Origin of the sequence: Paenibacillus glycinis, assembly GCF_009909185.1 — a bacterium.
GTDB classification, from domain to species: Bacteria; Bacillota; Bacilli; order Paenibacillales; family Paenibacillaceae; genus Paenibacillus_Z; species Paenibacillus_Z glycinis.
Window position 1 is genome coordinate 1 of the sequence record NZ_JAAAMV010000013.1, and the last position, 176,949, is coordinate 176,949.

The window sequence follows — 176,949 nt, forward strand, 5'->3', positions numbered from 1 at the left end:
AGGCCCTCGCGGACGCGGGCCGCGGCGCCATGGCTGCGCCGCCCTGGGCCATGGCGGCGTGCGCCGCAGCGGTCACCGGCGCGGCCGGGCTCGCCCTGGCGCTGCGCCGCAGGCGCGAACGCTTCGCGTTCGGCTCGGCGCTGCGCCGGTACGGCAGCGCCCTACAGGCGGGCCGGCACACCGCGGCCCGCAGCCAGTTCCTCCGGCTCGCGGACGCCTTGTGGCGCGAGCTGTACAAGCAGTGCGGCGCGAAGCCCGTGCACCGCACGCTGCGGGAATACGCGGCGGCGCTCGACCTGCCGCCGCAGACCGTGCCGCTGGTCGCGGATTTCGTGCGGTGGGACGAGGAGGCGCGCTTCGACGCCTACGCGCACCGCCTCCCGACGCAGCAGCAGATGGCCGAGCTGATCACGGGCTTGTCCGCTTCGAGATGAAAAACGCCGCAAGCCGGGAAGATAACGGCTTGCGGCGTTTTGTTGCCCGCGAAGAGCATTTCGGATTGGACGTGTCGCGAAGGCTTCTAGTCCGTGAAAGATGGCAGCTTCGCATGTCCTCGGCATGGAAGGGGAATCGCCTGGACGGGGAAGACGGCTGGACCGACTATGCCGTGCTGGCGGACGGTGGCCAGGCGACGATTCGGTTCGGGTCGCAGATCGGCTAATGGACTGGAGCGGCATTCTGCGGAATGATAAAATGCAAAGCCTTGGCAGATGGCTGCCAAGGCTGATTCGCGTTTGCATTCTATTGGGTGCGCGACGCAGGAATGGCAAAGGCATTCCGCTCCGTGGGAAACGGGCTGCTCGCTACCAGTTGCGCAATAACGCCGCGGCTTCCTCGTCTCTGCGGCTGGCGGCGTCTCGGGCGGCCGCTTCGGGTGACGCGTCCTCGCGATTGCGCTTCATTGGGCCGGCCGAGACAGGCTCGAAGACGGTCCAGCCCGCAGCGGGGGCGTTCTCGCTCGGCCGTGCGTCTTCGATGGCAGAACGGTATGAACCTTCGTCGGCTTCGCCATCGAGGCGCTCGGCCGCGGCGTCATCCTGCGGCGGGATTGTCGTTGACATTGGCGTGGAGTCCGCATCGGTCCGGAGCACGTCGTCTGCGATGGCTGCCGTTCGATCGTGCGCGGGTGCGATCGTGATCGATTCGGCCGCGCCGGTCGCGGCAATCGCGGCGACAACTTCACTCTCGCCGTCCTCGCGCGCGGTTGCGCCAGCGGGTGCAAGCTTTGCGATATCGTCGACGACTGCCGATTGACCGGCGGATTCTTCGCGTGCGCTTATGCTTGCTTCATCGAACGAAGCTTCCGCATGGATGAGGACGGACCCGGCTTCAATTGCGCTCGCTTCGATCGGATCCGCATTTTCGGATGGGGCTTCGGTTTCCGCCTCGGCCGCTGACGTTGCCGCGGCGATTTCTGCTGCTGCGTTCACTTCAGCCCGAGCGGTAGATAAGTCCGGAGAGCCGGTCGCATCCACAGCCGCGGATCGTGGCTTGTCGATCGAATGATCGGCGCTGCTATCGTCGATCGTCGATTCTTCCGCGGCCCGTTCGCCGAACGCCGTCTGGTTCGCCGGTTGCGCCGCCTCAGCGCCGGCCGCAGGCCGCTGCGCCGCTAAGCCCGGCGCGCCCGGCATGCCCAGCGCCGCGCGTTCATTCTCGCTAATGCCGTCGCCGCGCGCCGCGCCCGGCTTGCCGCCGCCGTGCATGCTCTGCATGAACGCCCGTCCGCTCTCGCGGAGCGGGTCGGCGGAGACGGCGGGCGAGGCATCCGCCTCGTGCGGTCCGGTCGCTGCTTCATCCGCGGCGACATCGGGCTGGCCGTGCTTCTCCATCGCGCGGTAGCTGAGTTTTTTCAACATGCCAGCGCGGTCTTCCCGGTCCCGCCGGTCGTAGCCGCTGCGGCGCTCCTCGCCGTTCCAGTCGGGCGCGACGGCCACGCGTCTGTCGCGTCCGGTCCTGCGTTCGACCGGGCTGACGACGGGCTCGCCCATATCCATGGCGCTGTTGCCCTGGAAGACGCCGCCTTCTTCGATTTCGAGCGTGACGGCGTCCATGTCGCCGTAAAATTTGCCGGTCGCCGTGATCGTCAGCTTGCCGCCGATCCGTACATTGCCCGTTACCTGTCCGGCGAGGAACAGGTTGCGGGCCGTGATGTTGCCGATCGCGAAGGCGGTCTCGCCCAGCACGGCATCCCCCTCGCAAAATAAATCGCCGCGCAGCTGCCCTTCCAAGCGAACGTTTCCGGCCGATCGGATCGGACCTTCGACAATGGTTCCTTCGCCGATGAACGTATCGGACAGCGAGGTGCTGATCTTGTCTCTTTTCCAAAACTTGAACATCTGTCGGCATCTCCTTCGTTGCGCCAGGTATTGAATCGGTTTCGGAAAACGGTACCGGTGTCTCCTTCACATTGCGGAGCGTTTAACCGAATAAACACATATACCGATTATTTTCGGCAGGAGATCGATAAAATCTTAGCGTTAGGCAGGAGGAAATTGAAGTGATCAAGCTCGCAGGCATTGACGTAGGAAACGACAGCGTAAAATTGATCGTCGACGGCTCGGCGGAGCCCGTCGTGATCCCGAGCATTCTCGCGCCCGGCTACGAACGGCATATTTTCCAGGAGGAGGATTCGCCGCTGAAGGCGTTGGACGTGCGCGTCTACAGCCCGAAGCTGAAGAAGAACAACCAGCGGTATTTCGTGGGCCTGCTTGCCATGGAGGATCAGGACAACTCCGAGCTGGAGGAAACCGACAACAAGGCGACCAGCGACCAGGCGCTGATCGTGGCGCTCACCGCGCTGGCGTACGCGGGACTGACCGGAGGGGCTTATCCGCCGTCCGAGGGCCAGACGAGCCAAGTCGTCGAATATATCGTGGGCACGGGGCTGCCGGTCCGCACGTACGCAGGCTTCCACAAGCAATTCGAGGAGCGTCTCGTCGGCGAGCATGAAGTGACCTTCCTCTCCACGCCGAAGCTTCGCGGACGCGCCGTGAAGGTCGTCGTCAAGCGGGCGGTCATCTCCATCGAAGGCGCCGCCGCGCTGTTCCACATGGCGACCCACGACAACCTCTCCGTGCGCAACGAAGAGCTGTATTACGGCTGCATCGGCATTTGCGAGATGGGGGCGCTGACGACGGATTTCCCGGTCATCAAGCGGATGAGCATCGACAATCAGTTCAGCACGGGCGAGCAGTTCGGGCTGGCCGGCTACCTGGATCAGATCATCCGGGACGTCGAGGACCAGTTCGGCCACCGGTTCCCCAGCCGGACGAAGCTGATTCAGCGCGTCAAGAGCGGCGATTACGTCATTCACCGCATCGGCGAGGGTCAAGCGGACATTCGCCCGATCGTCGACAACTATTTCGGCCGCGCGGCGAACAAGGTGCTGGATCTTATCGTGAAGCGGTGGAAGAAGAACCCGGATATCCAGTGCTTCTACATGCTCGGCGGCGGCGCCGTCGCGCTTCGCGGTTATTTGACCGAAGCGGCGGGTTCCGTTCGCCTGCGTTTCGTGGAGGACAGCGAATTCCAGAACGTGCACGGCTATCTGAAATTGGCCAAAAACAAGCAGCAGCAGGCGTTGGCCGCAGCTGCGGCCGAGCAAGTCTAACGCAGCGAGCGACCGTCGGAGAGCCGAACGGGCCTAGTGCAGGCCGGTCCGGCTCTTTTCGGCATGCGCGTTTTCGCCTTGTCGCGGCAGCGCGACGACGGCAGCGTTTTCTTATGATGGCTTCGAAAAACCGCGCCTTTCGTTTCCTTGACTGTCCCATAGCGCCTATATATAATTGACACAATGATTTGAGGGAGGCTTTGACAAAAAGTGAACAAGCCAAGTGAAATGATCGTCGTCCTCGATTTCGGCGGACAATACAACCAGTTAATCGCAAGACGAATCCGGGATTTGGGCGTATACAGCGAATTGCTGCCTTACAATACCTCGGTGGAACGGATCCGGGAGCTGCAGCCGAAAGGCATCGTGTTCTCGGGCGGACCGGCAAGCGTATACGAGGAGAAGTCGCCGCTCGTGGATCCCGCGATTTACGAACTGGGTCTGCCGATCTTCGGCATTTGCTACGGGATGCAGCTGATCGCGCATCAATTGGAAGGCAAGGTCGAACGCGCCGGCAAGCGCGAATACGGCAAAGCGGAGGTAGACTTCATCGCGGGCAGCGAGCTCGTGAAGGGGCTGGAGAACCGCCAAACCGTATGGATGAGCCACGGCGACCACGTCGTGGAGCTGCCTAGCGGCTTCCGCGTCGACGCGAGCACGGACCATGCGCCGATCGCGGCGATGAGCCATCCGGAGCGCAAGCTGTTCGCGGTGCAATTCCACCCGGAAGTGCGCCACTCCGTGCAGGGCAACGAGATGATTCACAACTTCCTCTATAATGTGTGCGGCTGCGAGGGCAATTGGAGCATGAGCACGTTCATCGACGATACGATCCGCGACATTCGCGAGCAGGTCGGCACGGGCAAGGTGCTGTGCGCCCTGTCCGGCGGCGTGGATTCTTCGGTAGTGGCCATTCTTCTTCATAAAGCGATCGGCGATCAATTGACCTGCATGTTCATCGACCACGGCCTGCTCCGCAAAGACGAAGCCGAAGGCGTCATGGAGACGTTCGTCGGCAAGTTCGACATGAAAGTGGTCAAGATCGATGCCAAAGACCGCTTCCTGGGCAAGCTGAAGGGCGTCGACGATCCCGAACAGAAGCGCAAGATCATCGGCAACGAGTTCATCTACGTGTTCCAGGAGGAATCCGCGAAATTCGACGATTTCGAATTCCTCGCGCAGGGCACGCTGTACACGGATATCGTGGAAAGCGGCACGGCGACGGCGCAGACGATCAAGTCGCATCATAACGTCGGCGGCCTGCCGGAAGACATCAAGTTCAAGCTCGTCGAGCCGTTGAAGGCGCTGTTCAAGGACGAAGTCCGCAAAGTCGGCGAAGAGTGCGGCCTGCCGGAGGCGATCGTCTGGCGCCAGCCGTTCCCGGGCCCGGGTCTCGCGATCCGCGTGCTGGGCGAAGTGACGGACGAGAAGCTCAAGATCGTGCGCGATTCCGACGCGATCCTGCGCGACGAGATCGCCAAAGCCGGTCTCGACCGCGAGATCTGGCAATACTTCACGGCGCTGCCGAACATGAAGAGCGTCGGCGTCATGGGCGACGCCCGCACGTACTCGTACACCGTCGGCATCCGCGCGGTGACGTCGATCGACGGCATGACGGCCGACTGGGCGCGCATTCCGTGGGACGTGCTGGAGAAGATCTCCGTGCGCATCGTCAACGAAGTCGAGAACGTCAACCGGATCGTTTACGACGTCACGTCGAAGCCGCCGGCCACCATCGAATGGGAATAGGCTCGTATATCAGCGGCAAACTCTCTTCGTTCTGCGTTGTTCAGCAGATCGAAGGGAGTTTTTTTTATGCCCTTTAAAGCCTGTCGGCTTCCAATAAAAATGGTTTATATCTCCGGCGCGATCATATAGAATCCTATTATGAACGTGATGAAAGAACCAATGGGAAGTTATATTGTCGGGAGGGTTTTGTCGTGAAAGAAAGCAAGAGAAGCAAGCTCTATCGCAGAGCGGGAATAACCGCGCTGGTCGTGGCGGGCATGACGCTCGCTGCAGGCGCAGGCGCGTACGCGGCGACGAAAATGACGTTGATCGTCAATGGCAAGCCGTCATCCGCGGTACCGGTATCGATCAAGAACGTGACCTACGTTCCTCTGCGCGCGGCCGCCGAGATGCTCGGGGCAAACGTCAATTACGATGCCGCTTCGAATTCGGTCACGATTGCCGGCAAGCCGCAGCAGTCTCCGTTAGGGGACGGCGGCAAGGAAGCGGTCGCTTCCGTCAACGGCGTCGCCATCACGAAGAACCAGTTGTACGACGCGATGCTTGACCTTGGCGGCGTGCAGACGCTGGATAATTTGATTCAAGACGAGCTCGTCAGCCAAGAAGCCAAGAAGCTGGGGATCGTCGTCACCGACCAAGACGTGGAAGCGGAAATTGCGGCAATCAAGAAGCGATTCCCGTCGGAAGCGGACTTTCAAGCCGCGCTGCAGCAATCCGGCATGACTCTCGATGACCTGAAGAAGCAGACCCCGACGCAGCTTCGCATTCGCAGGATAATCGAGCCGCGCGCGAAAGTGACGGACGAAGAGGTAAAACAATATTTCGAGGCCAATCACGAGGAGTTCGATCAGCCGGAACAGGTGAGGGCATCGCATATTTTGGTCTCGACGAAAGCGGAAGCCGACGACGTCATGAAGCAGCTGAAAGCAGGCGCGGATTTCGGGAAGCTGGCGAAGGAACGGTCGGAGGATACGGGCAGCAAGGCCGCCGGCGGCGATCTTGGTTACTTCGGCAAAGGAGAGATGGTTCCCGAGTTCGAGAACGCCGCGTTCTCGCTAAAGGTCGGGGAGCTGGGCGGTCCGATCAAATCGGAATACGGTTATCATATCATCAAAGTGATCGACCATAAGGCGGCGGAGAAAGCGACGTTAGAAGAGAAAAAAGCCGAAATCCGGGAGCGGCTCATTCAAAATAAGGTTTCCGCGCTTTCCGGTTCGTGGCTGGCCGAACTAAAGGCCAAGGCGAAGATCGCCAATACGCTCCAAGGCAAGTAGGCTGAATCGTCCTGCGGCGATCGGCCTGCGGAAATCTCATGGCGCTTCAATCGTTTTCCATTGACAGGCCGTGAATAATGTCGCTAAAATGTTCACAGAATCAATACAAACAAGCATGTCTTTTCGTATAATCTCAAGAATCGGCTTGAGAGTCTCTACGAGGTCACCGTAAATGGCCTGTCTACGAAGAGCAAGGCGCCTGCTGCGCGAACGGTCCATTCGCGCCGGCGATTCTTGTCTTTGCGTAGAACCTAGGGAATAATGCCGAGCTTCGCGGCGTTTTTTCCTAGGTTCTTTGTTTGTTCTGAACAATCATTTTCGGGAGGGTTTTAGAAAAATGGGCGGTTTCTTTCGTTTGAAGGAACACGGAACAAATGTAAGAACGGAAATTATGGCGGGCCTCACGACTTTCATGACGATGGCATACATCCTGGCCGTCAATCCGAGCGTGCTGGGCGGCGCGGGACTGAACGTCTACTCGGTCTTCCTCGCCACGGCGCTCGCGGGCGGCATTTTCACGATCGCCATGGGCTTGTTCGTGAATTTTCCGGCAGCGCTTGCGCCCGGCATGGGCTTGAACGCGTACTTCGCCTCGACGGTATTGGCCTCGAAAGCGACGAATTCGCCGATATCGCCGGAAATGGCGCTGACCGCCGTATTTATCTCCGGTATCATCTTCATGATCCTGACGGTCACGCAAATCCGCCAAATGCTGCTCGTGGCGGTCCCGGACAGCTTGAAGCACGCGATCACGGTCGGCATCGGCTTGTTCATCACGATCATCGGCTTGAAAAACAGCGGCATCCTGACGGTCGGCGTGGAAAACACGGTAACGGACATCCCGAAAGGCCAATTCACGGACATACTCGGCTTCGAATCCGTCTTCCATATGGGAAGCCTGGAGAACTCCAGCGTATACCTGACGCTGATCGGCGTGCTGCTGATCGCGGTGCTGATGGTGCTGCGCGTTCCCGGCGCGATCCTGTGGGGCATCGTCGGCGTGACGATCATCGCGATCATCACCGGCGACGTGAACGTGAGCGCTACGCTCAAAGGCCAAAGCTGGTCCCCGGATTTCAGCCAGATGAGCTGGTGGGACTTCGACTTCAAAGGCGTGTGGCACACCGGCTTGATCTCGATCATCGCGACGTTTACGTTCGTTGAGTTGTTCGACACGTTCGGCACGCTGGTCGGCACCGCCAACCGCGCGGGCGTCATGAAAGATCCGGCGAAAGGCCGGAAGATCGTCGGCAAGGCGATGTTCGTCGACGCGGTCGGCGTCAGCGGCGGGGCAATGCTCGGCACGAGCACGGTCACGACGTTCGTGGAGAGCTCCGCGGGCATCGCGCAGGGCGGCCGCACCGGCCTGACCGCGGTTACGACCGGCGTCGCGTTCCTGGCCGCCTTGTTCCTGTGGCCGCTCATCTCGCTCATCCCGGGGTCCGCGACGGCCGCGGCGCTCATTATCGTCGGCGTTCTGATGGTGCAATCCATCAAGGAAATCGACTTCCAAGACATGGTGTACGCGATCCCGTCGTTCCTGACGATCGCCATGATGCCGTTCACGTACAACATCGCGAACGGCGTATCCGCCGGGATCGTGTCGTACGTGGTGCTGGCAACGGTCGGCAACCTGTCCGGCAAAAGCAAATACAAAGTCCACTGGCTCATGTGGGTGCTCGCGATCCTGATCGTCGCGCGCTACGCCTGGATCGGCAGCCAAGGGTAAACAGAGACATGACAAAGCACAGCGCGGACCGGCGCTGTGCTTTTTTTGATGTTGTTTGATCGGCGTGCGACGGATCCGGCGCGAAGACGCGGCCGGACTACCGGGACTACCGCCGATAAACCCCGTACTTCACCATATCGATGAACGCGTCGCTTTCCGCGATCAGCATCGCTTGCAGGGCTTCGTTCGTATAGTCCCCGCTGCGCGACAGCTGCAGGTACTTCGCGGAATATTGGTTCAGCACCATCATGACCATGTTGAATACCTTCTCCGGCGTGACGCCTTCGCGGAGCGGGCCGGACGCGAGCAGATCGGTCTTGAAAATGCCGTTCAGCATGCTCGGCTCGGTGTATGCCGAGCGATAATCTGCGAAATGCGCGTCCAGCTCCGCCTTCAGCGCTTTGGGCGGATGGACGATGGCCCGCTGCACCATCTCCGACTCCGGCAGGAACCGCAAGTTCACCCGCTGCTTGGCGAGCATGATCGCTTTGAGCCGGTCGAAGAACTCCGTTTCCGAGATGGCGTTCACTTCCTCCATCGTCCGCTCGACCAACAGCTGCGTGGCATGCTTGACCGAAGCCAGAAATAAATTCTTTTTGCTTTTGAAATAATGAAACAGAATCCCTTTGGAGATGCCCGCGCGGGCGGTCATGATATCCGTCGAAGCATTGTCGTAGCCATGCTTGGCGAATTCTTCGATGCAGACGGTCAGGATGAGCGCCTGCTTCTCTTCAGGCAGCTTCGCGAAAGCGGGATACAAGCCCTTCACCTCGGTTCCATGCGTTAGACGGCGATGTCTTTTTTATTATAATACCAGTACGAGGCCAGGAAGCAACCGGCGATCGCGATCGCCATGATGCCGGCGTAGAGCGGATGAAAGCTGCGCTCCGTGATGATCTGAGCGGAGTCGGCGTATTTGAACGGAGTGACGTACTTCAGCCAGGACAGCCGGTCGGATAGGCCCGCCGCTACGCTGAGGAAATACATGATGAACACCGTGCCGAGCGACATGGACACGATCGAACGCGTCCGGCGCGCGACCGCCGAGAACAGGAACGCGATGCCGGCGAACGTCAGGTGCATCATCAGCACGGCGAGCTCCAGCAGGAAGAACGCCTTGTACGACAGATCCTCGCCATGCGCCAGCTGAAATCCGGCAAAGCTTGCCGCGACGATGACCGCGTTGAACAGGAGCACGTTCGCCATGGCGGCAAGCCATTTGTGCACGATGATCGTCGGCCGCGAGACCGGTAGCGCCAGCAGAAATTCGGCCGTCTTCTCGTTCTGCTCCTTGGCCACGATGCCGGAGGCCAGCAAGGCCGCGTAAATGCTGCCGAGCAGCGTCGTCATGAGGTGAATCTCGATGCCGTAGAAGCCGAGCAGCGTGCCGAGGCTGAGCCGATCCATGCCGAACGCCTTTTGCATGCCCTCGGGCACGGCGTTCATAAGGTTATCCATGTCCTGCTGCTGCTTCGCCATCGAAGGGAAGATGCCGAGATACAGGAAGATGATGCCCGCGATGATAATGCTCCAGATAATCAAGCCCCGCAAATTCCGTTTGAACTCTCTTCTGAACAGCATGCGCTCACGCTCCGTTAGTTCGTGTAATAATGCAGGAATATCTCGTCAAGCGAAGGCTCTTCGATCAAGATATCGGTGAACGGACAGCCGGCGATGCCCTGCACGAAGGCTTTCATATCCCCGTCGTAGAGCAGTTTCAGGTGCGTGGTGCCGATCCTCTCCCGTCTGACGATGCCGGCGATGGCGGACAGATCGATCTCGTCCGGCTGCCGCGCCGTGAGCGTGATATGCCGGAGATTGTTGCGCATCAGGTTCTCGACCGATTCGACTTTGATCAGCGACCCGTCCTTGATGATCGCGACGCGGTCGCACATCCGCTGGACCTCGCTCAGGATATGCGAGGAGAAGAATATCGTCGTCCCTTTGGCGCGTTCCTCCTTCAACAGCTCGAAGAACGTATTCTGCATCAAGGGATCGAGCCCGCCGGTCGGTTCGTCCAGGATCAGCAGCTTGGGCTCGTGAAGCAGCGCTTGCGCGATGCCGACCTTCTTCCGGTTGCCGAAGGAGAGGTCTTCGATCTTGCGGTTCAGGTCGAGATCGAGACGTCCCGCGAGGTCCGCGATCCGCTTCTCGTTGCGGCAGCGATGGAAGGCCGCTGCGAAGCGGAGCAAGTCGACGACTTTCATGTCGTCGTAGTAGAACACCTCCGAGGGCAGGTAGCCGATCTGCCGCCGGATGTCGAGCGACTGCGTCACGACGTCCTTGCCGAAAATGCTGGCGCTGCCGGAGGTCGGGAAAATGATGTTCAGCAGCGTGCGGATCGTCGTGCTCTTGCCGGCGCCGTTCGGCCCGATGAAGCCGAACACCTCGCCCTCTTCGATGGCGAAGGTGATGCCGGAGATACCGCGGCGTTTGCCGTAGGTCTTGGTCAGCCCTTCGATGTTCACGATCGGTTTCATGAGAATGCCTCCTTCCAAGCTCAAGGGAAGACAAGTTAATTGACTCGCTGGTCAATTCATTTATATGCCAAATTGACTCGCTAGTCAATAGGGAGTTGGTTGAGTTTTCTGACAAAACAAACAACTAACGGGTGGCAAAGAAAAACATTTGGATCGAAAACGAACCGAAACACGAACTATAACTTATAATTAGTATTTAATGTTCGTGTTTTCGCGTTGACATTCCACGTTAGGATTGATAAACTAGACGTAGCTAATAACAAAAATTTTGTCGATGAAGCTCGTATATCCTTGGGAATCAGGCCCGAGAGTATCTACCCGAGAACCTCAATTTTCGGACTACGAGACCATGCAATGAAGAGCCAGGTTGCCGCCAAGACGGGGCAGCCTGATGTTGTCTTTACCGTTCTTGCATACCATCCTGTTCGCATGGGATGGAACGGGCGGAAAGAACTTCGCCGCAGGTCTTGTCAGATCCCGAAGCATTCCAGGTTTGGAACGGTGCTGAGGGATTTTTTTTCGGGTTTCTTCTATATAACGCAAAGGTGGTCATCAGCGAATGTCGGTACAAGTGGGCGTCATCATGGGCAGCAAGTCGGATTGGGACACGATGAAACTAGCCTGTGACGTGCTGGACGAGTTGCAAATTCCGTACGAGAAGAAGGTCGTTTCGGCTCACCGGACGCCGGATCTGATGTTCGAATACGCGGAAACCGCCGCGGAGCGCGGTTTGAAAGTCATCATAGCGGGTGCAGGCGGCGCTGCACATTTGCCCGGCATGGTCGCAGCCAAAACGATCCTGCCGGTTATTGGCGTTCCCGTCAAATCGTCGAATTTGAACGGGCTCGATTCGCTGCTGTCCATCGTTCAGATGCCGGGCGGCATTCCGGTGGCGACGGTCGCGATCGGCAACGCCGGCGGCACCAACGCCGGATTGCTGGCCGGCCAGATCATCGGCGCGTTCGACGCCGGCGTGCAGGCGCGCGTGCAGGCGCGGCGCGACCGGATTCAGCGCGAAGTGCTGGAAAGCAGTGAGACGCTATGAGTAGAGCTGCGAACGGCGCGAAGATCGTTTTGCCGGGATCGACGATCGGCATTCTGGGCGGCGGGCAGCTGGGACGGATGATGGCGAATGCGGGCAGCGCGATGGGGTACCGGTTCGTGGCGCTGGATCCGACGCCGGATGCGCCGTGCGGGCAGGTCGCGCAGCAGATCGTCGCGGCCTACGACGATCGCGATGCCGCATCGGAGCTGGCGAAGCGCGCGGATGTCATCACCTACGAATTCGAGAACGTCGACGCCGGCGTGGCCGCCATGCTGATGGAGCAGTCGTACGTGCCGCAAGGCAGCGAGCTGCTGTACACGACGCAGCATCGCCTGCGCGAGAAGCGCGCGATCGAAGCGGCTGGCGCGAAGGTGGCGCCTTATGCGGAGGTTCGCAGCGCGGACGAACTGCGCGAGGCGGCGGGACGGTTCGGACTCCCTTGCGTGCTCAAAACCGCGATGGGCGGTTACGACGGCAAAGGGCAGTGGGTCATTCGCAGCGAAGCCGAGATCGACGAGGCGTTCGAGACGTTGAACCGCGCGGGCACGGAGCTTGTCGTGGAACAGTTCATCCGGTTTCGGAAAGAGCTGTCCGTCATTGCGGCGCGCAGCACCCAGGGCGAGATTCGCACGTTTCCGGCGGCGGAGAATATCCACGTCGACAACATTTTGCATCTGTCCATCGTGCCTGCCCGCATCGACGAAGCGCTGCAGCGGGAAGCGGAGCGACTGGCGGCGCGGATCGCGGAAGGACTCGGCGCCGTCGGCTTGATCGCGGTGGAGCTGTTCCTGACGGAAGACGGCGAGCTGTTCGTGAACGAGCTGGCCCCGCGTCCGCATAACAGCGGCCACTATACGATGGAGGCATGCAGGACATCGCAGTTCGAGCAGCATGTGCGCGCGGTATGCGGGCTGCCGCTCGGCGACACGTCGCTGCTGACGCCGGTGGTCATGGTGAACGTGCTCGGCGAGCACGTGGAGCCGCTGCTGGAGCTGGTCGCGAAGCAGGATGCTTCGGCCGCCCGATTGGGCGTCGCGCCTAAAATTCATCTATATGGGAAACATGAAGCCAAAACGAAACGCAAAATGGGACATGTCAACGTGCTCGCGGAGAATGCGGAGCAAGCGCTGGCATGGATTTCCGAAACGAATATTTGGAGGGTTTAATCGATGCTACAGCGTTACAGCAGACCGGAAATGAGAGCGATCTGGACCGAAGAGAACAAATTCAAAGCATGGCTCGAAGTGGAGCTTTGCGCGTGCGAGGCTTGGGTGGAGCTTGGCGTGATCCCGCGCGAGGACGTCGCGGCGCTGCGCGAGAAAGCGACGTTCGACATCGACCGCATCAACGAGATCGAGCTGGAAACGCGCCATGACGTGATCGCCTTCACGCGCGCGGTATCCGAGACGGTCGGCCCCGAGCGCAAATGGGTGCACTACGGCCTGACGTCGACGGACGTCGTCGATACGGCGACGGGCTATCTGCTGCTGCAAGCGAACGAGATCCTCGAGAAAGACATCGAGAACTTCATCGACATCCTCCGCGGCCAAGCGGTTACGTATAAAGACACGGCCATGATGGGCCGTACGCACGGCGTGCATGCCGAGCCGACGACCTTCGGCCTCAAGCTCGCCCTGTGGTACGAAGAAATGAAACGGAACCTGGAGCGCTTCCGCCATGCGGCGAACGGCGTGCAGTTCGGCAAAATCTCCGGCGCGGTCGGCACGTACGCCAACATCGACCCGTTCGTCGAAGAATTCACCTGCCGCAAGCTCGGCATCACGCCGGCGCCGATCTCGACGCAGACGCTGCAGCGCGACCGCCACGCGGAATACATGGCGACGCTGGCGCTGATCGCCACGTCGCTCGACAAGTTCGCGACCGAGATCCGCGCCCTGCAGAAGAGCGAATTCCGCGAGGTGGAAGAGCCGTTCGCGAAGGGACAGAAAGGCTCGTCCGCGATGCCGCACAAACGCAACCCGATCGGCTGCGAGAACATTTCCGGCCTGTCCCGCGTCATCCGCGGCCACATGCTGACGGCGTACGAGAACGTCACGCTGTGGCATGAGCGCGACATCAGCCACTCCTCGGCGGAGCGCGTCATCCTGCCGGACGCGACGATGCTGCTAAACTACATGCTGAACCGTCTGGGCAACATCCTGAAGAACCTCCAGGTGTTCCCGGAAAACATGAAACGCAACATGCAGCGCACGTTCGGCGTGCCGTTCTCCGGCCGCGTCATGACGAAGCTGATCGACAAGGGCCTCAGCCGCGAGCAGGCTTACGATACCGTGCAGCCGCGCGCGATGCAGGCGTGGGAAGAGCAGCGCCAATTCCGCGACATCATCGAGTCGACGCCGGAGATCACGAGCAAGCTGTCCGCCGAAGAGATCGCCGACTGCTTCAACCCGGCGTGGCATTTGAAACACGTGGATACGATTTTCAAGCGGCTTGAATTGATTTAAAGGACAGACTCCGTATGCGAAAACATCTTCCGATCGCTGGTGTACCCGGAATTTTTTTTGAATTTATCCTATGCGGGAGAATTCCGGGTACAAAGGCGATCGCTAGCGCTTGTCCAGATCGTTTTCGCCTATTCCGTCTAACGTCGTTATAAATAAACTAAGCCTAAGGCGCAGGGGGAGAAGAATAATGACGCAAGCATTGTCCACGGCCGCGGAATACATTAAGGCGCCGCTGCTTTATAAAGGCAAGGTCCGGGAGTTGTATGATTTGGGCGAGCATTTCCTGATCGTCGTGACGGACCGCATCAGCGCGTTCGACTACGTGCTGGACCCGGCCGTGCCCGAGAAGGGGAACGTGCTGAACCGGCTGTCGGCTTTCTGGTTCGAGCAAACGGCGGACATGATGGCCAATCACGTCGTGCATACGGACGTGTACAAGCTGGGGGATCTCGTGACGGAGCCGGAATTGCTCAAGAACCGCATCATGGTGTCGAAGAAAGCGGAACGGATCGACATCGAATGCGTCGTGCGCGGCTATATCACGGGCGGCGGTTGGAGACAATATGTGAAAACATCGGCAATTAACGGCATCGAGCTGCCGGCCGGCATGCGGAAGAACGAGCGTTTCGCGGAACCGCTGTTCACGCCCGCGGCGAAGAACGACGTCGGCCACGACGAGGACATTCCGTTCGCGCGCATGCAGGAGCTGGTCGGCGCCGAGCTTGCCACGGAACTTCGCGACAAGAGCATCCGCCTGTACGAATACGCACGCGCCTTCTGCGAAGAACGCGGCATCATCCTGGCGGACTGCAAATTCGAATTCGGACTCATCGACGGCAAAGTCATCCTGATCGACGAAATCTTCACCCCGGACTCCTCCCGTTTCTGGGCCAAGGGAAATTACGGCTACGACATCGAAATCGACAGCATGGACAAAGAACCGGTCCGCACGTACCTGCTCGGCTCCGATTGGGACCAGAACGGCAAGCCGGACCCGCTGCCGCCATCGGTCGTCCAAGAAACGACGAACCGCTATCTCGCGATCTACGAAGCGCTGACCGGTAAGTCGCTGTAAGCGGCTGGGTCCGAGGCTAGAAAATCGTTAGAGGACGCGGCCAAGCATCCTGCATGATGAACATGGGCTCGATTGTTGCGAAACACCGTGCCGAACACGGTGCACTCGGAGATTCAGCCCGAATTTCGGTAACGATCAGTACCTGCTGAGGTGCCTGGCAAAGGTGGTTTATCCTCAGCGAAGATCGCACAGTACAGGCTTGCCATAGCGACTCCAGCGCCGTCCATAACCAACTACACGCGGGACAAGCAAAGATGTTCCGCATCACATAAATCGCCAGCGGCGAAAGCCAGCTGACGGCCGGCTCGAAGCAATACCGCAAGTGAGGCGAAGGCCCACGCAGCGCGCATGCCGCTCCCAGAGCATCATGCAAAATGTTTCCCGGATGGGTGGAGCAAAAAAGTGGTTTGTCGAGTCGGAGAGCGACAGCGGTCGCCTTTGAACGCCGGAAACAACCGAAGGTTCATTGTTCAAGTTTCCGGCAGTTCAACAGCTGAAAGTTTTCGTCAGAAAACTCTCTTCGGAAGCATAAGCTTGAGACCGACAAATCCACGTTTTGCGGAACACTCCCATCCAACCAACAACCATTTTCCAGGAGGCGACCCCCCTAATGAAGGCTAAAGTCTACGTAACGATCAAAGAAAACGTGCTCGACCCGCAAGGCAGCGCCGTGCAAGGCGCGCTGCACACGATGGGCTTCGAGGAAGTCGGCAAAGTCCGCATCGGCAAGTATTTGGAGCTGAACCTGAATACGTCCGATCGCGCGGAAGCGGAAGCACGTTTGACGGCGATGTGCGAGAAATTGCTCGCGAACACGGTCGTTGAAGATTTCCGCTTTGAATTGGAGGGGTAACACGATGAAGTTCGCGGTACTCGTATTTCCAGGCTCCAACTGCGACATCGACTGCTACAAGGCGGTCGAGGACACGATCGGCCAAGAGGTCGACTACGTCTGGCACACGGCGACGGACCTATCCGGCTATGACGCGATTCTCGTGCCCGGCGGCTTCTCGTACGGCGATTACCTGCGCTGCGGCGCAATCGCGCAATTCGCCCCGGTCATGAACGAAGTGGTGAAAGCGGCCGAAGCCGGCAAGTTCATCCTCGGCATCTGCAACGGGTTCCAGATCCTGACGGAAGCGGGCCTTCTCCCGGGCGCGCTGCTGCGCAACAGCGGCATGAAGTTCATCTGCCGCCAAACGCCGCTCGAGGTCGTGAACAACAAAACGGCCTTCACGAGCCAATACGGCCAAGGCGAGATCATCAACATCCCGATCGCGCACGGCGAAGGCAACTACTACTGCGACGACGCGACGCTCGCGCAGCTGGAAGCGAACAACCAAATCGTGTTCCGTTATGCGGGCGACGACCATAACCCGAACGGATCGCTTAAAAATATCGCCGGCATCAGCAACGCGCGCGGCAACGTGGTCGGCATGATGCCGCATCCGGAGCGCGCGGTGGATCAGCTGCTCGGCTCGGAAGACGGCAAACGGATGTTCACATCGATTTTGAACGCATGGAGGGAACAACATGGCGCAGCAGTTAACGGCTAAGGAGCCGACGGCGGAACAAATCGCGGATCAGCGCATTTACACGCAGTTCGGCGTAACGGATCACGAATACGAGCTCATCTGCGGGTTCCTCGGGCGCAAACCGAACTATACCGAGATCGGCGTGTTCAGCGTAATGTGGTCGGAGCACTGCTCCTACAAGAATTCCAAGAAAATTCTTAAAAAGTTCCCGATCACCGGCCCGAAGGTTCTTATGGGACCCGGCGAAGGCGCCGGCATCGTGGATATCGGGGACAACCAGGCGGTCGTGTTCAAAATCGAATCGCATAACCATCCGTCCGCGGTCGAGCCTTACCAAGGCGCGGCAACGGGCGTGGGCGGCATCATCCGCGACATTTTCTCCATGGGCGCGCGTCCGGTGGCGCTGCTCAACAGCCTGCGTTTCGGCAACTTGGAGAACGCCCGCGTGAAATATCTGTTCGAGCACGTCGTCGGCGGCATCGCCGGTTACGGCAACTGCATCGGCATCCCGACCGTGGCGGGCGAAGTCATGTTCGACGAGAGCTACGAGGGCAATCCGCTCGTCAACGCCATGTGCGTCGGCCTCATCGATCATGACAAAATTCAGCGCGGCGTCGCCAAAGGCGTAGGCAACCCGGTCTTCTACGTGGGTCCGGCAACCGGACGCGACGGCATCCACGGCGCGACGTTCGCGTCCGTCGAGCTCTCCGAGGAATCCGAAGAGAAGCGCACGGCGGTGCAAGTCGGCGATCCGTTCATGGAGAAGCTGGTCATGGAAGCGACGCTCGAGCTGATCAATGCCGGCATCGTCGTCGGGATTCAAGACATGGGCGCGGCGGGCCTCACCTGCTCCAGCGCGGAGATGGCGTCCAAAGCCGGCAACGGCCTGGAGCTGTACCTCGACGAGGTGCCGCAGCGCGAAGAAGGCATGACGCCGTACGAAATGATGCTGTCGGAGTCGCAGGAGCGCATGCTCTTCGTCGTCGAGCCGCAGCATGAAGCGCAGGCGCAGGAGATTTTCGACCGTTGGGGCATCATCTGCGTGAAGGTCGGCAAAGTAACGGACGACGGCCGTCTCCGCCTGTTCCACCAAGGCGAGGAAGTGGCTGACATGCCGGTGACGGCGCTGGTCGACGAGTGCCCGATGTACGACAAACCGTCCAAAGAGCCCGCTTACTACGCGGCTAATGCTGCAATTGATACGGCGGCGTATCCGGAAGTGACGGATCTGACGGACGCGCTGAAGAAAGTGCTCGCTTCGCCGACCGTGGCAAGCAAAGAATGGGTATATAATCAATACGACTATATGGTTCGCACCAGCACGGCCGTTCAGCCGGGCTCCGACGCGGCGGTCGTGACGATCCGCGGCACGCGCAAGGCTTTGGCGATGACGACGGACTGCAACGGACGCTACGTGTACCTCGATCCGGAAGTCGGCGGCCAAATCGCGGTCGCGGAAGCGGCGCGCAACATCGTCTGCTCCGGCGCCGAGCCCCTGGCCATCACGGATAACCTGAACTTCGGCAATCCGGAGAAGCCGGAAGTGTTCTGGCAGCTCGAGAAAGCGGCGGACGGCATCTCGGAAGCCTGCCGCGTGCTGGACACGCCGGTTATCGGCGGCAACGTCAGCCTGTACAACGAGAACGCCAAAGGCGCGATCTACCCGACGCCGGTCATCGGCATGGTCGGACTCGTGCAGGACGTCGATCACATCACGACCCAAGGCTTCAAAGCCGAAGGCGACGTCATCATTCTCGCCGGCGAAACGAAGCACGAGCTTGGCGGCAGCGAGCTGCAATACGTCCTCCAAGGCAAGAGCGAAGGCCGCCCGCCGCAGATCGACCTCGCGGTCGAGAAGAAGCTGCAGCAAGGCGTGCTCGGCGCGATCAAGCAAGGCCTCGTCGCCTCGGCGCATGACTTGTCCGAAGGCGGCTTGGCCGTCGCAGTCGCGGAATCCGCGATCAGCGGCAAGCTCGGCGCGGAAGTGAATATCGTGACTGACCTGCGCGCGGACGCCGCGCTGTTCAGCGAGACCCAATCCCGCATCCTGCTTTCGGCGAAAGCGGACCAAGCGGACAAGCTTACCCAATACCTGACGGAACAAGGCGTTCCGAACGCAACCATCGGCGTCGTGCGCAGCAGCGGACTGATCATGAACATCAACGGCAAACCGGGCGTTAACGCGCCGGTCGAACAACTGGAGAAGGTCTGGAAGGATGCGATTCCATGTCTGATGAAATAAGACAGCTGCCGAAGCTGTGGACGGGCGATCATTATAACGAAGGCATCGGCCGCGATGATATTTTCGATAAATTGCGCGAGGAGTGCGGGGTGTTCGGCGTGTTCAACGTGCCGAACGCCTGCTCGCTCGGTTACTACGGGCTCCATGCCCTGCAGCATCGGGGCGAGGAAAGCGCGGGCATGGCCGCGGTCGAATCCGCGAGCGGTCATTTCACGTACCACCGCGGCATGGGACTGGTCAAGGAAGTATTCGATCAGTCGAAGCTGGAAGGCTTGCCGGGCGACCGCGTCATCGGCCACGTGCGGTATTCGACGGCGGGCGAGAGCAAGCTGGGCAACGCGCAGCCGCTCATCTTCAAGTACCGCGACGGCGACCTCGGCGTCGCGACGAACGGCAACATCGTGAACGCGCCGTCCATCCGCAAGGAATTGGAGAGCCAGGGCTCGATCTTCCAAACGACGAGCGATACGGAAGTCATCGCGCATCTGATCGCGCGTTCCAATAAGGATTTCGTCAGCGCGGCCAAGGACGCCCTGCAGCGCATCATCGGCGGCTTCGCGTTTCTCATCATGACGAATGACAAGCTGCTCGTGGCGTCCGATCCCCACGGCCTGCGCCCGCTGGTCATGGGCCGCATGAACGACGGCTACGTCTTCGCGTCGGAGACCTGCGCGCTGGAAACCGTCGGCGCCGAGTACGAGCGCGACGTGCAGCCGGGCGAGCTGCTCATCCTCGACAGCGGCGGCCTTCGGGTCGACCGTTTCGAGAAGCTGGAGCGCCGCGCCACCTGCGCGATGGAGTATATCTATTTTGCTCGACCAGATAGCGACATCAACGGCATCAACCTCCACTCCGCGCGCAAACGGATGGGGCGGCAGCTGGCGCTGGAATCGTTCATCGACGCGGACATCGTGACCGGCGTGCCGGATTCCAGCATCTCCGCGGCGATCGGCTATGCCGAGCAGACCGGCATTCCGTACGAGCTCGGGCTGATCAAAAACAAGTACACGGGCCGGACGTTCATCCAACCGTCGCAGGAGCTCCGCGAGAAAGGCGTCAAGATGAAGCTGTCCGCCGTGCGCAAGGTCGTCGCAGGCAAGCGCGTCGTCATGATCGACGATTCCATCGTCCGCGGCACGACGAGCCTGCGGATCGTCAACATGCTGCGCGAAGCGGGCGCGACGGAAGTGCATGTGTGCATCACTTCGCCGCCGTTCAAGAATCCGTGCTACTACGGCATCGATACGCCGGACCGCAAGGAACTGATCGCGTCGCAGAAGACGGTGGAAGAGATCCGTCAGGCGATCAATGCGGATTCGCTGTATTTCCTGAGCAACGATGGTTTCGTTGAAGCGGTGGGCGGCAACGACGGCGAATACAACCGGGGCATGTGCCTCGCCTGCTTCGACAACGATTATCCGACGCCGGTCGATCCGACTTCGGAGAAAAGCTGCAGCTGCTGAAGTTATAAGGTGAGGTAAGCGGCCTGCGGTCGATGTGGTCTCCAATCGCTGTTGTAGATGGATTTCTTGATTATCAACCTTGGCGGTTGAAATCCATCTACAAAGGCGAACGCTGAAGGTGATTGGTTTGCGTTCACTGTCGGAGGACAGGGAATGCAGCATTCACCTATCGCTTTTCCGACTCACGTCGGCCTCCGGCCGCAGCTTCACCTTTTCATATTTTATAAGCAATGGAAGCTGGTGCCTTTACAACTCGCTTTCGCATTAGGAATCAAGAATAAAAAGCAATCGCGGTGCAGGTATTACCCGACTGCCGGATAACCGGACGCGGGACCGGGACCGCAATAATTACTTAAGGAGCTGACCCAAGCGTGGCAGAAGCGTATAAACAAGCCGGCGTCGACATCGCGGCGGGCAACGAAGCGGTCGAACGGATGAAGAAGCACGTGAAAAAAACGTTCCGTCCCGAAGTGCTGACGGACCTTGGCGGTTTCGGCGGCTTGTTCGGCCTGAACAAGGACAAGTACGAGGAGCCGGTGCTCGTATCGGGTACCGACGGCGTGGGCACGAAGCTGAAGGTCGCGTTCGCGATGGACAAGCATGACACGATCGGCATCGACGCGGTCGCCATGTGCGTCAACGATATTATCGTGCAAGGCGCGGAACCGCTGTTCTTCCTGGACTATCTGGCTTGCGGCAAAGTCGAGCCGGCCAAGATCGAAGCGATCGTCAAAGGCATCGCGGACGGCTGCGTGCAGTCGGGCTGCGCCCTCATCGGCGGCGAGACGGCCGAAATGCCGGGGATGTACCAAGGCGACGAGTACGATATCGCGGGCTTCACGGTCGGCATCGTCGACAAGAAGAAGATCATCGACGGCAAGACGATCAAACCGGGCGACGTCGTGCTCGGTCTCGCGTCGAGCGGCATTCACAGCAACGGCTACTCCCTCGTGCGCCGGCTGCTGGTCGACAACTCCGGCTACGCGTTGGACGACAAGCTGCCCGAGCTGGAAGGCAAAACGCTCGGCGAGGTCATCATCGAGCCGACCCGCATCTACGTGAAATCCGTGCTGGAGCTGATAAACCGCGTGACGGTCAAAGGCATGGCGCACATTACGGGCGGCGGCTTCATCGAAAATATCCCGCGCGTCCTGCCGGAAGGCGTGAACGTGGACATCGCTTACGGCTCGTGGCCGATCCAACCGGTCTTCAAGCTGATGCAAGACAAGGGCGGCATCACGAACCGCGACATGTTCACGACGTTCAATATGGGCGTGGGCATGGTCGTCGTCGTCGGCGAAGAGCAAGCCGAGGAAGCGCTGCGCGCCGCGAAAGAACTTGGCGAAGAGGCGTACATCATTGGCAAGGTCACGGAAGGCAGCCGCGTGGTCACGTTCACGGGAGCGGACGTGTAATGGCGAGATTGCGCGTTGCCGTCTTCGCATCGGGGCAAGGCACCAATTTCCGCGCCCTGGCGGAAGCGGCAAACCAACAAAGGCTCGAGGGCGCAAGCCTCGAGCTTCTTGTTTGTGATCGGCCCGCGGCGCCCGTGATCGAGCGCGCGCGGAAGGCCGGCGTGGATGCGTTCGTGTTCAAGCCGAAGGATTATCCGTCGCGCGAAGCGCATGATGCGGACATTCTCGCGGAGCTTCGGCGCCGCGGCATCGAGCTGATCGTGCTCGCCGGCTATATGCGGATCATTACCCCCGTGTTGGTGGAACCGTTTTACGGGCGGATGATCAACGTGCATCCGTCGCTGCTGCCGGCTTTTCCGGGCGTGAACGGGATGCGGCAGGCGCTCGATTACGGGGTCAAGCTCACGGGCGTCACCGTCCATTACGTGGACGGCGGGCTCGACAGCGGGCCGATCATCGCGCAGCGCGCCGTCGAGATCGCGGACGGCGAGACGCTGGAGACGCTCGCCCCGCGCATGCACGCGACCGAGCAGCAACTGCTCCCATGGGTCGTCGGGCGAATCGCGGCCGGGGCGGTCGAATTGAACGGGCGGAACGTGGTCGTACGTTAATTCGTTTCAAAGCAGCGTTGGGTAGAAAGCTGACCGGGCCGTTGCCGTAATAGGCTCAAGAGCGGCATGAGATGCCGTATATTCGAGGGAGCAGGCGGATTTGAGAACAGGAACGGCACCGGATGCAGCACATTTGGGGCAAACGGCGGTTTTAGGTACAGGAACGGCATCGGATGCCGTACATTTGCGGTCATTTGCGATTTCAGGTAAAGGAACGGCACTAGATGCCGTACATGCCGGCAATAGCGGTTTGCGCAGAAGAACGCTGCCGGACGGGCTGTACGTCTCTAGCTGTTCGCATCCGCATACGAAGCAACGACAGCGCGCTCGAAGGAGCCGCGCAATAACGTTTAGGAGGACTAATCATGACCATTCGCAGAGCACTGATCAGCGTGTCGGACAAGACGGGGATCGTGGAATTTTCGCGGGCGCTTGCCGGACTCGGCGTGCAAATCATTTCGACGGGCGGGACGGCGAGCTTGCTGGAGAAGGAAGGCGTTCCGGTCGTCGGCATTTCCGACGTGACGGGCTTCCCGGAGATACTCGACGGCCGCGTGAAGACGCTGCATCCTGCGGTACATAGCGGCCTGCTGGCCGTGCGCGACGACGAAGAGCATCAGAAAGCGATGCAGGAGCTCGGCCTCGATTACATCGACCTCGTGGTCGTGAACCTGTACCCGTTCGCCGCGACGATCGCGAAGCCGGACGTGTCGTACGAGGACGCCATCGAGAACATCGATATCGGCGGCCCGACGATGCTTCGTTCCGCGGCCAAGAACCATGCGTTCGTGACGGTCGTCGTGGACGCGGCGGACTATCAGACGGTCCTGGACGAAGTCAAAGCCGGCGGCGACACGACGCTCGACACGCGCAAAGCCCTGGCGGCAAAGGTATTCCGCCACACCGGCGCGTACGACGCGCTCATCTCGGATTACCTCTCCAAGCTGCAGGGCAACCCGCTGCCGGAGAGCCTGACGGTCACGTACGAGAAGGTGCAGGATCTGCGCTACGGCGAGAATCCGCATCAGAAGGCGGCGTTTTACCGCAAGCCGCTTGCCGCGCAGGGCAACATCACGACGGCGGAGCAGCTGCACGGCAAAGAGCTGTCCTACAACAACATCAACGACGCCAATGCGGCGCTGGCCATCGTGAAGGAATTCAATGAGCCGGCCGTCGTGGCGGTCAAGCATATGAACCCGTGCGGCGTGGGCATCGGCCATGACATCCATGAAGCGTATCAGAAAGCCTACTCCGCCGATCCGACGTCGATCTTCGGCGGCATCGTGGCGGCGAACCGCGAGATCGGCGCGGCCACGGCGCAGCTGCTGAGCGAGATCTTCCTCGAAATCGTCATTGCGCCGAGCTTTACGCAAGAGGCGCTGGACATCCTGACGAAGAAGAAAAACATTCGTCTCCTGAAGCTCGGCGAGCTGCAGGCGGCCGGCGAGCGCAAGCCGGAATGGCTCGTGACGAGCGTGGACGGCGGCATGCTGGTGCAGGAGAGCGACGTGCACAGCTTGACGGAAGCCGACATCAAGGTCGTCACGAACCGCCAGCCGACCGAGGAAGAGCTGAAACAGCTGCTGTTCGGCTGGAAAGTCGTGAAGCATGTGAAGTCGAACGCGATCCTGCTCGCGGCGGACGACATGACGGTCGGCGTCGGCGCCGGCCAGATGAACCGCGTCGGCGCGGCGCGCATCGCGATCGAGCAAGCGGGCGACAAAGCCAAAGGCGCCGTGCTTGCCTCCGACGCGTTCTTCCCGATGGGCGACACGCTGGAGCTCGCGGCGAAGGCCGGCATCACGGCGGTTATCCAGCCGGGCGGCTCGATCAAGGACGAAGAGTCGATCGCCGTGGCGAATGCGCACAACATCGCGATGGTCCTGACCGGCGTGCGTCATTTCAAACACTAGCCCGATGCAGGCGGAGCATGCGAGTACAGCGTACTTACGCAGCGTCGTTACGCTTACGACGGGCTCGCCTATCGAGCATGAAGCAATAAACCGCGGCATGAACATGCGGTAATTGTGATTCGAGCCTGCGCAAAGCGTTCGCTGCGCATATCTCGGCCCCTGCCGCGCGAAAGCAAATTGTTCGATCGCGGCAGCGGCCCAACGGAATAGAAGGAGGGCTTCCTTGTGCGTATTATGGTCATCGGCGGCGGCGGGCGCGAGCACGCCATCGTCTGGGCGCTCGGCAAGAGCGAGAAGGTCAGCAAACTATTTTGCGCGCCGGGCAACGCGGGCATCGCGGAGCTGGCGGAATGCGTGCCGATCCCGGTCAACCGGTTCGACGATCTGATTCAGTTCGCCTGCGACAACGAGGTGGATCTCGTCGTCGTCGGTCCGGACGATCCGCTTGCGGACGGCATCGTGGATGCGTTCGAGGAACGCAACATTTCGGTCTACGGCCCGCGCAAGAACGCGGCGGAGATCGAAGGCAGCAAGATTTTCATGAAAAACCTGCTGAAGAAATACGACATTCCGACGGCGAAGTACGAAACGTTCACCGATTACGAGTCCGCGATGGCCTACTTGCAGCAGCAGGAGGCGCCGATCGTCGTGAAGGCGGACGGGCTCGCGGCCGGCAAAGGCGTTACGGTCGCTTACTCGATCCAAGAAGCGGAAGAAGCGCTGCACGGCATGATGGTCGGCAAGGTGTTCGGCGAATCCGGCGGCCGCGTCGTCATCGAGGAATTCCTCGAAGGCCAGGAGATGTCCATCTTGGCATTCGTGGACGGCGCGACGGTGCGCGCGATGGTGCCGGCGCAGGATCATAAGCCGGTGTACGACAACGACAAAGGACCGAACACCGGCGGCATGGGCACGTACTCTCCGCTGCCGCACATCGATCCCGCGCTCGTCGCGGACGCGATCGAGCACATCATCAAGCCGACGGCCAAAGCGATGGTCAGCGAAGGCCGCCCGTTCCGCGGCGTGCTGTTCGCGGGCCTCATGATCACCAAGCAGGGCGTAAAGACGATCGAGTTCAACGCGCGCATGGGCGATCCGGAGACGCAGGTCGTGCTGCCGCGTCTGAAGACCGACCTGCTCGACATTATCCTGGCCTCCTTGAACGGCCGCTTGGATCAACTCGAGATCGAATGGAGCGACGAGGCCGCGGTGTGCGTCATCGCCGCGTCGGAAGGCTACCCCGGCCCGTATCCGAAAGGGCTGCCGATCGCGGGACTTGAAGCCGCCAAAGCGCAAGGCGCGCTGATCTTCCATGCCGGCACGTCGCTGAAGGACGGCCGGATCGTCACGAACGGCGGCCGCGTGCTCGGCATCGTCGGCCGCGGCCGCGATATCGCGGAGGCGCGCGCCCGCGCGTACGAAGCGGTATCGGTCATTCAGTTCGACGGCATGCACAGCCGTACCGACATCGCGGCGAAGGCCTTGCGCGGCTAGGACGCGCACCCGCGGCCGGCCGCTAACGCCGATAATAACACTATAAAGCCTGTCGGGAATTTTCCCGGCAGGCTTTTTTGATCGGCACGAACGACCAAAGGCATTACGTTTCTCGCGCGAACATGCGCCGCATGAGAAAACAGGGCGGAGCCGGTCGCCCGGCAGGAGTTTCGAGGCGCGCAGCGAATTTGATCTAGGTGAAAGTATGCGCTTTCATTGGGTGACAAGAAGAAACGCTCGCTGAAGCAAGCGGAATGGATGAGCGCGGGAAAAGATTGCGCGGCTCCAAGCTTGCGACGCGAGCAGCGGATGCACACGACCAGATTCGATGGATAGGAGATGACGTTAGACTATGCAAATGCCTGTTCTTCATTTATGCGGCGACTTCGTCGTCAGACGGAATTGGAAGCTGGACATGCGAGTATTGGAAGAGCACGAGCTGGTCTATTTCCCGATTGGAACCGGTACCATATATGACACCGGCGAGCGGTCGTATCCGATCGACCGGCCCGGGTGGGTCATCACGCGCGCGGGCGTGCCGCATCGCTGGCAGTTCAGCGAATCGTCCGCCACGCGGCATCTGTTTCTTCATTTCAGCGCCGATGTAAGCTTGTTTCCGCATCTGCTGCGGGAGAACGGCCCGGATCTGATTCCCGCCGGGGAGGGCAATTTTCATGCGTCGCTGATCAGTTATTTGCTCGAAGTCACCTATATGGAGAAGAACGGCCGGCGCAGCAACATGCTGCTGGCTTCGTTGTTGAACGAGCTCGACCATCTGGCCTCCCGGGCCAAGGAAATCAGCCGCTTCGACGATCCCCGAACGGAGAGCGACTCCCGCTCCCCGTATTCCCTCGTGGTCAGCAAGGCGATCCAGTACATCCGGCGCCATCTGGCCGATCCGATCACCGCGCAGGAGATCGCGGCGCACTGCCAAATTTCCGGCGAGCATCTGTCCCGCCTGTTCGTGCGCGAAGTCGGCATTCCCCCGCGCCAAATGATCATCCAGCTGAGGCTGGAGCGGGCCGCGCACACGCTGCGCCACAGCACGCTCAGCATCAACGAGATCGCGGCCCAATGCGGATTTTCCGAAAACCATTATTTCTCCAGAACGTTCGCGGCCAATTTCGGCATGTCCGCTTCCGCCTACAGAGGCAAATACGCGGTGCCGGACGCGCAGCACTTCGCTTACGACGAGACGATCGAGGAGAAATACCCGATCAACGCGTACATCCGCCTCAACCCTTTATCCCCGTCATCGTAATGCCCTCGATAATATAACGCTGCAGCAGCAGATAGACCAGCAGCACGGGGATGACCGCGATCGCGGACCCGGACATCATGAGCGTCCAGTCGGTTACATAGAGGCCTTTGAACGTGCTGAGCATGAGCGGCACGGTGAAGTTGTCGGTCGTGCTCAGGAAGATGACCGGCCGGAAGAAATTGTTCCACGTGCCCAGAAAGGCGATGATGGCGAGCGCCGCGAGCGCCGGCTTCACGAGCGGGATCATGATCCGCCAGTAGATGGTCCACATGTTCGCGCCGTCCACGTAGGCCGACTCGGACAGGTCGCGCGGAATGCCCAGGAAGAACTGCCGCAGCAGGAAGACGCCGAACGCGCTGAACAGCGAATCCGGGATGATCAGCGACAGATGCGTGTCGAGCCAGCCGAAGTTCTTCAGAATGACGTACAGCGGCACGATGGTCACCTGCTCGGGCACCATCAGCATCGACAAGAACAGGATGAAGAAGGTATTCCGGAACGGGAAATTGATCTTCGCGAAGGCGTAAGCGGCCATGGAACAGGTCAGCAGCTGCCCGAGGACGATGCAGATCGAGATGTACGCGCTGTTGAAATACGCTTTGTCGAAGGGCATCGCCGTCAAGGAGCGGTGGATGTTCGACCAGACCCACGGGTCGGGGAACATCTTCGGCGGGATGATGAAGATTTGCGACAAATCCTTCAATCCGCTCGAGATCATCCACCAGAACGGCGCGATCATGAGGATCGACGCCGCGATCAGCAGCAGATGAAGCAGGATGGCGGGATAGTTGATTTTGCGGTGCGAGACGCGGTGTTTGACTGTATGCAGCGGTTGGCGCGATTCCGGTTTCACCGTATTCATGGCGATGCCCTCCTATTCGGCGTAGTGGACCCACTTGCGGGACAAGCGCGTCTGCAGCGTGGTAAGGACGAGAATGATGACGAACAGCACGACGGCGGCGGCGGAGCTTTTGCCGAATTGGAAGTTCTTGAAGGCGAGCTCGTACAGATGGTAGACCATCGTATAGCTGGCTTTCGCGGGTCCGCCGCTCGTCATGACGAAGGCGGTATCGAACACCTTGAACGAATCGATGACGGCGATGATCGTGACGAACAGCGTGGTCGGCGAGAGCAGCGGCAGCGTAATGCGCCAGAACTGCTGGCTCTTCGTCGCGCCGTCGATCATGGACGCCTCGTAGTAGTCCTTCGAGATGCCCTGCAGGCCGGCCAGGAACAGCACCATGTTGAAGCCGAGCCCTTTCCAGATGCTCACGATCGCGAGGGAAGGCAGCACCAGGTGCAGATCCGTCAGCCACTGCGGGCCCTTGACGCCGAAGAGCTGCTTCAGCATGACGTTGACCAAGCCGAAATCGCCGTTTAAGAGCCACATCCACACGATGGCGACGGCGACGGAGCTCGTGACGACGGGCATGAAGAAGAACAGCCGGTACATGACGCGGAGGCGGACGTTATTCAGGGCGACGGCGGTCAACAGCGCGAGGAAGATGCCCGCGGGCACCGTGAGCACCGAGTAATAGAGCGTGTTCGTCATCGCTTTCTGGAAATCCGGGTTCTGGAACGCATACGTGAAATTCTCGAGGCCGAGGAATTTCGGCGTGCTGAAGCCGTCCCAGTCCAAGCCGCTGATGACGAAGGTGCTGATGAGCGGAATCAGCGAGAACGTAAGCAGTCCGATAAGCTGCGGGGCGATGAAGAAAAATCCCCATATCGCGTTCGATCGTTTAGGATTCATGATGGGCCTCCCGTATAGGTATGGTGGAATAGGCGAGAAGGGGCGGAACGAAGTCCTCCCCTTCTCGCCCTGCCTATGTCACCCGGCGTTTAATTGGCGCTCGCTTCGGCGATCTTCTTGTTCACGCCCTCCGCCATCTTCTTCAGCGTCGTCGCGGCGTCCTGTTTGCCCAGCAGCAGCAGGTCGTAGTTGTCCTTGACGACGTCCGAAGCGCCCGGAACGGCAGACTCCGAAGGCCACAGCGCATAGCCGATCTCGCGGGCGTCGAGGAAGTACTGCGCGTGGGCCGGCTGCGCGTTCTTGTCGAGCACCAGATCGTCTACGCCGGATACGGAAGGAACGGCGTTGCCGCCTTTAAGACGGAATTGCTGTCCTTCTTTGGATACGAAGTAGGAGAGGAAATCATACGTTTCCGTGGGGTGCGCCGTTTTCTTGTTCATGACCATGTAAGCGGTCGGGATGCCGGCGGACTCCATTTTGTTGCCCGTGTTGGTCGGCAGCGGCACGATGTCGTACTGCAGCGCGGTGTTGGCGTTGAACTGCGGAACCCACCAGCGGCCGGCGATGCCGAAGCCGACTTGGTTGGACATGAACATCGCGTCCGGGCCTTGGCCCTTCGGCAGCGAGCCGGAGAAGACGAAGTTCTTGTTCTTCACGTTGTCGGCCAGGAATTGGAAAGCCTCCACCGTCTTCGGATCGGTGTCGCCGATGAATTTGCCGCCTTGATCCTTGTCGTAGATTTTCCCGCCGTTCGTCGTGACCCACGAGTAGACCGGCGCGGACCAGTCCTCGAGCACGAGGCCGTATTTGCCCGCGGCCTGCAGCTTGGACGTCAGCTCGGTGAGCTTCTGCCAGTTCCACTGCCCCGATTCGAACAATTGCTGCGGATCGTCGGTAATGCCGGCATCGCTCAGCACCTTCTTGTTGTAGTACATGACGAGCGGATTGCAGTCGACGGTGACGCCGTATATTTTATCGTCGCGCTTCGAGCCGCCCCACAAGCCGTCGGCGAAATCGCTGGCTTTGATGGGGCTGCTCGGGCTGTCGATGAGGGATGTCAATTCCGAGATGGAGCCGTTCGCGATCAGCTTGACGACGGTGGCGTCGCCGGCGTAGAACGCGTCGGGGGCCGTGCCGCCCTGCAGCTGCGTGATGATTTTTTCCTCGTATCCGTCGTTCGGCACGGCGACGAGCTCCCATTTCACGTTCGGATGGTCCTTGTTGTACTGGTCGGTCAATTCATAGAACCGTTTCAATTCGCCCGGATTGCCCCAGGTGCTCCATTTCAAATGCAGGACCTCTCCATTGGATCCGCCCGACGATCCGGAGCTGCACCCGGTCGCGATCATCGAAACGAGAACCACCGAACTTGCGGTAAGCTGCCACGTTTTTTTCATTGTTTTTCTACCCCTTTCAGAATGATCAATATTCCAATAGTGGTGAAATCTAGTGGATTATCCGATTCGTAAGCAGATTATAAGATGGAATGACAGCGTTTACAATGTGCGTAATTCGAACAAGAAATGGACTTTTTTGATCTGATTCCATCCCATGCGGGTCCGCGGCAGGAGGGTTTTGTCGCTTCGCCTCGTACTGGGTCGAATCCTTGAATGCCATGAATTACATGCGCGGATGTTACCTCTTTGTAACTACATGCCGGCCCGATTCCTTTACCATGGGGAGAGGATAGGAAAATCGTGCACCGCCTAGGGGAGAGCAGGATGCGTTTCAGGAGAAAATGGCGCTTCAAGCGGCGTTTAGCCGCTATGATATTGGCAACGCTTATGGTAGGCCTTATGGCCGGATGCGGCAATTATTCCGGCGGCGATTCGGCCGGCCGGACCGATGCGGAAGGCATGCCGTGTCCGCCGTCCGGCCATGGGCAGGCTGCCGTTCAGGTAGGCGTGAAGGATCCGAACGGAGCCCGGGCATGCAGGGAACTGCTCGGTCCCCCATTCGCGTCGAACCCAGGACCGGCTTCCGGCACGGGGCAGGACGGAGGACATACGGCGTCAGGAACGCCGTCGCGTCCTGTCGACGCGAAGCCGGACTCGCCATCGGGCGCGCAGACGGGCTCGAATTCAACTTCCAAGCCGGGGTCGGCTACAAGCTCCAGGCCGGGCACGAACGCAAGTTCCGAGCCGGGCTCGAACGCAAGCTCCAAGCCGGGCTCGAATTCAAGCTCCAAGCCGGACTCGAAGCCTCAATCGCAGGCGGGTTCCAACCCGGATCCGAAGCCCGGTTCCGGAACGGATTCCAAGCCGCAGGACCAGGCTCCGCCCGCGCCGCCGGTGAAGCTGGATAAGCCGACGGAGCCCGCTGTCGCGTACACGGGCAAGAACGGCGCCAAGCTCGTCGCGCTGACGTTCGACGACGGTCCGGACAATCGGTATACGCCGGCGATCCTGGACATTTTGAAAGCCAAGCACATTCATGCCACCTTCTTCACGGTCGGGCTTCAAGTGAAACGCTACGGCGCCGTCATGAAGCGAATCGTGGACGAAGGCAGCGAGATCGGCAATCATACGTACGCGCATAAGGACCTGTCGAAGCTTGACAGCAATCCTATAATGAATCAAATTAAATGGACGGATACCTTGATCCAAAAGCAGGCCGGCTACGTGCCGCGGCTCGTGCGCGCGCCATACGGGGCGTCGTCCCCGCTGCTGAAGCGGATCGTGGCGGACAACAAGCGCGAATTGGTGTTTTGGACGGTGGATACGAAGGATTGGGAAGGCAGCACGGTGACGGCCATGCGGGCCAACGTGAACAAGAACACGCATCCCGGCGGCATCATTCTCATGCATTCGTTCGGCAGCAAGCATATCGCCAATACGGTTCAGCTGCTTCCGCTGATCATCAAGGATTTGGAGGCCAAGGGCTACAGCTTCGTCACGGTCGGCGAGCTGCTTGACGCGAAGGCGCAGCACCGGGCCGCCGCCGCGAAATAACCCGGGAGGAGCGCGATCATGAATTTTCTTCGAACAGCCACTCAGACCGTGCTCGCGCTCGGAGCGCTGGCCGGCCTGCTCGCGACCGCCGGCTGCCAATACACGACGACGCCGGCCGACCTGCTGCTGCCGCCCAAGCCGATGCCGGGCAACGCGGCGCTGGCCGCGGCGCTGCAGACGATTTTGCCGATTCAGGCGAAGCTGTCGGTCGTCGCGCAGGAGAGCACGGATTCATCGATCTTGGAATTCGACGGCGACGGGGACGGGGCGAAGGAAGCGTTCGTCGTCTTCGCCGACGAGAGCGGCACGCAGCGCGTCATGATGCTGGAGCAGACGGCCGGCGGCTGGCGGCAGCGGTTCACGTTCGCGGAAACGTCCGCCTACGGCGTGGACGTGCTGCGAGCCGCCGACCTCGACCGCGACGGCCGGCCGGAGCTGATGATCGGCTGGGATCAGTTCGGCGAGCCGCAGCATATCTTGACCCTCTATCATATCAGCGGGGATTCCGCGGACACGAAGCCGCCGAAGCCGCTGGCGGAGCTGCCCTACGATACGATGGGGATCGGCGACGGCAACGGGGACGGCAATCCCGAGATCGGACTGATCAATCTGCAAGGCGCCAAGCTGACGGCTTCGATCGGCATGTACCGCTTCCGGGACGACGCCGTCGCCAAGCTGACGTCCGCCGCACTGGACGGATCGGTCAACGGCTACATACAGGCGAAGCTGGGCAAAATCGCGCCGGACCGGTTCGGAGTCGTGGCGGATGCGGCGATCGGCTCGAATTCCTCGACCTCGACGATGTTGGCCTGGACCGAAGGAAAGCTCATCCAAGTCTATCCGCCGCAATCATCCGGCGATGAGAACGTGCAGACGAACGCGAACGCGGTGCTGAGCGGCGACGGCAACGGGGACGGCATCCTGGACATCCACGCGCTGACGGAAGCGCCGGGCCAGTCGGACGGCGTCGCTTACAGCGATTTGCTGTGGATCGAGGATTACAAGCAGTGGAACGGCATCGACCAATTTGACCTCGTCGGCAGGCGGTATACCGATACGGACGGCACCTATGCGATCGACCTCCCGCTCTCGTGGACCGGCTTCACGTTCCGGCATCCCGCGGACGGCAGCGGCAGCGATATCGCGCTGGACGCCTACAACGAGGAGACGGGCAGCCGGGAGGAGGAGCTGACGGTGCGGGTCGTACCGCTCGGCAGCTGGGGCGGCGAGGAGGGCAAGCTCCAAGAGGCGGACAGCCGGTATTTGGAGCTGGGCAGGGCCGACGGGCTCGTCTATTATGCCGTATGGAAGAATAAACTTCCGGCTGGCGAAGCGAACAGAAGCATCATAGGTATCTTTCCGCCGAACGAAGCGGAAATGAAGAAACTGTTCAAGCTGCTGTCATAGAGAGACAACGAGGATCGAAAGGGGGACAGCCGCATGCGGATATTATTTCTGGAGGACGAAGAGGCGATTCGCGGCTTTGTCCGCATTAATCTCAAACGCAACGGCATGGAGGTTACGGAGGCCGAGGACGGGGAGACCGCGCTGGAACTCGCGAAGTCGGCCGTTCCTCCTTTTGATATCGCGCTGCTCGACGTGATGCTGCCCACGATCAGCGGCTTCGAGGTCTGCGAGCAGCTGCGGCAGCTTTTTCCGCGCATGGGCATCATCATGCTGACGGCGAAGTCCCAGGAGGAGGACAAAATCCGGGGACTGGAGCTTGGCGCGGACGATTACGTGCAGAAGCCGTTCAGTCCGGGCGAGCTGATCGCGCGGCTGAATTCGCTGAAGCGGCGCATGATGCCGTCCGCCGACGAGCCGGCTGGAGGCGCTCCGGCAGAGGCGGGGAGCGCTTCGCCGAATGGCGGCGGCGCGGCCGGCAGCGGTGCGGCCGCCGGACCGCTCGCCGCGGGCAGCGGCCGCGATGCCGGGCAAAGCGCCTCGGCGTCGGGCGGCACCGGCGGCGCTGCGCCTGATGGAGCCGCGGCCGCGGGCGGAACGGCAAGCGGCGTTAACGGTGCCGCGGCAAATGCAGCCGGCGGCGCCCCCGGCAGCTATGCGGGCGACGCAGCGGCCAGCGGCGACGTCAATGGCGGCGCGGCGGAAACCGCCGGCATGCCGGGCGCCGCAGCGGCGAATGGCGCCGGTGCCGCGGGCAGCGGCAGCGAGAGCGGCGGCGATGCCGCCGCCGATACAGGCGCGGCCGCGTCATTCGCGTCCGGCCAGCCTGCCGGCGAAGCCGCCAGCGGCGGCCACCGGCGCGCGCCGCGGGCCGGCGACATCGCCTCCGGCCCGTTCCTGCTGTCCGCGACGGAGCGGCGGCTTTGGAAGGACAACGTCGAGATCGTGCTGACGCCGACGGAATGGACGCTCGTGAAGCTCCTGATGGAGCGGGAGGGCGAGGGACTGAGCCGCGACGATATTTTGAACGGGGTATGGGGCCGCCATTACGTCGGCGATCTGAAGATCGTCGACGTGAACATCCGGCGCATCCGGCAGAAGATCGAGATCAAGCCGTCCGATCCCAAGCATATCGAGACGCTCTGGGGCTACGGCTACCGCTGGAACCGGGGCGACGGGCAATGAGCACCAGCCTCCGCACCCGGATCGTCTGGAGCTACGGCGTGCTGATCGTGCTCGTCGTCGTGCTGCTCGGTTCCTTGTTCGGCACGCTCGTCTGGAACTACTATTACTCCAGCGCGGTCAGCTCCGTGCTGCAGCGCGCGCAGACGGAGGCAGCGCTGCACAACCGGATGATCGCCGACGAGCCGATGAAGGAGAAGGCGCGCTACATGCTGCAGAACATGGCGGTCGGCACGGCGCATCTCCAATTGCTGACCGGCTCCGGCGCGCTCGTCGTCGACAGCGACGGCTTCGCGGGCGACGGCGATATCGTGGATACGCCCGACGTTCGGTTGGCCATGACGCACGATCGCGGCATTTGGCGCGGCCGGGATCCCGTCACCAACGAGCGGATCATCGCGGTCACGCTGCCCGTCAAGGAAGGCGCCCGCATCGTGTCGATGTTCCGGTATACGGCATCGCTCGGCACGCTGGACCGGATCATCCGGAATATTTTATGGCTGACGCTGGCGGTGGGCTCGTTCGTCGTGCTGCTCTTCTTCACGATGAGCGTGTTCATCGCGAACCGGATCGCCCGGCCGATCCGCAACCTGACCAAGGTCGCGGAGAAGATGGCCGAGGGCGACTGGAGTCGTCGGGCCGCGCTGCATGACCGGGACGAGATCGGGCGGCTCGCGGACACGCTGAACACGATGGCCTCCGAGCTGACGCGAAGAGAAAAGCTGAAGGAGGACTTCATCTCCTCCGTCTCCCACGAGCTGCGCACGCCGCTCACGTCGATCAAGGGCTGGAGCGAGACGCTCGCCTCCGGCGACCTGAACGACGTGGAAGAGCTCAATCTGGGCCTCTCGATCATCGACCGCGAGACGGTCCGGCTGTCGGGGCTCGTCGAGGATCTGCTCGATTTCTCCAAGCTGTACGCGAAGAGCATCGTGCTGCATCCCGAGATGCTGGATATCCGCAAGACGCTCGTCGAGACGCTCCGGCAGTTCGAGGCCCGCGGCCAGCGGGAATCCGTCGCGATCCGCGGGGATACGGGAGGCATGCCGCTGATGGCGAAGGTGGACGCGGACCGGATGAAGCAGGTGTTCATCAATGTCTTCGACAACGCGCTCAAGTTCACGCCGAAGGGCGGGACGATCCTGGTGGAAGCGGGGCAGGAGGACGGCTTCGCCCGCATGACGATCCGGGACACCGGCTGCGGCATTCCGCCCGAGGATCTGCCGCATGTGACGGAGAAGTTCTACAAGGGCACGAGCCAGCGCTCCGGAAGCGGCCTGGGCCTCGCGATCTGCAAGGAAATCGTCGAGCTGCACGGCGGCATCTTCCGGATCGAGAGCGCCGTCGACGTGGGCACGGCCGTGACGATCCTGCTTCCGTTGCTGACGGAAGCGCAGCAGCAGCAACAGCAGCTGGAACCATGACGGGCAGCCCGATGACGGCGGCCGCACGGCACGAATAACCCGATCGCAAGCACAGGGATAACCGGCGCGCGGCGATCGGGTTTTTGTTTTGATCCGCGGAAGGCGCGGCTATTCTTTATAAAATAACGACTTGCGCTTCTTCGTGACGAAGGCGACGGCGATCAAGGCCAGACACGCGACGCTGACGGACATCCAATGCTGGCTGGCCCAGTGGAGAAAGGCGTGCATACGAGAGCCTCCCTTGGCAGGTTTTAGGCGTAGTATGCGTTGAATCGGCGGCGGGCTATGCGCGGAGCGGCGACGGATGCCGATGCGTCATCATTTTCCAAAATTCCCAATAGCGTGCATAGAGGACAAGGCAGGTGAGAACGCTAGGAAACGGCGGATGGAGCGGCATAACCCGAGCGACCATCCGAACATGAACAGCGACAGCGATGGAGGAGACGCACAATGCAGAATTTATATACCGCTACCGTTACGGTGAACGGCGGCCGCGAAGGCAAGCTGGCTTCAAGCGACGGCCTGCTGAACCTGGACCTGCGGATGCCCAAGGAATTGGGCGGCGCGGGCGGGGCGGGGACGAATCCCGAGCAATTGTTCGCGGCCGGCTACGCGGCTTGCTTCGAAAGCGCGTTGAATCTGGTGTGCCGGACCAAGAAAGTAAAGGTCGACGGCACGCAGGTGACGGGCCATGTCACGATCGGCAAGGACGATGAGGGCGGGTTCGCGCTGGAGGTCCAGCTCGATGTCTCGCTGACGGGCGTCGATGCCGCGCTCGCCAACGAGCTTGCCGAAGCCGCGCATCAGGTGTGCCCGTATTCCAAGGCGACGCGAGGCAACATCCCGGTCATTATCCGCGTCGTCTGACGCTGCGACGCCACGCGCACCTTCCGAGGCAATAAAGCGGGAGTCAAGCGGAAGGCAACGCAAGCGAAATAGCCGCACAAGGAAGAGCTGCCATCATCGCGGATGATCGATGGACGGCTCTTTGCTGCGGTTTTTTGCCGGAACGAGCATTCGAGGGATTGACGCGAGGAGATCCAATCTGAGCCCCGCATCCGCGCAATTCCATCCAGCAGCGGAAGACAATCCCATCCGTCTTATGGTTTAATTGAAGCAGAGTCATATTTCTTTCCAATTCGACACGAGGTGGGCTGACCGATGGCGCGTGAGCGCGAACAACGATACTACACGCGGCGGCTTGCGCTTCGCTTCGGCATGTCGCTGACGCTGGCTGCCGCGATGCTGCTGACCGGCTGCAGCGGCGACGACAAGCCGGAGGCGAACGACGCGAAGCCGCCCGCCGGGGATACGACGCCGGCGCCGACCGATACGGAGCCGGCTCCCGATCAGACGCAGGCCGTCGATCCGCCCCGATTCATCGCCCCGTTGACGGGCCTTCCGCAGGACCATGAAGCCAAGCTCCGCCCGATCGCCGTCATGGTGAACAATTTCAGCGCGGCGCGTCCGCAGTCGGGGCTGCCGAACGCCGACGTCGTCTGGGAGGTGCTCGCCGAGGGCGGCATCACGCGGCTCGTCGCCGTGTTCCAGAGCACGGAGTCCACGGCGCCCGTCGGTCCGATACGCAGCAACCGGCCGTACTTGATCCGCATCGGCGAAGCCTACCATGCCGTGCTCGCGCATGCCGGAGCCAGCACGGACGCCTACGATCTGCTGCAGCATCACGGCAAGGCTTATCTCGACGAGATCTCGAACGCGGGCGCGTACTTCTACCGCGAGTCGTTCCGCAAGCCGCCGCATAACCTCTACTCCAATCTCGAGAAGCTGCGCGCGGGCGCCGCGAAGAAGCACTACGACGAGACGGTGGAGATTCCGGCATACAGCTGGTCCGAAGCGGGCGCGACAGCCGACGGCACGGGCGCGGCCCAGGTGGACATCCAGTTCCTGCTGAAGGACTATCATGTATCTTACGCCTATGACCCGACGGCAAAGCTGTACAACCGCTCGATCAACGGCGAGCCGCACACGGACCTCGAGACGAAAGCGCAGATGGCCGCGACGAATCTCGTCGTGCTGGGCGCGAAGCATAAGACGTACGACGATTACGGCCGGCTGGACATCGACCTGGAATTCGGCGGACCGGCCATCCTGATCGAGCTGGGCCGGGCCGTGCAGTGCGAGTGGGTCCGGAGCGACGACGGCATGATCCGTCTCATGAAGGACGGGCGGGAGCTGCCGTTCGTGCCGGGGCATACGTTCTTCCATATCGTGCCGATGACCCCGACGTTCGAGGGGCATGTGAAGCTCGGCGGCGGGACCGAATCGGGCACGGACGGAACGACGCCTTAAGATTAAACTTGCAGAGGAACCGGGAGCGGGATGCTCCCGGTTTTTTAATTTTGTCCCGAGGTTCGGTTAATAACGGCTCTGCCGGAAAAGACTAGGAGAATGCGGCCGCCGCCGGGCGCCATTTCCGAAAGTTGTCCCGCGAAAGTCATAAAAGCTTTACAATAGCTTAACAAAATCGTCTTCATTTATGATAAGATATTGTCGGTTTCATATGTAATTTGGCGGAATCGGCCGACAAGCAATCGAGGAAGATGGCGAAGGGGATAATTATGTTCAAGAAGAAGAACGACGTGTTTTTTACGACGCTGGAAGCAATGGCGGACACGATTTTGGAAGGCGTGCTTTATTTTCAGCAGAACGTCTCCAAGATCGCGGATGTCGCGATATTCGCGAGGGACATGAAAGAATTCGAAAGCAAATGCGACCGTCATGTCCATACGATCTTGACGGAGCTGAATAAAACCTTCATCACGCCGATCGAGCGCGACGATATCATGAAGCTGACGACCTCGCTGGACGACGTCCTCGACGGCATCGAAGCCTGCGCCTCGCGGTTCGAGATGTACGCGATCACGGAACCGGACGAGTTCGTCACGCTGTTCGCCGACATCATCCTTCGTTCCGCGCAGCAGATCAAGCGGGCGATCTACCTGCTGTCGGAGAAGAAGCTGCTGGCGATGCGCGAGCCTTCGATCCAGATCAACGAGTTGGAGAACCAAGCCGACGATCTGCTTCGCGTCAGCGTGAAGAGCCTGTTCGCGAACGTGAAGGATCCGATCGAGCTGATCAAGCGCAAAGAGATCTACGAACGCCTGGAGCAGACGACCGACTACTGCGAAGACGTCGCCAACACACTCGAAACCATCATCATGCGCAACAGCTAAGGGGACGGGTCAGTCATGGGCATGGACATTTACATTTGGGTCGGCGTCGTCATCTTTCTCGCATTGGCTTTCGATTTCATAAACGGCTTCCACGATACGGCAAACGCCATCGCGACGACGGTGTCCACCCGGGCGTTGTCGCCGAGGATGGCGATTATCCTGGCTTCGATGATGAACTTCCTCGGGGCGGTCATGTTTACCGGGGTGGCGAAGACGATCGGCGGCAAGATCGCGGATCCGCGCATCCTCGAGCACGGGGTGCAGGTCGTCGTCGCGACGCTGATCGGCGCGATCGCGTGGAACCTCCTTACCTGGTGGTTCGGCATTCCGTCTTCCTCGTCGCACGCCTTGATCGGCTCGCTGACCGGGGCGGTCGTCAGCTCGGCCGGCTTCGGCGCCATCAACGGCGATGGCTTCGTCGACATTATCAAAGCACTCATCCTATCCCCCCTGATCGCCTTCGCCGGGGGCTTCGTCGTCATGTGGATTTTGAAGCGGATCTTCGCGAGGTCAAGCCCGCATCAGGTCAATAAAGCGTTCCGCTCCGGCCAGATCCTTACCGCGGCGTTCCAATCGTTCACGCACGGCACGAACGACGCGCAGAAAGCGATGGGCATTATCACGTTCGCGCTCGTCACCGCGGGGGTGCAGGACAACACGGACGTGATCCCGCTGTGGGTCAAGATCTCCGCGGCCACGGCCATGGCGCTCGGCACGTCCATCGGCGGCTGGAAGATCATCAAGACGATGGGCACGAAGATTTTCAAAATCGAGCCGATCAACGGCTTCGCGGCGGACATCACGTCCGCGACGGTCATCTTCACCGCCACGCTGACGCATCTGCCGGTCAGCACGACGCATGTCATTACCTCGTCGATACTCGGCGTCGGCAGCGCGAAGCGGTTCGCCGCGGTCAAGTGGGATCTCGCGGGCCGGATCGTCATCTCGTGGATCATCACGATTCCGATCACGATGGTGCTGGCGGCGTTGATTTATCAGATTATCGCCTTGTTCATCTGATGGCGGTCACGGGACGGGCATATATTCTAAAGCAAAGAGCATCAAGCCGGCGCGGGCTTGATGCTCTTTTTGTTGCAACCGGCCTACGATCGGCGACACCCGACGGACGCTGACAGGCAGACACCTGTGGCCGATTCTTCGCTCCTTGCACCGACTAGCCTATAATGCAAAAGCCCCTTGCCGGGGCAAGGGGCTCGAGCAGTCGATTTTAGAAGGAATGCGGCGGTGGCGGCGGAACTTGGGCGTACGCGCCGTAGAACGACTCCCCGCGTTGGCGAAGGTCTTCGTAGAAATGCGCCATTGTCGTGTAGATATAAGGGTTGAGCCAGAGAATGCCGATACCGAAAGTCACGAAGCAGAGCAGCATCCAGCCGATGAAGGAAAGGAAGAGCACGAATAAGCGTCCTTTATGGCCCTTCATCATCTCTTTGCTGCGGCGGATCGCTTCCAGCGCGCTGATCTCCGGATTATCCTTCAGGATGAAATAAGCCATCGAGTAACGAAGCGCCGCAATGAAGCCGGGGACGATAAACAGCAGCATCCAAAGCAAAGTGAATACCAGCATGAGCAGATAGAGCAGAAATGTGCGAATGAAGTCCGGAAATCCGCTGAGCAATTCGACGAAAGGCGGACGCTCGCCGCGCGAGATGCGCAGGAAGAAGCTGTACGAGCCGAAGGCGAGCGCGCCGGCACAAATTTCGATGGCGATCTGCCCGATGGCGGGGATGACGTTCGTAATCGCTCCGATCAGCAGAAATACGAGCATGAATAGCGCCGATCTTCCCCATTGTCCCGATAAGCTTTGCCTTGCTCTAGCCCGTAGCTCCGATCTTGATACCATGATTGTGCAGAACCCACCTTTAATGTTTTTGTTTCTCCTGGAAGGCAACCAGCCGTTGGCCGGGGAGATGTGAATAAAATATGAACAAAGAACAGAATACATGATAGCCTAATTCCCTGAAAAAATCATCACATTTTGGAAATTAACAATAAGTAAATGTCGACACGCTCCGCATATAGTTCCTTAGTCCCTATCAATCTGGTATAATCATCCTATTATTCGACAAGACCGGGATAGAATGAGGGACATCACGTGTTGGAGCACAAGCAAATGAAACGGTTTCCGCTTTGGATATCGGCCGGAATCGGGCTGTTGGCCGCCGCTTATCTGATATTCGCGAATGGGAACGGCATCGGGACAGGCGCCGACATGCGGTGGAAGACGAAGCTCGCCGGAGAGAACGAGACCGCGGTGAGGCTGATGAACGAGAACAAGTACGAAGAGGCGCTGACGGCGCTTCAGATAGCGGTACAGGACGTTTATGATCATGATCCGAGCTTGGAAGAGGCGAAAGAAGAGCGCACGCTGTCCGATCCCGTGCTGGACGTCCCGTTATCCAATATGAGCTGGGCGTATAACGAGATGGGGGATTATCGGAACGGCTTGGCGGCGATCCGCAAAGCGCTTCTGCTGCTGCCGAACACGGCCGAAGAGTACGTCAACGAAGGCAACGCGCTCTATGGCCTGAACCGCGGCGAGGAGGCGCTCGCGAGCTTCGACCGGGCGCTCGCGCTGGATCCGGACGCGCGGTATGCCTTTTACGGCAAAGGCGTCATCCATTACGAAGCCGGCGAGTATGCCGAGGCGCTGAAGGACCTTGACCGTTATCTGGCGTACGAGCCGGACGACATGGAGGCGGCGGAGAAGAAAATGTTCGCGCTGCTGAACGCGGGCGGGAACGACGAGGCCGCGGCGTACGGCGACGCGCTCGTGAAGGACTATCCGGACGAGTACGAGGCTTATCGGCTGAAGAACGAAGCGATGAGAGCATCGGCCGATTACGAGGCGATCCAAGCATTCGACCGGATGGTCGCCGCAAAGTTCCCCGGCAATCCGCGGGCGCAGGAGCTGCTCGGCGGATTGTACGGCGATTATGGCCAATACGACGATGCGCGGGATTATTACTTGCAGCTGTTGAATGACAATCCGGCCGAGAGCTCGATCTATCTCGCGCTGATGAACAACGAGAGCGATCGGGACGACGTCGATGCGGCGCTCGGGTTCTATCGGGATGCCGCGAGGGCGGATGCGGCCGATCCCGAGCTGCACCGCACGATGGGCCGAATCTACGAGGAAGCTACGGATTATATGGCCGCCGTGCCGTATTATGAGCAAGCGATCAAGCTGGATCCGCAGGACGAAGAAGCGGTAATCGGCAAAATCCGATCGTTATACCGGGCGAAGCGCAACATCCGGTGCGCCGATTACGTCAGGGATGCGGAAGCGGTCCGTGCTTCGAAGTCGGACATCGCCTTCTACGGCGGCAAATGCAATGAAGAGCTGGGCCGGAACGCGGAGGCCGAAGCTTATTTCGAACAAGCGGTCGAGGCGGATCCCGGCGATGCGGAGGCGTTGGCCGAGCTGGCTGCCTTGAATCTGACCCTGCGCAGGGACGATTCGGCCTTGGACTTCAGCGAGAAGACGCTGCGGCTGGATACAGACAATGCCGACGCGCTCTACGTGCAGCGCGAGCTGCAAGAGCGGAAGAAGCCGCTCGGGGAGCGGGTGAAGGCGTTCTTCGCGGCGAGTTATATGTACGGCGCGCAGGTGAACGACGAGGACGTCTGGCTCGCGAAGCTGGACGAGCCGTCGATCACGCCGGCCGAGATCGGAGCCGTCATCGATCGCGCGCGGCTGCCGGACGATCCGTTCACGTTCGCGGTGTGGGGCGAGGACTACGACGCCGCGACGTCGGAGGACGAACGGGACGTGGACGTCCGGAACGAAGGCAGCGTCGTGTATATGCGGATCGCGGAGTTCGGCGAGCATACCGACGATCGTTTCCTCGCGGCGCTCGACGCGGTCGAGCAGCCGGCCGGCAAAACGCTCGTCATCGACCTCCGCGGCAACGCCGGCGGTCTCGCGGTCAGCGCCAACAACATGCTCGACGGGCTGCTCCCGGACGTCGTCATGAGCACGGTCCTGTACAAGGACGGGCAGGCCGAGCCGTACGAATCCGATGCGTCGCACGTCGATTTCAAGCATGTCTACGTGCTGGTCGACGAGCGCACGGCGAGCGCCTCCGAGCTGCTCGCGCTCGGTCTTCGCACCTATCTGCCGAACGCGACCATCGTCGGCCGCACGACCTTGGGCAAGGGCGTCGGGCAGCAGGCGTTCATGGACGACGAGCAAGGGATCGCCGTGTTCGCGGTGAATTTCTACTGGAACGTGCGGGAGCGGAACATCATGGGCACGGGCATAACGCCGGATATCGCCGTTCGGGGCGATGCGCTGGCGGACTTCATGAAGCCGGTGCTGGGGGGACGAACGTAGTCCGCTTGCGCGGCGGATGAAGTCGAGGCATGGCGGAACTGGCACGGTCATGCGAGGCCGAGGTGGTTGCAAGGCAGTACGGGAGCGGTTGTTCGAAGGGCAGGCATAGCCGCGGCGGAACGAGAGTCGTCATGCGGAGGGAACTGCGGGCCGCGAAATTGCCCAGTTCGCTTCACGGCTTCCGGCGAGCTCCCCATGTAGCCGGGGCCGCTTGAATACGTTCGAAAGCTCGTTCGATGCCGCACGGAGCGAAATGAATACATACCAAAGAGCAGTCCCGATCAGCGATAGCTGGCGCCCGGACTGCTCGATTTGCGGATTTGAACGGCCGGGGCGGGCGGCCCCGGCGGCTGCCGGCCTCTCGATCGCTTAGCCGCCTGCCGAATGCCGCGCCGGTTATTTGCGCGGCCGGGGCCGGCGGTTCTTCGGGCCGAGCGGCGTCGGGCCTTTGCCGCCGCCGCCCTTGCTGCCGCCCTTGGCGCTCTTGCCGGTCGCGCGGCGGCGTTTCTTCTTGCGCGCCTTCGGCCGGTATTCGTCGATGTCGCCGTCGTCCGCGATCGTCGCGGAAGCGCCCTTCTTCCCGAAGGAGCCGGCGAGCACCTTGATGAGCGGCGCCATCTGGGTAATGCTGCCGACGACCTTCTGGACTTTGGTCATCGTCGTGACGATGCCGTCGAGGCCGCCCATGCGGTCGACGACGCCCTTGAGATCGTTCAGGCTGTTCCCGAGATTGAAGCCGCCCTTCGTCTCTTTCCCGTCGGCCGCAGCGGGCGCGGCGTCCGTCTTCGACACGGGCGCTTCCGGGAGCGGGATGATTTGCTGATTGGAGGCCGGCATGATGTTGATGGACGGCACGCCGTTCGAGAATTCGTCCGTATCGAAGGGAACGGGCGTCTTCAAGCCGACGCTTTTATTCAAGCCCGGGAACGGGTCGGAAATGCCCGGAAAAGGGCTGCTTCCCGGAGTTTGCGGGCCTTGACCTTGGCCGCCGAGGGGCTGCTGGAAGCTTCTGACGGACGGATCGTAGCGATATTTCACGCAGATCACAACCTTTTTCAACGTTTTGATAGCAGTCTATGGGATAATTGACTATACGGATTGGACGCCTGCCCGCTTTGGGCAAATTTTTTGGGTGAATAGAAGGGGTCATATGGCCCGCGCGGCGCCTTCCGCGGCTCTGCGAGTCTGTACAGCACCGCAACGGTGACGCTTGAATATTACTGACAAAAGCATTACACTGAGCATATTAGTCAGGGTAGGAGTGAACGGACGAATGCAACTCAAGAAGCTGAACGATAAAACGGTCGACCAACTATTCGAGGCGGTACTCACGCTCAAGACGGTCGAAGAATGCTATATTTTCTTTGATGATCTCTGCACGGTAAACGAAATCCAATCGCTCTCGCAGCGGCTTGAAGTCGCGCGCATGCTGGGCAAGGGCGCGACGTATAATCAGATCGAGGCGGAGACCGGCGCCAGCACGGCGACGATCTCCCGCGTGAAGCGGTGCCTGAACTACGGCAACGACGGGTACAAAATGGCGCTGGAGCGCGCGGGACGCTAGGCATGAAGCCGGGCGTGCTGGTGATCAGCCATGGCTCGCGCGAAGCGGGCTGGATCAAGCTTGTCGACGATGCCGTGGCGGCCGTCGCCGCATCCGGGATATTCCGGGGCGAGGACGGGGGCGCCGGGATTCCGGTCGTCTCGTCGTTTCTTGAGATCGTGGAGGGCCGTCTGATCCAGGACGGCCTCGATAGGTTAGCAGCGGAAGGCGTAGGCGAGTTATACGTCCTTCCGCTTTTTGTGTCGTCCGGAAGCACGCATGCGGACGACATCGCGCAGGCGTTCGGCGCGCCGCCCGTCTCGGCAGCGCGAGCGGGCGAGCTTGCGCTTTTCCGCGTCCCCGCAGGCGTGCGCGTGCATATCGGGCAGCCGATCGACGACGACGGCGACATCGCCGAGCTGCTGCTGGGCAATATCGCGCCGCTGACGGCGGATCCCGCCCGCGAGCGGCTGCTGCTCGTCGCGCACGGCTCGCGCGAAGCGGCGTTCCACGGCCGCTGGCGCGACGGCATGACGCGGCTGGCCGGGCGGCTCCGCGCGATGGGCGGCTTCGCCGGCGCGGACATCGCGATGCTGCTGCCGGATCAGGCGTCATGCAAGCTGCGGGCGCTGCAGCGGCGTCATCCGGGCGAGGCGTTCATCGTCGTGCCGCTGTTCCTGAGCGATGGCTACTTTACCCGCACGGTCATTCCGAAGCGGCTGGAGGGCCTGGATTACCGGTACAACGGCAGCGCCCTGCTCCCGAATCCGCGCATCGCGGGCTGGATGGAACGGCAAATCAGGAAGTGGCTGTCAGCGCTGGATGCGGATGGCGGCGGGCGTTTGGGAAGTTAGCCGCATTGGTGTATAGTAAGAACTAGTGCAAGAGATAGATTCATCGGGCAGCAAGAGCAAGGCAGATGGGCGGATGAGGGCGGCGGACTTCGGGAACGAGCGGCCGTTCGAGCGCGCATACAGGGAACGCATACGGTGACCGAACCAAGGCGAGGATCGGCGGCTTAGCCGGCTTTCGTCCATCCCTTGGAGGCAAGCCTGCACCGGTTCCCGCAGCGCGGGCCGGTCTTTTCTGCCGCCTGGATGTTCGGATGTTCGGAGGTAGTCTTAGTGACGATTAAGCGGGCAAGGCTCATTTATAACCCGACGTCGGGTCGGGAGGAAATCAAGAAACGGTTGCCGGATATCTTGCAGCGGCTGGAGCGCGGCGGCATCGAGACGAGCTGTCACGCGACGGTCAGCGAAGGGGATGCGACGGTAGCGGCGGCGGAAGCGGCGGACCGCGGCTTCGACATGATCATCGCGGCGGGCGGCGACGGCACGCTCTACGAGGTCATCAACGGGCTGGCCGAGAAGGACGTTCGTCCGCCCCTCGGGATCCTGCCCTTGGGCACGACGAACGATTTTGCCCGGGCGCTCGGCATTCCGAAGCATTGGGAGTACGCGTGCGACCTCATCATCCAGCAGTACGCGAAGCCGATCGACCTGGGGCGCGCGAACAATCGGTACTTCATTAACATCGCCGGCGGCGGCTCCCTGACGGAGCTGACGTACGAGGTGCCGAGCAAGCTCAAGACGATGATCGGGCAGTTGGCCTATTATATGAAGGGGCTCGAGAAAATGACCCGCCTGCGGCCGACTGAGCTGCGCATCCAGGCTGAAGAGATCGGCGAGATCCACGAGGAGATCATGATGTTCCTCATCTGCAACAGCAACTCCGTCGGCGGCTTCGAGAAGCTCGCGCCGGACGCGAGCCTGAACGACGGCATGTTCGACGTCGTCGTGCTGAAGAAGTGCAACCTCGGCGAATTCATTCGCCTGGCCAGCCTGGCGCTGCGCGGCGAGCATCTCAACGATCCGCATGTGGTCAGCTTCCAGACGAAGCAGCTCACCGTCACGACGCCGGATTACGTGCAGCTCAACCTCGACGGCGAGTACGGCGGCACGCTGCCGTGCACCTTCACGGTCCTACCGTCGCATCTGCACATTATCGTCGACGAATCGGGCATTTCGACTTATAAATAAAATCCGGGTGCCGAGGCATGCGGGTGATGGAGCGGGTATAGAATTATGAGCAACAAGTTTAGGGGCAAGGCCAAGAGCAATGCCGGGGGCAAAAGCAATCCCGCGAAGCATAGCGGTGCCGTCAGCGGCGGTCGCAGCGGCGGCGCCGCTGCCGGCCGTGGCGGGGGTGCGGGGCAAGCCGGCGGCGGCAACAGCCAAGCGCCGGTGGGCAAAAACGACGACGTCACCGTCGAGATCATCGGCTTGACGCATGAAGGCGAAGGGGTAGGCCGCGCGGACGGCTTTACCCTTTTTGTTCAAGGCGCGCTTCCCGGCGAGACCGTGCGCGCGCGCGTCATGAAGGTGAAGAAGACCTACGGCTACGCCAAGCTAGAGGCGATCGTCGCGCCAAGCGCGGACCGCGTCGAAGCGCCGTGCCCGATCTACAAGCAGTGCGGCGGCTGCCAGCTGCAGCATATGGACTATGCGGCGCAGCTGAAGTGGAAGCGGCAGCATGTGGTGGACAGCTTGGAGCGGATCGGCAAGCTGCGCGTGGCTGTAACGGCGGCCGGCAGCGGCTCCCCCGAGGATGCGGCTGCCGCATTCACGGGCGACCGTGGTGAGCGCGGCGACGGTCACGAACGGCCGACTGCGCAGCAGACGGTCATCGTGCATCCGACGATGGGCATGGACGATCCGTGGCATTACCGGAACAAGGCTTCCGTGCCGATGGGCATGGCAGTCAGCGGCGCGATCCATGGCAAGGAAGGCCTGCCCGCGCCGGATCTGAACGGCGAGCATTTGATCGGCGGCTTCTACGCCCGCGGCAGCCACCGGATTATCGACATGGACGAATGTCTGATCCAGCACAACAGCAACGACGAGATCGTCGCGCGGGTCAAGCGGATCGGCCGCGAGCTCGGCATCACGGCTTATAACGAAGAGACCGGGCAAGGCTTGCTGCGCCACGTCATGGCGCGCGTAGGCTTCGTGACCGGCGAAGCGATGATCGTGCTGATCACGAACGGCTCGCGGATTCCGAACGCGGATCAATGGATCGCACGTATCCGCGAGACGATCCCGGGCGTGACGAGCATCGTGCAGAACGTCAACAAACGCGACACGAACGTGATCTTCGGCGACGAGACCCGCGTCCTCTGGGGCAGCGAGGTGATCTACGACGAGCTGGACGGGATTCGCTTCGCGATCTCGGCGCGTTCGTTCTATCAGGTGAACCCGGTACAGACGGTGGCATTGTATCGCAAGGCGGTGGAATATGCGGCGCTGACCGGCCGCGAGCAGGTTATCGATGCTTATTGCGGTATTGGGACGATCTCGCTGTTCCTGGCGCGCCAAGCGGGGCATGTTCACGGCGTGGAGATCGTGCCGGAGGCGATCGAGGATGCGAAGCGCAATGCCGCGCTTAACGGCATCGAGAATGCTTCGTTCGAAGCCGGAGCGGCTGAAGTGGTGATTCCGCGGTGGCGGCAGGAAGGCATCGTGCCGGACGTAATCGTGGTGGATCCGCCGCGTAAGGGCTGCGATGAAGCGCTGTTGGAGACGATTCTGGCTATGCGGCCGGAACGGGTAGTGTACGTGTCTTGCAATCCGTCCACGCTGGCTCGGGACCTGCGGGTGTTGGAGGATGGCGGGTATCGGACGGCGGAGGTGCAGCCGGTGGATATGTTTCCCCATACGGTGCATGTGGAATGCGTGGTGTGGTTGTATCGAATTTACAAATAACGGGATGCCTAAAGCCTTTTTTCAAAATAATATTTAACGAACAAGAAAAAGCTCACGGTAAGATAACGTGAGTTTATTCTTGTTCGTGGTAATGTTCAGTCAGTTGTAATTGTCTCCTTGAGCTAACGAAAAAATGTTTAAGATAAAGGTGATGAACCTCATCATGGGAAAGAAAAAAATCGAATTAAATGAGGAAGTAGCGGTGATAAAGCTGCAACTGGGAGTAGTGTCACTACACATATGAAAGCGATCATTTTGATGGCTCGTAAACAGGAATGGCAATTCGCGATCGTTTTCGTATCAAAAGCAGGAGAAATGGCGTTTTCAGACGAAAAAAGATGTTAATTATTGGAGGTGTTCCTCTTGAACGATAAGACTTTTTCCTGGAGAAGATTCTGGTGTCCACGAACAGGTACAATCAATTTATCTGATGGCGGTTATCTATATAACCCTGATTCTGAATATGGGCATATTTATAATGAAGGTGTTGTTCCTTTTGAAAAAATATCGGAGGTTCCATGCTTAATTTTGTTAGGAGAGCCGGGTATAGGTAAAACAGAAGCTTTAAAAAGTATTGAGAGATCGGAAAAAAATCTTACTCTAAAGATTGATCTTCGTTCGTATGGAACAGAAGACCGCTTAGTTCGAAATATATTTGAAAATCCTTTGTTTAAGGCTTGCCTAAGAGGGGAGCATAATCTACATCTTTTTTTAGACAGTTTGGATGAATGTTTACTGCGGATAGACTATGTAGCGGTTTTGTTGGCAGAAGAATTTATGAAGTATAAGAATAACCAGTACCTAAAGAATATTTTTCTAAGAATCGCCTGTAGAACAGCTGACTGGCCGAGTTTACTTGAGCGAGAGTTAGCGGAATTATGGGGAAAAGATAACATCCAGATCATGGAGCTGGCACCATTGCGAAGAGTTGATGTTCATAATGCGGCATTTGAACTGGGTATAGATGCTGATAGGTTCATGAATGAAATACGAGAGAAAGAAGTAATTCCTCTTGCAATTAAACCGATTACGTTAAAGTTTCTTTTTAATCTTTACATACGACATGGTAACTTTCCATCTTCACAAAAAGAGTTATATCTGCAAGGCTGTGAACTTCTCTGTGAAGAAACGAATGAAAGCAGAGTCGCATCTAAGAATACAGGAAGTATGAGAGCCAAGGAACGTCTAAAAGTAGCTTCGCGAATTGCAGCCATGATGGTGTTCTCTAATAAATATGCTGTATGGCGTGATATTAATTATGGTGATGTTTCTGAGGAAGATATAACCATTAGTGATATTTCAGGTGAGCATCAAAAAGATGATTCGTTAATAATTCCTGAATCAGAAATTGAGGAGACTCTTTCTACCGGATTATTTTCTTCAAGAGGGTTGAATCGCTTTGGGTGGGCTCATCAAACATATGCTGAGTTTTTGGCGGCGTTATACGTAACTCAAAATGAACTGTCTCTTGTTCAAGTTATGAGTTTAATTGAACATCCGCTTGATTCAGAACAAATGCTTATACCGCAACTACACGAGGTTTCAGCCTGGATAGCAACTATGAATGTAGAAGTGTTTCGCCAAATCATAATCCGAGATCCACAGGTACTGCTTCGAAGTGATGTTACAAGTGTAGATCCTGAAGATAAAAAATCTTTGGTAGATGGTCTTTTAGAACTGTATAATGCAAACAAAATTAGAGACTGGAATTTTAATGAATACTATTATAAATTGAATCACCCAATTCTTGAAAAGCAGATTAAACCATATATAGTTGATCAACAGCGAAGTACTGTGGCACGGCGTGCTGCTATTCGAATTGCAAGAGCATGTAAACTTAGTGTATTACAAGACGATTTACTTATAATTGCACTAAATCCTGATGAGGAGTATCACATTCGAATCCAGGCAAGTTACACGTTATGTGAGTTAGCAAATGAAGCGAATAGAAGGAAGCTCCTTCCATTGGCTAAATCTGAGGCAGGAAAGGATGCTGACGATGAGTTGAAGGGTGCAGCACTCCAAGCGCTGTGGCCTCAGTATATGTCAGGTGAAGAAATATTTTCTCTACTCACTGTTCCTAAACGTAGAAACTTTACTGGGCAATACAGAATGTTTTTGAACTATGAAATTCTTGATAAGCTTCAAGTTTCGGATCTATCCTCTGCATTAATATGGGTTCTAAAGCATGCTGTTAATGAGCAATTTGATTCTCAAATTGAAGATTTAGTGCAGGGGATCTTAAACAAAGCGGGTCAGTATTTGGAAGTACATGAAGTTCTAATAGCTTTTACTAATGTTATACATGCAAGATTATTGCATTTCGATAATTTAAATTATATTAAAGACTTATTACAAAATCAGGTTATTCGTAGAAAAATCTTATTTTCATTGTTGAACACAGAATCTGATCAGGAAGTCATTCTTTCTTCAGCCTTTTCTTGGCTCATATTGTCAGAAGATTTCCCATGGATGGTTGAACAATTGTATGAAAATAGCTCCCCTGAACTTCAAAAAAAATGGATTATTCTGATAGAAAGATCGTTTAACCCGTCTAATTCCGAGCAAGTAGAGTTACTTTATAATGCTATTCAGAATAATAAAATGTTAGCTGAGAAATGCCAAGTTTTTTTTCAGAGTATTCCATTAGATTCTGAACAAGCCACTGAGTTAAAAGAAAGTCATATACGGAGAACAAAATGGCGGGAGATGAAGGAAGAACGTGTACGTATTTATCCATCTATAGATGAAAGAATAGGTTTGAGATTAGATGAATTCGAAGCCGGTGATCTAGATGCTTGGTGGAGATTGAATTGGGACTTGGGAATTGAAGAAGAAAATGGACAGGTAGAAGAGTATGAGTCAGATATAACAGCATTACCTGGTTGGAGAAAAGTTGATATACGAGCTGAAGGACGAATTTTATCCGCTGCGAAGAAATATGTACTTGAGAAGATCACAGCAGCTTCTAGTTGGTTTGGAACAAATACTTGGCATAAATCAGCTATGTCAGGATATAGGGCTCTAAGATTGGTGTACGAGCGAGATTATGAATTTTTACTTTCTTTATCGCCATTCCATTGGGAAAACTGGTCTCCAGTTATCTTAACGCAGTGGGTAACGTCAGAACATGACGAAAGAGAAATACATGATCACTTAGTTAAGTTAGCATATTTGAATGCTCCTGATAGGGTGATTTCAGATGTGATGCAACTTATAGATAAAGAGAATCAACAACATTCTAATGTGTTTATTATTAGATCAGTGAAAGAATGTTGGGATGCTCGATTAGGCGAAGCAGTATTAAATAAATTAAAGACTAAGAGTTTAATGCCTGAGTCTATAAAGTGCTTACTTAATGATTTGCTACGATATCAGATAGATGGAGCAGAGGAGTTTGCTTTGTCTTTAATTATTCCCGAATTATTAGTTGCTGAAGAATCTCGTAAGTTAGCTACTATTGCCGCTGCTGTGTTATTGAACAACTCTCGGCACGTCGGTTGGGATATTGTATGGTCTCTTAAAGAGTCTTACCCTGATTTTATTCAAGACACTTTTCTTTCTTTTACAAGTAGATTTGAAGGAAACAAATTACTTCAAGCTTTATCAGAGACGGCGCTTGCTGATTTTTATATCTGGTTGGTAAAAAGATTTCCGCATAAAGAAGATCCGAATCATGATAATGACGAAATGGCACATTTGGTAGAGCCTCGTGAAGAGATAGCTGATTTCAGAGACGGTATTTTACGCTACTTGTCAAATAAAGGGACATTAGAATCTTGCAATGAGATTGCAAGGATTGTCACTGAACTGCCTGAACTTTCGTGGTTAAAGTGGACACTAATTGAAGCACAAGATGTCACACGCCGTAATACTTGGTCTCCTTCAAGCCCTGTTGAAATCATTCAGTTAGTGGGAAGTAGGCAACGAAGACTAGTGCAAAGCGAAAATCAGTTACTGGAAGTGTTAATTGAATCACTTAACAGACTGGAGCAGAAACTACATGGAATTACACCGGCAGTAGTATGGCTCTGGAATGAAGTCGGTCAGAGGGAATATCGACCAAGATCCGAAAACGAATTTTCCGATTATGTAAAGCAACATTTGGAAGAGGATTTACTAGGGAGGGGAATCGTAGTTAACCGAGAGGTGGAAATACGGAGAAGTGTTGGATCCTTACCTGGGGAACGTACAGATATTCATGTGAATGCATTGTTACCAGGGATATCAAAGGAAGCTTTTGAAGTCATTACGGTTATTATCGAAGTTAAAGGAAATTGGCATCGGGAGCTATTTCAAGCGATGGAAACTCAATTAGTCAACAGATACTTAAAGGAGGGCAAATGTAAGTATGGTCTATATTTAATTGGTTGGTTTGAGAGCTCTAAATGGAATGCAACTGATAATCGTAAATCTTCAATTCCATCATGTGGTCTAAACGCTACCAAGGATACATTAAAAGATCAGGCTAAAAGTTTATCAAAGAGAGGGGTGAATGTTGAATCATTTGTTATGAATCTAATTTTTTAAGATTTTGTGGCGGCTGATGTGTAGAACCTGCTTACCTAACACATGTGGAATGCGCAGTAAGCGATATATCGAGAGAAACATCCTAAATTACGCCACACAGTCAGGGTAAGGTGTTGAATGGTTAATCACGCTCAGCAAGCATTATGTTTAACTCTCCCCTCAGCGATGGAAGTTCGAACATCGATGAGTTGCAATCGATATGTAGTTATTTATACTGAACAAGGAGAATTATATGGCCTGGAGTAAATTGAAACAAAGCCTGGAAAGTTTTCTTAGCCCTGGGCTAAACGGAAGGGTCGAGTACCGTGCGACCAGCTACCGGTATGTACTCGATAAAGCAGGGATTTGCTACATCGCGGTCGGTAAGAAGAACGTGCTCAATATGAGCGATACGACGAGCGGAATCCGCTGGTATCAGACGGAGCTGGAGGTTAAGAACGATCCCGACATCCGAGTTCCGGTCAGCGAGGAAGAGATCGAAGCCGTCCGGCAAGAGACCAAGGGGAACGCCCCGGAAGATCGACTGCAAGCGATGGCCGGCAGCAGAAAAAAATCAGTCCTTGCAAAGGAGATTTTCTCGGCACAGTCATCCTTAAGCAAATCGAATTTTATCGTTGTGGCTACGAAATTCTTGTCCACTTCTATCGAAGAGAGCTTAGAGAGCCAGGATATCGTGTTGAATATTCTAGCTTTGGTCGACAGACGGGTCGGGAAAAAGCGCCTGTTAAACATGGCCGAGAAGATGAAGGCAAAGCATCCGGCGGTGCGGTACTTTTATGAAATGCGACTGAGAACGATCTGAGCATGCATCGACGCTGCTTAGCTGGACGAGAAGCCGGTCCACTTGATACCGCTCCGGGGTTTACCCGCTGGCATTTGAGGCTATTGAATATAAAAGACCTATAGCCTATACTCTCTCTATATCCAATTGTTCGCCTTTCTGGAGCTACTCGTCAGGCTGGGAGAGAGATGTCCACATGAACCCGAAGGTCCCCTTATACAACCAAATTCAGCGCTATATCCGCAATCAGATCCAGACGGGGGTTTGGAAGCCCCATGATCGACTGCCGGCCGAAAGAATACTGGCGGAGCAATTCAACGTAAGCCGAATCACGGCCAAGAATGCCGTTGTCGGCTTGGTCGCGGAAGGCTACCTGTACCGGCATCGCGGCAAAGGAACGTTCGTGACGGACAAGCAGATCTCGTGGTCGCCCCCGGCCGCGGAGGAGAACGCGATGCTGCCCCGATCGGCCAAACAGATCGGCTTGATCATGCCTTGGATGGAGTTTAAGTACCAATTCGCCTTAATATCCGGCATCGAATTTGAACTCAGCCGACACGGCTATCACCTGGTCTTCCGACGAATCGCCGGCGCCGATGAAGCGGAGACCGCAGCCATCAAACACTTGCTGGCTATCCCGGTCGAGGGCTTGATGGTCGTCGCGAGCCGCGGCGAGTATTTTCAAGACGACATGTTAAGGCTCGTATTGGAGAAATTCCCGCTCGTATTCGTCGAGAAATATTTTCGGGATTTCAAAGTAAACGGCGTGCATTGCGATACGGAAAAAGCCGGCTATCTGATGGGGCAATTCCTGGTCGGCCGCAACAAGCGGCGAATCGGCTATATGAGTTATCCATCGCAGTATACCGCCGGCGTGCGGGAAAGGCTGTTCGGCTTCCAATCGGCGCTGCTGGAGCACGGAGTTCCTCCGATGCCCGCTCATCTGAATATGACCATCTCGCCGGAGGTCGTTCAGGGCTCGAACCAGATCGGCCCGCACGACGTGCCGGAGGAAATCTTGGATTTCATTCGCGAACATGCGGAATTGGAAGCGATCGCGGCCGCGGATGCCCATATTGCCCAATTCATCGGGCGGGCCTGCTGGCAGCTCGGACGGCGAGATCTCATGATCGTCAGCTGCGACGAACCGAGCTACGTACCGGCGTGCGTCATGCCTGCCGCCTACGTGGATCAGTCGCCGGCCGAGATCGGCATGATTGCCGCACAGCTTATGATGAACGCGATCGAGAACAACGCCGACACGCAGCTGAGACGCGTAGAGCCTCGGCTGATTGCATTTACTTGATGTCAACCGGATCACCGAGCGCGGATGCCTACTCAGGCGTCCGCGTTTTTGTTGTTAATTGGATATATAATTTCATAATTGGACTTATTGACCTATCCAATGCTTGCATCTATACTCGAACTATAAATGCTTAGGAAAGGAGATCGACACTGTGCGAGGACTAACGGGAAAAGTAGCTGTCGTTACGGGCGGGGCACGGGGGCTGGGAGAAGCGATTGCCCGGCGCTTAAGCGAGGAAGGCTGCGCGGTATGGATTTTCGATCTTAATCCGGATGGCGCCGAGACGGCAGCACACATCCATCGGGCGACCGGTCATCCCGTGTACTATGAGAACGTGGATATCAGCCAGGAAACGAACATCGAAGAAGCCTTCCTCCGCGTAGCCGAATCGTCCAGCATCGTGGATATTCTCGTCAATAACGCCGCGCGATTCATCTTCAAGGGCGTGGAGGCGACGTCGCAGGAATGGAAGTCCATCCTGGACGTGAATATTATCGGCACCTCGCTCGTTACCCGTAACTGCGTGCCGCTGATGAAGAAAGCCGGCAAAGGCGCCATTGTTAATCTGTCTTCTGTAAGCGGTTTCATTGGACAGCCGAGCTTTGCGACGTATAATGCGACCAAGTTCGCGATTCGCGGTCTAACGAAATGCTGGGCGATCGATCTCGGCGCATTCCGGATTCGCGTCAATAGCGTCTGTCCCGGCTATATCCGGACGCAGGCGTTCGACGACAGCTGCATCCAGCTGGGCATCGATCCGGAAGCAGAGAACGCGCGAATCTCGCTGCAGCATATTCTGGGGCGGCAGGGAACGGCGGAGGAAGTATCCGGCGTCGTGGCGTTCATGGTATCGGAAGACGCTTCGTTCATGACCGGCGAAGATGTCATGGTTGACGGCGGTTATCTTGCGAAATAGGAGCTGATGAGACATGCAGGCATTGGTCTACTGGGGTCCCGGGAAGTTGGCCCTCGAAGAAGCAGACGTTCCGAGCCTGAAGCCGGACGAGGTGCTCGTTCAAGTCGAGCGCGTGGGGATTTGCGGCAGCGAATTGGAGGGTTACTTGGGCCATAGCAGCATACGCGTACCGCCGCTCGTCATGGGGCATGAATTTTGCGGCACGATCGCTGCCATGGGAGACGAGGTTCGCGGGCTGTCGCTAGGCGACAAAGTCGTCGTGAATCCGCTGATTGCTTGCCGAACCTGCCCGAGCTGCCTGGCGGGGAAAATCAACATTTGCCGCAATCGCCAGCTCATCGGGATTCACCGGCCCGGCGCATTCGCGGAATTCGTGGCCGTCCCTTACGAGAATGCGATCTCCGTCCCGAAGGAGATGGACGCGTCATTGGCCTCGCTCGCCGAGCCATTGGCCGTGGCGATCCATGCGGTCAAGCTCGGACTTCGGCCGCTGGACGATCTGCTCATCCTCGGAGCGGGACCGATCGGGCTGTTATGTCTGCTGGCCGCGAAGGAGATGGGAGCGGGCTCGATCGTCGTGCTGGATCTCCAGCCGGACCGGCTCGCGCACGCGGAGCGATTAGGGGCCGTGGGCCTCTCGCCGAGAGACCTCGATGCGCGACGGGAGGAGATCTTCCCGCTAGGCATCCCCTCGGTCATCGATTGCGTCGGCGTACAGGCCGCGAGAGAGCAAGCGATGCATGCGGTCGATGCGGGCGGCAAGGTCATCCTGGTGGGATTAGGCCATGGCCGATCGGACCTGCCGGTCAATCATGTGGTACGACAAGAGATTTCGCTGATCGGCTCATACACGTATTCCCACGAGGACTTCCAGCAGGCGGTCGCGCTGTTGCGGCAGGGGAAGATCGATATCCGGCATTGGACGCAGACACGCGATTTGGCGGAGGGGCCGGCAGCCTTTCAAGAGCTAGTCGAGGGGAAGGGAAGCTTCAGCAAGATCTTTTTGAAGCCGTGAATGGCGAGCGGCTATAACGGAGGGAGAGACGGGGATGACGTTCAGAATCGTCGATTTGTCGCTGGAGATCTACCATGGGGCGCCTAACTTCGCGTGGGATCCCAAATGCGCCGTGATCGTGCATAATACGACCGAGAGCATCGGCTATAACATGACGCAGCTTTCCATGAGCACCCATCAAGGCACGCATCTCGATGCGCCGTATCATTTCCTGGACGATGGCAAGACGGTGGATCAATTGGATCTGCACCAATGCATCGGCCCGGCGATCCTGGTCGATCTGACTTACAAGCAGCCGAAGGAGCCGATCGGGATCCGGGATTTTGAGCCGTACGCCGATCGAATCATGGCAGGCGCGAAGGTGATCTATCGCACGGATTGGTTCAAGCAGCTTCCGGATCGGCGCTACTTCTCGGATTTCCCCTATATGACGATCGAGCTGGCGGAGTGGCTCGCCGAGCGGCGGATCGGATTGATCGGCATGGACGTCCCCACGCCGAATCCGACGGATTACGACCCCGTGCACAAGATTCTGCTCGGCGCCGAGATCGTCGTCGTCGAAGGCTTGGCCAATCTGGGCGACATCGGGGAGAGCGAATTTTATTTCTCCGCCGCCCCGTTGAAGATCAGAGGGAGAGACGGGGCACCAATCCGAGCCTATGCGATGCTGGGGCTGTAAGGCGTATGCATACATGAGCGGAACGCGACGTCAGGATCATAAATGGCCGGAAAGCGAGAGGATGACGAAGATGAAGCGAATAGCCTTGGTTAATTTCACGACGCTGGATTATACGATTGAAGAAACGATATTGCGCAACGCCGGTTGTCAGGTGGAGGTCTACGACGGTGTCGCAACCGAGGACTTGCCGGGCACCGTACGCGATGCGGAGGTGCTGGTCGTGCAGCTCCAGCAGGTGCCGGAGGCGTTGTTGGATGCAATGCCGAGCCTGAAGCTGATTGCCCGAGAGGGCATCGGCTTGGACAGCATTCCGCTGCAAGCCGCGACGGCGCGCTGGATCACGGTCATGAACGTACCGGATTATTGCCTGGAGGAAGTGGCCGTGCATGCCGTCAGTCTTATGCTGGCGGCGCATCGCAAGCTGTTCGCGGCCTCCAGCCTTGCCCGCGAGGGGCAATGGACGCGCATGCCCGAGCTCAAGCCGATCTATGCCTTGTCGGCATTGACCGTGGGCTTGATCGGCATGGGCCGCATCGGGGCTCAGGTGATCGCCCGCCTGAAGGGCTTCGGCTGCCGGATGATCGTGAGCGATCCTTACTTGCGTCCAGACGGCGTACCGGAGGGGGTGGAGCTGGTGAGCTTGGATGACTTGCTGGCGCAATCCGATCTGATCTCGCTGCACTGTCCGTATACGGAAGAAACGAAGCACCTGATCAATAAAGCGCGGATCGCGCAGATGAAGAAGCAGCCGGTGCTGATCAACGTCTCGCGCGGACCGCTCGTTCATGAAGGCGATCTGGTGGACGCGTTGAACGCGGGGGCGATTTCCTTCGCCGGCTTGGACGTACTGACGGTCGAGCCGCCGGCGTACGACCATCCGCTGCTGCACCATCCCCAAGCCATCGTGACCAACCATATCGCCTGGTATTCCGAGCAATCCGAGGCGCGACTGCGGAATTTGACTTCGGAGCGGATTGTTGCGTTTCTGGAGGGGCGGGAGATTCCGAATGTTGTGAATGGTGGGTAGGGATGTTTGGAGGAGGGGGATAACGGTCGACGGTGCGGGAACGGCTTTTTGCTATAGAAAGTAAGAACGGTACTTTGGATGTTCAGGATGTGGAAATCGGACAGTCTTAATTGATAGGCGGAATAGAATTGAAGTTGCTGCGATCTTGTTCTAAGCGGCTTTTATTTTGTCCAAAACCAGTATTGAAGCAGGCGGATAATCAGCTGAGCTTGTAGACCACAGGGGATTTAACCGAGGTGAATTTAATATGTTTCCGCATACGGTGCATGTAGAGAGCGTTTGTTCCTTGATTTATAAGGGTGTAAACAATAAATAAAGTCTTGCCATATTGAATAAAGTCCTGACAGGAATTAAATAAACTCGTGATAAACATGGGGGAAGTCTAAGAGGAGAAAGGGGAAAACCCTTATCCCATAAGCCATTCCCCAATTTTTTTATCAAGACATTATTCAAACGCAAATAAAGTTGTGACAAAAAGAGGTGAGGGGAGAGACGGGAAATCACGGATTTTTAGCAGGACTTTATTTAATCAGGTGACGGTGGAATGCGGGTTTAAGGGGGATAAAATAGCAGAACTTTATTTAATATGGACATAGTAGGAACGAAAAATGATTTTTCGTTTCGAAGTATTTAGGGAAATTGGGGACAACAAAGCTATTATATAGTTCAGACACAAAATAAAGTTCGTCGTTGCTTACCATTTTCTTTAACGAAGTGTATGATAGATTATGAAGTTGATTTGTTTAAGAAGTTACTATACAATTCAGATACAAGATTACGTTTGTCGCTTACCAGTATGCGACTCATAAATGCCTGGAACGTTTGGTTCTGTCACTAACCAGTATGTGACTAATAAATAACTGGTTTGATAATCTTGTAAAGAAAACTCAACTGAAGTTCAGGAAGCACCTGAAAGTAAACGGCAATGGCCGTTTCTTTTAGGTGTTTTTTTATTTCCAAAAAGAAAAGGAGTAGATGCACGTGAAGATCCCAAAGGATTTGCAAGTTGGTCAAAAAATCGAAGTTGTTTACATCACTGGGGAGTTTGAGACCGTCGTATTTGGAGGATGGGATTGGACATACGGACTATTTCCCGTTCTCCGTTTCGAAGATGAATATTGGGAAGAGGAGAAACTCGTGAAAATAAGTGGTTGGATTCGACGTTCATTAATTGCTCGATTGAAACTGATCAAAACTGATCAACGAAGTCAAAAAATAAAGGTGTAAGAAATGATTTTGAAACGCTTCAATCAGAAGGAATAGGAAATAGGTAAGTCATTGAGATTTTCATACTAAGCTTAAATTATTGCAGAATGAAGATCGTTCGTATAAAATTAAAGCAATAAGCACTTATTCGGGTTACTTCGATTTGAAAATAACTCTAAAGTTTGTGGAAGATTTAAAGGGGATTTCATAATGACTTTAATAAAGAATTCATATCGGATACTTATTCAACCTGTAGCCATAAGGCATAACAGGTTTTTCTTTTTTTATGTAAATTATTTTTTGCAATATTCACTGAAGAGAATACATTGCACGAAGTCTTGTCATAATTTTTCACCATGTAGCAATCTTGGCTAAGGGCGTTGATCTGATCTGGCCAGCCCCTTATGTGAAAGCTTTGTTCGTCAATATATAAAATAAAGGAGTATGTCTAATGATACATCCAAACCTTCTTGATGCGCGGTCCCTATATAGTAATACGCGACTATATATTAAATTTAAGTTGCTTTTAGCAACTGTAAGCGCCTTTGGAGGTGAGGTACCACTCACTGAAAAGGAACTGTCTGTTCGCCTCGGTACTTCTTTGAGTCGTATTCGTTCATTGATTACACGATTAATCGAGGACAAGCTGGCTTCACGTCTAAACGGCGTATTATTCTTCCATAAATATGTCGATGAGAATAGAGACAATCATTTGTATGCTAAACACTATGCTTTTTTCACTTGTAATGAGTTTTTAAATGAAAAACCGAATGTACGCAATTATGTTTTGCATATCGTTGGAAGTGTGTTGATAAATACTTGCAAAGCTGAATGTCATATGCATCTAAATGAATTATATGATGAATCGGGATTATTTTTGGTACGTAATCAGAAAGAAGCTATTGTGGTTATTGAGAAGGCTAAAAAGTATCTGGATATAGACTTCAGCGGCAACAGCGTGCGTATAAATAACGTTCATAAACATTGGACGGGTATGGGGGAAATTCATTCTGAAGGTGCGATCTTATGGGTACGTAAGCAACTGGAAAGACATAAATTTTTCATGGGCTTCATTTCTAAAGATGCAGTTCAGCAATTTAGAATCGTAATGGATTCTTATTATAGTGATTTTGGTTACGCCTTTGCAACCAGAGTATTTGATGCCACACTTGCCATTTTGCAACAAAAGTTACGCGAGCGATCTGAGGAATATTATTACGGACTCATTTATCGGGATCATGGCGACTACACTCAAGAAGAGTGTGATGAAATCCGAGGCTATTTTCGAATTGTTATGCAAAATGCGGAATCTCTATTTACGACCCATCGTGGACTTGAAAATGAATTACTATTGTTGCGGTAAGAGAGAGCACTAAAGTGTTCAAATTAATATAATTTAGTTTGAGGTGAGGAAGATATCAAATAATATTATTTTTGTAATTGCTGCGGCTAACTTCAAGCTACTTCTAAAGTTTGATAACGGAGTCTACAAGATTTTTGATTATTATGTATTTGCAAAAGGCAAACAAGGATTGGTTAATGATATTTTGAATAATTTAAAACTTTTTGAATCAGTTAAGATTGACGGCACAGGTACGATCTGTTGGCCCAATGGATATGATATTGCAGTTGAATTTTTGTTTGACAACAGCGAATCAGTTGACGATGATATTTTTGATGGGATTTATGCAGTTCCACCTCCAGATGGAAAAAGGTTAATGATTCGCAAGTTGCTTAACTATTGTGACGAAAAGGGGGTTGACCCTTTAAACTTAACAGAAGAAGAAATGAAGAAATTTAAAAAATGACTAAAATAGGCTTACCAAAGCAAAGGTAATGCAAAGTATGTCGCTGATTAGTTACAGGGCAGTTCGTATTGCGCGTAACATAGATTTTGATCCTAAGATACTATGTAGCAAAACCACTTGCATTTTAATCTTGACTTCAATTTCGGGCAAGTATGATGTAGAGCTTTAATCATAAAGTATATTGATAATATCCATATGATGTCTATATTTTGTCGATATAAGAGCATTTCTACTGTCATGGAGAATCAATTGGATTTAATGGGGTGCCCTTCAATGTATAGATGTTCTATTGATACTTTACGGTTGTTCTCAGTATAGAGGGAGGTCAGTAATTGAGGGTTAATGACTGTTTACTAATGGATATCCAGGACTTTTAATGTCGCTTCGCTTGAAGAGCTCTACTTGGAATTAACGGCTTTTAGCTTTTTTGAACAGTGAATGCATATTAAAGCAGATAAGGAGTGTAAGCTTATGAATACATATAAAATCGAACAAGTAGCGCGATTCTTCGGAGTAAACGATGCAACGATCATCACATGGCTGAAAGTCGGTAGGATTATTGATGCATATCTTCCAAGTGATAATATGCAGTGTCAAATTCAAGAAACGGCTATGTATAAATCAATTAGTAAAGACATACCAATTAATGAAATCGTGGAACTTTATGAAATAGAACAAAAACGAACAAGTTTACGTCCGATGACACTTGCACAAGAACAACAGGAGATTTTGGATGTTATCTCATTCTTTGAAACTAAGTATGGCGGCACATATGAAGAAACACTCTTTAACAGAGAAAGTGAGTTAACGCTTTTAGAGAAGCGAGATATGGAAGAATGGGCTTATTTGCTATCAATAAATAAACTCAATTAGAACTAAATGAGCACATTGGGGCGATAATCTATGTTTAGAGTAAATCGATATAACAATTCAAAACGAAAGCAAAGAGCACACATCTCAAACAGAGATCGAGTGCTTTTTTAGTGCTCGTTACCTTCCTAACGGACCGTTCTAAGACGGAATTGTTCCAGAAGGCTACTACTTCGGCTAAGGAGAAGAGTTAATGTGAAAATACAACCCCGCAATCGTAACAGGGTAATTCGTATAACAAAAAATGATGTTTCGTCTGGATTTGAACGAGTGTTAAGGAATATAGAGATCAGCAAGGAAATTCTGGACAAAGGTTTAATTGATTCACGAAATCTAAAAAATATAGTTAGAGAGCTGAAAAAAAGAAGAGGATATTAAGAAGATTACGCACAGAATCCCGAATCTCAAAAGCAAGTACGGACTTATTGTAACTCATTTATTATGGTATTTATTAATGGGTGAAAATCAAACCGATAGAAGAGTATAACTTTAATTACGCAGAAGCCAAATAATTACGTAGATAATGGAAGTAGTCTATAATAGATTAATAGGGAAAAACTGGCGAAAATGAGGGGCGAGTCATGAATTTGAAGGATAAGATCACTAACTATCTGAAAGATAGAGATGGTTCAACTGATCGAGAAATTACAAACTCAATTTTAGGTAAAAATGAGCCACAACAGGTGGTTAACCAGACATGTAGGGCATTGGTAAGCAAAGGTGTTTTAAAAAGAGCTAATCGAAAAGATGGATTAATTGGCAACTATTTAGTCACTGAAATAAATGCTAAAGAAGCATCTCCAGTCGATCTGGCAGAGAGTTCGAAGATATTTAGTGAAGATAGTTTAAAGGAGATTCTGAAAAATCATTTGCATCTGAATGGATGGGTTACGCAAATTGCATGGGGGAAAACACCTGGTATTGATATCAATGCAATAAGAGGAACTGAGCGATGGATCATTGAAGTCAAAGGATTAGGGTCTTTAAGTGCAATGAATGTGAATTATTTTTTAGGTGTCCTTGCTGAAACGCTTCAAAGAATGGATGATCCTAATGCGAAGTATACGATTGCATTGCCAGATGTAAAGCAGTTTCGTAATCTTTGGAACAAGCTTCCTTTGTTAGCGAAGCGAAGAACTGGTATTACAGCAATCTTTATCGATACTGTAGGAACTATAAACGAGTGTGAAATCTAAAGAGAAGAGATTCTAAAAAAATTTTTATGGGCTACTTTATTGCTTTGATAGAACACTGTCTGTGTATGAGTTTGCTGAATCATTAGGGTAATATTACGATTTTGATCGATCGGATTCGGATTCGGATATGGATATGGAAGGAATACACATAATGAAGTTTAGAGAGGACTTCTTTGTTCGCAAGAAAAATGAAATTGGCGTTTCTTTAAATGAGGTGCAGAAGAAGGCCGTTCTCCAGACAGACGGTCCGCTGCTTCTGCTTGCATCCCCTGGTTCTGGTAAGACGACGACTATCATTATGCGCATCGGCTATCTAATTGAGGAACTGGGAGTGCATCCATCAAGAATAAAAGCTGTAACGTTTAGCCGCGCAGCAGCGGGTGACATGGAGGAGAGATTTAAACGGTTTTTTCCTGATCTTACGCCCGTAAATTTTTCGACCATACATAGCTTTGCTTTTGAAGTGGTGCGCGAATTCTTTCGGAGAACAAGAACGGCTTTTCAGATTATTGAAGGCGATGTGGATTTAGCTTCGGAGCAGGAGGAAGTCGATTCTGAAAGTCCCCCGTTACATAAGAAAATAATCTTGCGCAAGCTCTTCAAGACGATTGTAGGAGAGAACATTACTGAAGATCAGTTGGAAGAGCTAACAACTTATATAAGCTACATTAAAAACAAGATGATTCTACCAGAGGACTGGTCTAAGGTTCATGTTGATGTTCCTAAAGCAGAGTCGATCTTTCATGCATATGAGGCGTACAAGAAGACGGGGCATAACAAGTTGTTAGTTGATTTTGACGACATGCTTGTTATCGGGGAACAAGTATTAGAGAAGGATGGAGAACTACTTCGACAATACCAACAGAAGTTTGACTATCTTCTGACAGATGAAAGTCAGGATACATCGTTGGTTCAACATGCGATTATTGAGAAACTCACTCGATTACATCGGAACCTTTGTGTAGTTGCCGACGATGATCAGAGCATTTATAGCTGGCGGGGGGCGGAGCCTTCCTATCTTTTGAACTTTAAGGAGTTATATCCTAATGCCGTAACGTTATTTATGGAACAGAATTATCGGTCATCAAAGGATATCGTGGGAATTGCAAATGAATTCATCAAGCGAAATAAGAATCGGTACGCCAAGAATATGTTCACCAAGAATCCATCAAATAAGCCGATTAAGATCAGAAGTTTCGCTGATCACATCTATCAAGCAAAATATTTGGTGCAGGAAATTCAGCAAATTGAGAATCTGGCTGAAGTGGCAGTGTTATATCGTAATAACTCTTCATCCATTACTTTAATGAATGAGTTTGATCGGGCGGGCATTCCGTTCTACATGAAGGATGCCGATAATCGGTTTTTCTCACATTGGGTAGTTAATGATATTTTGAATTTCATGAGAATGACATTTACTCACAAGCGAGCTGATATTCTGGAGAAAATTTATTTGAAGTTTAACTGCTATATTACTAAGCAGCAAATGGCAGCTTTAAAAAAGATCGACAATAACGAATCAGTGTTTGACAACTTACTGAACTACGTTCAATTGCAGGATTTCCAGCATAAGCAATTGGTTGAGCGTAAAGAGACATTTACACAAATGAAAGGAATGCCGCCGCGACATGCTATCCGTGTAATTAGAGAAAGATTGGGCTATGAAAAGGTTATTGAGAAGATGTGTGAGCGTCTTGGCTTCCGAAAAGAATACTTGATTGGCATCTTGAACACATTGGAAGAGATTGCAGGTTCTCTGGCGACAATGGGGGAGTTTGCAGATCGGTTAAAGTACCTGGAGTCGGTATTAAAGAATGCCAAATTAAGAAGAGGGCAGAATGTTGTCACTCTGTCGACTTTCCATAGTTCGAAAGGCCTTGAGTTTCAAACGGTATACATGATCGATTTAATAGAGGGAATTATTCCATCGGTAAGTGAAGTCATGAATGAACCACACATGGAAGAAGCGACCCGCTTGTTCTACGTGGGCATGACAAGGGCAAAGAAAAATTTAGAATTAATCGTGTACAGAAAACGAGATGGTGAAAATGCAACAGAGTCGCAATACGTAACAGCGGTTAGGAACAGCTTGAAACCATCAAAGGTGAACCAGAAGAAGGAGGAGTCAAGAAAAAGAGGAAGTAAAATTGTTCCAAACGCACATAACACCAATGCTATAAAAAGTTCGGAAAAATTAAGCAAGATCCTACATCATCTCAGATTAGATAAGAAAGAGGATATCTTCAAGAATTATAGCCCAACTCAAGAAACACCATCTAAAGATGATCCTAAATACGGAATAGAGTATTATCGCGGAGTCGTTGAAAAGATGAAATCTTCTTCTACTATCTTGGATTCCAATCCCTCATTTAAGGAACGAATCAAAGAATGTGAACAAGAATTTGAGCGTTTCAAAGAGACAGGAATCATCTCTTATCAATTAAAGACTAAAACAGAACATATGGAACGTGCACTGGCATCTAAAAAATACTTGCAGGAATTTCAAACCTAACAATTTCTTCGTACGATTAAAAACAGTGGTGGGAGGTTCAATCCATGATTGCTCAAGGAATAATTGTTCAAAGTAATTCTGTGTTGATGGTTAGAGAAATTGTAGACCGTGGGGATATCGTTTGGAACTTTCCAGGTGGTGGTATCGATCAAAATGAAACCCCTGAGCACGCTTGTATCAGAGAAATCAAAGAAGAAACTGGATATGATGTAAGGATCAGAACACTGCTTCATGAAAAAAATGAAAAATACACTTATATAGCAGAAATCAATGGCGGAGAACTCTTTCTTGATACTGAGAACGAACAAGACATCGTTGAAATTGCTTGGATAAACTTAAACGACAATGATAAGTTTGATTCTATTACTTCTCCTATGTTAAATCTATATTTGGAGACAGTAGGTTAATTTCCACAAGGCTACGCATAAGCCGTGTCACCCTACATTTGAATCGCTTATTTGATGAAACTTCTGCAAGCTTGATCGTTTATTTGACTGGTAAGTAGCAAACACAGGGGCACAGAGTAATGAGGGCAGTAAAGGAACTGAAATCGAAGGTTAACGGTTTGGAGGTAATTGCTTTGGTAAATCAGACAGGAAACATAATTTATCTTGTGGAAGATTTAGTTGAAGAAAAGCTACTTGCAAATTTAAATCCAGTGAATAATCCTAATTCAAAATATTTAAAGGCAGAATTTAACCCTAATGAAGAATCTTTTGTTGATTTTATAGTGAAGAATTTCAATAATACTATTGGCAAAAATTCAAAAAACAAACTATTAGCTCGTTGGTTAAAAAAATACTATGATTGGCGTACTCAAGATCATGAGACAGATGAATATAATTTTTTAGATGAACATACCAGTGTATTGAATAAAATTTCGACAGGTAATATTAGAGCATTATTGCAATTAGCATTTGATGTTTACTGTCTTCAGATAGAGAATAGTTTTCCAAAACGTTTGCGAAAGAGATTGCAAAATATTGATCACTTCCAAGGGGTAAAGTATGAGATTTCTGTAGCATCATTAATGCTTAGAGCAGGTTTCGACATAGATTATGACGTTGTTGAAACTAATAATTACGGAAAATCTTGTGAGTTTATTGCGACTCATAGAGAAACGAAGGATAGAATTGGTATTGAGGCTAAAAGTAAAAAATTTAAAGGTGTATTAGATTCATCATCTGGTGAAATGAAGGATCATTTTTTAAGTAGATTGCTTAGTGATGCAAAAAAACAAGCTCCAAATCATCTTCCTTTTATTATTTTTCTTGATTCGAATCTCAAACCAGGTAAGAATCTTCATTTAGGAGAGATACCCTACTTTAATGACTTATCCTCTTTAATTGAGGGGGATCATAATAGGTACATAAATGATTATAAAAAAACCCCATATAATTATATTATTGTTACAAATTATTCAGATCATTATCTTGGAAATGAATTAGCACCAGATAAAACTTCATTTTGTGTTTTGGGATCTACCAACCCAAATTACTATTTTAACGATGATCAAAGAATAAAATCAGATTTGATATGTAGTTTACAAAATTATACTAAAGGGATTAACTTGGTAACAAGAAAGGTCTTAAGGTATTGATAGATGTAAATAGGAGTGAACTTATTTGGAAATAAGCTTAGGCGAAAACATTAGAGTGCAACGTGAGGCTTGGCACTGCGTGGTATCTTGATGAATTAATAAATCTGAACTATGGTGAAAACGACGCTTTTCGGAAATAATCAGAGCGTACTAAAACATAGACAAGCACCGTATTCATCGTCAACATCATTCAACGAAGTTCTTGAGCTTATATGATTATGAATCCACAGGTTAGAATAAATTGAACTTGACGACTGAAGCGGAGTATGCACCATCTTACCATTAGTGAATTTCTCAGATTGTTATCGTACAGGCACGAAGTGCTTATAATACATGGCTCAAGACATGGCTCAAGTTTTGAAGGATCTCATTAGAGAAAATTTGGAGGTGCTATTTGCATGAACGATAACAGAATGAAAGACCAAGAATTTGAGGCTTTTGGTGGAGAAGAGAAGGAAGAGGGAAACTCAATTAATCCAAATTTCGGACTCCTACTTAAACATTTAAGAGTGCGAGTAAAAGGAATGAGTATACGGGAATTGGCTGAAGGTGCACGGATATCTCCTGCATATTTGAATCGTTTAGAGCGAGGCAAGCGTAATCCAACTATTCTAACAGTATACAGACTTGCAAAAGCTCTCGAAATTCCGTATTCAAATTTAATGGAACCTGCATTTCAACAAATGGAACCACAGGAAGTGCCTACTTTAGTTGACGTAATAATTAGAAACACCTTTACAATTAAGAGTCACGTATCAAATAAGGAATCCAAAATATTGGTGGTGAAAATTATTGAGTATATTATTGACTGCGAATGGAGTTCCAAAAGCAAATGCAAAGATCTGTATCTGTTATCGGAGATGATGGAGGAGCTTAAGGGGGCAATATGAAATTAAGGATCATGGGGTATTAAATTCGATGTTATGGTGTGAACCGCTATTTTTAGCGGTTTTTTCTTTTGCCCTGCATATTGCATGTCCAAAAAAGTAAGAATAAAATAAGAATAAAGTGAAATTGAAGTGTGCTGAGGTGACCGATGTTGGAGGTTAAGCTCTTTTATAAGACGCAAAGGGATCTTGCGAATTCAGTGAATCAAATCGTCGACGCATATTGGTGTAGTGATATAAGTGAGGATGATTTCATAAGACATGTTTCGGCGATATACTTAAATAATTCGAACAAGATTATAAAACAGAATGGTTTTACTACGATCCTAAAGCAACAATGCGGGAAAAGAAGGCTTGATGTTATTGAACGGATATTAAAGTTAAACGGATTTATTCACGATACACAATCTACAGGTTGAAAGAAGGTGATTGCGATATGTCTCAAGAATTAGAATATAGTGCCACTCTAACTGGTGCTTCGTTCATGTTTTATGAGTTCAAGCAGGTCGTAAGTCTTAGATTACAGGGATTCGACGAACAAGAAATAAGGGAGAAGGTTCTTTCTGAAAACCTGTTTCAGTATCAGGTTAATGCAAGTTTAAAACGAAGCTTGCCATCAGTATTGCGCAGAGTAAGTGTTCTGGATGATACGTTGTCTCAATTGATGTTGGAACGGTCTTTGGAGACAGGGAAAACCGTTAACCTATACGCTATCATGAAGACGGACAGGCTGTTTTTCGAATTCATGAACGAGGTTATTCGTGAAAAGCTTGAATCGAGCAACTATCTTTTAGAGAAGAAAGACATCAATCTCTATTTCACCTCTAAGGCAGAACAAGATGTAGGGGTAGCAAGTTGGACGGAGCAAACGATTAAGAAATTGAAGAACGTCATACAGCGGATCTTACTTGAGTCAGGCATCTTGAAGGATAAGAAGTCGGGTCAACTAAGTAGGCTTCTGATGGATGATCAGTTAAAAAAACATTTGATACATATTGGAGACATTGCTTATATTCGAGCAATGGGCGAGGTATAAAGCATGGCGAACATTAAAGGCAGACTCGACAAGATCATGCCGAAGATCAAGGAAGATAAGTTCATTGAGGGTAGAGGATTGGGGAACGAGATCAGCTTCTATGTGTTCGATTATGAGCCTGAGCATGAACTACTCATTCGAGATTATATCTCGTTTATATTGAAGGAGTTCAGTCATGAAGGATCTGGCCGCCGAATCATTGAGTTCGATCTGTACAAGTTGCTTATTGAGATTGCGAAAGAAAAGCGAGTTTATGATCGGATTCCTCAAATGGAAGAGAAGCAGGGGAAGGAAGCCTTGTTTAAGGCAATGGCTAATTTTGCGAAACCTGATATCTTTCTGCAGAAGATTAAGGAGAAACAGGGCGATCATAATGTCGTATTTATTACTGGCGTAGGAAAAGTTTATCCATTTGTACGATCGCATAACATCTTGAACAATCTTCAAGAGGTGCTGGATAAAGTACCTGTTATCATGTTCTTCCCAGGTAAGTACGATGGTCTATCGCTACGATTGTTTGACCGCTTCAAAGATGACAATTATTATAGAGCATTCCGTTTAGTGGATTAAGCAGAGGGGGAAGGTTTGTGTTGATTAAGGACATGTTCGTAAAGGACATTGAACGTAACATTAAAGGGGTTATAAAAGTTGCTCAGACCGATGAAAATAACATTTATCAAGAACTTGATGAGTATGTCGTAACACGGGAACTTAACAAGCACTTATCAAAGTTTTATGAGAATTATCAGCAAGGGATAGATGGAACGACTGATAAGATGGGTGTTTGGATTTCGGGCTTCTTTGGTTCGGGTAAATCGCATTTTTTGAAAATCCTTGCTTACTTGTTGGAAAATAAGAAAGCAATGGACAAACGGGCCGTTGATTTCTTTGCTAATAAAATTCAAGACGAACTTGTTTACGCAAATATGAAACGAACGGTAAACGTCGAAACAGAAGTAATTCTCTTTAATATTGACTCGAAAAGCTCCTTGGATAACAAATCAAAGGAGGATGCTATTCTTCGTGTGTTCACGAAAGTCTTTTACGAGCATCAAGGCTTCTATGGAGATATTCCTGGCGTTGCCGAAATGGAAAAGTATCTGTCCAAAGAAGGCGTATATGAGGACTTTAAGCGGGAATTTAAAACTGTGGCGGGTGAAGAGTGGGTAGACCGCAGGAACACCTTCTATTTTGATGCCGACTACGTTATCGGTTCATTAACCAAGGTTACTTCGATGTCTGAAGAAACAGCAAGAAACTGGTTTGAGAATGGCGTTAATAACTTTGAAATCAGCATCGAAAAGTTTTCCAAAGACGTTAAGGAGTATATAGCTCAGAAAGGAAACAACTTTCACCTGATCTTCTTGGTAGATGAGATTGGACAATATATCGGTGATAGCCGCCAATTAATGCTAAACCTTCAAACGCTGGCTGAAGACCTTGGAACACATTGTCAGGGTAAAGTGTGGATAGTGGTTACTTCGCAGGAAAGTATCGACAGCATTGTGAAAGTAAAAGGTGATGACTTCTCTCGTATTCAAGGACGTTTCGATACGAGACTATCATTATCTTCTATATCGGTTGATGAGGTTATTAAAAAGCGGATTCTTGAAAAGAAGGAGCACGTTTCTGACAAGCTGAAGCTTCTTCACCATGAGAAGAGTGCAACGCTTAAAAACCTCATTAGTTTTAAGGATAGCACAGCCGATTTGCGTGGATATGAGAATGATTTGGAATTTTCGGATGTTTATCCATTCCTTCCATATCAGTTTAAACTTCTTCAAAACGTTTTCGAACAGGTACGTAAACATGGTAGTTCGGGTAAGCATTTGTCGGAAGGAGAGCGCTCCATGCTCTCGGCATTCAAAGAAGCTGGCTTACGATTTAAAGCTGCTGAAGAAGGAACACTTATTCCTTTTTATGCGTTTTATGACACAATTAAAGAGTTTTTAACCCCTTCCGTTGCGAGGGTTATTGATGGTGCGTATCAGAATCATGCGTTACGTGACGATGAGTTTAACATGGATTTGCTGAAAGTGTTGTTTATGATCAAATACGTGAAAGAGGTTCCTGCGAATCTGGACAACATTGCTACGCTCATGGTAACGAAAATTGATGAAGATAAGCTTGCACTAAAGGAGAAAATAAAGATTTCCCTTCGAAAACTGATTTCAGAAACACTTATTCAAAAGAATGGTGATTTCTACTTATTCTTAACAGACGATGAACAGGATATTAACCGTGAGATCAAAGCGATGAAAATTGAAGAGGATATACTCAAGCGTGAGCTTGCGAATTATATCTATCAAGATCTGTATGATGATAAAAAATACCGTTACTCGGCGCAATACCAGTTTTCTTACAATCAAAAAATGGATGAGAAGAACATTGGCAATCAAACGTCGAGCATAGGAATTAATATACTCTCACCATTATCTGATCACTATGTCAAATCAGAACAAGAGCTGATGCTTATGTCATCAGGCACAGGAGAGATGATTCTGAAGCTCGGCGGCAGTGAAGCATACGTCGAGGAGATGGAAGAAGTCCTCAAGATTGAGGAATATCGAAAAAAGAAAGTTCCGACTCAGCTTCCAGAGAGCATACAGAATATTTTAAACAATAAACAAGCAGAGGCAAGGGATCGTAAGCGCCGAGTAAAAGATATGCTGGAAGAGGCTATAAAAGGTGGTACATTCTATATCAATGGAAATAAAGCCGAGGTTAAAGGCTCGACGGTTAAAGAGCGCTTAAATGCTGGATTTCTTACCTTGGTAGAAAACGTGTATACGAAGCTGAATTATGTTAAGACCTTCCTGGATTCAGAAAAAGACTTGAGTTTAATTCTTAGAAAGAATTATGAGCAACTGACCATTGATGGCGCATCGTCTAATACAAATGAGCTTGCAATTAAGGAAGTTATGGACTTTATTTCTTTACAGGATAACATCCAAAAGCAAGTGCGGGTAAAAACAATTTTGGATCGCTACAAGGATAAGCCGTATGGCTGGAAGGAACTTGACATTTCGGGTTTGATAGCAGAACTGATGAAAGAACAGCGGATTCGACTGCGACTAAACTCGGAATATCTGGAGTCAGAAGATGGAAATACCGTAAATGCACTAACCAAATCGAGTGACATTGATCGAGTAATCATTGTAAGACGTGTGATTGTGGACGAAGCATTACTGAAGGTTGCAAAGAACGTATGTAAGCAAGTATTTAATAAATCAGATGTCGCTGATGATGAGGATGGGCTGATAAAGGACATTCGAGGACTAATAGACGATCAGATTAAAGAAATCAATGCCCTCAAAAACCGCTATGAAGGGAGAAAGTATCCTGGCGGAAGTCTCTTGAATAAAGGACTTGAGTATTTTGGTGAGTTTACAAAAGGTCTGGACAATGTATCCTTCTTCACAAAGTTGCGTGAGCTGGAAGATAACCTCTTAGAATGGGAAGAAGATGTTACATATGTGAAGAGCTTCTTTACATCACAAAAAGACATTTTTGACAAAGGACTTCGAGCAATCGATAAGTATAAAGAGAACGATGTCTACTTATCGAGTAACGAGATCAAAAGTTATGCTGATAAGTTGCAAGAGATCTTAATTAATCCACAGCCATATCGGGAAATTAAAGATATCCCTGAACTGGTGAATAAAATTGATGAGCACAGCAGGATCATACTTGAAGAGAAAAAGGGTGTGGCGAAAAACGTCATTAATTTGGATCTTCATTATCTTACTTTACGTGCAAATGAAGACGGTGTGTCTGAAGCTACGAAAAAACGGATTCTGGATTATTATGAAGACTTGATTAGTGTAATGAATAATCTTGACAATATCTTTAAGGTGGATGCATCAATAACACAAAGTTCTAATTTTAAAGAGAAACAGAGTGTTATTATAAATCATGAAATTAGTGATTTTGAAAGGGAACAACAAGGGGAACCGCCAGTTTCATGGGATGGTGGGGGAGATAAAACACCAGTTATAGTAAAAGCTGTTTCTCAAAAAGAACGAGTGAAAGTGAACGATCTACTTGCTACTAAGACATTAAGAACGGAAGCTGAAGTAGATATGTTACTAAACACATTGTCTGCAAAGTTGAAGCAGATATTAAAGAATAACAAACAAATCGAGTTTATTGATTAATCAAGAGCGTGGTCTATGGCCACGGCTCTTGATTACTTAAAACACATTCCATCATGGGTTGGTGAAAAGCAAGAATGAATAAAGCAACATTGAAAAGTTTTGCTACTAACGCTCATAAAGAACTGATTGAGAAAGTCAAAGCAAGGGCTTATAAATTAGGAATTACTGAAGATAACATCAAGAATACTCAATTCGAAAGTTCAGATGCAATTTATATCAACGGTAAGCAACTCACCGCAACGGAAAAGAGACAAAGGGAGAAACTAATATCTCGAATTAAAGAAATCGGGTATACGCAGGTTGTTGAGGAAGTCGCATATACCTGGTTTAACCGATTCACTGCGTTGAGGTTCATGGAGATAAATAATTATCTCCCTACTAAGGTAAGAGTACTGTCATCCAGTAATATCGACAGCAATGAACCCGATATTATTAAAGAGGCATTGATCATTGAATTAGATATTGATAAGGAGCTGGTATACGAGTTAAAGCTCAATAACAAAACAGAAGACCTGTTCAAATATTTAATTATTAAGCAATGTAACAGTTTGAATAAAGTCCTACCGTTCATGTTTGAAACGATTGATGATTATAAAGAGATCCTTTTTCCTGAAGGATTGTTGACAAAAGATTCGTTCCTAAGAAAAATGACTTATACGGATGCAATTTCTGAAACAGATTGGGAACAAGTTGAGATTATTGGCTGGTTATATCAATTTTATATTTCTGATGAAAAAGACAGGGTTTTTAAAGATAAAGCTAAGTTCAATGCTGAAGAAATCCCCTATGCGACACAACTCTTTACACCAGATTGGATTGTCCGATACATGGTACAGAACTCTCTCGGACGTTATTGGATTGAGGGACATTCTGAACACAGGAGTTTATCAAAGACTTGGGAATTTTATCTTCAAGATCAGAATCGGGAATCAGAGATAGAAGAGAAGCTTGCTCCATACGTAAACAAAGAATTGAATGTTGAGAGTATTAAGTGTTTCGATCCTGCGATGGGAAGCGGTCACATACTCGTTTACATGTTTGAGGTGTTATACGAAATATATATTAGATGTGGTTATATGGAACGTGAAATACCAAGGCTTATTATTGAAAATAATTTGTTTGGACTGGATATAGATGATCGAGCATATCAACTGGCTTGTTTTTCGGTCGTTATGAAGGCAATGGAGTATAACAAACGTTTCTTTAGAAGTATTGAAAAAGATGGATTGACACTAAATCTGGCTTCGATACAAGAGTCAAACAGTCTTACTAATGAAGAAGTTGCATTTATTGCAGGAGTAGAAATAGGGGATAAATATAATATTACAAAGATTTTTATTGAACAATTTAAAGAAGCAAAGACATTGGGTTCTCTCATTAAAGTTAGTGTGTACCCTCATGAATTTTTAGAGCAAAGATTAAAGATTATCAAGGAACAATCTATCGATGATTTGTTTATGATTGAAAAAAGGGAAAAGGCTTTAGCGATCCTATCACATTTAATTAAACAAGCAAGTATTATGTACAACTTTTATGATGTTGTTGTTACAAACCCACCGTACATGGGTTCAAAAAATATGAATGCAGTTTTATCAAATTTTTTAAGTAAACATTACCCTGATTCAAAGGCAGATCTATTTGCAGCCTTTATGGAAGTGGATCACTATTTAAAAGAATACAGTTTTTATGCGAGTATTAATCAGCATTCATGGATGTTTTTATCAAGCTTTGTAAAATTAAGAGAAAAGGTAGTTCGTAACAAATTTATAGATTCAATGTTGCATTTAGGGCCAAGAGCATTTGAGGAGATAGGCGGTGAAGTGGTTCAATCTACAGCCTTTGTACTAAGAAATATTGCAATAAAAAATACTAAAGGTATTTATTTACGATTAGTTGATGAAAAAAATGCCAAAGATAAAAGAGACAAAGCATTAGATATGATCCAAAACTCTGAAGTTTCTTATCGTTTTTTATTCAATCAAGAAAATTTTAAATCCATTCCAGGTAGTCTTTTGGCATATTGGGTAAGTGAAAACATTACTAAAAACTTTCTCGAACCTTCTGTAGGAACAAAAATGGTAACAAGAGAAGGTATGGCAACAGCTGATAATGACAAATTCTTGAAAAACTGGTATGAAGTAAAGTTAACAAAAATAGTCTTCGGATGTAAAAGTAATGAAAGTGCTTTGGAGGTTAAAGGAAAGTGGTTCCCTTATAACAAAGGCGGGAGCTACAGAAAGTGGTACGGGAACAATGATTATATTGTAAATTGGGAGAATGACGGCTTTGAGATTAGGAATAATATTGATGTGAAAACAGGCAGAATAAGGTCACATAATTATAATGGAGATTTTGGATTTAAAAAAGGTATTACTTGGTCTGCATTGAGTACGGGCAGTATCTCTGTAAGATACTCTGATTATGGTTTCCTTTTTGATTCTAAAGGAGCTAAGGGATTTTGTGATGATGACTCAGAGCTATACTATATATTTGGGTTGTTAAATAGCAAGATTGGTATGGCTTATCTTGAATTTCTTTCCCCGACAATGGACTTTAAAGTTGGGGATGTAATTCAGATTCCTCTTCTTACATCGAATATAAAAAGTCACATTGTTAATAAAGTGAATGAAAATGTATTAATTTCTAAACAAGATTGGGATTCCTATGAAACATCATGGGATTTTATTAAGCATCCACTGATTAAGTATCCAACATCAAGCCTTTCTTCAGCCTTCGAGAGTTGGAAGGAATCCACCAAGAATTTATTTAATCAGCTCAAGTCAAATGAGGAAGAGATAAACAGATTATTCATCGAAATGTATGGCATGTATGAAGAGTTAATTCCAGATGTTGAGGATAAAGATATTACTATTCAAAAAGCAGAACTTGAAGGTGATATTAAGAGTTTTATATCTTATGCAATCGGATGTTCGTTTGGTCGTTATTCGTTAGATGAAGAGGGACTTGTTTGTGCTGGAGGAGTTTTTGATCCCTCTCGTTATAGAGCATTCCCTGCGGATAAAGATAACATCATTCCAGTTTTGTCTGAAGCGTATTTCAGTGATGATATTTCAACTCAATTTGTGAAATTTATTGCTGTTACGTTTGGAGAGGAGAAACTATATGAGAACCTTGATTTTATAGCCGATGCGATCGGAAGGAAAAACTCCGAAACCTCAAAGGAGACAATAAATCGATATTTGTTAAATGATTATTTCAAAGACCATGTTCAAACATATAAGAAAAAACCGATCTATTGGATGTTTACTTCTGGAAAACAAAGAGCTTTCAATTGCTTAATTTATATGCACCGATACGATAAATCAACATTGTCGAGAATCAGAACTGATTATTTACATGAACTTCAGATTCGGATGGAGGCTGAGAAGAAAACGCTGCTTGATATCATCAATGGAGATGGAACTACAAAGGAAATTACAAATGCGAAGAAAGTACTGAAGTCACTTGATCTAAAGATTGAAGAACTACGGGTTTACGACGAAAAGCTTCACCATATGGCTGATATGCAAATTGAGATCGATTTTGATGAAGGTGTTGCTTTAAATTATGCGAAGTTTGAAGGCTTGCTCGCTCCAATCAGATAATTTGGTTACAATGGGGATATACCAGTTTTGGTGTATCCCCGTTTTTAAGCTTGGGTAGGAAGGTGTTGATGAATCAATGAATATGGACGAAGTCATAAAGGCACTCCAGGAAGCCTTTCTTCAGCCACATGCTGAAGGTGAGCACCGTAAGATTATTTTCTGGTTTGATAAAGACCAGGAATTTGCTGAATACATACAAGAAATTTTTATCGAGAACGTCAATGTACATATATTGTCGGAAGGAAATCAATTCTACACTAAGGTCTTGCTCGAAGAAGAGGACCCTAAATCGAACTATTTGATATATTCCAACCTCGACATGAGTGTGGAGGACAACTGGTTGTTGGATACAGTTCTGTATTCAAAGACCTTCTATGCAGATAAGTTATCTCTCATTATGAACGAGCTGAAAATAGATCCATCACTCCGTAGTACGGTGAAGAATTACGAGAAATTCTTCGGAAGTAAGGACAGGGTTCGAAAGTTCAAAAGTTTTGAAGTGTCAACTTTTACTGAAAGCACGATTGAATTGACCATGATGAGTGCATTGTGTAACCTCAAAACTCCTGATTTTGAAGATGTCCTGAAGATTGTTCTTATGGACTCACTTGATGACAGTGAGAACAAACATTTAGATTCAATTGCGAAATATGTCGGCTTAGAGGTGTTTTGGAATGCAGTAGCCGAGAGATATGGCTATGAGCAACTTCAGAAATCACTTAAGACATTGTTCATCCATTTGACAGTTACAGCGCTAAGTCATGCGATTGATGAAGTAAGACTTTCGCAGTTCAAGAATTATATTGCTAATCGTAATAAGTCCAGTGCACTGGTGTTCATCGATCACTGGATGCATCATAAGTCAGATTATCACCTATATGACCAGTATGCTGAAATTACTGAGAAAGAAATTAAACTGTCGGATGTTGTGAATCAGCTTGCTGTTGAAGAATTCAAGGCGGCGGATACTTTTCCGTATTTTGATCGAGCCATCATCATCTATATCGCTAACAGTTTAGAAGATCGGCTGGAGGATTATGATTTATATACGAAGTTAATTAACTTGCGGAGAGTAAAGCATTACTACGAGCGATATCAGTCTATTTATGAAGCTCTTTACAACACGGTTAAGATGTTCGAATTCCACAAGAAGTACAGCATGGGCATTCCTAAAACACAAGCAGTGGACATGTATAAAGCATATGTAAATGACTATCATCAAATGGATATGTACTATCGGAAGTTCTACGTTGCGTACGACAATGAAGCCAATAGTGAAATCCTAAAAAAGCTCAAAGCGATGGTCGAGAACTTATACACCAACTGGTTTATGAGTGAGTTAAGTTCACATTGGTCTGCTATGGTGCATGACGAAATGAAATTCAACTGGGTCCTACCAGGTATCCAAAGCCAGAAAAACTTTTATCGCAGCTTTATTGCCCCGAAGATCTCTAATGGTGATAGGGTATTTGTGATTATTTCGGACGCCTTGAGGTATGAGGTTGCAGTGGAATTGACGGAAAAGTTGAACTCGGAGACAAAAGGAGCTTGTGACATTCAGCCATTGTTAGGCGTACTTCCTTCCGTAACGAAAATGGGAATGGCAGCGCTTCTGCCGCATAAGAACTTGGAGATTGATCTAAGTGGTAAAGTGTTGGTCAATGGAAAATCCTCCAGTGGCTTAGATAAAAGAATCGAAATCTTGCAAGGAGCCGTAGCTGATAGTACAGCTACTCACTATCAAGAGTTAAAGAACATGAATAAAGCTGGACGCAGGGAAACGTTCAAGGGCAAGAAGCTGGTGTATATTTATCACGATAGCATCGATGCAACAGGCGATAAGGCGTCCACTGAGGTTTATACGTTTACAGCTGTAGAACGTGCGATCGATGAGTTATACGAAATCGTTAAGATTATTCGTGACGACTTGAGCGGTACGAATATTTTTATTACGGCTGACCATGGTTTTTTATACCAGCGTCAAGCATTAGAAGAAAGTGACAAGATTGAGAAGGAAGGCATTCAAGCATTCGAAGTGAAACGCAGACATCTCTTTACACAAGAACAGGGAGAACGAAGCGGTCTTCTTGATATCAATATGAATAGTTTGATTCTTAATGAACATAAAATTACGACATACGTTCCAAAAGCGACGATTCGCTTCAAGATCCAAGGTAGTGGAGCTAACTTCGTACATGGCGGAGCCAGCCTGCAAGAGATAGTTGTGCCGCTAATACAATTTAAAAATATCCGTAGCGGTCAGAAAAACAGTCGTGAAATTGAAAAGGTTGATCTAAAGCTAACTAATACCACCAGAAAGATCACGAATAGCCTGTTCAACTTAACCTTCTTCCAGACTGAAAAGGTGGAGGACAAACGTGTTCCTCGTACTGTGAAGATTTTCATGACGGATGAGACGGATACAGTGATTAGTAACGAAGAGATGTTGATTTGTGACCGAACTTCGGACAAGCCTGATGAACGTACATTTAAGATCCGCTTTGCACTGAAGTCGATTCAATACGATAAAAATGCTAACTACTATCTCATTACAAAGGATGCCGAAACAAATATTGTTATCGAGAAAACAATGTTCAATATTAATCTGGGTATCGTGAGTGAATTCGATTTTTAATCGAGGGGAGGAAACTGAATGGAAGCTAACAATGAAGAACAATCATTTGACTTAGATCGCAAACTCAACCAGTTTTTTTCAGGAAGAGTCGTTCGAAAAGATCTAACGAAGTTAATGAAAGAAGGAGCTAACGTCCCCGTTTATGTTCTTGAGTATTTGCTCGGTATGTATGCGGCGACAGATGATGAGGATAACATTAGGGAGGGAGTTGGAAGGGTCAAGAAGATTCTCGCTGAGAATTTCGTAAGACCAGATGAAGCGGAGAAGGTTAAGTCAAGAATTCGGGAATTGGGACAGTATTCTGTTATTGATAAGATTACAGTTACGCTCAATGAGAAGATTGACTCCTATGTGGCGGAATTTTCGAATCTTGGACTTAAAGGAGTACCCATTTCGCCGAATTATGTTAAGGAGTACGATAAGCTCCTGGCTGGTGGAATCTGGTGCATGTTAAAGATGGACTATTTCTTCGACGAAGAAGTTCGAAACATGAACCCTTTTAGTATCAGTAGCCTCAAGCCTATTCAAATGCCAAATATGGATTTGAATGAGGTGTTTGAAGGTAGGAAGAGCTTCACGAAAGAAGAATGGATCGATGTTCTCATACGCTCGACAGGTATGGAGCCGACACAACTTGAGAGCAGAGTAAAATGGCATCTTTTACTTCGACTCGTACCACTCGTTGAGAATAACTATAACATGTGCGAATTGGGACCAAGAGGTACGGGGAAATCGCACGTTTATAAGGAAATATCGCCAAACTCGATTCTCGTCTCTGGTGGTCAATCGACAGTAGCCAATCTATTCTACAATATGTCTTCAAAGAAAGTTGGTCTTGTTGGACTTTGGGACACGGTAGCGTTCGACGAAGTAGCTGGGATAACCTTCAAAGATAGAGATGGCGTGCAAATAATGAAGGATTATATGGCATCAGGGTCATTTGCGCGCGGCAGGGAGGAGAAAGCGGCATCTGCTTCCATGGTATTTGTAGGGAACATTAATCAAAGCCTTGATTCATTAATTAAAACTTCTCATCTGTTTGCACCGTTTCCTGAAGCAATGGCAAATGACTCAGCCTTCTTTGATCGGATGCACTACTACTTGCCAGGCTGGGAAGTTCCGAAGATGCGGCCTGAATTCTTCACAGATAAATATGGATTCATTGTCGATTACTTGGCTGAGTATTTCAGAGAGATGCGGAAACGATCGTTCGCAGATACCGTGGATCGCTACTTTAAGCTCGGAAATAACTTGAATCAGAGAGATGTCATAGCGGTGCGTAAAACCGTTTCAGGGATGGTAAAGCTCCTGTATCCAAACGGTGAGTATACGAGGGATGACATTGAGGAGATCTTGAAATACGCACTTGAAGGAAGAAGAAGGGTCAAGGAGCAACTTAAAAAAATTGGTGGCATGGAATTTTACGATGTCCATTTCTCTTACATAGATAAGGAATCACTCAGTGAGGATTATGTTTCTGTTCCAGAACAAGGCGGAGGCAAGTTAATCCCTGAAGGGCTTGGCAAACCAGGGCACGTCTATACGGTAGGCCATGGCGATTCGGGCATGATTGGCGTGTACAAGCTGGAAAACCAGGTCGTCTCAGGTACAGGTAAGTTTGAAAAGTCGGGTGTTGGATCTCAACGTGAGGCAAAGGAGAGTTTGGATACGGCCTTCCGTTATTTCACGGCTAACTGCAAAAGCATCAGTGGTTCGATCAGTACCAAGACCAAAGATTATCTAATGCACATAAGTGATTTGCAAGGAATTGGTTTGACACGTGAATTGGCTATAGCCGAACTAATCGGTTTATGTTCTGGGGCATTAGAAAGACCTGTACAAGAGAGTATGGTTGTACTTGGAAACATGACCGTTGGGGGGACAATTTCAAAAGTGGATGAGTTTGCCAATACACTTCAGATTGCTGTGGACGCAGGGGCTAAGAAGGTTCTTATTCCAGCATCTTCTGTAGTGGATTTTCAAACAGTTCCGCCTGATTTACTTATTAAGGTTCAACCTGTATTTTACTCTGATCCAACAGATGCGGTATTTAAAGCATTGGGGGTTGGTTAAGCAATGGAATGGGACGAACAACGATTAACCAAGCTTATTGCTAATCTTGAATACGGATCAGCATATACCGTTCGGTATAAAGATACAGATAATGAAGATTGGTGTTATGATGTTTGGTATGAAAAAGAGAACACATTCTACTGTCTTCAGCAGATTTACATGTCGAATGGTGAGCCTGAAGAAGTTGGTGAAATTACGAGACATAATAGTTCTGAGATTTTAGTAAAACTCGTAGAAATGTCTTGTTTGATTGATTTTCAAATAAAAGAATGGTAGAAATTGTGTAGTCAATAGCTATGTAAGCAGCCGCGAATTAGCGGCTGCTTTTAGTATTAGAATAGTTGATCGATTAGTTCGATATCTTCATTGGAGAGCTGATCATGAAGGACGGATGGTTTGAAACTTATTCCTGAAATTTCTTGTGCGCTCAAAATATCCATAACTATTCTTCTAATTTCCTCATCCCGTGAACCTTTCACTTTCCTAATGTCATCTTCTATGACTCGACAAATATAATCACTTATATTCGGTTTCTGAACTAAGAATTTATAGACATGACGATAATCTTGCTTGAATGATATCGAGAGTCTATGCCGTTTTTCCACGTTGCTTTGCCTCCAGGATGACCAAAAAGCTGAGAGCGTTAGCCCACTGTGGATCTGAAGGTATGAAAGCCGCGGGATATTCAGTCAAAATATAATCTTTAAGTAGTAAAGATCCTCCTCCTACGCAGACCAGCTCGGTATTTGCGAAACTCAATTTACGACTCCGTGCAAAATTCAAAATTTCCTTTACATGGTTCAAAGTCAGTTTTTCGACGATCTCTTTGCTTTCGGATTGCTTTTCCCCATTCAGATACAGGTACTTGTCACGATAGACGGCTTCAACATCTGAGTCAGAAATCGATACACCATATCGTGTGGTCAATTGATCAGCGATTTTGCCGCGGAGTGTGGCAACACCATGGTCAGATGTGATCATTTTTTCGTATACGGGTATTAGGTTATTGAATTCCTGGAAGTTTACATTGAGTGAGCCGATATCTACGATTAGTAAGCGTTTATCACGATACTGATGGATTTCACTGTAAATGGGCCCCAGTCCTTCGGGCAAGAGTAAAAGTGTACTGATTCGAAAAGCAAAGGGTTTATTATTGTACGAGATGGCAATTATATCACCATTTCTCATTATGAAATCACTGAAGGCTGTTTTTTGCAATTCATTTTTATAAATGCTGAGTGGAATGTTCACTGCTAATGCAATATTAGCTAAGGCAATGCTTTGTTTTGATTTGCTGAGGAGTTGGGCTATTGCCAAGTAGATGCAAATTCTGTGTGTCTCTGATGCTTTGGTCAGGCGAAAATCCAATTTACTTTCATCTAACATGTCTCCGACTAAAAAATTCTTCCCTTCATACTCAATTATGAATGAATTAGGGGTGACCTCTATTCCTATATCTTGTACCTCCTCCATTTTGGTTTGGAACTTTACCTTCACATATTCACCGTCCTCAGTCATACATGCTTTGGTATGGCTTTTTCCGCTGTCTACCGCTATTAAAAATTGGTTGTGCATATAATTTCCCTCCTCATTTAGATTTATAGAATGATATGCAATTTTTGTCCGATGTAGTCGGACGTGTCGCATAATTTCGGTTGAATCATGTCTGACGTAGACGTATTTGTCGCATATAGAGCAAGGGACGGGGGGATAGTGAGGTATTAACGGCGCATTATGTTGCCTTGATATTTGGGATCAAACTGATTATAGATTTTACAAGACAGTATGTTGTCGAACAGCATAGAACCGAAAAGCTATTCCATAGACAATAATTTGTGAGTATCCTCTTCGTAGGCAAAAACATCTACAAGGGAGGATTATTGATGACAATCGCAAGCAATCAATTTGAAGATTTGAAAGAACAAATTTGTAACAAACAGATGTGGGATAAGGAGCGATTTGTAATATTCGACTATGAAGCTGGGACAGGCAAAAGCCTTAATGCTCAACGCTTTATAGGTGAATTGACAAAAGAACAGCCGCACAAGGTCCTGTACGTGCAACGCTTCGCGCGAGACGAGGAGCTTTCCCAAACCGCAGACACCATTAATAAACATGCTGATGCCTCAGTTGCAGTAGCGTACACGAGCCAAGATTATAAAGGTAAGCAAGCTATAACAAAGAAACTACAAGCGATAAACTCGCAAGTTCTGTGCATCACTCATAAAATGTACAGCCAAATTTGTAAAGGGGAACATAAGGAACTTATCGAGAAAAGAGATATATTGATCATTGATGAGTATCCCGACCTATTGGAAAAAGTAACGGTATCCCTGTACGATCTTAGCATCCTTTGGGCTGAGTGTTTTATTTATGACTGTCCTGAAATCGTTGAAATGGCGACTCGGTTTAGAGATAAAATCGGGAGAAAGGATGCGATGGTGCAATCAGGAGAAATGGTTTTCCATTCGTTCCAATCGGTTGATTACGACGATATTAGAAGAAATGTTTCAAGCACTGTAAAGTTAATTGACAACACGAATCATCGATTGATTCTGAACAAGTGTCTCCAATTGCTGGAGACTGGGGGATATGTCTATGAGGGGGAGTTACACACATTTCAAAATAATATCAATTTCACTTTACTTAAGAATAATATTATTCTTGATGCAAATGCGGGGTTTGATTATCGATATGAACTGAGCAATAAGTTTGTTGTACGTAAGCAAGTAAAAACGTTCGAGTATGCGAGAAGTACGTTCCACCATATTGATGTAAGTACGACAAAGAAATCGCTTAACACTTATGTCGATTTTGATTTTAACGTGATTAAAAGCATTGAATTTGAAAAACGAAAAGGAGTTCTCTTCATCACTGATAAAGCCAAGAAGGAAGATCTGGAGAATTGCTTTTTGAACGTCTTTGGAAATTATGGTAATACGATTGAAGAAATTGCAGAAGGGCTGAACTTTAGTGTTGACTACTTCGGCAACATAATTGGTACGAATATTTACCGAGATTTTGATACTGTCATCGTTATGAAGACTCCGAACTTCGAATACTTGACTTATGTTTTAACGAATATGTTCTATAAAATAAAAGAAGGACAACCCGTCGAGAGTATTACAGTGTTTCAACATGATGATATCGAGCAATTAAGGAAAACCACAGTTGCAGGGGAGATATATCAGGCTATTAAGCGAATCAACCGAGATAATAGCCAATCAGCTGAAATTTTTGTTTATTCCGATTTCCAAGGGGCAGTAGAAGTTATTGTAAAGCAACTGCCGCAAGTTAACTTCATGAAGGGTACGATGGAGGTTAGCAAAAAGCGAAAGGATTACGATTCTTCAAATAGGCTTCAAGAGTCTGCTGTGTACGAGGTTCAAAGGGTAATACTTGAAGCAATGAATGAAGGATTGAAATCGGTTAAGAAAAAGAACATTAGGAAGCAAGCGGGTATAAAAGATGCAGGCAACTTCTCCAAAATCCTAAGAGAGTTGGAACGATTTTTTGCAGAACACGGTATCCGAAATGCGGGACAAGAACTAATCTTTAATTCAAGTTTAACGAATAATGGCGTACAGGATGAGAGGCTAAACTCAGCATGAGGAAGTATGAAGAGATGTTGAAACAAACAGCAATTCTTCTTGTGTTCGTTACTTGAATCGTACGTTCGATGTATCGTGTAAGGATGAATGCATCCAGAAGAAGCAGGTTGTTCGCATTCCAAATTGGTGAGCAGAATGCGCCGTGTTGACGACATGAAAGCTAACTAAACTTCGTCAGACGCAAAGTGTTATAAGAAAGCTGGCTTCACTGCATTATAAGCAGGTTGAAAGAAGATTTTAATGTAAAAGCTTCTACTCATAGAACTTTATTCTGTAGAGTTGCCCATTCAAGTGTTCCGCAATGATGTATCGTGTGCAGTGTTTGTCTTGAATTCACTGCGGCGTAGCAACCAAAATTTATTTAGATGTGATTTGCTTACTTAAACGACGATTTTATGTAAAAGTCCTCCTTGCTCCTTGTTTTGCTTATTCTTTGAAGATGTCAATTTCGAATACAATGTGACTTAGAAATAAAAGATTTTGCGTAAAAGCTCTTTATTGGATCTGCGTTTTGCAGTAATAGCTGACAGGGTATGTCATACTCGAAATAACCAAAAAAGTTGTACTGAATTCCTCGTTGTTTACTATATAATGAAGATATAATACAACTTTTGATGCATAAGAGGGACATCGATATATCCATTCTTTACTTCAAACGAACATACGGAACAATTTTTATTATCATTGAAACAGTGCGAAAACAGGCGTAGAATGTGGCAAAGTGAGAGGATGAAAAATAAAACAACAACCAGAGGACGTATGGTAGAAAGCATATCAAAGAGGTACGACGGGGGTTCGACACAAACTCGATTGACGCTCTTCGCGACGAAATGATACGATAAATGTAGCCAAATAGCAAGCCCTGAAGTCCCCCCCCCCAAGCTTCACCACTCTCGAATTAACTCCTGATTTGCTCCCATCTCAACCCTTCATTTCTGCAGTAACCTCTTTTCAATGTATCATCAACGAAAACAACCCTTCGAAAAGTCCTTTCTTTCACGCCCACGCTTCATCGCAATGCAAGCACTCTTCCCAACCACCATCACTTCTTTTTCGTTATCTCGTGTTCGTTTAAGTGCAGGTATTCTGTATGTGTATGATGGAGTCAACTTGTAAAGTAGCTGGGGGAGACGGGATTAGCTTTATACAGCGAAGTGAGATTCTTCAACTTGCTATTGGATAAAATCAAAAACACCAAAAGGACATGATCAATCTATGCAAAACCAATTGGATATTACAACTCAAGAGGCTGGGGAAGTCGCAATTTTTTTGGAAGAGATGAAGAAAATGGATATTCTAAATTATCTGTTATCCGACATGGAGTCCATCAATGGATACTTTAAGAAAATCAAAAATTACGATTTGTTTACTGCTGAAGAATTACAAACGTACCAGTTTTCTCAAGGAGGTTAGGAGAAAAAATGGAACTCATTCGTGAACTGCAAATTCGTGACTTCAGAAGACTGTTGGTATATCAATCTTATCATCTGCATAAATAGGTTCAAGCGTAAAAGATGTCCAACCTCCCCACTGGTTCTGCTGAAATGCTTCCAGTAACGTAATAATCGTTTGAATTTTATATCCTCGTTGACTGTGAATACCTGCATCACTCATAAAACTTTTTCTCCTTATAGCAACCTGATATTATCCATTAAAAGATACGAACATGGAATATTTTATCATAGCGGCTATGAGCTTTGAATAAAATTTATTTTTAGGAATGTTACATACTCTCGATTAAGTAACATCTAAAATCGCATAACAAAAGGAATGTGTGTGTGGACTGAAATGTGGAGTACTTGAGTTTTACATATAGATCCTGTTATGATGGATATGTCACATTGATAGATTTTGTTTAAGAGGCAGTTATTTGGATGGACGATCAAGAAAAAGAAAAGTCGGAGCATGAAAAATTGTTGGAGAAAGTTTATCAAATGGACTCACTGATTGCTAAAGCCGCTCAAAAGTTGAGGCGTCTCTCCGAAGATCCCGACATCGTTCGGCAATACAATGAACGAGAAGCATATCTGGCGCAGAGACGGTTGGAACTCGAAAAGGATAATGAAGAATGAAGATGGTCTATCCACTTCGGGAAAAGAAACAAATTGAGCTTGTGAGGAGCTATTTAAAATCAAAGAGTATCATAAATTATTTGATGTTTCAAATCGGTATTTTATCCGTACTACGAATTTCGGATATATTAGCACTTAAGGTAAAACATATTTGGAATCGTAAGAAGCCAGCCGAGTATATTGAAATCAATGAGCAAAAGACAGGAAAATATAAACGATTTCCGATTACCCCCAACCTTTCTAAAGCGATAAAAGAATATGCAAGTGAAAACGACATGAGTGACCCTGAAGCTTTTCTATTTCGAAGTCGCGAAGGGGAAAATAAGCCTATAACCAGGCAACAGGCTCATCGTATATTAGATCGAGCATGTGATATGTGTGTTATTCAGGATAGATTTGGAAGCCATGGGCTTCGAAAAACTTGGGCTTATTTTGCTTTCAAATCAGGAATATCATTAGATCTCGTGCCCCTGCATTAAATCATCGTCGTGCAGCAGAGACCAAGCGTTACTTGGGTTTGCTTCAGGAAGACTTAGATGATACATATATTCAGGTTAATTTATGATGAATAGTGAGTAATGCCCCTGAATAACAAATTAAAGTGCATTGAACATTGGCTATACCCTTTTAAAAAAAATGGGTAAATTGCCTATGGTATCAATGCACTTTTTTTGTATTTTCTTAGGCAATAATTAATTACTTGGAGGCTATTATGAGCACTTGGACAAAAGAAAAACTTAATCGATTCATAAAGGAAGGCAGAGGACAAGGCATAGGAAGCAAGTATGTTCCTTGGACCAAGACGCATGAGTTTGCGTCAAAAGGGAGAGCGACCAGGATTCATGGAATCAAAACCAATCGTATACATCATCTTCATTCGGATAATCAGTTGAGAGCTTTTTTTCTGTTTGAGTGGAGTGAAAAGGTTTTGGATATTCGAGAGTGCTTTCCATTGCTTGATGTCATGGAGTGCATAGACAACAAGGATGACTTGTTGTTTGATAAATTTCGGGATAAAGAATCAGGAGAGCCGTTAGTTTTGACAACAAATTTTGTGCTTACAATTAGAAATGCTGAGAGCAAGGAGGTACAAATTACACGAACGATAAAGGACTCTTCTGAGTTTTCAAGGCAACTAACGTTTGAAAAGCTGGAAATCGAGCGTCGATATTGGAATTCGAAAGGGATTGAATGGAAAGTGATTACTGAGAAGCAGTTGCCGCGGCAAGTTCATAAGAACATTGAATGGGTCAGGACAACTTTGTTAGATGAGAATATCAATATTAACAAAAATGAATATTCGGATCTCTTATTACAATTATTAATAGCCAATTACGAATGTAAATTAGCAGATGTTTTACGGAAGTTTGATTTAATGGAGGGGTGCTCAAAAGGATTAGGCTTATATTTATTTCGATATTTGATTGCGAAGAAAAAAATCAAAGTCGATCTGAAGAATAAAATAGACATTTCTTCATCCATTCGCGAATTACTTTTATAAAATGGTGATGCTGAAAATGAAAATAGTAGAGAATATGTTACTGAAACACGCGGATGGCAAAGTAATCAGAGTTGTGTTTGTAAATCGAACCGCGGAAATCGTTTATGTGATCGATATGGAAGGGCAACAATGGGCATATCCCATTTTTATAAAAGAGCTTTTTCTTCTTGAGGAACGGCAAGAAATCATACAGGTGCACGAAGACACTTACGTTAGAGTTGTTTTTGAGGATGAACTGAGTCAATCAGAAAAGGTTAAACGGGAGCAATCTTGGGCGGTTATCCGATTTGTTTTGGATAATATGGAACACAAGGAGCATATATTTGTAAATAAATATAGAGAAGCTCAAATAAAAGAAGCGATGAACAGATTTAATAGAAGTTACAATGGCATAAAAAATTTGATTATTCGATACTGGAAGGGTGGAAAAACAATGAACTGTTTACTACCCGACTACTATCGGTGCGGTTCAAAAAATAAAGAAAGAAAAAGCAGTGAGAAGAAACGCGGAAGACCCCGCAAGTCTGAAGATGAAGGTGTAAATGTAGATGACAACATGAAGAAGGTCTTTAAAGTAGCGCTCAATCGCTACTATTATAATGAACGAAAAAATTCATTGCGTATAACCTATGAATTAATGTTAAAAGATTTCTTCGTTTCTCAACATGATAATCAAAATGAACAGAAGATTGCTTTACGACTTGATCATTCTCGATTGCCCTCGTATCAACAGTTTCTTTATTGGTTTAGAAAAATGAATAGTGAAAAAGTAGAGGTGACCAAACGAAGAGGTTCCAGGGTTTATCAGCAAAATTTCAGAACAATTATTGGCGATGCTACACAAGACGCTGGAAATGCATGTGGATCACTATGGCAAATTGACAGTACCTTGTTCGATATCTATCTTGTATCATCTTTCAATAGAGATTTGATTGTTGGTCGACCTATACTATTTTTAGTCATTGATGTGTTTTCACGTATGATTATGGGTATTAATGTAAGTTTTGAATCATTAAATTCGTATAGCGGTGCAATGGTTGCCTTAGCTAATAGTATGAGCTCAAAAAAACAGTATACGTCAAATTATGGCATTGAAATTGAAGATGAAGAGTGGCCTTGGTGTGTTCCAGTTCGTATTCTTGCAGATCGCGGAGAGTTGGTAGGTAAGCAAATTGAGAATGCAATTCAAAACTTAGGTATCATGATACAAAATAGTCCGCCTTACCACGCGGATTATAAAGGAATCATTGAATCTGCCTTTCATCAAATGAACATGAAGATCAAGCCATTTGCCGATGGAGTCGTAATAAATGGAAAGGGGAACAAAGAACGCGGAGAATCGGACTACCGTCTTAAGGCATCACTAACCATCGAAGAGTTTACAAAAATTATTTTGAAGTGTGTATTATTCCATAACAAGCACCATGTCATTAACGATTATATTTTGGATGAGGCGATGATACAGGAAAATGTTGAAAAGATACCCCTGGAATTATGGAAGTGTGGAATAAAACATAGAAATGGACAATTAAGAATTCTATCTGACGAGGTGATTAGGGCACAGTTGTACCCGTCAGATACTGCTTCGGTAACTTCAAAAGGTGTAGCTTTCAAAAAGATGTTATATGCATCAGAACTTACATTAAAGAATGAGTGGTATCAACGAGCACGTAATAATGGTAGATGGCGGGTAAAGATTTGTTATGATCCAAGAGACTTAACGAACATTTATATCATTGATAATGAAGAAAAAGGGCTTCATAAATTAACGCTTTTAGATCATTTATTAAAATTCTCCTACAAAAGCATTGAAGAGATAGAACAAATAATTGAGCATGAACAAAATACCATTGCCAAGGGCAAAGAATTAGAGTTGAGCAAAAAGTTGCAATTGTTTGAGGATATCAAGGGGATTGTGGAAGAGGCGAAAGTCAAGACAGAAGCTCTGAAGGATCAGAGTAAGAGTGTATCAAGAAAGCTTAGAGGGATAAAAGAAAATCAACGTAAAGAGCGTTTATTACATCGTGCAAATAGCTCCTTGGATACCATGGAGAAGAATCAGAGGAGCGCCGTAGATGACGTAGAGCTTGAAGAACTACACTTATTTCGTCAAATTAGAACGGAAGAAGATGAGAGTCATGAATAAGAAAATAGACCTTTCAAATGGAATGGAAGCTTACGAAGCGCATTATTCTGACTTTCCGATGAGGAATATTGTAATAATCCATTTATTCAGGCTCTGCCAGCGTTGCTTGATAAAAAGGAAATAATAAAAAATTTAACCATCTTGCCTTCGTTTGATGAAGCAGAGCGGGATTTGGAGGGTGGTATTCGGCTTCACATCATTCAGCGCCTATATAAGCTATTTCAACCATTGCCCATCCATATTGATATATGGAATATGGTCATTTCGCTCATGTACCAGGGTTACATTGCAAGAAACCCGCTGGATAAAAATTATAAAAGATTTATTCATGATACGGGTAAGCAAATTATTAATAGGACGTATGATCTTAACAACAGAACTGATTTTAGGACAACGGCAAGCAGTGGGGTTATTATTGGATTTTCGGGTATGGGAAAAACAACAACGATTAATCGAATTCTCGGATGCATCCCTCAAGTTATTGCACATAATTCATATCAGAATCATCATTTTAATCATATCCAACTGACACATTTAACTCTTCAGACACCTCATAACTCCAGTCTTAAAGCTTTATCATTGCAATTTTTCATGAAGGTCGATGAAATACTCGGTACAAATAACTATAAAAAGTATGTATCCAGAAATTTGTCTGTGGATGCCATGCTACCCCTTATGGGGATGGTGGCACATAACATAGGTTTAGGTCTCTTAGTCATCGATGAGATTCAGCATTTGCAAAACCGCGGCGTTAATCAGATGATGAACTATTTTGTTACTTTAATGAACTCATTTGGGGTTCCTGTTGTATTTATTGGTACGCCCGCATCATATAGCCTCTTTCAAAATGAATTTAGGATTGCAAGACGTGTTACTGGAAATGGAGAAATTCTGTGGAATAATATGGACAATAGAGACACTTTTCGTTTTTTTATTCAGTCCATTTGGAAGTATCAGTGGAATCGTAACTTCACCTCATTAAACGAAGAAATAATTCAGTTGTTTTATGAAGAAACCCAGGGCATTTCAGACTTAGTGATTAAGCTTTTTGTGAATGCCCAGCGGCTATCGATTTCCAGCGAAAGAGAAGAACTTACTTTAGATGTTATAAAGAAAACAGTCAAAGAAAACTTTAAACTTATGAAGCCTATGCTCGATGCTCTTCGTTCAGGTAACCCTTATAGAATCAACCAATATGAAGATTTAAGGAAAAACGAAGTATTCAAGGTAAAAGAGCAGAGTGGTCTTGATATCGAAAGCAAATTAATAAGGAAAGGCGAAGAAAGCAAAGTATCGCCTCAAGATGCACTTGAAGTCCAAAGGTTCCAAAGAGCTGTAAACAAGAAAAAATTTAATCTTGCAGTGGATGATATTAGACGCTCTTTCTTCGAAGGGAAAAGTAAAGGTGTTCCAATCTATCAGATTCTCAAAGATGAAGGGTTTATCGATGATATGAATATGTGGGAAGGAACAGGAATCTAATGATGAATTTCCTTCCTACGCTTTATGAAGATGAGTTACTATACAGTGTCATTTCCAGATATAAGCAGATGTGTGGGATTGTAAGTAAAATAGCATTGGCAAAAGATTTATTCAGTGAAAAAACCTTCTTTACATCAATTCTATTCCCTCAACATTTAAATAAACTCATTAAGAACTTTCCGCCCAATGCTGATATTGGATTGGAGGAGTTAATTCAAAAGCATACGATGTTCAATTTTTATACAGCTTATTTGTCAAAAGAACTTACCCGCAAGATATTTGATGGGATGGCAAACGGGCGCGGGAGCGGAATTGAGAATTTGGCTGGGCTTGCAGGGAGTAGGGTTAAGTTAAATGAATATCTTAAATACTGTCCAGAATGCGTGAAAGAGCAATTGGAAACATTCGGGCAACCTTATTGGAAAAGATCCCATCAAATTGTGGGGGCGTTGTATTGTCTGAAGCATGAGATTCCTCTTCAAGATACAATCGTCCTCAGTTCGGACCACTCACTGGGATACTTTTGTTTAGATGAGGATGTTTTATCACCTGTTGCACCAGAAATAAAGTTTTCAGACGAAATTAAGAAATTTAATTTGCAGTATATTCGTGAGTCAAGTTATTTATTAGAAACAAGGGTTTCGAGAAAAGATCAATCATTTATTATGGATTTTTATATTGATAGATTAAGAGAAAAAGGATTTGCATCTAAAAGTGGTAGTATCTACAGGGTCGAATTACTAAAAGAGTTTATCGGTTTTTTCCCAAAGCATTACTTGGAGCAAATGCAAAGTTCAATTGATTTAAGCAATGAAACGAATTGGTTGTATCATTTTGTTAGGAAAAATTCCAAAAACAAAAGCCCGTTACGTCATCTATTGCTAATGCAGTTCCTGGGTATTAAAGCTGGGGATGTATTTAAAAGAAGAAAGGCTAAAGGCAAGCTAATTAATCAAAATAGTTGCACTCGAATGGAGGATCTACGAAACAGCCAACCTGATGATCGGGGAGGAGAATCAAAAAAAACTAATTCAAGGAGAGCAAGGAATGACTTTATTGATTGGAGTCAAAGAGATGAAGATTGTTTACAGCTTGCCAGACAGGCAGTTGTCATTTTATTAAGTGCTGAAGATAAACCCAAAAGAATTACCCCTTCAAGTATAAGAAGAGCTGTTGGAGTAAGACGATGGTTTTCACATAAGAATCTGATTAAAACATGTAGATTTATAGAAGAAAACACTGAGGATATCTATAGTTTTCGAATTCGAAAAATAAAGTGGGCAGTAAAGGAATTGCTTAATAAGCAATGTGGAGCAACAATATATCAGGTCCAATTGTATGCAGGCTTTGGGGGAAGTAATAAAGAAATTAAGTCATTAATTGAAAAGGTCATGCAAAGGGATTAAGTCAATGTGAGTACCATTTCACTTATGCAGTATGCCTAATCCCACATAAAAGTCTTTACTTTGTATTTGCGCTATTTATTATATTCATTGAGAGCCTTTTCGAACTGATCAAAGTTGTCAAGTTGCTGGGCGACAAGCCATAACAGATCGAAATCCTTGATACCCCGTTTTAAAACATAGATGTTCCACAAACGCAACTGCTCTTTCTGAGTCATTCCGAATTTTTCTCTGAGGTTATTTTTTAAATCTGTGTAGTTCATTTTTTTACTTGTTTGGGCGGGATAAGGAGAATTGAGGGATGAAGCCACCTCAGATTTTGAGATTGAAATGGTTGATTTATCGCCAGTATGATGATTATCAGTAGATCTTGAAGTGAAAATAGATGAAGTATATTCAAGTTGGCTTTTGGCTAATTGTGTCTTCTTAGATGCTTCTTCTTCTTTTCTTTTGATGTACTTATTATAGAATTGATCCATTTCATTGGTTTCTTGTCCTGGATCACTTAATGCGAGCTTTTCATTAAATGCTAATGCTGTAGAGATATTCATCCTATAGCCTCTTGTCAATGCGAATGCTCGATGTGGGAATTGAATTTCATCAATGATAAAACGATGGACAGAAAAATCAATACCTTCGTTTGTAGAGTAGATGTAGTATAGACTACGGGTATCTAAGGTTATCTCTTTATTTTTTCTCCAATATCCTAAGGTGTCAAGAATAGTAGGAAGATCTTCATTAAGCCCTTGAATTAGTTTGTCCCAGTTTGAATCCTCTTTTGTCTTTACTGAAAGATCTATCTCAGATTCCCATAAGTGTATAACATGGTTATCCCAATCCAGCGATAACTCCTGATCTTCAATAAACCAGAGGGTCTGTAATCCTTTTTCCTTAAAGTATGTATTTCTCTTCTTGATTTGTTTAGTTAATTTGCTGTCTTTAGTTCGATCTACATTTGTAAGAATAGATATTGCCAGTTCCTGTTCCTGATTTTTTAAAACAATATCAGGAAAATAACTCCATCTCTCTTTAGCTTTAGCGATATACCCAAAGTCTACTTGAAGGTCATTTCTGATTTTTTCTTGGTTTTTAAGGACTTCGTGTACGATTTCACGCATAACAGAATGTTGTTTGGATTCTCTTGCAGTTTGTTTTTTATATGTGTCATAGCTTTCTTTTAGAGCGCATGCATCTCCTGAGCTGTGCGCAAAGAATACGCCGCGAACATCCCCTGCTTTCACAATTAGAGAAGCTCCACAGTGAGGGCAAACATATGCTCCTTTGTCTGCTCTCTTCTTTAGGTTAGCAACTTCTTGTTTCCGATCCGAGCAATTCAATATTTGTTCTTCAATATTAAAGAGCTTACCTTCATAAATGGCATGGAACATACAGGGACCTCCTCTATGGGGCAAACGATAATAAATAAGAAATAACGATGTATAATAACCTCGTTATTTCTTATTTTCAGTTGTTAGAACAATTTATTTATTTCTAAAAACATTTTCTCGAAATTGCTTAATGTTTTTTCGCAGAAAAAGCTCTTATCTACGCCCATCTGATTAAGTTTGTTGGCAGGGCGATAGTGATTAAATCTGTTCTTGGAAATTACTTTATTTATTTGCTTTAATATAGTATCTAAGGATTGATCCAATTGAGATAATTCGATGCAGTCATATTCGTCTTTGAATGCAGAATTGAATAATGTAAGGTATTCATTCTTCTCGAACAGATCTTCGATATCAGCGGTCTTCTTCCCGTTATTGGTAAATTCATCGAAGAAGCGTATGTTTTTTTGTTTAATAATTTTATGATGTATAAGATCCTCTACTCTTTGTTTACCTGACTGATCAGTAAATGTATCAAGTAAACAAACAACATTGAGTTTTGAACCGCGAAGTAAAGAAATAAAGGTAGAGACTTTATCTAATCCACCAACAGGTACAATGGTGATATTGTCGTTTAGTGATGGCCTATGTTCAATTTCAAGGATGTTAGAAAGAATGGTTAAATAAATGAGATCTGCTGGCCCTTCAACAAGTAAATTGTTTTTTGATACAAATAGATTTTGAGCAATGTCATATCCTAAAGCCGCTTGTAACGGAAATAAGGTGTTTGTATCCTTCTCTTGGATTGAATCTGAAATGATTGTCCCTTCAACTGTTTCTAAACAAGTTCGAACTCTATCCAATTTATCAGACTCAACCATAAAAGGAGAATGGGTAGTATAGATGATTTGATATTTATCAGATAGGTCCTCAATAAATCTGAGTAAATCTGCTTGGGCTGAGGCATGAAGATTCAATCCAGGTTCATCAAGTAATAGGACATAATTTGAATCTTTATCTGCTTGGATTTTGCTGAACCAAATTATGAATGAAAAGAACCAATTGAAGCCTCTGCTCCGTCTGTCTAAAGGAAGAGAAATTTTATGTCTTTGACTTTTTACTCTAATATCAAGAATTTTTTCACGATGTCCTTGTGGATTTGTGAATTCCTGAATTTTGAAATCAATATCAAGGTTTGTATTTGTTGACCAATATTTAAAAATCTCATTTGTAATTTTATTTGAAGATGCTTCCAAGCGTGCAACATATTTTTCATATTGTTGTTCATTTGAGTTTATAATATCTTCGGGTGATATACGTGCAAGTTCAAATAAGGCCTTGGAAGTCTTTTCTTGTTCGGTTCCCGACGTTTCGCTATGTAGTTTGTTGATGTTTATTTTTCCTGGGAGTGGATAGTAGTCATCAAAATACCAAAATTTTGGCATCTGTGGTTTAATCCATGTCTTGGCAATGTATCCTTCGAGAGGGTTAGCCCAAGGATATCCCCTCTTTATTATTTTTTGCATATCTGCTTTGAATACTTCCAGGTCCTCATCCTCATCAGAAGCTTCAATAGTAGAAATGTCTTTAAGGGAGCTCTGTTTAATAATTATTTCAATAGTTGATGCGGACAAAGAATATTCTTGAACCTTTAATTTCAAAAATTCTTTTTGGCTGGCTGTAATACCAGAGATTGTATTATCGTCAGCTTTATAATGACAGGTATAAGAAAATTCTTTGGTTAAAAATATCCCCTTACCGATATCATCTTCTATCTTTCTTGTTAATTCTGAAGATATTTCGTAATCACATTTGATGATATCAGTATCCTCACCGCTCAGTTCAAAATCAATAAGCTCATTACGTGGATAATCATCAGTAATGTCGAATTTAAAATCATTATCTGAGGTGAAATAGTTTGTTTTTGCGATCGCAGAAAGAAATGATGTCTTTCCTGACTCATTCATCCCAACTATTGTAGTTATAGCTGGATCAATTTCAATAGTTTGAGGTGTTTGAATACTCTTGTACTTGTAAATGGTTACTTTCTTAAGCTTGATCATAAATACTCCTCTCAAAGAAAGACGTTCCATAATATGTAACTTATTTTTATGATATCACAACAGTCAAACAGGTGATAGGTTCCATACAATTTATGGATAGGTTATTATGAGAACAAGTTGTCGTTGAAAGGTGGTATAGCAGTGAAGGCATCAGAAACAAATTTCCTTAAATTCATGCAAGGTAATAAACAATTTGTAATACCTATTTATCAAAGGAAATATAGTTGGACCATTCAGCAATGCCGCCAAATATGGAATGATATCTTACGAGTGGCAGAAGATGATCAGTTAAAAGGTCACTTTGTGGGATCGATTGTCTATATTGAAAAGGGACTTTATCAAATATCATCTGTTCCCCAATTGCTTGTTATCGATGGTCAACAGCGTATGACTACACTGACTTTATTTTTGTTAGCCTTAGGGAAAGCAATCGACGACAGTGGTCAGACCTTTGAAATCACCAAAAAGAAGATTATGAATTATTATTTGACGAATAGTGAAGAGGAGGATGATTTGTTCTATAAACTTGTACTCACTCAAAGCGACAAGAACACGTTAACTCATCTTTTATCAGATAAAAATCTGCCCCATGAACATTCTCGAAGAGTCAATGAGAACTATTGTTTCTTTTTAGACGTAATTAATAAAAGTGAAGTTGATCTTAATAAGCTTTACCGAGGTATTTCAAAATTGATTGTTGTGGATATTGCTTTAGATCGTGATCATGATAATCCACAACTGATTTTTGAGAGCTTAAACTCAACGGGTTTGGACCTTACACAAGCGGATTTAATTCGAAATTATGTTTTAATGAAATTGGAACCAAAAGAGCAAAATGAAATCTACATGGATTATTGGTATCCGATGGAGAAAAACTTTGGAAATCTAAATGACTCGACTTTATTTGATAGATTCATGAGAGATTATCTTACTGTAAAGACGGGACGCATTCCTAATATTAGTGATGTTTATTCGAGCTTTAAAGAATACGTGTACAACTTAAAAGGAAATACAATTGAACAGATTGTTAGTGACATCTATAGATACTCTAAGTACTTTGTGAAATTATCGTTCCAAACTGAGCCAGATAAAGAGATTAATCAAGTACTTACAGATATTAATACATTAAAAGTAGATGTTGCTTATCCACTACTTTTAGAGCTTTATGTTGATTATGAGGAGCAAAGTCTGCAGAAGAAAGAATTTATATCCATATTAAGAATGGTTGAGTCATATGTATTTCGAAGAGCAATTTGCGGGGTACCAACAAATTCACTGAATAAGACCTTCGCTACATTCAGCAAAGAAATTGATAAATCAAACTATTTGGAGAGTGTTTGTGGTGCATTTATTTTAAAGGATGCCTATAAGCGATTTCCGAACAATGAGGAATTTGCCAGGGAACTAACAATAAAAGATGTGTACAACTTTAGAAACCGTAATTACTTGCTTAGAAAGCTTGAAAACCATAATCGAAAAGAAATCATAGATATTGAAGCATACACCATTGAGCACATTATGCCGCAGAACAATAACCTCTCGAAACAGTGGAGACAAGACCTTGGATCAGATTGGGAAGAAGTTCAGAGTTCGTACTTACATACACTCGGAAATGTAACCTTAACTCGGTATAACTCGGCATTGAGTGATAAACCATTTAAGGAAAAGAGAGACATGGATGGAGGATTTGCTGACAGTCCCCTTCGATTGAATAAAGGACTTGGAAAGATTGATACATGGAATGCAGATACAATCAATAAGCGTGCTAAATTACTTGTTGATCAATCACTCTTAGTTTGGGATTACCCACAGTTACCTCCAGGCATTTTGTTGAAATATAAAGATCAAAAACCAGACTCCCATGCAATAACGTATACGATTTCAGACCATCCTGAATTACAAGGCGACAATTTGATTTTATTCGAAGAGTTACGGAAGCGAATTTGTAACTTAGACAGTTCTGTTCGAGAGGAGTTCAAAAAGTTATACGTTGCATACAAAACGACAACGAACTTCGTTGATATTGTACCGCAAAAAAGCAGGCTTAGGCTTAGTCTAAACATGGCATTTAGCGAGATCCATGATCCTAAAGGAATTTGTAAAGATGTAACCAACTTAGGAAGATGGGGGAATGGGGATGTTGAAGTTGGATTAGATTCTGTTGCTCAAATCGAAGATATCATGTTTTTGGTAAAACAAGCTTTCGAAAAACACCGTGATGAAGAATAATAGTTAAAAAAGGTCAGGGGGGAACCCCTGACCTTTACCTTATCGGGTTTTAATCCAACGGATGGCCAAGTTTCTCGAAAGGATCTAATTATTGAATTGCTTCTACCTTACTATTTGTCGCAAGCATCGCTATAGCTGTTTCCCAGCGTTTTATAGTTATTCAGGAAATGCAGGTTCATATCAAAGGCAATCATACTGTCCCGTTGATTTGATGTCGCAATCCTCTCAAATTGACTCCAGTCGCTCAGTTTCGATGTACTAATGGCATTGTGAAAGTTGTTAGTTCTGATATGAAACAAATATAAACAAGAGAGAACGGAAAATATGATATATTGAAATAGGAAGATATTACTATGTAGAAAAGGTGGGGGAAGTGTCATAAGTTTAAAGACTAACTTTCTATGGTAAGAGAATTTGTGCATAAGTATTTACAATCTTGTGTTAAATCAGATTAATTGGAGGATATTATATTGATTTTCACAAATTATACTTCTAAAAGATTAATGAATAAAACTTGTTACTTCTCTGGAGCCACATTGAAGGACTATATCGAAAATCTACCAATTGATTTTAAAGATTATAATATTCAAAGAGGAATTGTTAGTAATGTATATCTCGATAAAATAGTAGAGACAATTTTAAACAAGGGCCATATTCCTGCAATTACATTAGTAGCGTATACAATAGGAACTGCTCATAATGATTCAACTATAACTATAAATGAATTCAAGATATTAGATGGATTACAAAGAACCTATAGACTTAAAATTGTATGGGATACGATTTTGTTTTATGAATCGATTTTTAAGCATCACGGTGAAGATTTAAAGACTTATTCTAAATTTCAACTGACAAGAAATTTCAGTAAACAATTAAGGGAAATATCTTCTTCGACACTTGTATTGGAAAGGTTAATACAAAGTGAAATGTCAATTAATCAAATTATTAATTGTTTTGATGAGATACAATGGTTTGAAATTTGGGAAGGCCTTTCACCCGAAGAGGAAGTAGATAAGATGTTACTTCTAAATGCAGGTCATAAGCAAGTTTCTCTAAGACATCAATTAGAATTACTTTATTTAAACTTGGTACCATATTTAGATCAAATTAAGGGAACACATAATGATCTTGTGCTCTTAAGAGAGAAAGATGTTTCTGCTTCTTCATATAGTAAAGCAAGGAAACAAGGACAATTTCACTTTTCTCATATCATAACTTCTGCATTAGCATTTTTGGTCAAAGATACCATTACTACTAATGCGAACTTAATCAGCAAGATTCAAGATCATTCCACAAATGAAGAGCAAGGAAACTATTCAATCTCATATTCATTTCTTAACGGTCTTGTCGAATTTTTGTTGAAGTTTGATGATTACTTAGTCCAATTTTATAATAATGATATAGGTATTCAATGGATATCAAGAGATACAGTTACAATTGGGCTCTTTGGAGCACTCGGAAAGTACGCAGATAATAAATACTCATTAAGTCATTCGGAAGTGTTTGAAAGATTTTTGGGTATATTAACTTCCACCCAAACTGATCTACTTAGAATTAATGAATACAACAATCTCAGATCGAATTTGGATTTAAGTAGGGTTAATATTGGAGATGTCACAAAAAAGGCGGTCTATTGGGGAATATTGAAATTGCTTGAAAATGGAGATCCAATCGACTGGAAAGAGTGCTTTAGAGGTGCTGATCTATGACAACTAATTCAACTAATAATGCAACAAAAACAGTCTATGATTTTCTATACGAAAAATTGCTCTCTTTCTTGGAGTATCTTACAGAGGGAAGATATGAACAATACCTAAGGGTCTATGAACCTGAAAAAAAAGAAGATTTAGAACAGATAATAGTAGTTCTATTTGAGAGGAAACAGGATGTACAAGATTTTTACGAAAGAAACGAGTTGTACAATAATTTTTTTGAAATACAAAGGTTAGTAGAACAATTAGATAATGAGTTTCCCGAATACTTAGAAAATATAAAATATTACTACAAAGTTTTCTTGAAGGTATGTCAAAAAATATGTGAGATAGACCCAGTAGATTTTTCAAACATCTCTCTGCAACATGATGCTTTTAAAATTGTTTTAGTTGATGTCAATCTTAAGAAGTTTTCTTATATAGATCAAAGAATTGAAAAATCTATATTATTAATTTCAACCACAGATATAGCTGATCTTGAGGCATCATTTTTAGGAGTGAAGGTAGAGCTTCTGTTTTATTTAATATTAAAGATGGATATGACTGTGGCGCTTACTGGAAATAAGAAACTGTGTTTGGTAGGGAGTTCAGTTCCAAATGATACTCTTCATTTGAAATCATTTATCGAATTATTTGAGGTTTCAAGTGGGGGGAAAATTCATACGTCTTATAACTATAATGCGAAACCTTCAATTACTTCTGATGTAAATTGGAATTTAAGTGACGGATATTACCAGTTGAATGATTCTATTTATATATTAAGTGAGTATAATTCACAGGATAATATATTAGATAAGTATTTGAAGTTGTATCAAGTTATTGAAAATTTTATGTATAGGCAACCGATCTGTCAGCTTGTTAATGGAACGGGTTCTGATATGTTTACAATCAGACAGTTCAAGTCATTGTACAAAAAAGTTGCTGAAAAGGAACAAGATGTTTTGGAAACATTATTAAAGAATGTTTTTGAGATGATGTATCAGAATGCCCTTAGCTTAAAGTTTAAAGATTTCATTCATGTTATCTGGAATAATTGCAAGACAGCATCAAGAATACCCGAAATTGATGAAGTCTTGAGTAAATTAGGCTGTTCTTATAGATGTAATAGTACGGAGTCAACTAATAGGAATCGTTTTTATGTTTTCTATTCCGATTTAATATATAAAATGAGAAATTCTATAGTACATAATAAAGAGACCGAATACCATGTAACCTATGGGAATTTCAATAATTACCCTGCTAACCAGTACATACTTGAAGAGTTTCTTTTAAAGACAATGGAGGAAGTTGTGTTTAACCTGATGATTAATAAAAATAATTATGTTTGGTACAATAGTCCTAATCTCAAGTTGTATTCTGAGGTACAGATGTAAAATTATCGCCAAAATGTTAGGGCGAGTCCAATAGGCATTTATGCTACTATGTAAACAATAAATAAAGTCTTGCCATATTGAATAAAGTCCTGACAGGAATTAAATAAACTCGTGATAAACATGGGGGAAGTCTAAGAGGAGAAAGGGGAAAACCCTTATCCCATAAGCCATTCCCCAATTTTTTTATCAAGACATTATTCAAACGCAAATAAAGTTGTGACAAAAAGAGGTGAGGGGAGAGACGGGAAATCACGGATTTTTAGCAGGACTTTATTTAATCAGGTGACGGTGGAATGCGGGTTTAAGGGGGATAAAATAGCAGAACTTTATTTAATATGGACACAAACTCCATATTTCTAAATAAACAAAAGAGCGAGACACAGGCTACGTAGCCGTCTGTCTCGCTCTTATTTGCGTTCTCAGTTCTGTCCACACATCTTCTCGTATTCACCCTCTACTAGCTTGAAAAAGTCGGATGGCCAAATTCTAAGCCCTTTGCAGAGGTCAAATATTTTCGTCACGGAAGGCTCGTTCCTGCCGACTTCAATCATGGAAATATAAGAGCGATCCACGTCACATTCATGCGCCAAGTCCTCTTGACTCAACCCTTGCTTGATACGTATGGCTTTCACGGTTTTTCCGATAATTTGTTTGAGGATAACGGGCTGCTCGCGCAAGGATATTTTCTCCTTTTAAGTCCATTATCAGTCTGGTATACTAACCAAAACAGATAAAGTATTCAACAAATAGTAAAAAATATACATTTAAAGAAACTGGAGTAGAGTTACATGCCATGATCTCAAGCTGCTTATTCGTTACGGGATTAAAGTGAATATTTTATTAACTAACTACAGCAATAGATTAAGATTCGCACGATCCACGTTACCAAAGGAGGACAATGCATGCAGGATAGTTCTACTGAGGGATCTTTCTTCACCTTATGGAGTTCGAACTACTGGCACGAAACCTCCCGGGCTTACATGAATTCGGCGGTCATCTTCTATCGGCACGACATGTATACGGACTGTCAGTTGGTTGCGGACATGGCTCTGGATCGATGCTTAAGGCAATCTATCTCCACAATCAATGCGTCCGCAGCGTTCCGGCGCTCGACACCGAGAGTTGGCTCAGTTATGCCCAATTGGTCACGGAACTAAACGCTGGTATTGAACAGCTCCGGACACGATATGACGTTGCTCCACGACGCTTCTCATCGCCGATCACGGAAGCGGAGATAAGGGGCTACCTGGAGCGGATAGACCGTTTGCTGGTAGAACTATCGCCTTGCATTGTTGAAAAAGATTCCAGTGCTGCATACCGCTCGGTTGCATTAACGCTCAATGAAGCAAAGGAGCAAATCTGATATTTCGGCTTAGATCACACGGGTCTTCACCACTACCAACCCGCCATGCTGAAAATTTGGGTAAACCTTACAAATTAAGCAGGAACTATGCGGCGCATGCCGAACATATATTCGGAGTGCAGGCTCTCCATCCGGCGATCGCGTCCGATGAGGAGCCCGCCGAATACGTGCATTGGCGCATAGGGGGAAACCATGTCTACCCAAGATCAGCTTCCGGATGTACTGAAGAATCAACTGACGGCTGAGCTTCTGTTCAGCGCCAAGACCGATCTGCTGCAGGATGGTCGTTTCGGAGAGCAATGGCTTGCTGTCACGGAGCAGGAGATCGTGGTATGGAAGCAGGACCGGACGCAGCTGCTCCGGCAGCCGATCGCGAATCTGAAGGATGCGCGGGCCGTCAGCGGCATCGGCGGCGGTACGCTGCTGGCCGACACGGGCAGCGGACCGGTCGTTCTCGCGCGCTATACGGCGGCGCAATCGCCGGTGTTCGGATTTGCCGCCAAGCTGCTCGGCGCGATCGCCAAGGACGAAGAGCGTCCGGTCTTCTCGGAGCGCGAGATGCCCCGCAGCTGTCCGAGCTGCGGCAATCCGCTGGCGGAAGGCACGCAGATCTGCCAGGTGTGCACGCACAACGGCAAGGTCGCCGCCCGCATGCTGCGTTACACCAAGCCATACAAGCTGCAAATGGTCGTGGCCGCTTGCCTGCTGATCACGACGACGCTGGTCGAATTGGTGCCGCCCTACCTGACGAAGGTCATCATTGACGACGTGCTGGGTCCGAAGGATATCGGCTCGACGCTGCTGTATGTCGTGCTGGGACTGGGCGCCACGATGCTGCTCATGTCGGTCATGCAGACGATTCGCGGCTTGATCGGCGTATGGGTCGGCTCCAAGCTGATGGGCGATTTGCGCAAGGACGTCTACAGCTCGCTCATGCGGCTCTCGCTCGCCTTCTTCGACCGCCGGCAAACGTCGCAGTTCATCGGCAGGGTGAACAGCGATTCGGAGGCAATGCGCCAGTTCATGACGGACGGCGTCGTATTCATGTCCGCGGAGGGGCTGCGGATCATCGCGATCTTCATCATTATGTTCGGCCTCGATTGGCAGCTGACGCTGTACGCGATTCTGCCGGTACCGGTCATGGTCGCGGTGTCGATGACGATCTGGCCGAAGATCGGCCGACGCTGGTACCAGCAGTGGCGGTCGATCTTTCGGCTCAATACGCTGGTCGGCGATTCGCTGCAGGGGATCCGGGTGGTCAAGGCGTTCGGCAGGGAAGGGGATGAATTGTCCCGTTACGGCGAAGCCAACGTGGACGTGGTGCGGCGCAATATTCGCATGGAAGGGCTCTGGTCCTTCATGTTCCCGGCGTTCGCCTTCATTGCCGGGCTCGGCACGCTCCTGATCTGGTATAACGGCGGCAGCAAGGTGCTGCAGGACAATATGCAGCTCGGCGTGCTGATGGCGCTTATTGCTTACCTCGGCATGCTCTTCGGCCCGCTGCAATGGATCAGCCAGATGATCAGCTGGGCGAGCAATGCCATGGCGGCCGCGCACCGCGTCTTCGAGATCATGGATACGCCGTCCGACGTGCCCGACGTGTGGAATCCTGCCGCGATCGGCGTCATCCGCGGCGATGTCGTATTCGAGCGCGTCACGTACGGCTACGAGAAGCATCATCCGGTGCTGAAGGACGTGAATTTGAAAGTGCAGGCCGGCGAGATGATCGGCTTGGTCGGCCATTCCGGAGCGGGCAAATCGACGTTCATCAACCTGATCTGCCGGTTCTACGACACGGATGAAGGCGCCATCCGCATCGACGGCACCGATCTCCGCGATATTAGCCAGATCGACCTGCGCAAGCAGATCGGGGTCGTGCTGCAGGAGACGTTTCTGTTCGACGGCACGATCGCCGAGAACATCGCGTATTCCAAGCCGGATGCCACGCCGCTCGACATCATGCGCGCGGCGAAGATCGCCAACGCGCACGACTTCATCGTGCGGCTGCCGGACGGCTACGATACGCGCGTGGGGGAGCGGGGTCATAAGCTCTCCGGAGGCGAGAAGCAGCGGGTGGCGATCGCCCGCGCCATCATCCACGACCCGCGCATTCTCATCCTGGACGAGGCGACCGCTTCGGTAGACACCGAGACGGAACGCCAGATCCAAGAGGCGATCTCGCGGCTGGTCAAGGGCCGTACGACCTTCGCGATCGCGCACCGGCTCTCGACGCTCCGCAACGCCGACCGGCTCGTCGTGCTGGATCGCGGCAAGATCGTCGAGGTCGGCACGCATGAGCAATTGCTCGAGAGAGAGGACGGCGCCTACCGCAAGCTCGTCGATGCGCAGAAGGAGCTGTCCAAGATCAAGGGGGTGGAAGGCTGATGACTGAGGGCGACAAGTACGATATTCGGCTATTCTCGCCGGACGACGTGTATTTTAGCCGCGGCCAAGGCGGCGTATTCCAAGGCATCGTGGAAGGCAAGCCGTACGAGGAGCTTGAAGTATACCGCGCGTTTCCGTTTCTCTATACCACGCAGTACATCTCGATTCGCAACGTGAAAGGCGAAGAGCTCGGCATCGTGCCCGACCTGAAGGACCTCTACGAAGAGAGCGCGACCGAGCTGGAACGGGAGCTTCAGCTGCGTTACTTCATGCCGCGCGTGACCCGCGTCGAGAGCGTGAAGCAGAAGTCGGATCTCTGGATGTGGGAGCTGCAGACCCATCTCGGCGCGACCCGGATGGTGATGCGCAACCTGCACGAATACATGCAATACCCCGGCGGCGGACGCGTCATCCTGACGGACATCAGCGGCAAGCGATGCGAGATCGTCGATTGGCGGGAGCTGGACGCGCACAGCCGCAAACAGTTGGAGGAAGTGCTGTAACTGTCCCATGGAAATGAAGTCTTGGACTACGCTTCGCAATAACGAAAGGCAGTCTGGCGACTTGGAAAATAAAGTCGTTCAGACTGCCTCTTGTTATGAGCTATCGTACCCGTCCCTCGGAGTGAGGCCGCCGTTGGATCCTGCGGTTGCCTATACGCTGATGGGGTTTGAATTTATCGTGGAAACAATGAATCGATCTTATCTTCAACTTCCTTCAGCAGCCCTTTGTAATACGATTCGTCACCGAAGGACCCGATACTGCCGAATAATAAATGGCCTACGGGCTCAATACCGACGAAGTCGAAGATACCGATATCGGACGTGATCTTTAGTCCATCGGTCATGCCCATCTGATCGTAAATTTCTTTCGGCGTACCGTGCGTATTGATAATGAAACCTTGCTTTCCTGTCAGCATCTTAACGATGCCTTCTTCGCCGACGCTATAGGCAAAGCCGTAAGCGTACACACGGTCCACGTAACCTTTAAGGATAGCGGGAAGCCCCGTCCACCAAATGGGATAAATAAACGTAATCGCGTCCGCTTGGGCGATAAATTCCTGTTCCGTTATAATATCCTGCGGCGTGCGTCCAGCTCTCATAGCGGCCGTATCTTCCGGTTTGAGCACAGGTTGGAAATTCAGCGAGTACAAATCGCGCACAATAACCTCATGACCGTTTTGTTGCAATGTGGCGATCGTAGTTTCCAATATAGCGCGATTGAAACTTTCAGGTTCTGGATGGGCATAGACGATAAGATGCTTCATTTCATATGGCCTCCAATGCAGGATTTTTCAACATTTTCTAAATCATGTTCAAACGACGTGAGCGATAACCTCTGAATCATCTAAACAATCTTCACTATATATTCGACAGAACCGAAAATACTCCTTCCATTTTGTTCCACATAATTGACCGTGAGTTGAGCCAACGGCAGCCATACGCTGGCTGCCGTTTTTTGTGGTGACCACAATAATTAGCGATTAGCCGCGACTACCTAATCGATAGACGTTTCCGCGATATGATGCAGATGCTGGCTCAACGCTTCCGGCTGCGAGAAGAACGGCGAGTGGGCCGTGTCCATGGTGATGACTTCCCTGCACGGGGACTGGCCGTACATTTGCCGCTGCAAGCCGATCGAGATCGCGATATCTTGGAGGGTCTCGATATAGACCCGAGGGACCGATCCGAAGTTCTGCGGCGTGAGTTGGACGGGCGCGAGGAAAGTCGCCATCGGATCCAGGCAAAGCCGATCTTTGGCGAATTCCACGTCTTCGTCCGAGCAATCGCCGTACAGGTTCGCCTTGACGCGATCTCCGTCGAGCGACATGTAGGTCTGGTCGTCGCTGATCACGACGGCCGATGGCGGCGCCGCAACAGCGGGGACCATTAGCTCGCTTTGGATGACTTGCAAGAGGGACTGCCCGTCTTGCGGAAGATACGCGCAGAGATACACGAGCGTCCGAATCTTGTCCGGCCGGTACTCGGCCGTCTGAGTGATGGCGAGCCCGCCGGAGCTGTGCCCGACTAGAATCACCTGCTCGGTCTCGTTATCCAATACGCTGCACAACCGGTCCGTGTAGTCCTGCAGCGTAATTTCTTGTACGGGCATTGTATCTAAGCCATGTCCGGGCAAGTCGATCGCGACGACGCGATGTCCGGCGTTTTGCAGCAGGGGGACGACCTTATCCCAGCACCAGGCTCCGTGCCACGATCCATGGACCAATACGAACGTACTCATCGAACAGAAATCTCCTTTCAAATTAAACTTAATAAATAGTTAAATAGTTAAATACGTATTAAACCTTATGAGAATGCATAGTCAAGCTCGCTCCTTCATCCGGATAGAGGATGCGGCAGTTTCAGGTCTACCCCCGTCAGCTCTCAAATATGTATCTAGAGTGCATGACTTTAGGCGAAGGGGGATAACCTTGGAATCTTTCGTAACGGTAGAACCGGGCGTTCGGGTATTCGTGCAGGATTTGCTTCCGACGGGGAACAAGACAATCTTGTTCATTCACGGCTGGCCGTTAAGCCATAAACAGTTCGAGTATCAATACGACGTGCTGCCGTCGATGGGCGTGCGGTGCATCGGCATGGACTGGCGGGGGTTCGGCAATTCGGATAAGCCCTACACCGGCTATAGCCTCGATCGATTGGCCGACGATATTCGAGCGGTCATCGATGCGAAGCAATTGCAAAACATCACGCTCGCGGGGCATTCGGCAGGCGGGGCGTTAGCGGTCCGCTACATGACTAGGCATCAAGGCCACGGCGTAACCAAGCTCGTGCTGATCGATGCGCAGGGGCCGGGCTCGGTACCGCAGCAGGCGGCCAATAGTTTCATTGCGCAGACGCTGTCCGATCGGCCGGCGTTGCTTGTCGGGCTAACGAATCAGTTTTTCTTCAAGTACATTACGGCCCCGTTCTCGGATTGGTTCTTTCAAGTCGGCTTGCAGGGAGCGGGCTGGGCGACGGCGGCCGTGATGGCGACGCTAAGGGATCAGAACGTGCGGAACGATCTGCCGCAAATAAACGTGCCGACCCTGATCATTCACGGCATCCATGACCAGGTCGTGCCGTTCGCCAATGCCCAAGAGATGCACCGGCTCATCCGAGGCTCGATCCTCGTGCCGTTCCAGTACAGCGGCCATGCCTCGTTCTTGGACGAACGCGAACGGTTCAATCAGGTCGTGATGCAGTTTATCAGCTGACGGAGCGGTTGATGCCGCAGGATGCTCAGCCGGCTCCGCTCTTGCCCAAACCGAAGGTTCTGGAATGCGTAACGATCGGCCGGCGCGCGTTACGATGGCGCAAGACGACGATGAACCGCATCTGACTCCGAGTATCGCCCGTGACCCTCTGTCGCGGGCTTATTGTATTCCGGCCATCCGGTGCGGGAGGGTTGGACAAGCCTGCCGCAGGCAATTTCCCGGGAACGCAAGCCGGCAAACTCGCGTAGTAACGAATGAGGCGGAGGTGCGCGCCCGAGCCGGAAAACGAGCGAATTTCGCACAGCCATGCGCTATAATAAAGGTACCAACAACAGCAGCTGCCGGCAGCGTGGATCATGAACCCATGTCGGTTAATTTCCCCTCGAGGGGCATCATCCCAAATAGAAGGAAGTGTCCATCCATGAATGCAGAACTCGTATTGCAGGAGCTCGAAGCGCTCGGCAAGGAGCGCCTGAAGAAAATGTACGGCACCAACGGCGCGCAGGAGCCGTTCTACGGCGTGGCTACGGGCGAGATGAAGCCTATCGCCAAGAAGATCAAGCTCAACCAACCGCTCGCGGAGGAGCTGTACGCCACGGGGAATTACGACGCGATGTACTTTGCAGGGATCATCGCCGACCCGAAAGCGATGACGGCAGCGGACTTCGAACGTTGGATCGATGCGGCGTATTTCTATATGATTTCCGATTACGTGGTTGCGGTCACCTTGGCGGAGACCGACATCGCGCAAGAAGTGGCCGATCGATGGATCGTGAGCGGCGAGGAGCTGCGCATGTCGGCGGGGTGGAGCTGCTACTGCTGGCTGCTCGGGAGCCGGCCGGACGGCGAATTCGCCGCGGACAAGCTGGCCGCGATGCTGGAGCAGGTACAGCGCACGATTCACGACGTCCCCGAGCGAACGAAGTTCGCGATGAGTAATTTTATCTACACCGTGGCCGTATCGTACGTGCCGCTCCATGAGCAAGCGGTCGAGACCGCCAAGGCGATCGGCCAGGTCGAAGTCAACCGGGACAAGCCCAAGAGCAACTTCCTGAACGCCGCTAGCAACATTCAGAAGGCTATCGACAAAGGGCGGATCGGGTTCAAACGCAAATACGTCCGATGTTAATCGGCGTCGATCGGTATGAACGAGCACGAACGAATTTCAAATCAGGCGGTCCTTTACGAAGGACTGCCTTTTTGGAGCAATAAGCAGAATTGCGCCGGGAGATACCCAGTGATGCCCTGGTGACCCGATAGTCAGGGAGAGGCACTCAGCGGATAACGGGTCGGAACACGGAGCCGTTACGGGGGACAACGGGATGCTATGACGCGATGAGGACAACGTCATGGCAGGCGTGACGGGCCGACGAAACTGCCGTCGCTGCGCGCTCGCCGGCCGCAAGCCGCTCGATTGACGTCAAAATCGTTGGATGCTATGCTCTCTATGAATCGGATCGGGCTGCTTGGTAGACATTGCGTCCTGAAGGAGAGAAAGCATGGAGGGCAAGAAGGTAACGCTCAGGGATTTGGCGGTAAAGGCCGGGCTGTCGGTCAACACGGTGTCGCGGGCGCTCAAGGATAAAGAGGACATCGCGGAGTCCACGCGGAAGTTGATCAAAGACCTGGCGAAGGAAATGGGTTACGTCGGGAACGCGCTTGCCGGCTCTCTCCGGTCGGGACTGACGAAGACGATCGCGGTCATCGTCAGCGACGTGGCGAACCCGCATTTCGGCATCATGGTCAAGGATATCGAGAAATCGGCGCGAAAGCACAACTACACCATCTTCGTGATCGGCACCGAGGACGACCACGAGATGGAGGAGCGCGCGATCTACACCGCCATCGGCAAGAACGTGGACGGCATCATCATCTGCCCTTCCCAGCGCAGCGCGGACACGATTCGCCTCTTGAAGAAGAACGGCGTCCCGTTCGTGCTGATCGGCCGCAGGTTCGAGGAGGAGCCGGAATTCGACTACGTGATCTGCGACGACGAGAAGGGCGGGTATCTGGCGACCAAGCATCTGCTCGATAGCGGTCACGAGCGCGTGCTGTACCTGAACGGGCCGAGCCGCATCTCGAGCGCCCGGGAACGGTTGGACGGGTATAAGCGGGCGTACCGGGAAGCGGGACTGCCGATACGCGAGGACCTGATCATCGATGTGGAGCCCGCGGCGGGGGATGCGCGGCGGATCGTCAAGCAGCTGCTCGAGCGGAAGGCCGATTTCACGGGGATCTTCGCGTTCAACGACGTGATCGCTTGGGAAGCGGCGTACGTGCTGCAGAAATACGGCCATCGCGTGCCCGAGGACTATGCCATCATCGGGTTCGATAACATCCAGTCGCGGTTGTTCCTGCCGTTCCAATTGTCGTCCATCAGCAATTCCAAAGGCAAAATGTCCAAAAGAGCGGTGGACATCCTGCTCTACAAAATCAACCATCCGGATTCCACGGAAACCTATCGCGACGTGATCGATACGGCACTGATATTGAGAGACAGCACGGGGCGATCGGCGAGCGAGCAGGGTTAGGAGAAAGCGTTCGCCTAACTCGTCCGTTTTGCAAACGCATACAACCCGCCGGAAAAATCCCCCAAACGTATTGACAGGAAAATGATGGAGTGTTAATTTAACATTATCGTTAATGTTAACGTTATCTATACCTGCATCCGCATCATTTTGGTGTCGCCGCACTTATCTTATCGCAATCGGAGGGTGAAGAAGATGAGCCAAGTTCTAAATACGCCGCAAACGATGACGATCCCGCTGTTCGTGGGACAGGGCAAGATCGCGTACGGGGAGAAGCCGGTCCCGGCTCCGGGCCCGGGGCAGCTGCTGATCGAAGTGAAGGCCAACGCGCTGTGCGGCTCCGACCGAGGCCAGTTCTATGACGGGAGCGCGACGACGCCGGGCCATGAGGCGGCGGGCGTCGTCGTCGGGACCGGCGAAGGGACCGTTACGGCGGTCGGCATGCCGGGCGTCGTGTTCCTGATGGATTTCTGCGGGGAGTGCCGCAGCTGCAAGCTTGGCTTTACCAATCAATGCCTGGGCAAACGGGCGGACTACGGCTTCTCGCATGACGGGGGATACGGTCCTTACATGGTCGTGAACGAGAACGTGTTCTTCCCGATGGACCCGTCGATCCCGTTCGGCGAAGCGACGATGCTGCTCGATATTATGGGCACGGGCGGCCATGCGATCAAGCGCGCCCTGCAGGTGCATCAGGATATCGAAGCCATCCTCATCGGAGGAGCGGGACCGATCGGTCTCGGCGTGCTGGCGATGGCGAAGCTGCTGCTCGGCTCCGGGATGCCGGTCTTCGTCATGGATTTCGTGCCGTACCGCCTCGAGCTGGCGAAGCAGATGGGGGCTATCCCGATTAATCTCGCCGAGCAGCAGGCCAACGACGTCATTCGGGCAGCGGGCTTCGGCGGCGTCGACGCGGCGATCGACACGAGCGGCAAGACGGCGGGACGCCATACGGCGCTTCAGGCGCTGAATCAGCGCGGCGTGCTCGTGTGCGTCGGTCACGGCCAAGAGCTGAACCTGGACGTGTCGAGCGATCTGATCGCCGCGGAACGGACCGTCCTCGGCAGCGAATACTTCCGGTACCAAGAGCTGGCCGAGAATCACGCGCTCATCCTCGAACATCTGCCTTATCTCCGTCAGATCATCACGCACCGGTTCGGCATCGACCGGATTCAAGAAGCGTACGAACTGTTCTTCCAAGGCGACACCGGAAAGGTGCTGATCGAGCAATGAGCGCGGGGGATAAGCTGAAGGTCGCCCTGATCGGAGCCGGCGGCGCCGCGGGCAGTCTAGGACTGCCGGACGGCTTCCGGTCGGCGGGCAGCTGGGGAATGCAGCACGCGCGGATCTGGTCGTCCCGGCCGGACGTGGATTTCTGCGCGATCGTCGGCAGGGACGAGGCGCGGACGCGGGCGAAAGCGGAATCGTTCGGCACTCGGGCGTATACGCGGATCGCGGATATGCTCGCGCAAGAAACGCCGGACCTGGTCAGCATGTGCCTGCCGAATCAGGGGCATTTCGACGCGACGCTCGAGGTGATCCGGGCGGGGGTTCCTTTGCTCGTGGAGAAGCCGCTGGTGTTCGACCTTCGGGAGGCCGACATTCTGATGAACGAGGCCGCCAAGAATAATGTCTTCTTCGCGATCAACTTCAACCATCGTTTCGCCAAGCCGGTGGAGCTGGCCTATGCGGCGATCGCGGAAGGCCGCCTGGGCGAGATTACCTTCGCCTCCTGGCGGTTCGGCGGCGATGGCGGCGGCGCGCATCCGCATGCCAATCTGATCGAGACGCAGTGCCATGGCATCGACATGCTCGAGCATCTGTGCGGACAGATCGAATCGGTCATGGCGGAGATGACGGACAAGACGGGCGGCGGCTACCGCACGATGTCGCTCGCGCTTCGTTTCCGCGGCGGCGCGGTCGGCAGTCTGATCGGCACGTACGATTCGTCGTATGCCTATCCCGACACGCACCGCGTCGAGATCGACGGCACGCGCGGGCGCTCCGTCATTCACGATACGGTGAAGCGCTACACGTTCCACGCGTCGGGCAGCGAGATCGGAGAGAGCTGGGAGGCCGGCTACTTCAACGATGCGGACCGCGAGTTCCACCGGACGTTCGACAAGCACGCGGACGCGCTGCTCCAAGCGCTTCGCGCCGGGCGGCGTCCGCCCGTCGAAGCCGCGGCAGGGTATCGCGCGCTGCTCGTCGCCGAGGCGGCGATCCGTTCGTTCGAGAGCGGTCGAAGGGTAACCGTCGGAGAGTTGTAGTCTGGTGCCGGCCCGAGCCTTGAAGGCAGGGCCGGCCTGCAGACGGACGCGGACGCGCTCGTCACGAGCGCAGCTATGTACGCGCGGACGCGCGCGAGCCTGGCGATGCTGGCGGCGAGGAATGGAGCAGGGAACGAACGGAGAGGAGCACGACCCGCATGACGGTTCATGAATCAACTCGGAGGAAGCTGTTTCTATCCGATATCGACGGCACCTTGATGAACAGCCGGAAGCAAGTCCGAGCCGAAGATATCGAAGCGGTCCGGGAGGCGCACCGGCAGGGCGTCGTCATCGCGCTCGCATCCGGGCGCATGCACGCGGAGATCGTGCAGGTCATCGAGCTGCTGGGCGTGCCGTGCTACGCGATCTGCCAGAACGGCGCCGATCTCGTCGGCTTGGACGGCAATGTCCTTCGGTCGTTTCGCTACGAGGCGGACCTGGCGTTGTCCGTTCAAGCGTTCACGGACGAGGAAGGCCTCGTCCCCGTGATCTGCAGCGCCGAGGGCAATTTCGTCGCGGACTTGAATCCGCGTGCCGTGCAGGTGGGCAAGCGATTCTTGACGCCGCTGCGCGAGCGCAGGCAGCTCGCGGCGGACATCGCGGACGGGATGCCGGTCACGAAGTTCTCCGTATACGGCGAGGTTCCGGCGCTGCAAGCGATGCTGGAGCGGCTGCGGGAGCGGTTCGGCGGCCGGATCACGGCTTCGTTCTCCGATCCGGACGGCGTCGACGTCATGCCCGGGCGCGTCGATAAAGGCGCGGCCGCGGAAGCGCTGATGGCGCTGCTCGGGATCGGCCCGGCGGATACGGCGTGCATCGGCGATTCCTTCAACGATCTGGCGATGTTCCGGGCGTGCGCGCACAGCGTCGCGATGTCCCATTCGCCGCAGGAAGTACGCCGCGCCGCGGCGCATGCGGCCGATACGGTTGCCTTGGCGCTGCGCGAATGGCTGGCCGAAGAATAACGTGGCCCTCAGTCTATCCTCTATTATCTATCATTTATCATCCCGGAAGAGGTGTACCCCTTGTCCAGTCAAACAACGCACGCGCACATGCGGCCGACAACCTATAAGCATCAGACCGTGACCAACCTGCCGGTCCGCTCGGTAAGCATCGACGATGCCTTCTGGGCGCCGAAGCTGAAGGTGCTGCGCGACACGACCGTGCATGACGTGCTGAACAAATTCGAGCAGGACGGCGCCCTGCGCAACTTCGACTTCGTGGCTGCCGGCGCCGAGGGCTATCACAGCGGGGAGCCGTGGTTCGACGGGCTGCTCTACGAAACGCTTCGCGGGATATCGGATATCCTGGCGGTTCATGACGACGAAGCGTTGGACCGCAGAGTCGACGAGATCGCGGCGAAGATCGCCGCGGCGCAGGATGCCGTCGGCGACGGCTATATCAACACGTATACGCTGCTTGACCGGCCGACCCAGCGCTGGGGCGAGAACGGCGGCAATCTGCGCTGGCAGCACGACGTGTACAACGCGGGCTGTCTCATCGAAGCGGGCGTGCACCATTACCGGGCCACGGGCAAGACGTCGCTGCTCGCGGTCGCGGTCAAGTTCGCCAATCATATGAGCGGCTTGATGGGGCCGCCGCCCAAGCGCAATATCGTCCCGGCGCACTCGCTGCCGGAGGAAGCGGTGCTTAAGCTGCACCAGCTGGCCGTCGACGAGCCCGGGCTGGCGGATACGCTGAACCTGCCGTTCGCGGCATCCGATTACTTGGCGCTCGCCGCGTTCTGGATCCACAACCGGGGCAACCACGAAGGCCGAGCGTCCCATGACGGCGAATACGCCCAAGACCATAAGCCGGTGCTGGAGCAGGACGAAGCCGTCGGGCACGCGGTGCGCGCGACGCTGCTCTATGCGGGCTTGACGTCGCTGCATCTGGCGACCGGCGAAGCCGCGTACCTGGAGACGGCCAAGAAGCTGTGGGACAATATCGCCTACCGCAAATCGCATATTACCGGCGGGGTCGGCGCCATACATCACGACGAGAAGTTCGGAGGCGAGTACGAGCTGCCCGACAACGGGTATTTGGAAACCTGCGCGGGCGTAGGCGTGGGCTTTTTCAGCTGGAATCTGTTTCTCGCGACCGGGGAGAGCCGATACATCGATAAGCTGGAGACGATCCTGTACAATATCGTGCTGGCGGGAAGGTCCATGAACGGCCATAAATATTTCTACGAGAACCCGCTCGTCAGCGACGGCGGCCACAACCGGTGGGAATGGCATGCCTGTCCGTGCTGCCCGCCGATGATCGTCAAGCTGCTGCCGGAGCTGGCTTCCTACGTTTATGCGCAGGACGGGAACGGCGTTTATGTCAATTTATTCATCGCAAGCGAGGGCGCGCTGCGGGTCGGGGACGTGCCGGTGCGGCTGAAGCAGCAAACCTTGTATCCGTGGGACGGGGCGGTCGCGATCGCGGTTACGCCGGAACGCGAGGCGCGGTTCGACGTTCGCGTGCGGATTCCGGAGTGGTGCGCGCGGTACGCGATCGCCGTCAACGGCCAAGAGGCGGCATACGACGCGATCAACGGGTACGCGGTTCTAACCCGCACATGGGCAAAGGGCGATGTCATCCGGCTGGACTTGGAGCTGTCGGTCGATCTGATCGGCGCCCATCCCAAGGTGACGACCCATGCGAACCGGGCCGCAATCAGACGGGGGCCGGTGCTGTACTGCCTCGAGTCCATGGATAACGAGCGTTACGCCGGGGGCGTCGCGAACTACGCGCGCGAGGCGTTGGACAAGCAAGTGCGCCTGAACCGCAGGCTGCCGCCCACGCCCGTATTCGAGACGCGGTACGACCCTGATTTCTTCGACGGCGCCGTGATCATCCGAACGGAGGACGCCGACGGCCATCCGTTGACGGCCATCCCGTATCCGTATTGGAACAATCGGTCGCGCGGCACGATGGACATCTGGCTCGCGTACGACCATGCGGCGGGCACGGAAGGCTGGGACGACCGCCTATATCGTACTATCACGCGCGCGTGAATCGGAATCAAGCCATACGAAGGAAGCAGTAAAGGCGGCAGTCCGAGGACTGCCGCCTTTGTTCGGGTTCGCGGGCCGGCAAGCGATCAACGAGGCAGTCGGGCTGCAAGCGCAACGATGTCAGGTGCCGGTCGGCGGTGAGCCGAACGGCGAACCGATACGGCATGGGGTTAGAACATCCGAGTCGAATCCGGGCGGTTTGGCGGAGCGCTAGGCCGAAGGACCCGATTCGCCGCGGAATGGCGCCGTTTCGTCTGGTTCTTCTTCCGATTTTCATAAACCTTTACAAAAATACCATATCAGCTTAATGGACAAGCAATACTCGCTCGCTAGCATGAGGATGGCACTTGAAAAATTGGGGATTTCCAGGAGGAGAGAAGCAATGAGATTGGTTCTGATGGGCGACTTGCATTATCACGAGATCGATGCGACGATACCGGGGTTGCCGGAGGCTAGAACTGCTTTCTACCACACCTTGCTGGAACGATTTCTGAACACGGACGCCGATTTGCATATATCGCTTGGAGACCTGACGAATTTCGGCTCGCCCTCGGAGCTGCAGGAAGTGTACGCGCTGCTGCGGCGCGAGGAACGGACGTTCGTTCACGTGCTGGGCAACCATGACGTCTACTCGCAGACGCGCCGGCAGGTGCTGGCGATCACGGGACAGGAGCGCTACCGGGCGATCGACACGGACGAGGCGATGCTGGTCTTTCTGGATACGGCCAGAGAGATGGACACCGCCGACTGGAGCGGGTGGATCGACGAGGAGCAGCTGCAGTGGCTGGAAGCCATGGTGGAGCAATCCGGCACGAAGCCGCTGCTCGTCTTCGGCCATCATCCCGTCTATCAGACCACGACCCGATCCGAGATGGACAAGGGCTCGATTCATCCGAGCATCGACATGTGGCGCATTCTGGACCGCAAACAAGGGACGGGCGTGTATTTCAACGGCCATACGCACGTGAACTCGATCGTCGCGCGGAAGAACTGGACCTTCGTGCAGCTCGCCGCCTGCCTGGACGAGCCCGGCTTTCGCATCGTGGAGCTGGAGGGCGGGCGGATCCGGATCGCGCCGGTGGATCTGACGGATAAAGCCATGCTGGCGCATGCGGCCACGATGCACTTGCATATGTCGCATTTCCGCCATAATCCGAACGCCCGCGGATTGGACGCGGACCGTCAATCCGAGATTCGCTTGACGACTGCGGCACAGCCTTGATGACGGAGGGAAAAGGAATGAAGCACGCCGCGAGCCATGCCGCTTTCCTGGAAGGCCTCGTCGCGCACCGAATGATCGCTTCGATCAAGGACCCTCGGCATATCGAGACCGCCTTGTCGCTGCGCGGCCAATTAAGCGGGGTCTTCCTGTTGACCGGGCACATCGGCGTCCTGAAGGGGTACGTGGACGTGTTCAAGGAGCATCAGCTGCCGGTCTTCCTGCATCTGGAGAAGATCGGGGGCCTCAGCACGGACAATTACGGCCTGGATTATCTCGCGAAGGTCATCAAGCCGACCGGCATCATCTCGACGAAAACCAACGTGGTGAAAACCGCGAAGAAGCTGGGCCTGATCACCGTCCAGCGCTTCTTCCTCGTCGACAGCGAAGGCTTGGACAATATCGCGAAGAGCATCTGCCAGAGCGAGCCGGACATCATCGAAGTCATGCCCGCGCGCATCCCCGACATGATCGACAAGGTGAAGGCGTTCGCCTCGGTGCCGATCATTACCGGCGGCCTGCTCTACGAGCAGAGTCAGGCGGAGGAGTGTCTGAGGCACGGCGCGGCCGCGATCTCGACGTCGAAGCCCGAGCTGTGGCGATGCGCTGGACCCGCGCCGGTCAAGGCCGAAGGCCGGAAGGCGGACGCGGCTACTCCCGTCGCGCGCCATCGGAAGACGCTTCCGCTCGCGCAGATCGGCTGCGGGCTGGCCGCGCTCTTCGAATATTCATACAATCTTTGCAACCAGATAACATAGATTTAACGAACGCCGGTTATGATTCATTATGAAAAGTAAATAGCGAACGGTTGGAGTATTGGAGAAACCTTATCCGCTCGAGGACATGCCTTGTCCTCGGCAGGATTAAGGTTTCTTTTTTTGCGCCTCCGGTCGTATCCCAGGATAAGAAAAGGTGGAGGATTAGGGAATGGTTAAGAAGCTTACTGCAGTGACGGCGGTTGCAATGCTGATGACGGGGGTGCTTTCGGCTTGCGGAGCGAGCGGCACGAACACGAACGACGCGGCGGACGCGAATGCCAATGCCGGCACGAACGCTGGCGCCAATACGGACAACACCACGGCCGGAGCGGACGCGAAGCCCGCGGATGCCGATGCCTCCAAGAAGATCGTCATCAAATACTGGTACGCGTTCGGGGACAAAATCGAAGAAGCGAAGCTCCACATGGTCGATACCTTCAATAAATCGCAGGACAAAATCGAAGTGGTCGCCGAGCACCAGGGCAACTACGACGACCTTCACGCCAAAGTGCAAGCGGCCTTCGCGGCCGGAGACGCGCCCGCGGTAACCGATCTCGAGATCTCGTCCACCGGCGTATTCGCCCACTCGGGCATGCTGGAAGAGCTGACGACGTACGCGGAGCGGGACAAGGAGCAGCTGAAGCTGGATGATTTCAATCCGGGCCTGATGGGCAATGCCTACGTGGACGGCAAGCTGTACGGCCTGCCGTTCATGCGCAGCACCCCGATCCTGTACAAGAACGTCACGATGCTCAAGGATGCCGGACTCGACCCGGCCGGGCCGAAGACATGGGACGAGCTGGAGGAATATTCCCGCGTCCTGAAGGGGAAGGGCAAAGTCGGCATGACCGTGCCGGCCGATATCTGGTACTACGAAGGCCTCGTCGCCCAAAGCGGCGGCCACATGCTGAGCGAAGACGGCAAATCGGCGGCGTTCAACTCGCCTGAAGGCGTGGCGCCGGTCGAGTTCTGGAAGAAGCTGTCCAGCGAAGGGTTGATCAAGATCCCGATGGGCGACGAAGCGGGACCGACCGCGGACAAGGACTGGGCCAACCAATTGTCGGCGTTCAAATTCGGCTCGACGGCCGGCGTAACCGGAAGCCTGGAGATCGCCAAGGGCAACGGCTTCGAGATGGATACGGCGTTCATGCCGTCGAACGTCAGCTACGGCGTGCCGACCGGCGGCTGCCAATTGGTCATCACGTCGAAGAGCAGCGACGAAGAGAAGGAAGCGGCGTGGGAATTCCTCAAATGGATGACGTCGAAGGAAAACACCATTTACCAGCATAAGCATGTCGGTTACCTGCCGACCCGGATCTCCGCCGTGGAGAGCGACGAGCTGAAGGCGCATTTTGCCGAGTTCCCGCAGTTCAAAGTCGCCGTGGACCAGCTGGAGTTCGCCAGACCGCGCCCGATGGAGAACGCGTATCCGGAAGTGGCGAAGATCATCAAGGAAGCCATCGAGAAGGCGATTCTCGATCCGAAGGTGTCGCCGCAGGATTCGCTCAACGAAGCCGCGGAGAAGGCCAACAAGCTGCTGAGCAAATAAACGCGGCACGCGCGTCCGAGGACCCGGCGCCATCGCGCGGCCGGGCTTGTCCCTCCCTGTTTACTGTATTTACTGCGGCAATTGCCGAAGCTGCGGAGGAGCCTTTCGCTTGGGCGGAAGTCTTCTCCTTCTTATCCTACGAGCGGAGAGGTACCACCTTATGTACAACGAGAATTGGCTGTCTGCGATCAAAGTCGTGATATTCGATATGGACGGAACGCTTTATCAGGAAGATACGTTCCTGGAGCGGTACATCCGGTATTTGCTGGAAGGAACGGAGCACGAGGAGGCGACCGACGAGGCCATGCGCCTCGGACGGGCGATTATCGCGGGTGAGCATGCGATCGGGTTCGGCCATTTCTACCATATGCGGGATGACGTGGGGCTGGTGCTGGAAGGCGAGCGTTTCGTCCGGGGCTTTACTTGGGAAGGGGCCGCGATCGAGGAGGGGACTATCCGCGAATACGGGGCATTCTCCGAGCAGGCGGTTCATCTGATTCCGATCGGCGACCCTTGGGGAGTCGTGACGGCGCTCGGCCGCAAATACCGGCTGCCCGAGTCCAAATTAAGATCGGCCTTCGACCGGGTCCGCCAGGAGATGCTCCTTCCCCCGCATCGATTCGAGCGCCATGACAAGCTGTTCGAGGCCTTGGAAGCCCTCGGCGCCGTCGACAAGAAGATCCTCTTGACCAACACCCATTTCGAGTCGGGCATCGCGTTCATGGGCTATATGGGCATCCGCCATTTGTTCGACGACGTGGTCTGCGGCGCGAATAAACCTGCCGGGCTTCACGCGTATTTCAACGCGCTGCTTGCGCAAGGCTACCAAGCGCACGAGATATTGTCGATCGGGGATAACCCGTGGAACGACCTGCATCCGGCCAAGAAGCTGGGAGGCAGAACGTGCATGATCTCCCCTTACCCGAGCGGCGATCCGGAGATCTGGGATCTGAGGCTGCGCCGTCTGGACGAGTTGGAGCAGCTCATGCGCGCGATTCAAGAATCCATCACAAGGAGGAACAGAGCGGATGGCCAAGATCGAGCTGAAGCATATCAGCAAGAAGTTCAAGGATGAGACCGTCATCGAGGATCTTAACCTGACCATCAAGGACGGGTCGTTCACCGTGCTCGTCGGGCCGTCGGGCTGCGGCAAATCCACGACGCTGCGCATGGTGGCGGGGCTGGAGAAGCAGACGGGCGGCGAGATCTGGATCGACGACGAATGCGTGAACGATACGCCGCCGGGGCTGCGGGACGTCGCCATGGTGTTTCAGAATTACGCCCTGTACCCGACCATGAGCGTGCGCGGCAATATCGAATTCGGGCTCAAGAACAGAGGCATCGCGAAGCGCGAGCGCGAGAAGCTGATCGCGGATATCTCCGAGATCGTCGGCTTGACGCCGCATCTGAACAAGAAGCCGCAGAACCTCTCCGGCGGACAGCGCCAGCGGGTAGCGCTTGCCCGGGCGATGGTGAAGCAGCCGAAGGTATTCATTCTCGACGAGCCCCTGTCCAACCTGGACGCCAAGCTGCGCAACCAGATGCGGACCGAGCTCATCCAGCTGCACAAGCGTCTTGGCACCACCTTCGTCTACGTGACGCATGATCAGGTCGAAGCGATGTCGATGGGCGACGAGATCGTCGTCATGAACAAGGGCGTCATCCAGCAGGCGGACACGCCGATGAAGCTCTATCACGATCCGGCCAACCGGTTCACCGCGGAGTTCATCGGGACGCCGGCGATGAACATGATGAATGGGCAGGATCTGCAAGGGATCGAGATTCGTTCGGCCGCCGCCGTCGGCCATGTCGGATTCCGTCCGGAGCAGGCGCTGATCGGCGCCGGCGCGGAGATCGAAGGGTACGAGATCGAGGGCGAGATTCTGACCCGGGAGAGCCTCGGGGCGGAGAATATCTATCAGATCCAGTCCCGGACCGGCGTCTTCTTCGTCAAAACCTTCCTCGCGCCGCTCGAGACGGCCGCCCGCGTGAAGGTGACGATTCCGTACGGCCAGCTCTATTATTTCGGGCTGAACGGCGAACGGCTGCGCGGCGTCGAGGCGAGCTCGAAGCGCCTGGCCGCGGCTGGGGGCAGATAAGATGCGCACCTGGGAAAAGCTGCGTCCGTACAGCATGGTCGCGCCGGCGATTATCGTGTTCTCGCTGTTCTTCATCTATCCGATCTTCTACATGATCTACCTGAGCTTGTTCGACTGGAATTTCGTCAGCCCGACCAAGACCTTCGTGGGCATCCAGAACTTCAAGGACCTGCTGACGGACCCGGATTTCCGGCAGGTCCTCACCAATACCTCGATCTATACGCTGCTCACGGTGACGCTCACGACCGGACTCGCGCTGCTCCTCGCGCTGTGGCTGAATCGCAAAAGCTTCTTCCACGGGTTCGTGCAGGGCGCGATCTTCAGTCCGCATATCATCTCGCTCGTGTCCATCTCGCTGCTGTGGAGCTGGCTGATGGATCCCGAATACGGGCTGCTGAACTGGGTGATCGGACTCGCGGGCTTCGGCAAGCTGGATTGGCTGTCCCATCCGAGCACGTCGCTCGTCTCGCTCGTGATCGTGGCCGTCTGGAAGGGGCTCGGCTACAATACGCTGGTGTTCATCGCGGGGCTGCAGAGCATCCCGCCGGATATCTACGAAGCGGCTTCCCTGGACCGTTCCAAGCCATGGACGACCTTCTCGAAGCTGATCCTGCCCATGCTGTCGCCGTCGATCTTCTTCCTGGTGATCATCAACATGATCGGATCGTTCCAGGTGTTCGAGACGATCGCGATCATGACGCAGGGCGGACCGGTCAATTCCACCAATACGCTGGTCTATTACATCTATGAGTACGGATTCCGGTTCTTCAAGATCGGCTATGCCTCCGCGGCCGGCGTCATCCTGCTGGTCATCGTCGGAATCCTCACGATCATCTACTTCAAGCTGTTGTCGAATCGCGTTCATTACCGTTAGGAAGAGGTGAAGCTCTTGGAAAGCGTAGACAATACGATCGGCAATATCGGAACCGCCGCCGCAGGCAGCCAGCGGAGCTACGTGCGTACCCGCAAAGCGATGATCCGGCAAACGATGACCGCCATTCTGCGCGTCATCAACACGGTCTGCCTGCTGGCGCTGGTGCTGGTCTTCGCGCTGCCGTTCATCTGGATGGTCTCCACTTCGCTCAAGACGCTGCCGGAGACGATGATTTTCCCGCCGCGGTGGATTCCGACCGATCCCGTCTGGCAAAATTACGCGGACGCCTGGAACACGGGACCGTTCCTGCGGTATTTCACGAACAGCATCATCATCGCGGGGGGCATCCTGATCCTGCAGATGCTGACGATCATTCCGGCCTCGTACGCGTTCGCCCGGTACCGGTTCGCGGGCTCGAGCTTCCTGTTCGGGATCGTCATGGTCACGCTCATGATTCCGGCCCAGCTGATCTTCCTGCCCGTGTACCTGGAGCTGAGCGCCTTCAAGCTGCTGAATACGCATCTTGGCCTGATCCTGCCCTTCGCGTCCAGCGCCTTCGGCATCTTCATGCTGCGGCAGGCGTTCATGCAAATCTCGGACGAGCTGATCGAAGCGGCGCGGCTGGATCAGGCGGCCGAATGGAAGATCATCCTGCGGATCATGGTGCCGCTGGTGAAGCCGGTGCTCGTCACCTTCGCGTTGTTCAGCTTCATCGCCCATTGGAACGATTACTTCTGGCCGCTCGTCATGACCACCAACGAGACGGCAAGGACGCTGCCGCTCGGCATCGCCAAGATCCGGGAAGTCGAAGGCGTCGCGACCTGGAATGTCCTGATGGCCGGCAACCTGATTCTGGTCACGCCGATCCTGATCGTCTTCTTCTTGTCGCAGCGGCAGATCATCAAGGCGTTCGTGTATAACGGCGTAAAATAAGAGCATGAGAAGGGATGAATGAAATCATGGTAACGATCGTAGCACACCGCGGATGTTCGGGCGTCGCGCCCGAGAATACGATGGCGGCGTTCAAGCTGGCGCTCGGCGAGCCGGATATCGCGATCATCGAGCTGGACGTGCACCTGTCCAAGGACGGCGTGCCCGTCGTCATTCACGATCATACGCTGGACCGGACGACGAACGGTTCGGGCCTGGTCCAGGCGTATACGCTGGAAGAGCTGCGCCAACTGGATGCGGGCGGCAAGTTCGCGCCCGAATTCGCGGCAGAGCGGATTCCGACGCTCGAAGACGTGCTGGAGCTCGCGAAGGGACGCTGCAAGCTGCATGTGGAGCTGAAGATGCTGGCCAATGAATACGCGGGGATCGAGGAGAAGGTCGTCTCGCTGATTCAGCGGCATGGCATGCAGGACGAGGTCGTGCTCTCGTCCTTCAATCACGACTCCATGAAGCGGGCGTACGGGCTGGACCCTTCGATCGCGACGGGCCTGATCTTCCTCGGCAAGCCGACGCTGCTCGCGGAGCAGCTTCGTTATACGGGGGCAACGAGCGTGTCGATGCATTATGCGTTCATGACGCCCGAGCTGGCAGAAGAGATGGCAGTTCTCGGGATCGACCTAGGCGTCTGGACGGTAGACGAGCCGGAGGTGCTGGCGCGGATCATCAAGGCGTATCCGGGGATGCGGATTACGACGAATTACCCGGACCGGGTGCTGCGGATCGTGTGGGGCGATGGGGTACGGGCTTAGGCGAATCGCTTGGAATACGATGTAAGAATAAGGAATTGCTGTTCGGCAAGCCGGCCCTATTAGGGTCGGTTTTTTCGATTCCAGTATGTGGTACGATTGCGGTATATGGATTCGGAGTATGAGGTTGAATATCGCAAGGCGATAGAACTGGAGGCGTGTCATGGGACAAAGGGCGAATCTGCTTATTGCCAACCATCATTCGTATGAATTGTACTACAGCCATTGGTGCGCGAACACGCTGCCGACCGATTTGTTTTGGGGAGCGGAGCATGCCCTCCGATTTATCCGCATGCAGACCAAGGTCGACGAGTCGGGCTGGTTGAACGAGATATGGGCGGAAGGCGGAGCCGTTCTGGATATAGACCGGAAGAAGCTTCTGTTCTACGGAGGCGAGGATATCCGTTACGACGTTCCGCTGCGTGATCTTCATCTGGCTTGCATGAGAAGCGTCTGGCAAGGATGGGAAATCGATTGGGCACATGAAGGGATCGCGGACTTAGCGTCTTATGTAGGGGTTGCCAAAGAAACGGTCTTAAAGGAGAAGAAAGCCGGCGCGCCGGATACAAGCCTGGCGCCGCCCGAAGAGAGAACCTGGGTTGACACCGCGGCCAGCGTGAAGTTCCCGGATGACGAGCTTCTCGTCTTTCCCTTGAGCGATGGGATCAAGCCGTATTTATTCGCGGGCCCCGCGATGGTCGACAAGATTGATCGGGCTCATGGTTACCGTGCGCTTGCGCTGCGTGAATGGACTGAGAATTTTCCGACCGGCGGCTTCCATTTGGATATCGGAGCGAAGAGCTTGGCGTTCTGGCATGCGGATGATCTTCCGAATATTGCCGAGCAGATTAGGCGAGCATGGCCGTCCTGGACAATCGTGAATCATTTTGATCGCTATGCGGCCCACGCCGCGCTTACGAACGGCAAGTTGCAATTCCAAGCCATCGAGCCGAGCAGGCTGGCGGGGAACGTAAGATCATTGCTGCTGGGGGACGCCTCCAATCCGGTGGATGCGTTAGCGGAATTTATCAAGACCAAGGCAGACGAAGGGAGCACGATCGCGATAAACCCGAATGCTTTGAAACATGATCGTCATGAACTGCCGAGATATGTGAAGGAATCGATCGTGAATGCGGCATTGGCGTCGTTATAAGACCATGTGCTCGCTATTTTTGCGGATGTGGAGGAAATCGGGATATCGAACGCCTAAGCGCTGCGAACAGGAGGACAAAGCGCCGAAAATATACTACTTTAGGATAATAATAGAACAATCAATCGCATGATGCATAATACCCGATAGTGGTATTAATAGAGGTTCCAAAGCACCTGATAAAGGCGCGTGCTCGCCGTGCGTTCCTACTACCGGCTCAATTCTCCGCCGCGTCTGCCGAATAAAAAGGATTTCTGCCGAAGGATGACGAATGCTTGCAGCCGCAATTTATTCCGGCAGAAGGTGTGATCGACGGTGGGCAGGCAGACGAAGTGGGTCTTTTGTATGGTGATGGCATTATTCGTATTGGCGAGTTATCCGAGCATTTCGCACGCGGGGGAAAGCAAAGAAAGCTTCATCAGCATTTCGTACGACATCAAGCCGGGGGAGACGCTGTACGCCATCTCTAAAAAGTTTTATTTGACCGGCGATTACGAGCAGGTCGCGCGGTTGAACGGATTGAATCCGAAGGCGAGCCTGAAGGCGGGCACGACGCTCAAGCTGTCGAATCCGCTGGTGATGGACCAATATACGGTCAAATCCGGCGATACGTTGTTCGCGATCACCAATCGCTATTTCAGCCGCGACCATTATCTGAGCGCGCTGATGGCTTATAATCGGATATCGGATCCGAACACGGGCTTGAAGCTGGGCATGGCGCTGCGCGTGCCGCTTCCTTCGGGGGAAGGCAGGCATACCGTGCTCAAGGGCGACACCTTGTACAGCCTGTCCGCGCGGTACTTCAAGGCGCAGGATTACCGGGAGGCGATCGCCCAGTCCAACGGCATTCCGCCCGCGGGCTCGATTAAAGCGGGACAAGTCTTGGAAATTCCGAACCCGTATTATTACGCGACCGGCGCCGGCGCGGCAGCTCCAGCGGCGCCGGTCACGATCGCGGCGCCAACCAAGGCATATGCCATCGAGATCGACATCAAGCAAAACAAGCTGTACGTGTCTGCCGGCGGGAAAGTCGAGAAAAGCTTCGCGATCGCGAGCGGCAGGCAGGGGCTGACGCCGATCGGCAGCTTCGAGATCGTCACGAAGATCAAGAATCCGTGGTATTCGGCCAAGGGCATTCCCGGCGGAGACCCGGCCAATCCGCTGGGCAGCCGGTGGCTGGGGCTTAGCGTCCCGAATACCGAGGGCACGACTTACGGCATTCATGGCACGAATGCGCCGACGTCGATTGGTAAGAGCGTCAGCGCCGGCTGCATCCGGATGAACAACGCGGACGTCGAGTGGTTGTTCGACATGATCCCGACGGGGACGAAGGTCAAGATTCATGCCTGAGGAGGCTGACGGGTCAGGTTAGGAACCTTGCCGACAAGCCGGCGTGGCTTACGTGAAGCAAGCGGGCATCGTGCAAGGGAAGCAACAGGGCATAAAGGGGGACGCGAAAGATTCGCGCCTCCCTTTTATGTTGTCATATCGTTCAAGGCGCCCATAACGGGCGAATGAAACCGCGAAAGCAGGATGCTTCGCGGTTTTTGCTGTTTCCCGGCGGGCTTTCATTATTCTTTTATTCGGCTTCGATAGACTTGGCTAAGGAAGGCTGCCTTTTTGCCCATAAGTCCACGGCGCTTGAGCGAATAGCGCCGCGTTAGATTCAGAGGAGGAAGAAACATGCGCAAAACGAACCATAAAATCTTGCTGCTGCTGCTGGCGGTGACGGTCGCCTTCGGCACGCTGACCGGAGGGCTGGCGGGCGGCGGGCGCGCTTATGCGGCATCGCCCGATTTTCCGGGCTCCGGCACGTCCGCGGATCCCTACCTGATCGCCACCGCGAATCAGCTGAATAAGGTTCGGGACGATTATTTAGCCGCGGGACTTCACTATAGGCTGATCGCCGATATCGATTTGAGCGGGTATGCGGCAGGAACGGGCTGGACGCCCATCGGGAATCAAGACGAGGCTTTCTATGGTCAGATGGACGGCAACGGCTTTACGATCAACGGTCTGACGATCGATGCGAACGAAGGCGAGTATGTCGGCTTATTCGGTTACCTGGAGGCAGGCAGCGCGCTCACGCGTATGAAGCTCGCCAACGTCTCGTTGTCCGGCAGCCAATTCGTCGGCGGCTTGGCCGGTTATAACAACGGCGGGCAGATCAGCGGCAGCGCCGTTTCGGGTACCGTCGTCGGCACCTACAACGCGGGCGGCCTGATCGGATACAACGCCGACGGCGCGATCAGCGACAGCCGCGCTGCGGCGAGCGTTACCGGCAATTCCGCCATCGGCGGGCTGATCGGACATTCAAGCGGAGCGGACGGCGCGATCAGCGGCAGCTATGCGACGGGGAACGTAACCGGCACAAGCGGCGGCGACAGCGTCGGCGGGCTTGTCGGATACAAAGGCGGCGGCTCGATCTACAACAGCCATGCTTCGGGGAAGGTGAACGGGAAGAAAAAAGCAGGCGGACTGATCGGCGACGAGGATGCGGTACTTATTCATGATAGCTATGCTACGGGCGACGTGAACGGCAATACCGATATCGGCGGACTGGTCGGAAGCGGTTCCGGCGGCGGGGAGATCGTCGGCAGCCGCGCGTCCGGCAAGGTCAGCGGCAGGCAGACCGTCGGCGGCCTTATCGGACGGAACTACGGCGTCGCGATCGGCACGAGCCATGCTTCCGGCGACGTGACCGGAGGGAACGACGGCGCTAGCATCGGCGGTTTAGTCGGCGATCTGCTAGCGGGAACGGTCACGGACAGCTACGCATCCGGGACCGTAAGCGGAGCCAGTGCCGTCGCCGGCTTGATCGCGTACAACGAGTCGTCCGACATCATTCGCAGCTACGCCCTGGGGAACGTGAACGGGAGCGACGACGGCATGGATATCGGCGGCTTGGTCGGCATCAACAAGGGGCTGATCGCCGGCAGCTTCGCGGTCGGGGCGGTAACCGGCGGGCAGAACGCTTTGCATCTCGGCGGCTTGATCGGCGATAATTTCGGCCCGATCCGCGAGAGCTTCGCAACCGGGGCGGTGACCGGAGGCGACGAAAGCTTCGATGTCGGCGGCTTGGCCGGCAATAGCAACGGCGCGATCAGCGCGAGCTACGCCGCGGGCGACGTCGCCGGCAGCTATTACATCGGCGGCCTGGCCGGGTATCATGGCAGCGAGCCCGTCAGCGACAGTTATGCGTCGGGCAGCGTAAACGGCATCCAATACGCCGGCGGCCTGCTCGGCTATAACTTCGATCAGACGATCGGCAATAGTTATGCATCGGGCGCGGTAAGCGCGGCGGAAAGCGATAAGTCGGGCGGCTTGATCGCGTATTCTTCGGGCACGACGGTCAACAGCTTCTACGACGCGAATACGACCGGACAGCCGGCATCGTCAGGAGGCGACGGCAAAACGACCGCCGAGCTGCGGACGCAAAGCACTTATGAAACGGATGTGTCGCATGCGTGGGATTTTGCCGCGATCTGGGCGATGGATGGCGTGCATAGCGGCGGGTACCCTTATCTGCGGCAAACCCAGGCGTACGCGGATTACGACGCAAACGGCAGCGACGGCGGGCTGGCTCCGGTGAGCCGGTCGTTCGTCCCGGGGGGAGCGGCGATCGTCGCGCCGGGTCCCGGAGACATGGTCAAAGCGGGTTATGCGTTCGGCGGCTGGAATACGCAAGCGGATGGCGGCGGGACGACTTATAAGCCCGGTGAGACGTTCGTCATTTCCGGCAATACCGTCCTGTACGCGAATTGGATCCATCCGAGCACGGACGCGACGCTGACCTCCGCAGTCGGTACCGTCAGCGTCGGCGGCACCCCGGACGAGCGCATCGCGGACGTTCCTTACGGGACGGCGTTGGCCGCGTTCGCGGCGGGGATCACGCCGGCGGCCGGCGCGGAGTTCGCGATTTGCGAGGCGGACGGCACGACCCCGGCAACGGAACTGGCGACCGGGGTGAAGGTGATCGTTACCGCGCAGGACGGCACGACGCGGGTTACCTATACCGTGCAGGTTGCAGGGAACAGCGCCAAGGCGATCACGGGATTCAGTTTGGCGGCGCAAACGGGCTGGGCAGCCATTGACGCGGCCGCCCATACGGTCGCGATCGAAGTCGGCTACGGCACGGACGTTAGCAGCTTGACCGCCGCGTTCGCGCTATCCGCCGGCGCTTCGGCGAAGGTCGGCACGGCGACGCAGGCGAGCGGCGTGACCGCGAACGATTTTGCGAGTCCGGTCCTATACGAGGTGACGGCGGAGGACGGCAGCACGCAGAACTGGACCGTCACCGTCACCGTCGCGGCGAGCGGCGAGAAAGACATCACGGCATTCGGCTTCGCGGCGCAAACCGGTCCTGCCGCGATCGATGCGGCCGCGCGCACGGTGGCGATCGAAGTAGCGGCGGGAACGTCCCGAAACGGCTTGGTGGCGACGTTCGCGTTGTCCCCGGGCGCTTCGGCGAAGGTCGGCGCCGTGACGCAAGTGAGCGGCACGACCGCCAACAACTTCGGGAGTCCGGTTACGTATGCCGTGAAGGCCGCGGACGGCAGCACGCAGAATTGGAGAGTGACCGTGACGGTTGCCTTGAGCAGCGCGAAGGCGATCACGGCGTTCAGTCTGGCGGCGCAAACCGGTCCTGCGACGATCGATGCGGCTGCGCATGCGGTGACGATCGAGGTCGCGAACGGTACTTCGCTCGTTAGTTTGAGGGCATCGTTCACGCTATCCACGGGAGCGTCTGCGAAGGTCGGGGCAGCGAATCAGACGAGCGGCGTAACGGTAAATAATTTTACGAATCCGGTCACCTATACGGTGAGGGCGGCGGACGGGAGCACGCAGAGCTGGGTCGTTACGGTGACGGTCGCGGCGAGCAGCGCGAAGGCGATCACGGCATTCAGCTTGGCGGCGCAAACCGGTCCTGCGACGATCGATGCGGCTGCGCATACGGTTGGGATTGAAGTGGAGAATGGAACGGACGTCAGTAGCTTGCCGGCGACGTTCACGCTATCCGTCGGCGCTACGGCGAAGGTGGGCACGGTGGATCAGGTGAGCGGCGTGACCGTGAATAATTACACGAATCCGCTTACCTATATTGTGAGGGCGGCGGACGGGAGTATGCAGAGCTGGATCGTCACGGTGACGGTTGCGGCGAGCAGCGCGAAAGCGATCACGGCATTCAGCATGGCGGCGCAAATCGGTCCTGCGACGATCGATGCGGCTGCGCATACGGTTGGGATTGAAGTGGAGAATGGAACGGATGTCGGCAGCTTGGCGGCGACGTTCACGCTGTCCGTCGACGCTACGGCGAAGGTGGGCACGGTGGATCAAGTGAGCGGCGTGACCGCGAATAATTTCACGAATCCGGTCACCTATACGGTGAAGGCGGCCGACGGGAGTATGCAGAGCTGGATCGTCACGGTGACGGTTGCGGCGAGCAGCGCGAAAGCGATCACGGCATTCAGCTTGGCGGCGCAAACCGGTCCTGCGACGATCGATGGGGCTGCGCATACAGTTAGAGTTGAAGTGGAGAATGGAACGGACGTCGGCAGCTTGCCTGCGACGTTCACGTTATCCGTCGGCGCCACGACGAAGGTGGGCACGGTGGATCAGGTGAGCGGCGTGACCGCGAATGATTTTACGAATCCGGTCAGCTATATAGTAACGGCGGCGGATGGCAGCACGCAGAGTTGGACGGTGACCGTGACGATCGCGCCGAGCAGCGTGGCCACGCTGACCTCGACGATCGGAACCGTAAGCGCGGGCGGGACGGCCAACGAGACGATCACGAACATTCCGCACGACACGACGTTAACGGCACTGAAGGCTGCGATTACGCCGGCGGCTGGCGCGACGTTCGACGTCTATGACGCGGACGGCGTAACCGCGGCGACCGTGCTGATGACCGGCAAGCAGGTTATCGTCACCGCGCAGGACGGCATGACGAAAACAACGTACGCCGTCACGGTGAACGCGGCACCGGTCAGCGGCGGCGGCGGCGGCGGCGGCTCGGCAGCGCCGGTCGAGACGCATTACGAATCGACGAATGGCAAGCTTGCCATTCCGGTCGGGCACGCAGGCACGGTCAGCTTGGACGACGAAGTCATCGTCACGATCCCGGCGAATGCGGCGGAGCGGGATCTCGTCGTCACGATCGACAAGCTGACGAATCCGCAATCGCTGCTTTCGGGCGTCGATGCGCCAGTCAGCGGAATATTCGAGATTACGAAGAACTTCACGGGGAATTTCGCGCAGCCCGTCACGATATCCATCTTGTTCGAACCCGCGAAGCTCAAGCCAGGCCAGACGCCCGCCGTATTCTACTACGACGAAGCCAATGCGGGCTGGATCGAAATTGCCGGCGGCATCGTCAGCGGCCGTCGTATTGCCGTGACGGCGGATCATTTTGCAACCTTCGCCGTATTCGCCGCCGGTCAGCCGACTGACGCGCCTGCGGACGAACCCGCGATCGAGCTGAGCGACATCGCCGGACATTGGGCCGAGGCCGCGATCAAGCAGGCCGACGCCGGCGGCATCGTCTCGGGGTATCCGGACGGCAGCTTCCGCCCGAACCATCCCGTGACGCGCGCGGAATTCGCGGTCATGCTGATGCATGCGCTCAAGCCTGAGTACGCTGCTGCGGGACCTGCACGGGCTTTCGTCGACGACGACCAGATTGGAGCTTGGGCGAAGGAAGCCGTCGCGCAAGCGGCGCAGGCCGGGATCATTAGCGGCTATGCAGACGGCAGTTTCCGCGCCAACGCCGCGATCACCCGCGCCGAGATGGCGGTCATGCTGGCGAGAGCGCCGGGCTTGGCGCCGGGTGCAGAGGAAGAGATCGGCTTCTCGGATGACGGCGACATCCCGGCATGGGCGCGAGCCGCGATCGCGGAGACGCGCAAGCTCGGCTTGATCGAGGGCACGGAGACGAACGCATTCCGGCCTCATGCCTTGGCAACGCGAGCGGAGGCGGCCGTGGTGCTGCTGCGCCTGATGGCGCTGAGAAGCGAGTGATTCACAGCCGTTCGGCGAGCTGCCATGAAGCTAGACGAACGAGCTGACCATTTGCCGGACGCGGTCCTGCTGCGGGGAACCGGGTAAACTGCGCCTCGGCTCCAGCACTCGTACTGCCATTACGGCAGGAGCGAGTCGAATATGACGAAGAAGCGATGGAGGCGACGGCGGCATGAACGTGATTCTGGTGGACGACGAGCCGGCCATGCATCTGATCTTGACTAAAATGCTGGGCAAGCTGCCCGGCATTCGCGTGCGGGGCGCTTTTGCGGACACGGCGTCGGCGACCGCTTTCCTAAGCGAGAACGCCGACATCGGCCTCGCGTTCGTGGACATCTCGATGAAGGGCGAGAACGGCTTGGCATTCGCCGCCCGGATGGAGCGCGCCGGTTATCCGCTGCATATCGTCTTCGTCACGTCCCATAAGGATTACGCCCTGGATGCATTCGAATTGTCGGCCCTGGATTATCTGGTCAAGCCGGTCTCCCAAGAGCGGCTGCAGCGGACGGTGAATCGCGTGCTGACGGTCCCGGGGGATCCGCGGCTGCAACCGACGGAGGCTGCGGACACCGCGGCGAATCGCTTCGAGATTCTGGCGCTGGGGGACGTCGCGGCGAGCAACGGGCCGGTCCGCGTCAAGTGGATCTCGCGCAAATGCACGGAGTTGTTCGCCTATCTGCTGCTTCATCACGGACGGCGCATCCCGCGCTCGCGGCTGATCGCGGATATTTTCGGCGGCATGGATCAGGCCAACGCGGAGAGCTATCTGAATACGACCGCGTACCAGCTGCGCAAATCGCTGGAGCCGCTCGGCATGCGCGACGCGGTGCGTTCGGAGAACGACGGCTACGCGCTGGAGCTGAAGCATGCCGCGATCGACTACGTGGATTTCGCGCGGCAGGCGGAGCAGCTGCAGGTTATCGATGCCGGCAATGTCGACGCCGCGCTGCGGATCGAACGCCTGTATGCGGGCGACCTGTTTGGCGACAAGGCGTATGTCTGGGCCGCGAGCTCCACGGAGCGGTACGCGAGGATCTACGAGTCCTTCTCGCTCAAGCTGGCCGCCGCGCTGATGGCCATGCGGGATTCGTCCGCGGCATCCAAACTGCTGCATAAGCTGAACGAGCGCAATCCGCTCGAGGAATCCGTCGTACTCCTGCTCATGAAGCTGCGCGCGCAGGCGCGGGACAAGAAAGGCTTGGCCGTGCTTTACGCCGATTACGTCCGGCTGCTCGGACGCGAGCTCGGCATTCGGCCATCGGAAGAATTGAAGCGACTATACGACGAGTTGGCAAGCGGCATGATGCGGGAAAGCTAGCGCGCAACGCGAATTGCGCACACGCTCGAGCGCTTGTCCCGATCTATCGCGTGCGTTTTGCGCGATGGAAGGGCACCGGCGACGGCGGCGGAAATGCGACTTCGGACGCATGAGGAGCGCTCGCGCCGACTCATCGGGGCTTCGCCCCCGATAAATGTGCATTGCCAAATCCATGTCAATCGTGGTAGTGTGGGGGTTGGGCTGCGGAACTTTGCGACGCGCAGGCATTAAGGCGGAACCTATTTATGTATGCGGTGTATACAATACAAAGAATAGCATTACAATAATCCTATATGATATTGTAAAAAGGTTCCTTTTAATCGGTTTAATGGATTGCAAGCTTAATCGTGACTATAACATGAAACCTAGGGGTGATTCTCTGAGAAAGCATAAGCCAATGCCATTCGACGAGCTGCTGAAGGAATTGCAAGGACAGAAGACGGCGCAGGAAGATCCGAATCACGTTCCGCTCGGCCAGTTGTTCAACGACGCGTTCATGGGGAAGTATTCCAACATGAACAGCTTCGCGGAGTTCGTGGAGAAGGGCAACTTCAAGATCGAGACGCGCGAGGACATCGGAAATATCCCCGACGAGCTGTTCGACCGGCACGTTGCCCGGGAGACGAAATTCGCGGATTGGAAAGCGATGCTGGAAACGGCGACTAAGGAATTAAGCAAGTAAAGGAAGTCGCGCTGCGGGTAGCCGGGCGGGATTCAGGAATTTTCCTGAATCCCGCCCGGCTATTTTTGTGCGATCGCTTTCCATGCCGGCCGCCGATTCTCGATGCGCGGCACGGAGCGGACTGGCAACCTCCGGCGCTTTGCGATTTGTATGTCAGCATTTTGCGTTCTGGAATTATTTACGATTCTTTAATGAAAAAGGCCTCCTAAAGTCTTCCACGGCTTGAGTAGGCCTTTTCGATTAGGCCGTTCGCCGTCGGTTGCGAATGAACCGCTTCCAAGCGATAGAGATAGGACGTTCGGGGCTTTCGCGCGACACGGGCCGATCGACCCATGGGAAACCGCATATTTACAGATATATGCATAGCCTCCAATTTACGATGGCTGGTCCGGGAAAGTCCTTAAAATCGCTAACGAACATTCGTCATATTGTTTACAAAGTCTTTAACTCTCGTTGACACTCCATGAATTGAACCCCCCATTGTACAGGCTTATATTAGGTCAGTGAAATTAGTATTAGTAGGAGGGAATGCAAGAGTGAAAAGGAGTGTCAAGCTGACAAGCCGCATGCTCGTAGTGGTGATGCTTTGGACGTCGGTGTTTGCCGCCGCAGGTTATTTCGTGGTGCAGCATGCCAATGCCCGAACGGCCGCTACGAACGTGTTTGCGGCAGCCGGCGTAACCGCGACCGCGAATGGGTACGTGTCGGACGAGTTTACGCCGTCCAAAGCGATCGACGGGAATTTGAACAGCGGCAAGTGGGTCACCGAGGGAGACGATAGTCTGCCGACGGCGGAACGTCCGTACTGGCTCGAGGTCGATGCCGGCGCGGAGGTAACCGTGCAGCAATTCGTGCTTGCGCATGCCGGTGCCGGCGGCGAACAAGCGGAGTACAACACGAAGGATTTCACGATCGAGACCAGCAGCGACGACGTGAATTGGACGCCGGCCGTTACCGTGACCGGCAATACGGAAGGCACGACGACGCATGATCTGGAAACGCCGGTGAAGGCGCGATATTTCAAGCTTGCAATCACGAATCCGGGCATCGCGGATCCCGCGACGGGCAACTATGCGGCGCATATCTACGAGTTCGAGGCCATGGGCTTCCGCGCCGATCAAGACGCGCAGCAGCCGGATGGAACTGAACTGGAAGGTGGCGAAGGATCGGCTCAAGGCGTTGCCGGCAACGTCCGCGGCTTGCTTGCCGATTTCTATGCGGGCACGGGCGCAGGCAATAACTTCGCGTTCGGGGATTACAAGGCGACCACGGTCGACCCGCTCATCAATTTCACGGACCTGAATCCGATCCTGACCGGTTTCACGGGCGGGGAAGACAGCGCGAACATTCGTTGGACCGGCCAGATCATGGCGCCGGCAACCGACGATTACACTTTCTACATGCAGGGCGACAACGGCTTCAACCTGTGGATCGACGACAAGCCGGTCATCGAGCACTGGGTGAACGATTGGGATAAAGAAATTACGAGCGCGTCGGTCCATCTGGAAGCCGGCCGCAAGTACAGCTTCAAAATCGAATACTTCGAGGATTTCGGCGGCTCCAACCTGTACCTGCGTTGGTCGACGCCGACGATGGCGAAGGATTTCGTCCCGAGCAACGCGTACTACCTGCCGGCCGATTATACCGGCGCCGTCGCAAGCGCCGCGTCGGCGGACGGCAAGAACGTTACGGTGACGCTGGTATCGGAGCTCGGCCAACTGCCGGCGGACCTGAATTCGCACCTGACGTTGACGGCCGACGGAGCGCCGGTTGCCGTGCAAAGCGTCGAACCGGCGGATGCCTCCAGCATCACGCTGAAAATGGCGAAATCCATTCTCCCGGGACAGCGCCTCGCGCTGGCATACGACGGACTGGGCGGCTTGAAATACGCGGACGGTACGCTTGTTGCGGCGTTCAAGTTTACGCCGTCGAACTTGTCCGAGGTCGTTAACTACTCCCCGATCGCGATCGCGATGTCGATCTACGGCAGCGCGAAGACGAATCGCTCGTACGCCTGGTACACCCGTTACGACCGGCCGGAGAACGCGCCGGCGAACGCGAAGGACAGCATCGTCGAGATCGTGCCGGCGGGCGAGGACTTCAAGTCGGCGAACGTGAAGCGTTTCGAGGGCAAGCCGGAAGACACGCGCGTGCTCAACAATCTGCAGATTACGAGCGGCACGACGGGCTCGTTCATCTCCCATAAAGTGGTGGCCGAAGGGTTGACGCCGGGAACGGCGTACAAGTACCGCGTCGGCGCGGACAACAACTGGAGCCAGACGGGTACGTTCACGACCGAAGGCAACGACGAGAAAAATTACAACTTCTTGTACATGACGGATTCGCAGGGCTCCAACTCCCAGGACTACAGCGTATGGGCGAACACGATGTCCCAAGCGCTGAAGCATGTGACGGATCCGCGGTTCCTCGTCATGACGGGCGACCAAGTCGATGCGGGCGCGCTGGAATCGCAATGGCTCGATTACTTCGGCCAACCGCAGGACATGCTCATGAACCTGCCGATCCAAGCGGCGGTCGGCAACCACGAAGGACCGTATAACGACAACTATTACTACCATTTCAACTATCCGAACGATTCCATCCCGGATCCGCTGCCGCCTGGCAGCGTGTACGCGTTCGACTACGGCGACGCGCACATCATGATTCTGAACACGATGGATATCGGCTGGGATGCACGCCAAGCCGCGTCGTTCGACAAGGAAGTCGAGTGGCTGAAGCACGAAGTGGCGAAGACGGACAAGAAATGGAAGATCGTCGCGTTCCACAAAGCGATCTACTCCGTCGGCAATCACGCGATCGACTCGGATATTTTGGCGCTCCGCCAGAAGATGTATCCGGTCTTCGACGACCTGGGCATCGACATCGTGCTGCAGGGGCATGACCATACGTTCATGCGTTCGTTCCAAATGTATGATAACAAGCCGATCAAGGACGTGACGAAGGACAGCGAAGGACGCGTCGTGAATCCGGGCGGCACGCTGTACATGATCAATAACTCGGCCGCGACGAAGTTCTACGATATTCAGAACGGCGTCGACCGCTTCTATGCGGATTATATCGAACAGCCTAAGGTCGCCATCTATTCCGGCGTCAGCATGACCGAGAACAGCTTCAAGATCGATTCGTACAAATCCGGTCAGGAGACGCCGTTCGACACGTACTCCATCTTCCGGGACGACGCGAAGCCGGCGCCGGTCGATAACTTGACCGCGGTCAAGTCGGACAACGGCAAGCGGACGATCACTTGGAAGAAACCGACAGATGCCGAAGGTAATCCGGTGCGCGAATTCCGTCTTTACGAAGCAGGCGATCGACTCGGCGCCAACTGGAGCGTTACGATTCCGGTCGTGGCCGGCCAAGACGATTATCAATACGTCGTCGACACGACCGATCCGGACCAGACGCTCGAATTCGTCGTGAAGTCCGTTAACAAGCGCAACAACTCCGACGCCAGCGTGGCTTCGAGTGCCGGCGAACAGCCGGTCGCGCCGACGGCTCCGGTCGTCGACGACGCGCATAATACGTTCGGCTGGACGAACGCGCCGAAGTATGGGGAGCCGACGCATTACGAGTTCAGCGTGGACAACGGCGCAACGTGGAAGCCGGTAACGGCGAATCCGCAGCCGGTCGGCGACGCGGACTATGCGGAAGGCGCCGTACAGGTGCGGGTGGCGGCCAACGAAGCCCGGGGCATCTCTGCGGGCGCGCCGCTCGTCTCGCCGAAGGCGTACACGAAGAACGACGTGCGGGATACGTACCTGCTCGCGGGCGACATCGAGCGGGAGAATGACAAGAACAAGCTGAAGGTTTCCGTGAACGTCGAGTCGCTTACCGATTACAGCGGCGAGGCTTATCTCGTGTTCCAGCTGGTCAAGGGCGAAAACACGACGCCGGTGCTGCTAAGCGCAGTGCCGCTCAAGCAGACGAAAATGGCGATCACGCAGTACTTCGATCAAACCGGCGAGGACTTTAAAGTCAAAGTGTTCGTCGTCAATCAATTCGATAGCGGCAAAGATCTGCAGCAACAAACGCCGGTACAGCTGGCGAAGCCGATCGTGCTCCAATAACGGCTGGAAAGAGAGGTTTGCAAACGTGAAAAAAGTTTTGGCGGCCATGCTGGCGCTGCTTTTCGTGCTGGCGCCGGTGTCCGGTTACGCCGCGGCGTCGTTCGCGCTCGAGATGAGCGCGGACAAGCTGCAGCGCGGCGAGCAATTGACGCTTTCCGGAACGGCGGAGGGCGACGTGAACGTGAAAATCGTGCGCCCGGACAAAACGACGTTTTACCTGGACGTCATCGAGTCGGCGAACGGCAAATTTACAAAGACGGTGACCATCCCGGAAGAAGCGGACTTTGCGCCGTACGGCGTCTACCATCTCGCGGCGAGCAACGGCACAACGACGTTGAAAAAGACATTCGCCGTTACGGATGAGGACGGCAATTATCCGCCTGAGCCGATCGAAGGCGGCGGCATCATCTTTGTCCCGCCGGCGAACGGGATTCCGGCCGACGCCGGCACGCCGACGGGCAGCGACATCCAGCCCGACAAGGCGTCGAACGGCACCTACATCGTCGGCGGCGATACGTTTACGTCCGCATCCGGTGAGGCCGGCGACGCCGTTACGATCAATTTGCCGGCTTCGTCCGGCTCGACCGGCAACGCGCTGGAGTTTCCGGCTCAAGTGTTGCAAACGCTGAAAAGCAAGAATAAGGACCTCGTCATCAACTCCGACAACGGCACGATCCGCATCCCTGCGGAAGCGATCGCGGTCGGCAACGCCGGACAGGAAACGAACATCCGCATCGTGCTGAACACGACCCTGACGGACGACGCGAAGAACGCCATCGCGGGTTCGATCGGTTCGAACGCGGATTATCATGGAGTCGGCGCCGTCATTACGGTCACCATCCAACTCGTATCGGGCGGAACGGCGACCGATATTCACGACCTGGGCAAGCCGGTGACGGTCAAGCTGAAGCTGTCGAACGAGCAGGCGAAGCTGATCGCGGCGGATCTGGCCGGCGTGTATTACGTGAACGGCAGTCAATTGGAGTATGTCGGCGGCAAGATGGAGAGCGGCACGTTCACGTTCCAGGCGAACCACTTCTCGACGTACGCGATTCTGGAATACAGCAAGTCTTTCGTCGACATGAAGGGCCACTGGGCTGAGCAGGCCGTGAAGACGCTGGCCGCGAAGCATATCGTCACCGGCGTGGACGAGCAGCACTACGTGCCGGGACGCAGCATCACGCGGTCCGAATTCGCGACGATGCTCATGCGGACGGTCGCGTGGAACGGCAAAGCGGACCAGCCTGCGGGCGCCAATCCGTTTAACGACGTGCCGGCCGGCCAATATTACGCCGACGCCGTAACGCAAGCGGCGTCGCTCGGCATCGTGACGGGCTATCAAGGCGCGTTCCGTCCGAACGACGGCATTACCCGCGAAGAAGCGGTCGTGGCGCTCGTGCGCGCGGCCAAGTACTTCGACCTCTCCTCCCCGGGCAAGGGAACGCCGGCTTTCGCGGACGCGAAGATCATCTCGGCGTGGGCGGCAGCAGCCGTGAACGAAGCCTGGACCAAAGGTTTGATCGAAGGCGACGGCAAGCAGTTTAATCCCAAGAAATCCGTGACGCGCGCCGAAGTCGCCGTCATGATCGGCCGGCTGCTGCCTGCCGGTTCCCTGTAAGACGAACGAAGGAGGACCGAAATTCAATGTGGAAGAAGTTTCTGGCGGTTGCCATGACGGCCATGTTCGTCTATAACCTAATGCTGCCCGTTACATCGGAAATCGTGTCCGCGTCCGCCTCGGCGGACCCGGGCACGGCGACGCGGAACGTGGCGATCGGCGCGACGGCAACGGCGTCCGGCCAATGCAATGCGAACGAGAATCCGGCCAATGCCATCGACGGCAAGAACGATACCAAGTGGTGCGACAATACGTCCACGGCTAAAAAGTGGCTGCAGCTCGATTTGGGCAAAGCCTATAACATCAACGAATGGGCCGTGCAAAACGCGGCCATTAGCGAGGGGAACAACGCCCCGTTCTGGAATACGAAAGACTTCAGCCTTCAGAAGAGCGACGACGGTCAGAACTGGACCGACGTCGACGTCGTGAAGAGCAACGTTCAGACGATCGTCGACCGGTTCGTCACGCCGTTCGAGGCGCGCTATGTCCGACTTGCGATCGACAAAGCCGCGTACGACGGCAATGTGGCGCGCATCTATGAATTCGAGATTTACGGCGTCGATGCCGGCCAAACGCCGGCCTCCCCGCCGGCAAACCTCGCGCCGATCGACTACGTCGATCCGTTCATCAACACGATGGGCGATAACGGCCAGACGAACCCGGGTCCGACGACGCCGTTCGGTCTCGTCTCCCTCGGTCCGGACAGCGACGGCGGAGCGTTCAGCGGTTATTACTATCAAGATAAATATTTGAAGGGCTTCTCGCACCTGCGCTTCAGCGGCGTAGGCTGCAGCGGAGGCGGCGGCAACATTCTCATGATGCCGGAGACGCGCGATTTCACGAAGAACGTCGCGGACTACAAACAGAAGTATGACAAGAGCAGCGAGCAGGCTTCCGCCGGCTTCTACGGCGTGACGCTCGCATCCGGCATCGGCGTTCAATTGACGAGCTCGGATAACGTCGGCTTCCACAAATACACGTTCCCGGGCACGGCGAATACGGGCTCCGTATTGGTCGATCTCTCCAACTCGTATGCGGGCATGGTGGACGCCAATCTGAAAGTCGTCGGCAACAACGAAATCACGGGTATGATCCAGTCCAAGAACGTTTGCGGACACGGGTACTACACGATCTATTACTCCATCAAGTTCGATCACGATTTCGCGTCGTATAAATCGTGGCAGGACAACGCGGTCGGCGATGGCGTCGCCGAGCGCACCGGCTTCAACAGCGGCGCATGGATGAACTTCGACACGTCGAGCAACAAGACGATCCAAGCGAAGGTCGGCTTGTCGACGATCAGCGTAGCGCAGGCGCAAGCCGAGCGCGGCGAATACACGGATTGGGATTTCGACGCGCGTCATCAGGAGGCTCGCGACGCATGGGGCAGCGTCCTGAACAAAGTCGAAATCACGGATTCCGACGAACAGAACAAGCGCGTGTTCTACACGCAAATGTACCACTCGTACCAAAGCCCGAAAAACGTGACGAGCTCCGCGGGCACGTTCAAGGCGGGACTCGACGAGAAGACGATTCGCCAAGCCTCCGAGCTGGGCGACGACTTCCAATATTATAACGGCTGGACGACATGGGACGACTTCCGCAAATACGCGATGTTCTCCCTCCTCGAGCCGCAGCGCTACAACAACATGGTGAAATCGCTGGTGGATCTGTACGGTACCCGCGGCACGTACATGCAGTGGGGAGACGGCTACTGGCCGAGCCCGACGGTTCGAAACGAATTCAACGGCGCCGTCATTCTGGACGCTTACGCGAAGGGCTTCAAGGATTTCGACGTTTATAAGGCGCTGAAAGGAATGGCCGTCGACGCGGACAACTTCTCCATCAGCGACGGCGATATTTCCGGCAAGCTGGAGAAATACAACAGCGCGTCTTTCCCGATGAAGCTGGCGGCTTTGATCGGGGACCAAGCCACGTACGAGAAATACAAGACGATGGCGTTGTCGTACAAGAATCTGTGGAACCCGTCGCAAGTCGACGAGAAAGGCGTCCCGACCGGCTTCTTCACGCCGAACGGCAATCCGGTCGGCGCGGGCGACATCTTGGCCGTCGACCGTTATGCCTACCAAGGCAACCTGTGGCAGTACCGCTGGTCGGTGCCGCAGGACGTCAACGGCATGGCCGAGCTGATGGGCGGCAATACGGAGACGGCGAAGCAATTGCTGCACTTCTTCGACATCGACGAGTACATGGCGATCAACGAAGAGGATATCCAGGCGCCGTATCTGTTCGATTACCTGGGTTATCCGTATCTGACGCAATACTTCGCCCGTCAATTCACGACGGAAGTCGTGACGCAGAAGTATCACAACCACGGCGGGTACGCCTATCCGATGAAGTCCCGCGTCTACCGCGACGACCCGGAAGGCTACCTGTTGTCCATGGACGACGACGCCGGCGGCATGGGCTCCTGGTACCTGTACAGCGCCATCGGCCTCTTCCCGGGCAACCCGGGCGAATCGGACTTCCTGATCGGTTCGCCGATCTTCTCGGAAGTCAAGCTGCATCTGGGCAGCGGCAAGACGCTGACGATCAAGGCGGACGACGTGTCCAGCCAAAACCGCTTCATCCAATCCGCGGAGCTGAACGGCAAGAATTTCGATCAGGCGTGGATCAAGTATGACGACATTATGGCCGGCGGTACGTTGGAATTCCAGATGGGCAGCCAGCCGAACACGAACTGGGGCGCGAAAGCAAGCGCGCAGCCGCCGACGATCGATTATACGGCCGGAATCGACAACAACTTCAGCCACGAGCCGCTGATCGCGGAGAAATCGACGTGGAGCTACCTCGATAAGGGCCGCTACGCGGGCGAAGGCTGGACGACGGCCGGCTTCGACGACAGCGCGTGGGCTTCCGGGCCGGCGATGCTCGGGTACGACAGCTACGGCAAACCGGCGACGAAGGTCGGCTACGGCCCGAATGCCAATAACAAGTACCCGACGACGTACTTCCGCAAGACGTTCAACGTCAAGGATCCGAGCGGCATTCTCGAGCTGGATGCCAGCCTGATCCGCGACGACGGCGCGATCGTGTACTTGAACGGACATGAAGTTATCCGCACCAACATGCCTGCAGGCACGGTCGGTTACGACACCTACGCAAACGCGACCGTCGCCGACGAGCGCAACCGAAACGCTTACGTCATCGATCCGAGCTACCTGGTGGACGGCCAGAACGTGCTGACCGCCGAGGTGCACCAAGTCAACGGCACGAGCTCGGATATCGCGTTCGAATTTAGCCTCGAAGCAGTTCGGAAGCTGCAGACGCCGGCAGCGCCGACGAACCCGGTGGTGGACGATACGATGAACACGATCGGCTGGACGCCGGTGAATGGCATCGCGGACGCCAAGGAGTATCAATTCAGCACGGACGGCGGCAAGACGTGGAGAACGGCTTCCGCCAATCCGCAAACGGTCGGCCCGCTGAACTATGCGGTTGGCGCCGTGCAAGTCCGGGTAGGCGCAAACGTGGGGAATAACCGCGCGGCCGGACCGGCATTGCTTGCGGACAAGGCTTATACGTCCGACGTGAAATGGGACGTGTACGACTTGAAAGTCGACGTGCAGCGCGAGAGCAACATGAAGGTCCATGTGACCGGCTCGCTGTATGGCGAATACGTGGACTCCGCGGTCGTCGTCTTCCAGTTGATGAACGGCGCGACGAACACCAGCGCATGGCTCTCAACCGCCGTGCCGGTGAAGCAAGGCAACTTCGATATCTCGGAGATTTATAACGTCAACGCCACGAAATACGCGATCAACGTGTATCTCGTCAGCGACTTCAACGGCGACATCTACGATTCGCCGCTCTGGCTGGCCGAGCCGATTGCGTATCAGCCGGAGCCGGGCGAGCTGCCGGATCCGGAAGGACCGCAGCCAGTCGATGATCCGATTCCGGATCCGCTGCCGGTACCGGACCCGAGCGAGCCGGACGAACCGGAGCAGCCGGACGACGGCACGCTGAAAGTCGAGTTCGAGGACCGCGCGGAATGGACCGACGCCCAGCATCCGAACGGCGGCGGTGGCCTGCAAACGGAAGCCAAATCGGGCGGCGGCACCGTAGTCGCCCATACGTTCGACAGCGCATGGCTCGCATATAACGTTAACTTCGGCGACCAAGGCTACAATAACGTCACGGTCGACTACGACGCGCCGACGAACAAGGTGCCGGCGGGCAGCTATCTGGAGTTCCGTCTTGGCAGCACGACCGGCGAAGTCGTCGGCACGCTCAACCTGGACGACAAGTTGGCGGATTGGGGCTCTTATCTCGATACGACGGCGAAGCTGAACCGGACGGTTACCGGCCTGCAGAAGCTCTACGTTGTCATGAAGGCGGGCACGCCGAACAATCTGCCGTATATCGGTAATTTCGACTGGTTCAAATTCGGCTACGAGAAGACCAGATCCGATTTCGCCAAGCTGGAGCTCGAGAATTACAATGCATGGACGACGGCCACGAACCCGGCCAACAGCGATCCGCTGAAGACGGAGGCGGGCAAGGGCGGCGTCGGCCAGCAAGTGGCGAATACGTTTGACGGCGCATGGCTGGCCTACAAACACATGGATTTCGGAACGGAAGGCGTGAATCAGTTCTCCGTCGAATACGCGGGCAACCTGTCCAACACGTTCGCGAACGCCGCCGTCGAGGTCCGCCTCGGCAGCGAGAGCGGAACGCTGGTCGGCACGGTGTCGACGCCGCCGACCGACCCGAGCGGCTGGGGCAAGTACACGACGGCGACGGTCAAGCTGACGCAAACCGTAACCGGTCTTCAAGATCTGTATTTGGTCATGAGGGGCAGCATGGTCGAAGGCGAGACCGGCAAGAAATACGTCGGCAACTTCGACAACGCGAGCTTCTCCTTCCAGAAGCCGGATACCGATCCGGGCGATCAGCCGGACGCGGACACGCTGACGCTGGGCTTCGAGCAGAAGACCGATTGGACCGAAGACGTCCATCCGATCAAGGGCGGAACGTTGAAAGTAGAGAACAACAACGGCGGCCAGACGGTGGGCAATACGTTCAACGGCGCATGGCTGCACTACCGCAACGTGAACTTCGGCACGACGGGCAAGAACAAGATCGCAATCGTCTATGATGCGCCAAGCAGCAAAGTACCGACGGATGCGTCGGTCGAGCTCCACCTCGGCAAAGTCGACGGCGATTTAGTCGGTACGGTTGCCTTGACGAACACGGGCACTGATTGGGGCGCGTACAAGACGGCGACGGCTGATCTGGAGACGAATGGGCAGAAGATTAAAGTGAAGGGCAAGCAGGACCTGTATCTGGTATTAAAAGGCACGACTAGCGACGCCCTGCCGTATATCGGCAATCTCGACAGCTTCACGCTGACCTATGAGCGCAGCGATTATGCCAAGCTCGAGCTGGAGAACTTCGACTTGTGGTCCGACACGCCGCTCAAAACCGAAAAAGGCAATAGCGGCCTGCAGGTGGCAGGTACGAGCAACGGCGCATGGCTTGCCTACCGGCAAATGAATTTCGGCACGCAAGGCATGAACCAGATTGCCATCGAGTATTCGGGCAATACCGGTCGGGTTGCCGCGAATGCCGCTGTCGAGGTTCGCTTGGGCAGCGTGACCGGTCCGAAGATCGGCACGGTGGCTACGCCTCCGACGGTCGATTATTGGGGCAAGTACGAGACGGCGACGGCTGCCTTGACGCAGATGGTAACGGGTATTCAGGACGTCTATCTCGTGCTGACAGGCACGACGGACGGCAATCATCCGTTCATCGGCAACTTCGATAACGCCAGCTTCTCGTTCAAGCCGGATGCCGCTCAAGCAACCGTCGAATTCGAGAACAAATCGGATTGGTCCAAAGGGACCCATCCGGTCGCCGGCGGTCCGCTGGCGATCGCGAACAATAACGGCGGCCAAACGGTGGGCAATACGTTTAACGGCGCATGGTTGTCCTACAAGAACGTCGAGCTCGGCATGGAAAAGGGCCGCAATCACGTCGCGATCGTGTACGATGCGCCTTCCAATGCGACGCCGGCCGATCTGAAGGCGGAAATTCGCCTCGGCGGCATCGCGGGCCAGCTTCTCGGCACGGTCAACCTGCCGAACACGGGAACGGACTGGGGCACTTACGCCACGGTCGAAGCAGATCTTGGCATGACAATCAAAGGCTTCCAAGACATCTACGTCGTACTGAAGGGCACGACGACCGACGCGTTACCGTTCGCGGGCAACCTGGACAAGTTCGTGCTGACGTATAAGACGGCTCGCACGGACATCGCCAAGCTGGAGCTGGAAAGCTACGATGCTTGGTCGACGGCGCTGAACCCGGACAACCTCGCACCGCTTAAGACGGAAGGCGGAAAGAGCGGCCTGCGGGTTGCGAATACGTTCAACGGCGCCTGGCTGCAATATAAGCGCATGGACTTCGGCACCGAAGGCGTGAACCAATTCTACGTGGAATACGTCGGCAATACGACTAATACATTTAACAATTCGGCCGTCGACATCGTCTTGGACGACAAGACGAACGGCCCGGTGGTCGGTACGGTCGCGACGCCTCCTACAGCGAATAACTGGACCACCTACGCGACGGTCAGCGGAAACCTGAACCAAACCGTCACCGGCATCCACGACGTTTACTTTGTGCTGAGGGGCAGCGCCGCCGAAGGCGAGACCGGCAAGAAATACGTCGGCAACTTCGACAACGCGGGCTTCTCGCTGAATGCGCAGTCCGAGCAGGGCCTTACGGTCGAGTTCGAGAACCGGGCAAGCTGGTCGCCGGACAAAAACACGTTCAACAGCGATCCGCTGAAGACCGAGGACAACTCCGGCCGGACGATCGTGGGCAACACGTTCACGGGCGCATGGCTGACGTACAAAGACGTCGATTTCGGCGCCCTGGGCAAAAACACAATTACGATTGACTATGACTCCCCGACCAACAAGGCGCCGGCCGATGTCACGGCGGAGATTCGCCTGAACGACAAGGACGGCGACCTGATCGGGACGGTGAAGCTTCCGAACACGGGCGGCGCATGGGGCAATTACAAGTCCGCTACCGCCAAGCTGGATCAACTCGTGGCCGGCAAGCAGACGATCTGCGTCGTGTTCAAAGGATCGACGACGAATGACTTGCGCTACGTCGGCAACTTCGACAAAATGACGTTCACCAAGCAAGCGTAACAGCAGACCAGCCTCTAAGCCGACCATCGGCTTAGGGGCTTTTTGCATCCGGATTGTCGGGATTCGGCGGATGTTTTGGAAGTCTGGCGGATTTGGGCTATAATCGCAGTAAGGACAACGTTGCAACGTTGGGAGGGAGGCAGCACATGCAGCTAATCGACTTCAATGAGATCCAGCATCGGATTGACGAGTTACGGGATCAGGAGTTATATATTCATCTCGAGATGACCACGGGCGCGTATGCCGCCCATATGGACGCGTCGAAGCATCCGGCGGCGACCTTTATCAGCAATGCCGTCATTCGCTTCACGCACGGCTCGATCTCCGGGAACGGGCCTTACCGGGTCGGCCTCAAAATGCCGCACGGCTGGGTTTACTCCGAAGGGCTGACCCATTTCGAAGAGACCGAGCGGGAACGGCTGATTTTGGCCGGGCATGACGGTCAGGGCAAGCTGGTCGTCGCCCTGCAGCTCAGCCGGGAGCCTTTCTGATGAAAGAGGAGATGAAGAACGCGATGGAACGTCACATCCTTGTCGTGCTGCCGCACCCGGACGACGAAGCTTTCTCTTTGTCCGGTACGCTGGCGAAGCATATCGAGGCCGGCTCGCCGGTCACGTACGCCTGTCTGACGCTGGGGGAAATGGGCCGCAACATGGGCAACCCGCCCTTCACCAACCGGGTCGAACTCCCCGGCATTCGCAAGCAAGAGCTCGAAGAATCCTGCGCCGCGATCGGCATTCAAGATCTGAGGCTGCTCGGATACCATGACAAAACGGTCGAATTCGAAGATACGGCGCTGCTGGACGGCAACATCGCGGCGATTCTGGACGAGGTGAAGCCTTCGCTCGTCTATACCTTCTATCCGGGCTATTCGGTCCATCCCGACCATGACGCCACCGGCGCCGCCGTGGTGCGGACGGTCGGAAGGCTGCCCGAAGACGAGCGTCCGACCGTGCGCTGCATGGCATTCTCGCGGGATCACGAGCTGGCGATCGGACGCCCCGACGTCATCAGCGACGTCAAAGGCTTCCTGAAGCAGAAGATGGGCGCGATCCGGGCGCATCGCTCCCAGTTCCACGGCGTGATCGGCAGCAACTCGTTGACGGATCGCGAGATGCAGGAACGGTTCGGGACGGAACGGTTCTGGACGTACCGGTTTAACTGAGCGGTCGTCGGATACGCTCGATTTCATGCAAGGGAACAATTTATAAATCAAACGGAATAATCGAAACAAATGAAGACGTCAAAGAGGCTTGCTCCTGCGGGAGCAAGCCTTTTATGCCTATGGAAAAGCCGCCCGGCCTTTCGGCGAGACGGCTATCGCGCAGCATTATTCCGATGCTTGCAGGTCCTTCAGGGCGTCGGGATACACGACCGTGTCGAACACTTCCTTCGTGCCGGCATCCTTGTAGTTGATCGTGACCTTGTACTTGTCCGGAGCCGTGCCGTTGAACGCCTGGTACATCATCGCGCTCATGCCGAGGCTTAGACCGGCGAAGCCGTCGAAGCCGCCTTCGAACGCGGCTTTGTCCACGGTCAGGGTGAACTCGGAGAGCGACTTGTTATGGTCCACGCTTCGGATGGACTTGAACGTCTGGCCGTCCGTCAACGTGGCCGCGTAATCGAGCACGCTTTTCTCCGCATCCTTCAGCATGTCGTTATAGACGGACTTGGACATCTTGTACGTATAGGAGCCGTCCGCGTTCTTGGTGACGTCCTTGACGCCCTTGCTCTTCGCGTCCGCGATGATCGACTCGCTGGTCTGGTCCTCGCCTTCGAAGAAACTGGCCGGCAGCGTAACCTCCGCGTTCAACAACCCTTTGTCCACTTCGATCTGCTGTTCGTCGCCGACCGCCTCTTCGGTCCCTGCCGCATCCGCCTGATTCGCGTCATTCTCCGCCGGCGCATCGGCCGGTTGGACATTGGCGGCCGCCTCGTTCGCGGCCTTGTCGTTGCTTGCTGCATTAGAGCAGCCCGCGAGCAGCACGGCGCCCAGCGCGAATGCTGTTATTGCTTTTTTCATGTGTTCCACTCTCCTTCTTCCCGTATATCGGCTGGATAGGTTTGGTATTTTAGGGCGAAATGTCCTTGAAGCTGCAGGGGCGGGCAGGTACCGATACGCGGACGCCGAATACCAATCATTAGGCTGGGCCTGCTGCCGCGCGCAGCGGCACGGCGCAACCGTCCGCATGCAACGATCATGAAGGAGGAGATTGGAATGACTTCGAAGATCGCTTTTATCGGCGCCGGCAGCTTGGTGTTCACGAGAAATTTGGTGCGCGACCTGCTGACCTTTCCCGCGTTTCAAGACAGCACGATTGCCCTGATGGATATCGACCCGGGCCGCCTGGCTTTCGCCAAAGCGGCCGTGGAGAAGATCATTGCCGCCGGGAATTACGGCGAGGTGATCCTGGAGGCCACGACCGACCGCGAAGAGGCGCTGCGGGGCGCGAACGGCGTCGTCTGCACGATTCTGGTCGGCGGCTTGGACGTGTTCCGGCACGACGTGGAGATTCCGAAGAAATACGGGGTCGACATCAATATCGGCGATACCCGGGGGCCGGCAGGCGTATTCCGCTTTTTGAGAACGCTTCCGGCGATGCTGGACATCTGCCGCGACGTCGAGCGGCTCTGCCCGGATGCCATCGTCTTGAACTACACGAATCCGATGGCAATGCTTTGCCGGGCGCTGCAGGGCGAGACGAGCGTGCAGGTGACGGGCCTGTGCCACAGCGTGCAGGGCACGGCGGCCATGCTCGCCGGGTGGATCGGCGCGCCGATGGAGGAAGTGACGTATACGTGCGCGGGCATCAATCATCAAGCATTTTATCTGGATTTCAAGCGCAACGGCGAGGATGTCTACCCGCTCATCCGGGAGAAGGTGAAGCACGACCCCGCGGTCTACAACGAGGAGATCGTGCGCAACGAAATGTTCCTGCACCTGGATTATTACGTCACGGAATCGAGCGGCCATAACTCGGAGTACAATGCCTGGTTTCGCAAGCGGCCGGATCTGATCGAGCGCTACTGCACGCACGGGACGGGCTGGAACCCGGGCGAATACGGCGTCATCGTGAAGCACGGCGAGCGCATGAAGAACGAATGGCAGCAGCAGATGGAAGCGTGGCGCGACGCGCCGGTGGACCTGGCGCGCGGCGGAGAGTACGCTTCTTATATCTTCAACGCGGCGTTCGGAGACGGAACGCTCTTCCGGTTCAACGGCAACGTGCGCAATTTCGGCTTGATCGACAACCTGCCGGAGGGCGCGTGCGTCGAGGTGCCGGTGCTGGCATCGCGCGGCGGCCTGTCGCCGATTCGCGTCGGGAAGCTGCCGGACCATCTCGCGATCCTCGTGAACACGAGCGCGAGATGCGAGGAGCTCGCGGTCGAAGGGGCGCTGACGGGCGACCGCCGCAAGATCTTCCAGGCGATCGCGTTCGATCCGCTGACCTCCGCCGTGCTGAGCTTGGGCGAGATCCAAAGCATGGTGGACGAGCTGTTCGAAGCGAACCGGGGCTGGCTGCCGCAATTCGAGGATAACGAGCTCGTGAAATCCTAATCGACCGGATGCGGCGCGTGAAGCGGCGAGCGGGGGGAACCCCGGTTTGCCGCTTTTTGGCTGGCGGGGCAAGCTTTTGGTACAATAAAGCCATCGTAAAAAAGCCAATCCTAATGCCACCGTATAGACATTAATAGAGCGGCAGCGGCCTTGTCGCGGACGAGCCGTGCGAAAGGAGCCAGTCATGAAGGAGACGGACAAGCCGGATTACGCCACGATCGACGCCTACATCGCGATGTTCCCGCCGGACGTGCAGGCCGAGCTGCAAGCGCTGCGGCAGGTCATCCGCGCGTCGGCGCCGGACGCGAAGGAGAAGATCGCGTACCGGATGCCGGCGTTCGAGCTGGCGGGAAGCCTCGTGTATTTCGCCGCGTACAAGAAGCATATCGGCTTCTATCCGACGTCCAGCGGCATCGCGGCGTTCAAGGAGGAGCTGTCCGCGTACAAAGGGTCGAAGGGCGCCGTGCAATTTCCGATCGGCCAGCCTCTGCCGCACGAGCTGATCCGCCGGATCGTGGAGTACCGGGTCGCGGAGAACTTGGAGAAAGCGAGCAGCAAGCGCCGAGCGAAGCCGTAACGCGAATGCGGCGGGAGGTCCGGAGGGGCCGGTGAAAATTCCGTAAAGCCAAGGCGATCGCGCCTTGGCTTTTTCGCGCGAACAAACGAACGAGATCGGGAGGACTTTGGCACTAATTGTCGAACTTTGTAATTTGTAGCCATGGCAATTGGCAAGAAATTCATTAGGCGAGTGAAAGAAGGGGAAAGCATGATTCACTTACATTTGCGTGCCGGCGGGCGCCAAGGCTGCCGGACGACACGCGGAAAGCGCGCCGCGAGCGGGCTGTTGGCGGCGGTGCTGCTGATCGTCGCCGTGTTCGGCGGCGGCGGGAGCGCGCTGGCTGCGCCGCTCGCGCCGACGGCGGCAGGCGGGGTCGAGAGCGTCACCGTAACGGGATTTACGGCGGGGGCGGACTTGGAGCTGTATTTGACGAACGGGACGTCGGTCGCGGTTCAGCCGAACGAGGCGGGACCGTCCTATACGTTCGCGAACGTGCAGCCGACGACGATGGGGTATTACGTCACCCAGACGGTCGTCGGGAGCGAGAGCGTGAATTCCGGCTTCGTCTATCCGAGCTTGCGGACTCCGGTCGCCAGCGCCGGGGTCGGCTACGTGGATGCCGCGAATGTGTACCCGGGGGCAACGGTCACGTTGTACGGCATGAGCGGGAATCCCGTATCGAGCAGCCCGACGGACATGGGCAACGGCACGTTCCGGTTCTCCGGCTTGCCGGGCAGAAGCGAGTATTACCTCGCGCAAAGCATCGGCGGCGTGCAGAGCGAGGGCTCGAACATCGTCATGACCCAGCGGGCGGTACCGGCCGCGCCGACGGCGGCGAACGGGGAAGAGCGCATTACGGCGAGCGGCTTCGAATCCGGGGCGGACTTGAAGCTGTACTTGACGAACGGCACGCTGAAGGCGACGCAGTTGAACGCGACGGGTTCGGAATACACCTTCGCGAGCGTCGTGCCGAGCAGTATCGGCTACTACGTCACCCAGACGGTCGGCGGCGAGGAGAGCATGAACTCCAACTTCGCCGAAGCGAGCTTGAGAACGCCGACCGCCAGCGCCGGAATCGGGTACGTCGATGCCGGCAACGTTTTTCCGGGCGCGACGGTTACGCTGTATGACGCGAGCGGCGCATTCATAGCGAACGATCCCGAGGACCGGGGCGACGGAACTTATCGATTCGAGGCCGTAACGGCCCGAACGAGTTATTACGTCGTGCAAAGCATCGGCGGCGTCTTAAGCTTGGCTTCCAATCTGGCGACGGCGATGCCGGCGATTCCGAGCGCGCCGACGGCGGTTGGCGGCGAGGAAAGCATCGTCGTGAGCGGGTATGCGCCGGGCGCGGCGCTGAAGCTGTACCTGACGGACGGTACGCCCGTGGCGACGCAGCCGAACGTGCCGGGGACGTCGTACACCTTCGCGAACGTCGCGCCGAGCAGCCTCGGCTATTACGCGACGCAGACGGTCGGCGGGGAAGAGAGCTTGAATTCCAGCTTCGCCTCACCGAGCCTGCGGACGCCGACAGCCAGCGCCGGCATCGGCTATGTGGACGTCGGCAACGTCTATCCGGGAGCGAGCGTAACGCTGTACGATGCGGGCGGCACGGCCGTGCCGGGCAGTCCGGCGGATCAAGGCGGGGGCGTAGTCCGGTTCGAGGGATTGCCGGCGAGAAGCGGCTATTACGCCATGCAGAGCTTCGGCGGCGTCGCGAGCGCCGCTTCGGCCATCGTCTCCGTGCTGCCGGCGATTCCGAACGCGCCGACGGCGGGGGACGGCGAGGAAAGCATCGTCGTGAGCGGGTATGCGCCGGGCGCGACGCTGAAGCTGTATCTGACCGACGGCACGTTGAAGGCTACGCAAGCGAACGTGCCGGGCACGTCGTACGCGTTCACGAACGTCGCGCCGAGCAGCCTTGGCTACTACGCGACCCAGACGGTCGGCGGGGAAGAGAGCGTGAACTCCAGCTTCGCCTCGGCGAGCCTGCGGACGCCGACCGCCAGCGCCGGCATCGGGTACGTCGACGTCGGCAACGTCTATCCGGGCGCGACCCTGGCATTGCATGACGCGGGCGGAACGCTCGTGCCGGGCAGTCCGACGGATCAGGGCGGCGGCATCGTTCGATATGCGGGATTGACGGCGCGAAGCCAATATTACGCCGTGCAGAGCTTCGGCGGCGTGCAAAGCGAGGCCACAAGCCTCGAAACGGTGCTGCCGGCCATTCCGGCCGCCCCCGCCGCCGCGGGCGGCGTCGAGCGCATCGAGGCGAGCGGGTATGCGCCGGGCGCGGCGTTGACGTTGTATCTGGCCGACGGGACGCCGGTCGCGTCCAAGTCGAACGCGCAGGGAGCGTCCAGCATATTCGCGGATGTTCCGCCGGATACGCAGGGCTATTACGTGACGCAAACCGTCGCCGGGGAAGAAAGCGCGAACTCCGGGATCGTTACGATCAGCTTGAGAACGCCGGCCGTCGTCTCGGGCATCGGGTTCGCGGACGTGGGCAGCGTCTATCCGGGCGCGACGATCGAACTGTACGAGATCGACGGCACCGCGGTAACCGGAGTCCCGGCGGACCAAGGCGACGGAACCTTCCGCTTCGGCGGATTGACGGCCGGTCGCGAGTATTATGCCGTACAAAAGTTTAACGGCGTCCTCAGCGCCGGCTCGAACATCGTCAAGCTGCCGACCGTGCCGGGCGCGCCGACGGGCGTGACCGCGACGGCCGGCGACGGGCAAGCGACCGTTGCGTTCGCGGCTCCGGAAGAGAACGGCGGCAGCGCGATCACGGAGTACGAAGTGACGGCATCGCCGGGCAACCTCGTGAAGACCGTTACGACCGCGACGATCGCGTTCACGGGACTCGACAACGGCACGAGCTATACGTTCACGGTGAAGGCCGTCAACGGCGTCGGCAAAAGCGCGGCTTCCGACGCCTCCAACGTGGTGACCCCGCAGGCGCCGTACCGTGGCGACCCCGCGGCGAACTACGGAGCGAACGTTCTCGTCAACGGCGACTCCGTGGCGTCGAGCGTCACGCAATCATCCATTGACGGGCGCTCCCGCACGACCGTGACGATCGATCAGGCCAAGCTGGCCGACAAGCTGACTGCGGAGGGCCAAGGCGCGGAGGTCGCGATTCAGGTGACTAACGCGTCCGATGCGGTCGCGGCCGAGCTGAACGGCCAAACGATCCGCGACCTGGCGGCCAATCAGGCGGTATTAAAACTGATCACGCCGGCCGGTACCTATACGATTCCGGCCGATCGCATCGATCTCGACGCGCTGCTCGGCAGCCTCGGAAATCCAGCGGCCGCGCAGGACATCAAGGTGCTGATCGAAATCGCGGCGCCGGAGGAGGCTACGTTGAAGCTCGTTCAGGAAGCGGCAGCCAAAGGCGAGTTTACGCTCGTCGCGCCGCCGCTGAACTTTACGATCACGGCTTCCTATGGCGGCCGGACGGCTGACGTATCGGCGTTTCGCGCTTACGTGGAACGGAGCGTCGCGCTTCCGGCAAGCGTCGATCCGGAGAAGATCACGACCGGCGTGGTCGTGGATCCGGACGGAGCGGTGCGTCACGTGCCGACCCGCGTCATCGCGAAGGACGGCAAGTACTACGCGCAGGTGAACAGCCTGACCAACAGCACTTATGCGGTCGTCTGGCACCCGTACGCCTTCGGCGACATGACGTATCATTGGGCAAAGAACGCGGTCAACGACATGGGAGCGCGGCTGATCATCGACGGCATCGGCGGCGGAGCGTTCGGGCCGGACCGGACGGTCACCCGGGCCGAATTCGCGGCGATCCTCGTGCGCGGCTTGGGCTTGAAGCCGGAGATCGGGGCATCGCCGTTCGCGGACGTGCGCTCGTCGGACTGGTACGCCGGCGCGATCAATGCGGCCTATGCGTATCGCCTGGTGACCGGCTTCGCGGACGGGAATTTCCGTCCGAACGACGGCATCACGCGCGAGCAAGCGATGGCGATTATCGCCAAGGCGATGCCGCTCACCGGGCTCGCGGGCAAGCTTGCCGCGACTTCCGGCGCCGCGCTGCAGCCGTTCGGCGATGCGGCCGACGTCTCCGCCTGGGCGCTTGACGGCGTCGCAGGCTGCGTCGAAGCCGGCGTCGTGACGGGCACCGGCGGAGCGCTCGCTCCGCAGGCGCTGCTGACGAGGGCGGAGACCGCGGCGATCTTGCAGCGCTTGCTGCAGAAGTCCGGTTTGATCTAAGCCCTCTATCCGATCCCGTTCCGGGTTTTGGCGGAAGCCGCCCCGGGACGGGTTTTTTAATCGTTCGGAACGATTCGGGAAGCCGCCGTCTCATGCTACAATAAGCATGCAATCCAAATTCCACGAGAAAAGGATCCTGTGCGATGATCAAAATCAACAAGCCGGAAGTCGAGGCCGAGCTTCGGCGTTTCGTCGGGGCCGAGGTCTATCTTCACAGCGAGGCGACGTCCTTCGTGTTCGTCCGGAATTTCAAGGTTCTGGTGAACGAGGCGTTAATCGCGGGGGAGGGCGGCTCCTACCGGGTCGCGCTCCGGTTCGACGGCCACGGATGGCTGCGGATGGAAGCGCTCACGCATTACGAGGTCGACGGGCAGGGCCGGCTGCTGCTGGCCGGCTACGATGACAGGGGGCGCATGCATGTCGCCCTGCATGCGGGAAAGGAGCCGTTTCCGGAATGAAGACGAGCGATAGCAAACGCAAGCTGCTGGCGGTTTTCGCGCATCCCGACGACGAATCGTTCATTTGCGGCGGGATGTTCGCCAAGTACGCGAGCGAGGGCGTGGACATCACGCTGGTAAGCGCCACGAGGGGCGAGATGGGTCGCCGGATGGGCAATCCGCCGTATCTGAACCGGGAAACGATGGCGGCCGCGCGCGAACAGGAACTGCGGGACGCCTGCGAATGCCTCGGCATCGGGAAGCTGATCTTCTTCGATATCCGGGACAAAACGGTCGAGTTCGCGGACGAGGAAGCGCTGACGGGAAGGATCGAGAATTTGATTCGGGAACTCGAGCCGGACGTCGTGCTGACCTTTCACGAAAAGCTGGGCGGGCATCCGGACCACTGCGCGATCGGCAAGGCGACGACGGCCGCCTTCCGGCGTTCGGCGGGCAAGGGCGCGCTTTATTTCATCACGTTCGGCGACGCGATGGAGCATCCCGAACGGTACGGCTATACCCACAAGGACGTCATCAAGGTCGACGTGCGCGACCATTTGGCCGCCAAGCTGGCTTCGTTCCGCGCCCACCGCTGCCAGACGGAGATCGACGAGTGGGTGTGGCTGCCGGACCGCGAGGCGCTGGCCCATCTCGGCAACCATGAATATTTTCTGAAGGGCAACCGCGACGCGCCGCAGCGGGTATATCACGATTTGTTTTAGCGGCAATAAGGTCTTCTAGCTCCTGAAATGGAATTGTTGTCCCAAACGTGAGCTTGCGGTTCTTCTAGCCCGACGGAACGAATTTCTGCGCGCAAAAGAACCTCGATTTCCGCTTAACGGCGGAATTCGAGGTCCTTTTGCGCGCAGATTGGGGATGCTCCGATGTCGTTCGCACCTTGCGCGAGGTGTGACGGTACAGGATGGCTGTCAACCTCGAATACGATCTGCGGCACCCCTTCGCGGAAGCGCGTCAGTCTTCCGGCGTCTCGCCGAGCGCGGACGCGGCCAGCGTCGCGAGGACCGCATTGTCCATCGGCGGATTATGCAGCCCGGCGCGGACGTCGCGGTAGTAACGCTCCAACGGATTGCTGCGCGCCAAGCTCGTGCCGCCGACGATGCGCATCGCCAGGTCGACGACCTTGATGGCGTTGTTGGTGACCGCGTATTTGGCCAAGCCGAGCTCCGGCTTGAGCGACGGCCGGCGGTCCGCTTCCTTGTCCCAGCGGTCCGCCGCCTCGTACAGCAGCGAGCGCGCCGAGCGAAGCGCGACCTCCATCTCGCCGATCGTCTGCTGGACGGCCGGGAGCGCGGCGATCGGTTTGTCCATCGTATTGGGGCGATACGTGCGGGCGAATGCCAGCGCATAGTCCCGCGCGGCGAGGGCGATGCCCATGTAGCAGGCCGGAATATGCAGCATCCAGCCGGCGCCGTCGTCCGCGCCTTTGCCGGACAGCCGCATGCCGGGCTCGGCGAACGCGCCGTCCAGCACCACGTCGTGGCTGCCGGTCGCGCGCATGCCGAGCGTGTCCCACGTCTCCACGACCGTCACGCGGTCGCTGCGCCGAACGAGGAAATCCGCCGCGCATTCTTCGTCCGGCAGATAGGCCGTCACGACGAAGCGGTCGAGTATCGGGGACAGCGTGCTGAACGTCTTGCGTCCCGTGATCAGCCAGCCGCCGCCCTCCGCCGGCACCGCGGTCGTCTCCGGCCGGCCGCCGCGGCTCGGACTGCCCGAGGCTGCTTCGCTGGCGAACGTGTTGATCATCGCGCCGTCCTCCACGATGGCGCGGCACAGCTCGGCGAAGACCGGCTCCGGCCATTTCCGCGTCGTCCGCAGATGCATCACCTGGCCGACATGCCAGCCTACCGCGAGCGCCGTCGATCCGTCCCCGTAAGCAAGCCGTTCCTGAAGCATGACGAGCTCGTAGAGCGACAACTCGTCCCCGCCGAACGCCCGGGGAACGGTTATTTTCAAATAGCCGGCTTCGCGCAGATCGGCGAAATTATCGAACGGAAACGAGCCCTCCCGGTCATGCCGCGGCGCACGCTCCGCGAACCGCGCGGCCAGGGCTTCCGCCCGGTCCGCCCGGGCCTTCTCCGCTTCGCTCCGGATATAATGATCGATGAATCGACTCATGCCATGATTCACTCCCTTCCTCCGTATTATACCAAGCGGCGCGGGAATAGGGAGAGGCGAATGGTACGATTCCCTCCGGCGCGGCGCGGAATGCTCGTCCGCCCATTCTTCGCGTGCGCATGCATCGCTCGCCCATGGGCCGAACGGCCGGCGCGCCTGCAACCTGTGCTCTTTCCAAAATGGAAGCGTTGACAACTTGCACCGACAGGCGTCAAACTTGCTGGTAGATGCATTTCTACACGAAGCGGGGATGACGATGGCGATTATGATGGCAAGGAAGGTTTTGCGGGGCATTGTCCGTCCGTTCCAGCTCAGCCTCCGGTACAAGCTCATGCTGCTCATGGTGCTGATCGCCGTGCTGCCGCTGTCGCTGGTCACGCTGTTCGCGACGAAGACGACGAAGCAATCGCTCGCGTCGGAGGTGATCCGCTCGAACGAATCCCGGATGGAATGGGCGTCCAAATATTTCGACGAGAAATTCGACCAGCTGCAGGCGGTGTCCTATTCGCTTCTCCTCGACAGCACGCTGTTTCCGAACGCCAACGGCGGCGCGGTCCAGAGCGAGGGGACGCCCGCGTTCGTCAATCAATACACGATCGACAAGCTGAAATCGCTCTACAGCGCCAACAATAAAAATATCGCGCAGATCGCGCTTTATCTGAAATCGCAGAACCGATTGTACGTCGTCGACAAGGACGCGGGCATCACGACGGATCAGCTGGGGACCCCGCAGGTCGATTGGGGCGCGGTCGGGCGGACGCACGACAGCTTGAACCTGCTGCTGAACAACGGGAAGAACACGTTCTCCATCGTGCGCAGCATGAACCGGTTCTCGGACCGGGAGGTGCTCGGCGGCGTCACGCTCGAGGTCCGGTGGAAGATGATGAACAGCGTGCTCGACATGGTCCGCTCGGAATCCAACAGCGAAGTGTTCGTGGCGGATGCGGACGGCAACGTCATGTACAATCCGTATTCCCCGAATATCTCCACCGATCGGGAGACGCTGAAGGCGGCGCTTGCCGGCCCGAACGGCCCGGGCTACACGGAATCGAAGCGGGGCTACTTGTTCTACCAGCCGAGCGTGTCGGGGCAGATCTGGATCGTCAAATTCATTCCGATCCAGTACGTGACCGAAGGCGCGTCCTCGACGCTGAATTTCAGCCTGTTCACCGCGATCGCGTTCGCGATCGTGGCCATCGCGGCGTCGGTGCTTATCGCGTACGTCACGACGAGGCCGATCATCCGGCTGACGAAGTCGATGAAGGCCGTGGAGATCCAGAACTTCGACGTGGACATCCGCGAGCCGCGCAGCGACGAGATCGGCACGCTGGAGCGGCGGTTCAATTCCATGCTCGGGCGGATCAAGGAGCTGATCCAGACGGAGTACAAGGCGAAGATCGAGAAGCGGACGGCGCAGGTGAAGGCGATGCAGGCGCAGATCAATCCGCACTTCCTGCATAACGCGCTGCAGGCGATCGGGGGCATCGCGCTGTCCCGCAACGTGCCCGAGATCAACGACCACGTCCGCGCGATCAGCGATTTGTTCCGCTACGCGATCCGGATGAAGTCGGATCTCGTGACGGTGGCCGACGAGCTGGAGCATGCCCGGAATTACCTGCAGATTCAGAAGCTGCGCTTCCAGAGCATGATCGAGGTACGGATCGAAGCGGACGAGGATTGCCTCGCCTGCCGGATTCCGAAGTTCTCGCTGCAGCCGATCGTGGAGAACTGCTTCTTCCACGGCCTCGAAGGCAAGATGGACGCGTGGCGGATCTCCATCCGGGTCGAGAAGGTGCTGGACGAGATCGAGATCGATATCGCGGACAACGGAGCGGGCATCGGAGAAGCGCGCCTGGCCGAGATCCGCCGGCGGTTGAGCCAAGAGACGGAAGCGCAGGAGAGCGGGGAAGGCATAGGCATGAGCAACGTCAACGCGAGGATCAAGCTGCTGTTCGGCGAGGAATACGGGCTGTTCGTCTCGAGCGGCGTGAACGAGGGAACGACGGTCAAGCTGTTGATTCCCGCCCAAGAGAAGGGGGAAACGGAATGAAGGCGGTCATCATCGACGATGAATTTTGGACGCGCGACAGCATCAAGCGGCTTGCGGATTGGGAGCGCTTCGGGATCGTGCAGGTCGAGGAAGCGGAGGAGGGGCTGAGCGGCCTGCGGATCATCGACGAGATCCGCCCGGATATCGTCATCACGGACATGCGGATGCGCGGCATGGACGGCGTGGAGCTGCTGCGCAAGCTGACGGAGGAGTATCCCTTCATTCGCAAGATCGTCATCAGCGGCTTCGACGATTTCGCGTACACCAAGCAGGCGATCCAGTCGCGGGTCGACGAATACATCCTGAAGCCCGTTCAGGCGGAGGAGCTGAACCGCGCGCTGGAGAAGGCCGCGTCGGAGCTTCGTGCCGCGCGGGGCCTTCACGCCGCGCAGCCGATGGCCAAGGACGTCATGAGCGCCGTGACCGAATTCAAGGAACAGCTCTCGCGGCAGTTCCAGGAGCTGCAGGTTGAGGCCGTCCGCGAGTCGTTCGACGCGCTCGAGACGCTGCTGCGTTCCCAGGCGGATGCCGCCCCGGGGTTGAACCATCTGCTGTACAAACATTTCATGCTGCTGCTGGACGAATTGATGGCGAAAGCCGGCATCGATGCCGCCTCGGCGCTGCCGGAGCGCTCCGGGGCGTTCTTCGTGACCGATTTCACCCCGCTCGAGCAATGGATCGGCATGCTTCGCTCGTCGTACGCGTGCGTGCTGGAAGGGACGATCCAGCTGCGCAGAAGCAAGGGCCGGATCGACATCGAGCATATCCGGCAATTCATCGACCGCGCGTACGCGGAGCCGATCACGCTGGAGTCGATCGCGAGCCTCTACTTCGTCAGCAAGGAGCATTTGTCGCGGACGTTCAAGGGCGTCACGGGCACGACGGTGATGGATTACATCATCGCCAGACGGGTCGAGGAGGCGAACCGGCTGCTGCAGGCGTCCGCGTCGATCAAGAGCGCGGCGGAAGCGGTGGGCTACTCCGATCTGACGTATTTTCACCGCATTTTCAAGAAAATCACGGGCATCACGCCCGCGCAGGCAAGAAGGGAAGCGGCGGACGAGCGCTAAGGAAGCGCTGCCAAATATCAATATCGTCCATAACAATACGCAAATGCGGTCCAATGCCAAGGGCGTACCCTCCCCGTTATACTCATTACGTAAGCGTTACCACGACATAGGGGGTCTTGATATGAAGAAATCAATTTCGATTTTGGCAGCGGTTACAGTGCTGGGACTGACAGCCGCTTGCTCGTCCGGCGGAGGAAATGCGAACAACGGCGCCGATACGGGCAATGCGACAGGGAACGCGGCGAACAACAAACCGGCCAACAACGCGGCGGACAACCAGCCGGCGGCGGCGCCGAAGAAAGTCGAGCTCAAGATTTTCCTCGGCGGCCTTGACCGGTTCCGCGAGCAATTCGACGGTTACTTCGAGAAGTTCGCGGAGAAAGAGAAAGCCGAGAAGAACATCGAAGTCACGTTCAACTCCGAATATCCGGGCGCGGACAACGCCCCGCAAATCCTGAAAACGCGTCTCGCCACCGGCGACGTGCCGGACGTATTCAGCCTGCATGCCGGCAACGACATGCCGAACTTCTACAAGGCCGGCTACCTGACGGACTTGTCCGACCAGCCGTTCGCCGGCAAGCTGATCGACGGCATCAAGGACCTCGTCTCCATGGACGGGAAAGTCGTCGCCGTGCCGATGGAGAGCCTGTCGTGGGGTTACCTGTACAACAAGAAGATCTTCAGCGATCTCGGCATCACGCCGCCTAACACGCTCACCGAGATGAAAGCGGTCGTGCAGAAGCTGAAGGACAACAAAGTCACGCCGTTCCTGCTCAGCTACAAGGAAAGCTGGATTCCGCAATTGTTCCTGCCGCTGACGGTCGGCGGGCTCGTGAACAGCAGCCATAAGGATTTCATGGACAAAATGAACGGCGACCAAGGCAGCTTCGCCGACATCAAGGAAATGTTCGACATCATCGACCTCGTCAACGCGAACGGCACGGACCGCGCGTTCGAGAAGGGCAACGACGACGGCGCGGCCGACTTCGCCAACGGCAAAGCGGCGATGTGGGTGCAGGGCACGTGGGACGCGGACAGCATCCTGAAAATGAACGACAAGATGGAATTCGGCGTCGCGCCGCTGCCGATCAACGACGACCCGGCTTCGCTGCGCATCAACGTATCGGTGTCCACGGCCCTGTCCGTGCCGCCGAACAGCAAGAACAAGGACGTCGCGATCGACCTGCTCAACTTCATCTTGGATGACCAGGCGTCGAACGACCTGTACCAAAGCTTGAAATTCAACCCGGTTTCCAAAAACCACACGTTCAAACCGTATCCTTGGGTAGAAGACGCATCGGTGTACGTGAACAACGGCCAATCCTACAGGGACCCGGCGATTCCGTCCGCGGTGAAAGACGAGTCCGGCAAAGCGCTGCAATCCTACTTCGACAAGAAGCTGTCCAAGGACGACGTCATCAAGGCCCTGGACAAAGCGTGGAAGGAAGCCAACGCGGCCGCCAAGTAACCGAATCCGGATCAAAACGAGCCTACCCTGTTTTTGCCGCCGCCCCCTGGAGCGGGCGGCGGAAACGGGGTATGTCCCTAAGGAGTGAACGCATACATGACCCGACGCTACAAAGCGACCTTCTCGCTGCTGTTGTTCGTCCTGCCCGCCCTCGTGCTCTACCTGATATTTCTGATCATTCCGATGCTGCAAGGCTCGTACTACAGCTTCACGGATTGGAACGGCCTGAACAAGACCTACGACTTCGTCGGCATCCATAATTTCGTCGAGGCGCTCCGGGATGACCGCAACTTCCGCACGGCGATCTGGTTTACCGCCAAATACGTGTTCTTCGCCGTCGTCTTCCAGAACGTGGTGGCGCTGCTGCTGGCGATGCTCATCGAATCCCGCAAGCGGGCCAAAGGGCTGTTCCGGACGATCTTCTTCATGCCGAACATGCTGAGCGTCATCATCAGCACGTTCATGTGGGTGTTCGTCTTCTCGAAGGTCATCCCGGCGATGTCCGAGCATGCCGCTTTTAAGTTTCTGGATTTATCCTGGCTCGGCGATCCGAAGGTCTCCTTCTGGTCGATCCTGCTCGTCTCGCTCTGGGGCGGCGTCGGCACGCTGATGCTGATCTACATGTCGGCCATCCAAGGCATCCCCCAACACCTGAAGGAAGCGGCCATCATCGACGGGGCGACGCCTTTCCATATGCTGCGCTACATCACGCTGCCGCTGATCGCGCACGCGCTCACGATCTGCATCTTCCTGACCTTGAACAGCTCGTTCAAAGTGTATGACCTGATCTATGCCTTGACCGGCGGAGGTCCCGGACGGGGCACGCAGCCGATTACGATGAACATATTCGAAGAAGCGTTCCAAGGCAACAACCGGTACGGCTATGCCAGCGCCAAAGCGATCATCCTGTTCCTGATCATCTTCGTGATCACCATGATCCAAGTGACGGTCATGAAGAAACGCGAGGTGGAAGCATGAGCAGACGCCTGTATTCCGCGCTCGCCTGGATCGTGCTCGCCTTGCTGGCGGTTTATTTCCTCTTTCCGATCTACATGGCCATCGTCAATTCGTTCAAGACAGAGGGCGAAGTGTACAGCTCCGTCTTGGGCTTGCCGTCTACGTTCAAATTCGACAATTACACGGAAGCGTTCAAGAAAGCGAATATGCTGCACAGCGGCTTGAATACCGTCATCGTCACCGTGACGGGCATCGTCGGCATCGTCGTCTGCAGCTCCCTGGCGGGATATAAGCTCTCCCGCACGCGGAGCCGGCTCAGCAATTGGATCTTCATGCTGTTCGTCGCCTCCATGCTCATTCCGTTCCAGACGATCATGGTGACGCTGACCAAGATGGCGCGCAACCTCGGGCTGCAGGGCTCCCCGTTCGGTCTCGGCGTCGTCTGCGCGGGCCTCGGCGTCAGCATGGCGATCTTCCTCTACCACGGCTTCGTGAAGGGCATCCCGCGGGAGCTGGACGAATCGGCGAGCATCGACGGCTGCGGCGAATGGAAGGGCTTCTTCCTGATCATCTTCCCGCTGCTCGTGCCGATTACGTTCACGATCGTCGTGCTCAACCTGCTCTGGCTGTGGAACGACTTCCTGCTGCCGGTGCTGCTGCTTAACGATTACCGCAAATACACGCTCGTCCTGACGATCAACATGTTCTTCGGCAAATACAGCCGCGACTGGGCGCTCATTCTCGCCTCGCTGATCCTGTCGTCGATTCCGATCGTCCTGATCTTCGCGTTCTTCCAACGCTGGGTCATCCAAGGCATCACGGACGGCGCGGTCAAAGGCTGATCGCCGCCGATTCCCCGCAAGATATGGATTGCCAATCGTCCGGCGGTATGCTAAGATGAAAAAAATTTATAACGCGAAGAAGAGAATCACATGCGCGATTGCTTATGCTCAGAGAGCTCGGGGAACGCTGAAACCCTTGCCTTAAGCGCCGCATGACGTCGTCTCGGAGCGGTCGATCGAAACGCGGCCCGGGCATTGCAACCCGGCATACGGCGGAGTAGGCTCGAACGGAGTGGCACACGTTATCGTGCGGAAGGCAAGCGTCGAAGCTTGCCTCGCAAGGCCGGCATCGCAAGATTCCGGCAAACCAGGGTGGTACCGCGAAAATGATGACCCCTTTCGTCCCTTGGCCAGACATCGTCTGCGCCTTCGGAGGAGAGGGGTTTTATTGTTGCCTATATGAACGCGATGAAGAGAAAAAGTACCGGTGGCCTTATGCCCAGAGAGCAGGGGAAATGCTGAAACCTTTGCCTTGAGCCTCCGTATGGCGTCGTCTCGGAGCGGTCGATCGAAAGTCGAATCCGGCGATTTGCCCGTATCCGGATTCGGTGAATAGACTCGAACGGAGCCGCACACGTTATCGTGCGGAGGCAGGCTGCATTTGGAACGCGTCGCACGGACTACCGGCGCGCGTTACGACGGCGGCGCATGAAGGCGATAAGCCGCATGCGGCCGTCCCTGCCTCGCGAGGCCGGAATCGCGAGATTTCGGCGAACCAGGGTGGTACCGCGAAAATTCAATCCCTTTCGTCCCTTTTGGCCAGACAGCGCTGTCTGCCGTTTGGGAGGAGAGGGGTTTATTATTTTCGGGGAGGGTTTCTTGTGGAGCAGAGATTCATGGCAACGAACGGCTTGGCTGGGCGGGAGCAGGAGTTAGAGGCGAAGCAGCGGTTGGAACGGGAGCGGAGCGATAGGCCGGACCAGGAGCCAGAGCCGGAGTTGGCGCAGAAGCACGAACAAGCGCGGGAGGAGACGATCAGCGGCTCGGAGGCGCTGCTTCGCGGTTTGCTGGCCGAGGGCGTCGACTGCGTGTTCGGTTACCCGGGCGGCAATGCGCTCTACATCTACGATGCGATGACCGGCAATCCGGCGTTCAAGCATCTGCTCACCCGGCATGAACAAGGAGCCGTCCACGCGGCGGACGGCTATGCCAGGTCGACGGGGAAGGTCGGCGTGTGCATCGCGACCTCCGGCCCCGGGGCAACGAATTTGGTGACCGGCATCGCCACGGCATACATGGACTCCGTGCCGCTCGTCGTGATAACCGCCAATGTCCCGACGACCGTCATGGGCACGGACGCCTTTCAGGAAGCGGACATCGTGAGCATCACGATGCCGATCACGAAGCACAGCTACTTCGTGCGCGACGCGCGGGACCTGCCCCGCATCGTTCGCGAGGCGTTCCACCTTGCGGGCAGCGGCAGGAAGGGCCCGGTATTGATCGACATCCCGAAGGACGTCTCCAATCGCCGCGTGGTCTATCGGCCGTACGAGGAGGAGTTGAGCTTGAATGGCTACGAGGCGGCGCCGGCCATCGATCCGGCGGCCATCGACGAGCTGCTGGCGGCCATCGCGGAAGCCGAGCGGCCGCTCATCATCGCCGGAGGCGGCGTGGTGTACGCCAATGCGGCGAGCGAGCTGCTCGCGTTCGTGGACCGCACCCGGATACCGGTAGCGACGACGCTGCTCGGATTGGGCGGGTTGCCCAGCAGCCACGAGCTGTGGCTGGGGATGCCCGGCCATCACGGCGGGTATGCGGCGAATACGGCGATCCAGAATGCCGATCTGCTCATCTCGATCGGCGCGCGGTTCGACGACCGGGTTACGATGAAGCTGGACGGCTTCGCCCCGCGGGCCAAGCGGATCGCGCATATCGACATCGATCCCGCCGAGATCGGGAAGAACGTCAAGACGGACATCGCCTGCATCGGCGATATCAAGGACGTGCTCGATTACGCGAACGCCGCGGCGTCGCCGGCCCGGGCCGAATCATGGATTGCCCGGCTGCGGCGGGATAAGGCGGACTTCCCGTTTCGCTACCGGGATTCCGAGACGGAGCTGAAGCCGCAGTACGTCATCGAGATGCTTCACCGGACGACGCGGGGGGAGGCCATCATTACCACCGACGTCGGCCAGCACCAGATGTGGACCGCTCAGTTCTACACGTTCAACCATCCGCGCGCGCTCATTACTTCCGGGGGCATGGGGACGATGGGCTTCGGCTTTCCTTCCGCCATCGGCGCCCAGCTCGGCAATCCGGAGAGGCTCGTCGTCTCGATCAACGGCGACGGCGGCATGCAGATGTGCGCGCAGGAGATGGCGGTCTGCGCCATCCACAACATTCCGGTCAAGATCGTCGTCATCAACAATCAGGTGCTCGGCATGGTCAAGCAGCAGCAAGAGATCATGTACGAGCGCCGCTACAGCCAGATCGACCTGGCGGGCAGTCCCGATTTCGTCAAGCTGGCCGAGGCTTACGGCATCAAAGGGTTGCGGGCGCGCACGAAAGCCGAGGCCGAGCGGGTCTGGCAAGAAGTGCTCGACACGCATGCGCCGGTGCTTGTCGAATTCATGGTGCCGACGGAAGAGAACGTCTATCCGATGGTCGTCGCCGGCACGACGCTGGATCGGATGATCATGGGCGATCTTGGATGAAAGTTTTGTAAATAAAACCAGTGCAAGGCTCCAGGCTTTAAGGCCCAGGAGTCTTTTTTGCCGTTTGCGGGCACGATGTCCCGCTTTTATCGGACAAAAATCCACATCATTTACAATCTCTTAAGAGGCGCCTGCGAAAAGGCTGATCTATACTTTATAAGCTGCATAATTTCTGTGACGGAAAACGTCGGTTTTTGTCGCAAAGGGTTGGGTGGATGGGATCGCAGCAGGGGAGTGATTGTTCGGTTAATCTAGCGGAATGCGTTGAAATAGCGGTCCATCGGGAATGCATCTAGGCAAAATCAATAGGGAGAGTGAATCTCGCACATGCAGTCTTTTTTACGTACAAACAGGAAGTGGATCGGCCTGGTATTATCCTTCGCGATGCTGGCCGGCATGCTGCTTCCGCAGCCGCGGACGGCGAACGCGGACGGGGCGCCGGTGCTGTTGGCGCAATGGAGCAATTTTAACGCCGCGGACACGACGACTTACTATGCGAATGACGGAATCGCGGAGAACAAGAGCAACCCCGCGACGGCGATTGCTCCCGTAGGCGCCGGCAACATCGGGGTTGTCGGTACGGCTCCTGTATCGGTGACGTCGTCACCTTGGACGAAGGGCAGCTCGTACTGGATGGTAAAATTAAGCACGACGGGCTATGACAACATTGCGCTTTCTTCCGTGCAGCAGAGCTCGAACACGGGTCCGAAAACGTTTGTGCTGGAATACAGCACGGACAATTCAGTCTGGAAAACAGACACCACGTACGACGTGGCGAATAATAATTCGACAGGTGTTTTGAGCAGCCATGCGCTGCCGGCGGACGTCAGCAATTCGCCTACCGTGTACATTCGGTGGCGCGTAGCCGACAATTCCACTTCGGTCGGCGGAGCCGAAATCGGGTCGGGCGGTACGAGCCGGATCGGCAACATCACGGTCTACGGCACGCTGCTCGGCACGACTACGCCGGTCGACGCGACGGGCGTGACGCTCGACAAAACGACGCTTACGCTCCCGGTCGGCGCAACGGACAAGCTTACGGCGTCCGTTCAACCGAGCGACGCGACGAACAAAGCCGTAACGTGGACATCGAGCGACGATACGGTCGCGACCGTCAGTAACGGCAATGTTACGGCCGTTGCTATCGGAACGGCAACGATTACGGCCACTACGGCAGACGGCGGCTTCCAAGCGACGTCCGCCGTTACGGTGGACAATACGCCGATCGCCGTAACGGGCGTGACGCTCGACAAGGGCAGCCTTTCCCTCGTGGTCGGCGAAAGCGGGCAATTGACGGCCTCCGTTCAACCTTCTAACGCGACGAATAAAAACGTGGTTTGGACCTCCGGCACGGCTAGCGTCGCGACTGTCGATGCAACCGGCAAAGTAACGGCGGTCGGCCCAGGGACAGCCGTTATTACGGGGACAACGGCGGATGGCGGCTTTACTGCAACCTCTGCTGTCACTGTAACGCCTGTCGATACGACGACGTATCAAGCGGGCGACGTCGTGTTCAGCCAGATTTACGCCAATGGCGGCAACGGCGGCGCATTTTACAATTCGAAGTATTTCGAGTTGTACAATCGTACGGACCATGACATCAATTTTAATAACAAATGGTCTATTATTTATACGTCTTCCGGCGGGAAGAGCTTTGGAGCAGGCACCAAGCTGACCGGCACGATCAAAGCGCATGGCTACTTCCTGATCACCGGCGGTCAAGGAACGACAGGTCTGCCGATGCCCATCGCAGCGGATATGACATCGACCATCGGACCGAGCGCATCGCAAGGGGGCATTTTGTCCCTTGCTTATTCTACGGCGGGACTGACGGATCAGGATGATCCTCGCGCCATCGACATGGTTGCTTTTGGCGACGGATCGGTTCCGACTTTCGGAATGGCTACCGACCATTGGGGCGCGCCATTCTATAACGGCAGCATCAAAGGCGGCGCCATCGTGCGCAAGACGGATGCGGGATCGGATCCGCGGCATGCATTCGGGATCGGCAACGGTTACTTCAACCGCGACACGGCCCATGATTTTGTCTTGAATGCGCCGGACGTTCAAACGAATCCGAAAGAAATCGTTCTTCATAATTCCAAAACGATGACGGCTCCGGACGCCGCGAAGATCGCGTTCGCGAGCGCGGCTGGCAGCGCGTCCGTAACGGGCGCGGCAGGCTCCGTGCCGGCTTCGGCAGCCGTCAAAGCGTATGTCGTCGCGGACGGAAGCGTGACGTCGGCAGGCCAAGCGTCCGCCGCGGCGGACGGCTCCTTCAACCTGGCGTTTAGCGACCCGCAAGGCAGCCAAGCCGTTTACGTGACGTTCAAGGACGGTTCGCAGCCGGAGAGTTTCTACGCGCATGTCGATGCGGCAGCGCCGGCAACGTCGGCGATCGCGGCCATCGATAAAACGGACGCGAACGGCATTCCGATGAACGTCGGTTACGCAACGACGATCGAAGGCAACGTGACCTCCGCCAACAAGGCAATCGGCACGGAGAACGCGAGCTATTACGTGCAGGACGCCACTGGCGGCATCCATGTCGTCAGCGCTCAGGCGCCGGCGGGTACGATTGAGCCCGGACATAAGGTGAAGCTCGAAGGCAAAGCCGTCTTCGCGGCAGGTTCCATGCAGTTCGTGCCGACGACGGTGACGGACGAAGGCATGGACGCGCCGGTCGCGGCAGTCTCCGAAACGGTTGCCGATCTGGGCAACTTTGCTACGGCCGAGCCGTTGGAAGGCACCTTGGTCTCCGTTCGCGGCAAAGTGACGAACATTCCGGCGAACGGTCCGGATTACAGCATCACGATCGCGGACGAGGCCGGCAACGTAGCGAACGTGAAGATCGCGGCAAGCTCGGGCATCGACATGAGCACGGCCGTAACCTTGGGCGAATCGTTCGGATTCACGGGAATCGTGGAGCAAACCCAATGGGGCGCCCCTTACACGAGCGGTTACTACGTCGCGCCAAGAAACGCGGCGGATATCAAAGGCGACATGCAGTTCAGCCATACGCCGCTGACCAAAGCATATACCGGCCTCGACATTCCTTTTACTGCCATGGCCAAATACGCGGATTCCGTGACGCTGTATTACAAGAACGAGGGCGATGCGAGCTTCGCTCCGGTTCCGATGGTCACGACGGATAATATCAACTACAACGCCAAGATTCCGCGCGAGAACGTGACGGGAACGAACGTGCTGTACTACATCGAAGCGGTAACCTCGGACCAGCCGAAGCAAACTTCCGGCGACGCCGCTAACCCGCATGCGGTACCGATCGTGGAAGATCTTGACGGCCCGGCTTACTCCAACGAACAACCGGCGCCGAACGACCAGCTCGAGAGCTATCATCCCGTCGTTTCCGTTAATGTCGACGATCCGAACGGCGTGGATGTTGCAGCGCTCGGCATTTCGATCGACGGCAAGGATCTTACGTCCAAAGCCGTCCTGTCGGATACGCAGATCAAGCTGACGCTGACGGCGGACGACGATTTGACCGTCGGCGTGCATACGGTGCAGGTAATCGGCAAGGACAAGCTGGGCAATGCGTCCGCGCATTCCTGGACGTTCGAGATTCTGGAGCGTTTCTCCGGCGGCAATCATTACCGGGGCACGACGCACAATCATACGAATATCTCGCATGACGCCCAGGGCACGCCGGAAGACGCGCTGAAGGCGGCTCAGGCGCACGGCTACGATTACTTCGCGTTCTCCGACCATTCGCATGACATCGACGCGAATCTGGTCGGCCAAGATACCGTGGATCATAACGGCATGCCGGAACGGACGGGCGGCTCGGATTGGCAGTTGACCAAGGACTTGGCCAACGAATATACCAAGGACGGCAGCTTCGTCGTCTTTCCGGCCTTCGAGATGACCTCGACGACTTGGGGGCATTCCAACGTTTTCGGTACGACTAATTTCATCGACCGCGTGCAGAACGGCGGCAAGTACCAAAGCCTGCAAAACTATTACGCATGGACATTGACCTACGACAACATCGTAGCGCAATTCAACCATCCGAACCTCGGCGCCAACGCGTTCGACAACTTCATCCCGTACGACAAGAACGTGGACAAGCTGTTCACGATGCTGGAAGTCGGCAACGGCTCGGGCAACTACTCGTACGTGAACGCGGAAAACAAATTCTTCAGCGCGCTCGACCTGGGGTGGCATGTCGCGCCGACGTACGGCGAGGACAACCATGACGGCACATGGGGTCAGACGAAAGAGCGCACGATCATCGTCGCGAAGGATCTCACGCAGGAATCGCTGCTTGACGCGATGCGCAATATGCACGTGTACTTCAGCGAAGATCCGAATGCGCAATTGGATGTTCTGGCAAACGGCTACTACATGGGCGCTACCGTCGATTCGAAGACGTTGAACTTCGACGTGACGGGCAGCGACGCGGTATCCGAGAGCGCCAGCGATCCGGAATACAGCTTCATCAAGACGCCTTCGAACGACAATATCGCGAAGGTCGAGCTGGTCACGAACGGGGGCCGCGTCATCGACACGTACACGCCGTCCGGCGACAGCCCGTCGTTCAATTGGAAGCCGGTCGTGAACGTGGTCGGCGGACAGCAATGGTTCGTGATCCGCGTGACGCAGAAGGACGGCGATCGCACGTATTCCGCGCCGATCTGGTCCCCGCAGGATCCGTTGTCGGTCAAGGTCAATAACCTGATCGTCGCGGAGGGCGCGGCGATTGCCGGCGTACCGGCGACGCTGAATGCAGGCTTGTCCAACCTCGGCACGATCAGTTTGAAAAATTTGACGGCGCATTTCTACTATGACAGCATCGACGCGGTGCACCTGATCGGCGACGCGACGATCGAGTCGCTTGCGTCCAACCAGAGCGTGACCGCCAGCATCAATTGGGCGAACCCGATCGCGGGCGACCATAAGCTGATCGTCGTGCTCCAGTCGGGAGACGGCAACGATCTGGGCGACAACAAGTTCGAGCAAGCGCTCAGCATCAAGGCGCCGCTCGGCATCAAAGTCATGATCGACGCTACGCACAACAACGAGAATACGTCGAGCGACTCGGGCACGTACAAGGACAACCTGACGTCCCTGACGCTGGCATTGAAGCAGCAGGGCTACACGGTCGTCGAGAATAAAACGGCCTTGAATGCCTCGCTTCTCGCAGATGTGGGCGTACTCGTCGTCACGCATCCGAGCTCGCAATACACGCAGGCCGAGATCGACGTGCTGAACGGCTACGTCAGCGGCGGCGGCTCGCTCCTGATGAGCGAGAAGAGCAATTACAACAATACGCCGCAGAACTTGAACAGCTTGCTGTCCGGCATCGGCTCCAGCATGCTCGTGAACAACGACGGCGTGTTCGACGAGACGAAGGAAGGGAATTTCTGGTCGACGCCGCTCACGTCGAACTTCTCCGTACGTCTGCATAACAGTCCGGTCGACGGCGGCTTGACGGATTTCATCCCGCTGCTTGATTTCTACAGCGGCTCGAGCTTGGCCGCCAATGACGGCAGCGGCGGCAAGAAGGCGCTGACGGACAGCGACAGCGTCACGATTTTGGCGCGCGGCAACGAGACGACGTTCCAGGACAGCCCGCAGCTGAAGGCGGATGCGGTCTCGTATAACGTACGGACGTCGAAGGCTCCGAACGGTCCGGCGCTGACGGATGTCACCGGCGGCTCGGTCATTCCGCTCGTCGCGTCCGAAAAGATCGGCCAAGGACGCATCGTGCTGTCGGGCATGAACATTTTCAACGACAAACAGATGACCCAAAACGACGGTCCGACGAACAACATTCCGTTCTCGATCAACGTCGTCAACTGGCTCGCGAACCGCGAACCGAAGGTCATGCCGATCAACGAGGTTCGTCAACAGCCGGAAGGCACGAGCGTCGTGATCGAAGGTCAGGTCACGACGACGGCGTTCTATGATTCGGCATATATTCAAGACGCAAGCGGCGGCGTGGTGGCCTTCAGCGAAGTGCCTGCAGGATCGCTCAACCTCGGCGATACGGTCCGCGTATACGGCAAGATCAGCACCTTCGAGAACGACAAAGAGCTGGTATTCGACCGTTTCGCGAACAGCGTCGTGGTGCTGAAATCGGGAACCCCTGTTGAACCAAAACAGCTATCGACGGCGGATTCCGTGTCCGACGCTTACCAGGGCCAATTGGTTCAAGTGACGGGCCAAGTAAAAGAAATTAAAGATAGCAGCACGTATATCGTCAACGATGGCTCCGGAGACGTAACGGTATTCGTGGACGGCTACATCGTCAACCAAAGCGGCGTGCAGGTGCCTGCAATGGCGGTCGGCGATACGCTGAAAGCAATCGGTCTCAGCGGCAAATATTCCTTAGGCAACCGGATTCGTGTGCGCGATTCCCGCGAGTTGACCGTAACGCCGGCAGATCAAGTCGTTGCGGTAACGGGCGTCACGCTGGACAAGTCGGAGTTCGCGATGACGGTAGGCGATGCGCCGGTGGCCTTGACGGCAACGGTAGCGCCGACCGACGCGACGAACAAGGGCGTCGCGTGGAGCTCGGATAACGCCCAAGTGGCGACAGTGGACGCAACCGGCCAAGTTACGGCGGTCGCGCCGGGAACGGCGACGATTACCGTGACGACAGCGGACGGCGGTTTCACGGCAACAGCCGAAGTGACCGTGAAGGCGGTAGCGGTAACGGGCGTCACGCTGGACAAGTCGGAGTTCACGATGACGGTAGGCGATGAGCCGGTGGCCTTGACGGCAACGGTAGCGCCGACCGACGCGACGAACAAGGACGTAACTTGGAGCTCGGATAAGACGCAAGTGGCTACGGTAAACGCAACCGGCCAAGTAACGGCGGTCGCGCCGGGAACGGCAACGATTACCGTGACGACGTTGGACGGCGGCTTCAAGGCGACAGCGGAAGTGACCGTGAAGGCGGCAACGGTAGCCGTAACGGGCGTCACGCTGGACAAGTCCGAGTTCACGATGACGGTAGGCGATGCGCCGGTGGCCTTGACGGCAACGGTAGCGCCGACCGACGCGACGAACAAGGACGTAACTTGGAGCTCGGATAAAGCCCAAGTAGCGACAGTGGACGCAACCGGCCAAGTTACGGCGGTCGCGCCGGGAACGGCGACGATTACCGTGACGACATTGGACGGCGGCTTCACGGCGACAGCGGAAGTGACCGTGAAGGCGGCAACGGTAGCGGTAACGGGCGTCACGCTGGACAAGTCCGAGTTCACGATGACGGTAGGCGATGCGCCGGTGGCCTTGACGGCAACGGT

General features: G+C 53.7%; 124 protein-coding genes, 1 pseudogene and 2 riboswitches. Of the genes and pseudogenes, 106 read left to right on the forward strand and 19 right to left on the reverse strand.

The annotated features are described in order from the left end of the window. Positions 1-434 (forward strand): hypothetical protein (locus tag GT019_RS16955; RefSeq protein ID WP_161744377.1); only part of this gene is annotated, 434 nt, incomplete at its 5' end. A gap of 369 nt (positions 435-803) precedes the next feature. Here the strand turns inward: GT019_RS16955 and GT019_RS16960 are convergent. Beyond that, entirely contained in the window at positions 804-2,339 is a 1,536-nt protein-coding gene (locus GT019_RS16960; protein ID WP_161744378.1) for a bactofilin family protein, read from the reverse strand. 161 nt (positions 2,340-2,500) lie between these two features. Here GT019_RS16960 and GT019_RS16965 point away from each other — a divergent pair, with 161 nt between their 5' ends. From GT019_RS16965 to GT019_RS16980, 4 genes are all read left to right on the forward strand, one after another. Beyond that, a complete protein-coding gene (locus tag GT019_RS16965; protein ID WP_161744379.1) occupies positions 2,501-3,613 on the forward strand; it encodes a ParM/StbA family protein in 1,113 nt (370 codons plus the stop codon). A 210-nt stretch (positions 3,614-3,823) separates the two neighbouring features. After that, a complete protein-coding gene (gene guaA, locus GT019_RS16970; RefSeq protein ID WP_161744380.1) occupies positions 3,824-5,362 on the forward strand; it encodes a glutamine-hydrolyzing GMP synthase in 1,539 nt (512 codons plus the stop codon). 191 nt (positions 5,363-5,553) lie between these two features. Then, positions 5,554-6,636 (forward strand): peptidylprolyl isomerase, encoded by a 1,083-nt coding sequence (locus GT019_RS16975; RefSeq protein ID WP_161744381.1) that lies wholly within the window; start codon positions 5,554-5,556, stop codon positions 6,634-6,636. Positions 6,637-6,739: 103 nt separating this feature from the next. Beyond that, a riboswitch (purine riboswitch) is annotated at positions 6,740-6,840 on the forward strand. 133 nt (positions 6,841-6,973) lie between these two features. Further along, entirely contained in the window at positions 6,974-8,365 is a 1,392-nt protein-coding gene (locus GT019_RS16980) for an NCS2 family permease (protein ID WP_161744382.1), read from the forward strand. 106 nt (positions 8,366-8,471) lie between these two features. Here GT019_RS16980 and GT019_RS16985 read toward each other — a convergent pair whose 3' ends face one another. From GT019_RS16985 to GT019_RS16995, 3 genes are read right to left on the reverse strand one after another with little or no spacing between them, the layout of a single operon-like run. Continuing rightward, positions 8,472-9,125, reverse strand: coding sequence for a TetR/AcrR family transcriptional regulator (locus GT019_RS16985; RefSeq protein WP_161744383.1), 654 nt, complete (start codon positions 9,123-9,125; stop codon positions 8,472-8,474). A gap of 23 nt (positions 9,126-9,148) precedes the next feature. Next, positions 9,149-9,946 carry an ABC transporter permease subunit gene (locus GT019_RS16990; protein ID WP_161744384.1) on the reverse strand — a complete coding sequence of 266 codons (798 nt, stop codon included), beginning with the start codon at positions 9,944-9,946 and terminating at the stop codon, positions 9,149-9,151. A 14-nt stretch (positions 9,947-9,960) separates the two neighbouring features. Beyond that, a complete protein-coding gene (locus GT019_RS16995; RefSeq protein WP_161744385.1) occupies positions 9,961-10,845 on the reverse strand; it encodes an ABC transporter ATP-binding protein in 885 nt (294 codons plus the stop codon). A 261-nt stretch (positions 10,846-11,106) separates the two neighbouring features. Further along, positions 11,107-11,207: riboswitch (purine riboswitch) on the forward strand. Positions 11,208-11,404: 197 nt separating this feature from the next. Between GT019_RS16995 and purE the strand changes: the two genes are divergently transcribed. The 13 genes from purE to GT019_RS17060 all read left to right on the forward strand — a co-directional run bounded on the left by purE (position 11,405) and on the right by GT019_RS17060 (position 27,364). After that, on the forward strand, positions 11,405-11,890 hold the full coding sequence (gene purE / locus GT019_RS17000; protein WP_161744386.1) for a 5-(carboxyamino)imidazole ribonucleotide mutase: 486 nt from the start codon (positions 11,405-11,407) through the stop codon (positions 11,888-11,890). Continuing rightward, a complete protein-coding gene (purK, locus tag GT019_RS17005; RefSeq protein ID WP_161744387.1) occupies positions 11,887-13,056 on the forward strand; it encodes a 5-(carboxyamino)imidazole ribonucleotide synthase in 1,170 nt (389 codons plus the stop codon). Before purE ends, purK begins: the two co-directional genes overlap by 4 nt. A 3-nt stretch (positions 13,057-13,059) precedes the next feature. Beyond that, complete coding sequence (gene purB, locus GT019_RS17010) at positions 13,060-14,355, forward strand: adenylosuccinate lyase (RefSeq protein WP_161744388.1); 1,296 nt, start codon at positions 13,060-13,062, stop codon at positions 14,353-14,355. Positions 14,356-14,542: 187 nt separating this feature from the next. After that, complete coding sequence (locus GT019_RS17015) at positions 14,543-15,430, forward strand: phosphoribosylaminoimidazolesuccinocarboxamide synthase (protein WP_161744389.1); 888 nt, start codon at positions 14,543-14,545, stop codon at positions 15,428-15,430. Positions 15,431-16,040: 610 nt separating this feature from the next. Continuing rightward, positions 16,041-16,283, forward strand: a complete 243-nt coding sequence (gene purS, locus GT019_RS17020) for a phosphoribosylformylglycinamidine synthase subunit PurS (protein WP_161744390.1) — start codon at positions 16,041-16,043, stop codon at positions 16,281-16,283. A gap of 4 nt (positions 16,284-16,287) precedes the next feature. Beyond that, positions 16,288-16,986: a phosphoribosylformylglycinamidine synthase subunit PurQ gene (gene purQ / locus GT019_RS17025; protein WP_161744391.1), complete on the forward strand. Its 699-nt coding sequence runs from the start codon at positions 16,288-16,290 to the stop codon at positions 16,984-16,986. Then, positions 16,964-19,207, forward strand: coding sequence for a phosphoribosylformylglycinamidine synthase subunit PurL (gene purL, locus GT019_RS17030; protein WP_161744392.1), 2,244 nt, complete (start codon positions 16,964-16,966; stop codon positions 19,205-19,207). Before purQ ends, purL begins: the two co-directional genes overlap by 23 nt. Continuing rightward, positions 19,192-20,670 (forward strand): amidophosphoribosyltransferase, encoded by a 1,479-nt coding sequence (gene purF / locus GT019_RS17035; protein WP_161744393.1) that lies wholly within the window; start codon positions 19,192-19,194, stop codon positions 20,668-20,670. Before purL ends, purF begins: the two co-directional genes overlap by 16 nt. A gap of 371 nt (positions 20,671-21,041) precedes the next feature. Beyond that, entirely contained in the window at positions 21,042-22,085 is a 1,044-nt protein-coding gene (gene purM, locus GT019_RS17040) for a phosphoribosylformylglycinamidine cyclo-ligase (protein ID WP_161744394.1), read from the forward strand. Beyond that, positions 22,085-22,696, forward strand: coding sequence for a phosphoribosylglycinamide formyltransferase (gene purN, locus GT019_RS17045; protein WP_161744395.1), 612 nt, complete (start codon positions 22,085-22,087; stop codon positions 22,694-22,696). Before purM ends, purN begins: the two co-directional genes overlap by 1 nt. Before the next feature lie 365 nt (positions 22,697-23,061). Then, positions 23,062-24,609, forward strand: coding sequence for a bifunctional phosphoribosylaminoimidazolecarboxamide formyltransferase/IMP cyclohydrolase (purH, locus tag GT019_RS17050; RefSeq protein ID WP_161744396.1), 1,548 nt, complete (start codon positions 23,062-23,064; stop codon positions 24,607-24,609). Positions 24,610-24,834: 225 nt separating this feature from the next. Continuing rightward, the gene (gene purD, locus GT019_RS17055; RefSeq protein WP_161744397.1) at positions 24,835-26,103 is read left to right on the forward strand and encodes a phosphoribosylamine--glycine ligase; all 1,269 of its coding nucleotides are present in this window, start codon (positions 24,835-24,837) and stop codon (positions 26,101-26,103) included. Between the two features lie 352 nt (positions 26,104-26,455). Further along, entirely contained in the window at positions 26,456-27,364 is a 909-nt protein-coding gene (locus GT019_RS17060) for a helix-turn-helix domain-containing protein (protein WP_161744398.1), read from the forward strand. Here the strand turns inward: GT019_RS17060 and GT019_RS17065 are convergent. The 3 genes from GT019_RS17065 to GT019_RS17075 all read right to left on the reverse strand — a co-directional run bounded on the left by GT019_RS17065 (position 27,339) and on the right by GT019_RS17075 (position 30,514). After that, on the reverse strand, positions 27,339-28,226 hold the full coding sequence (locus GT019_RS17065; RefSeq protein WP_161744399.1) for a carbohydrate ABC transporter permease: 888 nt from the start codon (positions 28,224-28,226) through the stop codon (positions 27,339-27,341). The two genes, GT019_RS17060 and GT019_RS17065, sit on opposite strands and share 26 nt — an antisense overlap. Before the next feature lie 12 nt (positions 28,227-28,238). Beyond that, positions 28,239-29,117, reverse strand: coding sequence for a carbohydrate ABC transporter permease (locus tag GT019_RS17070; protein ID WP_161744400.1), 879 nt, complete (start codon positions 29,115-29,117; stop codon positions 28,239-28,241). 89 nt (positions 29,118-29,206) lie between these two features. After that, positions 29,207-30,514 (reverse strand): ABC transporter substrate-binding protein, encoded by a 1,308-nt coding sequence (locus tag GT019_RS17075; protein ID WP_161744401.1) that lies wholly within the window; start codon positions 30,512-30,514, stop codon positions 29,207-29,209. A 369-nt stretch (positions 30,515-30,883) separates the two neighbouring features. Between GT019_RS17075 and GT019_RS17080 the strand changes: the two genes are divergently transcribed. The 9 genes and pseudogenes from GT019_RS17080 to GT019_RS17120 all read left to right on the forward strand — a co-directional run bounded on the left by GT019_RS17080 (position 30,884) and on the right by GT019_RS17120 (position 40,292). Continuing rightward, positions 30,884-32,068 (forward strand): polysaccharide deacetylase family protein, encoded by a 1,185-nt coding sequence (locus GT019_RS17080; RefSeq protein ID WP_161744402.1) that lies wholly within the window; start codon positions 30,884-30,886, stop codon positions 32,066-32,068. A gap of 18 nt (positions 32,069-32,086) precedes the next feature. Next, positions 32,087-33,475: a hypothetical protein gene (locus GT019_RS17085; protein WP_161744403.1), complete on the forward strand. Its 1,389-nt coding sequence runs from the start codon at positions 32,087-32,089 to the stop codon at positions 33,473-33,475. 33 nt (positions 33,476-33,508) lie between these two features. Further along, positions 33,509-33,892 (forward strand): annotated as a pseudogene (locus GT019_RS17090) (response regulator transcription factor); the annotation flags it as partial. A gap of 294 nt (positions 33,893-34,186) precedes the next feature. Further along, positions 34,187-34,657 carry a winged helix-turn-helix domain-containing protein gene (locus tag GT019_RS32295; RefSeq protein WP_161744493.1) on the forward strand — a complete coding sequence of 157 codons (471 nt, stop codon included), beginning with the start codon at positions 34,187-34,189 and terminating at the stop codon, positions 34,655-34,657. Further along, positions 34,654-36,078 carry a sensor histidine kinase gene (locus GT019_RS17100; protein WP_161744404.1) on the forward strand — a complete coding sequence of 475 codons (1,425 nt, stop codon included), beginning with the start codon at positions 34,654-34,656 and terminating at the stop codon, positions 36,076-36,078. Before GT019_RS32295 ends, GT019_RS17100 begins: the two co-directional genes overlap by 4 nt. Positions 36,079-36,528: 450 nt before the next feature. Then, the gene (locus GT019_RS17105) at positions 36,529-36,945 is read left to right on the forward strand and encodes an organic hydroperoxide resistance protein (protein WP_161744405.1); all 417 of its coding nucleotides are present in this window, start codon (positions 36,529-36,531) and stop codon (positions 36,943-36,945) included. A gap of 294 nt (positions 36,946-37,239) precedes the next feature. Continuing rightward, a complete protein-coding gene (locus GT019_RS17110; RefSeq protein WP_235948408.1) occupies positions 37,240-38,388 on the forward strand; it encodes a DUF3048 domain-containing protein in 1,149 nt (382 codons plus the stop codon). A 269-nt stretch (positions 38,389-38,657) separates the two neighbouring features. Continuing rightward, a complete protein-coding gene (locus GT019_RS17115; protein ID WP_161744406.1) occupies positions 38,658-39,272 on the forward strand; it encodes a DUF47 domain-containing protein in 615 nt (204 codons plus the stop codon). A 21-nt stretch (positions 39,273-39,293) separates the two neighbouring features. Beyond that, on the forward strand, positions 39,294-40,292 hold the full coding sequence (locus GT019_RS17120; protein WP_161744495.1) for an inorganic phosphate transporter: 999 nt from the start codon (positions 39,294-39,296) through the stop codon (positions 40,290-40,292). Between the two features lie 208 nt (positions 40,293-40,500). On the opposite strand, the gene GT019_RS17125 is transcribed toward GT019_RS17120, so the two are convergent. After that, complete coding sequence (locus GT019_RS17125) at positions 40,501-41,133, reverse strand: DUF975 family protein (RefSeq protein WP_161744407.1); 633 nt, start codon at positions 41,131-41,133, stop codon at positions 40,501-40,503. Between the two features lie 252 nt (positions 41,134-41,385). On the opposite strand from GT019_RS17125, the gene GT019_RS17130 reads away from it, so the two are divergent. After that, a complete protein-coding gene (locus GT019_RS17130; protein WP_161744408.1) occupies positions 41,386-43,626 on the forward strand; it encodes a S41 family peptidase in 2,241 nt (746 codons plus the stop codon). 396 nt (positions 43,627-44,022) lie between these two features. Here the strand turns inward: GT019_RS17130 and GT019_RS17135 are convergent, their stop codons facing one another. After that, positions 44,023-44,664 carry a hypothetical protein gene (locus GT019_RS17135; protein ID WP_161744409.1) on the reverse strand — a complete coding sequence of 214 codons (642 nt, stop codon included), beginning with the start codon at positions 44,662-44,664 and terminating at the stop codon, positions 44,023-44,025. Positions 44,665-44,899: 235 nt separating this feature from the next. Between GT019_RS17135 and GT019_RS17140 the strand changes: the two genes are divergently transcribed. From GT019_RS17140 to GT019_RS17275, 28 genes are all read left to right on the forward strand, one after another. Beyond that, the gene (locus GT019_RS17140; protein ID WP_161744410.1) at positions 44,900-45,190 is read left to right on the forward strand and encodes a YerC/YecD family TrpR-related protein; all 291 of its coding nucleotides are present in this window, start codon (positions 44,900-44,902) and stop codon (positions 45,188-45,190) included. A 2-nt stretch (positions 45,191-45,192) separates the two neighbouring features. Then, the gene (locus GT019_RS17145) at positions 45,193-46,023 is read left to right on the forward strand and encodes a sirohydrochlorin chelatase (RefSeq protein ID WP_161744411.1); all 831 of its coding nucleotides are present in this window, start codon (positions 45,193-45,195) and stop codon (positions 46,021-46,023) included. A gap of 243 nt (positions 46,024-46,266) precedes the next feature. Next, positions 46,267-47,208, forward strand: a complete 942-nt coding sequence (locus GT019_RS17150; RefSeq protein WP_161744496.1) for a diacylglycerol kinase — start codon at positions 46,267-46,269, stop codon at positions 47,206-47,208. A 45-nt stretch (positions 47,209-47,253) separates the two neighbouring features. After that, on the forward strand, positions 47,254-48,930 hold the full coding sequence (gene rlmD / locus GT019_RS17155) for a 23S rRNA (uracil(1939)-C(5))-methyltransferase RlmD (RefSeq protein WP_161744412.1): 1,677 nt from the start codon (positions 47,254-47,256) through the stop codon (positions 48,928-48,930). A gap of 363 nt (positions 48,931-49,293) precedes the next feature. Then, entirely contained in the window at positions 49,294-53,460 is a 4,167-nt protein-coding gene (locus tag GT019_RS17160; RefSeq protein WP_161744413.1) for an NACHT domain-containing protein, read from the forward strand. Positions 53,461-53,692: 232 nt separating this feature from the next. Next, complete coding sequence (locus GT019_RS17165) at positions 53,693-54,262, forward strand: SF0329 family protein (protein ID WP_161744414.1); 570 nt, start codon at positions 53,693-53,695, stop codon at positions 54,260-54,262. A gap of 175 nt (positions 54,263-54,437) precedes the next feature. Continuing rightward, positions 54,438-55,547 carry a GntR family transcriptional regulator gene (locus GT019_RS17170; protein WP_161744415.1) on the forward strand — a complete coding sequence of 370 codons (1,110 nt, stop codon included), beginning with the start codon at positions 54,438-54,440 and terminating at the stop codon, positions 55,545-55,547. Between the two features lie 151 nt (positions 55,548-55,698). Beyond that, complete coding sequence (locus tag GT019_RS17175) at positions 55,699-56,463, forward strand: SDR family NAD(P)-dependent oxidoreductase (protein WP_161744416.1); 765 nt, start codon at positions 55,699-55,701, stop codon at positions 56,461-56,463. Between the two features lie 13 nt (positions 56,464-56,476). Continuing rightward, a complete protein-coding gene (locus GT019_RS17180; RefSeq protein WP_161744417.1) occupies positions 56,477-57,478 on the forward strand; it encodes a zinc-dependent alcohol dehydrogenase in 1,002 nt (333 codons plus the stop codon). Between the two features lie 34 nt (positions 57,479-57,512). Then, the gene (locus GT019_RS17185) at positions 57,513-58,157 is read left to right on the forward strand and encodes a cyclase family protein (RefSeq protein WP_161744418.1); all 645 of its coding nucleotides are present in this window, start codon (positions 57,513-57,515) and stop codon (positions 58,155-58,157) included. Between the two features lie 70 nt (positions 58,158-58,227). Next, positions 58,228-59,184, forward strand: a complete 957-nt coding sequence (locus GT019_RS17190; protein WP_161744419.1) for a C-terminal binding protein — start codon at positions 58,228-58,230, stop codon at positions 59,182-59,184. Positions 59,185-60,165: 981 nt separating this feature from the next. Next, positions 60,166-60,411 (forward strand): hypothetical protein, encoded by a 246-nt coding sequence (locus GT019_RS17195; protein ID WP_161744420.1) that lies wholly within the window; start codon positions 60,166-60,168, stop codon positions 60,409-60,411. A gap of 430 nt (positions 60,412-60,841) precedes the next feature. Then, the gene (locus GT019_RS17200) at positions 60,842-61,753 is read left to right on the forward strand and encodes a helix-turn-helix domain-containing protein (protein ID WP_161744421.1); all 912 of its coding nucleotides are present in this window, start codon (positions 60,842-60,844) and stop codon (positions 61,751-61,753) included. Between the two features lie 43 nt (positions 61,754-61,796). Further along, on the forward strand, positions 61,797-62,198 hold the full coding sequence (locus GT019_RS17205; protein ID WP_161744422.1) for a DUF2442 domain-containing protein: 402 nt from the start codon (positions 61,797-61,799) through the stop codon (positions 62,196-62,198). A 471-nt stretch (positions 62,199-62,669) separates the two neighbouring features. Next, complete coding sequence (locus GT019_RS17210; protein ID WP_161744423.1) at positions 62,670-63,071, forward strand: hypothetical protein; 402 nt, start codon at positions 62,670-62,672, stop codon at positions 63,069-63,071. 578 nt (positions 63,072-63,649) lie between these two features. Continuing rightward, positions 63,650-64,264, forward strand: a complete 615-nt coding sequence (locus tag GT019_RS17215) for a MarR family transcriptional regulator (RefSeq protein WP_161744424.1) — start codon at positions 63,650-63,652, stop codon at positions 64,262-64,264. Between the two features lie 151 nt (positions 64,265-64,415). Then, on the forward strand, positions 64,416-66,776 hold the full coding sequence (locus tag GT019_RS17220; RefSeq protein ID WP_161744425.1) for an ATP-dependent helicase: 2,361 nt from the start codon (positions 64,416-64,418) through the stop codon (positions 66,774-66,776). A 44-nt stretch (positions 66,777-66,820) separates the two neighbouring features. Beyond that, the gene (locus tag GT019_RS17225) at positions 66,821-67,183 is read left to right on the forward strand and encodes an NUDIX hydrolase (RefSeq protein ID WP_161744426.1); all 363 of its coding nucleotides are present in this window, start codon (positions 66,821-66,823) and stop codon (positions 67,181-67,183) included. Between the two features lie 119 nt (positions 67,184-67,302). Further along, positions 67,303-68,376 carry a hypothetical protein gene (locus GT019_RS17230; RefSeq protein WP_161744427.1) on the forward strand — a complete coding sequence of 358 codons (1,074 nt, stop codon included), beginning with the start codon at positions 67,303-67,305 and terminating at the stop codon, positions 68,374-68,376. 398 nt (positions 68,377-68,774) lie between these two features. Continuing rightward, positions 68,775-69,266, forward strand: coding sequence for a helix-turn-helix domain-containing protein (locus GT019_RS17235; protein WP_161744428.1), 492 nt, complete (start codon positions 68,775-68,777; stop codon positions 69,264-69,266). Positions 69,267-69,412: 146 nt separating this feature from the next. Next, positions 69,413-69,682 (forward strand): TIGR04540 family protein, encoded by a 270-nt coding sequence (locus tag GT019_RS17240; RefSeq protein ID WP_235948439.1) that lies wholly within the window; start codon positions 69,413-69,415, stop codon positions 69,680-69,682. Positions 69,683-69,699: 17 nt separating this feature from the next. Then, the gene (locus GT019_RS17245; RefSeq protein ID WP_161744430.1) at positions 69,700-70,299 is read left to right on the forward strand and encodes a DUF1819 family protein; all 600 of its coding nucleotides are present in this window, start codon (positions 69,700-69,702) and stop codon (positions 70,297-70,299) included. A 3-nt stretch (positions 70,300-70,302) separates the two neighbouring features. Next, positions 70,303-70,869, forward strand: coding sequence for a DUF1788 domain-containing protein (locus GT019_RS17250; RefSeq protein ID WP_161744431.1), 567 nt, complete (start codon positions 70,303-70,305; stop codon positions 70,867-70,869). A gap of 17 nt (positions 70,870-70,886) precedes the next feature. Next, positions 70,887-74,456 carry a BREX system P-loop protein BrxC gene (gene brxC, locus GT019_RS17255; RefSeq protein ID WP_161744432.1) on the forward strand — a complete coding sequence of 1,190 codons (3,570 nt, stop codon included), beginning with the start codon at positions 70,887-70,889 and terminating at the stop codon, positions 74,454-74,456. Between the two features lie 74 nt (positions 74,457-74,530). Continuing rightward, the gene (pglX, locus tag GT019_RS17260) at positions 74,531-78,061 is read left to right on the forward strand and encodes a BREX-1 system adenine-specific DNA-methyltransferase PglX (protein WP_161744433.1); all 3,531 of its coding nucleotides are present in this window, start codon (positions 74,531-74,533) and stop codon (positions 78,059-78,061) included. A gap of 76 nt (positions 78,062-78,137) precedes the next feature. After that, positions 78,138-80,696 carry a BREX-1 system phosphatase PglZ type A gene (gene pglZ / locus GT019_RS17265; protein ID WP_161744434.1) on the forward strand — a complete coding sequence of 853 codons (2,559 nt, stop codon included), beginning with the start codon at positions 78,138-78,140 and terminating at the stop codon, positions 80,694-80,696. Positions 80,697-80,714: 18 nt separating this feature from the next. Next, positions 80,715-82,769: a protease Lon-related BREX system protein BrxL gene (gene brxL / locus GT019_RS17270; RefSeq protein ID WP_161744435.1), complete on the forward strand. Its 2,055-nt coding sequence runs from the start codon at positions 80,715-80,717 to the stop codon at positions 82,767-82,769. Between the two features lie 3 nt (positions 82,770-82,772). Next, a complete protein-coding gene (locus tag GT019_RS17275) occupies positions 82,773-83,045 on the forward strand; it encodes a hypothetical protein (RefSeq protein WP_161744436.1) in 273 nt (90 codons plus the stop codon). A 56-nt stretch (positions 83,046-83,101) separates the two neighbouring features. On the opposite strand, the gene GT019_RS17280 is transcribed toward GT019_RS17275, so the two are convergent. Further along, complete coding sequence (locus tag GT019_RS17280; RefSeq protein WP_161744437.1) at positions 83,102-83,374, reverse strand: hypothetical protein; 273 nt, start codon at positions 83,372-83,374, stop codon at positions 83,102-83,104. Then, entirely contained in the window at positions 83,358-84,344 is a 987-nt protein-coding gene (locus GT019_RS17285) for a ParM/StbA family protein (RefSeq protein WP_161744438.1), read from the reverse strand. The genes GT019_RS17280 and GT019_RS17285 overlap by 17 nt, the downstream gene beginning before the upstream one ends. Positions 84,345-84,652: 308 nt before the next feature. Between GT019_RS17285 and GT019_RS17290 the strand changes: the two genes are divergently transcribed. Together GT019_RS17290 and GT019_RS17295 are read left to right on the forward strand one after the other, a co-directional pair. Next, positions 84,653-86,380, forward strand: a complete 1,728-nt coding sequence (locus GT019_RS17290) for a DEAD/DEAH box helicase family protein (RefSeq protein WP_161744439.1) — start codon at positions 84,653-84,655, stop codon at positions 86,378-86,380. Between the two features lie 1,215 nt (positions 86,381-87,595). Beyond that, on the forward strand, positions 87,596-87,793 hold the full coding sequence (locus tag GT019_RS17295; RefSeq protein WP_161744440.1) for a hypothetical protein: 198 nt from the start codon (positions 87,596-87,598) through the stop codon (positions 87,791-87,793). Positions 87,794-87,835: 42 nt separating this feature from the next. Here the strand turns inward: GT019_RS17295 and GT019_RS17300 are convergent, their stop codons facing one another. Next, positions 87,836-87,994 carry a hypothetical protein gene (locus GT019_RS17300; protein ID WP_161744441.1) on the reverse strand — a complete coding sequence of 53 codons (159 nt, stop codon included), beginning with the start codon at positions 87,992-87,994 and terminating at the stop codon, positions 87,836-87,838. 260 nt (positions 87,995-88,254) lie between these two features. Between GT019_RS17300 and GT019_RS17305 the strand changes: the two genes are divergently transcribed. The 6 genes from GT019_RS17305 to GT019_RS17330 all read left to right on the forward strand — a co-directional run bounded on the left by GT019_RS17305 (position 88,255) and on the right by GT019_RS17330 (position 94,987). Further along, positions 88,255-88,452, forward strand: coding sequence for a hypothetical protein (locus GT019_RS17305; protein WP_161744442.1), 198 nt, complete (start codon positions 88,255-88,257; stop codon positions 88,450-88,452). Further along, a complete protein-coding gene (locus GT019_RS17310) occupies positions 88,449-88,931 on the forward strand; it encodes a tyrosine-type recombinase/integrase (RefSeq protein WP_235948442.1) in 483 nt (160 codons plus the stop codon). Before GT019_RS17305 ends, GT019_RS17310 begins: the two co-directional genes overlap by 4 nt. A 233-nt stretch (positions 88,932-89,164) precedes the next feature. Beyond that, complete coding sequence (locus GT019_RS17315; protein WP_161744443.1) at positions 89,165-89,953, forward strand: TnsA endonuclease N-terminal domain-containing protein; 789 nt, start codon at positions 89,165-89,167, stop codon at positions 89,951-89,953. 16 nt (positions 89,954-89,969) lie between these two features. Further along, positions 89,970-92,099 (forward strand): Mu transposase C-terminal domain-containing protein, encoded by a 2,130-nt coding sequence (locus GT019_RS17320; RefSeq protein WP_161744444.1) that lies wholly within the window; start codon positions 89,970-89,972, stop codon positions 92,097-92,099. A 102-nt stretch (positions 92,100-92,201) separates the two neighbouring features. Then, on the forward strand, positions 92,202-93,581 hold the full coding sequence (locus GT019_RS17325) for an ATP-binding protein (protein ID WP_161744445.1): 1,380 nt from the start codon (positions 92,202-92,204) through the stop codon (positions 93,579-93,581). Continuing rightward, entirely contained in the window at positions 93,581-94,987 is a 1,407-nt protein-coding gene (locus GT019_RS17330; protein ID WP_161744446.1) for a TnsD family Tn7-like transposition protein, read from the forward strand. Before GT019_RS17325 ends, GT019_RS17330 begins: the two co-directional genes overlap by 1 nt. Positions 94,988-95,058: 71 nt before the next feature. Here GT019_RS17330 and GT019_RS17335 read toward each other — a convergent pair whose 3' ends face one another. Then, positions 95,059-96,372 carry a competence protein CoiA family protein gene (locus tag GT019_RS17335; protein ID WP_161744447.1) on the reverse strand — a complete coding sequence of 438 codons (1,314 nt, stop codon included), beginning with the start codon at positions 96,370-96,372 and terminating at the stop codon, positions 95,059-95,061. A gap of 83 nt (positions 96,373-96,455) precedes the next feature. Continuing rightward, the gene (locus GT019_RS17340; protein ID WP_161744448.1) at positions 96,456-98,372 is read right to left on the reverse strand and encodes an AAA family ATPase; all 1,917 of its coding nucleotides are present in this window, start codon (positions 98,370-98,372) and stop codon (positions 96,456-96,458) included. A gap of 141 nt (positions 98,373-98,513) precedes the next feature. Between GT019_RS17340 and GT019_RS17345 the strand changes: the two genes are divergently transcribed. The 3 genes from GT019_RS17345 (at position 98,514) to GT019_RS17355 (ending at position 103,686) form a co-directional block, all read left to right on the forward strand. Then, on the forward strand, positions 98,514-100,601 hold the full coding sequence (locus GT019_RS17345; RefSeq protein WP_161744449.1) for a GmrSD restriction endonuclease domain-containing protein: 2,088 nt from the start codon (positions 98,514-98,516) through the stop codon (positions 100,599-100,601). Between the two features lie 470 nt (positions 100,602-101,071). Further along, the gene (locus GT019_RS17350; protein WP_161744450.1) at positions 101,072-102,310 is read left to right on the forward strand and encodes a hypothetical protein; all 1,239 of its coding nucleotides are present in this window, start codon (positions 101,072-101,074) and stop codon (positions 102,308-102,310) included. Then, the gene (locus GT019_RS17355; RefSeq protein ID WP_161744451.1) at positions 102,307-103,686 is read left to right on the forward strand and encodes a hypothetical protein; all 1,380 of its coding nucleotides are present in this window, start codon (positions 102,307-102,309) and stop codon (positions 103,684-103,686) included. The genes GT019_RS17350 and GT019_RS17355 overlap by 4 nt, the downstream gene beginning before the upstream one ends. A gap of 419 nt (positions 103,687-104,105) precedes the next feature. Here GT019_RS17355 and GT019_RS17360 read toward each other — a convergent pair whose 3' ends face one another. Beyond that, positions 104,106-104,363, reverse strand: coding sequence for a helix-turn-helix domain-containing protein (locus tag GT019_RS17360; RefSeq protein ID WP_201755425.1), 258 nt, complete (start codon positions 104,361-104,363; stop codon positions 104,106-104,108). A gap of 878 nt (positions 104,364-105,241) precedes the next feature. Between GT019_RS17360 and GT019_RS17365 the strand changes: the two genes are divergently transcribed. Then, positions 105,242-107,434, forward strand: a complete 2,193-nt coding sequence (locus GT019_RS17365) for an ABC transporter transmembrane domain-containing protein (RefSeq protein WP_161744452.1) — start codon at positions 105,242-105,244, stop codon at positions 107,432-107,434. Further along, complete coding sequence (locus tag GT019_RS17370; protein WP_161744453.1) at positions 107,434-107,937, forward strand: DUF1854 domain-containing protein; 504 nt, start codon at positions 107,434-107,436, stop codon at positions 107,935-107,937. The genes GT019_RS17365 and GT019_RS17370 overlap by 1 nt, the downstream gene beginning before the upstream one ends. A 173-nt stretch (positions 107,938-108,110) precedes the next feature. On the opposite strand, the gene GT019_RS17375 is transcribed toward GT019_RS17370, so the two are convergent. Next, positions 108,111-108,701 carry an NAD(P)H-dependent oxidoreductase gene (locus tag GT019_RS17375; RefSeq protein ID WP_161744454.1) on the reverse strand — a complete coding sequence of 197 codons (591 nt, stop codon included), beginning with the start codon at positions 108,699-108,701 and terminating at the stop codon, positions 108,111-108,113. Positions 108,702-108,931: 230 nt separating this feature from the next. Beyond that, positions 108,932-109,675 (reverse strand): alpha/beta fold hydrolase, encoded by a 744-nt coding sequence (locus GT019_RS17380; RefSeq protein ID WP_161744455.1) that lies wholly within the window; start codon positions 109,673-109,675, stop codon positions 108,932-108,934. Positions 109,676-109,865: 190 nt separating this feature from the next. On the opposite strand from GT019_RS17380, the gene GT019_RS17385 reads away from it, so the two are divergent. The 25 genes from GT019_RS17385 (at position 109,866) to bshB2 (ending at position 150,872) form a co-directional block, all read left to right on the forward strand. Further along, the gene (locus tag GT019_RS17385) at positions 109,866-110,648 is read left to right on the forward strand and encodes an alpha/beta fold hydrolase (RefSeq protein ID WP_161744456.1); all 783 of its coding nucleotides are present in this window, start codon (positions 109,866-109,868) and stop codon (positions 110,646-110,648) included. Positions 110,649-111,069: 421 nt separating this feature from the next. Then, positions 111,070-111,777, forward strand: coding sequence for a DNA alkylation repair protein (locus GT019_RS17390; RefSeq protein ID WP_161744457.1), 708 nt, complete (start codon positions 111,070-111,072; stop codon positions 111,775-111,777). A gap of 370 nt (positions 111,778-112,147) precedes the next feature. After that, a complete protein-coding gene (locus GT019_RS17395) occupies positions 112,148-113,179 on the forward strand; it encodes a LacI family DNA-binding transcriptional regulator (RefSeq protein ID WP_161744458.1) in 1,032 nt (343 codons plus the stop codon). Positions 113,180-113,371: 192 nt separating this feature from the next. After that, complete coding sequence (locus tag GT019_RS17400; RefSeq protein ID WP_161744459.1) at positions 113,372-114,409, forward strand: zinc-dependent alcohol dehydrogenase family protein; 1,038 nt, start codon at positions 113,372-113,374, stop codon at positions 114,407-114,409. Then, on the forward strand, positions 114,406-115,446 hold the full coding sequence (locus tag GT019_RS17405; protein WP_161744460.1) for a Gfo/Idh/MocA family protein: 1,041 nt from the start codon (positions 114,406-114,408) through the stop codon (positions 115,444-115,446). Before GT019_RS17400 ends, GT019_RS17405 begins: the two co-directional genes overlap by 4 nt. 158 nt (positions 115,447-115,604) lie before the next feature. Continuing rightward, positions 115,605-116,411 (forward strand): HAD-IIB family hydrolase, encoded by an 807-nt coding sequence (locus GT019_RS17410; protein WP_161744461.1) that lies wholly within the window; start codon positions 115,605-115,607, stop codon positions 116,409-116,411. A gap of 60 nt (positions 116,412-116,471) precedes the next feature. Next, positions 116,472-118,451 (forward strand): glycoside hydrolase family 127 protein, encoded by a 1,980-nt coding sequence (locus GT019_RS17415; protein ID WP_161744462.1) that lies wholly within the window; start codon positions 116,472-116,474, stop codon positions 118,449-118,451. Positions 118,452-118,833: 382 nt separating this feature from the next. Further along, positions 118,834-119,673 (forward strand): metallophosphoesterase family protein, encoded by an 840-nt coding sequence (locus GT019_RS17420; RefSeq protein ID WP_161744463.1) that lies wholly within the window; start codon positions 118,834-118,836, stop codon positions 119,671-119,673. A gap of 17 nt (positions 119,674-119,690) precedes the next feature. Continuing rightward, complete coding sequence (locus tag GT019_RS17425; protein WP_235948446.1) at positions 119,691-120,428, forward strand: glycerol-3-phosphate responsive antiterminator; 738 nt, start codon at positions 119,691-119,693, stop codon at positions 120,426-120,428. A gap of 169 nt (positions 120,429-120,597) precedes the next feature. Continuing rightward, positions 120,598-121,977: an ABC transporter substrate-binding protein gene (locus tag GT019_RS17430; protein ID WP_161744465.1), complete on the forward strand. Its 1,380-nt coding sequence runs from the start codon at positions 120,598-120,600 to the stop codon at positions 121,975-121,977. Between the two features lie 160 nt (positions 121,978-122,137). After that, positions 122,138-123,052 (forward strand): HAD family hydrolase, encoded by a 915-nt coding sequence (locus GT019_RS17435; protein WP_161744466.1) that lies wholly within the window; start codon positions 122,138-122,140, stop codon positions 123,050-123,052. After that, a complete protein-coding gene (locus GT019_RS17440) occupies positions 123,006-124,076 on the forward strand; it encodes an ABC transporter ATP-binding protein (protein WP_161744467.1) in 1,071 nt (356 codons plus the stop codon). The genes GT019_RS17435 and GT019_RS17440 overlap by 47 nt, the downstream gene beginning before the upstream one ends. 1 nt (position 124,077) lies before the next feature. Beyond that, complete coding sequence (locus tag GT019_RS17445; RefSeq protein ID WP_161744468.1) at positions 124,078-124,950, forward strand: carbohydrate ABC transporter permease; 873 nt, start codon at positions 124,078-124,080, stop codon at positions 124,948-124,950. A gap of 99 nt (positions 124,951-125,049) precedes the next feature. Then, positions 125,050-125,883 (forward strand): carbohydrate ABC transporter permease, encoded by an 834-nt coding sequence (locus GT019_RS17450; protein ID WP_407945087.1) that lies wholly within the window; start codon positions 125,050-125,052, stop codon positions 125,881-125,883. A 26-nt stretch (positions 125,884-125,909) separates the two neighbouring features. Further along, complete coding sequence (locus GT019_RS17455) at positions 125,910-126,650, forward strand: glycerophosphodiester phosphodiesterase (protein WP_161744469.1); 741 nt, start codon at positions 125,910-125,912, stop codon at positions 126,648-126,650. A 289-nt stretch (positions 126,651-126,939) separates the two neighbouring features. Then, positions 126,940-127,800, forward strand: a complete 861-nt coding sequence (locus tag GT019_RS17460) for a hypothetical protein (protein ID WP_161744470.1) — start codon at positions 126,940-126,942, stop codon at positions 127,798-127,800. A 342-nt stretch (positions 127,801-128,142) separates the two neighbouring features. Continuing rightward, on the forward strand, positions 128,143-129,147 hold the full coding sequence (locus GT019_RS32695; protein WP_161744471.1) for a LysM peptidoglycan-binding domain-containing protein: 1,005 nt from the start codon (positions 128,143-128,145) through the stop codon (positions 129,145-129,147). A 333-nt stretch (positions 129,148-129,480) separates the two neighbouring features. Continuing rightward, positions 129,481-134,817 (forward strand): S-layer homology domain-containing protein, encoded by a 5,337-nt coding sequence (locus GT019_RS17470; RefSeq protein WP_161744472.1) that lies wholly within the window; start codon positions 129,481-129,483, stop codon positions 134,815-134,817. 172 nt (positions 134,818-134,989) lie between these two features. After that, positions 134,990-136,135 carry a response regulator gene (locus GT019_RS17475; protein ID WP_161744473.1) on the forward strand — a complete coding sequence of 382 codons (1,146 nt, stop codon included), beginning with the start codon at positions 134,990-134,992 and terminating at the stop codon, positions 136,133-136,135. 397 nt (positions 136,136-136,532) lie between these two features. Further along, positions 136,533-136,817: a hypothetical protein gene (locus tag GT019_RS17480; protein WP_161744474.1), complete on the forward strand. Its 285-nt coding sequence runs from the start codon at positions 136,533-136,535 to the stop codon at positions 136,815-136,817. A gap of 536 nt (positions 136,818-137,353) precedes the next feature. Beyond that, positions 137,354-140,905: a discoidin domain-containing protein gene (locus tag GT019_RS17485; RefSeq protein ID WP_161744475.1), complete on the forward strand. Its 3,552-nt coding sequence runs from the start codon at positions 137,354-137,356 to the stop codon at positions 140,903-140,905. A 25-nt stretch (positions 140,906-140,930) separates the two neighbouring features. After that, positions 140,931-142,523, forward strand: coding sequence for an S-layer homology domain-containing protein (locus tag GT019_RS32495; protein ID WP_161744476.1), 1,593 nt, complete (start codon positions 140,931-140,933; stop codon positions 142,521-142,523). 26 nt (positions 142,524-142,549) lie between these two features. Further along, on the forward strand, positions 142,550-149,707 hold the full coding sequence (locus GT019_RS17495; RefSeq protein WP_161744477.1) for a GH92 family glycosyl hydrolase: 7,158 nt from the start codon (positions 142,550-142,552) through the stop codon (positions 149,705-149,707). Between the two features lie 146 nt (positions 149,708-149,853). Further along, positions 149,854-150,198 (forward strand): YojF family protein, encoded by a 345-nt coding sequence (locus tag GT019_RS17500; protein WP_161744478.1) that lies wholly within the window; start codon positions 149,854-149,856, stop codon positions 150,196-150,198. 23 nt (positions 150,199-150,221) lie between these two features. Further along, positions 150,222-150,872 carry a bacillithiol biosynthesis deacetylase BshB2 gene (bshB2, locus tag GT019_RS17505; protein WP_161744479.1) on the forward strand — a complete coding sequence of 217 codons (651 nt, stop codon included), beginning with the start codon at positions 150,222-150,224 and terminating at the stop codon, positions 150,870-150,872. Between the two features lie 165 nt (positions 150,873-151,037). Here the strand turns inward: bshB2 and GT019_RS17510 are convergent, their stop codons facing one another. Continuing rightward, positions 151,038-151,730 (reverse strand): hypothetical protein, encoded by a 693-nt coding sequence (locus GT019_RS17510; RefSeq protein ID WP_161744480.1) that lies wholly within the window; start codon positions 151,728-151,730, stop codon positions 151,038-151,040. A gap of 195 nt (positions 151,731-151,925) precedes the next feature. On the opposite strand from GT019_RS17510, the gene melA reads away from it, so the two are divergent. The 5 genes from melA to GT019_RS17535 all read left to right on the forward strand — a co-directional run bounded on the left by melA (position 151,926) and on the right by GT019_RS17535 (position 159,217). Beyond that, a complete protein-coding gene (gene melA / locus GT019_RS17515; protein ID WP_161744481.1) occupies positions 151,926-153,266 on the forward strand; it encodes an alpha-galactosidase in 1,341 nt (446 codons plus the stop codon). Between the two features lie 184 nt (positions 153,267-153,450). Further along, the gene (locus GT019_RS17520; protein WP_161744482.1) at positions 153,451-153,843 is read left to right on the forward strand and encodes an iron chaperone; all 393 of its coding nucleotides are present in this window, start codon (positions 153,451-153,453) and stop codon (positions 153,841-153,843) included. 189 nt (positions 153,844-154,032) lie between these two features. After that, on the forward strand, positions 154,033-158,058 hold the full coding sequence (locus tag GT019_RS17525; protein WP_161744483.1) for an S-layer homology domain-containing protein: 4,026 nt from the start codon (positions 154,033-154,035) through the stop codon (positions 158,056-158,058). A gap of 143 nt (positions 158,059-158,201) precedes the next feature. Next, positions 158,202-158,516, forward strand: a complete 315-nt coding sequence (locus GT019_RS17530; protein WP_161744484.1) for a DUF1806 family protein — start codon at positions 158,202-158,204, stop codon at positions 158,514-158,516. Beyond that, the gene (locus GT019_RS17535; protein WP_161744485.1) at positions 158,513-159,217 is read left to right on the forward strand and encodes a PIG-L family deacetylase; all 705 of its coding nucleotides are present in this window, start codon (positions 158,513-158,515) and stop codon (positions 159,215-159,217) included. Before GT019_RS17530 ends, GT019_RS17535 begins: the two co-directional genes overlap by 4 nt. Before the next feature lie 250 nt (positions 159,218-159,467). On the opposite strand, the gene GT019_RS17540 is transcribed toward GT019_RS17535, so the two are convergent. After that, positions 159,468-160,634, reverse strand: coding sequence for an acyl-CoA dehydrogenase family protein (locus tag GT019_RS17540; RefSeq protein WP_201755426.1), 1,167 nt, complete (start codon positions 160,632-160,634; stop codon positions 159,468-159,470). A gap of 256 nt (positions 160,635-160,890) precedes the next feature. On the opposite strand from GT019_RS17540, the gene GT019_RS17545 reads away from it, so the two are divergent. From GT019_RS17545 to GT019_RS17575, 7 genes are all read left to right on the forward strand, one after another. After that, a complete protein-coding gene (locus GT019_RS17545; protein ID WP_161744487.1) occupies positions 160,891-162,684 on the forward strand; it encodes a sensor histidine kinase in 1,794 nt (597 codons plus the stop codon). Next, positions 162,681-163,754 carry a response regulator transcription factor gene (locus GT019_RS17550; RefSeq protein ID WP_161744488.1) on the forward strand — a complete coding sequence of 358 codons (1,074 nt, stop codon included), beginning with the start codon at positions 162,681-162,683 and terminating at the stop codon, positions 163,752-163,754. Before GT019_RS17545 ends, GT019_RS17550 begins: the two co-directional genes overlap by 4 nt. A 121-nt stretch (positions 163,755-163,875) precedes the next feature. Next, complete coding sequence (locus GT019_RS17555) at positions 163,876-165,222, forward strand: ABC transporter substrate-binding protein (protein WP_161744489.1); 1,347 nt, start codon at positions 163,876-163,878, stop codon at positions 165,220-165,222. Between the two features lie 96 nt (positions 165,223-165,318). After that, entirely contained in the window at positions 165,319-166,200 is an 882-nt protein-coding gene (locus GT019_RS17560; RefSeq protein WP_161744490.1) for a carbohydrate ABC transporter permease, read from the forward strand. After that, positions 166,197-167,021, forward strand: a complete 825-nt coding sequence (locus GT019_RS17565) for a carbohydrate ABC transporter permease (RefSeq protein WP_161744491.1) — start codon at positions 166,197-166,199, stop codon at positions 167,019-167,021. The genes GT019_RS17560 and GT019_RS17565 overlap by 4 nt, the downstream gene beginning before the upstream one ends. A gap of 821 nt (positions 167,022-167,842) precedes the next feature. After that, complete coding sequence (gene ilvB / locus GT019_RS17570; RefSeq protein WP_328803982.1) at positions 167,843-169,675, forward strand: biosynthetic-type acetolactate synthase large subunit; 1,833 nt, start codon at positions 167,843-167,845, stop codon at positions 169,673-169,675. A gap of 327 nt (positions 169,676-170,002) precedes the next feature. Beyond that, a partial coding sequence (locus tag GT019_RS17575) for an Ig-like domain-containing protein (RefSeq protein ID WP_161744492.1) occupies positions 170,003-176,949 on the forward strand: 6,947 nt, incomplete at its 3' end.

What these genes read in the sequence shown, in the direction of transcription:
- GT019_RS16960 (WP_161744378.1), bottom strand. Translation starts at nt 2,339, where the DNA reads ATGTTCAAGTTTTGGAAAAGAGACAAGATCAGCACCTCGCTGTCCGAT.
- GT019_RS16980 (WP_161744382.1), top strand. Translation starts at nt 6,974, where the DNA reads ATGGGCGGTTTCTTTCGTTTGAAGGAACACGGAACAAATGTAAGAACG.
- GT019_RS16990 (WP_161744384.1), bottom strand. Translation starts at nt 9,946, where the DNA reads ATGCTGTTCAGAAGAGAGTTCAAACGGAATTTGCGGGGCTTGATTATC.
- GT019_RS16995 (WP_161744385.1), bottom strand. Translation starts at nt 10,845, where the DNA reads ATGAAACCGATCGTGAACATCGAAGGGCTGACCAAGACCTACGGCAAA.
- purE (WP_161744386.1), top strand. Translation starts at nt 11,405, where the DNA reads ATGTCGGTACAAGTGGGCGTCATCATGGGCAGCAAGTCGGATTGGGAC.
- purK (WP_161744387.1), top strand. Translation starts at nt 11,887, where the DNA reads ATGAGTAGAGCTGCGAACGGCGCGAAGATCGTTTTGCCGGGATCGACG.
- purB (WP_161744388.1), top strand. Translation starts at nt 13,060, where the DNA reads ATGCTACAGCGTTACAGCAGACCGGAAATGAGAGCGATCTGGACCGAA.
- GT019_RS17015 (WP_161744389.1), top strand. Translation starts at nt 14,543, where the DNA reads ATGACGCAAGCATTGTCCACGGCCGCGGAATACATTAAGGCGCCGCTG.
- purS (WP_161744390.1), top strand. Translation starts at nt 16,041, where the DNA reads ATGAAGGCTAAAGTCTACGTAACGATCAAAGAAAACGTGCTCGACCCG.
- purQ (WP_161744391.1), top strand. Translation starts at nt 16,288, where the DNA reads ATGAAGTTCGCGGTACTCGTATTTCCAGGCTCCAACTGCGACATCGAC.
- purL (WP_161744392.1), top strand. Translation starts at nt 16,964, where the DNA reads ATGGCGCAGCAGTTAACGGCTAAGGAGCCGACGGCGGAACAAATCGCG.
- purF (WP_161744393.1), top strand. Translation starts at nt 19,192, where the DNA reads ATGTCTGATGAAATAAGACAGCTGCCGAAGCTGTGGACGGGCGATCAT.
- purN (WP_161744395.1), top strand. Translation starts at nt 22,085, where the DNA reads ATGGCGAGATTGCGCGTTGCCGTCTTCGCATCGGGGCAAGGCACCAAT.
- purH (WP_161744396.1), top strand. Translation starts at nt 23,062, where the DNA reads ATGACCATTCGCAGAGCACTGATCAGCGTGTCGGACAAGACGGGGATC.
- GT019_RS17060 (WP_161744398.1), top strand. Translation starts at nt 26,456, where the DNA reads ATGCAAATGCCTGTTCTTCATTTATGCGGCGACTTCGTCGTCAGACGG.
- GT019_RS17065 (WP_161744399.1), bottom strand. Translation starts at nt 28,226, where the DNA reads ATGAATACGGTGAAACCGGAATCGCGCCAACCGCTGCATACAGTCAAA.
- GT019_RS17070 (WP_161744400.1), bottom strand. Translation starts at nt 29,117, where the DNA reads ATGAATCCTAAACGATCGAACGCGATATGGGGATTTTTCTTCATCGCC.
- GT019_RS17075 (WP_161744401.1), bottom strand. Translation starts at nt 30,514, where the DNA reads ATGAAAAAAACGTGGCAGCTTACCGCAAGTTCGGTGGTTCTCGTTTCG.
- GT019_RS17080 (WP_161744402.1), top strand. Translation starts at nt 30,884, where the DNA reads ATGATATTGGCAACGCTTATGGTAGGCCTTATGGCCGGATGCGGCAAT.
- GT019_RS17085 (WP_161744403.1), top strand. Translation starts at nt 32,087, where the DNA reads ATGAATTTTCTTCGAACAGCCACTCAGACCGTGCTCGCGCTCGGAGCG.
- GT019_RS32295 (WP_161744493.1), top strand. Translation starts at nt 34,187, where the DNA reads ATGCCGGGCGCCGCAGCGGCGAATGGCGCCGGTGCCGCGGGCAGCGGC.
- GT019_RS17100 (WP_161744404.1), top strand. Translation starts at nt 34,654, where the DNA reads ATGAGCACCAGCCTCCGCACCCGGATCGTCTGGAGCTACGGCGTGCTG.
- GT019_RS17105 (WP_161744405.1), top strand. Translation starts at nt 36,529, where the DNA reads ATGCAGAATTTATATACCGCTACCGTTACGGTGAACGGCGGCCGCGAA.
- GT019_RS17110 (WP_235948408.1), top strand. Translation starts at nt 37,240, where the DNA reads ATGGCGCGTGAGCGCGAACAACGATACTACACGCGGCGGCTTGCGCTT.
- GT019_RS17115 (WP_161744406.1), top strand. Translation starts at nt 38,658, where the DNA reads ATGTTCAAGAAGAAGAACGACGTGTTTTTTACGACGCTGGAAGCAATG.
- GT019_RS17120 (WP_161744495.1), top strand. Translation starts at nt 39,294, where the DNA reads ATGGACATTTACATTTGGGTCGGCGTCGTCATCTTTCTCGCATTGGCT.
- GT019_RS17125 (WP_161744407.1), bottom strand. Translation starts at nt 41,133, where the DNA reads ATGGTATCAAGATCGGAGCTACGGGCTAGAGCAAGGCAAAGCTTATCG.
- GT019_RS17140 (WP_161744410.1), top strand. Translation starts at nt 44,900, where the DNA reads ATGCAACTCAAGAAGCTGAACGATAAAACGGTCGACCAACTATTCGAG.
- GT019_RS17145 (WP_161744411.1), top strand. Translation starts at nt 45,193, where the DNA reads ATGAAGCCGGGCGTGCTGGTGATCAGCCATGGCTCGCGCGAAGCGGGC.
- GT019_RS17150 (WP_161744496.1), top strand. Translation starts at nt 46,267, where the DNA reads ATGTTCGGATGTTCGGAGGTAGTCTTAGTGACGATTAAGCGGGCAAGG.
- rlmD (WP_161744412.1), top strand. Translation starts at nt 47,254, where the DNA reads ATGAGCAACAAGTTTAGGGGCAAGGCCAAGAGCAATGCCGGGGGCAAA.
- GT019_RS17165 (WP_161744414.1), top strand. Translation starts at nt 53,693, where the DNA reads ATGGCCTGGAGTAAATTGAAACAAAGCCTGGAAAGTTTTCTTAGCCCT.
- GT019_RS17170 (WP_161744415.1), top strand. Translation starts at nt 54,438, where the DNA reads ATGAACCCGAAGGTCCCCTTATACAACCAAATTCAGCGCTATATCCGC.
- GT019_RS17180 (WP_161744417.1), top strand. Translation starts at nt 56,477, where the DNA reads ATGCAGGCATTGGTCTACTGGGGTCCCGGGAAGTTGGCCCTCGAAGAA.
- GT019_RS17185 (WP_161744418.1), top strand. Translation starts at nt 57,513, where the DNA reads ATGACGTTCAGAATCGTCGATTTGTCGCTGGAGATCTACCATGGGGCG.
- GT019_RS17190 (WP_161744419.1), top strand. Translation starts at nt 58,228, where the DNA reads ATGAAGCGAATAGCCTTGGTTAATTTCACGACGCTGGATTATACGATT.
- GT019_RS17200 (WP_161744421.1), top strand. Translation starts at nt 60,842, where the DNA reads ATGATACATCCAAACCTTCTTGATGCGCGGTCCCTATATAGTAATACG.
- GT019_RS17210 (WP_161744423.1), top strand. Translation starts at nt 62,670, where the DNA reads ATGAATACATATAAAATCGAACAAGTAGCGCGATTCTTCGGAGTAAAC.
- GT019_RS17215 (WP_161744424.1), top strand. Translation starts at nt 63,650, where the DNA reads ATGAATTTGAAGGATAAGATCACTAACTATCTGAAAGATAGAGATGGT.
- GT019_RS17220 (WP_161744425.1), top strand. Translation starts at nt 64,416, where the DNA reads ATGAAGTTTAGAGAGGACTTCTTTGTTCGCAAGAAAAATGAAATTGGC.
- GT019_RS17225 (WP_161744426.1), top strand. Translation starts at nt 66,821, where the DNA reads ATGATTGCTCAAGGAATAATTGTTCAAAGTAATTCTGTGTTGATGGTT.
- GT019_RS17230 (WP_161744427.1), top strand. Translation starts at nt 67,303, where the DNA reads ATGAGGGCAGTAAAGGAACTGAAATCGAAGGTTAACGGTTTGGAGGTA.
- GT019_RS17235 (WP_161744428.1), top strand. Translation starts at nt 68,775, where the DNA reads ATGAACGATAACAGAATGAAAGACCAAGAATTTGAGGCTTTTGGTGGA.
- GT019_RS17240 (WP_235948439.1), top strand. Translation starts at nt 69,413, where the DNA reads ATGTTGGAGGTTAAGCTCTTTTATAAGACGCAAAGGGATCTTGCGAAT.
- GT019_RS17245 (WP_161744430.1), top strand. Translation starts at nt 69,700, where the DNA reads ATGTCTCAAGAATTAGAATATAGTGCCACTCTAACTGGTGCTTCGTTC.
- GT019_RS17250 (WP_161744431.1), top strand. Translation starts at nt 70,303, where the DNA reads ATGGCGAACATTAAAGGCAGACTCGACAAGATCATGCCGAAGATCAAG.
- pglX (WP_161744433.1), top strand. Translation starts at nt 74,531, where the DNA reads ATGAATAAAGCAACATTGAAAAGTTTTGCTACTAACGCTCATAAAGAA.
- pglZ (WP_161744434.1), top strand. Translation starts at nt 78,138, where the DNA reads ATGAATATGGACGAAGTCATAAAGGCACTCCAGGAAGCCTTTCTTCAG.
- brxL (WP_161744435.1), top strand. Translation starts at nt 80,715, where the DNA reads ATGGAAGCTAACAATGAAGAACAATCATTTGACTTAGATCGCAAACTC.
- GT019_RS17275 (WP_161744436.1), top strand. Translation starts at nt 82,773, where the DNA reads ATGGAATGGGACGAACAACGATTAACCAAGCTTATTGCTAATCTTGAA.
- GT019_RS17285 (WP_161744438.1), bottom strand. Translation starts at nt 84,344, where the DNA reads ATGCACAACCAATTTTTAATAGCGGTAGACAGCGGAAAAAGCCATACC.
- GT019_RS17290 (WP_161744439.1), top strand. Translation starts at nt 84,653, where the DNA reads ATGACAATCGCAAGCAATCAATTTGAAGATTTGAAAGAACAAATTTGT.
- GT019_RS17295 (WP_161744440.1), top strand. Translation starts at nt 87,596, where the DNA reads ATGCAAAACCAATTGGATATTACAACTCAAGAGGCTGGGGAAGTCGCA.
- GT019_RS17300 (WP_161744441.1), bottom strand. Translation starts at nt 87,994, where the DNA reads ATGAGTGATGCAGGTATTCACAGTCAACGAGGATATAAAATTCAAACG.
- GT019_RS17305 (WP_161744442.1), top strand. Translation starts at nt 88,255, where the DNA reads ATGGACGATCAAGAAAAAGAAAAGTCGGAGCATGAAAAATTGTTGGAG.
- GT019_RS17310 (WP_235948442.1), top strand. Translation starts at nt 88,449, where the DNA reads ATGAAGATGGTCTATCCACTTCGGGAAAAGAAACAAATTGAGCTTGTG.
- GT019_RS17315 (WP_161744443.1), top strand. Translation starts at nt 89,165, where the DNA reads ATGAGCACTTGGACAAAAGAAAAACTTAATCGATTCATAAAGGAAGGC.
- GT019_RS17320 (WP_161744444.1), top strand. Translation starts at nt 89,970, where the DNA reads ATGAAAATAGTAGAGAATATGTTACTGAAACACGCGGATGGCAAAGTA.
- GT019_RS17330 (WP_161744446.1), top strand. Translation starts at nt 93,581, where the DNA reads ATGATGAATTTCCTTCCTACGCTTTATGAAGATGAGTTACTATACAGT.
- GT019_RS17335 (WP_161744447.1), bottom strand. Translation starts at nt 96,372, where the DNA reads ATGTTCCATGCCATTTATGAAGGTAAGCTCTTTAATATTGAAGAACAA.
- GT019_RS17340 (WP_161744448.1), bottom strand. Translation starts at nt 98,372, where the DNA reads ATGATCAAGCTTAAGAAAGTAACCATTTACAAGTACAAGAGTATTCAA.
- GT019_RS17355 (WP_161744451.1), top strand. Translation starts at nt 102,307, where the DNA reads ATGACAACTAATTCAACTAATAATGCAACAAAAACAGTCTATGATTTT.
- GT019_RS17365 (WP_161744452.1), top strand. Translation starts at nt 105,242, where the DNA reads ATGTCTACCCAAGATCAGCTTCCGGATGTACTGAAGAATCAACTGACG.
- GT019_RS17370 (WP_161744453.1), top strand. Translation starts at nt 107,434, where the DNA reads ATGACTGAGGGCGACAAGTACGATATTCGGCTATTCTCGCCGGACGAC.
- GT019_RS17375 (WP_161744454.1), bottom strand. Translation starts at nt 108,701, where the DNA reads ATGAAGCATCTTATCGTCTATGCCCATCCAGAACCTGAAAGTTTCAAT.
- GT019_RS17380 (WP_161744455.1), bottom strand. Translation starts at nt 109,675, where the DNA reads ATGAGTACGTTCGTATTGGTCCATGGATCGTGGCACGGAGCCTGGTGC.
- GT019_RS17390 (WP_161744457.1), top strand. Translation starts at nt 111,070, where the DNA reads ATGAATGCAGAACTCGTATTGCAGGAGCTCGAAGCGCTCGGCAAGGAG.
- GT019_RS17395 (WP_161744458.1), top strand. Translation starts at nt 112,148, where the DNA reads ATGGAGGGCAAGAAGGTAACGCTCAGGGATTTGGCGGTAAAGGCCGGG.
- GT019_RS17400 (WP_161744459.1), top strand. Translation starts at nt 113,372, where the DNA reads ATGAGCCAAGTTCTAAATACGCCGCAAACGATGACGATCCCGCTGTTC.
- GT019_RS17405 (WP_161744460.1), top strand. Translation starts at nt 114,406, where the DNA reads ATGAGCGCGGGGGATAAGCTGAAGGTCGCCCTGATCGGAGCCGGCGGC.
- GT019_RS17410 (WP_161744461.1), top strand. Translation starts at nt 115,605, where the DNA reads ATGACGGTTCATGAATCAACTCGGAGGAAGCTGTTTCTATCCGATATC.
- GT019_RS17420 (WP_161744463.1), top strand. Translation starts at nt 118,834, where the DNA reads ATGAGATTGGTTCTGATGGGCGACTTGCATTATCACGAGATCGATGCG.
- GT019_RS17425 (WP_235948446.1), top strand. Translation starts at nt 119,691, where the DNA reads ATGAAGCACGCCGCGAGCCATGCCGCTTTCCTGGAAGGCCTCGTCGCG.
- GT019_RS17430 (WP_161744465.1), top strand. Translation starts at nt 120,598, where the DNA reads ATGGTTAAGAAGCTTACTGCAGTGACGGCGGTTGCAATGCTGATGACG.
- GT019_RS17435 (WP_161744466.1), top strand. Translation starts at nt 122,138, where the DNA reads ATGTACAACGAGAATTGGCTGTCTGCGATCAAAGTCGTGATATTCGAT.
- GT019_RS17440 (WP_161744467.1), top strand. Translation starts at nt 123,006, where the DNA reads ATGGCCAAGATCGAGCTGAAGCATATCAGCAAGAAGTTCAAGGATGAG.
- GT019_RS17445 (WP_161744468.1), top strand. Translation starts at nt 124,078, where the DNA reads ATGCGCACCTGGGAAAAGCTGCGTCCGTACAGCATGGTCGCGCCGGCG.
- GT019_RS17450 (WP_407945087.1), top strand. Translation starts at nt 125,050, where the DNA reads ATGATCCGGCAAACGATGACCGCCATTCTGCGCGTCATCAACACGGTC.
- GT019_RS17455 (WP_161744469.1), top strand. Translation starts at nt 125,910, where the DNA reads ATGGTAACGATCGTAGCACACCGCGGATGTTCGGGCGTCGCGCCCGAG.
- GT019_RS17460 (WP_161744470.1), top strand. Translation starts at nt 126,940, where the DNA reads ATGCAGACCAAGGTCGACGAGTCGGGCTGGTTGAACGAGATATGGGCG.
- GT019_RS32695 (WP_161744471.1), top strand. Translation starts at nt 128,143, where the DNA reads ATGGTGATGGCATTATTCGTATTGGCGAGTTATCCGAGCATTTCGCAC.
- GT019_RS17470 (WP_161744472.1), top strand. Translation starts at nt 129,481, where the DNA reads ATGCGCAAAACGAACCATAAAATCTTGCTGCTGCTGCTGGCGGTGACG.
- GT019_RS17475 (WP_161744473.1), top strand. Translation starts at nt 134,990, where the DNA reads ATGAACGTGATTCTGGTGGACGACGAGCCGGCCATGCATCTGATCTTG.
- GT019_RS17480 (WP_161744474.1), top strand. Translation starts at nt 136,533, where the DNA reads ATGCCATTCGACGAGCTGCTGAAGGAATTGCAAGGACAGAAGACGGCG.
- GT019_RS17495 (WP_161744477.1), top strand. Translation starts at nt 142,550, where the DNA reads ATGTGGAAGAAGTTTCTGGCGGTTGCCATGACGGCCATGTTCGTCTAT.
- GT019_RS17500 (WP_161744478.1), top strand. Translation starts at nt 149,854, where the DNA reads ATGCAGCTAATCGACTTCAATGAGATCCAGCATCGGATTGACGAGTTA.
- bshB2 (WP_161744479.1), top strand. Translation starts at nt 150,222, where the DNA reads ATGGAACGTCACATCCTTGTCGTGCTGCCGCACCCGGACGACGAAGCT.
- GT019_RS17510 (WP_161744480.1), bottom strand. Translation starts at nt 151,730, where the DNA reads ATGAAAAAAGCAATAACAGCATTCGCGCTGGGCGCCGTGCTGCTCGCG.
- melA (WP_161744481.1), top strand. Translation starts at nt 151,926, where the DNA reads ATGACTTCGAAGATCGCTTTTATCGGCGCCGGCAGCTTGGTGTTCACG.
- GT019_RS17520 (WP_161744482.1), top strand. Translation starts at nt 153,451, where the DNA reads ATGAAGGAGACGGACAAGCCGGATTACGCCACGATCGACGCCTACATC.
- GT019_RS17525 (WP_161744483.1), top strand. Translation starts at nt 154,033, where the DNA reads ATGATTCACTTACATTTGCGTGCCGGCGGGCGCCAAGGCTGCCGGACG.
- GT019_RS17530 (WP_161744484.1), top strand. Translation starts at nt 158,202, where the DNA reads ATGATCAAAATCAACAAGCCGGAAGTCGAGGCCGAGCTTCGGCGTTTC.
- GT019_RS17535 (WP_161744485.1), top strand. Translation starts at nt 158,513, where the DNA reads ATGAAGACGAGCGATAGCAAACGCAAGCTGCTGGCGGTTTTCGCGCAT.
- GT019_RS17540 (WP_201755426.1), bottom strand. Translation starts at nt 160,634, where the DNA reads ATGAGTCGATTCATCGATCATTATATCCGGAGCGAAGCGGAGAAGGCC.
- GT019_RS17545 (WP_161744487.1), top strand. Translation starts at nt 160,891, where the DNA reads ATGGCGATTATGATGGCAAGGAAGGTTTTGCGGGGCATTGTCCGTCCG.
- GT019_RS17550 (WP_161744488.1), top strand. Translation starts at nt 162,681, where the DNA reads ATGAAGGCGGTCATCATCGACGATGAATTTTGGACGCGCGACAGCATC.
- GT019_RS17555 (WP_161744489.1), top strand. Translation starts at nt 163,876, where the DNA reads ATGAAGAAATCAATTTCGATTTTGGCAGCGGTTACAGTGCTGGGACTG.
- GT019_RS17560 (WP_161744490.1), top strand. Translation starts at nt 165,319, where the DNA reads ATGACCCGACGCTACAAAGCGACCTTCTCGCTGCTGTTGTTCGTCCTG.
- GT019_RS17565 (WP_161744491.1), top strand. Translation starts at nt 166,197, where the DNA reads ATGAGCAGACGCCTGTATTCCGCGCTCGCCTGGATCGTGCTCGCCTTG.